The 230,686-nt window shown below is 30.2% G+C and carries 220 protein-coding genes, 1 tRNA gene, 1 other RNA gene and 2 pseudogenes (2 of these 224 cut by a window edge); 86 read left to right on the top strand and 138 right to left on the bottom strand.

Translation table 11 applies throughout. The annotated features are described in order from the left end of the window. The 3 genes from BTO04_RS14385 to BTO04_RS14375 all read left to right on the top strand — a co-directional run. Positions 1–290, top strand: the 3' portion of a protein-coding gene (locus BTO04_RS14385; RefSeq protein ID WP_087565159.1) for a CopD family protein. The gene continues 286 nt to the left of window position 1, outside the view; the window shows 290 of its 576 coding nt (coding positions 287–576); its start codon lies off the left edge, out of view; it ends in the stop codon at positions 288–290. 290 nt (positions 291–580) lie between these two features. After that, positions 581–1,012 carry a lipocalin family protein gene (locus tag BTO04_RS14380; RefSeq protein ID WP_087565158.1) on the top strand — a complete coding sequence of 144 codons (432 nt, stop codon included), beginning with the start codon at positions 581–583 and terminating at the stop codon, positions 1,010–1,012. A 246-nt stretch (positions 1,013–1,258) separates the two neighbouring features. Next, positions 1,259–1,690: a lipocalin family protein gene (locus tag BTO04_RS14375; protein ID WP_087565157.1), complete on the top strand. Its 432-nt coding sequence runs from the start codon at positions 1,259–1,261 to the stop codon at positions 1,688–1,690. Positions 1,691–1,727: 37 nt separating this feature from the next. Here BTO04_RS14375 and recR read toward each other — a convergent pair whose 3' ends face one another. Then, complete coding sequence (gene recR, locus BTO04_RS14370) at positions 1,728–2,345, bottom strand: recombination mediator RecR (protein WP_087565156.1); 618 nt, start codon at positions 2,343–2,345, stop codon at positions 1,728–1,730. Between the two features lie 95 nt (positions 2,346–2,440). On the opposite strand from recR, the gene BTO04_RS14365 reads away from it, so the two are divergent. The 4 genes from BTO04_RS14365 to BTO04_RS14350 are packed head-to-tail and all read left to right on the top strand — an operon-like array spanning position 2,441 to position 5,975. Continuing rightward, positions 2,441–3,895, top strand: a complete 1,455-nt coding sequence (locus BTO04_RS14365) for a sodium:solute symporter (protein ID WP_087565155.1) — start codon at positions 2,441–2,443, stop codon at positions 3,893–3,895. Positions 3,896–3,900: 5 nt separating this feature from the next. Beyond that, a complete protein-coding gene (pdxH, locus tag BTO04_RS14360; RefSeq protein ID WP_087565154.1) occupies positions 3,901–4,548 on the top strand; it encodes a pyridoxamine 5'-phosphate oxidase in 648 nt (215 codons plus the stop codon). Between the two features lie 35 nt (positions 4,549–4,583). Further along, positions 4,584–5,072, top strand: a complete 489-nt coding sequence (locus BTO04_RS14355; protein WP_087565153.1) for a histidine phosphatase family protein — start codon at positions 4,584–4,586, stop codon at positions 5,070–5,072. A gap of 6 nt (positions 5,073–5,078) precedes the next feature. After that, the gene (locus BTO04_RS14350) at positions 5,079–5,975 is read left to right on the top strand and encodes a Ppx/GppA phosphatase family protein (RefSeq protein ID WP_087565152.1); all 897 of its coding nucleotides are present in this window, start codon (positions 5,079–5,081) and stop codon (positions 5,973–5,975) included. A 111-nt stretch (positions 5,976–6,086) separates the two neighbouring features. Here the strand turns inward: BTO04_RS14350 and lpxK are convergent, their stop codons facing one another. Next, positions 6,087–7,103, bottom strand: a complete 1,017-nt coding sequence (gene lpxK, locus BTO04_RS14345) for a tetraacyldisaccharide 4'-kinase (protein ID WP_087565151.1) — start codon at positions 7,101–7,103, stop codon at positions 6,087–6,089. A gap of 76 nt (positions 7,104–7,179) precedes the next feature. On the opposite strand from lpxK, the gene BTO04_RS14340 reads away from it, so the two are divergent. Next, on the top strand, positions 7,180–8,274 hold the full coding sequence (locus BTO04_RS14340) for a Nif3-like dinuclear metal center hexameric protein (protein WP_087565150.1): 1,095 nt from the start codon (positions 7,180–7,182) through the stop codon (positions 8,272–8,274). Positions 8,275–8,276: 2 nt separating this feature from the next. Then, entirely contained in the window at positions 8,277–9,050 is a 774-nt protein-coding gene (locus BTO04_RS14335; RefSeq protein ID WP_087565149.1) for a zinc ribbon domain-containing protein, read from the top strand. A 71-nt stretch (positions 9,051–9,121) separates the two neighbouring features. Here BTO04_RS14335 and BTO04_RS14330 read toward each other — a convergent pair whose 3' ends face one another. The 4 genes from BTO04_RS14330 to BTO04_RS14315 all read right to left on the bottom strand — a co-directional run bounded on the left by BTO04_RS14330 (position 9,122) and on the right by BTO04_RS14315 (position 13,873). Then, positions 9,122–11,110 (bottom strand): DUF349 domain-containing protein, encoded by a 1,989-nt coding sequence (locus BTO04_RS14330; RefSeq protein WP_087565148.1) that lies wholly within the window; start codon positions 11,108–11,110, stop codon positions 9,122–9,124. 98 nt (positions 11,111–11,208) lie between these two features. Further along, the gene (locus tag BTO04_RS14325; RefSeq protein WP_087565147.1) at positions 11,209–11,961 is read right to left on the bottom strand and encodes a shikimate dehydrogenase; all 753 of its coding nucleotides are present in this window, start codon (positions 11,959–11,961) and stop codon (positions 11,209–11,211) included. Continuing rightward, the gene (locus BTO04_RS14320) at positions 11,942–12,949 is read right to left on the bottom strand and encodes a DUF368 domain-containing protein (protein ID WP_087565146.1); all 1,008 of its coding nucleotides are present in this window, start codon (positions 12,947–12,949) and stop codon (positions 11,942–11,944) included. Before BTO04_RS14320 ends, BTO04_RS14325 begins: the two co-directional genes overlap by 20 nt. Beyond that, complete coding sequence (locus BTO04_RS14315) at positions 12,950–13,873, bottom strand: DUF368 domain-containing protein (RefSeq protein WP_087565145.1); 924 nt, start codon at positions 13,871–13,873, stop codon at positions 12,950–12,952. Between the two features lie 252 nt (positions 13,874–14,125). Here BTO04_RS14315 and BTO04_RS14310 point away from each other — a divergent pair, with 252 nt between their 5' ends. Continuing rightward, complete coding sequence (locus BTO04_RS14310) at positions 14,126–15,967, top strand: PLP-dependent transferase (RefSeq protein ID WP_087565144.1); 1,842 nt, start codon at positions 14,126–14,128, stop codon at positions 15,965–15,967. A 117-nt stretch (positions 15,968–16,084) separates the two neighbouring features. Here BTO04_RS14310 and BTO04_RS14305 read toward each other — a convergent pair whose 3' ends face one another. Beyond that, positions 16,085–17,455, bottom strand: a complete 1,371-nt coding sequence (locus BTO04_RS14305) for a lipopolysaccharide assembly protein LapB (protein WP_087565143.1) — start codon at positions 17,453–17,455, stop codon at positions 16,085–16,087. Positions 17,456–17,645: 190 nt separating this feature from the next. On the opposite strand from BTO04_RS14305, the gene pyrR reads away from it, so the two are divergent. From pyrR to BTO04_RS14280, 5 genes are all read left to right on the top strand, one after another. Beyond that, positions 17,646–18,185 (top strand): bifunctional pyr operon transcriptional regulator/uracil phosphoribosyltransferase PyrR, encoded by a 540-nt coding sequence (pyrR, locus tag BTO04_RS14300; protein WP_087565142.1) that lies wholly within the window; start codon positions 17,646–17,648, stop codon positions 18,183–18,185. Between the two features lie 89 nt (positions 18,186–18,274). Further along, complete coding sequence (locus BTO04_RS14295; protein WP_087565141.1) at positions 18,275–19,204, top strand: aspartate carbamoyltransferase catalytic subunit; 930 nt, start codon at positions 18,275–18,277, stop codon at positions 19,202–19,204. Between the two features lie 4 nt (positions 19,205–19,208). Further along, positions 19,209–19,541 (top strand): hypothetical protein, encoded by a 333-nt coding sequence (locus BTO04_RS14290; protein WP_087565140.1) that lies wholly within the window; start codon positions 19,209–19,211, stop codon positions 19,539–19,541. Between the two features lie 20 nt (positions 19,542–19,561). Then, on the top strand, positions 19,562–19,882 hold the full coding sequence (locus BTO04_RS14285; RefSeq protein ID WP_087565139.1) for a T9SS type A sorting domain-containing protein: 321 nt from the start codon (positions 19,562–19,564) through the stop codon (positions 19,880–19,882). After that, complete coding sequence (locus BTO04_RS14280) at positions 19,879–20,796, top strand: ribonuclease Z (protein WP_087565138.1); 918 nt, start codon at positions 19,879–19,881, stop codon at positions 20,794–20,796. The genes BTO04_RS14285 and BTO04_RS14280 overlap by 4 nt, the downstream gene beginning before the upstream one ends. 93 nt (positions 20,797–20,889) lie before the next feature. On the opposite strand, the gene BTO04_RS14275 is transcribed toward BTO04_RS14280, so the two are convergent. Beyond that, positions 20,890–21,252, bottom strand: a complete 363-nt coding sequence (locus BTO04_RS14275) for a CoA-binding protein (protein ID WP_087565137.1) — start codon at positions 21,250–21,252, stop codon at positions 20,890–20,892. Between the two features lie 95 nt (positions 21,253–21,347). Here BTO04_RS14275 and BTO04_RS14270 point away from each other — a divergent pair, with 95 nt between their 5' ends. After that, entirely contained in the window at positions 21,348–23,750 is a 2,403-nt protein-coding gene (locus BTO04_RS14270; protein WP_087565136.1) for a TonB-dependent receptor, read from the top strand. Positions 23,751–24,158: 408 nt separating this feature from the next. On the opposite strand, the gene BTO04_RS14265 is transcribed toward BTO04_RS14270, so the two are convergent. Continuing rightward, positions 24,159–25,166 (bottom strand): 3-oxoacyl-ACP synthase III family protein, encoded by a 1,008-nt coding sequence (locus BTO04_RS14265; RefSeq protein ID WP_087565135.1) that lies wholly within the window; start codon positions 25,164–25,166, stop codon positions 24,159–24,161. 194 nt (positions 25,167–25,360) lie between these two features. Between BTO04_RS14265 and htpG the strand changes: the two genes are divergently transcribed. Continuing rightward, positions 25,361–27,271 carry a molecular chaperone HtpG gene (htpG, locus tag BTO04_RS14260; RefSeq protein ID WP_087565134.1) on the top strand — a complete coding sequence of 637 codons (1,911 nt, stop codon included), beginning with the start codon at positions 25,361–25,363 and terminating at the stop codon, positions 27,269–27,271. Between the two features lie 196 nt (positions 27,272–27,467). Here the strand turns inward: htpG and BTO04_RS14255 are convergent, their stop codons facing one another. Together BTO04_RS14255 and BTO04_RS14250 are read right to left on the bottom strand one after the other, a co-directional pair. Next, positions 27,468–27,878: a hypothetical protein gene (locus BTO04_RS14255; RefSeq protein ID WP_087565133.1), complete on the bottom strand. Its 411-nt coding sequence runs from the start codon at positions 27,876–27,878 to the stop codon at positions 27,468–27,470. After that, the gene (locus BTO04_RS14250) at positions 27,865–28,446 is read right to left on the bottom strand and encodes an RNA polymerase sigma factor (RefSeq protein WP_087565132.1); all 582 of its coding nucleotides are present in this window, start codon (positions 28,444–28,446) and stop codon (positions 27,865–27,867) included. The genes BTO04_RS14255 and BTO04_RS14250 overlap by 14 nt, the downstream gene beginning before the upstream one ends. A gap of 140 nt (positions 28,447–28,586) precedes the next feature. On the opposite strand from BTO04_RS14250, the gene BTO04_RS14245 reads away from it, so the two are divergent. The 4 genes from BTO04_RS14245 (at position 28,587) to BTO04_RS14230 (ending at position 32,946) form a co-directional block, all read left to right on the top strand. Then, positions 28,587–28,970 carry a DUF6249 domain-containing protein gene (locus BTO04_RS14245; RefSeq protein WP_087565131.1) on the top strand — a complete coding sequence of 128 codons (384 nt, stop codon included), beginning with the start codon at positions 28,587–28,589 and terminating at the stop codon, positions 28,968–28,970. Between the two features lie 184 nt (positions 28,971–29,154). Beyond that, positions 29,155–30,966, top strand: coding sequence for a DUF885 family protein (locus BTO04_RS14240; protein WP_087565130.1), 1,812 nt, complete (start codon positions 29,155–29,157; stop codon positions 30,964–30,966). Between the two features lie 78 nt (positions 30,967–31,044). Then, the gene (locus tag BTO04_RS14235) at positions 31,045–32,370 is read left to right on the top strand and encodes a M28 family peptidase (protein ID WP_087565129.1); all 1,326 of its coding nucleotides are present in this window, start codon (positions 31,045–31,047) and stop codon (positions 32,368–32,370) included. Beyond that, complete coding sequence (locus BTO04_RS14230) at positions 32,371–32,946, top strand: YdeI family protein (RefSeq protein ID WP_087565128.1); 576 nt, start codon at positions 32,371–32,373, stop codon at positions 32,944–32,946. Between the two features lie 4 nt (positions 32,947–32,950). Here the strand turns inward: BTO04_RS14230 and BTO04_RS14225 are convergent, their stop codons facing one another. Together BTO04_RS14225 and BTO04_RS14220 are read right to left on the bottom strand one after the other, a co-directional pair. Further along, positions 32,951–34,417, bottom strand: coding sequence for a magnesium chelatase (locus BTO04_RS14225; protein WP_087565127.1), 1,467 nt, complete (start codon positions 34,415–34,417; stop codon positions 32,951–32,953). 61 nt (positions 34,418–34,478) lie between these two features. Next, a complete protein-coding gene (locus BTO04_RS14220) occupies positions 34,479–35,603 on the bottom strand; it encodes a VWA domain-containing protein (RefSeq protein WP_087565434.1) in 1,125 nt (374 codons plus the stop codon). Between the two features lie 125 nt (positions 35,604–35,728). On the opposite strand from BTO04_RS14220, the gene BTO04_RS14215 reads away from it, so the two are divergent. Next, positions 35,729–36,613 carry a TIGR01777 family oxidoreductase gene (locus tag BTO04_RS14215; protein WP_087565126.1) on the top strand — a complete coding sequence of 295 codons (885 nt, stop codon included), beginning with the start codon at positions 35,729–35,731 and terminating at the stop codon, positions 36,611–36,613. A gap of 1 nt (position 36,614) precedes the next feature. Here BTO04_RS14215 and BTO04_RS14210 read toward each other — a convergent pair whose 3' ends face one another. The 8 genes from BTO04_RS14210 to rsfS all read right to left on the bottom strand — a co-directional run bounded on the left by BTO04_RS14210 (position 36,615) and on the right by rsfS (position 42,774). Continuing rightward, a complete protein-coding gene (locus BTO04_RS14210; protein ID WP_087565125.1) occupies positions 36,615–37,046 on the bottom strand; it encodes a hypothetical protein in 432 nt (143 codons plus the stop codon). Between the two features lie 346 nt (positions 37,047–37,392). After that, positions 37,393–38,022: a YceI family protein gene (locus tag BTO04_RS14205; protein ID WP_087565124.1), complete on the bottom strand. Its 630-nt coding sequence runs from the start codon at positions 38,020–38,022 to the stop codon at positions 37,393–37,395. A gap of 16 nt (positions 38,023–38,038) precedes the next feature. Beyond that, the gene (locus tag BTO04_RS14200; RefSeq protein ID WP_087565123.1) at positions 38,039–38,293 is read right to left on the bottom strand and encodes an acyl-CoA-binding protein; all 255 of its coding nucleotides are present in this window, start codon (positions 38,291–38,293) and stop codon (positions 38,039–38,041) included. A gap of 4 nt (positions 38,294–38,297) precedes the next feature. Next, positions 38,298–38,954 carry a phosphatidylserine decarboxylase family protein gene (locus BTO04_RS14195; RefSeq protein WP_087565122.1) on the bottom strand — a complete coding sequence of 219 codons (657 nt, stop codon included), beginning with the start codon at positions 38,952–38,954 and terminating at the stop codon, positions 38,298–38,300. Positions 38,955–38,956: 2 nt separating this feature from the next. Continuing rightward, positions 38,957–39,751, bottom strand: a complete 795-nt coding sequence (locus BTO04_RS14190) for a CDP-archaeol synthase (protein ID WP_087565121.1) — start codon at positions 39,749–39,751, stop codon at positions 38,957–38,959. A gap of 1 nt (position 39,752) precedes the next feature. Further along, a complete protein-coding gene (locus BTO04_RS14185; RefSeq protein ID WP_087565120.1) occupies positions 39,753–40,337 on the bottom strand; it encodes an LUD domain-containing protein in 585 nt (194 codons plus the stop codon). 21 nt (positions 40,338–40,358) lie between these two features. Next, positions 40,359–42,386: an ATP-dependent zinc metalloprotease FtsH gene (gene ftsH / locus BTO04_RS14180; RefSeq protein ID WP_087565119.1), complete on the bottom strand. Its 2,028-nt coding sequence runs from the start codon at positions 42,384–42,386 to the stop codon at positions 40,359–40,361. A 19-nt stretch (positions 42,387–42,405) separates the two neighbouring features. After that, entirely contained in the window at positions 42,406–42,774 is a 369-nt protein-coding gene (gene rsfS / locus BTO04_RS14175; RefSeq protein WP_087565118.1) for a ribosome silencing factor, read from the bottom strand. An 87-nt stretch (positions 42,775–42,861) separates the two neighbouring features. On the opposite strand from rsfS, the gene BTO04_RS14170 reads away from it, so the two are divergent. After that, positions 42,862–43,593: a biotin--[acetyl-CoA-carboxylase] ligase gene (locus BTO04_RS14170; protein WP_087565117.1), complete on the top strand. Its 732-nt coding sequence runs from the start codon at positions 42,862–42,864 to the stop codon at positions 43,591–43,593. Here the strand turns inward: BTO04_RS14170 and BTO04_RS14165 are convergent. Then, a complete protein-coding gene (locus BTO04_RS14165) occupies positions 43,590–43,979 on the bottom strand; it encodes an orotate phosphoribosyltransferase (protein WP_087565116.1) in 390 nt (129 codons plus the stop codon). The genes BTO04_RS14170 and BTO04_RS14165 overlap by 4 nt on opposite strands. Positions 43,980–43,989: 10 nt before the next feature. Next, positions 43,990–44,631 carry an orotate phosphoribosyltransferase gene (gene pyrE, locus BTO04_RS14160; protein WP_087565115.1) on the bottom strand — a complete coding sequence of 214 codons (642 nt, stop codon included), beginning with the start codon at positions 44,629–44,631 and terminating at the stop codon, positions 43,990–43,992. Here pyrE and BTO04_RS14155 point away from each other — a divergent pair. Both BTO04_RS14155 and BTO04_RS14150 read left to right on the top strand, forming a co-directional pair. Continuing rightward, entirely contained in the window at positions 44,630–45,235 is a 606-nt protein-coding gene (locus tag BTO04_RS14155) for an NUDIX hydrolase (RefSeq protein WP_087565433.1), read from the top strand. The genes pyrE and BTO04_RS14155 overlap by 2 nt on opposite strands. 49 nt (positions 45,236–45,284) lie before the next feature. After that, the gene (locus tag BTO04_RS14150) at positions 45,285–47,177 is read left to right on the top strand and encodes a SulP family inorganic anion transporter (RefSeq protein WP_087565114.1); all 1,893 of its coding nucleotides are present in this window, start codon (positions 45,285–45,287) and stop codon (positions 47,175–47,177) included. Positions 47,178–47,242: 65 nt separating this feature from the next. On the opposite strand, the gene BTO04_RS14145 is transcribed toward BTO04_RS14150, so the two are convergent. The 5 genes from BTO04_RS14145 to BTO04_RS14125 form a co-directional block, all read right to left on the bottom strand. Beyond that, complete coding sequence (locus BTO04_RS14145) at positions 47,243–48,358, bottom strand: lactonase family protein (protein ID WP_087565113.1); 1,116 nt, start codon at positions 48,356–48,358, stop codon at positions 47,243–47,245. 3 nt (positions 48,359–48,361) lie between these two features. Then, positions 48,362–50,107, bottom strand: coding sequence for a M14 family metallopeptidase (locus BTO04_RS14140; RefSeq protein ID WP_087565112.1), 1,746 nt, complete (start codon positions 50,105–50,107; stop codon positions 48,362–48,364). 5 nt (positions 50,108–50,112) lie between these two features. After that, entirely contained in the window at positions 50,113–51,081 is a 969-nt protein-coding gene (locus tag BTO04_RS14135) for an energy transducer TonB (RefSeq protein ID WP_087565111.1), read from the bottom strand. A gap of 1 nt (position 51,082) precedes the next feature. Then, positions 51,083–51,553 carry a pantetheine-phosphate adenylyltransferase gene (gene coaD, locus BTO04_RS14130; protein ID WP_087565110.1) on the bottom strand — a complete coding sequence of 157 codons (471 nt, stop codon included), beginning with the start codon at positions 51,551–51,553 and terminating at the stop codon, positions 51,083–51,085. Between the two features lie 80 nt (positions 51,554–51,633). Continuing rightward, positions 51,634–52,623, bottom strand: a complete 990-nt coding sequence (locus BTO04_RS14125) for a D-alanine--D-alanine ligase (protein ID WP_087565109.1) — start codon at positions 52,621–52,623, stop codon at positions 51,634–51,636. A gap of 94 nt (positions 52,624–52,717) precedes the next feature. Here BTO04_RS14125 and BTO04_RS14120 point away from each other — a divergent pair, with 94 nt between their 5' ends. The 3 genes from BTO04_RS14120 (at position 52,718) to BTO04_RS14110 (ending at position 55,478) form a co-directional block, all read left to right on the top strand. Then, positions 52,718–53,275: a PASTA domain-containing protein gene (locus BTO04_RS14120; RefSeq protein ID WP_087565108.1), complete on the top strand. Its 558-nt coding sequence runs from the start codon at positions 52,718–52,720 to the stop codon at positions 53,273–53,275. Positions 53,276–53,289: 14 nt separating this feature from the next. Further along, positions 53,290–54,327, top strand: coding sequence for an RluA family pseudouridine synthase (locus BTO04_RS14115; RefSeq protein WP_087565107.1), 1,038 nt, complete (start codon positions 53,290–53,292; stop codon positions 54,325–54,327). Between the two features lie 269 nt (positions 54,328–54,596). Continuing rightward, entirely contained in the window at positions 54,597–55,478 is an 882-nt protein-coding gene (locus tag BTO04_RS14110) for a hypothetical protein (protein ID WP_087565106.1), read from the top strand. Positions 55,479–55,629: 151 nt separating this feature from the next. On the opposite strand, the gene BTO04_RS14105 is transcribed toward BTO04_RS14110, so the two are convergent. From BTO04_RS14105 to BTO04_RS14070, 8 genes are all read right to left on the bottom strand, one after another. Further along, a complete protein-coding gene (locus BTO04_RS14105; protein ID WP_087565432.1) occupies positions 55,630–56,103 on the bottom strand; it encodes a DUF6428 family protein in 474 nt (157 codons plus the stop codon). A 10-nt stretch (positions 56,104–56,113) separates the two neighbouring features. Next, positions 56,114–56,725: a low molecular weight phosphatase family protein gene (locus BTO04_RS14100; protein ID WP_087565105.1), complete on the bottom strand. Its 612-nt coding sequence runs from the start codon at positions 56,723–56,725 to the stop codon at positions 56,114–56,116. Positions 56,726–56,744: 19 nt separating this feature from the next. Beyond that, on the bottom strand, positions 56,745–57,071 hold the full coding sequence (locus BTO04_RS14095) for a helix-turn-helix transcriptional regulator (RefSeq protein ID WP_087565104.1): 327 nt from the start codon (positions 57,069–57,071) through the stop codon (positions 56,745–56,747). Positions 57,072–57,143: 72 nt separating this feature from the next. After that, positions 57,144–58,049 carry a hypothetical protein gene (locus tag BTO04_RS15570; protein ID WP_232455911.1) on the bottom strand — a complete coding sequence of 302 codons (906 nt, stop codon included), beginning with the start codon at positions 58,047–58,049 and terminating at the stop codon, positions 57,144–57,146. Between the two features lie 11 nt (positions 58,050–58,060). After that, positions 58,061–58,534 (bottom strand): hypothetical protein, encoded by a 474-nt coding sequence (locus BTO04_RS14085; RefSeq protein ID WP_157662477.1) that lies wholly within the window; start codon positions 58,532–58,534, stop codon positions 58,061–58,063. Between the two features lie 52 nt (positions 58,535–58,586). Then, on the bottom strand, positions 58,587–59,465 hold the full coding sequence (locus tag BTO04_RS14080) for a hypothetical protein (RefSeq protein WP_087565102.1): 879 nt from the start codon (positions 59,463–59,465) through the stop codon (positions 58,587–58,589). A gap of 71 nt (positions 59,466–59,536) precedes the next feature. Further along, positions 59,537–60,061 (bottom strand): hypothetical protein, encoded by a 525-nt coding sequence (locus BTO04_RS14075; protein WP_087565101.1) that lies wholly within the window; start codon positions 60,059–60,061, stop codon positions 59,537–59,539. A 42-nt stretch (positions 60,062–60,103) separates the two neighbouring features. Then, positions 60,104–60,643 (bottom strand): RNA polymerase sigma factor, encoded by a 540-nt coding sequence (locus tag BTO04_RS14070; RefSeq protein WP_087565100.1) that lies wholly within the window; start codon positions 60,641–60,643, stop codon positions 60,104–60,106. A gap of 184 nt (positions 60,644–60,827) precedes the next feature. Between BTO04_RS14070 and yaaA the strand changes: the two genes are divergently transcribed. Beyond that, positions 60,828–61,586, top strand: coding sequence for a peroxide stress protein YaaA (gene yaaA / locus BTO04_RS14065; protein WP_087565099.1), 759 nt, complete (start codon positions 60,828–60,830; stop codon positions 61,584–61,586). Here the strand turns inward: yaaA and BTO04_RS14060 are convergent. Next, positions 61,583–62,467: a Brp/Blh family beta-carotene 15,15'-dioxygenase gene (locus BTO04_RS14060; RefSeq protein ID WP_087565098.1), complete on the bottom strand. Its 885-nt coding sequence runs from the start codon at positions 62,465–62,467 to the stop codon at positions 61,583–61,585. The two genes, yaaA and BTO04_RS14060, sit on opposite strands and share 4 nt — an antisense overlap. A 97-nt stretch (positions 62,468–62,564) precedes the next feature. Between BTO04_RS14060 and BTO04_RS14055 the strand changes: the two genes are divergently transcribed. Continuing rightward, positions 62,565–63,290, top strand: a complete 726-nt coding sequence (locus BTO04_RS14055) for a bacteriorhodopsin-like (protein WP_198342072.1) — start codon at positions 62,565–62,567, stop codon at positions 63,288–63,290. Positions 63,291–63,350: 60 nt separating this feature from the next. Here the strand turns inward: BTO04_RS14055 and BTO04_RS14050 are convergent, their stop codons facing one another. After that, complete coding sequence (locus BTO04_RS14050) at positions 63,351–64,775, bottom strand: L-serine ammonia-lyase (RefSeq protein WP_087565097.1); 1,425 nt, start codon at positions 64,773–64,775, stop codon at positions 63,351–63,353. An 87-nt stretch (positions 64,776–64,862) separates the two neighbouring features. Continuing rightward, positions 64,863–65,201: a DUF2853 family protein gene (locus BTO04_RS14045; protein ID WP_087565096.1), complete on the bottom strand. Its 339-nt coding sequence runs from the start codon at positions 65,199–65,201 to the stop codon at positions 64,863–64,865. Positions 65,202–65,454: 253 nt separating this feature from the next. Here BTO04_RS14045 and dnaK point away from each other — a divergent pair, with 253 nt between their 5' ends. The 3 genes from dnaK to BTO04_RS14030 all read left to right on the top strand — a co-directional run bounded on the left by dnaK (position 65,455) and on the right by BTO04_RS14030 (position 68,864). Beyond that, positions 65,455–67,356, top strand: coding sequence for a molecular chaperone DnaK (gene dnaK, locus BTO04_RS14040; protein ID WP_087565095.1), 1,902 nt, complete (start codon positions 65,455–65,457; stop codon positions 67,354–67,356). Between the two features lie 248 nt (positions 67,357–67,604). Further along, a complete protein-coding gene (locus BTO04_RS14035; protein WP_087565094.1) occupies positions 67,605–68,126 on the top strand; it encodes a hypothetical protein in 522 nt (173 codons plus the stop codon). Positions 68,127–68,435: 309 nt separating this feature from the next. After that, positions 68,436–68,864, top strand: coding sequence for a DUF2141 domain-containing protein (locus BTO04_RS14030; protein WP_198342071.1), 429 nt, complete (start codon positions 68,436–68,438; stop codon positions 68,862–68,864). 285 nt (positions 68,865–69,149) lie between these two features. On the opposite strand, the gene BTO04_RS14025 is transcribed toward BTO04_RS14030, so the two are convergent. The 10 genes from BTO04_RS14025 to kynU all read right to left on the bottom strand — a co-directional run bounded on the left by BTO04_RS14025 (position 69,150) and on the right by kynU (position 78,031). Then, a complete protein-coding gene (locus BTO04_RS14025; RefSeq protein ID WP_087565093.1) occupies positions 69,150–70,235 on the bottom strand; it encodes an amidohydrolase family protein in 1,086 nt (361 codons plus the stop codon). 44 nt (positions 70,236–70,279) lie between these two features. Beyond that, positions 70,280–71,116, bottom strand: coding sequence for a metallophosphoesterase (locus BTO04_RS14020; RefSeq protein WP_087565092.1), 837 nt, complete (start codon positions 71,114–71,116; stop codon positions 70,280–70,282). Between the two features lie 5 nt (positions 71,117–71,121). After that, entirely contained in the window at positions 71,122–71,652 is a 531-nt protein-coding gene (locus BTO04_RS14015) for a 3-hydroxyanthranilate 3,4-dioxygenase (protein ID WP_087565091.1), read from the bottom strand. A 172-nt stretch (positions 71,653–71,824) separates the two neighbouring features. Further along, positions 71,825–72,601: an SDR family oxidoreductase gene (locus tag BTO04_RS14010; protein WP_087565090.1), complete on the bottom strand. Its 777-nt coding sequence runs from the start codon at positions 72,599–72,601 to the stop codon at positions 71,825–71,827. Between the two features lie 172 nt (positions 72,602–72,773). Beyond that, on the bottom strand, positions 72,774–72,860 hold the full coding sequence (locus tag BTO04_RS15565) for a DUF6500 family protein (RefSeq protein WP_232455987.1): 87 nt from the start codon (positions 72,858–72,860) through the stop codon (positions 72,774–72,776). A 16-nt stretch (positions 72,861–72,876) separates the two neighbouring features. Next, positions 72,877–74,319: an aldehyde dehydrogenase gene (locus tag BTO04_RS14000; protein ID WP_087565089.1), complete on the bottom strand. Its 1,443-nt coding sequence runs from the start codon at positions 74,317–74,319 to the stop codon at positions 72,877–72,879. 56 nt (positions 74,320–74,375) lie between these two features. Continuing rightward, complete coding sequence (locus BTO04_RS13995) at positions 74,376–74,768, bottom strand: cupin domain-containing protein (RefSeq protein WP_198342070.1); 393 nt, start codon at positions 74,766–74,768, stop codon at positions 74,376–74,378. After that, positions 74,769–75,173 carry a RidA family protein gene (locus BTO04_RS13990; RefSeq protein ID WP_087565088.1) on the bottom strand — a complete coding sequence of 135 codons (405 nt, stop codon included), beginning with the start codon at positions 75,171–75,173 and terminating at the stop codon, positions 74,769–74,771. Positions 75,174–75,182: 9 nt separating this feature from the next. Then, positions 75,183–76,592, bottom strand: a complete 1,410-nt coding sequence (locus BTO04_RS13985; protein ID WP_087565087.1) for an NAD(P)/FAD-dependent oxidoreductase — start codon at positions 76,590–76,592, stop codon at positions 75,183–75,185. A gap of 179 nt (positions 76,593–76,771) precedes the next feature. Next, on the bottom strand, positions 76,772–78,031 hold the full coding sequence (kynU, locus tag BTO04_RS13980) for a kynureninase (protein WP_087565086.1): 1,260 nt from the start codon (positions 78,029–78,031) through the stop codon (positions 76,772–76,774). Between the two features lie 97 nt (positions 78,032–78,128). Here kynU and BTO04_RS13975 point away from each other — a divergent pair, with 97 nt between their 5' ends. Further along, a complete protein-coding gene (locus BTO04_RS13975; RefSeq protein ID WP_087565085.1) occupies positions 78,129–79,316 on the top strand; it encodes a C40 family peptidase in 1,188 nt (395 codons plus the stop codon). 327 nt (positions 79,317–79,643) lie between these two features. Here BTO04_RS13975 and serA read toward each other — a convergent pair whose 3' ends face one another. Beyond that, positions 79,644–81,536, bottom strand: coding sequence for a phosphoglycerate dehydrogenase (serA, locus tag BTO04_RS13970; protein WP_087565084.1), 1,893 nt, complete (start codon positions 81,534–81,536; stop codon positions 79,644–79,646). Positions 81,537–81,676: 140 nt separating this feature from the next. Continuing rightward, a complete protein-coding gene (locus BTO04_RS13965) occupies positions 81,677–82,480 on the bottom strand; it encodes a hypothetical protein (protein WP_232455910.1) in 804 nt (267 codons plus the stop codon). Positions 82,481–82,661: 181 nt separating this feature from the next. Here BTO04_RS13965 and gcvP point away from each other — a divergent pair, with 181 nt between their 5' ends. Both gcvP and BTO04_RS13955 read left to right on the top strand, forming a co-directional pair. Further along, positions 82,662–85,544 carry an aminomethyl-transferring glycine dehydrogenase gene (gene gcvP / locus BTO04_RS13960; protein ID WP_232455909.1) on the top strand — a complete coding sequence of 961 codons (2,883 nt, stop codon included), beginning with the start codon at positions 82,662–82,664 and terminating at the stop codon, positions 85,542–85,544. A 458-nt stretch (positions 85,545–86,002) separates the two neighbouring features. Then, positions 86,003–87,100, top strand: a complete 1,098-nt coding sequence (locus BTO04_RS13955) for a toxin-antitoxin system YwqK family antitoxin (RefSeq protein WP_087565081.1) — start codon at positions 86,003–86,005, stop codon at positions 87,098–87,100. Positions 87,101–87,196: 96 nt separating this feature from the next. On the opposite strand, the pseudogene BTO04_RS15560 reads toward BTO04_RS13955, so the two are convergent. Beyond that, positions 87,197–87,454: pseudogene (locus BTO04_RS15560) on the bottom strand (DUF6266 family protein). A gap of 572 nt (positions 87,455–88,026) precedes the next feature. Here BTO04_RS15560 and BTO04_RS13950 point away from each other — a divergent pair. Together BTO04_RS13950 and BTO04_RS13945 are read left to right on the top strand one after the other, a co-directional pair. Then, a complete protein-coding gene (locus tag BTO04_RS13950; protein WP_157662475.1) occupies positions 88,027–88,479 on the top strand; it encodes a hypothetical protein in 453 nt (150 codons plus the stop codon). A 158-nt stretch (positions 88,480–88,637) separates the two neighbouring features. Then, positions 88,638–89,270, top strand: a complete 633-nt coding sequence (locus BTO04_RS13945; protein ID WP_087565079.1) for a hypothetical protein — start codon at positions 88,638–88,640, stop codon at positions 89,268–89,270. A gap of 153 nt (positions 89,271–89,423) precedes the next feature. Here the strand turns inward: BTO04_RS13945 and BTO04_RS15555 are convergent. Beyond that, positions 89,424–89,624: pseudogene (locus BTO04_RS15555) on the bottom strand (IS110 family transposase); the annotation flags it as partial. Positions 89,625–89,725: 101 nt separating this feature from the next. Beyond that, complete coding sequence (locus BTO04_RS13935) at positions 89,726–89,980, bottom strand: type B 50S ribosomal protein L31 (RefSeq protein WP_087565078.1); 255 nt, start codon at positions 89,978–89,980, stop codon at positions 89,726–89,728. A gap of 266 nt (positions 89,981–90,246) precedes the next feature. Between BTO04_RS13935 and BTO04_RS13930 the strand changes: the two genes are divergently transcribed. Both BTO04_RS13930 and BTO04_RS13925 read left to right on the top strand, forming a co-directional pair. Next, positions 90,247–91,290 carry a glutaminyl-peptide cyclotransferase gene (locus BTO04_RS13930; RefSeq protein ID WP_087565077.1) on the top strand — a complete coding sequence of 348 codons (1,044 nt, stop codon included), beginning with the start codon at positions 90,247–90,249 and terminating at the stop codon, positions 91,288–91,290. Between the two features lie 108 nt (positions 91,291–91,398). Next, complete coding sequence (locus tag BTO04_RS13925; RefSeq protein ID WP_087565076.1) at positions 91,399–92,907, top strand: hypothetical protein; 1,509 nt, start codon at positions 91,399–91,401, stop codon at positions 92,905–92,907. On the opposite strand, the gene BTO04_RS13920 is transcribed toward BTO04_RS13925, so the two are convergent. Then, positions 92,894–93,094, bottom strand: a complete 201-nt coding sequence (locus tag BTO04_RS13920) for a hypothetical protein (RefSeq protein WP_087565075.1) — start codon at positions 93,092–93,094, stop codon at positions 92,894–92,896. The genes BTO04_RS13925 and BTO04_RS13920 overlap by 14 nt on opposite strands. Positions 93,095–93,098: 4 nt before the next feature. Continuing rightward, positions 93,099–94,379, bottom strand: a complete 1,281-nt coding sequence (locus BTO04_RS13915) for an amidohydrolase family protein (protein WP_087565074.1) — start codon at positions 94,377–94,379, stop codon at positions 93,099–93,101. 65 nt (positions 94,380–94,444) lie between these two features. Here BTO04_RS13915 and BTO04_RS13910 point away from each other — a divergent pair, with 65 nt between their 5' ends. Further along, positions 94,445–95,125 (top strand): SDR family oxidoreductase, encoded by a 681-nt coding sequence (locus tag BTO04_RS13910; protein WP_087565073.1) that lies wholly within the window; start codon positions 94,445–94,447, stop codon positions 95,123–95,125. A gap of 11 nt (positions 95,126–95,136) precedes the next feature. Beyond that, positions 95,137–95,727 carry a SprT-like domain-containing protein gene (locus BTO04_RS13905; RefSeq protein ID WP_087565072.1) on the top strand — a complete coding sequence of 197 codons (591 nt, stop codon included), beginning with the start codon at positions 95,137–95,139 and terminating at the stop codon, positions 95,725–95,727. Between the two features lie 31 nt (positions 95,728–95,758). Here BTO04_RS13905 and BTO04_RS13900 read toward each other — a convergent pair whose 3' ends face one another. The 4 genes from BTO04_RS13900 to BTO04_RS13885 form a co-directional block, all read right to left on the bottom strand. Next, a complete protein-coding gene (locus BTO04_RS13900) occupies positions 95,759–97,240 on the bottom strand; it encodes a DUF389 domain-containing protein (protein ID WP_087565071.1) in 1,482 nt (493 codons plus the stop codon). A 158-nt stretch (positions 97,241–97,398) separates the two neighbouring features. Continuing rightward, positions 97,399–97,471 (bottom strand) — tRNA-Lys (locus BTO04_RS13895). Between the two features lie 60 nt (positions 97,472–97,531). After that, positions 97,532–98,299, bottom strand: coding sequence for an ABC transporter ATP-binding protein (locus BTO04_RS13890; RefSeq protein ID WP_087565070.1), 768 nt, complete (start codon positions 98,297–98,299; stop codon positions 97,532–97,534). Then, on the bottom strand, positions 98,300–99,040 hold the full coding sequence (locus BTO04_RS13885; RefSeq protein WP_087565069.1) for an ABC transporter permease: 741 nt from the start codon (positions 99,038–99,040) through the stop codon (positions 98,300–98,302). 110 nt (positions 99,041–99,150) lie between these two features. Between BTO04_RS13885 and pafA the strand changes: the two genes are divergently transcribed. Continuing rightward, positions 99,151–100,791: an alkaline phosphatase PafA gene (gene pafA / locus BTO04_RS13880; RefSeq protein WP_087565068.1), complete on the top strand. Its 1,641-nt coding sequence runs from the start codon at positions 99,151–99,153 to the stop codon at positions 100,789–100,791. Positions 100,792–100,793: 2 nt separating this feature from the next. Here the strand turns inward: pafA and BTO04_RS13875 are convergent, their stop codons facing one another. The 38 genes from BTO04_RS13875 to rpsL form a co-directional block, all read right to left on the bottom strand. Further along, the gene (locus BTO04_RS13875; protein WP_087565067.1) at positions 100,794–101,468 is read right to left on the bottom strand and encodes a PrsW family intramembrane metalloprotease; all 675 of its coding nucleotides are present in this window, start codon (positions 101,466–101,468) and stop codon (positions 100,794–100,796) included. Between the two features lie 51 nt (positions 101,469–101,519). Next, on the bottom strand, positions 101,520–102,455 hold the full coding sequence (gene ctlX / locus BTO04_RS13870; protein WP_087565066.1) for a citrulline utilization hydrolase CtlX: 936 nt from the start codon (positions 102,453–102,455) through the stop codon (positions 101,520–101,522). A gap of 24 nt (positions 102,456–102,479) precedes the next feature. Beyond that, positions 102,480–103,394, bottom strand: coding sequence for a dimethylarginine dimethylaminohydrolase family protein (locus BTO04_RS13865; protein ID WP_087565065.1), 915 nt, complete (start codon positions 103,392–103,394; stop codon positions 102,480–102,482). A 73-nt stretch (positions 103,395–103,467) separates the two neighbouring features. Then, positions 103,468–104,754, bottom strand: a complete 1,287-nt coding sequence (locus BTO04_RS13860; protein ID WP_087565064.1) for a citrate synthase — start codon at positions 104,752–104,754, stop codon at positions 103,468–103,470. Between the two features lie 164 nt (positions 104,755–104,918). Beyond that, the gene (eno, locus tag BTO04_RS13855) at positions 104,919–106,205 is read right to left on the bottom strand and encodes a phosphopyruvate hydratase (RefSeq protein WP_087565063.1); all 1,287 of its coding nucleotides are present in this window, start codon (positions 106,203–106,205) and stop codon (positions 104,919–104,921) included. A 129-nt stretch (positions 106,206–106,334) separates the two neighbouring features. Continuing rightward, on the bottom strand, positions 106,335–107,453 hold the full coding sequence (carA, locus tag BTO04_RS13850; RefSeq protein ID WP_087565062.1) for a glutamine-hydrolyzing carbamoyl-phosphate synthase small subunit: 1,119 nt from the start codon (positions 107,451–107,453) through the stop codon (positions 106,335–106,337). A gap of 97 nt (positions 107,454–107,550) precedes the next feature. Then, complete coding sequence (gene rplQ / locus BTO04_RS13845; protein WP_087565061.1) at positions 107,551–108,024, bottom strand: 50S ribosomal protein L17; 474 nt, start codon at positions 108,022–108,024, stop codon at positions 107,551–107,553. A gap of 59 nt (positions 108,025–108,083) precedes the next feature. Further along, positions 108,084–109,076, bottom strand: a complete 993-nt coding sequence (locus BTO04_RS13840) for a DNA-directed RNA polymerase subunit alpha (protein WP_087565060.1) — start codon at positions 109,074–109,076, stop codon at positions 108,084–108,086. Between the two features lie 94 nt (positions 109,077–109,170). Next, on the bottom strand, positions 109,171–109,776 hold the full coding sequence (gene rpsD, locus BTO04_RS13835; protein WP_087565059.1) for a 30S ribosomal protein S4: 606 nt from the start codon (positions 109,774–109,776) through the stop codon (positions 109,171–109,173). Positions 109,777–109,859: 83 nt separating this feature from the next. After that, positions 109,860–110,243, bottom strand: a complete 384-nt coding sequence (gene rpsK / locus BTO04_RS13830; protein ID WP_087565058.1) for a 30S ribosomal protein S11 — start codon at positions 110,241–110,243, stop codon at positions 109,860–109,862. An 81-nt stretch (positions 110,244–110,324) separates the two neighbouring features. Beyond that, on the bottom strand, positions 110,325–110,690 hold the full coding sequence (gene rpsM / locus BTO04_RS13825; RefSeq protein ID WP_087565057.1) for a 30S ribosomal protein S13: 366 nt from the start codon (positions 110,688–110,690) through the stop codon (positions 110,325–110,327). Next, a complete protein-coding gene (gene ykgO, locus BTO04_RS13820) occupies positions 110,690–110,806 on the bottom strand; it encodes a type B 50S ribosomal protein L36 (protein WP_004568720.1) in 117 nt (38 codons plus the stop codon). The genes rpsM and ykgO overlap by 1 nt, the downstream gene beginning before the upstream one ends. A gap of 15 nt (positions 110,807–110,821) precedes the next feature. Next, positions 110,822–111,037, bottom strand: coding sequence for a translation initiation factor IF-1 (gene infA, locus BTO04_RS13815; protein ID WP_004568721.1), 216 nt, complete (start codon positions 111,035–111,037; stop codon positions 110,822–110,824). Between the two features lies 1 nt (position 111,038). Continuing rightward, the gene (gene secY / locus BTO04_RS13810) at positions 111,039–112,361 is read right to left on the bottom strand and encodes a preprotein translocase subunit SecY (RefSeq protein ID WP_087565056.1); all 1,323 of its coding nucleotides are present in this window, start codon (positions 112,359–112,361) and stop codon (positions 111,039–111,041) included. Between the two features lie 13 nt (positions 112,362–112,374). Further along, entirely contained in the window at positions 112,375–112,824 is a 450-nt protein-coding gene (gene rplO / locus BTO04_RS13805) for a 50S ribosomal protein L15 (protein ID WP_087565055.1), read from the bottom strand. Between the two features lie 12 nt (positions 112,825–112,836). Then, positions 112,837–113,019 carry a 50S ribosomal protein L30 gene (gene rpmD / locus BTO04_RS13800; RefSeq protein WP_087565054.1) on the bottom strand — a complete coding sequence of 61 codons (183 nt, stop codon included), beginning with the start codon at positions 113,017–113,019 and terminating at the stop codon, positions 112,837–112,839. A 10-nt stretch (positions 113,020–113,029) separates the two neighbouring features. Continuing rightward, a complete protein-coding gene (gene rpsE, locus BTO04_RS13795; RefSeq protein WP_087565053.1) occupies positions 113,030–113,554 on the bottom strand; it encodes a 30S ribosomal protein S5 in 525 nt (174 codons plus the stop codon). 3 nt (positions 113,555–113,557) lie between these two features. Continuing rightward, positions 113,558–113,902: a 50S ribosomal protein L18 gene (rplR, locus tag BTO04_RS13790; protein ID WP_087565052.1), complete on the bottom strand. Its 345-nt coding sequence runs from the start codon at positions 113,900–113,902 to the stop codon at positions 113,558–113,560. Positions 113,903–113,913: 11 nt separating this feature from the next. Then, positions 113,914–114,459, bottom strand: coding sequence for a 50S ribosomal protein L6 (rplF, locus tag BTO04_RS13785; protein ID WP_087565051.1), 546 nt, complete (start codon positions 114,457–114,459; stop codon positions 113,914–113,916). A gap of 10 nt (positions 114,460–114,469) precedes the next feature. After that, a complete protein-coding gene (rpsH, locus tag BTO04_RS13780; RefSeq protein ID WP_087565050.1) occupies positions 114,470–114,868 on the bottom strand; it encodes a 30S ribosomal protein S8 in 399 nt (132 codons plus the stop codon). Positions 114,869–115,029: 161 nt separating this feature from the next. Beyond that, positions 115,030–115,299: a 30S ribosomal protein S14 gene (gene rpsN / locus BTO04_RS13775; RefSeq protein WP_087565049.1), complete on the bottom strand. Its 270-nt coding sequence runs from the start codon at positions 115,297–115,299 to the stop codon at positions 115,030–115,032. Between the two features lie 3 nt (positions 115,300–115,302). After that, positions 115,303–115,854: a 50S ribosomal protein L5 gene (gene rplE, locus BTO04_RS13770; protein ID WP_087565048.1), complete on the bottom strand. Its 552-nt coding sequence runs from the start codon at positions 115,852–115,854 to the stop codon at positions 115,303–115,305. A gap of 8 nt (positions 115,855–115,862) precedes the next feature. Beyond that, complete coding sequence (gene rplX / locus BTO04_RS13765; protein ID WP_087565047.1) at positions 115,863–116,165, bottom strand: 50S ribosomal protein L24; 303 nt, start codon at positions 116,163–116,165, stop codon at positions 115,863–115,865. Between the two features lie 12 nt (positions 116,166–116,177). Next, entirely contained in the window at positions 116,178–116,546 is a 369-nt protein-coding gene (gene rplN, locus BTO04_RS13760) for a 50S ribosomal protein L14 (RefSeq protein ID WP_087565046.1), read from the bottom strand. Position 116,547: 1 nt separating this feature from the next. Continuing rightward, positions 116,548–116,805 (bottom strand): 30S ribosomal protein S17, encoded by a 258-nt coding sequence (rpsQ, locus tag BTO04_RS13755; protein WP_087565045.1) that lies wholly within the window; start codon positions 116,803–116,805, stop codon positions 116,548–116,550. Positions 116,806–116,825: 20 nt separating this feature from the next. Further along, complete coding sequence (gene rpmC, locus BTO04_RS13750; protein ID WP_087565044.1) at positions 116,826–117,017, bottom strand: 50S ribosomal protein L29; 192 nt, start codon at positions 117,015–117,017, stop codon at positions 116,826–116,828. Positions 117,018–117,019: 2 nt separating this feature from the next. Next, the gene (gene rplP / locus BTO04_RS13745; RefSeq protein WP_087565043.1) at positions 117,020–117,469 is read right to left on the bottom strand and encodes a 50S ribosomal protein L16; all 450 of its coding nucleotides are present in this window, start codon (positions 117,467–117,469) and stop codon (positions 117,020–117,022) included. Positions 117,470–117,491: 22 nt separating this feature from the next. Then, the gene (rpsC, locus tag BTO04_RS13740) at positions 117,492–118,217 is read right to left on the bottom strand and encodes a 30S ribosomal protein S3 (RefSeq protein ID WP_087565042.1); all 726 of its coding nucleotides are present in this window, start codon (positions 118,215–118,217) and stop codon (positions 117,492–117,494) included. A gap of 11 nt (positions 118,218–118,228) precedes the next feature. Continuing rightward, positions 118,229–118,633, bottom strand: coding sequence for a 50S ribosomal protein L22 (rplV, locus tag BTO04_RS13735; RefSeq protein ID WP_087565041.1), 405 nt, complete (start codon positions 118,631–118,633; stop codon positions 118,229–118,231). A 3-nt stretch (positions 118,634–118,636) separates the two neighbouring features. Beyond that, a complete protein-coding gene (gene rpsS / locus BTO04_RS13730) occupies positions 118,637–118,915 on the bottom strand; it encodes a 30S ribosomal protein S19 (protein WP_015482224.1) in 279 nt (92 codons plus the stop codon). Positions 118,916–118,921: 6 nt separating this feature from the next. Next, positions 118,922–119,746, bottom strand: a complete 825-nt coding sequence (gene rplB, locus BTO04_RS13725; protein WP_087565040.1) for a 50S ribosomal protein L2 — start codon at positions 119,744–119,746, stop codon at positions 118,922–118,924. Positions 119,747–119,757: 11 nt separating this feature from the next. Beyond that, on the bottom strand, positions 119,758–120,048 hold the full coding sequence (gene rplW / locus BTO04_RS13720; RefSeq protein ID WP_087565039.1) for a 50S ribosomal protein L23: 291 nt from the start codon (positions 120,046–120,048) through the stop codon (positions 119,758–119,760). Between the two features lie 9 nt (positions 120,049–120,057). Next, positions 120,058–120,687: a 50S ribosomal protein L4 gene (rplD, locus tag BTO04_RS13715; protein ID WP_087565038.1), complete on the bottom strand. Its 630-nt coding sequence runs from the start codon at positions 120,685–120,687 to the stop codon at positions 120,058–120,060. Beyond that, positions 120,687–121,304, bottom strand: a complete 618-nt coding sequence (rplC, locus tag BTO04_RS13710; protein ID WP_087565037.1) for a 50S ribosomal protein L3 — start codon at positions 121,302–121,304, stop codon at positions 120,687–120,689. Before rplC ends, rplD begins: the two co-directional genes overlap by 1 nt. A 290-nt stretch (positions 121,305–121,594) precedes the next feature. Further along, positions 121,595–121,900, bottom strand: coding sequence for a 30S ribosomal protein S10 (gene rpsJ / locus BTO04_RS13705; RefSeq protein WP_004568745.1), 306 nt, complete (start codon positions 121,898–121,900; stop codon positions 121,595–121,597). A 20-nt stretch (positions 121,901–121,920) separates the two neighbouring features. Further along, on the bottom strand, positions 121,921–124,044 hold the full coding sequence (gene fusA / locus BTO04_RS13700; protein WP_087565036.1) for an elongation factor G: 2,124 nt from the start codon (positions 124,042–124,044) through the stop codon (positions 121,921–121,923). A gap of 5 nt (positions 124,045–124,049) precedes the next feature. Continuing rightward, positions 124,050–124,529, bottom strand: coding sequence for a 30S ribosomal protein S7 (rpsG, locus tag BTO04_RS13695; RefSeq protein WP_087565035.1), 480 nt, complete (start codon positions 124,527–124,529; stop codon positions 124,050–124,052). Between the two features lie 27 nt (positions 124,530–124,556). Next, on the bottom strand, positions 124,557–124,931 hold the full coding sequence (gene rpsL, locus BTO04_RS13690) for a 30S ribosomal protein S12 (RefSeq protein ID WP_018943587.1): 375 nt from the start codon (positions 124,929–124,931) through the stop codon (positions 124,557–124,559). Between the two features lie 178 nt (positions 124,932–125,109). Here rpsL and BTO04_RS13685 point away from each other — a divergent pair, with 178 nt between their 5' ends. The 9 genes from BTO04_RS13685 (at position 125,110) to rlmB (ending at position 142,982) form a co-directional block, all read left to right on the top strand. Beyond that, positions 125,110–126,774 (top strand): hypothetical protein, encoded by a 1,665-nt coding sequence (locus BTO04_RS13685; RefSeq protein ID WP_087565034.1) that lies wholly within the window; start codon positions 125,110–125,112, stop codon positions 126,772–126,774. Positions 126,775–126,895: 121 nt separating this feature from the next. After that, entirely contained in the window at positions 126,896–130,123 is a 3,228-nt protein-coding gene (locus tag BTO04_RS13680; RefSeq protein WP_087565033.1) for a SusC/RagA family TonB-linked outer membrane protein, read from the top strand. 11 nt (positions 130,124–130,134) lie between these two features. Beyond that, positions 130,135–131,565 (top strand): SusD/RagB family nutrient-binding outer membrane lipoprotein, encoded by a 1,431-nt coding sequence (locus BTO04_RS13675; protein WP_157662474.1) that lies wholly within the window; start codon positions 130,135–130,137, stop codon positions 131,563–131,565. A gap of 199 nt (positions 131,566–131,764) precedes the next feature. Beyond that, the gene (locus BTO04_RS13670; protein ID WP_087565031.1) at positions 131,765–134,914 is read left to right on the top strand and encodes a SusC/RagA family TonB-linked outer membrane protein; all 3,150 of its coding nucleotides are present in this window, start codon (positions 131,765–131,767) and stop codon (positions 134,912–134,914) included. An 11-nt stretch (positions 134,915–134,925) separates the two neighbouring features. Beyond that, complete coding sequence (locus BTO04_RS13665) at positions 134,926–136,374, top strand: SusD/RagB family nutrient-binding outer membrane lipoprotein (protein ID WP_087565030.1); 1,449 nt, start codon at positions 134,926–134,928, stop codon at positions 136,372–136,374. 199 nt (positions 136,375–136,573) lie between these two features. Further along, positions 136,574–139,846, top strand: coding sequence for a SusC/RagA family TonB-linked outer membrane protein (locus BTO04_RS13660; RefSeq protein ID WP_087565029.1), 3,273 nt, complete (start codon positions 136,574–136,576; stop codon positions 139,844–139,846). A gap of 24 nt (positions 139,847–139,870) precedes the next feature. After that, complete coding sequence (locus tag BTO04_RS13655; protein WP_087565028.1) at positions 139,871–141,364, top strand: RagB/SusD family nutrient uptake outer membrane protein; 1,494 nt, start codon at positions 139,871–139,873, stop codon at positions 141,362–141,364. 60 nt (positions 141,365–141,424) lie between these two features. Next, the gene (locus BTO04_RS13650; RefSeq protein ID WP_087565027.1) at positions 141,425–142,159 is read left to right on the top strand and encodes a hypothetical protein; all 735 of its coding nucleotides are present in this window, start codon (positions 141,425–141,427) and stop codon (positions 142,157–142,159) included. Positions 142,160–142,229: 70 nt separating this feature from the next. Next, positions 142,230–142,982 carry a 23S rRNA (guanosine(2251)-2'-O)-methyltransferase RlmB gene (gene rlmB, locus BTO04_RS13645; protein ID WP_087565427.1) on the top strand — a complete coding sequence of 251 codons (753 nt, stop codon included), beginning with the start codon at positions 142,230–142,232 and terminating at the stop codon, positions 142,980–142,982. A gap of 20 nt (positions 142,983–143,002) precedes the next feature. Here the strand turns inward: rlmB and BTO04_RS13640 are convergent, their stop codons facing one another. Further along, a complete protein-coding gene (locus BTO04_RS13640) occupies positions 143,003–143,668 on the bottom strand; it encodes a rhomboid family intramembrane serine protease (protein ID WP_087565026.1) in 666 nt (221 codons plus the stop codon). Between the two features lie 76 nt (positions 143,669–143,744). On the opposite strand from BTO04_RS13640, the gene BTO04_RS13635 reads away from it, so the two are divergent. Further along, the gene (locus BTO04_RS13635) at positions 143,745–145,016 is read left to right on the top strand and encodes a replication-associated recombination protein A (protein WP_087565025.1); all 1,272 of its coding nucleotides are present in this window, start codon (positions 143,745–143,747) and stop codon (positions 145,014–145,016) included. Between the two features lie 179 nt (positions 145,017–145,195). On the opposite strand, the gene BTO04_RS13630 is transcribed toward BTO04_RS13635, so the two are convergent. The 4 genes from BTO04_RS13630 to BTO04_RS13615 form a co-directional block, all read right to left on the bottom strand. Then, entirely contained in the window at positions 145,196–145,522 is a 327-nt protein-coding gene (locus BTO04_RS13630) for a hypothetical protein (RefSeq protein WP_087565024.1), read from the bottom strand. Between the two features lie 267 nt (positions 145,523–145,789). Beyond that, positions 145,790–147,145 carry a DUF5723 family protein gene (locus BTO04_RS13625; RefSeq protein ID WP_087565023.1) on the bottom strand — a complete coding sequence of 452 codons (1,356 nt, stop codon included), beginning with the start codon at positions 147,143–147,145 and terminating at the stop codon, positions 145,790–145,792. Position 147,146: 1 nt separating this feature from the next. Further along, positions 147,147–147,701, bottom strand: coding sequence for a hypothetical protein (locus BTO04_RS13620; RefSeq protein ID WP_157662473.1), 555 nt, complete (start codon positions 147,699–147,701; stop codon positions 147,147–147,149). 37 nt (positions 147,702–147,738) lie between these two features. Further along, a complete protein-coding gene (locus tag BTO04_RS13615) occupies positions 147,739–148,425 on the bottom strand; it encodes a YjjG family noncanonical pyrimidine nucleotidase (RefSeq protein WP_087565021.1) in 687 nt (228 codons plus the stop codon). Positions 148,426–148,436: 11 nt separating this feature from the next. Here BTO04_RS13615 and BTO04_RS13610 point away from each other — a divergent pair, with 11 nt between their 5' ends. Genes BTO04_RS13610 through BTO04_RS13600 form a run of 3 tightly spaced genes read left to right on the top strand, consistent with a single transcriptional unit; the run spans position 148,437 to position 151,950 of the window. After that, a complete protein-coding gene (locus BTO04_RS13610; protein WP_232455908.1) occupies positions 148,437–149,741 on the top strand; it encodes a lipopolysaccharide biosynthesis protein in 1,305 nt (434 codons plus the stop codon). A gap of 2 nt (positions 149,742–149,743) precedes the next feature. Next, positions 149,744–151,339: an asparagine synthase C-terminal domain-containing protein gene (locus BTO04_RS13605; RefSeq protein ID WP_087565019.1), complete on the top strand. Its 1,596-nt coding sequence runs from the start codon at positions 149,744–149,746 to the stop codon at positions 151,337–151,339. Then, entirely contained in the window at positions 151,339–151,950 is a 612-nt protein-coding gene (locus tag BTO04_RS13600; protein WP_087565018.1) for a DapH/DapD/GlmU-related protein, read from the top strand. Before BTO04_RS13605 ends, BTO04_RS13600 begins: the two co-directional genes overlap by 1 nt. Here BTO04_RS13600 and BTO04_RS13595 read toward each other — a convergent pair. The 3 genes from BTO04_RS13595 to radC all read right to left on the bottom strand — a co-directional run bounded on the left by BTO04_RS13595 (position 151,940) and on the right by radC (position 154,899). Next, positions 151,940–152,845: a hypothetical protein gene (locus BTO04_RS13595; protein ID WP_087565017.1), complete on the bottom strand. Its 906-nt coding sequence runs from the start codon at positions 152,843–152,845 to the stop codon at positions 151,940–151,942. The two genes, BTO04_RS13600 and BTO04_RS13595, sit on opposite strands and share 11 nt — an antisense overlap. A gap of 1 nt (position 152,846) precedes the next feature. Further along, positions 152,847–154,151 carry a polysaccharide deacetylase family protein gene (locus BTO04_RS13590; protein WP_087565016.1) on the bottom strand — a complete coding sequence of 435 codons (1,305 nt, stop codon included), beginning with the start codon at positions 154,149–154,151 and terminating at the stop codon, positions 152,847–152,849. A gap of 61 nt (positions 154,152–154,212) precedes the next feature. Further along, on the bottom strand, positions 154,213–154,899 hold the full coding sequence (gene radC / locus BTO04_RS13585) for a DNA repair protein RadC (protein WP_087565015.1): 687 nt from the start codon (positions 154,897–154,899) through the stop codon (positions 154,213–154,215). 111 nt (positions 154,900–155,010) lie between these two features. Between radC and trkA the strand changes: the two genes are divergently transcribed. From trkA to BTO04_RS13560, 5 genes are all read left to right on the top strand, one after another. Then, positions 155,011–156,357, top strand: a complete 1,347-nt coding sequence (trkA, locus tag BTO04_RS13580; RefSeq protein ID WP_087565014.1) for a Trk system potassium transporter TrkA — start codon at positions 155,011–155,013, stop codon at positions 156,355–156,357. A 3-nt stretch (positions 156,358–156,360) separates the two neighbouring features. Continuing rightward, positions 156,361–157,860 (top strand): TrkH family potassium uptake protein, encoded by a 1,500-nt coding sequence (locus tag BTO04_RS13575; protein ID WP_087565013.1) that lies wholly within the window; start codon positions 156,361–156,363, stop codon positions 157,858–157,860. 150 nt (positions 157,861–158,010) lie between these two features. After that, complete coding sequence (locus BTO04_RS13570; RefSeq protein ID WP_087565012.1) at positions 158,011–160,263, top strand: T9SS type A sorting domain-containing protein; 2,253 nt, start codon at positions 158,011–158,013, stop codon at positions 160,261–160,263. Positions 160,264–160,567: 304 nt separating this feature from the next. Next, positions 160,568–161,707: a hypothetical protein gene (locus BTO04_RS13565; RefSeq protein ID WP_087565011.1), complete on the top strand. Its 1,140-nt coding sequence runs from the start codon at positions 160,568–160,570 to the stop codon at positions 161,705–161,707. Next, complete coding sequence (locus BTO04_RS13560) at positions 161,697–162,809, top strand: nucleotidyltransferase family protein (RefSeq protein WP_087565010.1); 1,113 nt, start codon at positions 161,697–161,699, stop codon at positions 162,807–162,809. The genes BTO04_RS13565 and BTO04_RS13560 overlap by 11 nt, the downstream gene beginning before the upstream one ends. On the opposite strand, the gene BTO04_RS13555 is transcribed toward BTO04_RS13560, so the two are convergent. Next, entirely contained in the window at positions 162,793–164,145 is a 1,353-nt protein-coding gene (locus BTO04_RS13555; RefSeq protein WP_087565009.1) for a UDP-N-acetylmuramate--L-alanine ligase, read from the bottom strand. The two genes, BTO04_RS13560 and BTO04_RS13555, sit on opposite strands and share 17 nt — an antisense overlap. A 177-nt stretch (positions 164,146–164,322) precedes the next feature. Here BTO04_RS13555 and BTO04_RS13550 point away from each other — a divergent pair, with 177 nt between their 5' ends. Both BTO04_RS13550 and BTO04_RS13545 read left to right on the top strand, forming a co-directional pair. Beyond that, a complete protein-coding gene (locus tag BTO04_RS13550; protein ID WP_087565008.1) occupies positions 164,323–170,466 on the top strand; it encodes an alpha-2-macroglobulin in 6,144 nt (2,047 codons plus the stop codon). Positions 170,467–170,544: 78 nt separating this feature from the next. Then, positions 170,545–170,991, top strand: coding sequence for a hypothetical protein (locus tag BTO04_RS13545; protein WP_087565007.1), 447 nt, complete (start codon positions 170,545–170,547; stop codon positions 170,989–170,991). 29 nt (positions 170,992–171,020) lie between these two features. Here BTO04_RS13545 and BTO04_RS15270 read toward each other — a convergent pair whose 3' ends face one another. Next, positions 171,021–171,185: a hypothetical protein gene (locus BTO04_RS15270; RefSeq protein WP_157662472.1), complete on the bottom strand. Its 165-nt coding sequence runs from the start codon at positions 171,183–171,185 to the stop codon at positions 171,021–171,023. 47 nt (positions 171,186–171,232) lie between these two features. After that, positions 171,233–172,216, bottom strand: a complete 984-nt coding sequence (locus BTO04_RS13540; RefSeq protein ID WP_087565426.1) for a M28 family peptidase — start codon at positions 172,214–172,216, stop codon at positions 171,233–171,235. 70 nt (positions 172,217–172,286) lie between these two features. On the opposite strand from BTO04_RS13540, the gene kdsA reads away from it, so the two are divergent. Continuing rightward, the gene (gene kdsA, locus BTO04_RS13535) at positions 172,287–173,105 is read left to right on the top strand and encodes a 3-deoxy-8-phosphooctulonate synthase (RefSeq protein ID WP_087565006.1); all 819 of its coding nucleotides are present in this window, start codon (positions 172,287–172,289) and stop codon (positions 173,103–173,105) included. Between the two features lie 13 nt (positions 173,106–173,118). Here the strand turns inward: kdsA and BTO04_RS13530 are convergent, their stop codons facing one another. Beyond that, complete coding sequence (locus BTO04_RS13530; protein WP_087565005.1) at positions 173,119–174,378, bottom strand: ATP-binding protein; 1,260 nt, start codon at positions 174,376–174,378, stop codon at positions 173,119–173,121. A gap of 476 nt (positions 174,379–174,854) precedes the next feature. On the opposite strand from BTO04_RS13530, the gene BTO04_RS13525 reads away from it, so the two are divergent. Both BTO04_RS13525 and BTO04_RS13520 read left to right on the top strand, forming a co-directional pair. Continuing rightward, positions 174,855–175,418, top strand: a complete 564-nt coding sequence (locus BTO04_RS13525; RefSeq protein ID WP_087565004.1) for a hypothetical protein — start codon at positions 174,855–174,857, stop codon at positions 175,416–175,418. Positions 175,419–175,440: 22 nt separating this feature from the next. Further along, entirely contained in the window at positions 175,441–175,806 is a 366-nt protein-coding gene (locus BTO04_RS13520; protein WP_087565003.1) for a DUF2809 domain-containing protein, read from the top strand. Here the strand turns inward: BTO04_RS13520 and BTO04_RS13515 are convergent. The 3 genes from BTO04_RS13515 to BTO04_RS13505 all read right to left on the bottom strand — a co-directional run bounded on the left by BTO04_RS13515 (position 175,790) and on the right by BTO04_RS13505 (position 178,553). Beyond that, positions 175,790–177,001, bottom strand: a complete 1,212-nt coding sequence (locus BTO04_RS13515; protein WP_087565002.1) for a mechanosensitive ion channel family protein — start codon at positions 176,999–177,001, stop codon at positions 175,790–175,792. The genes BTO04_RS13520 and BTO04_RS13515 overlap by 17 nt on opposite strands. Before the next feature lie 130 nt (positions 177,002–177,131). Then, complete coding sequence (locus BTO04_RS13510; RefSeq protein ID WP_087565001.1) at positions 177,132–177,347, bottom strand: DUF3820 family protein; 216 nt, start codon at positions 177,345–177,347, stop codon at positions 177,132–177,134. Further along, complete coding sequence (locus BTO04_RS13505) at positions 177,348–178,553, bottom strand: NAD(P)-dependent oxidoreductase (RefSeq protein WP_087565000.1); 1,206 nt, start codon at positions 178,551–178,553, stop codon at positions 177,348–177,350. 230 nt (positions 178,554–178,783) lie between these two features. On the opposite strand from BTO04_RS13505, the gene ssrA reads away from it, so the two are divergent. Continuing rightward, positions 178,784–179,177: a transfer-messenger RNA gene (gene ssrA / locus BTO04_RS13500) on the top strand. Positions 179,178–179,596: 419 nt separating this feature from the next. Here ssrA and BTO04_RS13495 read toward each other — a convergent pair. Together BTO04_RS13495 and BTO04_RS13490 are read right to left on the bottom strand one after the other, a co-directional pair. Beyond that, positions 179,597–181,828, bottom strand: coding sequence for a reprolysin-like metallopeptidase (locus tag BTO04_RS13495; protein ID WP_087564999.1), 2,232 nt, complete (start codon positions 181,826–181,828; stop codon positions 179,597–179,599). Between the two features lie 342 nt (positions 181,829–182,170). Continuing rightward, entirely contained in the window at positions 182,171–184,411 is a 2,241-nt protein-coding gene (locus BTO04_RS13490) for a zinc-dependent metalloprotease (RefSeq protein WP_087564998.1), read from the bottom strand. Between the two features lie 173 nt (positions 184,412–184,584). Here BTO04_RS13490 and BTO04_RS13485 point away from each other — a divergent pair, with 173 nt between their 5' ends. Then, positions 184,585–186,972, top strand: a complete 2,388-nt coding sequence (locus BTO04_RS13485) for a BspA family leucine-rich repeat surface protein (protein WP_087564997.1) — start codon at positions 184,585–184,587, stop codon at positions 186,970–186,972. A 452-nt stretch (positions 186,973–187,424) separates the two neighbouring features. Here BTO04_RS13485 and BTO04_RS15785 read toward each other — a convergent pair whose 3' ends face one another. The 6 genes from BTO04_RS15785 to BTO04_RS13455 form a co-directional block, all read right to left on the bottom strand. Continuing rightward, on the bottom strand, positions 187,425–187,523 hold the full coding sequence (locus tag BTO04_RS15785; protein WP_368356383.1) for a PID-CTERM protein-sorting domain-containing protein: 99 nt from the start codon (positions 187,521–187,523) through the stop codon (positions 187,425–187,427). A gap of 739 nt (positions 187,524–188,262) precedes the next feature. Continuing rightward, on the bottom strand, positions 188,263–188,535 hold the full coding sequence (locus BTO04_RS13475) for a hypothetical protein (RefSeq protein ID WP_087564995.1): 273 nt from the start codon (positions 188,533–188,535) through the stop codon (positions 188,263–188,265). A gap of 3 nt (positions 188,536–188,538) precedes the next feature. Continuing rightward, the gene (locus BTO04_RS13470; protein ID WP_087564994.1) at positions 188,539–188,814 is read right to left on the bottom strand and encodes an ATP-dependent Clp protease adaptor ClpS; all 276 of its coding nucleotides are present in this window, start codon (positions 188,812–188,814) and stop codon (positions 188,539–188,541) included. Between the two features lie 23 nt (positions 188,815–188,837). Then, entirely contained in the window at positions 188,838–189,674 is an 837-nt protein-coding gene (gene prmA, locus BTO04_RS13465) for a 50S ribosomal protein L11 methyltransferase (RefSeq protein WP_087564993.1), read from the bottom strand. Between the two features lie 91 nt (positions 189,675–189,765). After that, positions 189,766–190,524 carry a triose-phosphate isomerase gene (tpiA, locus tag BTO04_RS13460; protein ID WP_087564992.1) on the bottom strand — a complete coding sequence of 253 codons (759 nt, stop codon included), beginning with the start codon at positions 190,522–190,524 and terminating at the stop codon, positions 189,766–189,768. 116 nt (positions 190,525–190,640) lie between these two features. Next, positions 190,641–191,138, bottom strand: coding sequence for a TlpA disulfide reductase family protein (locus tag BTO04_RS13455; protein ID WP_087564991.1), 498 nt, complete (start codon positions 191,136–191,138; stop codon positions 190,641–190,643). A 116-nt stretch (positions 191,139–191,254) separates the two neighbouring features. Between BTO04_RS13455 and pyrF the strand changes: the two genes are divergently transcribed. Continuing rightward, positions 191,255–192,073: an orotidine-5'-phosphate decarboxylase gene (pyrF, locus tag BTO04_RS13450; RefSeq protein WP_087564990.1), complete on the top strand. Its 819-nt coding sequence runs from the start codon at positions 191,255–191,257 to the stop codon at positions 192,071–192,073. Between the two features lie 5 nt (positions 192,074–192,078). Here the strand turns inward: pyrF and BTO04_RS13445 are convergent, their stop codons facing one another. From BTO04_RS13445 to BTO04_RS13425, 6 genes are all read right to left on the bottom strand, one after another. After that, complete coding sequence (locus tag BTO04_RS13445; RefSeq protein ID WP_087564989.1) at positions 192,079–193,686, bottom strand: family 16 glycosylhydrolase; 1,608 nt, start codon at positions 193,684–193,686, stop codon at positions 192,079–192,081. Positions 193,687–193,829: 143 nt separating this feature from the next. Continuing rightward, the gene (locus BTO04_RS13440) at positions 193,830–194,018 is read right to left on the bottom strand and encodes a hypothetical protein (protein WP_087564988.1); all 189 of its coding nucleotides are present in this window, start codon (positions 194,016–194,018) and stop codon (positions 193,830–193,832) included. A 117-nt stretch (positions 194,019–194,135) separates the two neighbouring features. Beyond that, positions 194,136–194,846 (bottom strand): DUF4197 domain-containing protein, encoded by a 711-nt coding sequence (locus BTO04_RS13435; protein WP_087564987.1) that lies wholly within the window; start codon positions 194,844–194,846, stop codon positions 194,136–194,138. A gap of 55 nt (positions 194,847–194,901) precedes the next feature. Continuing rightward, positions 194,902–195,066 (bottom strand): DUF5522 domain-containing protein, encoded by a 165-nt coding sequence (locus BTO04_RS15395; protein WP_198342068.1) that lies wholly within the window; start codon positions 195,064–195,066, stop codon positions 194,902–194,904. 59 nt (positions 195,067–195,125) lie between these two features. Further along, a complete protein-coding gene (locus BTO04_RS13430; protein ID WP_087564986.1) occupies positions 195,126–195,668 on the bottom strand; it encodes a DUF4136 domain-containing protein in 543 nt (180 codons plus the stop codon). Between the two features lie 11 nt (positions 195,669–195,679). Next, entirely contained in the window at positions 195,680–197,668 is a 1,989-nt protein-coding gene (locus tag BTO04_RS13425; protein ID WP_087564985.1) for a urocanate hydratase, read from the bottom strand. Positions 197,669–197,802: 134 nt separating this feature from the next. On the opposite strand from BTO04_RS13425, the gene BTO04_RS13420 reads away from it, so the two are divergent. After that, positions 197,803–201,267 (top strand): methylmalonyl-CoA mutase family protein, encoded by a 3,465-nt coding sequence (locus BTO04_RS13420; RefSeq protein ID WP_087564984.1) that lies wholly within the window; start codon positions 197,803–197,805, stop codon positions 201,265–201,267. Positions 201,268–201,695: 428 nt separating this feature from the next. Here BTO04_RS13420 and BTO04_RS13415 read toward each other — a convergent pair whose 3' ends face one another. Beyond that, entirely contained in the window at positions 201,696–202,001 is a 306-nt protein-coding gene (locus BTO04_RS13415) for a hypothetical protein (protein ID WP_087564983.1), read from the bottom strand. A gap of 295 nt (positions 202,002–202,296) precedes the next feature. On the opposite strand from BTO04_RS13415, the gene BTO04_RS13410 reads away from it, so the two are divergent. Beyond that, positions 202,297–202,482: a hypothetical protein gene (locus BTO04_RS13410; protein ID WP_087564982.1), complete on the top strand. Its 186-nt coding sequence runs from the start codon at positions 202,297–202,299 to the stop codon at positions 202,480–202,482. 978 nt (positions 202,483–203,460) lie between these two features. Here the strand turns inward: BTO04_RS13410 and BTO04_RS13400 are convergent. Both BTO04_RS13400 and BTO04_RS13395 read right to left on the bottom strand, forming a co-directional pair. Further along, on the bottom strand, positions 203,461–203,805 hold the full coding sequence (locus BTO04_RS13400; RefSeq protein WP_087564980.1) for a hypothetical protein: 345 nt from the start codon (positions 203,803–203,805) through the stop codon (positions 203,461–203,463). Between the two features lie 229 nt (positions 203,806–204,034). Beyond that, on the bottom strand, positions 204,035–204,724 hold the full coding sequence (locus BTO04_RS13395) for a hypothetical protein (RefSeq protein WP_232455907.1): 690 nt from the start codon (positions 204,722–204,724) through the stop codon (positions 204,035–204,037). 131 nt (positions 204,725–204,855) lie between these two features. Between BTO04_RS13395 and BTO04_RS13390 the strand changes: the two genes are divergently transcribed. From BTO04_RS13390 to BTO04_RS13365, 6 genes are all read left to right on the top strand, one after another. Next, a complete protein-coding gene (locus BTO04_RS13390; protein ID WP_087564979.1) occupies positions 204,856–206,076 on the top strand; it encodes a sulfite oxidase in 1,221 nt (406 codons plus the stop codon). Continuing rightward, positions 206,076–206,549 carry a monoheme cytochrome C gene (locus tag BTO04_RS13385; protein ID WP_087564978.1) on the top strand — a complete coding sequence of 158 codons (474 nt, stop codon included), beginning with the start codon at positions 206,076–206,078 and terminating at the stop codon, positions 206,547–206,549. The genes BTO04_RS13390 and BTO04_RS13385 overlap by 1 nt, the downstream gene beginning before the upstream one ends. A gap of 12 nt (positions 206,550–206,561) precedes the next feature. Further along, positions 206,562–207,437 (top strand): sterol desaturase family protein, encoded by an 876-nt coding sequence (locus tag BTO04_RS13380; protein ID WP_087564977.1) that lies wholly within the window; start codon positions 206,562–206,564, stop codon positions 207,435–207,437. Positions 207,438–207,608: 171 nt separating this feature from the next. Continuing rightward, the gene (locus tag BTO04_RS13375) at positions 207,609–208,430 is read left to right on the top strand and encodes a class I SAM-dependent methyltransferase (RefSeq protein ID WP_087564976.1); all 822 of its coding nucleotides are present in this window, start codon (positions 207,609–207,611) and stop codon (positions 208,428–208,430) included. Between the two features lie 42 nt (positions 208,431–208,472). Beyond that, positions 208,473–209,921, top strand: a complete 1,449-nt coding sequence (locus BTO04_RS13370) for an NAD(P)/FAD-dependent oxidoreductase (protein ID WP_087564975.1) — start codon at positions 208,473–208,475, stop codon at positions 209,919–209,921. Positions 209,922–210,054: 133 nt separating this feature from the next. Continuing rightward, complete coding sequence (locus BTO04_RS13365; RefSeq protein WP_087564974.1) at positions 210,055–210,945, top strand: dienelactone hydrolase family protein; 891 nt, start codon at positions 210,055–210,057, stop codon at positions 210,943–210,945. Positions 210,946–211,128: 183 nt separating this feature from the next. On the opposite strand, the gene BTO04_RS13360 is transcribed toward BTO04_RS13365, so the two are convergent. Together BTO04_RS13360 and BTO04_RS13355 are read right to left on the bottom strand one after the other, a co-directional pair. Next, positions 211,129–213,093, bottom strand: a complete 1,965-nt coding sequence (locus BTO04_RS13360; protein ID WP_087564973.1) for a YgiQ family radical SAM protein — start codon at positions 213,091–213,093, stop codon at positions 211,129–211,131. Positions 213,094–213,275: 182 nt separating this feature from the next. Then, entirely contained in the window at positions 213,276–214,022 is a 747-nt protein-coding gene (locus BTO04_RS13355) for a DJ-1/PfpI family protein (protein ID WP_232455906.1), read from the bottom strand. Positions 214,023–214,131: 109 nt separating this feature from the next. Between BTO04_RS13355 and BTO04_RS13350 the strand changes: the two genes are divergently transcribed. Together BTO04_RS13350 and BTO04_RS13345 are read left to right on the top strand one after the other, a co-directional pair. After that, entirely contained in the window at positions 214,132–216,045 is a 1,914-nt protein-coding gene (locus BTO04_RS13350; RefSeq protein WP_087564971.1) for a CocE/NonD family hydrolase, read from the top strand. Positions 216,046–216,158: 113 nt separating this feature from the next. Beyond that, positions 216,159–218,345 (top strand): radical SAM protein, encoded by a 2,187-nt coding sequence (locus tag BTO04_RS13345; RefSeq protein WP_087564970.1) that lies wholly within the window; start codon positions 216,159–216,161, stop codon positions 218,343–218,345. A gap of 1 nt (position 218,346) precedes the next feature. Here the strand turns inward: BTO04_RS13345 and BTO04_RS13340 are convergent, their stop codons facing one another. Further along, positions 218,347–219,555, bottom strand: coding sequence for an MFS transporter (locus BTO04_RS13340; protein ID WP_087564969.1), 1,209 nt, complete (start codon positions 219,553–219,555; stop codon positions 218,347–218,349). Between the two features lie 349 nt (positions 219,556–219,904). Between BTO04_RS13340 and BTO04_RS13335 the strand changes: the two genes are divergently transcribed. Both BTO04_RS13335 and BTO04_RS13330 read left to right on the top strand, forming a co-directional pair. Next, positions 219,905–220,954: an SMP-30/gluconolactonase/LRE family protein gene (locus BTO04_RS13335; RefSeq protein WP_087564968.1), complete on the top strand. Its 1,050-nt coding sequence runs from the start codon at positions 219,905–219,907 to the stop codon at positions 220,952–220,954. 17 nt (positions 220,955–220,971) lie between these two features. Next, complete coding sequence (locus BTO04_RS13330) at positions 220,972–221,586, top strand: DUF1684 domain-containing protein (RefSeq protein WP_087564967.1); 615 nt, start codon at positions 220,972–220,974, stop codon at positions 221,584–221,586. Between the two features lie 227 nt (positions 221,587–221,813). On the opposite strand, the gene BTO04_RS13325 is transcribed toward BTO04_RS13330, so the two are convergent. Next, entirely contained in the window at positions 221,814–222,515 is a 702-nt protein-coding gene (locus BTO04_RS13325) for a crotonase/enoyl-CoA hydratase family protein (protein WP_087564966.1), read from the bottom strand. A gap of 206 nt (positions 222,516–222,721) precedes the next feature. Here BTO04_RS13325 and BTO04_RS13320 point away from each other — a divergent pair, with 206 nt between their 5' ends. Beyond that, positions 222,722–224,023: a voltage-gated chloride channel family protein gene (locus BTO04_RS13320; RefSeq protein WP_087564965.1), complete on the top strand. Its 1,302-nt coding sequence runs from the start codon at positions 222,722–222,724 to the stop codon at positions 224,021–224,023. A gap of 21 nt (positions 224,024–224,044) precedes the next feature. On the opposite strand, the gene BTO04_RS13315 is transcribed toward BTO04_RS13320, so the two are convergent. Further along, on the bottom strand, positions 224,045–225,007 hold the full coding sequence (locus BTO04_RS13315; protein WP_198342067.1) for a BT_3928 family protein: 963 nt from the start codon (positions 225,005–225,007) through the stop codon (positions 224,045–224,047). A gap of 85 nt (positions 225,008–225,092) precedes the next feature. Further along, entirely contained in the window at positions 225,093–225,626 is a 534-nt protein-coding gene (locus BTO04_RS13310) for a DUF1599 domain-containing protein (RefSeq protein WP_087564963.1), read from the bottom strand. Positions 225,627–225,711: 85 nt separating this feature from the next. Between BTO04_RS13310 and BTO04_RS13305 the strand changes: the two genes are divergently transcribed. From BTO04_RS13305 to cdaA, 3 genes are read left to right on the top strand one after another with little or no spacing between them, the layout of a single operon-like run. Next, entirely contained in the window at positions 225,712–226,293 is a 582-nt protein-coding gene (locus tag BTO04_RS13305) for a TIGR00730 family Rossman fold protein (protein ID WP_087564962.1), read from the top strand. A 1-nt stretch (position 226,294) separates the two neighbouring features. Then, complete coding sequence (gene folP, locus BTO04_RS13300) at positions 226,295–227,116, top strand: dihydropteroate synthase (protein WP_087564961.1); 822 nt, start codon at positions 226,295–226,297, stop codon at positions 227,114–227,116. Positions 227,117–227,149: 33 nt separating this feature from the next. Next, positions 227,150–227,926, top strand: coding sequence for a diadenylate cyclase CdaA (gene cdaA / locus BTO04_RS13295; protein ID WP_087564960.1), 777 nt, complete (start codon positions 227,150–227,152; stop codon positions 227,924–227,926). A 9-nt stretch (positions 227,927–227,935) separates the two neighbouring features. Here cdaA and BTO04_RS13290 read toward each other — a convergent pair whose 3' ends face one another. Together BTO04_RS13290 and truA are read right to left on the bottom strand one after the other, a co-directional pair. Then, positions 227,936–229,702, bottom strand: a complete 1,767-nt coding sequence (locus BTO04_RS13290; RefSeq protein WP_087564959.1) for an ABC transporter ATP-binding protein — start codon at positions 229,700–229,702, stop codon at positions 227,936–227,938. A 3-nt stretch (positions 229,703–229,705) separates the two neighbouring features. Next, positions 229,706–230,431: a tRNA pseudouridine(38-40) synthase TruA gene (gene truA / locus BTO04_RS13285; RefSeq protein ID WP_087565424.1), complete on the bottom strand. Its 726-nt coding sequence runs from the start codon at positions 230,429–230,431 to the stop codon at positions 229,706–229,708. A 97-nt stretch (positions 230,432–230,528) separates the two neighbouring features. Between truA and BTO04_RS13280 the strand changes: the two genes are divergently transcribed. After that, positions 230,529–230,686, top strand: partial view of a metallophosphoesterase gene (locus BTO04_RS13280; RefSeq protein WP_087564958.1) — the beginning only. It continues 340 nt past the right edge of the window; the window shows 158 of its 498 coding nt (coding positions 1–158); the start codon lies at positions 230,529–230,531; its stop codon lies off the right edge, out of view.

Raw genomic sequence — 230,686 nt, 5'->3', positions numbered from 1 at the left:
TAGCGCTCTATTTTTATCATTATTCTTGTCAGAAAATCTACAAACAATTACAAAATGACATTATAAAATATTCCGCATTCAAACTAAGAATATGGAATGAAGTTGCAACAATCATCTTATTTGCAGTCGTATTTTTAGTAACCTTACAAAGTGCCATAAATTGGATTTGGGGCGTTGCAGGTATTCTTCTTTTTGGAGTTTTAATGATGTTAGGAATTAGACTCTACAAAAAAATGAGAGAAAAGAGATCTTGGGAAAAAGCCGAAAAAGAGGTTTTGGATAAAAAATAGAATTAAGTAAGCTGTTGCAGTTTTCAGTAACAGTTACTCAACTGCATACTTCTATTTAACTTCTTATACGCTGCTCAAAAGGAATTCTATTCACAATAACTTTTTTACAAGTGAAGCTATTTATAGGCCTACAACCTCCTAATAAATTAGGTTTTTAATTTTTATCCTTTTACTTGAAAATTAAAACCCTAATTCACAAGCAACTAAACCAAACGGGTAGGGAAAACTACCCTATTTTTTTTAGGCAGCTCAAGATTATTAAGTAATATTGGCATCAAAATAAAATTATTATGAAAAAAATTATCTATTTACTTACTGTTATTATTTGTTTATCCTCTTGTTCATCTAGTGATGACGACGCGTCTTCATCAAATATTATAATTGGAACATGGCAATTAAAATCTGAGACCGAAAATGGTGTAGAAAGAACAACTGATTGCACTAGAAAAAGCACAATAACTTTTTTAAAAAACGGAAACGGTTCTCAAATTAGTTATGATGAAAGTTATGATGGAGCTGGAAATGCTGTTTGTGAAAATGATTACAATGGCACTTTTACATGGGAAAACACAAATGCTACTACCTATAATGTTTCTGAAGATGGACAAAGCAATTCCGTAGAACTCACTTTCTCACAAAACAACACAATTTTTAGCACCTCATTCTCAGAAACTTATGACGGTACTACTTATACATCAACTTCAAGTTACATAAAGATTTAAATCCATAAAAGCTCACTTTTTAAGTGGGCTTTTATTTTTATTTTCTAATAGACTGCTCAAAAGGAATTCGATTCACAATAACTTCTTTATAAGTGAGACTATTTATACGAAAACAACCTTTTAATCAATTAGGTACTTCATTGTCTATGTTTTAATTAAAAAACAAAATAATTTTTAAAAAAAGATGAAATAAAAATACTATAATAGATATTCATTAACTAAATTGCACCTTAAAATAAATTTATCATGAAAAAAATCATCTATTTACTTACTTTTATTATATGCTTATCCTCTTGTTCATCTAGTGATGACGACACGTCTTCATCAAATATTATAATCGGAACATGGCAATTAAAATCTCAAACCGAAAATGGTGAAGAAACAACAACTGATTGTACTAGAAAAAGCACATTAACTTTTTTAGAAAACGGAAACGGTTCTCAAGTTAGTTATGATGAAAGTTATAATGGAAATGGAGATGCTGTTTGTGAAAATGTTGACAATGGTACTTTTACTTGGGAAAACACAAACGCTACTACCTATAATATTTCTGAAGATGGAGATAATAGCTCCGTAGAACTTACTTTCTCACAAAATAATACAATATTTAGTGGTTCATTCTCAGAAACTTATGATGGCACTACTTACTCATCAAGTTTCTCTTACATAAAAATTTAAATTCATAAAAGCTCACTTTTTAAGTGGGCTTTTATTTTTAATTTCTAATAGACTGCTCAAAAGGAATTCTATTCACAATAGATCTTCCAAGCGTAACTTCATCTGCATACTCTAATTCATCACCAACAGAAATTCCACGTGCAATGGTAGACGTTGTAATTTCAAATTCCTCTATCTGTTTAAAAATGTAGAAATTAGTTGTATCACCTTCCATCGTTGAGCTTAAAGCAAAAATAAGTTCTTTAATTTCTCCTTCAGAGATTTTTCTAACTAAAGAATCTATTTGTAAATTCTGTGGTCCAATTCCTTCAATAGGAGAAATTTTTCCTCCCAAAACATGATACAATCCGTTAAATTGAGACGTACTTTCAATTGCCATTACATCCCTAATATCCTCTACAACGCAAACAATTTCTGGGTTTCTTTTAGAATTATTACAAATATCACATAAATCTGTATCAGAAATATTGTGACATTTTTCACAATTTTTTACATCATTTCTTAAATGCAATAATGCTTCAGATAAGTACTTTGTATTCTCTGTAGGTTGTTTTAATAAATGTAAAACCAAACGCAAAGCAGTTCGTTTACCAATTCCTGGTAAGCGAGACACTTCATTAACTGCATTTTCTAATAACTTTGATGAAAAATCCATAGTTTGCAAAATTACGAATTATGAATTACGAAATCGGAAAAAGAAGACAGAAAAACATATATTCGTAACTCATAATTAAACAATCAAAATTAACGATGCAGCCAGTTCATATTTTTATATTAATAATTGCCTATTTCTTGGTATTAATTACAATATCCTACTTTACAGGAAAAGACGATTCTAATGCCGTTTTTTTTAAAGCAAAAAGAAGTTCCCCGTGGTACATAGTTGCTTTTGGTATGATTGGCGCTTCACTTTCTGGAGTTACCTTTATTTCTGTTCCAGGGATGATTAGCGGACAACAGTTTGCATATATGCAAGGTGTTTTTGGGTTCTTTTTTGGTTATTTAATTATAGCTTTTGTTTTGCTCCCCCTTTATTATAAGCTGAATATTACATCAATTTATCAATACTTAGAACAACGTTTTGGAAAAATAAGTTACAAAACTGGTGCATTTTTCTTTTTACTTTCTAGAGTTACAGGAGCTGCTTTTAGATTGTTTTTAGTTGCTATAGCAATGCAATACATCGTTTTTGAACAAATTGGTGTTCCGTTTGAAGTCACCGTAATTCTCTCTATTCTCCTTATTTGGATTTACACATATAGAGGCGGAATAAAAACTATCGTTTGGACTGATACACTGCAAACACTAGCAATGTTGGTTGCTGTAGGATTATCTATTTATTTGATTAATAAAAAATTGGACTGGAGTTTTATAGATTTTTTAAATTCTAATGATTTCACAACTAAAGGTCGAATATTCTTTTTTGATGACCCAAATGCAACTACCTATTTTTGGAAATATTTTATTGGTGGAATCTTTATTGCGATAGCTATGACTGGTTTAGACCAAGATATGATGCAAAAAAACCTAACTTGTAAAAACAACAAAGAAGCTCAGAAAAACATGATTACAATGGCTACATTACTGGTTGTTGTTAATTTTTTCTTTTTATCATTAGGCGCATTATTATTTATATATTCAGAAAAAATAGGATTAAATATTCCTATTGTTGAAGGTAAAATAAGAACAGATTTATTGTTCCCAGAAATTGCTATGAATCAAAATTTAGGAACTGGTTTAGCAATAACATTTATTATTGGATTAATCGCAGCTGCATATTCAAGTGCAGATTCTGCTTTAACTTCTTTAACAACTTCTTTTTCTGTTGATTTTTTAGGAATAGAAAAAAAACAAGAAGAACTACAAAAACCGTTACGTAAAAAAGTACATATTGGCGTTTCAGTTCTATTAATATTAGTTGTTATTTTATTTAATAATCTAGAAGGAAATGTTGTTGGAAATTTATTCAAGTTCGCCACATTTACATATGGACCTTTATTAGGTTTATTTGCTTTTGGAATTTTAACAAAACACAAAATTAAAGATAAATATACTTGGGTTATTGCATTACTTTCAATTTCATTAAGTTTTGCTATTACATCATTACCAGAAAGCATAATTGGAGCCTATAAATTTCATTGGGAAATTTTACCTTTAAATGGTTTAATTACTTTTGTTGGATTATATTTGATAAAAAGAAAATAGACTAAATGCCAAAAGACTTAAGTAATTATCGTAAATCTTACGAAAAAAAAGCACTGTTAGAAAGTGGTTGCCCAGAAAATCCGATTGAATTATTCCGAGATTGGTTTTTAAATGCTGATGATTCTGAAATGGTAGACGAAAGTAATGCCATGACTATTTCATCTATTGGTTTAGATGGGTTTCCTAAAAGTAGAGTTGTATTACTTAAAAAATATACTTGGGAAGGATTTATTTTTTACACGAATTATAATTCAGAAAAAGGAAAATCAATTGCCGCAAATAATAACATTTGTTTATCCTTCTTTTGGGCAGGTTTAGAGCAACAGGTTATTATAAAAGGAAAAGCCGAAAAGCTTTCAGAAAATTTATCTGATGGCTATTTTGATTCTAGACCAGATGGAAGTAAATTAGGTGCTTGGGCCTCTGACCAAAGTAAAGTTGTGCAATCTAGAGAAGAACTAGACTCCAGTTTAAAAACTTTTGAACAGAAGTTTGAAGGAAGTGAAATTAAGAGACCAAAACATTGGGGAGGCTATTTGGTAAAACCTATTTCTATAGAGTTTTGGCAAGGGAGACCTAACAGAATGCATGATAGAATTAGATATACATTAGATGAAGATTTTTCTTGGAAAATAGAAAGGTTAGCACCATAAATTTTCTATATTTACAACTCAACAATTAAAATTGAATGAAAACTTTATATATTGTTAGACATGCAAAATCTTCTTGGGATTACTCTGGAATAGAAGATATTGACAGACCTCTAAAAAAAAGAGGAATAAAAGACGCTCATTTAATGTCTAAATTCTTGTCAAAAGAAATAGACAGACCAGACGTTTTTGTTTCAAGTAGTGCAAACAGAGCATTACATACTGCAGTAATTTTTTGTGAAAATTTCGAATACCCTCTTTCTAACCTTAAGATTAAAAGACAATTATATAGCTTTAGTGACGGCTATTTAGTGAAGACTGTTAATGCTTTAGATGATGGTTTTAATTCTGCAATTATCTTTAGTCATGATCATGGTATAAATACATTTGTAAATAAATTTGGAAGTAAACCTATTTCTCATGTATCCACTTGTGGTGTTATTGGCATTCAGTTTGAAGAAAAACATTGGAAGAACATTAAGAAAGGGAAAACTTTTATGGTAGAATATCCTAAAAATCATAAATAAATTAGTTTGTTAGAAATAAAAAAATACGGAGCAATTGATATCGGTTCTAATGCAATTAGGTTACTAATTTCAAATGTTATAGTTGAAAACAACAAGGAACCTCAATTTAAAAAATCTTCCTTAGTTCGTGTACCTATTAGATTAGGAGCAGATGCTTTTGTTTCTGGAATTATTAGTGATGAAAACATTACTAGGATGATTGATGCAATGGAAGCTTTTAAGTTACTAATGAAAGTGCACAAAGTAGAACGCTATAAAGCATGTGCTACATCTGCAATGAGAGAAGCCACAAATGGCAAATTAGTAGCAGAAAAAATTTATTCTGAAACAGGTGTAAAAATTGATATTATTGGCGGTAAAGAAGAAGCTGCAATTATTTCGTCTACTGATTTAAATGAATTAATAGAAGGAGATGGTTCTTATTTATATGTTGATGTTGGTGGCGGTAGTACTGAAATCACCGTTTTTTCTGCCGGAAAAATCATTGCTTCAAAATCTTTTAAAATGGGGACTGTTCGTTTATTAAACAACAAAAAATCTGTTAATAAAGAGATTTTTGTTATCGCAGAAAAATGGGTTAAGAAAAACACTAAAGATTTAAAAAAAATATCCTTAATTGGTTCTGGAGGTAACATTAATAAGTTATTTAAAATGTCTGGACGGACAGAAGGAAAGCCTATTTCTTTTATTTATTTAAATGCTCAATATCAATTTTTAAAACAAATGAGTTATGAAGATAGAATTTCTGAACTTAGTTTAAATCCAGATAGAGCAGATGTAATTATACCCGCAACAAAAATTTACTTGTCTGCAATGAAATGGAGTGGAGCTAGAAAAATATATGTTCCAAAAATTGGGCTTTCAGACGGGATAATTAAATCCCTATTTCTTAATAAATTATAATTTATTAAACCATTTCATTTTTTATAGTGACTTCTAAAAAATTCTGTGTCGCACCAATTAACTATAAAATAAAAAACCACAATAAAACCGACTCTTCACTAAGAGTCGGTTTTATTGTAAATGAGATTTAATTACAGCATCAAAAATAATTGTTTCACTTTCTAAAAATGTTGTTTCAATTTCTAAACAGGAAACTTGTTTAAGCTTATCAACCAACCTTGTATAGTCTTTTTCTGTAGTAAGAATAATTTTTTTTGAGGCATTAATAGCATCAAACTTTTTATTGATATCACTTATTTCTATTGAAGAGAAGTGATGATGATCTGAAAACTTTAAATGCTGAAAATTAATTTGTTTCTGAGTTAAAAAATTTGTCAAAGGTTTTGGGTTTGCAATTCCTGTAAGCAACAGCACTTCGTATTCCTTTAATTCTTCTATAGAAACCTGATCACTGCCAGATGTCTTTTTTGCATAAGAAATTGTAGTAAAAAATAATTTTTTATTATATTTCTCTAACTTCTTTTTAATTTCCTCTTGTTGCTTTTTACTCAAGTTTTCAGGACATTTTGTAACCAAAATAACATCTGCACGTTTTGCTCCTCTTCTACGCTCTCTTAAATTCCCTGTTGGCAATAAAAAATCATCCGCAAATAAATCGTTAAATTTAGTGAGTAAAATAGAAAAACTTCCTTTTACTTTTCTATGCTGATACGCGTCATCCAATAAAATAATTTCTGGAGATTTTTCATTAATTAACCTCTTTATTCCTTCAACTCTATTTGCATCAACAGCAACATTAATTTTATCAAATTTATTAAAATACTGCAAAGGTTCATCTCCTACATCTTCTACAGAATGGTTTTTATTCAACAATACAAAACCCGTTGTTTTACGTTTATAACCTCTACTTAAAACAGCAACTTTATAACTATCCTTCAATAATCGTATTAAATATTCTATTTGTGGTGTTTTTCCTGTTCCTCCAACACTTAAGTTACCAACTACAATTACGGGTATTTTAAATGATGTTTGTTTAAAGATCCCAACATCAAAAAATAAATTACGAATTGAAGTTATCAAATCATATAGAACAGCAAATGGAAATAATAAAAACCTTAGAAATTTCATTAACACGAAAATAAGTCATTTTTATGGATTGATGAATGGAAAATGCTAACTTTGGTTTTCCAATCAATTTTGTTTTATGATTATAAAAGACATTACCAATTACATAGAAGAACTTGCTCCATTAAGTTATGCTGAAGATTTTGATAACGTTGGCTTATTAGTTGGCAATTATCAAACAGAAATTACAAACATACTTGTTACTTTAGACACTTTAGAAGAAACAGTAGATGAAGCTATTGCTAAAAACTGCAATCTAATTATAAGTTTTCATCCAATTATTTTTGGAGGATTAAAAAAACTAAACGGTAATTCTTACGTAGAACGTACGGTGTTAAAAGCAATAAAAAATGATATCGCTATTTATGCAACTCACACTGCTTTAGACAATTCTAAAAACGGAGTTTCTGCAAAAATGTCTGAAGTTTTAGGACTTGAAAACACAAAAATCTTAATTCCTAAAAAGGGAATTATAAAAAAACTAACCACATTTGTTCCTTCTACTAAAGCAGCTGATTTAAGAAATTCGCTTTTTGAAGCTGGAGCTGGAAATATTGGCAACTACGATCAATGTTCTTTTAATATTGAAGGCAGAGGAACTTACAGAGGAAATGAGAATTCTAACCCCGTAATAGGCGAAAAAGGAAAAATTCACACAGAAAAAGAAACGCGAATAAGTATTGTTTTTGAAAGTAAAAATGAAGCTAAGATTTTAAAATCGCTTCATGATAACCATCCTTATGAGGAGGTTGCTTATGAAATAATTACCACAGAAAATATTCATCAAAATATTGGAATGGGAATGATTGGTGAACTTCCAACAGCAATGGAGGAAAAAGAATTTTTACTATTCTTAAAACAGACTATGAATACAGAATGTGTTCGTTATTCTGAACTCATCCACAATAAGATAAAAAAAGTAGCCGTTTTGGGTGGTTCTGGAAGTTTTGCAATTTCTAACGCAATAAGAGCTGGAGCAGATGCTTATGTAAGTGCAGATTTTAAATATCATGAGTTTTTTAAAGCAGAAAACAGTATTTTATTAGCAGATATTGGTCATTATGAGAGCGAACAGTTTACAAAAAACCTTTTGGTTGATTATCTTACAAAAAAATTCACTAATTTTGCAGTCATTTTATCAGAAAAAAGTACAAATCCTATTTATTACATATAAACATGGCAAAAAAGAAAGAAATTTCAGTTGAACAAAAATTAAGAGCACTTTACGACCTACAGTTAATAGACTCTAGAATTGACGAAATTAGAAACGTAAGAGGTGAACTACCTTTAGAAGTTGAAGATTTAGAAGATGAAGTTGCCGGATTAAATACACGTGTTTCAAATTTAGCAGAAGATGTTGCTAATTTAGAAACAGACATCAAAAACAAAAAAATAGCTATTGATGAGTCTAATCTTTTGATGAAAAAGTACGACGAACAACAACAAAAAGTTAGAAATAACAGGGAGTTTGATTCTTTATCTAAAGAAATTGAATTTCAAGATTTAGAAATTCAATTAGCAGAAAAAAGAATTAATGAATACAAAGCTAAGATTTCTCAAAAAAATGAAGTAATTGATACTACTAAAGAAAAATTAGGAAAACAAGAACAACATTTAACTCACAAGAAAGCAGAATTAGACGCTATTTTAAAGGAAACTGAAAAAGACGAAAAGCTTTTATCAGAAAAATCTGAAGAATTTGCTAAATCTTTAGACGATCATTTATATACTGCTTACAATAGAATTAGAACTAAAGTGAAAAATGGTTTAGCTGTTGTTGCTATTGAGCGTGGAGCTTCTGGAGGTTCTTATTTTACAATTCCACCACAAGTTCAATTAGAAATTGCAAATAGAAAGAAAATTACAATTGATGAGCACAGTGGTCGTATTTTAGTTGATGCCGCTTTAGCTGAAGAAGAAAAAGAAAAGATTGATAAATTATTTTCTTAGTCTTAATAAATTATAAACATAAAAAAAACTCGAAGCTTAGCTTCGAGTTTTTTTATACACATTATTTGAAATTAGTAATCCAATTTCTTTAAGTAACTTAACTTTTCTTTCCAAATAGTTAAATCTTCTTTAAAAGCATTCACTTGATTTCTCACATTTAAGACTAAAGGGTTATCAGCTTTAGCGTTTGAGAAAAACCCTAAATTATTTTCTAACTGTTGAATCTCCCTTACCACCTCATCTATCTTTTTTCTAACAAACATTTGTTCAGAATCTAATTTTCTAACATCATTATCTGCTGCTAAACTATCAACTGTATTTGTAAACTTTAGCATAGAAACTTCTTTCTTATCTAAAGACAAACCATCTAACATTCTATCTATTTGCTTATTAAACTTATCTTCTAAATGTCTAACATTTCTTGGTAATCTTCCAAGCTCTTTCCATTTATTAATAGCTCCTAAAACAATATCTTTTGTTGGTTCTAATTCTTGTTTTAAAGATTCTAAAAATTCTTTTTTAGAATCAACAATATCTTGTTGTTCTTTACTAACAGCATTTTTTTCTTGGTGATAACGATCAAAATAATGATTACAAGCCGCTTTAAAGCGTTTCCAAATATCATCAGAAAATTTACGAGGAACATGCCCTATTTTTTTCCAATCTGCTTGTACTTTTTTCATGGTATTTGTTGCCAACTCCCAATCCTCACTTTCTCTTAAAGACTCTGCCAATTCAATTAAAGCAATTTTATTTTTTAAATTGTCTTGCTGATCCCCTTTTTCCTGCTTATAAAAAACATTTTTTGCACTATTAAACTTTTTTGTAGCGCCTTTAAATTGCTGCCAAACTTCTTCGCTTTTAGCATAAGGCAATTTTCCTGCATTAAAATATTTCTGTCTTAGAACTTCTATATCTTTAATGCTTTTTTGCCAATCATTATGTGTTTTATTACCAGAAGTATCAAATGCATTAATTTCTGCAACAACAGCTAATTTAACATCAATAATTTCTTGATATTTAGAACGCATCTCTCTAAAATGATCATGTCTTTTATCATGAATTTTCTTAGTTGCTGCACTAAATTTTTGCCAAACCTCTTCTCGCATTTCTTGAGAAACTGGGCCAATATCTTCTTTCCAAACTTTATGTAAGTCTTGTAATTCTTTAAAAGCAAGATTTACATCTGCATCTTCTGCAAGCGCTTCTGCTTTTTCTATAATTTTAAGTTTTTCTTCTAAATTATGTTTAAAATCTAAATCTCTAAAATCATTACTTAAATGTAGTAAATCATAAAAACGTTCTACATGATGATGATAGGTTTTCCAAGTGTCATTATAACGCGTTTTAGAAACAGGTCCAATTGCACGCCAAGCATCTTGTAATACTTTAAAATCTTTATACATTGTTGCAGTATCTGCATCTTGTATAAGGTTTTTTAAGTTTTCTATTACAACAAGTCTTTTTTCTAAATTTTCTTTAAGTTGCTTTTCTAAATCACCATAATAAGCATCTCTCTGTTTTTTATGCTCAGAAAGTAATTTATTATACTCTGTTTTAATAGGACTAGAAAATTGAAAATCTATTGAATCTCCTCCTTCTGCTAAAAACACCGCTTTCTTTTCTGCTATTAAAGTACCAAACTGTTTGTTAAAAGCATTTTTAATAGCATCAACTTGAGATTTTACCTTTTGTGGAGGGTTATTAGAAAGTGTCTTATGAAGTTCAGAAACTAATTCTTCTAATGATAATGAAGTATAGTCTACACTAGAATCTTCTTCTTTATCCTCTTCTTTTTCAGCACTTTCTGCAACAGACTTCTCTATGGCATCAATTGCCTCAGTAGTTTCATCTACTTTTTCATCTTCAGAAACCTCAACTTTTTTAGCTTCTTCAATGACAGTTTCTTCAATGACAGTTTCTTCAATTATTTCAGAAGTTTCATCTACAATAGCTTCCTCAGAAGTATCTTGTTGTTCTACTTTCTTTGCATCATCTTTTACAACTTCTGCTTCAATTTCCTTAGCGTTTTCAGCTTGCTTTTCATTTTCATCTAACATATCTACAATGTTTAAGGTCCGTATTATTAGTCTATAAAGATACAGACATCTAACAAAAGTCACAAGTCTTAAACATTAAATAAAAGGAAGAAAGCAAATTAACTATTCCAAATTCTCCAAGATTCTTCTGCTTGAAGTTCTAACATTTCTAATCCGTTTTTTATTGTTGCGCCTTTTTCTTTTCCTTTTGATAAAAAAGTAGAGACTTCTGGATTATAAATTAAATCATACAGAAGATGTTGACTAGACAAGAATTCATACGGAATATTTGGTGATTTATGAATATCTGGCGAAGTACCAATTGGAGTACAGTTTATAATAACATGATATTTCTCTAACAATTCTTTAGACAAACTTTCATAAGAAATTTCTTTCTTTTTATTTGGATTACGAGATACAAACCTAAATTTGATATCATTCTTTTTAAGTGCGTAAGCAATCGCCTTTGAAGCGCCACCAGTTCCTAAAATTAAGGCTCTTTTATGATGTTTTTTTAGCAAGGGTTTTAAGGAGTTTTCAAAACCAAAAACATCTGTATTATATCCTTTTAAGTTTCCTCTCTTTGTAAATTTAATCGTATTTACAGCACCAATTTCTTTGGCTGTTTTATCAATTTTATCTAAAAAGGGAATTACAGCTTCTTTATAAGGAATGGTAACATTAATTCCATTTACTCCTTCATTATTTTCTATTATTGAAGGGAAATCTTCTATCTTAGGAATATCAAAATTGACATATTTTAGGTTATCAAAACCTAATTCTTTAAATTTTTGAGTAAAATATCCACGAGAAAATGAATATGATATGTCTTTTCCTAAAAGACCAAAAACTTTATTTTTTCTTTCTCCCATAATAATCTATTATCAAAATTAAACCAACACCTATAAAAACAAATAATATAGCCAACCCTGTTTCTGGGTTTGAAAAATCTGGAATAAAACGCTCATAGTTTTCAACTATTTTATTTCCTTTTTTATCAAACAGAAAACTTGAATTCTCTGTTAAATAAATAGCTTTTTTCCAAGGCCAAACAATTCCTAAAGAACCTGTAATAAAACCAATAATAATTGCTGTTACAATTTGATGCCACCTTTTTAGAACATATCCCAAAACATGAGAAATAGATACTAATCCAAATGCTGAACCTACTGTAAAAACTGTAATTATTTTTAAATACCTAATTTTTACGGGATCTGATAAAACGTCAAAATCTCCAGACAAAACACTTGTTGTTACATTAAACAACACATTTACAGAATCTACTAAAAGCAGTACATAATTGCCTAATAAAATTAAGATAAACGACCCCGAAAGACCTGGCAATGTCATACCAGACACACCTATAATTCCACAGACAAAGACAAACCAGAGGTTATCATTTTCTCTTGCAGGCGTTAAAAAACTAATTCCTAATCCTATTGAAGCTCCAACTATTAATGAAATAATATTTTTAGTATTCCAATCTCCAAAATCTTTTCCTATATAATAAATCGAGCCTATTATCATTCCAAAAAACCAACTCCAAACATAGAGCTCATAATTTTCTAAGAAATAATCTAAAACTAAAGAAATACTAAAATAACTGAACACACTTCCAGTCATTATCAATGTTAAAAAGGATGCATTTGTATATTTAAAAAAGCTTCTAAATCGGCCATTTAAAAGAAGTTTAAATGCTTTAAGGTTTACTTTTCTAAAAGAATAAATTAATTCTTCATAAAAACCTAAAACAAAAGAAACCGTTCCACCAGAAACACCAGGAACTTTATTTGCAGCTCCCATTGCTAAACCTTTAAAAAAAAGATTAATTTTCTGTAAAAAAGTTCTTTCTTGGTGCATCTACTGTTTTTTAAACGCTAATTTTTCCATCAATAAAATAAGACCAAAACCTACAATAGAAAGTATAATTGCCATGGTAAATTGTGCATCTCCATCAAAAGAAAAAGGAGAAACACTTTGTTGATTAAAAGGTACTTCTACTCCATGAGAATTTGTACGCCACGTTAATGTTTCTTTCCATGGCCAAATTTTATTTAAAGAACCAATTATAAAACCAGTTAACACTGCCAATGTATAATTTTTATAATGAGCAAAAAGCCATTTTAAAACTTTAGAAAAAGTAAGCAACCCTATTATTGCCCCTAAACCTACTGCGGCAATTGTTTTATAATCTCTATCATTTACAGCTGCTAAAACAGGTTTATAAGCTCCTAAAAGAACTAATATAAAGGCGCCAGAAATACCTGGTAAAATCATTGCACAAATTGCAATAGTACCAGCTATAAACATAAAAAATAGTGAAGAATTTTCTGAGACTAAAGGATTTAAAGTAGTTATATAATACGCTAAAAAAGCACCTAAAACGAGCACTAAAATAGCAATAGAATTCCATTTTGTTATTTGTTTAGCAATGTAAATAATACTAGCTAATACCAAACCAAAAAAGAAAGACCATAATAAAACGGGTTCATTTTCTAATAAGAATTTTATCGCTTTAGCTAAAGAAACAATACTTATAAATATCCCTATAAAAAGTGACAATAAAAAATTACCATTTACTTCTTTCCAAGCAACTTTAAATCCCTCTTTTTTTAACGTTTTTAGCAAGCCAAAATTCACATTACTAATAGAACCTAAAAGCTCTTCATAAATACCAGAAATAAATGCAATTGTACCTCCAGAAACACCCGGAACTAGGTCTGCTGCACCCATTGCCATTCCTTTTAAGCCAATAACTAAATAATCTTTAATGCTTCTACTCATCTTAAGTTCTATTTTTTTTAAAAAACGAAGATAATAGAAATTTGAACAAAAATTGAAGTCTCCTTTTTTAATTCGCTTATTTGCTGATAACTTGGTGACTTGTACTCAACTTTTTTTTAGTAACTACAATTATAAAATGTTGAAAAGTTGAATACCCCTATTAACGATAGACACAATTCAACAAAACATCTTCTAATTCGTTTAAAACATATCGATTCAATATATTTGTGGTCTTATCTAAAGGTTAATATTATGGTGAAGAACAAAATGCTAAATTATATTAAAGGTGTATTAGAAAATATGCCAACTGACTGGTTGCGTCTAACAACTCATCGATTAGACATTTATGATGAAAAACTGGCTAAAACTGAATTCTTAGATCAGTTTGAAGTCTTGTTTAATGACAATAATACTGAAACATCAGCGCTAAGTGAATTACCAACTGCTTACGACTATATTCGATTAGGTCATCCATTATCTTGTATTCTAGAATGGACTATCGCTAAGTTTAACAATCTAAATCCAAAAAATGTAATCAGTTTTTCATCAAAAACGATTCCTATTTTGGCTATTCTGAGAAAAAATCTATTTGATAATAAAAATACCCAAATCGTTTTTACAGATGAGTTACCAAGTTCTTTTGATGCTGAAATTTTAAAGAAAGTTTATGGCTATAAGTTTGATTTAAAAAAAGTTAAAAATATTGAGGAGGTTTACACGTTTGAAGGAAGTACTATTTTCATTTCACAACGCAAAGATATTTCTGCAACGAACCTTAACTCAAACGTAGATTTTTTTATCAATATTCAGGCTAATTTTGGAAGTGTTTTATTAATAAACGGTGAACAAAATGAAACGTATATCTCAGACATTCAGCATGTAAGAAGAAGAGAATCTATTGCAATGACACCGGCTAACTCTCTTGCTGCCTTAAAAGCACTAACAGAAAAGACTCCTTTTGTTACGAATACTAATATTGAGCCCTACAAAAAACGTGTCTTAGATTCAATTAATGAGATTACAGGAACAACTACAAAAGCACTTGTAGCTTCTTGTGGACTATCCGTTCAATATGCTATTTTGATGGGATTAATTGACGATGCTCTAGAAAATCACAAAGGAAAGGCTATTAAAATTATTGTTCCTCCAAATTGTTATGGCGGAACAAATGATCAAGCACGAAGAGTTGCTGCTTGTATTGATAATGTTGAAATAGTGGATTTACCAGTTGATGGTGGTAATGATATGAATAAAAGCATTGATACTGTTTTAGACAAAATTGCAATAGAAGATGCTATTCCTTATATTATCGCTGAAATCCCTACAAATCCTAGAGTTGAAGTTCCAGATTTATTACAATTAAAAAATGTTTTAAGTAAAAAGCGTAAAACTGCAACAGGTGAAATGGCAATAGATCCCGTTTTTATTTTAGATCAAACATTTTGTCCGAATGTACACTTTTTAGGTGAAGGTGAAATCCTATCAACAGTTAGGACTATTTCATTTGCAAGCGGATCAAAATTTCCAAGTGGCGGTTTATGTACAGCTGGTTACTGTGTAGGAAATAAAAACACAGAAGCTTTGATTGAAAAAATAGAAAAGCATCTAATCCTTTGCGATAACGAGGCTACAGATCTTCAATATGAAATTTTAGCGAAGCAATTGCCTTCTATGAATCAAAGAATAATTGATGCTTATACCAATACACGTGAATTTGTAAACTTCATTACCAAAACTTTACCAGAAGCAAAAATCAATTTTGTTTCAGAAGAATTAGCAAACAAAGGATTTACTCCATCTGTGTTTTCATTAGACCTTCCCACAAAAGGGAATACTCCTGAAGAAAAAGAAGCCTATAAAAGAGCACTAAATCATAAGTTAATCAATCTAATGATTACAGAAATTCCCAATGAAAGTAAATACTGTGTAAGTTATGGACAATTAAATGGATGTTATTGGACGATTCCTGCAACATCTACTCAAGGAACTACTAAAGAGGGCGACAAAGATTATATTGCCCGTGTATCACTTTCATCTAACATGGATATTGAACTTCATAAAAAAGTTTTTTTAGACTTTGTTAAATCAATTTAAAAATTGGTAGATGATGAGAGTTATCATAACTCATTATTAGGGTAAGACATAAGTAAAAAAGCCAAACTAAATTAATAGTTTGGCTTTTTATTTATTTACAAAAATGACAAGTACTAATTACTCCATCGCTTTTTTATAATCCTTTAAAAGTTTTTGTACTTTTTCATTATCATACATTATTGGGTATAATTCCTTTAAAATATAATTGCATTCATACTCTAATTTCATCCCACTTATTAAATGGTCAAATGCATATTTTTCTTTGTTTAAGACAAAAAACAAACCTGCTAATCTGTATTCTATTTCTGGAGAATCTTTATAAATTCTTTTTGCTTTTATTAAGACATTTATTGCATCATCAAATTCACCTAAAAAAGACAATATATCTGTTAAGCCAATATAAATTTCAGTAGAATCGTCATTTAAAGCTAAACATTTTTGAAAACCAGTTACAGTTTCCTCAAAAAAATTAAGTTTTAAATTAATTTCTGAATACTTTCTCCAATACAAGGCATTATCATCATCAATTTTTAATGCTTTAGAAATATAATAACCTGCTTTTTGGAAGTTTTCTTGTTTAAAATACATGTCAGTTAACAACACCCAACCTTTTTCTAATAAGGGATCTTCATGTACCGCTTTTTTATAATAAGAAATAGCGGCTTCATACTTATCAATTTTTTGATAACACTCACCTATTCTTAAATACGCAAATGCTGTTGGATCATCTAATTCTAATGTAATTAAATAATTATCGATAGCTTCTTGGTAACGTTCTAATTGTTCTAAAGTTTTTGCTTTTTCTAAATATCCGCCAATAAAAGATTCATCAATTAAAACTGAATAATCAAAAGAAGTTAATGCTTCTTTAAACCTATTTAAAATAAAATATTGTCTTCCTAATTGATGCCAAGCAACTTCACAATAAGGGTTTTTATCAACATAAACATTTAAATAATTAATTGCTTCTTCATGTTCTTTTGCCATATCAAAGCAATACACAACATTATAAAGCGCAGAATAATCTTCTAAATCGACATCTATACACTTAGAAAAATATAATCTGGCGTTTTCAAAATCGTCTAAATACAAATATTCCATTCCTAATAAAGACCAAACATCTAGCTTATCATCTGTAAAAGTTAACGCTTTTTGAAGCTCTAAAACAGCTTCTTTATGGTCTCCTTTTTTAGAATTAATAGTTGCTTTCTGAATAAAAACCTCTTCATTATTAGGCTCTATAAGTGCTATTTTTTTTAATAATTTTGACGCCTTATCCAGTTCACCTTCAAAAACATACAACTCAACTTGCAGTAGTTTTAAATCTACTGAAGCCGGGTGTTGTTCTAGCCCCAACTTTACCGCTTTTTTGGCAAGTGAGTGCTTTCCTACATCAAGATAATGAATTATAATTTCTTCAAACTCTACCAAATCAAAAAAATAAATATTGTTGGTTTTGAGCATCGATTCAAATTTTAATAGAGACATAACTATGAGATTTGAATTATTATTTTAAAGGTACTACAAGTCTTATGCCGCTTTTAATTTGACGTTAATTGTTTTCAACAATTTAATTAACAACATTTATCTTTATTTACTCCTTATAAATTTTGGTTATACATTTATTTCCTTTAATTTTGATTTTCAATAACTATCAACCTAATTTGATAGGTTTCTAATGAGCAGAAAAACATTACTTAACTCAAAAGATATTGAAATAATTCTGCATCGACTAGCTTGTCAGCTTATCGAAAACCACAATGATTTTTCAAATACTGTGTTAATTGGCTTACAACCTAGAGGTTCTTTTTTAGCCACTAGACTAGCGTCTTTATTAAAAAATGAATACCAAATTAAAAACTTACAATTAGGTTTTTTAGACATTACTTTTTACAGAGATGACTTTAGAAGACGTGATGCACCTTTAGCAGCAACTGCTACAGAAATAGACTTTTTAATTGAAGGTAAACAAGTAGTACTCATAGATGATGTTTTATTTTCTGGAAGAAGTATTAGAGCCGCCTTAACTGCAATTCAATCTTACGGAAGACCAGAACACATAGAATTGTTGGTATTAATAGACAGAAGGTTTAGTAGACATTTACCAATACAACCTAATTACAGAGGCCGACAAGTAGACGCAATAAATGAAGAAAAAGTTTTGGTTACTTGGAATGAAACTCATAAAAAAGACGCCGTTTATATAGAACAAAAGTAACCCTCACAAAGGGTTTTTGTAATAAAAAATATGCATTTAAAAGATAGAATAGATTATAATTTACAAACATCTAATTTAAAAAGCTTAACGTGTCTGAACTAAGTGTAAAACATTTATTGGGAATAAAATATCTTAATGCAAATGATATTGATCTTATTTTTAAAACTGCAGATCATTTTAAAGAAGTAATTAACCGACCTATTAAAAAAGTTCCTTCTTTAAGAGATATTACAATTGCTAATTTATTTTTTGAAAATAGTACCCGTACAAAATTAAGTTTTGAGCTTGCTGAAAAACGGTTATCTGCAGATGTAATTAACTTCTCTGCAAGTCAATCATCAGTAAAAAAAGGAGAAACTTTAATAGATACTGTAAACAATATTTTATCTATGAAAGTAGATATTGTTGTTATGAGGCACCCAAATGTTGGTGCTGGTGTTTTTTTATCTAAACATGTAGATGCAAAAATTATAAATGCTGGAGATGGAACCCATGAACACCCAACACAAGCTTTATTAGACTCATACTCTATAAGAGAAAAATTAGGTTCTGTAAAAGGAAAAAAAATAGTTATTGTTGGCGATGTTTTGCACTCTAGAGTCGCTTTATCAAACATTTTTGCACTTCAATTACAAGGTGCAAAAGTAAAAGTTTGTGGTCCAACAACGTTAATTCCTAAATACATTTCTAGCTTAGGTGTAGAAGTTGAAACAAATCTTAAAAAAGCATTAGAATGGTGTGATGTTGCAAACGTTTTGCGCGTACAACATGAAAGAATGGATATAAAATATTTTCCATCAACTAGAGAATACACACAACTTTTTGGAATAAATAAAGAAATCTTAGACAACCTTGGCAAGAAAATAGTAATCATGCACCCAGGACCAATAAATCGTGGAGTTGAAATTACAAGTGATGTTGCAGATTCTAACGAATCTATCATTTTAAATCAAGTAGAAAACGGTGTTGCTGTTAGAATGGCAATTATTTATTTATTGGCGCAACAAATAAAAAGATAATACAATGCTAATTGAAAAAAAATCTAATTACACACTTATTTCTTCGGATGAAAACTCATTCAAAGAATTTTATACTTCTTTTTTAAAAATAGAAAAAAAGTTTAAAGAAGAGAATCTTATTCTCGAAGTTACTAATAAGATAAACGTGAAAAAAGAAGATTTTTTATTATTTTTGAGTGTTTCTGACAATAAAAAAGAGAATGGCACATCATTTGTTATAGTAAATACAAAGATTAATGTTGATGATTTTCCTGAGACCTTTAATATTGTTCCTACCTTAATTGAAGCGGAAGATATTATAGAAATGGAAGCAATACAAAGAGAATTAGGTTTTTAAAAACTGCAAAACATAAGTGAATGATTAAAAAATTACTTTTTATTTTACTTTTAACAATCTCATCTTTAGGTTTTTCACAAGAAAAATCAATTGATGGTTTATCTGCTGCTCCAAATCCTTTTACAAACTCAACAAATATAAATTTTACTTCTACAAGTGAATCTAAATTAATTTTTAGTGTAAAAAATATACTCGGTAAAACTGTTTTTAAAAAAACGTATACTTCTAAAAAAGGTAAAAATTCTATTCTTTTTTTTAAGAATGATTTACTAGTTGGAATGTATATTTATTCAATACAAGGTAAGAATAATATGATCTCTAAACGTTTTGTTATTCGATGAGTATAAACCTCACTATTTTAGGGTGTCATTCTGCAACTCCACGTGTAAACGCTTTTCCTACTTCGCAATATTTAGAAATTAATAATCGTCATTTTTTAATAGATTGTGGTGAGGGAACTCAACGTCAAATGCGCAAGTATAAAGTTGGCTTTTCTAAAATTGATCATATTTTTATTTCTCATTTACATGGCGATCATTTTTATGGTTTAGTTGGTTTATTATCAACTTTTGGTATTCTAAACAGAGAAAAAGACTTACATGTTTTTGGTCCTAAAGGAATTAAAGAAGTAACCTTATTACAATTAAAAATTTCGCAATCTCACGCAAAATATACTCTTATTTTTCATGAATTATCTTCTAAAAAAAGTGAGCTAATTTTTGAAGATGATAAAGTTTCTGTAAGAACAATCCCTTTAAACCATAGAGTTTACACAAATGGGTATTTGTTTACTGAAAAAGAGAAGCCAAGAAAGTTGAACATGTTAAACATCAGTGGCTATCCAGAAATAGAACGTTGTGATTACAACAATATAAAGGCAGGTAGAGATGTAGTTTTATCAACTGGTGAAGTTGTAAAAAATCAACAATTAACAATTAATCCTGCAAAACCTCTAAGCTATGCTTTTTGTAGTGATACGTATTATAAACCAGATATTATTCCGTTAATTAAAAATGTAGATTTGTTATATCATGAAGCAACTTTTTTATCAGACAGAGAAGATTTAGCTAAAAAAACAAAACACTCTACAAGTAAACAAGCAGCACAAATTGCAAAAGATGCTGAAGTAAAACAGTTAGTTTTAGGGCATTATTCTGGTAGATATACAGATATTTCTCTCTTTAAAAAAGAAGCTCAAGAAACGTTCTCTAATGTAGAATTAGCAAAACCTGGTGTTGTTTTTTCTGTAGACTAAAAGGGTTTCATTATTTCTTAAAAAGCAGAAATATAAACACTTCCTTTTTTATAAATTCCTTCTTTTTATAGGAAAGTCAAATCAATAAAAAAACTAATATTGATTGATACTCAATAAAACCAAACTACAAGCAATTTCTGATTCAATATTATTTTCTTGCAACAATTTTACAAACTCCGTATTTTCTGTTCCAGGATTAAAAATTACTCTTCTAGGTTTTAAGCTAATTATATAACTATAATAATCTTCTTGTCTCTTAGGATTTAAATACAGGTTAACAGTATCAATATTTTTATAGTCTTTTTTTTCTTCATCAATAGTAATTCCAGAAACGGTTCCTTTTCTTAAACCTAAAGCAACAACTTGCATCTCTTTATCTGCCAGTCTTTTAATAGCAATGTTAGAATATTTGTTAGGATTTGTTGAAGCACCAATAACTAATGTTACATTTTTCATATTGTTAATATTACGTTAAACGATGTTTATTCTAGTAACAAAGATAAACAATGAGGCGTCTATATAATATCGAAATTAAAAAAAAATAAACCAAAATGAAAAAGATACTACTATTAATTATGTTCACTGTTTCTGCAAATTCTTTTGCTCAGTTAGCAAAAGATAAACTACCAAAGCCTGGAATAATAACTGGAAAAGTAATTGATAATACTACAAAAGAAGCATTGCCTTATGTAAATATTGTTGTTAGAGATATGGTGAAAAAAATTGTTACAGGAGGAATTACAAATGAAGAAGGAACATTTAAAATAAAAAGTATTCCAGAAGGAAAAAGCATTATTGAAGTTCAGTTTATTGGCTTTACAATGTATTCAAAAGAAATTAATATTTCCAACAAAAATAGCAACATAAATTTAGGTACAATTGCTTTAAATGAAGACAGTGCCCAATTAGATGAAGTTATTGTTAGAGCAGAAACGTCTACAGTTGTTCAGAAAGTAGATAGGAAAGTAATTAATGTTGGTAAAGATTTAACATCTGCAGGAACCACAGCTTCTGAGCTTTTAAACAATGTGCAATCTGTAAGTGTAGATAGCCAAACAGGCGCTATAAGTTTACGAGGAAACGATAATGTGCGTGTTTTAGTTGACGGTAAACCAACAAATATTAGCACAGCACAATTATTAAAACAAATTCCTTCTACTTCTATAAAAAGTATTGAATTAATTACCAATCCTTCTGCAAAATACAATCCTGAAGGAATGAGTGGAATTATTAATATTATCCTAAATAAAAACGCAAATATGGGTTTTAACGGTTCTTTAGATACAGGAATTACGGCAGGACATTATGTACGTTACAATGCATCTACTAATTTAAATTATAAAACAGGGAAAGTAAATTTCTTTGGAAATTACGGGTATAATGGAGGTGATAACTTTAACTACGGATTTGTTGACAGACCTAATAATGCTATTTTGCAAGATTTTCAATTTATAAATGATAATCAATCTCATTTAGTTAAAGTTGGAGCAGATATTTACCTTAATAAAAAAAACACATTGTCTTTTTATACAACTCAGAATTTCTTTGATGGAAATGGAAGTGGTAGCACTTTAGTTACAGAAAATAATGTTTTAACTGCAAATGCACAAAATATTCAACTCCAAGAAAATACTACAGGAACTTATAATGTAAATTATAAAGTTGAATTTGAAAAAGAAGGACATAATTTAGAATTTGAGGCTACATATTCTAATACAGATTCTCCTGAAGATGCAATGAATTCTGATTTAATTAATCCAAATGACAAAGGACTAAACTATTTTAATGATATAGAAAATGATAGAAATAACACCTTAGTTAATTTAGACTATACAAACCCTATTTCTGAAGAAGGAAAGCTAGAATTAGGATTAGAATATAGAACTGATAATACTGCTAACATTAATGATACAAACCAAGCAGGAAACCCAAGTTCATCTTTTGATTATGATAGAAAAATTTATTCTGGTTATGCTAATTATGGGCATAAATTTGGAAAAGTAACCATGCAATTAGGTGCTAGATTAGAGCAATATGAAATTGATGGATTATTTAATCAAGTTGGTGAAAATTCAGAAACTGTAACTGATAAAATATTTAGTATTTATCCATCAACATTTTTTACTTATAATCCATCAGAAAAAAATCAATTTCAATTAAGTTACAGCAGAAGAGTTGATAGACCAAATATTGGACAACTAAATCCTATTAGAGAATGGAGTACTCCTTTAATTACATCAATAGGAAATCCTGAATTAAACCCACAATTTACAAATTCATTTGAAGTAAACTATACACGTCAAATTAAAAATGGTTCTTTAACTTTTGGAACTTTTTACAGAAAAATTAACGATAACATTTCTCGTGTAACCTATAAAGACCAATCAGACCCTAACAATGTTAAGCAAATTCTTTCTCATACAAATTTTGATGACACAAGCTCTTATGGACTCGAATTTTCTGCAAATTATAAAGTAAATAATTGGTGGAGAATAAATTCTAGTATGGATTTTTATTCGCAAAAACAAAAAGGTTTAGTTGATTTAACAACATCAAATTCGCAACAATTAGAAGTAACTAATGAAGTTTTTAATGCACGAATTAGTAATAGTTTTAAAGCTTCTAAAAACTTAAGATTACAATTATTTGCAATGTATAGAGGCCCACAAGAAGACATACAATGGAAAGTACAAAACATGTGGATGGTAAATACTGGAGCAAGCTTAACCGTTTTAGAAGGCAAAGGAACCATAAACTTTAGAGTAAATGATATTTTTAAAGGAATGAAATTTGCTTTTGATGCAGAGACGCCATATGCGCAAAACGGAAGATTTAATTGGGAAAGCCAAACTGCTTACTTAGGTTTTAATTACAAATTTGGTAGTGGAAAAAATAAAGCAAAAAGAAGAAGACAAAGAGATAGTAATGAAAAACAAAGCGGTGGCGGATTTTAATATCTATAAATAATTATTTGAATTAAAAACTCGGGTTTTGCATAGCAAAATTCGAGTTTTTTTTTTCTAAAAAAACCTACTTTTTAAAACCTATTTAATTGCTGTAGGTTTTATGAATCTATATAAAAAAGTTACGCTGTTTTTCTTCATTTTATCTGTTTCTGTATTTTCCCAAGAAAAAAAATAAACGACTATAATTATAGGTCGTGTCTCTGGAAAAGTAATGTATATTTGAGAGGAACAGGTGTTTTTGATGTTATAAATTAAATTTCAACTACTTTTCACTAACGTTAAGTATAAGTTATTCAAACGATACATAATCAGAATAACGAGCGAAAATATTCAAAAAAGAGTAATAAAAAAGACCCGTTTTCACGAGTCTTTTTTTATTATATAAGAGTATTTATATTACCAGCGTATAATAACAGAACCCCAAGTAAATCCGCTACCAAAAGCAGCCAAAACAACTAAATCATTGTCTTTTATTTTACCAAGTTCCCACGCTTCTGTTAATGCAATAATTACAGATGCAGCAGTTGTGTTTCCATATTTCATTATATTATTATAAACCTTATCATCAGACAACTGAAACTTCTTCTGAATAAACTGTGCAATACGTAAATTAGCTTGGTGAGGGATTAACATATCAATATCTTCTTTCTCTAGATTATTGGCTGCTAAACCTTCTTTAATTGCTTCTGAAAAACGAGTAATTGCATGTTTAAATACAAATTGTCCATTCATATAAGGATAATAAGAAATATCATCTGGGTCATTCGCTTCTAAAATTTCTGGTACCCAACGTTGTGTAGAAGGTCCTTCTAAAACCAATTCTTTAGCATGTTTTCCTTCAGAATGTAAATGCGAAGATAAAATTCCTTTCCCTTTTTCTTCACTTCTAGATAAAACTGCAGCTCCTGCTCCATCACCAAAAATCACAGAAACATTTCTTCCTCTTGTAGAGCGTTCTAATCCTCCAGAATGATTTTCCGCACCAATTACCAAAATGTTTTTATACATTCCTGTTTTTATAAATTGGTCTGCAACAGACATTGCATAAATAAAACCAGAACATTGGTTACGCACATCTAATGCACCAATAGTTGGCATTCCAAGCATGTCTTGTACTTGAACTCCACCACCAGGAAAATACATATCTGGACTTAAAGTAGCAAAAACAATAAAATCGATGTCGTCTTTTGTTAAACTAGCTCTTTCAATTGCAATTCTAGCAGCTTTTGCTCCCATAACTGCAGTTGTATCTCCAGATTTTGGATCTATCCATCTTCTTTCTTTAATACCTGTTCTTTCTTGAATCCATTCGTCTGAAGTTTCCATGAATTCCTTTAAATCATTGTTTGTAACAACATTTTCTGGAACATAATACCCAAGACCTGTAATTTTTGAATTATACATCGTTTTTAATTATGACTTTTATTTATTTGATTGTTTGTCGTATGCTAAAATAGTGATTTTTGTCTATATAATAGACTACTTGCTTTTTTAGCTTAATGATCATCCTTCTGTCATCTTGTCATAAATAAATCTTTGGTATTTTTTTTGACTACTACTTATCACAAATAATAAAGTAAAACAAAACATAAATAAAAATGGCAAAAGGAAATATTAATGTATCGGTAGAAAATATTTTTCCACTGATTAAAAAATTCTTGTATTCTGATCACGAAATTTTTTTACGTGAACTTATTTCTAACGGAACAGATGCAACTACAAAATTAAAACACTTAATTTCTATTGGTGAAGCCAAAACAGAATTAGGGGATGCTAAGATTGAAATCAGCATAGACAAAGATGCTAAAACCCTTACAATTAAAGATCAAGGTTTAGGAATGACAATGGATGAAGTTGAAAAATACATCAACCAAATTGCATTTTCTGGAGCTGAAGAGTTTTTAGAAAAGTACAAAGACGACAAAAATGAAACGGGTGTAATTGGTCATTTTGGTTTAGGTTTTTACTCTGCTTTTATGGTTGCAGAAAAAGTAGATATTTTTACAAAATCTTTTAAAGATGCACCTGCAGCTCATTGGACTTGTGATGGTTCTCCTGAATATACTTTAGTTGAACACGACAAATCTGACAGAGGATCAGAAATTGTTTTACATATTGCAGAAGATTCTTTAGAATTTTTAGAAGAAGGTAAAATTGAAGGTTTATTAAACAAATACAATCGTTTTAACCAAGTGCCAATTAAATTTGGAACGAAAGAAATTAACGATCCTGAGTTTACACCAGCAACTACAAAAGATGCAGAAGGTAAAGAAACAACGGAGCCTCACAAACAAATTACAGTTGATAAAATCATCAATAATACAGCACCAGCTTGGACAAAAGCGCCTGCTGATTTAAACGATGAAGATTATGATAATTTCTATAGAGAATTGTATCCAACGCAATTTGAAGAGTCTTTATTCCACATTCATTTAAATGTTGATTATCCTTTTAATTTAACAGGAATTTTATTCTTCCCTAAGTTAAGTCCATCAATGGATATGCAAAAGGACAAAATTCAATTATATCAAAATCAAGTTTATGTAACTGATAATGTTGAAGGAATTGTACCTGACTTTTTACAAATGTTAAAAGGTGTTATAGATTCTCCAGACATTCCATTAAACGTATCTCGTTCTGGTTTACAAGCAGATGGAGCCGTAAAGAAAATCTCTGGTTATATTACTAAAAAAGTAGGTGATAAATTAGTTTCTTTATTCAAAAAAGACAGAGCCGATTTTGAGAAAAAATGGAACGATATTAAAGTAATTATTGAATACGGAATGTTGTCTGAAGATAAATTCTTCGACAAGGCTAAGAAGTTTGCTTTATATCCAACAGTAGATAATACGTATTTCACTTTTGATGAATTAATTGAGAAAACAAAAGATTCTCAAACTGATAAAGATGGAAATCATGTTATTTTGTATGCTGCAAATAAAGATGCACAACACAGTTATATTCAAGAAGCGAAAGCAAAAGGGTATGAAGTGTTAATACTAGATTCTCCAATAATTTCGCATTTAATGCAAAAATTAGAAGGCGCTGGTGAAAAAGTGAAATTTACAAGAGTAGATGCTGATCATATTGAAAATTTAATTAAGAAAGATGAAAATGTAATTTCTAAATTATCTGATGAAGAAAAAGAAACGTTAAAGCCAATTATTGAAGGTGCTGTAAATTCTAAAACGTATACAGTTCAATTAGAAGCTATGGATTCTGCTTCTTCTCCTTTTATGATTACTGTTCCAGAATTTATGCGTAGAATGAAAGAAATGCAAGCTTCTGGTGGTGGTGGAATGATGGGAATGGGTAATTTTCCAGATATGTACAATTTGGTTGTAAATACAAATAGCCCATTAGTTTCTGATATCTTAAATAATAAAGATGAAGCAGCACAGAAACACTTAATCTCTCAAGCTTTTGATTTAGCTAAATTGTCTCAAAACCTTTTACATGGTGAAGAGTTAACAAACTTTATTAAACGTTCTTACGAATTAATTAAATAGCAACACAGTTGCTTTAAATATTGAGCCTCCTTGTGAAAACAAGGAGGCTTTTTTTTATATAAATTGTTAAAAAAACGATTTGTCTTAAAGAAAACTTAAAGCTATATTTTATCTCTGAAAGAAGGTTTGAAAAACGAGTTAGTAATGGAACCAACGAGTTTGCAGCAGACATGCCAAAGGCTTGGTTCAATAAAAACTATTCAAAACCTTTATTAAAGTGATTTTTTAAATATATTATTTGTACAAAAACCATAGCGGTAAAAAAAGCAATTGCATAAAATAATGTGTTAGAAATTGATAAATTATCAAATAAATTAGGAATCTGAATTTTATTTAAAAAACTTAAATCTACAGAAGGGAACTTAATAGAACTTGTAGTTTTATCGCTATATAAAAGCCACACACAAGTAGCAATAAATCCATATACAACAAACCACATTTTCTTAGAAATTAAAGGCTCGTTTTTTAATACCGTTTTCTTCTCTTCTTGTAAAAGAGTATCCATAATATTGTTTGTAAAGTTAGAATTTGGAGATTCTAAATCTATTTCTTGCAAATACTTTTTAAGAAAAATATCTTCTTTTAAATCTTGTTTATTTTTTTCCATAATGCGCTATCATTTCAGGTTCAAAACGTTCTTTTACAATTGCTAATAATCGTTTTCTTGCTCTGTGTAATTTTACTTTTATATTTGCTTCAGAAAACTGAGTAACTTCTATAATTTCTTTTAAACTTAATTCTTTATAATAGAAAAACCATAAAATGGTTCTTTCTTCTTCTGGTAGTTTCTCTAAACAATTTTTCAACATTTCTGCTCTTTCTTCCCTTTCCATTGATTTTAAAACATCATCAGAAGAGCTTACATTAAAAGAGGCTAATGTTTCTATAGAACTTGTTCTGTATTCTTTTTCGTTCTTTTTAAACCTATCTAAACAATTGTGATAGGTGATTTTATACAACCAAGTAGAAAATTTAGAATCGCCTTTAAACTTAGATAAATTTTTAAATGCCTTTATAAATGTATCTTGACTTACTTCTTCTGCTTCTTTCCTATTCTTAACCATTTTCAATGCCAATGTAAACACCAAATCTTTATAGGCAGTTACTAGTTCTGCAAAGGCATTTGTGTTGCCTTGCAATACTTTTTGTATAATTAGATGGTCTTTGTTAGTCATTTTTTTATATGACTGTATATTTTAAATAAAGGTTACACATTTTTGAAAAAATATTTTTTATGTTTTTTTTGTAACCTTTTCTTAAAATCAATCGTCAAAGCTACAAACACAATAAAATTAAACATTTAAAAAACAATAGTATGGAAGTAGCAATAGTATTTATGTTCTTGTTCGCAGTAATTTTCGGAATCTTTTATTTATTTTATTCAACAAGAAACAAAGAGCGTTTGGCTTTAATAGAAAAAGGAGCAGATGCAACAATATTTATGTCTGGAGAAAAACGAAAAACAGCACCGTTTTGGAAAGTTTTAGTTTTAAACTTAGGGTTATTAGCTGTAGGAATTGGAGTTGGAATTCTATTAGGTACATTATTAAGTTATAATTTTGCACATAATGGTTCATGGGAAACTAGACCTGATAATTATATTGATTCAGGTGTTTTCTATGCAGCTTCTATCTTTTTATGTGCTGGTGGAGCTTTATTAATTGGTTTTAAACAAACTAAAAAATTAGATACCGAATAACTTTTTCATTAAAATTCAATTCTAAAAACCATTTCAATTTTATTGAAGTGGTTTTTTTGTTTTTAAAAAGGCTGTATCTTAGAGCAAAATCTTTAGAAAACGAAGAAGTAATTGAAATTCCATTTTGGTATTATAATACAGTAAAAATTAAACAAATTTATTCACATTAAAAATACAACTTACTATGAAAAAAGGAATGCTATCTATTTTTGCATTTTTGTTACTACTTACTTCTTGTAAACAAGAAACACCTAAAGAAGCAAAAATAATTTCAGAAAACTCAGCGTTTAATCAGTTATTAAAAGAGTATAATAAAGGGAAGTTAAAGTTAAACCCAATAAGCGCAACTTTTGCAGGAGACAATCGTTTTAACGACCAATTCCCAAATACATTGTCTGATGAATATCAACAAAAAACAAAAGACTTTTACACCGTTTATAAAGCCAAATTAACAAATTTTAAAGACAATTCTTTAACAGAGGGCCAGCAAATGAGTAAAGCTGTTTTGGATTGGGATTGCGAAATGGCGTTGGCTCAAAATAGTTTTAAAAATGATGTATTATTACCTATAAATCAAATGTGGACTATAAATTTAACTATAGGACAATTGGCAAGTGGTAGTAGCGCACAACCCTTTAAAACGGTTAAAGATTACGAAAATTGGTTAAGTAGATTAGACAAATACAATGTTTGGTTACAGTTTGCTAAAAAACGAATGCAACAAGGTATTAAAGAAGGTTATGTGTTACCAAAATCGTTAACAAAAAAAATAATTCCGCAGTTTAAAACACTTGCAACAGTGCATCAATCTTCAGAAGGAATATTAGATTTCTCTACGCATTTATTTTATTCTCCTATTAACAATTTTCCAGACAGTTTTTCTTCCGAAGAAAAAAACAAATTAACTGCTAATTATACAGCTATATTAAATGATAAATTAGTTCCGTCTTTTAAAGAATTACATTTATTTTTAAAGTCAGATTATTTAAACGCAGGTTTATTAGAAAGCGGAATTACTGCTGTTCCACAAGGAAAAGCATATTACCAGCACGCTATTAAAAACTACACAACAACGAATATGACGGCAGATGAAATTCATACACTTGGTTTAAGCGAAGTTGAAAGAATTTTATCCGAAATGGAAAAAGTAAAAACAGAAGTTGGTTTTAAAGGAAGTTTAAAAGATTTTTTCAATTTTGTTAGAGAAAATAAAGAGTTAATGCCTTATAAAACTCCGAAAGAAATTTTAGCTAATTTTAATGCAATTCATGAAAAAATGAAACCGCAATTAGAAAAATTATTTGGAAATAAACCTAAAACACCATTTGTAGTTAAGCAAACCGAAAAATTTAGAGAAGCTTCTGCAAGTGCAGAATACAATCCTGGTTCTTTAGACGGTACAAGACCGGGTGTTTTTTACACCCCAATTCCTGATGCTACAAAATACAATGTATTTTCTGATGAAGCTTTGTTTTTACATGAAGCAATTCCAGGACACCATTATCAGATTTCATTAACACAAGAGAGTAAAGTTTTACCAGATTTCAGAAAAACATTATGGTATAGTGCGTATGGTGAAGGTTGGGCTTTATATACAGAAAATTTGGGTAAAGAGTTAGGTTTGTATACAGATCCATATCAGTATTTTGGAATGCTAGGAATGGAAATGCACAGAGCAATTAGATTAGTGGTGGACACAGGAATACATGCAAAAGGTTGGAGCAGAGAAAAAGCAATTCAATATTCTTTAGAGAATGAAGCTGAAGGAGAAGCAAGTATTATTTCTGAAATTGAACGTTATATGGCGAATCCTGGGCAAGCATTATCCTATAAAATTGGTCAGTTAAAAATTAGAGAACTACGTGCAAAATCTAAAAAACACTTAGGTGAGAAATTTGATATTAGAGAATTTCATAATCAAGTTTTAGAAACAGGTTGTATTCCCTTAGCTTTATTAGAAAACAAAATTAATAATTGGATCGCTTCCGTAAAATAATTTGTTCTTGCACTTTTTAACACCTCTTTATAAATTTATAAAGAGGTTTTTTGTATTTTTAAATTCTAATTTCTACCGATGAAAAAAATCACATTACTATTCTTATTTATTTCAATATCGATGTCTGCACAAACAGATGCAAAAATTTATGATATTATCAACGCTGTTTCTTCAGATCGAATTAAATCTGACATAAAAACACTGACTGAATTTGGCACAAGAAATACCTTTTCTGACACCCTTTCTACTACGCGTGGAATTGGTGCTGCAAGACGTTGGATAAAATCTGAATTTGAAAACATTTCTACAAGCTGTAGTGATTGTATCGATGTCTTTTATCAAAAAGATTTAGTCACCACAGAAATGGGTAAAAGAGTACCTCATGATGCTTGGGTTGTAAACGTAGTTGCGATACAAAAAGGCACAAAATACCCAAACAGATATATTATTATGAGTGGTGATATTGACTCTAGAGCAAGTGATACGATGGATTTTACAACGGATGCTCCAGGTGCAAATGATAATGCCTCAGGAATGGCAGGAACTATTGAAGCTGCAAGAGTTTTAAGTAAATACAAATTTGAAAGCAGTATTGTTTATGTTGGTTTATCTGGAGAAGAACAAGGTCTTTTTGGTGGAGCAGGATTGGCAAAATATGCAAAAGATAAAGGTTGGGAAATTATTGGAATTTTAAATAATGATATGATTGGAAATATAACAGGTGTTGATGGTGTTATAGACAATCGTGCATTTAGAATTTTTTCTGAACCAGTTCCTGCAAATGAAACCGAAAGACAAAGAAAAATGCGTCGTTTTTATGGTGGTGAAGTTGATGGAATTTCACGCCAATTAGCAAGATATACTCATAAAATGACTAAAACTTATATGCCAGAAATGAACCCAATGATGATTTACAGATTAGATAGGTTTGGACGTGGAGGACATCACAGACCTTTTAATGATTTAGGATTCCCCGGAATTAGAATTATGGAAGCGCATGAGAATTACACACAACAGCATCAAGATATTAGAATAGAAAACGGTATAAAATATGGTGATACTTTTGAAAATGTAAATTTTGAGTATGCTAAAAAATTAACTGCTGTAAACTCAATAACGATGGCAGGTTTAGCTTCTGCTCCGCCAAGTCCTACAGAAGTTTCTATTGGAGGAATTGTACAAGCTTCCGTAAAATTAAAATGGAATAAAGTTGAAAGTGCAAAAGGGTACAAAATTTATTGGAGAGACACTACTTCTCCTACTTGGGATCATAGCAGATATGTAGAATCAACTGAATTTACTTTAAAAGGAATTGTAATTGATAATTTCTTTTTTGGTGTTGCTTCAGTTGATGAAAACGGACATGAAAGTGTTGTTGTTTTCCCCAATAAAATTATGAGATAAGTGTTAGAAAAAACAGAACTCTATTTTAAAAATGATAGTGAATGGCGTAATTGGCTTTCAGAAAATTACGATATTTCTATTGGAATTTATTTAATTTTTTACAAAGTTGAGAATGAAGAAGAATCTATGCGATGGGAAGAAGCTGTAAAAGTTGCACTGTGTTTTGGTTGGATAGATGCTACCGTTAAAAGTTTAGGAAACGGAAAACGTAGACAATATTTCTGTTCTAGAAATCCAAAAAGTGTTTGGAGTGCATTAAATAAAAAGCATATTAAAGAGTTAATAGAAGCTAATTTAATGCATTACAAAGGTTTAGAAATTATTGAAATTGGCAAACAAAATGGATCTTGGACTGCTTTAGATGCTGTTGAAAAAGGTATAATTCCTGCAGATTTACAAGCAGAATTGAATAAAAATAAAACTGCATTAGAAAACTACAATAACTTTGCACCTAGTTACAGAAAGAGTTACCTGTATTGGTTGAACCAAGCAAAAAGAGAAACCACAAAAAATAACCGAATTATAGAAATAATTCGGTTATGTGCTGCAAATATTAAATCTCGTGGTAATTGGTAATCAATTATAGTCCACTCATAAAGTTCCCATAAGGATCTTTAAATTGTGTGCCTTCTGCAAATCTATATTTGCTTAATTTTTTAAATTCTACTAACCCCCATAATATAAACTCTTTCATAAAATAAATATCAGATTCATTTAGATTCGGTTGGAATTTATTTAAGAAATCATTTAAAGGAGTTACTTTGTCTAATTCATTTTTATATTGTTTTTCGGTAAAATCATTTAACAATTCAAAGTCTTCATCTGTATTAAAAAACCAAGAAATAATATCATCGTAAGGAGTTTCTGCATCTTGCTTTTCTATTTTTTTTATTTCAGGAAAATAGGTTGTAAATAAAGTTTTTATTGCATTTGTAATCAAATTTTCTGCAACTACTTGCGCTCCTTCTTGTTCACCTTCATACACTAATTCTACTTTTCCTGTAATGGCAGGAATAATTCCATCAAAATCACTTAAACGAATCATTGTTTTCTCTTCACCAGAAAGCAAAGCTCTTCTTTCTGCTGTACTTAATAAGTTTTCAAAAGCAGTAATACTCAAACGCGCACTTACACCACTTTTGGCATCTATATACTCACTTTCTCTAGCTTCAAATACAATTTGCTCCAACAAATCTTTTGCTAATTCTGGCACTTGTATAAACTCTTTTTGTGAGCTTGCTTTATTCGCTTCTTGTTGTGTAATTATTTTAGCCGTTTCTATATCTTCTGGATAATGCGTTAAAATTTGAGAGCCAATTCTATCTTTTAAAGGCGTTACAATACTTCCTCTATTCGTATAATCTTCTGGATTTGCTGTAAATACAAATTGCATATCTAAAGGTAAACGTAATTTAAATCCACGAATTTGAATATCTCCTTCTTGCAAAATATTAAACAAAGCAACTTGAATTCTAGCTTGTAAATCTGGCAATTCGTTAATTACAAAAATGCATCTGTTTGCTCTTGGAATCATTCCGTAATGAATCACCCTATCATCTGCATAAGATAATTTTAAGTTTGCGGCTTTTATTGGGTCTACATCACCAATAATATCTGCGACAGTAACATCTGGCGTTGCCAATTTTTCTGCAAAACGGTCATTTCTATGCAACCAATAAATTGGGGTTTTATCTCCTTTTTCTTTTATCAATTCAATAGCAAATCTTGAAATAGGTTTTAGAGGATCATCATTAATTTCAGAACCTTCAACTACAGGAATATATTCATCCAATAAATTTACCATTAACCGTGCTAAACGTGTTTTTGCTTGCCCTCTTAAACCTAATAAGTTAATATTATGCTTACTCAAAATTGCGCGTTCTAACTCTGGAATAACTGTATTTTCATATCCATGAATTCCTTTAAAAACAGTTTCTTTACTCATCATTTTACTAATGAGGTTTTCTCTTAACTCATCTTTAATAGATTTGGATTGATATCCTGACTTCTTTAATTCTCCTAATGTTTTTATAGTACGTATGCTCATATATTATTTTTTCAGAAACAAACATTGCAACTATTTTTCTTTGCAACTTTGTTCTTTATTTTTAACCTTTAATTCTTTTTTTTCTGTTTGTTTCGTAGTCTTCAAAAATCATTTCTCCCAATCCTTTTAAACCTGTATAAAATGCTTTTCCTTGGTTTGCTTTTGTAAATGCCTTAACAAATTGCATTAAATAAGGATCTTGAGCTATCATAAAAGTAGTTATTGGAATGTGTGATTTTCTTGCTTGCTGTGCCATTGCATAACATTTATCTACAATGTGTTTGTCTAAACCATTACTGTTTTTATAATATTGTCCATCTGGTAAACGCAAACAACTTGGTTTTCCATCAGTAATCATAAATATCTGTTTATTAGTATTTCTTTTTCTTCGCAATAAATCCATTGCTAACTGTAAACCAGCAACCGTATTTGTATGATAAGGCCCAACCTGTAAATAAGGTAAATCTTTAATTTTGATAGACCAAGCATCGTTTCCAAAAACAATAATATCTAAGGTATCTTTTGGATAACGAGTTGTAATTAGTTCAGCTAAAGCCATTGCAACTTTTTTGGCTGGTGTAATTCTATCTTCTCCATATAAAATCATAGAATGACTAATATCAATCATTAACACGGTACTCATTTGACTTTTATGCAGCGTTTCTTCAACAACTAAATCATTCTCTGTTAAATTGAAGTTTTCTATTCCGTTATTAATTTGTGCATTTCTAATGCTTTCCGTCATTGAAACTTTATCTAGAGCATCACCAAATTGGTAATTTCTAAAATCTCCTGTGTGTTCATCTCCAATGCCAGAAGATTTACTTTTATGATTTCCTGCACCACTCCTTTTTATTTTTCCGAAAATATGATTTAACGCTTGCTGACGGATTGCTCGTTCTGTCTTTGATGTAATTTTAGTTTCACCCAGTCCATCTCCTTTTATTTCTTCTTTAATGTATCCTTTCTTTTTTAAATCCTCAATAAAATCATCAATCGTATAGTTTTCATCCGTTAATTGATATTCTTTATCTAAAGAATGCAGCCAATCTATAGCTTCATCAAAATCTCCAGAAGTATGAGTAATCAATTCCTTGAAGATTTCAAATAATTTTTCGAAAGGAGATTCTTGTTCTGTCTCATAAGTCTTAAAGACAAATCCTTTTCTTTTCGTTGTGTTTTTCATCATGATAAAAATACGCTTTTAAGAAACCTAATAAAGAGAATTAACATTAGTTTATTATATGTAGATATAAATTTGTTTTATTAAAAATAAAAAAGATTAAACAAAAAAATAATTATATTTGCAACATGTCAAAAATATTAATTACAGGAGGAACTGGTTTAGTTGGTAAAAGACTTACTGAGTTATTAGTAAATAAAAATCATGAAGTTGTAATTTTAAGTAGAAGTCCACAGAATAAAAATGAGTTTAAATGGGATATTTCTAAAAGTTATATTGACGAAAAAGCATTTAAAAATATAGATTTTATAATTCATTTAGCTGGTGCAGGAATTGCTGATAAGCGCTGGACTAGTAAAAGGAAAAAAGAAATTATTGAAAGTAGAGTTAAATCTACAGATTTACTTTTATCAAAAGTAAAAGAGTTTAAAGTTCCATTAAAAAAGTTTATTTCTACTTCTGCTACTGGTTTTTATGGTGGTGTAACTTCAGATAAAATTTTTAAGGAAGAAGATAGTGCATCCACTGATTTCTTAGGAAGTGTATGTGAAAAATGGGAAAATGCAGCGCTTCAATTTAAAAATGGTGGAATTCCAGTAACTATTTTAAGAACCGGAATTGTATTATCTAAAAAAGGAGGTGCTTTAGAGAAAATGAAAACACCAATTATTTCTCCATTAGGTTCTGGAAAACAATATATTCCATGGATTCATATTGATGATCTATGTAACATGTACATAAACGCTATAGACACTAATTTAGAAGGTATTTATAATGCTGTTGCACCAGAACACCATACAAGTAAATCATTTTCTAAACTTTTAGCAAAAAGTATAAAACGTCCTTTTTTACCTATAGGAGTTCCCTCTTTTTTATTGAAATTAATTTTTGGTGAAATGGCTGTAATTCTTTTACAAGGTAGCAGGATTTCATCAGATAAAATAAAGAAAACTGAATTTAACATTCAGTTTTCTTCATTACAAAAAGCGTTAAAAGTTATATTTAACAACTAATTTATTTATACTCTTTCATTTTACCTGTCCAAGTTTTACCACCAAGAGTAGACTCATAAAAAATATACCCTCTTTTTACTTTCGTAATTTTCATATGTAGTCTTGTTCCTTCGTTAAAAGGGAAATTTGGTAGATTAGATTCTTTTATTGTCATATAACATTCATCGATAGAAACCCATGAAATTTTGGATTTTATATAATGCTCTTTATTATTATAATATTCTGTATGGTTCTCATTATTGAAAATAACCAAAACGTCATCTCCATGAGATTTATATGTATATGTTTTGTTCTCTACAAGAGGAATTAGTTTTATAGGAGCACTCTCATGTTCTAGAGTTCTATCTAATCTAATTGTATTCATTGCGTATTCTTGACATTCAACTGTAAAGTTAATAAGTAAAATCAAAGTTAAAAAAAGTTGCTTTTTCATAATTAAAATATTAAGGGAATATTGTGTTTTTATTATATAGTAAAGTTACATTATAAAGAAGTACTTGTCAATCACTGAAAACAGTGAAATTTTCAGCTCACTGAAAACAGTGAGTTTTATCACAGAAAACCGTGAGAGAAAAATAGAGAGAGAGAGAGAGAGAGAGAGAGCAAAAAAAAAGCGAACTAAATGTTCGCTTTTTTTTTAAGACTATATATTTTATTAAACTAAATAAATTTATACTATTATTAGGATCAAAATAAATAGAGAATAAGAATGAAAAAATATTTATTGGTAAATTACTTCTGTATACTTAACATTAATTAGAACTAAACTAAAATACTTATTAGAAAGTAGAAACTATATTTATTGCAACATCACTCCACGTTTTTGAAACCCCATCTGCTCCTTTATGCAAATCATAACAAACCTTATTAAGAGATAGTAATGCTTTATTTGCATTCCATTTATTAATATCTAAAGTAGCTTTCATAGAAAACACATTGCCTACAATTGAATAAGTAAAGGGTAATTTCTCTGTTATTCCATTCATTTTAATATTCGAATAACCAATAGAGTCATTTTCTATGATTAAATTACCAGACAATAATTTAGTATTGTCCATAACTCCGAAAAAAAACTTTTTAATTTTATAATCTCTGCTGGTGTCTTTCGTAAAAAGACTACTTACAGGAATTGAAAACACTGTGTTATTAATAGCATCCTTAATCGAGTTTCCTTCCCCTCCAGAAACGATGTCTATTTTTTTAAATTGACCTCCTACAGCAACTTTCTCTGTAGTTTTATAAGCTAAAAATTTAATATCATTAGTAGCTGACTTTAATGAAAAAGCAGCCTGAGATTTTTTGACTTCTTTAGAAACCTTGTTTTCACTATCCTTTTTTACTTCTGATTTACATGCCGAGAAACTAGATACTAAAACTATTAAGAAAGATAAAATAAGCGTTTTTTTCATGGTATTACTTTTTTATTTATAAAATTGTGTTTGCTAACTTGATATATTCTTTTTTTGCTTCCTCAGCAGACATCCCATTTAATTGCATCCAAGCATTAAATTTAAATGCACTTCTTACATTTAGACCACTATTAAAAGAAAACTTATTACCAAAATTTGCTTGCTTATAATAAGCATAAAACAGTAGCATTATATCTGGTGCTACACCTTTTTTAAGTTTAGATATTTTATTGAAAGCCTCCTTAAACTCTATGTCTAAATCAGTATTCATACGTTTATTTTTCTGCAACAACTTGAACGCCACCCTTTACTTTATCACCCAATTTAACATTTAATTTTGTACCAATTGGTAAATACAAATCGACCCTTGATCCAAATTTAATAAATCCGGCATCAGTTCCTTGAACAACAGTATTGCCTTCTTTTGCATAATTTACAATTCTCTTAGCTAAAGCACCTGCAATTTGTCTGTACAAAACATCTCCAAAAGTAGCATTATTAATAACCACAGATGTTCTTTCATTTTCTGTAGATGCTTTTGGGTGCCATGCAACCAAATATTTACCTGGGTGGTATTTACTATATTTTACTACTCCACTCATTGCATATCTTGTTACATGCACATTTATTGGAGACATAAATATAGATACTTGTAATCTTTTGTCTTTAAAAAACTCTGGTTCTTCAACCTCTTCAATTACTACAACTTTACCATCTACTGGAGCAATAATAGTAGTATCACTTAAAGGAGTGTTTCTTTTTGGGTTTCTAAAAAACTGAAGAATTATAATTAGAAAACCAATTATTAAAACTTGAATAGCTTTTAACAGCCAATTAATTTCTATTAACTTTTCTGCTAATAAAATACCTGCAATTGACAATGCAAAAGCAATAATAATAATCTTATACCCTTCTTTATGGAAACGAATCATATTTAAATAATAAAGTTAATATACAAATATACAAATGGTGCCGCAAATAATAAGCTATCTAACCTATCTAAAACTCCTCCATGACCTGGCATTATAGTTCCACTATCTTTTACTTTAGCTTGCCTTTTAAACTTAGACTCTACCAAGTCTCCAATAGTTCCAATAACACAAACAATAATAGCTATAATACACCAATTTAGAATACTAAAGTCATTATTATATTTACTAATAATAAATGATGCTATAATAGCAAAAACTAATCCCCCTATAAAACCTTCAATTGTTTTTTTTGGTGAAACCGATTCAAATAATTTTCTCTTACCAAAGTTTTTACCCACTAAAAATGCAAAACTATCATTAACCCAAATTAAAACTAAAATAGAAATTACTAAATATGGGTTATAAATACCCTTATAAAAAGGCAATAAAACTAAGAAACACATAGAAAAAATAAAATATCTAATCGTAAGACCTAATTTTGATCTATCATTTAAAAAAATGATTTCTTTTTTACTGTATAACTGATAAATAAGGTAAACTGATGATAAAATTGTAATTATTAAAATTACAGTTACTCCATAATTATCTGGTCTTTTCAGCATTAAAAACAAAGTTAAACCAAAAAACAAATAAGGAATAATGTTTTTAAATTTAATCATTTTTGAAAATTCCCAAATACCTATAAAACCAAATAACGATATGAGTACAACATACGATTCTTTAGAAAAAAGAATCGCAGAAATAAATATTAAAACGTAAATAATTCCAGAAAAAATCCTTCTCAAAAAGTTGCTCATATTATAAATCTTCAAACAGAAGCAAATATAAGTTTTTTGAGTTACTGTTACCGTAGTTTAGAAAATTATCATCGTTTTTATTGATATTATAATTTTTAATTGCGGATATATTTGTTGGAAGGTTTTTCTTACAATTTACCTTTATTCCTGTTAAACCTTGACCAGTATTCTTAACTAATTGACTTGTAGTTGCGTAAACAATAAAGTTTTCTGACAACTCAGACAGTTTTCTGCTTTTTAATTGATTTGATGAAAATAAAACATCTCCATTGTCTGCAATTAAATGTTCACAACTTGTAAAAACAGGGAGCTCTGAGTTAACTTTTTCTGAAATTGAAATTTCTTTCTTGTTTACAAATGAAGAAAGTTCATTATTCAGCAAGATTATTTGATTCCAATTATTTTCTAAAAAAATCTTTTTAAGATTAGAAGTAATCTCTTCCTTTTTTACACAGTATAAAAACTTCCCTCCTTTTTCAAGGAAATTATGCACAAACGAATCATCTAAAGATAATTCTACTTCTTGTTTTTTGACCTCCTCCTCCTCTTTTGAAGAGCCATTAAATAGCTTCTTAAAGAAATTCATTTTTCAATTAAAGTTATTTAGCTATTCTTCAGTTTTGTTTTCTACTGGGGGAATATTAACTTGTTCTTCTTCCGTTTTGTTTTCTACAGGAGGAATATTAACTTCTTCTTCAATTTTATTTTCAACTTTTATAGCTACTACTTCGTCTTCAAAAGGTCTTTCTCCAAATATTTTTAGTAAATCGTCTTTAAAGATAACTTCTTTCTCTAATAATAACTCAGCTAAAATAGTTAATTTATCTTTATTTTCAGATAATAATTCTATTGCTCTTATATACTGAGCCTCTATCATTTTAGAGATTTCTTCATCAATAGTTTTAGCCGTATCTTCACTATAAGGCTTTACAAAACCATCATTTCCAGAAGAATCATAATACGTTATATTACCAACTTTTTCATTTAAACCATATACTGTAACCATTGCTCTAGCTTGTTTGGTTACTTTTTCTAAATCGCTTAAAGCGCCTGTTGAAATTTTATTGAAAATAATTTTCTCTGCTGCTCTACCTCCTAAAGTAGCACACATTTCATCAAGCATTTGTTCAGTTTGCACAATCATCCTTTCTGCTGGCAAATACCAAGCTGCGCCTAAAGACTGCCCTCTTGGAACAATAGTTACTTTTACTAAAGGAGCTGCATGTTCTAACATCCAACTTACTGTTGCATGACCTGCTTCATGAAAAGCAATTGTTTTCTTTTCTTTTGGAGTGATTACTTTGTTTTTCTTTTCTAAACCTCCTACAATTCTATCTACAGCATCTAAAAAGTCTTGATGATAAATTGCTTTTTTATTATGTCTTGCTGCAATTAATGCTGCCTCATTACACATATTTGCAATATCTGCACCAGAAAAACCAGGTGTTTGTTGTGCTAAAAAGCCAATATTAACATCATCTGCTAACTTTAAAGGCTTAATATGAACCTCAAAAATTTCTTTCCTTTCATTAATGTTAGGTAAGTCTACATAAATCTGACGATCAAAACGTCCAGCACGCATTAAAGCACTATCTAAAACATCTGCTCTATTTGTTGCTGCTAAGACAATAACATTTACATCAGTACCAAAACCATCCATTTCTGTAAGCAATTGATTTAAAGTGTTTTCTCTTTCATCATTACCACCAGTCATACTATTTTTACCACGAGCTCTACCAATGGCATCAATCTCATCAATAAAAATAATAGAAGGTGATTTTTGAGCTGCTTGTTTAAATAAATCTCGAACTCTAGATGCTCCTACTCCTACAAACATTTCTACAAAATCTGATCCTGATAAAGAGAAAAACGGAACATCTGCCTCACCTGCAACAGCTTTGGCTAATAATGTTTTCCCTGTACCTGGAGGCCCTACTAGTAATGCTCCTTTAGGAATCTTACCACCTAAAGAGGTATATTTTTCTGGATTTTTTAAGAAATCTACAATTTCTTGCACTTCTTCTTTAGCTCCTTCTAAACCTGCAACATTTTCAAAAGTAGTTTTTACTTTAGTATCTTTATCAAAAAGTTTAGCTTTAGATTTTCCAATATTAAAGATTTGACCTCCTCCACCAGCGCCACTTCCGCCACCAGACATTCTTTTCATAAAAAACAACCAAACTGCAATTAAAATAATAAAAGGCAAGAAACCTAGTATTGTTTCAAACATACTTGTTCTTTCGTCATTTTTTAAATCAAAATCTAATGCTTTTTCTTGTCTTACTCTTTCTATGTTATTTTCGAAATTTTGTAAATCCCCAAAATTATATTCATATAAAGAAGAGCCTTTTCTGTAAAAAGCTGAAGTTTTAACCTTCTTGTATTTGTCTTTGTTTAAAGATTCATCTTTTATAAAAATCTGAGCTATATTATTGTTTACAACAACAATTTTAGAAATATCATTTTCTTTTAATATTTCATTAAACTCATTTTTAGAAATGCTTTTTGTTGCTAAATCTCCGCTATTAAAAAACTGTACAGCTATTAACACTAAAAATATTGCTCCATAAATCCAATATGCACTGAATTTAAATTTAGGCATATTAGAATTACTATCTTTTTTTGAATCACTCATTTCTTTAAAATAAAAATGTTTATACTGGGTTTATTTCCGTAATCACTGCATCACCCCAAAGACTTTCTATATCATAAAATTCTCTAACATTTTTTTGAAATATATGAACAACAACATTCACGTAATCCATTAAAACCCATTCAGAATTTCCTTGTCCTTCAATATGCCAAGGTTTGTCTTTAAGTTCTTTACTAACTACCTTTTGTACGGAACCAGAAATTGCATTAACTTGTGTATTCGAGTTACCTGAGCAGATTATAAAATAATCACAAACAGTATTCTCTATATCTCGTAAGTCTAATAATTGAATATTTTCTCCCTTAACTTCATCAATTCCTTTAATTATTACAGAGATTAACTCATCTGTACTTACCGTTTTTTTAGCCATTAATTTTTTTTCTAATTTATCGCAAAGTTATTGTTTTTTTGCGAGTATTTTGTGTAATATTGAACTACTTTATACTTTATTTAACACTTGAAAATAATCAAACTTAATGCCATTAATTCTACTAATTCTTTTTTAAAAGAATTGGCACAAGATGCTGCTTTAAAAAACTTCACAGTTGCTGTCACCAACAATCAAACTAACGGCAGAGGACAACAAGTAAACAAATGGATTTCTAAACCATTTAAAAACCTAACATTCAGTGTATTTATAACATTTTCTGACTTACAAATTCAGAAAAAAAAATATTTAAACTTTGCTGTTAGCTTAGCCATTTATGAATCTCTTTTAGATTTAAACATTCCAAGAACAACTATTAAATGGCCTAACGACATTCTGTCAGCAAATAAAAAAATATGTGGTGTTTTAATAGAAAATAGCATTAAAGGCAGTAAAATAAAATCTTCAATTATTGGAATTGGTTTAAATACAAATCAACAAGTTTTTCCTGATTTTTTAAAAAATGTTACATCTCTAAAAAATTTAACTGGAAAAAATTACGATCTAGATATTCTATTAAAACAAATAGTAGAAAAAATAAAAGAAAAAGTAAAATTACTTGATGATAACAATTTTGCCGATTTAGAAAAAAGCTATCTAAATGTATTGTACAAAATAAACATCCCAACTATATTTAAAAATAGTGAAGATGTTTTATTTATGGGAATTATTACAGGAATTTCTAAAGATGGAAAACTTCAAATTCAACTAGAAGATGAGACCATTAAAGAATTTGGAATAAAAGAAATAACTTTTATTTAAAGTTTCCCTATATTTTCTGACAAGGTATCTACAAACTTAGTTAATGGCTTTTTAATCATCATTGTCATCATTGGATTAAAATCTCCCTCAAATTGAAGTTGAACCTCACTTTTATTCTCCGAAATCTCAGTTATATTTGCCGCCAATGTAAATGGTAATTTGCTACTTGCTGCTCCTAAAGTAATATTAGAAAACTCAGTTTTTTCTTTTAATACCAATCTAATTTCTGGCATTCCTGGTAGACCAAAAATAAAAGAATCTCCTTCAACTTCAAATTTCTTAATATCTTCAGGCATTAATTTTTCAAAATTATTTAATTCTGAAAAAAATGCAAATAACTCTTTTGCTGATTTTTCTACTACTTCTATATTTCCTGCTATATTCATATATTATTATTTATTGCCTCCATTCACTTGGTTGACTCCTCCACTCTTTCAAAGTAAGCAACTCTTTTTCAGAAACATAATCACTATCTAATGCTTGTTCTAATAAATGATCATAATTACTTAAAGTTGTTAAACTTACATTCTTTTCTGCAAAGTTTTTATCTGCAACATCAAATCCGTAAGAGAAAATAGCCACCATACCTTTTACAATAGCTCCAGCTTCTTTTAAAGCTTCAACAGCATTTAAACTACTATTACCTGTACTTATTAAATCTTCAATTACAACAACATTTTGTCCGCTTTCTAAATAACCTTCAATTTGATTTTTTCTACCATGCTTTTTTGGTTCTGGTCTTACATAAATAAAAGGAACGCCCAATACTTGAGCAACTAAAACACCTATAGCAATAGCTCCCGTCGCTACACCAGCAATAACATCTGGTTTACCATATTGTAGCTCTACAATTTTAGCCATTTCTTCCTTTAAAAAAACACGTACAGCTGGATAAGATAATGTAATTCTATTATCACAGTAAATAGGCGATTTCCAACCCGAAGCCCAATTAAAAGGCTCATTAGGGCTCAACTTAATTGCTTTTATTTGCAACAAAAGCTCTGCCGTTTTTTTTGATGTATCTTTGTTTAAAATCATGTCACAAATGTATAAAGTTTTTGTAAATGATAAACCTATAATCGTCACTTCTTCTTTAAAAAAAGAAAATATTTTTCCAACTTACATTATTAAGAACATTATAGTAGATGAACTCATCTACAAATTGCAAGATGAAAACATTAAGGGAATCTACTTACACGCAAACGATTTAGAGAACGATTGGGCATTATTTATTAAGAAATTCAAGATTGTTTCAGCTGCTGGAGGCCTCGTTTTAAACCCTAAAAAAGAAGTTCTATTTATATTTAGAAGTAACAAATGGGATTTACCGAAAGGAATAATAGAAAAAGGTGAAAGCATAGAAACTACAGCTATAAGAGAAGTAGAAGAAGAGTGTGGTATTTATAATTTAAAAATTATACAACCATTACTTACCACGTATCACGTTTATTATCGAAACGGAATTAAACTAAAAGAGACCCATTGGTTTTTAATGAGTTCTGATTATTCTAAAGAATTAGTCCCACAAATTGAAGAAGAAATTACAGAAGTAGTTTTTAAATCTGATATAGAAATACATAAGGCTTTAAAAAATACTTACGGAAATATAAAATTAGTATACGATACTTATAAAGAAATGTAGTTTTCTAAAAATTACCATTACCTTTGCCGCCTTCTAAAAAAGTATAATCATGACAGAATTCTTCAGAAAACAGAAAAAAAATGTTAGAAATGACATTTTAGCCGGCATTACTGTATCATTAGCAATGATACCTGAAGTTGTAGCTTTTGCTTTCGTAGCACAAATTAGTCCTATAGTAGCGCTTTTTGGAGCTTTTGTTATTGGTATTATTTCAGCAATATTTGGTGGTAGACCAGGTCTTATTTCTGGAGCTGCAGGGGCAGTAGCTGTTATTTTTGTTCATATGATTCAAGAAGGACATGCCAAAGGCCTTTTATTTGATAACCCTGTAGAAAATATGGGCTATTTTTATTTGCTAGCAGCTGTCGTTTTAATGGGAATAATACAAGTTTTAGCCGGTCTCTTTAAACTAGGGAAATTTGTGCGTTTAATTCCACACCCTGTAATGCTAGGATTTGTAAACGGTTTAGCTATTGTTATTTTTATGGCGCAACTAGGTATGTTTACAGAAAATACAAAAGATGCTTTTGGTCAAAACATGCGTAAAACAGAATCTAAAGAACTTATTTATAATATAAGTAATAATACTGTTAGGGACTTAGTTTCTAAAACTGAATTGTTTTCAATAGAAGACAAATCTGTTATCAATATCAAAACAGGTGAAGCGGTTTTCATAATGTCAGACAATCAAGTTTTTGATGCTAAAACGAAGAAAGTTGTTTTCAATATAAAAGATAATGGTTTTTATTCAGTAAAAGATAGTGGTGTTGTGAAATCTACAATGCAAGGTGAAAAACTATATATAATGATAGGCCTTGTTTTATTAACCATGCTTATTGTATGGGGTTTGCCTAAATTAACAACCAAAATACCTGCTGCTTTAACAGCCATATTAATAGTTAGTTTAATTTCTATTTTTGGAGGTATTCAATCAATAAATGTTGGGGATTTTATTAGAGATGGTGGAGGCGTTGGTTTAAATGGCTTTAATGAATTATCTAAAAATTTAAACATCCTTGAACTTTGGAGCAATCTTCCTTTTAATTTAGAGACGTTAAAATTTATTGCTCCCTATGCTTTTCTTGCTGCTTCTGTGGGGTTAATAGAAACACTTATGACAATGAATTTAGTTGATGAATTAACTGAGACTAGAGGTGATGGAAATAAAGAATGTGTTGCACAAGGAGCTGGGAATATGCTTAGTGGTTTGTTTGGTGGAACTGGTGGTTGTGGAATGATTGGTCAAACTGTAATAAACATAAATGCTGGTGGTAGAGGCCGATTATCTGGTGTTATGATGTCTTTAACATTATTAACTTTTATTTTATTTGCTGATAAATATATAGAGCAAGTGCCAATTGCTGCTTTAGTAGGTGTAATGTTTATGATGGTTATTGAAACATTTGCTTGGTCTAGTTTTAGAATTATGAAAAAAATACCAGTATCAGATGCTTTTGTACTAATTATTGTTTCTGCAGTTACTGTTTTCTTTGATTTAGCAATTGCTGTTTTTGTTGGGGTAATTATTTCTGCATTATCATTTGCTTGGGAAAGCGCAAAGAAAATTAGAGCTAGAAAGCGTCTTAAAGAAGACGGTACAAAAATATATGAAATTTGGGGTCCTTTATTCTTTGGAAGTATAACTGCTTTTAATGAAAAATTTGATGTAAAAAATGATCCAGAAAAAGTGGAAATTGATTTTGTAGAAGCTCGTATCTCAGATCATTCTGCTATAGAAGCTATTTTTGCTTTGGTTGAAAAATACCAAGCTGAAGGCAAGAAAATAACTTTAAAACATTTAAGTGAAGATTGTAAAATTCTACTTTATAAAGCAAGTCCAATTTTTACAGGAATTATAGAAGAAGATATTGATGATCCTCGTTATCATTTAGCTGCAAATCCAGAAGACTTTCCAAAACCTTTAGGAGAATATAAGTTTTAATAAAAAATCCCGCAAAATGCGGGATTTTTTTTATTAAAACTTAATCGCTTCTATTTTTAGAATAATTAGAACAAAATACAAACTGGAGTAGGCGCAGAAATTTCACTTACAAAAGTTAACTCCCCAGTTGCAGCATCTCTTTTAAAAGAGATAATATTATCTGTATCTTGATTTGCTACTAGTAAAAACTTATCATTTGGAGATAACGAAAAATTACGAGGATTTTTCCCTAGAACAGACTCAAAACCAACCGTTTTTAAAGTTCCGTTTTCTGAGTTTACCTCATAAATAACAATAGATTCATGACCTCTATTAGAAGCGTATAAAAACTTTCCGTCTTTAGAAACATGAATGTCTGCTGCTTTACTGAAAGAAGTAAAATCTTCTGGTAATGTAGAAATTGAAGAGTCTATAAAATATTTATTTTCACTTTCTTTTACAAGTGAAACCGTGTTATTTAATTCATTTAAAACATAAATCCATTTATTATTTGGATGAAAAGTTAAATGTCTTGGACCTGCACCTTCGGCCATTTGCAAAGTTTTCTGTTCCGTTAAAACAAGTACGTCTTTTTCTGTATCAATAGTAGAAAACCACAATTGATTTGAACCTAAATCAACAGAAATTACTTCTTTTTTTGTTGGATGAAACCAAGCAGAATGTGCATGAGAAGCTTCTTGTCTTGATGTAGTTCCTTTACCAAAGTGCTGTTGCACATTTAATAATTCTGATAGTTTTCCTGTGGCATCAAATTTTAATAAACCTACGTTTCCACCAGAATAATTAGCAACTAAAATATAATTTTCATTATTTGTAGCTATAAAACATGGATGTGCTCCTCCTGTTTTACTCTTGCTAATAAAGTTTAAAGTATCCTTATCAATTAAGTAAGAGGTAACACTTCCTGTTCCATTATAATTTGTTTCATTTACAGCAAATAACGTTTTATTATCTTCTGACTTAGTCAAAAACGAAGGGTTTTTAGTAGTTGCTACTAACCCTATTATTTTTAGTTTACCTAATTCAGTTAATTCATACTTATAAATTCCTTTACCTTCTTTATTTGTGTAAGTTCCTACATAAAAATTATTATTTCTTTTAGCTGGAGTTGTTGTTTTTACTTCTTTTTTTTGACAACTGCAAAAAACAACTATTATCAGTATTAAAGGCGAAAGCTTCATTAATTAGAATATTTTAAAAATTGGCAAGCGTAAATGTGCTTGTTCGTAATGTTGAGATTTTTTATAAACAAAGTTTAATTGCGCTCTTGGGTTTTTAGAAAAAACTTCATCAGCATTTAACTTCTCTTCAAATTCTTTTTTTACTGATGGGTTTTCTTTCAAAAACTGTTCTGCAATATCTTCAAAAACATAAGCTGAATACCCTTCTTTTTGTTGTAAAATAGTATCAAAAAAGTTCCAGTTAAAAAAGGAATCAGTTGCTTCTGCTTCTAAAGTTTCTAACAGATAACGAACTCCATTTTGATTTGTTGAAATATAAATATCTCCTTTTTTAAATTGAAGTTTTTCTTTTGACTTTAAAACAGTTGTATTATAATGTAAATAATGCCCTTCATAAGCCATTTTACGCGTTTCATAATTAGCAATATGATTCACTTCTACATTTAATAAAGTATCCTTTTCAAATCTAGAAAACTGAATATTATTATTTTCTAACCGTTCAACAATTTTATGCCAACCTTGAGGTAAAATATATCCCTTAGGAATTCCTACTTCCTTGGTTACAAGAAAATTATTATAATATTTTACAGGTTTTGTAAATGGTTTAGTTCTATCATAAAACAACCGTTTTCCTGTAGTTACTTTACTGTCTATATATTCTCCTTCAAAACCTTTAAACTGTAATTCAGTTGGTTTTTTTCTATCAACTTTAAAAGCGATAGGATATGTTTTTTTCCCCAACAACTCATCAGTAGCTTTAGTTCTTAATTGTTTAATTGTTGCTGAATTTTCCTCAGTAAAATCAAAAACAGAAAATAACAATTCATAGGTTTGTGCTACTCTAATTTTATATGGTTTTAACATGTGCGTTTCCACCATTAAACCTAACGTATTAAAAAGCGTTGTATAGCCTGTAGAATACCTTGGCGAATCAAAAAATTGTGAAAATCCTGCTTCTGGAGTAGTTCCCCAAACATTTACATAAGGAGTGATTATAATTCCTTTTTTCTCTAATGATTCCTCTAGTTTAGGGCGCATTTTATTTTCTATAAATGTTCCTAAATTCCCTCCTAATTTATTATGTTGAGTAAATAAATGTGTAATTGCATATTGATAATCTGCTCCATTACTTACATGATTATCTATAAAAACATCAGGATTTACAGTGTGAAAAATTTCGGCAAAAGCTGCGGCATTTTTTGTGTCTTGTTTTATAAAGTCTCTATTTAAATCGAAGTTTCTAGCATTTCCTCTAAAACCGTATTCCTTTGGCCCGTTTTGATTTGCTCTAGTATGTGAGTTTCTATTTAAAGAACCACCAACATTGTAAACAGGAATTACTGCAATTATAGAATTTTGATATTTCTTCTTGAGAGAATCATTTTGAACAATATCTCGAAGTAACATCATAGAAGCATCAATTCCATCGGACTCTCCTGGATGAATTCCATTATTTATTAGAATTCTATTTTTTGGTGAGTTTTTAATTTCATCTACGTTAAAAATTCCTTCTTGACTGTAAAGTACTAAATGAAGTGGATTTCCAGCATCGGTTTGCCCAAAAGAGAATAAAGAAATTTCTGAATACCTTTCTGATAAATCTTTATAATAAGAGATTAACTCTGTATAAGTTGATGTTTCTGTACCGTTTGTTTTTTCAAAAATTGTTTTAAAATCTTTTGATTTAATTGATGAATCTTCACAAGAAAAGAGTACTATTAAAAACAGAAAAACAATGTTTTTTTTCATTAAAATTATTCTTTAAAATTAAGGGTTAATTTATATTTAGACGCAAAACTTTGCCCTCTTTTTTTAGCAGGAACCCATTTTTCCATTTCCAAAATAATTCTTTTTACTTCAGAATTATGCTCCTGAGTTAAACCTTTAACAATAAAAAGGTTACTAATATTTCCTTCTTTAGAAATATCAAAAGTTATAATAATGTTACCTTCTGCTCTATTAATACTAGACTCAAATTTCCTAGAGACATACTTTCTTACATATGCTTTAACTTGTTTTTTATAATAGGCTTCTGTAAAAACTTTCTTGTAGTTAAAACTCTCTTTTATATCATTCCAACTAGTTCCTTTTAATAGTCTTCCATTCTTATGCGTTTCTTCAAAAACTTTTACTTTTCCTTTATAAGCTGTCCAGCTTCCATTTTTAAATCCATTTTTATACCTTCCTTTGTGCGTATAACCATCTTCAGGAGATACAAACTCACAAAAACCATTTCCGTTTTCTACGGTTTTATCTCCTTTAGCATCCCAAAAGCTCATAACTAAAAGAACCTTATTATCATTAAAAAAAGTTTCTTTAGAACGCTTCTCTTCAGATCTTTTTTTTCCATTTTCGTAAAAATAGGTCCAAAGACCATCTGCTTTTCTACCGTTAAGTGTCTCACCTTCAGATGATTTTTCTCCATTTTTATGATAAGAAGTAAAAACACCGTTGGATATTAATTCTTGCAAGCCATTTGTTATAAACTTAGAGTCTAAAGCATACTTGTTAGAATTCGATTCTAGCACGTACTTTTCTACCTTAAAACTGTTTAAATTATTAAGGTTAGCCTCTTTAAGAATAACGAATGTATCTGTTCTTAAATAGGTTGCTCTATTGTTTTGGTAGTACAATGTATCACCAACTTTATAATATGAATTTGTTTGACCAATACTTAAAAAAGAGATCAACATTAAAACTGTTAATACTACTATCTTTTTCATTTTACTTTTCCTTATTATTGTTTACTCTTACACTTTTAGGAACTAATTTAGTATAGTCTCCATTGTATCTAATAACCTCTCTAACAATTGATGATGAAATATAAGATGTACTTGCTGCAGTTAATAAAAAGACAGTTTCAATAGCTGCTAAAGCTCTATTTGTATGCGCTATTGCTTTTTCAAACTCAAAATCTGCCGGGTTTCTTAATCCTCTTAAAATAAACTCTATATCGTTTTTAACACAAAAATCTACAGTTAGGCCTTTATAAGTAACTACCTTAATTTTTGGGTTATCTTTAAATGAATCTTCTATAAATTTTTTACGTTGCTCAAGAGAGAACATGTATTTTTTATCAGAATTTACACCTATAGCGATAATTAGCTCATCAAATAATGTTACTCCACGAGTAATAATATCATAATGACCAGATGTAATTGGATCAAAAGATCCTGGAAAAATTGCTCTTTTCATATGTCCCTCTTTAATACTTTTGAAGTATAAAAATTAATCATCTATAAAAATAGAAAAAAACTTAAAAACCCGTTACTTAATTAACTCAATTTAAGCTTATGTAGGGAACTTTCTATCGCATTACCAAATAGTTCTTTTAATGATATTCCTGCTGCTTTTGCTTGCTGAGGTAAAATACTCTCTTCTGTAAGCCCAGGAACAGTATTCATTTCCAAGAAATAGGGTTCGCAATTTACTAAAATATATTCAGAACGTGAAAATCCTGACATATTTAAAATAGTATAAATTTTCTTTGAAATCGCTTCTACTTTGCTTTTTTCTTCTAATGAAATTCTAGCAGGCGTTATCTCTTGAGATTTTCCTTGATATTTTGCCTCGTAATCAAAAAAGTCATTCTCTGAAACAATCTCTGTAATTGGCAATACTTTTACTTCGCCTTTATATTTAATTACGCCAACAGATACTTCTACACCATCTAAAAATGATTCAATTAAAATTTCTGAATCTTCTTTATACGCTTTTTCAATTGCTGGCAAAATGTCTTCTTTTGTATGTGCTTTAGAAATACCATAACTAGAACCTGCATTGTTTGGTTTTATAAAACACGGCAAACCTACTTTTGCTATAATTTTATCTAAATGAACATCATCTCCTTTGTTTAAATAGACAGAAACTGCCGTTTTAATACCATATTCTTTTACAACACTTAGGGTATCTCTTTTATTAAAAGTTAATGCCATTTGATAAAAGGGTGCAGATGTATAGCTCAAACCTATTAAATCAAAATAGCCTAACAACCTTCCGTTTTCTCCTGGATTACCATGAATTGCATTAAAAACACAATCAAAAACAACAACATTTCCATTAAATAAAAATGAAAAGTTGTTTTTATCAATTGGATATTCAACATTATTATCATCTAAAGCAACCCATTTTTCTTTTAAAATATGAACTCTAAAAGAATTATATTTCTCTTTATCTAAATGGGTATAAACAACATTTCCGCTGGTTAAAGAAATATTTACTTCGGATGAATAACCACCCATTACAATTGCTATGTTTTTTCTCATTAATTCTAAAAATAATTAAACAAATTTATAGAAATATTTATAGAAATACCAACGTTTAGTTTTTATATCTTTGCGTGTTCTAAAAATCAAAAAAATGAGTGTTGTTCAGTTTCTTAAAAGTAAATCGTTTTTTAAACAAATTGCAATTGCAATTATTGGTTTATTAGTATTTGTATTTATTTTAAAATATTGGTTAGGAGTTAGTACAAACCATGACCAAAAAATACAAGTTCCAGATTTACAAAAAATGTCTTTAGCAGATGTAGAAAATAAATTAAAGGAGATAAACTTAGATTACAAAGTTATTGATAGTGTAAGTTTTAATCCTAATTACCCAAAAAAATCTGTTATAGAACAAACCCCCGAAGCTGGAGGTTTTGTAAAAGAAAAAAGAAAAATATACTTAACATTAAACCCTTCTAAATACAGAGATGTTTCTATACCTGATTTAAACGGAAGAACAAAAAGACAAGCAATTTCTGAACTGCGTTCTACCGGTTTTATTATTGGAAGTGATTTTACGTATGTAAATGATATAGGAAAAGATGTTGTTAGAGGATTACGTTACAAAGGAAAAATTTTAAACCCACAAGATAAATTACCATTAAACTCAATTATAGATTTGGTTTTAGGTGATGGAAAAGGAAATTAGTTATTAGTACAATTATGCAAGAAAACCAGAATCAAGATTTAGAAAACGAAGAGCTTTACGAACATTATAACTTTACGGCAAGTGTTGGTCAAGAACCTCTAAGAGTAGATAAGTTTTTAATGAACTTTATAGAGAATTCTACAAGAAGTAAAATACAACAAGCTGCAAAAGCTGGAAATATTTTAGTGAATGATGTAGTTGTAAAATCGAACCATAAAATTAAGCCAAATGATGTTGTACGTGTTGTTTTAACGTATCCACCAGCAGAACAATTATTGGTTGCAGAAGATATTCCTTTAGATATTATTTATGAAGATGATACTGTAATTGTAGTAAATAAGCCTGCAGGAATGGTTGTGCATCCGGGACATGGAAATTATTCTGGAACGTTAGTAAATGGTTTAATTCATCATATAGAAAATTTACCAACAAATTCTAATGAACGCCCAGGTTTAGTGCATAGAATTGATAAAGATACAAGTGGGTTATTAGTAGTTGCTAAAACCGAATTTGCAATGGCTAATTTGTCTAAGCAGTTTTTTGATAGAACTACAGAACGTTTATATTATGCGTTAGTTTGGGGGCGTGTTGAAGAAGACGAAGGTAGAATTGAAGGTAATATTGGGAGAAGTTTAAAAAATCGTTTGCAGATGGATGTTTTTACTGAAGGTGATTTTGGAAAACATGCTGTTACTCATTATAAAGTTTTAGAGCGTTTAACCTATGTTACTTTAGTACAATGTAAATTAGAAACTGGTAGAACACACCAAATTAGAGCGCATTTTAAACATATTGGGCATACACTATTTAATGATGAGCGTTATGGTGGAGATGATATTTTAAAAGGGACCACTTTTACTAAATACAAACAGTTTGTAAATAACTGTTTTAAGGTGTTACCAAGACAAGCTTTACATGCAAAAACACTAGGTTTTACACACCCTACAACTGGTGAGTTTATGCAGTTTAATACTGAAGTACCACAAGATATTACAGATTGTTTAGAAAAATGGAGAACGTATTCTGAGAATTCTAAAGAACAAACGGAATAGGTATTTGTTTAATTTGTAGTACCCATTTTTAAAAAATACAAGAAAAAAACTATAACGTAATGTTGTAGTTTTTTTTATTAAACGGCATATTAATATAGCTAAAGAGTCTGTTAGATTATTCTTTTTAAGCTAAAAATGCTCTTTTTAACCATGATAATTATCATAGTTAAAAAGATTAAAAAGGCATTATTTTACTATAATTATTAGAAATGAGAATACCCATTTCTGTAATACAACAATTGATTTCAATTCTAATAAAAATCAGTAAAATGAAACATTTTATCCTTAGTGCAATTGCATTTATTATTGTTAGTTTCCACTCAATAGGGCAAGATTTATCTCCATATATAAAGGTTGGTGAATCTTCATCTTCAATTGAAGACGTTACAAAAAAAGTAATACAAACATTAAAAGAGAATTCATTTACAGTATTAGGCACCTATAATCCTTCAAACAAGAATTCTTTAGGGGTTATTGCTTTTACAAGAACCGATTTAAAAAATACCGTAATTAAAGTAAAAGACAGAGGTGCTCTAGCAGCAATAATGAAAGTTGGTTTTGTTAAAAAAGGTGAAAAAGTAGTTATTTCTTATACAAATCCAGACTATATATTAAGAGCTTATTTACCCAATGATTACAGTAAATACAAAAGTACATTTGTAAAATTTAGCCACGATATTAAAACAACTTTAGCATCATTAGGGAATGAATTTACACCTTTTGGCGGTACTGTTAAAGCAGAGAAGCTTGCAAAATATCATTATAAAATATTGATGCCTTATTTTGAAGACGCTGTGGAGTTAAATAAATTTTCTTCGTTTGAAGAAGGTTTAAAAATAATAACAAAAAACCTAGAAGCAAAAAAAGGAAATACTTTAAAGGTTTATAAACTAGTTTATGAAAATGTGGCCGTATTTGGTGTTGGTTTGCAGAATAAAGAAGACGGGGAATCTCATTTTTTACCTAAAATAGGAGAAGATCATGTTGCTGCTTTACCTTATGAAATAATTTTACAAGGTAATAAAGCTACAATGCTTCATGGAAAATATAGAATTGCTTTACATTGGCCAGAACTTAGTATGGGAACATTTATAAAGATTATGAGCACACCGGGAGATATTAAAGATACACTTGAAGCTTTGTGTAAATAATTTATACCTTTTTTAAATTCAGAAATTGATAAAGGAAAATATGTGTTATAACCTAAATCATTTAACTTAGTTATAACACATATTTTCCTTCTTCTTTATAAATTGCAGCTATTTGCTAATAAGTGTCTTTATGTATTTCAACAAATTTCATTTAACAACATCCTGAAGTAGGATCGCAACAAGAAGATTGGTCTTGTAGTTCTGCTATTTTAAGTTTTGGTTTTTCTGCAGGTATTCCACAAGCATCTAAAGCTAAACAAGCCGTTAATTTTGACGTTAATAAAAAGTTTTTTCCATCAAAATCTAAATTGTATTTACCAATAGTTTCTTTTCCTTGATATTCCACTTCAATCTCTAAGTCCTCAAACTTAAAAATCTTTTCAGAAAGCCCTATAATCTGTGCCAATTTCTCTGGATGTAATCTGTGATCGTAATCATTTTCCTCCCAAAGTTGAAAATTAATTACAGTTTCGCATCTAACTTTACCTCCACAATCTATAAAATCTTTGGTAACTTTACCCACTTCTGTTACATGAAAATGACTTGGCACTAACTCTCCATTTGGTAATTGAAAAGCTATTTCATTTAAATTTTTTAAGTGATTTTTTATTTCTGATAACTTCATAATTTCTTTTTTATTTATTAATTTTTGAGAATACATACAACATTTCTGTTGCTATTTGTAAACTTCTTTCTTGATACTTTGCTGCTTGTTGAGCTGTTTCATCAAATAATTTTGGATCTTCATACATAATAGGAATTCTTTTTTCTGCACCAGCTATAAAAGGACAACCTACATCTGCGTTAGAGCAAGTCATAATTGCTGCAAATTCTGAAACAGGATTAAATTCATCATCATATTTTTTAGAAAAACCAATAATTGAATGTGAATTATCATCAAACTTTATTGCGTATACAGGATTTGTTCCTTCAGAAATTTCTTTAATTTTAAATCCCACATTTTTTAATGTTTCTGCTACTTTAGGAAACATTGCTGTTGCTTCCGTTCCTCCAGAATACGTTTTTACATTTTTTATATTGTAATAAGTAGCCACTGTTTGTGCCCAAATTTGAGTTAAATGACTTCTTCTAGAATTATGAGTACAAATAAAGTTGATGTTCACTTCTTTATCTGCATCCACCTTTTCTTGCACAAAATTTATAAGTGGTTGTAAAACTTCTTTTCTCGCATCAGAAATAGTATTAATGTCTAATGCTAATATTACTTTTTTTATTGTTTGGTACATTCTTATTCTAATTTATTTTTTAACAACAGTTTTCTACTGAACTTTTATCTAAAAATTGACTTAATATATTTTTAACTTTATCCCAATTTTCTTGATCTATACAATAACAAACACTTGTGCCATCTATAGTTCCTTTAATCAACCCTACTTTTTTTAATTCTTTTAAATGCTGAGAAATAGTAGGTTGTGCCAAACCAATATCTTTTACTAAATCTCCACAAACACAAGATTTCAACTTAATTAAAAAATCTAAAATTGCAATTCTTGCAGGGTGACCTAACACTTTTGCAATGGCAGCAATTTCATTTTGTTCTTCTGTAAATATTTCTGACTTGGTTAAACCCATTATAATTTGTTTATTGCAATATTACGATTAATAAATAAAATAAAGCCGATATCATGCTAAGTAAATAATGAATTATTTACTTAGGTCAAACATATAACCTACTGAGAAATTTAAAAAACCCGTGGTGTCTATGTTGTTTTCATTTACCAAAGCGTTAGGTAAATTTAAGTTGTACCCTAATTCAAAATCCCAAGACCTTGTACTCAAAGAAAAAGGGAAATTTAATTGAGTATTCAATAAATCAAACACATCAAAATTAAAAGTACTTAAAACTCTTTTACCAGCAACAAGAACAAATCTACTAGTGGTTATGTTCTGTTTGGCCATAATAAAATTTAATCTTGGTTTAAAACGTAGTGCAAAGTTAGAAGTTCTCTTTAAAGTAAAGTTCAAAAAACTACTAGAAATTAATTGGTAACTTTCTTCTGTTCCAAATAAATATGAGGCAGAAAAAGTAGTACCAAAAGTTCGTTTTTTATTTCTTATTCCTAGGCTAACATCCAACGAATTTATAAATTCATCATAACCATCTGAATAAAAATATTTAGAATACCCTAAATTATAAGTTACTGTTTTATTTTTTCCAAGCGCATTAAAGTATCCTAAAGAAACACTTGTAAAATCCCAACTTGGAGCAAAGCTTTGATAATAAACACCTGAAATACTTGCATTAAATCCTGATGAATGGTAGTAAGAAACTTGTGGAATTAAATTGAACTGGTCTGTACCAGAATCTCTTCCAGAGAAAAAAGTATTGCTATTATAAGAAACGGAAGTGTATAAAAAATTATAGGAAAAATCACTATCAATTAATTCATCTAAAAACTGTTGATCATTAAAAAAAAGTTCATCTAATAAACCATCAATATCATCCAAATTATCTTCTTGTCCATAAGAACAAAAAGAGGTTGCCATTGTAAACAATAGCAACCCTAAAAATTTTATAGTTGTTCTAATTTCCTGAAAAGGATATATCATATGTTTATACACTAGTTTCCTCTTACTCTCCTTTTCTTTCCGTCATTAGAATTTTCTCTTGGCCCATTTCTAAGCTCTCCTCTATCTTTTGTTTCTCTAATTTTATCTATTCGCTCTTTTAACATTTTTCGTTGTTCTCCAGTAAGCGTTTTTCTAAAATTATCTCTCGTTTGTCTTAAACGTATTTGCTGATTTTTAATAAGACCTTTTTGTGACCCAGAAAAAGAAGACCGTAAACGTTTTCTTATTTCATTTTTAGAAATAGTTTTATCTCTTAAAATAGCTAATTGTTCTTTTGTAAGTGTGGCTTTAAATACTTCTCTATCTGCCTTCATCACCTGCCTTTCTTTCTGCAATAATGCCCTCTGCTCTTTAGAGAGCTCTTTAGTAATTACATCGTAATTAGAATCTTGAGCAAAAAGTGTTGTATTAAAGAACATCAAACTCATAAAGCTAACTATATATATGATGGTTTTTAATTTCATTTTTTATGTATTATTTTACTCTTAAACATCTAAAGTACAAAATTACAATTTATTAATTACAAGCTTCTTTTGCAGCATCCATCTCTGTTGCGTCACTTATAGTAGCAGTTGTATCATCTCTATACATAATATCTACAGGATAATTTAAACTTGCTTTTTCTGTAGCATCAGGGTTTGCTTTACACCATTCTCTAAGTAATTTAAAATCTGCTCTTTCAGCTACTTCAATTACAGAAGCATCTGCCATTGTAAAACTTATAGGCAATACTAATTTAAAACACTTTCTTTTATCCTTTCCTTTTTTACAAGAATCTTTAACCGCAGCTAACTCATCACTATCAATTAAAGTTTGTACAGTTCCGTCTTCTAAAGAAACATCTACTGGAAAAACTAATTCTGGACGCTCTGTTGCATCAGGATTTTCGGTATACCATTCTCTAATTAAAGTCCAATCATCACCACTTGTTAAAGTGATTGATGTATCATCTGGCATAATAAAGTCTATAGGAAAAACGAATTCAAAACATTTTGATCTTCTCTTTTTTCTCTTTTCATTTCTGTCTGCTAATTGTTTTCCTTCAACAGAGAAATATACATCACTTTTTGAAGCTTCTCTAGATTTATTATCTGTAGCGATACCCACTTTATAACCTAAACCTGCTGCTAATTGAACAGTTTCAACATAACTATCAGCTAAATCTCCATTTAGAGCTGTTTCTGTTGAAGAAGGCAAAGAGGCAACTTCAACAGTAGTTTTTGATGCTGATTCAATTTTTTCAATTAAAGTTGTGTCATCTAATGTCATTTCTGTATCTAAGTCTGAATTTTCAGAACAAGAAGTAAATAACAGTGCCGATAATAAAAATGCCGAAATTGTTAAAAATAAGACACCTGATTTTAAAATGTTTTCTTTTGAAATTGTAGTTTTCATAATTTTAATATTTAAATTAATAATTGTTTCTATTTACTTAGAACTACGTTTTTTAAAATAGTTTGAACTTTTTATAAAATAATTGTTTCAATAAATTTATAGTCTGTGTAATTATCTATTAATGAGTCTTCTATAAATAATGAATTTAAAAAAACTTCATCCATTTTTTGTTCAGAAAGCTCTGCTTTTATTACAACTTCATTCAATAAAGTTACATCTGCAAACGCTTCTATTTCTGAATCTTCTATAAATAAAGAATTAATTAATATATCATCTGAAAAAGAGAACAACTCAAAATCGTTTGGTGTAAAGTCATCAACTTTATTCGCATTTTGTAACCATATTGTTAAGCTCAAAATAAAAACTAAAGAAGATGCAACTGCATACCTAAATCTTGACTGCATCCAAAAAACGAGTTGTTTTTTCTCTTGAATTTCTATTGATTTTACTTTTTCTAAAATTGAAAGTTTAGATTTTTTAAAATAATCTTCAGGAATAGCTGTGCCCAAATATCTTTTATGCTGATTAGAAACATCGCCTTTAAAACCTTCTTTTAGAAAGTTGTTCTTATTTTTATTTTCTGATGAATTTTCCATACTATAAATGTTAGACCCTTCTTTTTTAAAATAGTTTTAATTTTAAACTAAAATTTTTTCTTCAATAATTTTTACTGCTGTATAATAAGTTGATTTTAAAGTGCTTTCCGATACTTTTAAAAGCTCAGAAATTTGCCTAAAACTCATATCATCAAAGTATTTCATATGAAAAATTCGTTTTTGTTTCTCAGAAAAACCATCTATAATTTTATGTAACTTTTGCTGAATTTCATCTCCATCAAAATAGTCATCTTCAAATAAAACTTTTAAATTAGATTCAGAAACGTCATCAATATTATCGTAAGATTTTTTGTTATTTTTTTCTAAAAAACGGATAGCTTCATTATAAGCAATTCTATACATCCAAGTATGTAATGTGCTTTTTTCTTGAAAATTTAGAATGCTTTTATAAACTCTAATAAAGGTGTTTTGTAATACATCATCCGCATTTTCATGTGTACTAACAATCTTTCTAATATGCCAATACAAACGTTCTTGATAGACATCAAGAAGCTCATTAAAAGCAATATCTTTTAATGCTGGATTCTTCAACTTTTTAACTAGTTCAGCTTCTTTATCCAAGTTTACTTTGGTTAATTTTTATTATTAGACCTCTAAAAATAGTAATAGTTTGATGAATTGTTAAAATAAAATCAACTTAAATAAATTTTATAAATGTGATTATCAATTTAAAGTAATAATTTGGTTTGAAAGTTCTTTATATGAATTGTATTTTTACCGTTCAATTTTAATTCATTCAACACAAATGAAAATCATAATATCTCCTGCAAAATCTTTAGACTTTGAAAGTAAAGTACCAACTGGTTTATATACACAACCTCGTTTTTTAGAAGAATCTAATAAATTGAATAAAAAACTAAAAACACTTTCAAAAAATAAATTATCAGATCTAATGTCTATTTCTAGCGATTTATCTGCGTTAAATTATGAGCGAAATCAAAATTGGAAAACGCCTTTTAATCAAGAAAATGCCAAACAAGCTATTTATGCTTTTACAGGTGAAGTTTTTAGAGGAATAGATGTAAATTCTTTAAAAGAAGACAAATTACCACTTTTACAACAGCGTTTAAGAATTATATCTGGCTTATATGGTTTGTTAAAACCTTTAGATTTAATACAACCTTATCGTTTAGAAATGGGAACAAAACTAAAAGTTGGAAGAACAGAAAATTTATACAAATTTTGGGACAATAAGATTGTAAACTCTCTAAATGATGAGCTTTCAGAAAATGAATTGGTTATAAATTTAGCAAGCTCAGAATACTTTAAAGTCATTCCTAAAAAACTTTTAAAAGTACCTATGATTACTCCTGTTTTTAAAGATTTTAAAAACGGAGAATATAAAACGATTATGACATTTGCAAAAAAAGCACGTGGATTAATGGTGCGTTATATTATAGATAATAATTTAAAAACTATTGAAGATTTAAAAGGCTTTAATGTTGATAATTATCGTTTTTCTGAAGAAATGTCTTCTGGAAATGATTTGTTTTTTACTCGTTAATTTTTCATTTTGTACATCACCCAAGTATGTGGCGCTGTTACTGCAAATAAAATCACAAAAACTACAGTAGCAAACAACTCTACCTGTGGAACTAATTGATATAAAATCAATAACCCAATGATGCTAATTACCCAATAGATTAGTGCTTTTTTTATATAAAAAAAAATAGTTTTTTTATTTAAATTTCCTGAAATAAATTCTATCTGATGAATAATAGAAGGTATAGAATGCCAAAAAATAAAATAAATAGCGAAACCCAATATTAAAGAAGAGCTTTTGAAGACGAGAAAAAGTAACATTAAATAAAAGAGCTCTTCTATAAATATTTTCGACTTATTTCTTTTAGTTAAAATCAGGTACAAACTTCCTATAAATAAAAATACAGCACTCATAAGTAAGGTTATTTCTATTTGAAACTCAGTGAAGGTTAAACCTGTTAGTTCTCTCATAATTACATCAACATCAGTAATAGATTGATAAAAAATTAAGGAAAAGATAAACATCCCGTATGCTAAAAAATATAAAGAATTAAATAATACGTTTACGTTTATTTTCTTGCTAAGGTGTTCTTCTCCGAAATGATAAGAGCTCAATAAAACAAATAATAATATAGCTACAAAAGGGCTAAACATATAAATTATTAGACATAGAATAATTATACTAACATAAATTATAAGGTTTTTTATAAACGTCTTGTCCTTTTTCTCCTTTATTGATAAAATCAACAAATCATTCGCTCCATGCAAAATACCTAACGAAATCACCATTACATATGCTAAAAAATCTTCGACTACTTCTCCAAATTGAATACTTACCCAAAGTAAGAAAAACGTAAGAAAAAGCATTAAATTTTGATAATTTCTATTAAATAATGTATTCATGTTGTAAAGTTAATAATTTTATTCATATATTTGGTTTAATGTTTTCATTAAAACATTAAACATTAATTATTTTACTAACTTAATTTATTCAAATATTATGAATTTATCGATTAACTTTCTTTCCGTTGCAAAAATGGATCCAAGTGATTATGTTGGGTTTACATTTTTTGTAGGCTGCATGGCTATGATGGCTGCTGCAGTATTTTTCTTTTTATCAATGAATAGTTTTGATAAAAAATGGAGAACTTCACTATTAGTTTCTGGTTTGATTACTTTCATTGCTGCAGTTCATTATTGGTATATGAGAGACTATTGGGCTTCTAACGGAGAATCTCCAACCTTCTTTAGATACGTTGATTGGGTCTTAACTGTTCCCTTAATGTGTGTAGAGTTCTATTTAATCTTAAAAGTTGCAGGAGCTAAAAAATCTTTAATGTGGAGATTAATCTTCTTATCAGTTATTATGCTGGTAACGGGTTATATAGGAGAAGTAATTGATGCACCAAATGCATGGTTATGGGGTCTTATATCTGGCTTGGCTTACTTCGTAATTGTTTATGATATCTGGTTTGGAACTGCCAAGAAACTAGCTATCGAAGCTGGTGGAGCTGTTTTAAAAGCTCACAAAACTTTATGTTGGTTTGTTTTAGTTGGTTGGGCCATTTATCCTTTAGGATATATGGCTGGAACTGAAGGCTGGTACTCTGGAGTATTTGGTGGCTTAAATATGGATGTTATTTATAACATTGGAGATGCCATAAACAAAATAGGATTTGGATTGGTAATTTATAATTTAGCCGTTCAAAGTTCTGAAAATAAATAACATTGTTTAGTTAGTTTTTTCTGAAAGCCCAAAAGTCTTAAAAAGCTTTTGGGCTTTTTTTTAACAATCTACCAATCTAACAGTAACTGCCAAACCACCTTCAGAAGTTTCTTTGTAATTTTTGTTCATGTCTTTTGCTGTTTCCCACATTGTATCAATCACTTTATCTAACGGAACTTTTGTTTCTTTTGGATCTGTATCTAAAGCCATTTCTGCTGCATTAATTGCTTTAATTGCTCCCATTGCATTTCTTTCTATACAAGGAATTTGAACCAAACCACCAATTGGATCACATGTTAAACCTAAATGATGTTCCATTGCAATTTCTGCTGCAACCAAACTTTGTGCTGGCGTTCCACCTAACAATTCTGTTAACGCTGCCGCTGCCATTGCAGATGACACTCCAATTTCTGCTTGACAACCTCCCATTGCAGCTGAAATAGTGGCATTTTTCTTAAAAATACTTCCAATTTCTCCAGCAACTAGTAAGAATTTTTTAATCTGCTTAAAGTCAGCCTCATGATTTTCAATTACTAAATAATACATTAAAACTGCAGGAATTACTCCTGCACTTCCATTAGTTGGTGCAGTTACAACTCTTCCTAAAGAAGCATTTACTTCATTTACAGAGAGCGCAAAACAACTTACCCATTTTAAAATTTCTCTAAATTTTACCTCTGTACTTCTAATTGCAGTAATCCATTCTTTTGGATTTGTATAAGAACTATCTTTTATTAATTTATCATGAGTTTCTGCAGCTCTTCTTTTTACATTTAATCCACCTGGAAGAATTCCTTTAGAATGACAACCAACATACATACATTCTAACATGGTTTCCCAAATTCTATTGATTTCAAAATCTATTTTATCCCCAGAATTTAAAACCAATTCATTCTGATAAACAATATCTGAAATTAATAAATTTTCTTTTTCACAATATTGTTCTAATTGAAGTGCTTTATTCATTGGGAAAGGAAAATTTTGTTTTGATATTTCTATTTCTTCGGATAAAGAGTCTTTTTCTTGAATAATGAAACCTCCTCCTATTGAAAAATAAGTTTCTTTAGAAATAACGTCACCATTACAAAACCCTGTAAATGTCATTCCATTAGGGTTTAATGGTAAAAACTCTTTGTTAAATTTAATGTTTTCAGTAGAAAAAGAAATCATTTTCTCGTTGTTCAAAAACAACAATGAAGTTTCTTTAATACCTTTAATTATTTCGTCGATATCTTCAATAGGAATGTATTCTGGGTCTGTACCACTTAATCCTAATAAAATTGCCAAATCTGTAGCATGCCCTTTTCCTGTTAAAGATAAAGAACCATATAAATCTATTTTGATTTCATCAATCAAAAAAAAATGTTCCTTTTCTTTTAATTTTAAAATCCACTGTTGGGCAGCTCTCCAAGGACCTAATGTATGCGAACTTGATGGCCCAACACCAATCTTCAACATATCAAAAACACTAATAAATTGCGACATTCATAATTTTTTAGAAATAAATCGCTGTAAATGTAAAAAATCCAACTCAAAGAGTTGGATTTTTTTATATATAATAAAATTTATATTTTATTTATAAATAGATTGTTTTCCAAATTCAACAGCTAACATATAGTAAAGTACTGCTCTGTATTTACTTCTTTCCGATTTTCCAATAGCTTCAACAACTTTTGCAATTGCTTCGTCTAATTTTGGACCATCAGGCAAGCCTAATTTTTTTATCAAAAAGTTTTTCTTTACAGTTACGAATTCCTTTGCATCAGAACCAGAAATAGTTTCAGCATCTCTTTTATAAATTGATGGTCCTAATCCTTTTGTCACAGCTTTTAATAAATCCGCATCATATTTAAGACCTTTATCATCCATAAATTTAGAATACTGTGCTACCTTTTCGTCAAATTTATTCATGATTTTTTTTTAAAATTATATTAATAATATAATGTTTATTTCTTAAACTATTCAAATATAAGAAAATATTTATTGAATTCAAATACTTAAAACATCTCTATTATACAGACACACTTTATGTCAATATGTCACAAATATTTTCTTTATTTTTTTTAAAAACTGACATTTTACAGTCAAACAGCGGTTGGCACACCCTTTGACTAATAGAAAATGTAAAATTGAAACAAGAATTTAAAAACATAAACTAAAAATTATGAGTAAGATTATAGGAATTGATTTAGGTACAACAAACTCGTGTGTCTCTGTAATGGAAGGAAATGAGCCAGTTGTAATCCCTAACTCGGAAGGAAAAAGAACTACACCATCTATTGTTGCCTTTGTAGAAGGAGGAGAACGTAAAGTTGGTGACCCTGCTAAAAGACAAGCAGTAACAAACCCAACAAAAACTGTTTATTCTATTAAACGTTTTATGGGAAATAAATTTTCTGAATCTACTAAGGAAGCAAAAAGAGTTCCTTATAAAGTAGTAAAAGGAGATAATGATACACCAAGAGTAGATATTGATGGTCGTTTATATACGCCTCAAGAAATTTCTGCAATGGTGTTACAAAAAATGAAAAAAACTGCTGAAGACTATTTAGGAACGGAAGTTACTGAAGCAGTAATTACTGTACCAGCATATTTTAACGATGCGCAAAGACAAGCTACTAAAGAAGCTGGTGAAATTGCAGGTTTACAAGTAAAAAGAATTATAAACGAACCTACTGCTGCTGCATTGGCTTACGGTTTAGACAAATCTCATGACGATAAAAAAATTGTTGTTTTTGATTTTGGTGGTGGAACACATGATGTTTCTATCTTAGAATTAGGAGATGGCGTTTTTGAAGTATTAGCTACTGATGGAGATACGCATTTAGGTGGTGATGATGTTGATGAAAAAATCATTAACTGGTTAGCTGAAGAATTTAAATCTGACGAAGGAATCGATTTACGTGAAGACCCAATGTCTTTACAACGTTTAAAAGAAGCTGCTGAAAAAGCGAAGATTGAATTATCTTCTACTACTTCAACAGAAATTAACTTACCATATGTTACTGCTACTGCTAGTGGACCAAAACACTTAGTAAGAACTTTATCTAGATCTAAATTTGAGCAATTAATTGACGATTTAGTAAAAAGAACGATCGCACCTTGTAAAACTGCATTAAAAAATGCTGATTTAACTTTAGATGAAATAGATGAGATTGTTTTAGTTGGTGGTTCTACAAGAATACCTGCTGTACAAGAAGCTGTTGAAAAATTCTTTGGAAAAGCGCCAAGTAAAGGTGTAAACCCTGATGAAGTTGTTGCTTTAGGAGCTGCTATTCAAGGTGGAGTTTTATCTGGTGATGTAAAAGATGTATTGTTATTAGACGTTACACCTTTATCATTAGGAATTGAAACAATGGGGAATGTTTTCACAAAATTAATTGATGCAAACACAACTATTCCTACAAAAAAGTCTCAAGTATTCTCTACAGCAGTAGACAATCAACCATCAGTAGAAATTCACGTTTTACAAGGTGAAAGAGCTATGGCTGCAGATAATAATACAATTGGTCGTTTCCACTTAGATGGTTTACCTCCTGCACAAAGAGGAATTCCTCAAGTTGAAGTTACTTTTGATATTGATGCAAATGGTATTATTAAAGTTTCTGCTTTAGACAAAGGAACAAACAAATCTCATGAAATTAGAATTGAAGCTTCTTCTGGATTATCTGAAGAAGACATCGCTAAAATGAGACAAGAAGCAGAAGAAAATGCTGATGCTGATAAAGCTGCAAAAGAAACTGCAGAAAAAATCAACGAAGCAGATTCTATGATTTTCCAAACGGAAAAACAATTAAAAGAATTTGGCGAGAAATTATCTGATGATAAAAAAGGACCAATTGAAGCTGCTTTAGTTGAATTAAAAGCTGCACATGAATCTAAAGACTTAGCATCTATTGATACTGCTTTAGCAACTATCAACGAAGCTTGGAAAGTTGCATCTGAAGAGATGTATGCTGCACAAGGTGGGGCTGAAGGAGCTGATGCTGGCGCACAACAAGATCAACCTGAAGCAGATGCTCAAGGAGACAATGTTGAAGATGTAGATTTCGAAGAAGTAAAGTAAGCAGGATGTTAGATTTGTAAAACAAATCTTTACATATCGCTTATCACGATGAAAAGAGGGATCTTCTCGAAAGAATCCAAACTTGATTTGGGGTCTTCTAAGAAAGAAAATATACTTTCTTAAATAAATAAAACGCAATCATTAATTTGATTGCGTTTTTTTTTAGTTAAAAATGAGAAACAAAAACAATCTCTTTATGATTATTCATATTGCTTCATTATTTTCGCAAAACATTTTAAATATCAATTTTGAAAACCTACAACCAACACAATTTTTTTAAACATACTTTTTGTGAATTCATACAAGTTGATGACTTTGAGTTTCCAGAAGACACCAACTACAAAAGTAAATCTGAAAGCAGCTATTTTTATACTGAAGAAGGCGTTTACAGGAAATCGAATCATTGGGGAAGAGTTGCCAATTGTAGATGGAAATTAATTTCAAACGATAGCTATAAGAATCAAAAAAACGTTATTGGATTTGCAAAATGGATTGACTTCTATCCTATTAACTCATCTGAAAAAATATATTTCATTGATGTAGATTTTAAAAATAAGTCAGCAAAAATTCAAACTAAAAAAGAAAATTCAATAAATTATTTATTTACTTTTTCTGAAGCTCAAAAAAAAATAAAACAAATAAATCATCTATTTTCTGATGATAAATGGACAAAATATTTTGACGCAACTATTGATGATTTGTATTTTGAAATTGTTTCAGAATTCATCAATTCAGATAAAACGCTACAACAAATTAAATTGGAAATATAGTTACATTCGTTTTTTTTCTAGAAGCTATTTCCTGCTTTCCTTACTCGCTATTTTTGCTTCGCATGCTACTTTTAATAAAAATGTATTATTATTAAAGACAACCTCAACGAGCTCAAAAAGACCACTCAATCAGGGATAAACGTATTTAAAAAAAGATAGAAAACCCTAAAATTTTTCATCAAATTAAATTATAAATAGAAATTACCAACTAAATTTACAACTGAGAAACAAAAAACAACATTTGGTATTGTTCTTGTATAAACATCGCAAAAAAACATCAGATATTTGAATACTATTAAAAAAGCAACGATGAAAAAAACACTCTTAATAGCGACATTCATTTTTAGTATTATAAACACAACAAATGCGCAACAAGAAAAAGAAAAAATTGATTTAAGAGTAGCGTTTTCTGGAATGAAATCAGATAAAGGAAATCTTTTTGTAGCGCTTTATAATGAAGAAGCTAGCTTTTTAAAGAAGAGCTATAGAGGAGAAACTGTAAAAGTAAATAACAAAAAGTCTGTCGTTATTTTTAAAAACTTACCAAAAGGAATTTATGCAATTTCAGCTTTCCATGATGCAAATGACAACAAAAAAATGGACACAAATTTTTTTGGAATTCCAAAAGAACCAATAGGAATATCTAATGATGCAACAGGTTTTATGGGACCTCCAAAGTATAAAGATTCTAAATTTAACTTAGAAAAAAATAAAACTATTACTATAAAAGTAAACTAGTTCTAATTCAAAAAAAACATTTTTATTCCTCGGACTTTTTATTGCCTTAGATGTAACAGGACCAACTCAACATTAAACTCGAATACAAAAAGCATTTTTAAACTTAGGTTATATTGCTTTTGACAGATAAAAATACAGAATTACTTTATCAGGAAAAAATAGGTGTTGCATTTTATGTTAGAAAGAGCTTAAGAAGTTTTAAAACAATGTCAAGGGTAACTGGTAGTTTTCAGTTGCAGTTTTCAGCCAATACATTACTAAAAACTGCGACTGTAAATTTAATACTTACTGCAATATCTTACGAATCAACTCTTGTTTTGCTTTTTCGTCATCTCCAAACAACCACTGCAACACATTATCTTCCCAAATTTGACCTTTTTCAGTTTCAGTAATAATATTTTTCTTTATCGCTAAATCTAAAATTTTACCTGGATAGGAAGACTGTGCATCACTTTCCATTTCTCCTAAAGGATAAGGATCATCTAATCCCATTAAAACTTGTTTTGTTCCTTGTCTTTTAAACATTAAACTCAAAGAATCTGTATCGTGAACTAAGGTATCAAAAAAAATATTTGGATGACCAACTGCTTTTCTTGGGTGTGTTTTTCCTTCAAATAAATCTGGCCTTCCATCAAAACCTTGAATTCTTCTTCCTAAATTCATTTGTGCCAATTGACCTCCGTGAGCAAAACACGTTCTAATATTTGGGAAACGTTCTTGCATTCCGTTTAACGTATAAAAGTGATACGCATCACCACATTGAGCAAGCATCCAAATTAAATGAAAACGCCAATTGGTGTTTTCTAATTTTATCATTTTATCTCCATCATATGGATGAATTTCTATGGCTAACTTATATTTATCTGCTAACTCAAAAATACGGTCATTTTCTTCGTCAAAAACAGATCTCCATTGCCCAATAGAATCCATAAAATGAGTTGGTAAACACAATACTTTTAAACCCAACTCTTCTACACAACGTTTCATTTCATCTAATGCACCATAAATAAAACCTGGATGCACAACAAAACCACAGGTAAATTTACTAGGATGATTGTGTTGCACTTTTGCATTAAAATCATTCTGAAAACGCAAGGCTTTTTTCATTTCTTCTAAACGCAAACCATTTCCATATAATTGAGAAAGATTTAAAACTACAGCATGGTCAATCTTATTTTTTTCCATCCAAAGTAATTTCTCATCTAAGAAAAAACTAGAATCTGTTACAGGACGTTTCCATCCTTTTTGTAACATATGCTTCCGCTCATCATCTACCCAAAAAATTTCTTTATCCTTCATAAATTGAGGGATTTCTTCTGGATAAGGTAATAAATGTGAATGTCCGTTAATACGCAGTTTTCTTCTTTCCATATTTGTAATTATATAATATATAAATTAATGCAATATTTTAATATTTAGGCAAGTTCAAAGACTGTTATTTCTGGTCTTACGTTAAATCGAACTTGAAAAAGATGCCCTAATGCTCTGTTAATATATAATGTTCTACCATCATCTAAAGGAATTTTTCCTGCTGAATATTTCTTGTTTTTTACAGGTAGAATTGGTGGTTTTAAAAAAGGTGGTTTTACTTGTCCTCCATGTGTATGGCCAGCCAAAATCCAACTTTTATAACCGTTCCAGATATCTAAATCACAAACATCAGGATTATGACATAAAGCTATAGTCGGTTTCTCTAAATCTATATAGTCTAGCACATTAGATGGTTTAAAATTTGTTCCCCAAAAATCATCTATTCCTATAAAATTTAACCCTTCATATTCTTTTTGTTCATTCCGTAAAGTTTCAATTCCACTACTATTTAGAATATCTATAATTGAATTTGCAACATCATCTTCTAACCAATCTTCTCCATAATCATGATTTCCTAAAACACCTACTGTTGCAATTTTTCCCTTAACACAGTTTTTTAGAACTATTTTAAGATGTTCTAATTGTTCTTGATCTTCATAATCTACATAATCTCCTGTGTAAACCACATAATCTGGATTCAATTTTTGTGCTTTATCAAAAGATTCAATTATGTAATTCCAATCAAATCTATTCCCAACATGAATATCACTTATTTGCATAATAGTTTTACCAACTAAATGAGTTGGTAAATTTTTTATTGGCATTTTAACTTTTACAAATTCTAACCAAAAAGGCTCAATTCTCCACGAATAAAAGCCCGTTAAGACGCTTGCTCCAAGAGCAGTATAAAAACTTTTCTTTAAAAAACTTCTTCTTTTCAATGTATTTAAACTTTTATCTTTTTAGGTGCTTCCATTACTGTATCACAATTACCACAAGTACATTTTTTAGTGTCAGAATAATATTTATCAAATATAATTGGCATATCCGTTTCAATATTATCTAATGCAAATTCTTCTCTATACAAAGGGTTTCCACAATTTTCGCAATACCATTCTAAAGCATCTAACATTCCTTTAGAACGTGGATATTCTATAACCAAGCCAACTGTATTTTCTATTCTTTGAGGTGAATGCGGTACTTTTGCAGGCAATAAGTAAATATCACCTTCATTAATTTCTATATCAATTTGTTCGCCTTTATCATCTATGATTTTTAAAATCATATCTCCTTCTACTTGATAGAAAAATTCTGGCGTTTCGTTATAGTGGTAATCTTTTCTATTATTTGGGCCTCCAACAACCATAACAATATACTCACCGTTATCCCAAACTTGCTTGTTACCAACTGGTGGTTTTAATAAATGACGATTTTCATCAATCCACTTTTTAAAATTTAAAGGTTGTACTAAGTTCATATTTTATGATTTTTAGGTTATTGAATATTTAGATTGTAGACTTTAAAATTATCTAATTGTTACTTTTTATTACTGAATTCAGCAAACAAGTTTAGCCCTGATTGAAACAGCATCCTTTTTTCTTTTTCAGAAAAAAGATATCGTAAAAAGCAGGAAATAGCTTCTAAAAAAACTACAAACTCTTGGTTCTTCCTCCATCTACAGGAACGTTAATTCCGTTTATATAACTTGCCTGTTTACTTGCTAAAAAAGTTACAGCAGCAGCGGTTTCTTCTGGTTTCGCAAAACGTTTTGCAGGAACATAGCTTTTCATTATTTGTTCCATTTCTGCTTCAGTTGTGTTTTCTTTTTGTGCTTTTATCTTAATAATTTGATCTAAACGTGCTGTATCTGTAAAACCTGGCAGGACATTATTTACTGTAATTTGAAATTGCCCCAATTCAGAAGCCAATGTTTTAGACCAATTACCAACTGCATTTCTAATTGTATTTGAAACTCCCAAACCAGGAATTGGTTCTTTTACAGAGGTAGAAATTACGTTAATAATTCTACCATATTTTTCTGATTTCATAAACGGAACAACGGCTTGCACCAAAATTTGATTACAAACAATATGCATTTGAAATGCATTTAACAGTTCTGTTGTTGTTGCAGTTAAAAGTTCTCCTCCTTTTGGGCCACCAGTATTGTTTACTAAAATATGAAAATTACAATCTGTAGTTTCCATTACTTTTTTTAATTCATCTGGTTTAGAAAAATCTGCTACCAAGTAACTATGACATTGATTTTCATTTGATAATTCTGCCAAAACTGCTTTTAGTTTCTCTTCATTTCTAGCAACTAAAGTGATGTTCACACCTTCTTCTGCTAATAAAATTGCTGTTGCTTTTCCTATTCCTTGTGTGCTTCCACAAACTAAAGCATTTTTGTTTTTTAGTTGTAAATTCATATATAATATCTTTTATGTCTGGTCAAGCAATAACCTATTGATTGCGCTCGAGGAGACATTTAGTTTAATTGTTATTGTTAACCCTTTTTTTAATCTTAACTGCTTTTTAAAAATGAGCTAACTCGTGAGTTTCAATCCACCATTTTGCAACTTTCATTAATGCAGTTAGACACTAATTTTTGCTTGCAAAAAAAGCGTAAAAAGACAAACCTACATGGTCTCCTTTTTTTGCGATTTTCTCATCACAAACAGCAATCATTTTTTCTCTTATTTCTTTATTCGTATTTGATACATATATTCTTTGGCTCTGTAAAAAATCGTAATGCTTCAAAACCTCCTTCTCTTCCAATTCCACTTGCTTTCTGCCCACCAAAAGGCGTTCTTAAATCACGTAACATCCACGTATTTACCCAAACAATTCCTATGTGTAATTGTTTAGAAAATTGCATTGTTCTGTTTAAATTATTGGTCCATAAAGTTGCTGACAATCCATATTTTACATCGTTTGCTAATTGCAACGCTTCTTCATCAGTTTTAAACGGCATAATTGTTACTATTGGGCCAAAAATTTCTTCTTGATTTACTCTGCAAGAATTATCTGTAACCTCAATGACTGTAGGCTGAAAATAATACCCATTTTCATATCCAGGAATTGTAACTTCTAAACCTCCACATAAAATTCTTCCTCCTTCATCTTCTGCAATTTCAACATAAGATTCTATTTTTTCTAAATGTTCTTTAGAAACTAATGCTCCAATATCTATATTCCTTTTTGATGGATGACCAACTTTTAATTGTTTTACATTTTTAATAAAATCTTTCTTAAATTTTTCATAGATTTTTTCTTCCACAAAAATTCTACTTCCGCATAAACAAATCTGACCTTGATTAGCAAACGAAGAACGCACTGTGGTTTCTAACATTTTATCATAATCGCAATCTGCAAAAATGATATTAGGGTTCTTTCCTCCCAATTCTAAGGATAATTTTTTAAACATTGGCGCTGCAATTCGTGCAATACTTGCCCCTGTTTTTGTTCCTCCTGTAAAAGAGATCGCTGTAATATTTGGATGCGCTACAATTGCTTGCCCAGTTGTAGTACCCAATCCATGAACAATATTTAAGACACCATTAGGTAAACCTGCTTCTGTGCAAATTTCTCCTAATAAAAAAGCTGTCATTGGTGTTATTTCGCTTGGTTTTGCAACCACACAATTACCCGCTGCAATTGCAGGCGCTATTTTCCATGTGAATAAATATAAAGGTAAATTCCAAGGAGAAATACAACCTACAACTCCAATAGGTTGACGCAATGTGAAATTCACTGCATTTAGTCCAATACTTTCATGTGCTTCTGATGAAAACTGTGTAATTGCATTTGCATAAAACTGAAAATTTGCTGCTGCTCTTGGAATATCTATTGCTTTTGCCAAACTAATTGGCTTTCCATTGTCTTTAGATTCTGCTTCTGCTAAAAGGTGCAATTTTCCTTCTATCAAATCAGCTATTTTAGACAAGATTTTACTTCTTGTTTCTAGTGTTGTGTTAGACCAATTTGGAAATGCTTTTTCTGCAGCTTCGTATGCTTTTTCTACATCTTCAGAAGTTGAGTTAGGAATCTGACCATAAACTTCTCCATTTGATGGATTGTAATTATCTATATAATTACCTAATACTGGATCTACAAACTCTCCGTTGATGTAATTTTTAATGTTCATTTTATTATTTTTCTAAAGAATTTCATCATTCTTTAAATATCAATTATTTCTTAAACCTATTTAGGTTCTATAATTAAAAATACAGCTATTTCATCACCAATATTTAAAACTTCATGCCAAGATACATCTTCATTTGAAAAACTATATCCTGTTGGTACATTAACTTCTCTAGCACCAGTGGTGTCTTTAATTTTAAATCTACTTCCAACAAGAGTGTAACCAAAATGTTTGTTATGATAATGTTTCTCATGGCCAACTCCTGGAGCGAAAGTACATTTTAACACTCTTAAGGCTGCATTATCTTCTAGTACTTCACAAACCTTTTCTCCTTTCCAACCTGCTTCAAAAGGATCTGGAAGCGCCATCTTTGGTTTACATGAATAGAAAACTATTAATAAAAAAGAAAACACAACTTTATCGATACTGATACTTCTAAAAAATCTAATCATCTATTGCTTTTTATAAGCAGTAACTTTAATTTCCACAACCAAATCTGGATGTGGTAATTGATGTACAGCAACGGTGGTTCTTGTTGGGCCTGTTTCTTTTTCAAAAAATTCTGCATAGGTTTTATTATAACCTGCAAAATCATTCATATTTACTAGAAAAGTAGATACATCTACAACGTCTTTTATAGTGGCACCAACTGTTTGTAAGTTTTTGTCAATATTCTGTAAAACTTCTTTTGTTTGTGTTTCTATATTTAGAAACTTTGTTCCCATTTCATCAATAATATCCACTCCTGCAATGGTATTATCAGCTTTTCTAGAACTTGTTCCGGATACAAAAATAAAATCTCCTACAACTTTTACGTGTGGATATGCGCCTCGTGGTGTTACTTTTTTTTCTGACATAGTACGTTTTTATAATCCTGCTATTTTATCTTCCTCTAAAAGGGTGTTTGTTTCTATAATTACTTTGTCTAAAATGACTCTCAACTCCTCTTTTGTCAGTTCTAAATTCGTATGAACGGCATCATCTGCAATCATGTTTAACAATGCTTTATCTTGCGCTCTACCTCTATTCATAGCTTCATTGTAACCAATATGTTCATTAAAGGTTACTAAAGAGTATTTAGAAAAATACTCCGTTGGAAATGCTTTTTCTAAATCCATTTCTATTTTTCTTTTCTCTTTAAAAAGCGGATTTGCAACATGATTTTTCATTTCATGAAAATTATCAATTGCTAAATCTGCAATAGCATCTGTGTCGTGTTTTCTCGCTTTTTGATACGCTTTAAAAATAGTTTTCCAGTCACCTAAATCTTTATTCAGAATTTCATCAAAAACAACTACATCTTCAAAAGAAGCATTCATTCCTTGTCCGTAAAACGGTACAATTGCGTGCGATGAATCGCCTATTAAAAGCGTTTTATCTTCATAGCTCCAAGGAGAACATTTAATGGTTCCTAATGGACCTGTTGGATTGTTAATGAATTCCTCTTTTATATTAGGAATTAACGCCAAAGCATCTGGAAATTCTTTCTCAAAAAATTCGGTAATTTTTTCTTCAGATGTTAAGTTTTCGAAATTAAATTCACCTTCATCATAACTTAAAAAGAGTGTTACGGTAAAACTGCCGTCCAAATTTGGCAAGGCGATTAACATAAAATCTCCACGAGGCCAAATGTGTAAATGTCCTTTACTTATTTGATGATTTCCGTTTTTATCTGCCGGAATTTCTAGTTCTTTATAACCGTGATTTAAATAATTTTGAGAGTAGCTAAATAAGAATTTACGTTCAGAAACATAGCTTTTTCGTAATGATGAACCCGCACCATCTGCTCCAAAAATAACAGCTGCATTTACTGTAAATTCTTCTTTTGTTTTGTAATCTTCAAAAAGTACAACTCCGTTATCTATATCAACATTTTTACATTTTTGATTAAAATGGATGTGTACATTTTCGTGTTTTTCTGCTTCCGTTAATAAAATACCGTTTAATTCGCCACGCGAAATTGAGTTGATGTATTCTCCTTCTCTACCAGAATAATTAGAAGAAAAGGTATTTCCTTTTGTATCATGCATTAATCTGCCATACATTGGAATACATATTTCTCTTGCTTTCTCTTCCATTCCGCATAAACGCAAGGCTTTTAAACCTCTGTCTGACAATGCTAAGTTAATAGACCTTCCTGCAGAAATATCTGTAGTTCTTAAATCTGGTCTGCTTTCATAAACGTCAACTTTAAAACCTCTTTGTGCAAGTCTTAAAGCGAGTAAACTTCCACATAAACCTGCTCCTATAATTAGTACTTTATCTTTTTTATTCATATTTTCAATTGTCAGTTCGAGCGCAGTCGATAACTAATAATAACCTCTCGAGAACTGCGCTTATTCCTTTCAGTCAAAATATTTTTGATTGAAAGGAAATGCTCTAGAAGACATTTTTACTTTTTATTTAATTTCCTTTTCATTTAATAATAAACTGAAATAAATTCAGTTTAACAACTTTACAATAAAGTTTGTAAAATAGTCACCATGCTATATACGTCTTCAAAAGAAGTATATAATGGTACAGGCGCACAACGTATAACATCTGGCTCTCGCCAATCTGTAATAACATTATTTTCTGTTAATTTTTTATGTAAATTTTTATCGGCATTTTTTACTTGAATCGATAATTGACATCCTCGTTCTTTTGGATTTGTTGGTGTAATTATTTTAATATTATCAGAATTCATTTCATTAATTAAAAACTCAAAATAACCTGTTAGTTTTTCTGATTTTTCTCGTAAAGCATCCATTCCAACCTCATCAAATAGATCTAAAGAAGCTTTTATTGCTGCCATAGATAATATTGGTGGGTTAGATAATTGCCAACCTTCTGCTCCTTCCATCACATCGAATGGCTGACGCATATTAAAGCGTGTTTTTTCATTATGATTCCACCAACCGGCAAAACGAGGTAACTCTTTATTTTTAGCATGTTTTTCGTGGACAAATAGTCCGGCTAAACTTCCTGGTCCAGAATTTAAATATTTATACGAACACCAAGCTGCAAAATCTACCCCAGAATCATGTAAGTTTGGTTGAATATTTCCTGCTCCATGCGCTAAATCAATTCCAACAATACAACCTTTTGAATGTCCTATTTCTGCGATTTTTTTAATATCTAAAAATTGGCCAGTGTAATAATTTACGCCACCAATTAATAATAACGCAATTTCATCTCCTTGTTCAGAAACAATTTTTTCTAAATCTTCAATACTTAATAGTTCTTCTCCTTTTCTTGGTTTCCATTCAATAAGATCCTCTTCAGAAAAACCATGAAGCTTTAATTGAGATTGCACTGCGTATCTATCTGAAGGAAACGCATCACTTTCTATAACGATTTTATATTTTACTTTTGTTGGTCTATAAAACGAAACCATTAACAAGTGCAAATTGGTTGTTAATGTATTCATAACAACAACTTCAATAGGTTTTGCTCCAACAATTTTTGCCATTTTATCTGTGAGTAATTCATGATAATTTAACCATGGATTCTTTGCTTCAAAATGACCTTCTACTCCAAGATTTGCCCAATCTTCTAACTCTTGATTAATGTATTCTTTAGTCGCTTTTGGCTGCAAACCCAAAGAGTTTCCTGTAAAATACAACCAGTTATTTCCGTTTTTATCTTTCGGAATATGAAATCGATTTCGTAAGAATGAAAGTTTATCCTCTTTATCTTGTTGTTTAGCAAATGCTAACGAGTTTTTATATTGCATCGAGTAAAAATGATTTACTCCAAATATAAAACAATCCTATTGAGAATTCAATTTTTTGAGTTTTGATTTTTTGTACTTTAGCAGAAAATATTTATTAATGAGAATTCTCAAACCATTTACAGTACTAATTTTGATTCTTTTTATGTCTTGTGAAAATGACACAAAAACAATTAACGAACTGCAAAATATTCATTCAATTTTAAAGACAACTTTTGCTCCTGACAAAAGAGTTGAACTTTTTGATGTTCATTTTGAATTCGCTGACAATCAACTGATTTTAGAAGGAGAAACGACTACTAAAAAAGTTTTTTCTATACTTTTAGATAGTTTAAAAAATAGAAAATTAGCATTTACAAATAACGTTCGTGTTTTACCAGATTCTGCTGTTGGAGATAAACATTTTGCAGTCGCAAGAAACTCGGTAATTAACATTCGTTCTAAACCAAAACATTCTGCTGAATTAGGAACACAGGGTTTACTAGGAATGTCTTTAAAGGTATTAGATAAAAAAGGAGATTTTTACAGAGTTCAAACTCCAGATAATTATATTTCTTGGGTTGATAAAGGCGGAATTACAAGAATGAATAAAACGCAATTTGATGCTTGGAATCAATCGAAGAAAATAATTTTTACTCAAAATTTCGGTTATGTACATGTTGATAAATCTGTGAATTCTGAAATTATTTCTGACATTACTTTAGGTGGAATCTTACAATATGTTTCTGAAGACAATGTATTTTATGAAGTAAAATATCCCGACAACAGAATTGGTTTTGTCAATAAAAACGAAGCCGTAATCTATAATTATTGGTTAAAAAACCTAGAATCACCAAAAGAAAATATTGAAAGTATTGCTAAGAAAATGAATGGTTTCCCTTATTTATGGGGAGGAACCTCATCTAAAGGAATTGATTGTAGTGGCTTTACAAAAATGGTGTATTTAATGAATGGATTTATCATTCCTAGAGATGCTTCTCAGCAAATTTATGCTGGAAAAACAGTGGATAATAACTTAACTTTTGAAGGTTTACAAAAAGGTGATTTATTATTCTTTGGAAGAAAAGCTACTGAAGACAAAAAGCAACGTGTAACTCATGTTGGTATTTGGCTTGGAAATGACAAAGGTGAATTTATTCATGCTTCTGGAAATGTTCATTTGAGTTCTATAAATAAAAAGGAACCAAACTATGATGAATTTAATAAAAACAGGTATTTGGGTAGCAAACGTTATTTAAATATAGAAGATGAGAAAATCATCAATATGAAAAAGGGAATTAAATTATAACTCACTTTTATTTACTTTGTTACTCCTGTAAAAGTAGCATTGTATTCTTTTATAAACAGATTACTTTTCCCTGTAATAAATAAATGTTAGCAAACTAGTCTCGCCCTAATTGAAACCGTTCAAATATCTGTTGCTATTTTTAACCTTTTTACGCTGAACTCTATTAAGTATCTGTTATTAAGAAATAAATCACTTACTTTTAAAAGCGAAATACTGAAATAAATTCAGCATAAAAAGAGATACTAAAAAGCAGGAAAATGCTTCAAAAAAAAACACCCTTAGATTAAATAATCTAAAGGTATTTTTATACTTTAAAAAAGGAAGTGATTAATAAAGAACTCTAAACTTAATAGTTCCTTCTACATTTCTTAATTTCTCAATAACTTCTTTGTTATATTCTTTATCTAAATCTGTAATTACATACCCCACTTTTGGATCTGTAGATAAATACTGACCTATAATGTTCAAATCATACTTTGCTAATATCTTATTGATTTTTGCCATTACACCAGGAACATTTTTATGAATATGTAAAAACCTATGTGCATTTGTTTGTCTTGGTAAACGAATATTTGGGAAGTTTACTGCATCTACTGTATTTCCAGAATTCATGTACCCCATAATTTTACTTGGCACAAAATCTGCAATATCTCTTTGCGCTTCTTCTGTACTTCCACCAACGTGAGGTGTTAAAATTACGTTTGGCAATCCTTTTAACTCTGTGTAAAACTCACCGTTTTTTCTTGGCTCTGAAGGATACACATCTACTGCAGCTCCTGCTAGTTTTCCGCTTTTTAAAGCATTGGCTAATGCATTAATGTCAACTACAAAACCTCTTGCTAAGTTCACTAAATGTGCGCCATCTTTCATTTGAGAAATCTCTTCTTCTCCAAAGAAATTTTTGTTCGCAGCATTATCATCAACATGTAAAGTAACTACATCAGAAATTTCTAATAATTCCTTTAAAGTATTCATTTTAGTCGCATTTCCTAGCGCTAACTTGTCTTCTACATCATAATAATATACATCCATTCCTAAAGCTTCTGCTAAAATCGATAATTGTTTCCCGATATTACCATACCCTACAATTCCTAATTTTTTACCACGAACTTCTCTAGAGCCTTCTGCTGTTTTATTCCATTGACCGTTATGAATTTCTGTACTTCTTTGAAAAACACTACGCATTAACATAATAATTTCTCCAATTGCTAATTCAACAACAGAACGTGTATTACTATAAGGTGCGTTAAAAACAACGATTCCTTTTTCTTTACACGCATCTAAATCAATTTGTTTGGTACCAATACAAAATGCACTAACAACCATTAATTTATCTGCAGCATCTATAACTTTTTGTGTAACATTTGTTTTAGAACGAATACCTAAAACGTGTACCTCTTTTATTTTTTCTATCAATTCGTCTTCAGACAAACTTTTAGAAACTGTTTCAACAGAAAAGCCATCTGTAGATAACTTTGTAAAAGCATCTGAATGTACATTTTCTAATAATAATATTTTAATTCTATTCTTTGGGTATGAGATGTTTCTTGGCAACTTGTTTATGTATAAAAATTCGTCTAAATTTGGTGCAATATGATCTGCTTTTTCTGTAGTTTTTTCTCTTGACACATTTTCTGTGTATGCAAAAAACTTGTCTGCAACTCCGGCTTCCCGAGTAACATAATCGCTATAACCATCTCCAATTACTTGTATTTCGCCTTCTAAATTCATGTCTTTTAAACACTGAATTTTTCCATTGTGCTGAGACAATGGATTGGCAGCATCAAAACCAATAATTTCTCCGTCTTTTGCAAACTTAAAAGTATTTGCAAATACTCTTTCTGAAGGTATATTATATTCCTTAACAATAGGATCTATAAATTCTTTAAATCCGCAAGAAATTACATAAATTTCTTCAGAATAATTTTCGAAAAATTCTTTATTACTTTCTATAGATTTAGAAACTTGCTTTTTTAACGCAACTATTAACCCAGATAAATCTGCTTCGTTTGCTTTTAATAATTTAATTCTTCGTTCTAAGGATTCTGTAAAGGAGATTTCACCATCTATTCCTAAATTAGTAATGTCAATTATCTCTTGAATAATTTCATTCTTCTTAGGATTGTTAACTAATGTAATTTCGGCTAAAACATCTAGTGCTTCAACACGTGTTAAAGTGCTATCAAAATCGAAAATATAATTTCTTTTTACAGTACTCATTTCTATGAATCTTAGTTATAAATTAAGCATGTAAATCTACAAAGTAAATAGGTTATTAAGAAGCTAATTTAAAGTTTTATTGTATCTCTTTTAGTTTGATATAAATATTAGTGAGTCTACAATAAACTATAATATAAGGGCTAAAAATTATGAATTCCTAAAAGAAATAACCAGAAAAAAATAGGTAACGCTTCTACCCAAAAAGAACTATAGTATTTTGACTGGTCTGTTTTGGCTCTCATTAAGAAAATTATAACTAAAAAGAAAAAAACTAAAAATCCATTTTTTGCCTGTATTTGTGGTGATACCATAAACTCGATTACCAATGCAAAAAGCATTAACACCAAACCTAATTTCTTAGTTAATACCAAACCTATTTTTTTAGGAATTGTCTGTAGTGAAATAGCATCATATTTTACATCTCTAATGTCAAAAGGAAGTATAAGAGTAACAATAATTAAAAATCTTTGAACACCATATAAAGCTACCGTTATTGATAGCTCTCTACCCGCATCTAAAACAGGCAAAAGCAACGTAAAACCAGCCCAAACGATAGCAACAACAATAATTTTTAAGTAACTAATTACGCGTAAATTTTTTTGAAATCCACTTAAAAGAGGAACCGCATATAAAAAAGTTAACAACATTAAAGGAATTGCGAAAAGCAATGTTTTTATTGCTACTTGAGACCCATAATAGCACATTGCTAAAAAGCAAAAGAATGAAAAAATTTGAATCATCTTTAAACCCTTCGTTAAACTTCTATGATGCAATTTTGCTACTCCAGCAAATTTTACAAAATTATAACCTGTAATTGTTCCGTAAAAGATAAAATAATCTAAAGGTTCATTATAAGCAAGTCCAAAATAAATTTCTGTAATTCTAACAAAAGAATATACCGCTAATGCAACGTGAATACTGGCATTTATATAGAAATCGAACACTAATTTTAAAATCCGCATTTCACAAAAATAAGGTTTCTGTTCATAACCTTCTTATTTAGTTAATAATTAACTGAATTTTATTCATTTTCTATTAAAAGAGAGTCTATTTAATTACTTATTTTTGATGTTTGAAAAATGCATTACTATATCGATTGAGATAAGTACTAAAAAAACCTCATTAATGAATACAAATTCGTTTGAACTAAGACATATTGGACCTAATAAAGAGGAACAAAAAAAGATGTTGACAACCATTAAAGCTGACAGTTTAGAACAATTAATTTTCGAAACTGTGCCAGATAACATTCGTTTAAAAGACGAGTTAGATTTAGCGCCTGCAAAGAGTGAATATGAGTATTTAGCGCATATTCAAAAATTATCTGAAAAAAATAAAGTTTTTAAAAGTTATATTGGTTTAGGATATCATGAAGCAATTGTACCTAGTGTAATTCAAAGAAACATTCTTGAAAACCCAGGTTGGTACACCGCTTATACGCCTTATCAAGCAGAAATTGCTCAAGGAAGGTTAGAAGCATTGTTAAATTACCAAACGATGGTTTGTGATTTAACAGGAATGGAACTGGCAAACGCTTCTTTATTAGATGAATCAACTGCCGCTGCAGAAGCAATGGCTTTATTATTTGATGTTAGAGAAAGAGCGCAGAAAAAAGCAGGTGTAAATAAGTTTTTTGTTTCTGAAGAAATTTTACCTCAAACTTTATCGGTTTTACAAACACGTTCTATTCCTATTGGCATTGAATTAGTGGTTGGGAATCATCAAGAATTCGATTTTTCTAATGAGTTTTTTGGAGCAATTTTACAATATCCAGGAAAACATGGACAAGTTTATGATTATGAGAATTTTGTAGCAAAAGCGAATGAAAATAACATAAAAGTTGCCGTTGCAGCTGATATCTTATCATTAGTAAAATTAAAAGCTCCGGCAGAATTTGGAGTTGATGTTGTTGTTGGAACAACACAACGTTTTGGAATTCCATTAGGTTATGGAGGCCCTCATGCTGGTTATTTTGCAACAAAACAAGACTACAAAAGAAGTATTCCTGGAAGAATTATTGGTGTTACCAAAGACAGAAATGGAAACCGTGCTTTAAGAATGGCTTTGCAAACTAGAGAGCAACATATTAAACGCGAAAAAGCGACTTCTAATATTTGTACTGCACAAGTTTTACTAGCTGTAATGGCAGGAATGTATGCAGTTTATAACGGTAAAGAAGGTTTAAAGTTTATTGCTGATTCTGTGCATAATAAAACAAAATTAGTTGCAAATTATTTAGAAAAAGCAGGTTTTAACCAGCTAAACACTTCTTATTTTGATACGTTATTGGTTGAAATAGATGCTATTAAATTAAAGTCTGTTGCAGAATCTTTTAAAGTAAACTTTAATTATCTAGATGATAAACATATTTCTATCTCTATAAATGAAGCGACTACACAGAAAGATTTAATGAAATTGTTCACCATTTTTGGTCAATTAAAAAAGAAATCTGTTGCTACTGCAGAAGGTGTTGACGATTTTCATCAAATTTTAACACAAAAATCCTTTAATGCTGATTTTGATGTAATTCCAGAAAATATCTTGAGAAATACACCCTTTTTAGAAAATGAGGTATTTAACACGTATAAATCTGAAACAGACATGATGCGTTATATAAAGAAGTTAGAACGTAAAGATTTAGCGTTAAATCATTCTATGATTTCATTAGGCTCTTGTACAATGAAATTAAATGCAGCATCAGAAATGTTACCTTTAAGTAATCCTCAATGGGGAAACATTCATCCTTTTGTTCCTTTAAATCAAGCTGAAGGATACCAAGAGGTTTTAAAAAAATTAGAACATCAATTAAATATTATTACTGGTTTTGCTGGTACTTCTTTACAACCAAATTCTGGTGCACAAGGAGAATTTGCTGGTTTAATGACTATTAGAGCTTATCATGAAAGTAACGGAGATGCTCACAGAAACATCTGTTTAATTCCGGCTTCTGCTCATGGTACAAATCCTGCCTCAGCAGTAATGGCAGGAATGAAAGTGGTAGTTACAAAAACGGACGAAAGCGGAAATATTGATGTTGAAGATTTAAGAGAAAAAGCCCTTTTACATAAAGATAATTTGTCTGCTTTAATGGTTACATATCCTTCCACTCACGGAGTTTATGAAAAGGCTATTAAGGAAATTACACAAATTATTCATAACAATGGTGGACAAGTTTATATGGATGGCGCAAATATGAATGCCCAAGTTGGGTTAACAAACCCTGCTACTATTGGTGCAGATGTTTGTCACTTAAATTTGCATAAAACATTTGCTATTCCTCATGGAGGTGGTGGACCAGGAGTTGGACCCATTTGTGTTGCGCCTCAATTAGTTCCTTTTTTACCAACAAACCCTGTAATTAAAACAGGAGGAGATAAGGCTATTACAGCTATTTCTGCTGCACCTTGGGGTTCTGCATTAGCTTGCTTAATTTCTTACGGATACATTACCATGTTAGGTCCAAAAGGACTAACTAATTCTACTAAAAATGCTATTTTGAATGCAAACTATATAAAAGAGCGTTTACATGGTCATTTTGAAACCTTATTTACAGGTGAAATGAATAGAGCTGCGCACGAAATGATTATAGATTGCAGAGATTTTAAACAAAACGGAATTGAAGTTGTAGACATTGCTAAACGTTTAATCGATTATGGTTTTCACGCACCAACAGTTTCTTTCCCAGTTGCAGGAACCATGATGATTGAACCTACAGAATCTGAAAGTATTGCTGAATTAGATCGTTTTTGTGAAGCGATGATTTCTATAAGAAAAGAAATTTCTGAAGCAACAAAAGAGAATGAAAATAACCCATTAAAAAACGCACCTCATACACAAGAAATGTTAACTGCTGATGAATGGGATTTACCATACACTAGAAAGCAAGCAGCTTTTCCTTTAGCATATATTGCAGAGAATAAATTTTGGCCTTCTGTTAGAAGAGTTGATGATGCTTTTGGAGATAGAAACTTAATTTGTTCTTGTAACCCAATTGAAGATTATATGTAGCACACCATTTATAAACGTGTAATTCTTTATGCGTTTATTTGTTTAAAAGTTGAAACCGTTTTAGTATGCTAAAGTTATTTTAGTGTTTTGAAACGGTTTTTTTGCATCTAAAAATTAAACTTAATTAGAAACTAATTTAGGATTGCCCCAAGAAAAGACCAACCTGAAAAGTAATGCCCAAATTATTAAATAAACTACCTCGACCCAAGGGTACTAGGTATCAAATAGGAATTCCTTTTTTATTTCGACGCAAGCGTTGGGGAATTAAACCCAAAAATTGATTAAATAAACTATTTTTTACCACATAGGCGCATCGCTTTGTACAGACTCTATTTGTTATTCCGTGGTCAAAAATTGAAGAAAATGGAATGCTGAAATAAATTTTTGTGCTTTAATCTTATGATGTACGTCATTTAGTACTCATAAAAACTTGGCTACCTTAATTTATATTTGAAGTCATGAAAAATTCAATTTTATTTGTTCTTATTGGACTATTGACCCTTAATTTATTAAGTTCTCAAAACGAAATACCTTTTTCAAAAGTTGAGATAAAAGACACTAACGGACAATTTATATATCTTTTGAATGGAGAAAAATTGGACGGTATTATTTATCATAATCATGAAAATAACGAACTAAAAGTAAAATTTCATGTAAAAGACGGAGTAAAAGAAGGGCTTTCTGAAGAGTACTATGACAATGGTCAACTGAAAGTTAAAACAACATTTAAAAAGGGAAAGCAAACCGGACTTTTTGAGAGTTATTTTAAAAATGGACAACTTCACGCAAGATATGTATGGAAAGACATTTCACCAGATGGTATTACTGAAGAATATTATGAAAATGGAAATTTACATTTTAAATTTACTTGGAAAGATGGCGCTCCACAAGGCACCATAAAGTCATATTACAAAAATGGACAATTAAAAGATATTGTAACATATAAAGACGGTAAAAGAGAAGGACTATTTGAAGAGTATTATAAAAATGGGAAATTACAAGAAAAGTTTATATACAAAGCGGGAGAAATTGATGGACCCTATGTTGAGTATCATGAGAATGGTCAACTAAAGGAAAAATCAACCTATGAGCATGGTAAACGAAATGGCACATTAATTAAATATTACCAGAATGGCCAATTATTTACTAAAACCACTTTTATTAGTGGTAAACTAAATGGATCTTTTGAGACCTATTTTGAAAACGGTAATTTAAATTTAAAGGGAAACTACATTAATGATATAAAGGAAGGAGTCCATGAAACTTATTTTGAAAACGGCAACTTAAAGTTAAAAGAGAATTACATAAATGGAGAAAAAAATGGTGTTTTTGAAATCTATTTTGAAAATGGTAAAATGTCATGGATTCAAACGTATAAAAATGATAAATTAAATGGACTCACTAAAAGATACTATGAAAATGGTAAAGTGATGAAAAAAGGAAAATTTAAAGAGGATCTAAGAAATGGTGTTTTTGAAAACTATAATGAAAAAGGAAAATTAACAAAAAAAGTGCTCTATAAAAATGATAAATTTATAAGAACACTAAAAGGATAACACCTTGTAATAACTAATTTTATTGACTTTAATAAGAATTAATTAAAAGGTACAACATAGGTAGTTGGAATTGTTACAACTTAAGAACCTACTGTTCTATCCGCACCACCAAGAATTGAAAATGGATTCTTTGTTGCTTGGATTGTAAACCAACACCATTACTTTACCTGTTGCATTAAGATTGCGATCTGTTGAGGCAACATCCCAATCAAAAACCACTTGACCAGTGGTTACTAAATCGGTTGCACTATTTAAACTCAAGATAAATCACCTCTACTTAATAAAAGCGAAAGAATAATTAACTGTAAAATTGGGTACCGTACCTCCTACTGTATTATTCAATACATAAGACACAGCAGCATTAAACGCTGTTTTCTTGGACGTAAAAGACTTATAACCGATTTGAATAAAACCTTAATTGAGAAGTACTATTTTGCGGAAATCCACAGTTAAAATTGCGGTTTACCGTAAAATTTATATTTATTAATACTTATATTTACTTTAATAAAGCAAATTGCTATAAAGCATAATACTTCCGTTTATCCCCTCAAAAAAGAACAATAAGCGGACAAAAGTTCTGCATATAAACAATTTGGCAGTAATATAAAACGTCAGTAATTAATCAGAATACAACTGAATTGAAAAGAGCAAATTTCACCATATCGACACTCATTTTTTTGACGAATCTTTATTTCATACCATTTAGTTTCGTCACTATAAAAAATTCAGGTGGTGCAATGGGTTATGGTCTTTTACTCGTACCGTTTTCATTATCGATTAACCTGTTAATGATTAGTTCAGGGCTAGCTTTTAAGAGAAAATTTAGTGAAAGTTTAGGACTACTAATTTTCAATTCTGTCGGACTAGTTTGGGCCTTATTTTGGCTTTGGTTATTAGTTACAACACCGAAAATCGACTGACTTTAAATGAAAACAGTAATTCTTCAAACCTTCACCTGCTTGCTAATCTTCCTATTTGTTTGGGGGATTATTCAACTCACAGTTGATATGATTGGTTGGTTTTACTTGTATTTTTTTATCGCAGGATACTTAGGTTTTATCATTGTGACTTCCAGATATAAATTGACAATAACCATGCTCCAATTTTTATTAGTTGGATTTATAAGCTTCATGATAATTGGGTATTTATACAATGAAGTATATGAACCTTTTATTGAACAGAATTTCCCTCAATATGAATCAGCAATAGCCACTACAATTGGACTAATAGAGTTGATAATTATTAAACTACTATCTGACTTTGTATTGAGCAAGACCAGAATTGAAATAAAAAAAAGTTTAATTGAAAAAATACTACTGCCAACAATGGCTATACACAATAAGGGGTTTATTGCAAAATTGAAAGATTTGTTCTCGTAGCAAGTCCGCCAAATCGTTGATTTGGCTTTTAAAAAATGAATAAGTTAAAAATAAAATACAACGCTTTGGCTAAGTGCAATCCGAAAGGCTTGAGCTTCGAAAACCCTTACTGGGCATAGCCGAGACGTTGACATTCATAAGTAAAATTCAACAACAAAATGAGTTTAATAACTAATTTTCCAGAAATACACGATTTTTTTTGTAAAAATACTTTTGATAATAATGAGTTAAATAAGTTTATTGAAAAAATTAAAACTATCTATAGCGATAAACAAATTCAGAAATCAGCCCTAGAATTTATTAAACTTGAATTATTTAAATTTTTAATCGAAAGCGAATCTGAAAATGTTTCTAACTCAAAAAAAGAAAAATTAGAATATGTTCCTCTAAAAAAAGTAAAAAAGATAACTATTTCAACAAAGGAAAAATTAAAACTGGAAAAAGAAAAATCACAGTCTATTATTCTTGAAAAATTAAAAGAAGAAAATATTAATATAATATGTAAAGAAGTAGATATTAAGACCTCTTATTTCATAACATTATTGAAACAACAAAATATTACAAAAGCGGTAGATAGCAAATTAAACCAAACAGAATTTGAAATAATAAAACATATACTAGTTAGTAAACTAGATAGACTTGAGAGAATAAATAAAGAAGAAACAAAACTTCTCAGAGATAGAAATAAAAAAAAGAAAATTCGTTCTTTAGATTTCGATAAAGAAACTGTCTATACTAAAATTTCAAATAATAAAGGTATCGGAAAAATTATTTACATAAGAAAAAAATAAATTTTAATAACTCTATGTTTTAGAATAAGCGAAATGCCAACAAAGAACTGAGCTAAAAAATAACGCTTTTCTTCATTAATTTTGCACACTATTATGCTAGGCTTAATTTTATAAGTAAGCTTTTTTTGTTCATTTTTTTTTAGTTTTTATTTACTATTTAGCCACAAATACCAACACAAAAGTTGGCTCATAACGATGCCCTGATTTCGCGTTTTCAAAAGCCTGTTTTAATAGTTTATTAGAAACTAATATCAATGCTAATTTTTTGGGCTGTCCTTTGTTTATAATTCGCTCGTAAATTTCTCTACATCCCTTATTGTGTTTGCATGCTGTAAATGAGCATAAGAAAAGTAGATACAGCAATAAATGGAGAGATACTGAAACAAGTTCAGTATAAAAAAAAACTCCAACAAATAAATGTTGGAGTTTTAAATATGTTGAAAATTCTAAAAAGATTAATCTTTTTTGAATTTTGCGTATTTCGTTTTAAATTTATCAATACGTCCTGCAGCATCAATAAGTTTAGATTTACCAGTGTAAAATGGGTGAGAAGTTCTAGAAATCTCTAATTTTACTAAAGGATACTCAACACCTTCAACTTCTAAAGTTTCTTTTGTGTCTACTGTAGAACGTGTTAAAAATACATCTTCATTAGACATGTCTTTAAAAGCTACCATTCTGTAATTCTCTGGATGAATTCCTTTTTTCATTTTTATATATTTTAATACTTTAATGTTATGTTTGCATGAGTTTAAGTTGGTAAAGCGAAAACTCTAATCTCTAAATAGCTATTTTTTAACTATTTTGAGTTTGCAAATTTAACCTTATTTTTCAATTTACAAATAAATATTTTGTTTTTATTTGGTCTTATTGAAAGTTTAGGTAAATTTAGTCTTACTTTAACGGAGTAAAAGTTGTTTTTCTAACCTCTTTTTCTGAATATTTACGTTTTAAAACATTAAAATCTATATAAATAATGAAAAATAAATTCACTTTTATTGCCTTTTTAACGATGCTATTGGTACTATCTTCTTGTTCTGATGTCTACAAATTTAGCTTAAATACGCCTAAAAAAACAACGTTAAACAAGGTTCTTAAAGTAACTTTAACAGAAAAGAACAGCAAACCAGTAGATAAAGTTCAGTTTTTTGTAAATGGTAAAGAAGTTGCTTCTGAAGGAAATTCTGCAACCATTAACACAAAAGATTTTGGTGTTGGTAAGCATCAAATTTCTGCATTGGCTTTTTTTCCAGGAAAGTCTAAAAAAACAAATAATTCTTTTGAGGTTTTAGCGGATAAAGCTCCTGCTATCTATGAATATAAAATTATTAACGAATATCCTCATGACACAAAAGCATACACGCAAGGTTTAGAGTATTATAATGGTTTTTTATATGAAACTACTGGACGTAGAGGACAATCTACTTTAAGAAAGGTTGAACTAGAAACAGGTAAAGTACTTAAAAAAATAGATTTAGATAAAAAATATTTTGGTGAAGGAATGACAATTGTTAACGATAAAATTATCTGGTTAACATGGCAAAACAAAAAAGGGTTTATTTACAATTTAGATACTTTTGAGCTAGAAAAAGAATTTAGTTATACTAAAAGTGAAGAAGGCTGGGGATTAACCCACAATGAAACTGAATTGATAAAGTCTGATGGTTCTCATAAAATTTGGTTTTTAAATGCTGAAACTAAAGAGGAAAAAAGAGCGATACAGGTTTACACAAACAAATATGCGTTAGATGATTTGAATGAGTTAGAATTAATAAACGGAAAAATATACGCTAATAAATATCAGCAAAACGCTATTGTTATTATAGATCCAAATACAGGAATTGTAGAAGGTATTGCTAACTTAAAGAACTTAAAAAAGGAAATGGAAAAAACTCAAAAGTTGGTTCCACAAGACGAAGTTTTAAACGGCATCGCTTTTGACAAAGAAAACAACAGGTTATTTGTTACCGGTAAAAACTGGGGTAAATTATTTGAAATTGAATTGATTAAAAAGCAATAATTTATTAAATAATAAGTTCTATTTTATATCTAATAAAATGTCAGGCTAAGCAAAGTAAAAACCTGAATTAACCTCTCGCCTGCACTCGAGGAGACACAACATAATTTTATGCGTTACTTTATTACATTCATTATTTGTATTGCCTTTATCTCAGTAAGTTCTTGTAGAAAAGATTTTACTACAATTCCGAATTTTGGAAGCCTAGCGTTTTCTAAAGACACCATTTTTTTAGATACTGTCTTTACAAATATTGGTTCTGCAACCTATAATTTAAAGGTATATAATAGAGGAAATAATAGCATTACAATTCCAGAAATTAAATTAGAAAATGGCACTTCTTCTAATTATAGGTTAAATGTTGATGGAATTCCTGGTAAAGAATTTACTGAAATTGATATTCTTGCCAATGATAGTATTTATGTTTTTGTAGAAACTACTATAGACGTTTCTAATATTCCAAACCCATTATATACAGATAGAATTTTGTTTGATACAGGAAGCAATCAACAAGATGTAGATTTGGTCACTTTAGTACAAGATGCTAATTTTATTTTTCCAGGTAGAGATGCTATTTCTATGAAAATTGATAGCTTAACCCTAGATGGAACGCCAACTTCTATTCAAGGTAGATTTCTAACAGATGCTGAACTTACTTTTACAAATACCAAACCAACTGTAATTTATGGTTATGCCGCAGTTCCGGCTAACAACACACTTACTATTGAAGCTGGTGCAAAAGTGCATTTTCATAATAATTCTGGTTTAATCGTTGATGATAAAGCGAGTTTAAAAGTAAATGGAACTTTAACCGAAAAAGTAGTTTTTGAAGGAGATCGTTTAGAAAATGGTTTCTCAAATATTTCTGGACAATGGGGCGCAATCTGGATGAGAGCAGGAAGTAAAGACAACGAAATTTATCATGCTCAGATAAAAAACGGAATTATAGGAATTCTAATTGATAGTATTGGTTCTCCTTCTACTCCAACCTTAAAATTACAAAACACAGAAATCTACAATCATTCTAACTTTGGTATTCTTGCAAGAGAGACAAATATTGAAGCGCATAATGTTGTAATTGGTTCTGCCGGGCAAGCTTCTTTAGCTGCAACAATTGGTGGAACTTATAATTTTACACATAGTACTTTTGCAAATTACTGGAACAATAGTTTGCGTCAATTACCTGCTGTAATAGTAAATAACTTCTTTGTTTATAATAATGATGCAGGAGAGGAAATTACAGAAACTAGAGATTTAAAAGCGGCTAATTTTACCAACTGTATTTTTGATGGAAACAATAATATTGAGTTCGTTTTAGATAAAGTTGAAGGAAGTTTATTTAATTATACTATTAGCAATTGTTTAATTCAATTTAATGATAGTAATGATTCTTTTACAGATACAGCAGAATTAGACTTTACAAATGCTACTTTTTATCAAGATATCATCTTAAATGGTTTCTCTAATTTTAGAGATACTCAAAATGAAGATTTTATTATTGGGGAAGAAAGCGATCTAATAAACAAGGCAAAAACAACTACCTTTTCTTTAGATATTTTAGGTGTTGATAGAACTAGTTCTCCAGATATTGGAGCGTATCAACATATTACTTTTGATTAATACCGTCTTTATGTTTATAGTAAAACTGTAAAAAAGAGATAAAAGAGATAAAGCCCCAAATTGCTCTATATACCCAAATATTTAATTGATATCCAAAGAAATCTTTGGAAGCAATATCAATTCTAAATGTATTAATTATAATAAGTATACCTACAATTCCGAATACTAAATTGACATATTTTTTCATCTAATTATTTTTTATAAACGATTCCATTTTTCATTACAAAAACTACATTTTCCATTGTCGAAATATTTTTTATAGGATCGTCATTTACAGCAATAATATCTGCGTAAAACCCTTTTTGTACTTGTCCTATTTCATTTTCCATCTTTAACAGCATTGCATTTGTGATGGTTGCAGATTGAATCGTTTCCATAGCTGGCATTCCTGCTTCCACCATAAAACCAAATTCTTTTCCGTTATTTCCATGTTTAAAAACCCCTGCATCTGTTCCAAATGCAATTCCAACTCCTTTTTTATATGCTCTTGCAAAAGTTCCTTGAATTTGAGGGCCAACCGCCAACGCTTTAGGAACTACAATATCTGGATAGAATCCTTTAATTTTTGCTTTCTCGGCCACTTCTTTCCCCGCAGTTATTGTTGGCACTAAATAGGCATCGTGTTTTTTCATGAGTTCCATTGTTTCATCACTCATATACGTGCCATGCTCAATGGTTTTTACACCTCCAATAATTGCCCTTTGCATTCCTTCATCTCCATGAGCATGCGCTGCAACATGCATTCCATAATCTTTTGCAGTATCACAAATTGTTTTTATTTCTTCAATAGTAAACTGAGGATTATCACCAGACTTAGCAACACTTAAAACCCCTCCAGTTGCTGTTATTTTAATACAATCTGCTCCGTTTTTATAACGCTGTCTTACTGCTTTTTTTGCGTCTTCAAAAGAATTCACAACACCTTCTTTTGGGCCTGGATTTCCAATTAATTTTCTACTACTACCATTTGTTGGATCTGCATGACCACCGGTTGTTGCCAACGACTTACCTGCCGTAAAAACTCTTGGACCAGGAATTTTACCTTTGTCAATAGCATTTCTTATAGAAATATTTACACCTGTGCCTCCTAAATCTCTAACCGTTGTAAATCCGTTTAACAATGTAGATTTGGCAAAACCAACAGCATTAAAGGCAACATCTGCTTCATTATTAATATAGCTATTTATTCTAGTGTTTGCATCAAACTCTTTTTCTATATGCACATGCATATCTATTAAACCAGCCATTACAACTTTATCTTTTAAATCAATTGTTTTTGCAGTTTTGCTTTTGACCAGTATATACCCATCCATTACATTTACAATCTTGTTTTCTTTAACAACAATTGTCTTTTTAGTTTCAATCTTTCCAGATTTTGTGTTAATTAATTTTCCGCATAAAATATAAGTAGTTTGTGCTATTATATTTTGCATAAAAAATAACCCTAAAAAAAGTAATCCTATTTTCTTCATTTGAATATAAATTAGTCTTTAAATGTATGAAAAATTGAGTAGATTGCTACTTTAAAAATCATAAAATGAAAAACGTTGTTATAACAGGAACAAGCAGAGGGATTGGATTTGAACTTGCCAAACAATTTGCAGAAAACGGACATCAAGTTTTAGCTTTGTCTAGAAATACAAAACCTTTACAAGACTTTAACCATAAAAATATTACTTTAATTTCTGTTGATTTATCTGTTAATTCTGATTTACAGAAAGTAACAGCCTTTATTAAAAATAACTGGAAACATGTTGATATTTTAATCAATAATGCAGGGAAATTAATCAACAAGCCTTTTACCGATCTATCTTCGGATGATTTTTTAGAAGTCTATAAAGTAAATGTTTTTGCAGTTGCAGAATTGACTAAATTAATGATTCCATTTATGAAAAAAGGAAGTCATGTTATTACCATAAGTTCTATGGGAGGAATTCAAGGAAGCATGAAATTCCCCGGTTTAGCAGCGTATTCATCTGCAAAAGGTGCCGTAATTACTTTGTCTGAATTATTAGCAGAAGAATACAAAGAGCAACAAATTGCTTTTAATGTTTTAGCATTAGGAGCTGTACAAACAGAAATGTTAGCAGAAGCTTTCCCAGATTACAAAGCACCTCTTTCTGCTTCAGAAATGGCGAATTATATCTTTGATTTTTCTTTAACAGGAAATAAATTTTATAACGGAAAAGTATTGCAAGTTTCTTCTACAACTCCGTAAAAAACTAGAAATTGAATTCAGATTATCAAAACTTCATTCCACCAAAATCAATTCCTTTTGTACAATTTTTAATTGACAAACATTCGTTTGATTTAAAGATTGTAAATCAAAGACAAACAAAACATGGAGATTTTAGAAGTTTACCGAATGGACGATTTCAAATTACAGTAAACAACAACCTGAATCAATATCAATTTTTATTAACGTTAGTCCATGAAATTGCACATCATGTTACACATCAAAAATTTGGGCGAGTTGTGCCTCATGGGAAAGAATGGAAAACAGTTTTTCAACATTTAATGTTGCCTTTTTTAAGGCCTGAAATTTATCCATTAGAAATACTTCCTTTTTTAGCAAAATATTTAAAAAATCCAAAAGCAAGTACAGATGCTGATGTTAATTTATCATTAGTATTAAAAGGAAATATGGCAGAAACCGGAAAGAACTTTATATTTAATATTCCTTTTGGCAGTTTATTCATCTTTAAAAAAATAATTTACAAGAGAGGAAATAAACGCAGAACTAGATTTGAATGTCTAAACACATCCAATAAAAAAGTTTACCTATTTAATCAAAATGTAGAAGTAAAATTATTTCAATAAAAAAGGCTCCCAAATTTGGAAGCCTTTTTTGTTATTGATCTCTTTTTATAAAGAGGGTATCTAAATTCATTTCTTTTTGTAGCCAACCCCTTAACTCTCGTTCCTTTGGGCTAATAATACTATCTGGTAAAATAGGATTCCATTTAATAATTGCTTGAGGAATTGTATCTATTTTAATAAAATCTTTAGAAGATAAAACTTTAGAAAACCCTATTTCTTGAATATCATTATATCTAATTTTTGCATCTTTAGCAATACTACTAAAAGCAATTCCTTTTTTGTTTTTGTTTAAAGCATCTTGTTCAATTCTATTATTTAAATTAGAAATTGTTCCTTGTAAATCTTCTATTTGTTTTTGAAGACCAGCGATGATGTTTTTACTTTCTTGTAACTCTTGTCTTTTTTCTGTGTAAGCTGTGGTTATTAACTCAAAACTTTTAGTATCACTTCCTTTAATCTGTATTTTAACATCCTTTAAACGATTATACCTTGGGTCATTCATTAACCTACTTTCCAACATATTTTTCTCAGCAACGGTTACTTCATTAAAAAAATTAAGCTTTAAAACTTTAGTATCAGAATTATAATCCTTATCAATTAATTGAAAGTTTTCAATTGTAGATACTTCATTTTTTACATACTTTTTTAATTGAGCGTTTACTCTACTTTCATCTAAGGCACTAATAAATGTATAAACGGCGGGAATCATTACAGCAAAACCAACAACAGTTGCTATTGTAGCATATCGTTTTCTTTTAGCCGCATTTGCATATTTATGCATTGGAAAACTCAATAATTTTAAAACTAAAAATGTTGCTAAAGCAATAAAAATAGTATTAATTGTAAAAAGATACATTGCTCCTAAAGCGTAGGTAAAACCAATAGGATCTCCAGAAAAACCTTTCGCTAAACCATAACCTGCAGTACATAATGGAGGCATTAAAGCTGTAGCAATTGCAACTCCAAAAATCACGGATGCAACGGTTCCTTTTTTTGTTCTAGCAACCATTAAAGCTAAACCCCCAAAAAAAGCAATTAAAACATCTCTAATATCTGGTTTTGTTCTTCCTAATAACTCTGAAGTATCTTCACTTAAAGGGAAAAAATAAAAGAATACAAAAGACGCCAATAAACTTAATACAATCATTGTAGCAAGATTTATGGCAGATTTTTTAAAAACTTCTATGTCATTAATAGCAAAAGCACTACCAAGCCCTAAAATAGGCCCCATTAAAGGCGATATTAACATGGCTCCAATAACAACAGCAGTAGAGTTTGCATTTAAACCTATAGAAGCCACAAAAACAGCAAAAATAAGAATCCAAGCTGTGGCTCCTTTAAAAGGAATATCTGCTTTGATTGCATTAATAGTTGCTTCATGGTCCGTATCATCTCTAAAATCTAAAAGTTCTTTTAAATATTTTTTAATGCTAACAAATAATCCCTTGGCATCGTTTTGAACATTTTGCTTAGAATTTTCTACACTACTATTTTTATCAATATTTTCTTCCATAATAATAATTTAGACCCCGGGAAAGATACAAAAAAGTAGTTTATTTTTTAAAAAAGAAAAAAAGATTAAATGATCTAAAAAAATAGACCTAAGGGCAAAAAACTACTTATTAAAAACAAAAAACTCTGTAAATAAATACAGAGTTTTAAAAAAAAATGTGACCGGGCTGGGGCTCGAACCCAGGACCCTCTCCTTAAAAGGGAGATGCTCTACCAACTGAGCTACCAGGTCTTTTGTTCGTTTTAAGCGGCTGCAAATATACACCTTATTTTAAATGAAACAAATTTATTTTTACTTTGTTTCATTTAAATATGCTTCTCTTACTTTTTTAAATAAATTAGAAGAATACACAAAGTCTACAACTGCTTCATTATCAGTTTTAAAAATATCTTTACTACTCCCTTCCCATGCAATTGTACCATTTTTTAAAAAAACAATTTTTTCTCCAATTTCCATTACTGAATTCATATCATGGGTATTTATTACGGTTGTAATTTGATATTCATCTGTAATCTCTTGAATTAAATTATCAATTACAATTGCTGTCTGAGGATCTAAACCAGAATTTGGTTCATCACAAAATAAGTACTTTGGGTTCATAACAATCGCTCTTGCAATTGCTACTCTTTTTTGCATTCCTCCAGATAATTCTGCAGGTAATTTTTTATTTGAATTATCTAAATTAACTCTATGTAAAACAAAGTTTACCCGCTCTAACATTTCTTCTTGAGATTGATTGGTAAACATTTTTAAAGGAAACATTACATTTTCTTCCACAGTTTGAGAATCAAATAAAGCACTTCCTTGAAAAACCATTCCTATTTCTTGTCTCCATTGTCTTCTTTCTTTATTTGTAAAATCTGTACTTGGTTTTCCATTAAAAGAAATAGTTCCTTCTTCTGGAGTGTGAAGTCCAATTAAAGTTTTTAAAAACACCGTTTTTCCAGAACCACTTTGCCCAATAATTAGACTTGTTTTTCCTGGGAGAAAAGTAGCAGAAAGTCCTTTCAAGACTTTTACATCACCAAAACCTTTATGTAAATTTTTTACTTCTATCATTTATGTTAACAGCATTTGCGTTAAAATATAATTTGCTACTACAATTAAGACAGTTGTCCAAACTACAGCCTGAGTGCTTGCTTTACCAACGGCAATAGAACCTCCTTTTACAAAATACCCATGATAAGAAGGCACCGTAGCTATAAGAAAAGCAAATACTAATGTTTTTATAATTGCGTAATTAATTAGAAAAGGGTCAAAATCTTCTTGTAATCCCTCAATATAATCTGCTCCTGTAAACAACCCAGACAAAACACCTGTAAGCCAACCTCCAAAAATTCCTAAAACCATTGCTAAAGAAATTAAAAAAGGGTAAAAGAGAACCGTTGCTAAAATCTTTGGTAATACTAAGTGATTTAATGAGTTAATACCCATTACTTCTAAAGCATCTATTTGTTCTGTTACACGCATTGTACCAATACTAGAAGTTATATATGAACCAACTTTACCAGCTAAAATTATTGAGCAAAATGTGGGTGCAAATTCTAAAATGATAGAACGCTTTGCAGCAAAACCAATAAGTGATTTTGGAATAAAAGGGCTTTCTAAGTTTAATGCCGTCTGTAAAGCAATAACTCCTCCAATAAAAAAAGAGATAAACATTATAATACCAAGAGATTTTAAACCAAGCTCTTCAATTTCTTTAAAAAAAGCTTCGTAAAAAAGTCTGCTCTTTTGCGGTCTTCTAAAAACCTGACCTAGCATCATAAAATATTTCCCAGTATGTTCTAGGTAATTCATTTAATTAAATTTTATGCTAAAGTATTAAATTATCATTAATAGAGCGTAAAGTAATAGGCATCAAAATAAAAAATAATTACTTTTGGTAGATAATCTGATATTTATCAAAAATGAAAAAAATATTTTTCTTCTTATTAATCGCTATCATTAGTATTATTGGTTGTAAATCACAAAAAAAAGAAATTATAAAACCTAAATTGGTTGTTGGTATTGTAATAGATCAAATGAGATATGATTATTTAACACGTTATGCAGATAGATATGGAGAAGATGGTTTTAATCGATTATTAAAAAACGGATTTTCATTAAAAAATGCGCATTATAATTTCATCCCAACATATACTGCCGTTGGACATGCATCAATTTTTACAGGAACAACACCAAGCAATCATGGTATAATTTCTAATAATTGGTATGATAAATTTCTAAAAAAATCTATTTATTGTGTAGACGATTCAAACTACAAAACTGTAGGTAATTCAGGAAATTATGGTCAAAAATCTCCACATAGATTATATACAACAACTGTAGCAGATCAATTGAATTTGGCACAAAACCAAAGAGGAAAAACTATTGGGATTTCTATAAAAGATCGATCTGCAATTTTACCTATTGGTCATTCTGCAAATGCTGCATATTGGTATGATGGTGATGATTATAATACATGGATAACTAGTACTTTTTACATGAATGAACTCCCTAAATGGGTGAAAGATTTTAATGCTAATAATAAAGCTGATGAATACTTAAATGAACCTTGGAAGACTTTATATGATATAAAAACGTACACTAATAGTTTGGTTGATGATAGTATCTTTGAAGGCAAAATAACAGGTCAAGAAAAACCAATATTTCCAAAATATTTAAAAAATTTACGTTCAAAAAATGACAATTACTCATTAATAAAAGAAGTTCCAGCAGGAAACACATTTACTGCAGATTTTGCAAAAGCGGCTATTATTGGCGAGAATTTAGGGAAATCCAATTTTATAGATTTTCTTACAGTAAGTTTTTCATCAACAGATTATATTGGTCACAAATACGGTGTTGCTGCAATAGAAACTGAAGACACTTATTTACGATTGGATAAAGATTTAGCTAGCTTTTTTCAGTTTTTAGACACACAAGTAGGTAAAGATAATTACACCTTATTTTTAACTGCAGATCATGCAGCAGTTCATGTTCCTGCTTATTTACAATCCCTTAAAATACCTGCTCACTATATAAATACTAAAAAGTTAAATAATTTTATTTCAGGCATTACTAAAAAGTATTTTAATTCTGTTGAATTGATTGAAAATATTTCTAATTATCAGATATTTTTAGATAAGGAAAAAATTGAATCTTTAGGTTTAAACAAAAATGATGTTGCTGATAAATTAGCAGAAGAAGTTCTTAATTTTGAGACAATCTATAAAGCTGTTACTGCTAAAACACTACAGAACACTAATTTTACTTCTGGAGTTTTAAATTCCTTACAGAATGGTTATAATCAAAAGTTTTCTGGTGATGTTTTAATGATTCCTTATCCATCTACACTAGCTAGAGGAAGAAAAGGCACAAGTCATGGTTCTGGATACTCTTATGACACTCATGTTCCTTTAATTTTCTATGGAAATGGAATTAAACAAGGTTCATCTTCAAAAAAATATGAAATTACAGATATTGCGCCAACAATTTCAAATTTATTGCAAATTGAATTTCCAAACGGAACAACTGGAAAAGTAATTGATGAAGTATATAAAGATTAGATTTAAGGCTTAAATTTAGAATTATTCTGATGCATTTTTATGGCTCTATTTGATAAAACTAATCCAATAATTAGTGAAATAAATGCCCCAATAGAAATTCCAGGAATAAAGTTTATAAAAAAGAAGAAATCATAAGCGCCATGAAAAAATGTAGCTAATAACAGTCCAGATAAATTTAAGAGAATTCTATTCTTAGAAAATTTTGCTTTCCCCATAAAATACCCCATTAAAATTGCAAATGTTGCATGTGCAGGAACAGCTGTAAATGCTCTTGCTATTCCTGTTTCAAAACCAAATTGATACACATATAATACATTTTCTAAAGTTGCAAAACCCATAGAAATCATAACAGAATATACAATTCCATCAAAAGGCTCGTTAAATTCTTTATTTGTTTGAGCGTAATATCTAACGATTACATATTTAGAAAACTCTTCAACCAAAGCAACAACAATAAATGCTTTTAATAATTGTTGAAGTATACTTTTATCATCTATAACCGGCAACAAATGATTAGCAATTGTACCAAGTACAGCTGTGATTAAAACACTTATAGTTGCCCCTAATAAAAAACTTTTTGCTAAAATTGCAATTGGTTCTTTTTCAAATTTATCTTTAAAATAAATATAAAGTATAATAATTGTTACAGGTGCAACAGCTATAATTAATAAATTCATTCTGTGAAAATACAAATTTATAAGATGAGAATTTTATCTTAAAAATAACTGTTATTTTTTTGGAAGAAATACTTCTGCCATCATACAACGTGCACTTCCTCCTCCACAAGCTTCAATTGTATTTAAAGAACTAGAAATAATCTGACAATGGTTATTAATTTGTGAAATTTGACTTTGTGTTAAACAATCGTGTGCAGCTTGACTCATTACTAAATATTTAATAGCATCCTTTCCAAGAACTTGTAACATATTTCCTGCAAAATGGCTCACTTGCTCTTCTGTAATCGCAATAACTTGTTTACCATCCTCTTTTAGGTGTTTAAGCATGTTTTTACGCTCTTTTTTATCATCTATTGAATCTAGACATACAACTGCAAAAGTATCTGCTAAACACATCATTACGTTTGTATGATAAATTGCGACTCTTTTTTCTTCTACAGTCTGATTTGCAACAAAAGACACAGGAGTATACTCAAAATCTTCACAGAATTCTATAAATAATTCTTCATCAGCTCTTGGAGACAAAGCACAATAGGCTTTACTGTTTTCTCTATCCAACAACAAACTTCCTGTTCCTTCTAAAAAAACTTTCTCTTCTTCTGCAGAAGTATAATCAACAATATTTTCAATTACAAAACCTTGTTTCTCTAATTCTTCTAAAACATCTTCTCTTCTTTCTAATCTTCTGTTTTCTGCAAACATTGGGTATAAAGCAACCGTTCCATCTTGATGAAAAGAAATCCAATTATTTGGAAAAATAGAATCTGGTGTATCAAACTTTTCTGTATCTGAAACAACAATAACATTAACGCCAAAACTTTGTAATTTTTCTACAAAATTATCAAACTCTTCTTGGGCTTTTGCATTTACAGAAGCAGGCAATAAATTATCTAATACTTTTTGATAATAATTATTTACTGCAGTTTGTTCATTCATCCTAAAATTGATTGGACGAATCATTAAAATAGTATTTGTATTTTGTTTCATTACTAAAAAAATATAGGTAAAAATTTATTCTCTAATCAAAGGTAAAGTAGAACATCTTAACAATCCTTCTTGTTTCGCAATTTCTGAATAGGCTACTTCTTCAACTGTAAAACCCTTATCTCGTAACCAAGAATTAAGTCTTGTAAAGTTTTTTTCAGAAATAATTACTTCTTCAGAAATAGAAAAAATATTACTGTTCATATTGTACATTTCATCTTTGGTAATCTCAAAAATATTTTCTTTTCCGAAATAATTTACCAACCATTCATATTCACTTTCTACTAAAAATCCATTCTTATGAAGAATCGCTTTATCTTTTCCAATTGGCTGAAAACAACAATCTAAATGTAATGCATTTTCTTTAGGTTCTGTATTCGATTTTCTTAACTCAAAAGGTTTTACAGTTTTCTCAGGAAACAATTCTTGCAAAGCAGTAATTGCTGCAGTATTAGTACGCGCTGTAATATAATCTGAATAATCTTCCCCAGAATAAGTGCCAACAAAAATATAATCATTCCAAGGCATTACATCACCTCCTTCTACATGACATTCTTCTGGCAAAATTATTACATTTTCTGGTTTCATTTGAGAAATAACATGATTTATAGCTTCATATTCTTTATTTCTATCTGGTAAAATATTAGCTTCAATAAATTTATCGTCTATTACAAAAGCGATATCTCGAGAAAATATTTGATTATAATTTTCAATAACTTTTGGTCTATATACTTTAACATTATATTTTTCTAAAACTTTAGCAACAGCTTCCATTTCCAAAACCATATCTTCCTCTTTAGGATATGTTCCTGCTAAAACGTGCTGAACACTTTTAGGATCATAACAGTCTTCTACTTTAGGAATACCTCCATTACTTTTTGCAGTTCCTAAAATAACAGCCTTTAACCTAGAAGTTTCATTATTAATATTAAGCTCTAACATATTTTATAATTGATAAAAAAAAGCTTCATAAATTATGAAGCCTTTAAATTTTTGGTAAAAATACTACTATTTTTTATCTATTCTCTATTTCTACAAAAGGTCTTTCATTTTCACCAATATAAATTTGACGTGGTCTACCAATTGGTTCTTTACCCAATCTCATTTCTTTCCATTGCGCAATCCAACCTGGCAAACGTCCTAAAGCAAACATAACTGTAAACATTTCTACAGGAATACCCATAGCTCTATAAATAATTCCAGAGTAAAAATCTACATTAGGATATAATTTTCTTTCAACAAAATAAGGATCATTTAATGCTTCTTGCTCTAATCCTCTTGCAATATCTAAAATTGGATCATTTACACCTAAGTCATTTAAAACATCATCTGCAGCAGCTTTAATAATTTTAGCTCTTGGATCAAAGTTCTTATATACTCTATGACCAAATCCCATTAAACGGAAAGGATCATTTTTATCTTTAGCTTTCGCCATATACTTTTTAGTGTCTCCACCATCAGCTTTTATAGCTTCTAACATTTCTAAGACAGCTTGATTAGCTCCACCATGTAATGGTCCCCAAAGCGCAGAGATTCCTGCAGAAAGAGATGCAAATAGGCCTGCATGAGATGAACCTACAATTCTAACCGTAGATGTAGAACAGTTTTGTTCATGATCTCCATGTAAAATCAACAATTTATCTAAAGCATTTTTAATAATTGGGTTCACTACATAGTCTTCATTAGGTTGCTCAAACATCATTTTTAAAACGTTCTCTACATAGCCCAAAGATTTAGAACCATAATTTAATGGTAAACCTTGTTTTTTTCGCATAGTCCAAGCCACTAAAACCGGGAATTTCCCCATAATTTTAACAACAGAGTTATACATATCTTCAGTAGACTCTACGTTTACTGAAGTAGGGTTAAAAGCCGTTAATGCACTTGTTAACGAAGACAAAACACCCATAGGATGTGCTGTTTTAGGAAACGCATCAACAATCTTCTTAATATCATCATCTACAACAGATTTAGATTTAATATCTGTATGAAATTTATCTAATTGCTCTTTTGTTGGTAAATCTCCAAAAATTAATGCATAAGCAACTTCTAAAAAATCTGCTTTTTCAGCTAACTCTTCAATAGAATAACCTCTATATCTTAAAACTCCTTTTTCACCATCTAAAAATGTGACAGCACTTTCACAAGAACCTGTATTTTTAAATCCAGGATCAATAGTGATTACTCCATTTGTTACTGTTCTTAATGTTTTAATATTAATAGCAACTTCATTTTCTGTTCCTCTTACAAGTGGAAATTCGTATGATTTATCTCCAATTTGTAATTTAGCTGTATCTGACATTTGTTATGTATTATTTAGTGCTACGAAGGTACTATATTTCAAATAATCTTAAAAGGTAAACGTTATAGTTTTTTAATATCACAATATAAACTTCAGTTATATATTAAAACCATAAAAAAAGCCTCATAAAAATATGAGGCTTTCAATAAATTTAATTGAATTTATTATATTTTGAATGCTTTTTCTTTTGGAAAATATGCAGTTTCACCTAATTCTTCTTCAATACGCAATAATTGATTGTATTTTGCCATTCTATCTGAACGAGAAGCTGAACCTGTTTTAATTTGTCCACAATTTAAAGCTACTGCTAAATCTGCAATCGTATTATCTTCAGTTTCACCAGATCTGTGAGACATTACAGAAGTGTATCCTGCATTTTTTGCCATATTAACAGCAGAAATTGTTTCTGTTAATGTACCAATCTGATTCACTTTAATTAAAATTGAATTTGCAATTCCATTTTCAATTCCTCTAGATAAACGCTCTACATTTGTAACAAATAAATCATCACCAACTAATTGAACTTTATCTCCAATTTTTTCAGTTAAGTATTTCCAACCTTCCCAATCGTTTTCATCCATTCCATCTTCAATAGAAATAATTGGATAATTAGCTGCTAATTCTGCCAAATAATCTGCTTGCTCTTCTGAGGTACGAATTTTACCAGTTTCACCTTCAAACTTAGCATAGTTGTATTTACCATCTACATAAAATTCTGCAGCAGCACAATCTAAAGCAACCATTATTTCATCACCAAAAGAATACCCTGCATTTTTAACTGCCAAAGCAATTGTATCTAAAGCATCTTCTGTACCATCTAAAGTTGGTGCAAAACCTCCTTCATCCCCTACAGCTGTAGATAAATTTCTATCGTGTAATACTTTCTTTAAGTTATGGAAAATCTCAGAACCCATTTGCATTGCTTCAGAGAACGTATTTGCCTTAACCGGCATTACCATAAATTCTTGAAATGCAATTGGTGCATCTGAATGTGATCCTCCATTAATGATATTCATCATAGGTACAGGCAAAGTGTTTGCAGAAACACCACCTACATACCTATATAAAGGCATACCTAATTCATTTGCTGCTGCTTTTGCTGCTGCTAATGAAACCCCTAATATTGCATTTGCTCCTAATTTAGATTTATTTGGTGTACCATCCAAATCAATCATTAATTGATCAATAGTATTTTGTTCGAAAACAGATACTCCTAGTAATTCTTCTGCTATAATTTTATTTACATTATCTACAGCTTTTAAGACACCTTTACCCATGTAAGCTTTACCTCCATCACGTAATTCAACGGCTTCATGTTCTCCTGTAGAAGCTCCAGAAGGAACTGCTGCTCTACCTAATATTCCGTTTTCTGTAGTTACATCTACTTCAACTGTTGGATTTCCTCTTGAATCAAAAATTTGACGTGCGTGAACGCGAATAATAATGCTCATTTTTTATTTTTTTATAAGATTTAATTTTCTCTGTAATTTACTTTTTCAAATTTACTAAATATGGCTCTTTTTATACTGATATTTAGCACATACTTACGAAAACGTTTTCAGTAAAAAAAGGAAATACCTTTAGATATTTACATTTTTATTTTTTTTAATATTTTCTAGAAACTGGTCAAATAGATATTCTGAATCATGTGGTCCTGGACTCGCTTCAGGATGATATTGTACAGAAAAAACATTTTTATTTTTCATTTTAACACCTGCAACCGTATTATCATTTAAATGAACATGGGTTATTTCAACATTATCATGTGCTTCAGTTTCTTCTCTATTAATAGCAAAACCGTGATTTTGAGAAGTTATTTCACCTTTACCAGTTAGTAAGTTTTTAACTGGGTGATTTATACCTCTATGACCGTTATGCATTTTATAAGTAGAAATTCCATTTGCTAAAGCGATTACTTGATGTCCTAAACAAATTCCGAATAAGGGATAATCTCTTTTTATAATTTCTTTTGCTACAACTTGTGCTTCAATCAAAGGTGCTGGATCTCCAGGTCCGTTAGAGATAAAATATCCATCCGGATTAAATGCTTCTAATTCTTCAAAACTTGAATTATAAGGAAAAACTTTTACGTAGGCTCCCCTTTTTACAAGGTTCCTTAATATGTTCTTTTTGATACCAATATCTAAAGCAGATATTTTAATATCAGCATTTTCATCACCTACAAAATAAGGTTCTTTAGTAGATACTTTTGAAGCTAATTCTAAACCTTCCATACTTGGAACTTCAGCTAATTGCTTTTTTAATGAACTGATATTATCTATATCTGTAGAAATAATTGCATTCATTGCTCCGTTATCCCTAATATAAGAAACTAATGCTCTTGTATCAACATCGGAAATGGCTACTAAATTATGTTTTACAAACCAATCCTTTAAATTCCCATCAGAATCTACTCTAGAATGCGTAAAACTAAAGTTTCGACAAATTAAGCCTGAAATTTTAATCCCATCAGATTCTACTTCATTATCATTTACACCATAATTACCAATGTGAGCATTTGTAGCTACCATTAGTTGACCGAAATATGAAGGGTCTGTAAAAATCTCTTGATAACCTGTCATACCGGTATTAAAACAGATTTCTCCTGTAGAAGTCCCCTCTATTCCAACAGATTTACCGTAAAAAATAGTTCCATCTGCTAATAAAACTAAGGCTTTTTTTCGGGTTTGATACATCATAATTTTTTTGTTGTGTTTGTTAGTGTAAAAATATAAAAAAAGGGATAAACGTAAACGTTTATCCCTTTAATATAATTTATAAAAAAATCATTATTTTTTATTCTTCTGATTTTTCTTCAGTTACAGTACCTTCTACTTGAGCAGAATCAGATTTTTTGCTTCTTCCTCTACGCGTAGTTTTCTTAGCTTTTGTACCTTTAGGATTATAAATTTCGTTGTAATCAACTAATTCTACCATTGCCATTGGAGCATTATCTCCCTGACGGTTTCCTAATTTGATAATACGAATATAACCTCCTGGTCTATCAGCTACTTTTACAGAAATTTCTTTAAATAATTCTGTAACTGCAAATTTATCACGTAAATAAGCAAATACAATACGTCTGTTGTGCGTTGTATCAACTTTAGATTTTGTAATTAATGGTTCAATAAAAGTTCTAATTGCTTTTGCTTTTGCCACTGTAGTGTTAATACGCTTATGTTCTATTATAGAACAAGCCATATTAGCTAACATCGCTTTTCTGTGTGATGTAGTTCTTCCTAAATGATTAAATTTCTTTCCGTGTCTCATTACGTTTGTTTTGTTCTTTCATCTTGCTCAACCCATTTTGAGGAGCAAAATATGAAAGGTTAATCTCTATCTAATTTGTATTTTGTTAAATCCATTCCGAAGTTTAAACCTTTAACGATAACTAATTCTTCTAGTTCTGTTAATGATTTTTTACCAAAATTACGGAATTTCATTAAATCACTCTTGTTAAAAGAAACTAAATCTCCTAATGTATCTACTTCTGCAGCTTTTAAACAGTTTAAAGCTCTAACAGATAAATCCATGTCGATTAATCTAGTTTTTAATAATTGACGCATATGTAATGATTCTTCATCATATGTTTCAGTTTGTGCAATTTCATCTGCCTCTAAAGTGATACGCTCATCAGAGAATAACATAAAGTGGTGGATTAATATTTTTGCAGCTTCTGTTAATGCATCTTTAGGATTAATTGATCCATCAGTATCTATATCAAATACTAATTTTTCATAATCTGTTTTCTGTTCTACACGAAAATTTTCGATTGAATATTTTACATTCTTAATTGGTGTGTATATAGAATCTGTAAAAATTGTTCCTATAGGTGCTGAAGCTTTTTTATTTTCTTCCGCAGGAACAAATCCTCTACCTTTTTCTATCGTAATTTCTGCATTTAATTTTACAGACTTATCCATGTTACAGATTACTAAATCTGGATTCAATACTTGAAACCCAGAGATGAATTTCTGTAAATCTCCAGCGGTAAACTGCTCTTGACCAGATACTGAAATAGAAACAGTTTCTCTATCAGTTTCTTCAATTTGTTTCTTAAAACGAACTTGTTTTAAGTTTAAGATAATTTCTGTAACATCTTCTACAACTCCAGGAACTGTAGAAAATTCATGCTCTACACCATCAACTCTTAATGAAGTAATTGCAAATCCTTCTAAAGAAGATAAAAGTACTCTTCTTAAAGCATTACCAACAGTTAAACCAAATCCTGGCTCTAGTGGTCTGAACTCAAATCTACCTTTAAAATCAGTAGACTCTATCATTATTACTTTATCGGGTTTCTGAAAATTTAATATTGCCATTTTTCTTCGTTTTAATTGTTATTCAGTTGCGCGGTTTATAAGTGTGAAGAAATACAAATATACCCTTTGGCTGAATCCCAATCTGATTAAATTATTATTTAGAATATAATTCTACAATTAATTGTTCTTTAATATTTTCTGGAATTTGTAATCTTTCTGGTACTTTAACAAAAGAACCTTCTTTTTTATCTTCATTCCAAGTCAACCATTCAAAAACATTACTATTAGATGCCAAAGCATTATCAATAGCTTGTAAAGATTTAGATTTCTCTCTAACAGCAACTACATCACCTTCATTTAAACTATAAGAAGGTATGTTAACGATTTCTCCATTAACAGTAATATGTCTGTGAGAAACTAATTGACGTGCTCCACTACGTGAATTTGAAACTCCCATTCTAAAAACAACATTGTCTAAACGAGATTCACATAATTGTAATAATACTTCACCAGTAATACCACCAGCACTTTGTGCTTTTTTAAATAAATTACTGAATTGACGCTCTAAAATACCATACGTATATTTAGCTTTTTGCTTCTCCATTAATTGAGTAGCATATTCAGATTTCTTTCCTCTTCTTCTTGCATTTCCATGCTGTCCTGGAGGAAAATTTCTTTTTTCGAAGTTTTTGTCTTCTCCAAAAATTGCCTCGCCAAATTTACGAGCAATTTTAGTTTTTGGTCCTGTATATCTTGCCATTTCTTTTTTGTGTTATTAATAGGGATTATGAATTAAGGCTAATCCTTCGATAATCTAAAATCCTATTTAGTTAAAATATTTAATTATACTCTTCTTCTCTTCGGTGGACGACATCCATTATGAGGAATAGGTGTAACATCAATAATTTCTGTTACTTCTATACCTGCATTATGTAATGATCTAATAGCAGATTCTCTACCATTACCTGGTCCTTTTACATAAACTTTTACTTTACGTAAACCTGCTTCTTTAGCTGGTGCTGCACAGTCTTCTGCTGCTAATTGAGCTGCATATGGAGTATTCTTTTTAGAACCTCTAAAACCCATTTTACCTGCAGATGACCAAGAAATAACATCACCTTTTTTGTTTGTTAAAGAAATAATGATGTTATTGAAAGATGCTGTTACATGTGCTTCTCCAGTAGCTTCTATTATTACTTTACGTTTTTTTGCGCTTGCTTTTGCCATAATTTTCTAAGTTTTAGTAATTTAGTTTTCTAATCTGTAGTTTATTAACTACAGATTAGATCTTTATTACTTTATCTAACTTTATTTTTTCTTGTTAGCTACAGTTTTTCTCTTACCTTTTCTTGTTCTAGAGTTGTTCTTAGTTCTTTGCCCCCTTAATGGAAGACCAAGTCTATGACGAATTCCTCTTTGACAACCGATATCCATCAAACGTTTGATGTTTAACTGTACCTCAGAACGTAATTCTCCTTCAATTGTGAAAGATCCTACTTGTTCTCTAATTGCTGCGATTTGATCATCTGTCCAATCTTGAACTTTAATGCTCTCATCTACTTTTGCTTCTGCTAAAACCTTTACGGCTCTGCTGCTTCCTATACCAAAGATGTAAGTTAAAGCAATAACCCCTCTTTTATTCTTTGGAATATCAATACCTGCTATTCTTGCCATTACCCTTGTCTTTGTTTAAATCTAGGATTTTGTTTATTAATTACGTATAATCTACCTTTTCTGCGCACTATTTTGCAGTCGGCACTCCTCTTTTTAACTGATGCTCTAACTTTCATCTGTTCTATTTGTTTTTAGTATCTGTAAGTAATTCTTGCCTTTGATAAATCGTATGGGCTCATTTCTAACTTTACCTTGTCTCCAGGTAATAATTTGATATAATGCATACGCATTTTACCAGAAATGTGTGCCGTAACAATATGTCCATTTTCTAATTCCACACGAAACATAGCATTAGACAATGCTTCTGTAATTGTTCCGTCTTGTTGAATTGCTGATTGCTTAGCCATATTATTTATTCGATTTTCTGTTGCTGTTACCCGCTTTCATTAATCCATCATAATGACGATTTAATAAATACGAATTTATTTGCTGCATGGTGTCAATTGCTACACCTACCATGATAATTAATGATGTTCCACCATAAAACATTGCCCAACTTTGTTGTACTCCAAACTGAACTACAATTGCTGGTAATATTGATAAAGCAGCTAAAAATAACGATCCTGGGAACGTAATTCTAGACAATACACTATCTAATCTATCTGCCGTGTCTTTACCTGGTCTTATTCCTGGTATAAAACCGCCACTTCTTTTTAAATCCTCAGCCATTTTATTCGTTGGAATAGTAATAGCAGTATAGAAAAAACTAAAAATGACAATTAAGAATGCAAATATAACATTATACCATAAACCAAAATTATCTTGTAAACTTGCAATTGCTGGAAATTTCTGAGCTAAGGCAACTGGTAAAAACATAATTGCTTGTGCAAAGATAATTGGCATTACACCTGCTGCATTTAATTTCAAAGGGATATAATCTCTTGAACCTGCAACATTCTGTATATTTCCTACAACTGTTCTTCTTGCATATTGCACTGCAATCTTTCGAACAGCAGTAACCAATAATACAGTTAATAAAATTACTACAAACCAAATAATAATTTCAATTAGAACCATCATAATTCCACCAGCACCAGCATTTGTTGTTTTTGCAACAAATTCTTGTAAAAATGCAGCTGGAAAGTTTGCGATAATACCAACAGTAATTAATAATGAAATACCATTACCAACTCCTTTATCAGTAATTCGTTCTCCTAACCACATTGCAAAAATTGTTCCTGCAGTTAAAATAATGATAGATGATACCCAAAAAGTAGCTCCACTTACTAAAAAAGCTTCTGGTCCTAAACCAAATTGCGTTTTAATAGCAGTAATATACGTTGGTGCTTGCACTAACGTAATAGCTATAGTTAACCATCTTGTAATTTGTGTAATTTTTTTTCGTCCACTTTCTCCATCTTTTTGTAATTTCTGTAAATACGGAACCGCAATCCCCATTAACTGAACTACAATCGATGCAGAAATATAAGGCATAATACCAAGAGCCATAACTGAAGCTCTAGCAAATGCTCCTCCTGTAAATGCATTCAATAATCCTAAAAGACCCCCAGAAGTACTTTCTTTTAATGCTGAAAGCTGTAATGGATCTATTCCAGGTAATGGAACAGCAGCCATAAAACGGTAAACAGCAATTAAACCGATAGTAAGAAGAATTTTGTTTTTTAATTCTTCAATTTTGAAAATGTCCTTTAGTGTATTAATAAAATTCATCATTTACGAGTTCTTATAAAGCAACTGCTTCTCCTCCAACAGCTTCAATAGCTGATTTTGCAGTTGCAGTATATTTATGTACAGTTATATTTAATTTAGCTTTTAATTCTCCATTACCTAATATTTTAACTAGGTCGTTTTTACCTGCTAATCTATTAGCAATTAAAATATCTAAATTAACTGTATCTGTTATCTTTCCGCTATCTACTAAAGATTGTAACTTATCTAAATTGATTCCCTGATATTCCTTACGGTTAATATTAGTAAATCCAAATTTAGGTACACGTCTTTGAAGTGGCATTTGCCCTCCTTCAAAACCAATCTTTCTAGAATAACCTGAACGAGATTTTTGACCATTGTGACCTCTTGTAGAAGTACCACCTTTTCCAGATCCCTCACCCCTTGCAATTCTTTTTCCTTTTTTAATGGAACCTTCTGCTGGTGTTAAATTATTTAAACTCATTTTTTATATGTCTTATTTAATTTCTTCAAAAGAAACTAAGTGTTTAACTGTATTTACCATACCGATAATTGTAGGACTTGCGTCATGCTCTACAGTTTGGTTCATTTTACGTAAACCTAATGCCTCTAAAGTTCTTTTTTGATTCTGAAGACGCCCGATTTGACTTTTTACTTGTGTAACTTTAATTCTTGTCATCGTTCTAGATTTATCCGTTAAATACTTTTTCTAAAGAAACTCCTCTTTGTTTTGCTATTGAAACAGCACTACGTAATTGTAATAAAGCATTAAAAGTTGCTTTAACTACATTATGAGGATTTGATGAACCCTGAGATTTTGATAATACATCATGAATACCAACTGACTCTAAGACATGTCTTACAGCACCACCAGCAATAACCCCTGTACCATGAGATGCAGGTTTTAAAAACACCTTTGCACCACCAAATTTACCTTTTTGTTCATGAGGTAAAGTTGCTTCCAAAATAGGAATTCTAACTAAATTTTTCTTTGCATCTTCAATTGCTTTTGCAATTGCAGACGCTACATCTTTAGATTTACCTAAACCATGTCCAACAACACCATTACCATCTCCAACTACTACAATTGCAGAGAAACCAAATGCTCTACCACCTTTAGTAACCTTAGTAACACGTTGTACTCCTACTAATCTATCTACAAGCTCTAACCCACTTGGCTTAACTCTTTCTACGTTTTTATATCCTTGCATAATTTCTTAAAATTTTAAACCAGCTTCTCTTGCAGCTTCTGCTAATACTTTAACTCTACCGTGATATAAATATCCGTTTCTATCGAAAGCTATTGTTTCTACACCAGCTTTTACAGCTTTTTCTGCAATTGTTTTACCAACTACTGATGCCGCTTCTGATTTAGTTTCTGCTTTTATATCTCTTGATGAAACGCTAGCAATTGTTACTCCGTTTACATCGTCTACTAATTGAGCGTAAATCTCTTTATTGCTTCTATAAACAGATAATCTTGGTTTAGAAGCGGTACCAGAAATAATTTTTCTGATTCTACGCTTAATTCTAGTTCTTCTTTCAAGCTTTGATAATGCCATAATGCTATATATTATGCAGATTTACCTGCTTTTCTTCTTAATATTTCACCAACAAACTTAACTCCTTTTCCTTTATAAGGCTCTGGAGCTCTGAAAGAACGAATCTTTGCAGCTATTTGACCAACTAACTGTTTGTCAAAAGAAGATAATTTAATGATTGGGTTTTTCCCTTTCTGAGATACTGTTTCAATTTTAACTTCTGGAGCTATTTCTAAAACAATATTATGAGAGAAACCTAAAGCTAAATCTAATTTTTGTCCTTGATTAGATGCTCTATAACCAACACCAACCAATTCTAAATCTTTCGTAAAACCTTTGCTTACACCTTCAATCATATTTGAGATTAAAGCTCTCATTAAACCATGTTGTGCTTTATGGTCTTTAATTTCCGACACTCTATCTAAAGTGATAATGCCATCTTCAATTTTTACTGTAATTCCTTTAGAAATTGGTTGAGATAACTCACCTAATTTTCCTTTAACAATTACAACATTGTCTTTAATGCTAACATCTACACCTTGTGAAATGCTAACGGGATTTTTTCCAATTCTACTCATTTCTTAAGATTTAATAAACGTAACATAAAACTTCTCCTCCAACATTCTCTTGACGTGCTTTTTTGTTTGTCATTACACCCTTAGATGTAGAAACAATAGCAATTCCAAGTCCGTTTAATACTCTTGGCATATCTGTAGAACCAACATATTTACGTAAACCCGGCGTACTGATACGTTGAATTTTTCTGATTACTGACTCTTTTGTGTCACGGTCATATTTTAAAGCTATTTTAACAGTCCCTTGAACTTTATCGTCATTGAACTGGTAACTTAAAATATATCCTTGATCAAACAAAATTTTAGTCATTTCCTTCTTCAAATTTGAAGCTGGAATTTCTACTACTCTGTGTCCTGCAGCGATTGCATTTCTTACTCTCGTAAGATAATCCGCGATTGGATCTGTATACATATTTATTTATATTGCGATTATGGTTTTCAAACACCTCTATTTGTGTTACAGATTTCTCTGTGATATCTGAACCTATAATCAGTTAAAATTCTTTTATTCAAAAAAATAGAGCGCGCAAATATACACATTCTATTTTTAATTATAAACTTTAATTTAGACTACTACCAACTTGCTTTTTTAACGCCTGGTATTAGTCCTTGATTTGCCATTTCACGGAACGTTACACGAGATAAACCAAACTGACGCATATAACCTTTAGGTCTTCCTGTAAGTTTACATCTATTATGCATTCTTACTGGTGAAGCATTTTTTGGTAATTTTTGCAATGCATCATAATCTCCAGCTTCTTTTAAAGCTTTCCTTTTTTCCGCATATTTTGCAACTGTTCTTGCTCTTTTACGTTCACGAGCTTTCATTGATTCTTTAGCCATTTCTTAATTTTTTTTGAATGGTAAACCTAATTCTCCTAATAATGACTTTGCTTCTTTATCAGTGGCAGCAGATGTTACAAATGTAATATCCATTCCATTGATTTTTTTAACTTGATCAATATTTATTTCTGGGTAGATGATTTGTTCAGTAATTCCTAAATTGTAATTACCTCTCCCATCAAATCCATTAGCTTTTATACCGTTAAAATCTCTTACACGAGGTAAAGAAGCTGTAACTAATCTATCTAAAAACTCATACATTTTATCACCACGTAAAGTAACTTTAACACCAATTGGCATCCCCTTACGTAACTTAAAAGCTGCAACATCCTTTTTAGACATAGTAGAAATTGCTTTTTGACCAGTAATTTTAGTCAACTCTTCTACAGCATAATCTATTAATTTCTTATCTGCAATTGCAGCACCAACTCCTTTAGAAAGAACAATTTTTTCTAACTTAGGTACTTGCATTACATTCTTATAGCTGAATTCTTCAACAAGAGCTTTAACAACTCTCTCTTTGTATTCCGCTTTTAATCTTGGTATGTAACTCATGATTATTCTTATTTTTTAGTTTTTTTAGAGATTCTAGTTTTAGTATCTCCATCAACTTTATAACCTACTCTTACAGCTACACCATCTTCAACTAACATTACATTAGATATATGAATAGATGCTTCTTTTTTAACAATACCACCTTGAGGATTTTGAGCGCTAGGTTTAGTGTGCTTAGAAACTAAGTTAGCACCTTCTACCAATACTCTATCTTTATCTTTAATGATTTGTAAAACTTTACCTTCAGAATTTTTGCTTGTTCCTGCAATTACCTTTACAGTATCTCCTGTCTTAATTTTGAACTTTTTCATCTTATTAATGATTTAAAGCACTTCAGGTGCTAATGATACTATTTTCATGAATTGTTTCTCACGAAGCTCACGAGCAACAGGACCGAATACACGTGTTCCTCTCATCTCCTCTGTAGGATTTAAAAGTACACAAGCGTTATCATCAAATCTGATATAAGATCCGTCTTTACGTCTAACTTCTTTTTTTGTTCTTACAACAACTGCTCTAGATACTTGACCTTTCTTTACAGTTCCGTTAGGAGTTGCAGATTTAACAGTTACAACAATTTTGTCACCAATACTTGCGTAACGTTTTCTTGTACCTCCTAAAACTCTGATTACTAGAACTTCTTTAGCTCCAGTGTTATCTGCTACTTTTAATCTTGATTCTGTCTGTAACATATTATTTAGCTCTTTCTAGGATTTCTACTAATCTCCAACGTTTAGATTTACTCATAGGTTTAGTTTCCATGATTCTAACCGTATCTCCTTCGTTGCAATCATTCTTTTCGTCATGTGCAACGTACTTCTTAGTCTTTAATACGAACTTTCCGTACATTGGGTGCTTAACTCTTTTAGTTTCTGCAACGACAATAGATTTCTCCATTTTGTTACTAGATACAACACCAATTCTCTCTTTTCTAAGATTTCTTTTTTCCATCTTTAAAATTGACTATAGAATTATTGTAATTCTCTTTTTGTTAATTCTGTTGCAATTCTTGCTACAGTTCTTCTTAAGCTTCTTAACTGCAATGGATTTTCCATTGGAGTTATGGCATGAGCCATCTTAAGATCAGTATAATTCTTTTGCAACGCTCCAAGCTTTTCATTAAGATCTGCTATAGATAATTCTTTTATCTCTGATTGTTTCATTTTTATTTAGAATTATGCATTAATACGTCAACATCAAAATCTCTTGCGACTATAAACTTCGTTTTTACTGGAAGTTTTTGAGCTGCTAAACGTAAAGCTTCTTTTGCAACATTCATTGGTACTCCACCAATTTCAAACAAAATTCTACCTGGTTTAATAACTGCAACAAAATGATCTGGTGCTCCTTTACCTTTACCCATACGCACTTCTAAAGGTTTCTTTGTAATAGGCTTATCTGGAAATACCTTGATCCATAATTGACCTTCTCTTTTCATATGACGAGTTGCCGCGATACGAGCTGCTTCAATTTGACGTGAAGTTAACAAGTTTTGATCTATAGACTTAATACCAAACATTCCATTAGAAAGTTGATTTCCTCTACCAGAAATACCTGTCATATTTCCTTTCGCCTTCTGTACCTTACGGTATTTTACTCTTTTTGGCTGTAACATTTTTAATTTCTAATTTTAAAAATTATTTTCTTCTACGAGGTTGTTGACGTTTAGATCTATCACCACCACCTTTACTACCTGTTTGTTTCTTAGACAAACCAACTAGTGGAGATAATTCTCTTTTACCATAAACCTCACCTTTCATAATCCATACTTTAATACCTAACCTTCCGTATGTAGTATGAGCTTCAACAAGTGAATAATCAATATCTGCTCTAAAAGTAGAAAGAGGAATTCTACCTTCTTTAAAGTGCTCAGAACGTGCCATTTCAGCTCCGTTTAAACGACCAGAAATTTGGATTTTTATACCTTCAGCATTCATACGCATAGTTGCCTGAATAGCCATTTTGATTGCTCTCTTGTAAGAAATTCTATTTTCAATTTGACGCGCAACACTAGTTGCAACTAATTTTGCATCTAATTCAGGGCGTTTAATTTCAAAAATATTAATTTGAACTTCTTTACCAGTAATTTTCTTAAGTTCTTCTTTTAACTTGTCTACCTCTTGTCCACCTTTCCCGATAATAATACCTGGTCTAGCAGTAGTGATAGTAACGGTTACAAGTTTTAAAGTACGCTCAATAATTACACGAGAAACACTTGCTTTAAATAATCTAGCATTTACATACTTTCTTATTTTATCATCTTCAGCTAATTTATCTCCGTAGTCATTTCCACCATACCAGTTAGACTCCCATCCTCTGATGATTCCTAAACGATTTCCTATTGGATTAGTTTTTTGTCCCATTTGTACTTTGATTAATTGCTTTTATTTTTACTATCTAACTCTAAAGTAACGTGATTAGAACGCTTTCGAATTCTATGAGCACGCCCTTGTGGAGCCGGTCTTAACCTTTTTAACATTCCTGCGCTATCTACACAAATAGATTTAACAAATAACCCAGCCTCTTCAATAGGTGCATCTTCATTTTTAGCTTGCCAATTTGCGATTGCAGATAATAACAATTTCTCTAAATTTATTGATGCTTCTTTTGGACTGAACTTTAAGATTTGTAAAGCTTTTTCAACCTCTACTCCTCTAACCTGATCTGCTACTAAACGCATTTTCCTTGGTGACGTCGGACAGTTAGTAAGCTTAGCAAAAGCACGATGCTTTCTAGCTTCTTTTAACTGCGCTGCCATGTTTTTTTTACGAACTCCCATTGCCTATTTTTTTCCTTTATTTTTTGCACCAGCATGCCCTCTAAAAGAACGAGTTGGTGAAAATTCGCCTAACTTATGCCCTACCATGTTTTCTGTAACGTAAACTGGTACAAACTGACGTCCATTATGAACAGCAATTGTTTGTCCAACAAAATCTGGCGTAATCATACTTGCTCTAGACCAAGTTTTTATAACAGTTTTGTTTCCAGCTTCTACATTAGCTAACACTTTTTTCTCTAATTTATAGTGAACGTAAGGTCCTTTTTTTAATGATCTTGCCATAACTTATTATTTCTTTCTACGTTCTAAAATATACTTATTACTAGCTTTGGTTTTAGACCTAGTCTTAAATCCTTTAGCAGGAATACCATTTCTAGATCTTGGATGACCTCCAGAAGCACGTCCTTCACCACCACCCATTGGGTGATCTACAGGATTCATTCTTACTGGGTTAGTCCTTGGTCTTCTACCTAACCATCTACTTCTACCTGCTTTACCAGATACTAATAATTGATGATCAGAATTAGACACAACTCCAATTGTAGCCATACACGTTAACAAGATTAATCTTGTTTCACCTGAAGGTAACTTAACAGTAGCATACTTACCGTCTCTTGCCATTAACTGAGCAAAAGAACCAGCAGAACGAGCCATAACAGCTCCTTGACCTGGACGTAATTCTATACAAGAAATTGTTGTTCCCAAAGGAATTTCATCTAAAGTCATTGCATTCCCAATTTCTGGTGCATTTCCTTTTCCTGAAATAATTGTTTGACCTACTTTTAAACCGTTTTGTGCAATTACATAACGTTTTTCACCATCAGCATAACTTAATAGCGCAATAAATGCAGTACGATTTGGATCGTATTCTATTGTTTTTACTGTTGCAGGAATACCTAACTTATCTTTTTTGAAATCGATAATACGATATTTTTGTTTATGACCACCACCTATATTACGTGTTGTCATTCTTCCCTGATTGTTTCGACCTCCAGATCGTTTTTTCGGAGCAAGTAAACTTTTCTCCGGCTTATCAGTTGTTATGGTGTCGAACCCATTTACAACTCTAAAACGCTGACCTGGTGTTATTGGTTTTAATTTTCTAACTGACATTTTTGTCTTTCTTAAAGATTGTTATAAAAATCAATGCTTTCTCCTTCTGCTACTTGAACGACAGCCTTCTTGTACCCACTCTTAACACCCGTTACTAAACCTTTTTTAGTGAACTTAGTATTTCTTTGAATTGGATAATTTAAAGTCTTAACGCTTAAAATAGAAACTCCATAAGTTGCCTCAACAGCTCCTTTAATTTCTAATTTATTAGCTTTTTTATCTACAACAAATGTAAAACGATTAAATAACTCGCTATCATTAGTTGCTTTTTCCGTGATAATAGGTTTTATTAAAATACTCATTTTGAATCCCTATTTACTTAAATTTGAATTAATTCCTTCTAAAGAACTTTCAGTAATAACAACTTTATTAGCGTTTAAAACACCATAAGTATTAATTTCTGAAGCCTTAACAACTTTAGTCTTTTTTAAGTTACGTGATGATAAATACACATTTGCATTTTCATTACTTAACACAAACAATGATTTTTTAGTATCTAACTCTAATGCTTTTAACACATCTAAAAAGTTTTTAGTCTTTGGAGAATCAAAGTTAAAATCTTCTATAACTACTAAATTTTCATCATTTGCTTGAATACTTAAAGCAGACTTACGTGCTAAACGCTTTAAGTTTTTATTCAATTTAAAAGAATAATCTCTTGGTCTTGGACCGAACATACGTCCACCACCTCTAAAAACACCAGACTTGATAGATCCTGCACGTGCAGTACCAGTTCCTTTTTGTTTTTTTATCTTTCTTGTACTACCACTTATCTCTGCTCTTTCTTTAGCTTTGTGCGTTCCTTGTCTTTGATTAGCCAAGTATTGCTTTACATCTAAATAAATTGCATGATTATTTGGTTCTACTCCGAATACATCGCTAGAAAGTTCAACTTTCCTACCTGTATCTTTTCCTGTAATATCTAAAACTGATACTTTCATTATTTCTGAATAGTTACGTAAGCATTTTTGTGTCCAGGAACAGCTCCTTTAACAACAAGTAAGTTCTTTTCAGCAACTACTTTTAATACTTTTAGATTCTGTACTTTTACTGTGTCTCCACCCATTCTTCCTCCCATTCGCATTCCTTTGAATACTCTTGCTGGATATGATGCAGCACCAATTGATCCTGGAGCTCTTAAACGGTTATGTTGACCGTGAGTTGCTTGTCCAACTCCGGCAAATCCATGACGTTTTACAACACCCTGGAAACCTTTACCTTTAGAAGTTCCTGATACATCTACAAATTCACCTTCTTCAAAGTGACTTACTGTAATAGCGTCTCCTAATTTATACTCTTGATCAAATCCTTGAAATTCAATGACTTTTCTTTTAGCAGTGGTGCCAGCTTTTTTAAAGTGACCGTCTAACGCTTTGTTAGAACTCTTCGCCTTTTTGTCATCGAAACCAAGTTGTATCGCGTTGTATCCGTCAACCCCTTCGGTTCTGACTTGGGTAACAACACAAGGACCTGCTTCAATTACTGTACAAGGAATATTCTTCCCGTTTTCATCGAATAAGCTGGTCATTCCAATTTTTCTTCCTATTAACCCAGACATTTAGTTAAAATTTTAGACGATAGATATTTATCCAGCGCGTCTATTATTAATAATTATTTGTTTGAAACTATTGTTTCTTACTTATCCTTTGAATTTCTCCAAAAAAAAACAGCGTAAAAACACTTTCACCGCTGAATTTGTTTTTACCGTTTTTCCTTCGCGAAACGCTCTGGACATGTTACTATTATTAGATTTTAATCAAAATAACAGCTTCACCCTACTATATTTAGGGTTGCAAAAGTATAAAAAACTTTCGATTTAACAAAATTAAACCGAAAGTTAATATTTACTTATACTTTGATCTCAACTTCAACACCACTTGGTAACTCAAGTTTCATTAAAGCATCAATAGTCTTTGAAGAAGAACTATAGATATCTAATAATCTTTTGTATGAAGCTAATTGAAATTGTTCTCTAGATTTTTTATTTACGTGTGGTGAACGTAATACTGTAAAAATCTTTTTATGTGTTGGTAATGGTATTGGTCCGTTTACAACAGCACCAGTACTTTTTACCGTCTTTACAATCTTTTCAGCAGATTTATCTACTAAGTTGTAATCGTAAGACTTTAATTTTATTCTAATTTTTTGACTCATCTTATTATCTATTTAGTAAATTATCCTTTAGATTTAGCAATTACTTCTTCAGAAATATTTGAAGGAGTTTCTGCATAGTGTGAAAATTCCATAGTAGAAGTTGCTCTACCCGAAGATAGTGTTCTTAATGTAGTCACATAACCAAACATCTCCGATAATGGTACATCCGCTTTTACAACTTTAGCTCCTGCTCTGTCATCCATTGCATTAACCTGACCTCTTCTTCTATTTAAATCTCCTACGATATCACCCATATAGTCTTCAGGTGTAACAACATCCATTTTCATTATAGGCTCAAGAATAACAGCACCTGCTGCTTTCGCTGCCGCCTTATATCCTAATTTTGCTGCTAACTCAAAAGAAAGTGCATCTGAATCTACTGCGTGAAAAGAACCATCTTTCAATGTGATCTTCATAGAATCCATTTCGAACCCAGCTAAAGGACCATTTTTCATTGCTGTTGCAAATCCTTTTTCTACAGACGGAATAAATTCTTTTGGAATACGACCTCCTTTAATTACATCTACAAATTGTAAACCTGATCCAACGAAATCGTCATCGACTTTCCCCATTTCAAATACAATATCTCCAAACTTACCACGTCCTCCAGATTGTTTCTTATAAACCTCTCTGTGCTGTGCAGTTTTTGTTAAAGCTTCTTTATATTCAACTTGAGGTTCACCTTGATTTAACTCGACATTAAATTCACGTCTCATTCTATCCATAATGATATCCAAGTGCAATTCTCCCATTCCTGAGATAATTGTTTGCCCAGAAGCCTCATCTGTCTTAACTTGAAATGTAGGATCTTCTTCTGCCAATTTTGACAAAGCTGTACCCATTTTCTCAACATCAGCCTTCGTCTTAGGCTCAATAGCAATACCAATTACTGGATCTGGAAAATCCATTGATTCTAAAACAATTGGGTGTTTTTCATCAGATAAAGTATCTCCAGTTTTGATAGATTTGAATCCTACCGCTGCTCCAATATCACCTGCTTCGATATAATCGATAGCATTTTGTTTATTAGCATGCATTTGGTAAATACGTGAAATACGTTCTTTTTTACCTGAACGATTGTTTAAAACGTAAGAACCTGCATCTAAACGACCTGAATAAGCTCTAAAAAAAGCAAGACGACCAACAAAAGGGTCTGTTGCTATTTTGAACGCTAATGCAGCAAAAGGTTCCTTTGCATTTGGTTTACGTAAAATTTCTTCTCCTGTATTAGGGTCTGTTCCAACAATACCATCTTTATCCATTGGTGAAGGTAAATAACGACATACAGCATCTAAAAGAAACTGAACACCTTTATTTTTAAATGCAGAACCACAAATCATTGGAATGATAGACATATCCATTACAGCAGCTCTCAATGCAGCATGCACTTCCTCTTCTGTAATAGAGTCTTCATCCTCCATATATTTCTCCAGCAAATTCTCATCATAAGCAGCAACTTCTTCAATAAGTTTACCACGTAGAATCTTTGCTTCTTCTTTCAATTCTTCAGGAATAGCAACAACATCAAATGTTGCACCCATACCCTCTTCATGCCATATAATAGCTCTGTTTTTAACAAGATCTACGATACCTTTAAAGTTCTCTTCGTCACCAATATTTAAAACAATTGGCACTGCATTAGAACCTAACATCTCCTTTACTTGGTTACAAACCATCATAAAATCAGATCCTTGACGGTCCATTTTATTAACGAAACCAATTCTTGGAACTTTGTAATTATCTGCAAGTCTCCAGTTTGTTTCCGATTGTGGCTCAACACCATCAACCGCTGAAAACAAAAACACTAAACCATCAAGAACACGTAAAGATCTGTTTACTTCTACAGTAAAATCTACGTGACCTGGAGTATCAATAATGTTAAAATGGTAATCTTTAGTTTCTGGAAGAACTTCAGCATTTTCCTTTGGAAATTGCCATGTACAAGTAGTTGCAGCAGAAGTAATTGTAATACCTCTTTCTTGCTCTTGCTCCATCCAGTCCATTGTAGCGGCACCATCATGTACTTCTCCAATCTTGTGAGAAACACCTGTATAATACAATACACGCTCAGTAGTTGTAGTTTTACCAGCATCAATATGCGCAGCAATCCCAATATTTCTTGTATACTTTAAATCTCTAGCCATTTCTATTAAAATCTGAAGTGAGAGAATGCTTTATTAGCTTCTGCCATTTTATGAGTATCAGTACGCTTTTTAACAGCAGCACCTTCTTCTTTAGCCGCAGCTAAAATCTCAGCAGCTAAACGCTGTGCCATCGTTTTTTCGTTTCTCTTACGAGTATACAAAATCATCCATTTAATAGCCATAGATACTTTACGATCTGGTCTAATTTGCATTGGAATTTGGAATGTTGCTCCACCAACACGACGAGATCTAACTTCTACGTGTGGCATAACATTTGACAAACCTTCTTTCCAAATATCTAAAGCCGATTTTTCTTCGTCTTCTCCTTTTCTTTCTTCTACGATGTCTAACGCATCATAAAACACTTTAAACGCTACTGACTTCTTACCGGCCCACATTAAGTTATTCACAAAACGTGTTACTAACTGATCATTAAATTTAGGATCTGGTAATAAGACTCTTTTTTTCGCTGCTCTTTTTCTCATGTCTTTACATTAAAAAAGTTACTAATTTTACTTTTTTGGGCGTTTTGCACCATACTTTGATCTACGTTGAGTTCTTCCCTCAACTCCCGCTGTATCTAAAGCTCCACGTACTACGTGATACTTAACTCCTGGCAAATCCTTTACCCTTCCACCTCTAACTAATACTATCGAGTGCTCTTGTAAGTTATGTCCTTCTCCTGGAATGTATGCGTTTATCTCATTACCATTTGTCAATCTAACTCTTGCAACTTTTCTCATTGCTGAATTAGGTTTCTTTGGCGTTGTGGTATAAACACGAGTACACACTCCACGTCTTTGAGGACAAGACGACAAAGCAGCCGATTTGCTCTTCTTAGTTATTTTGGTTCTTCCTTTACGAACTAATTGTTGAATAGTTGGCATACTAATTATTCCTATTTTTCGTTTATAATTAAACCTTCCCTTATTTTTAAGAGTGTGCAAATGTACAACTTATTTCTAATTAATCAAATATCAGCGAGTTATTTTTTAAGAATGATTTTTAAATATTGATTTTTTTTTATCAATTTAATCTACATTTGAACTTAATTATTTATCAATTTTGACAAAAAAACTAAAACAATTTACATTTTTATTTATTTTGGTAGCTTTTTCTAATGGCTTTTTAGCGCAAGAAATCACTATGAAAATATCTTCTAAAAAAGAAATAGAAAAAGTCATTTTAGAAAAATTAGACTTCAAAAAAAAACACAATGACATTACTGCTGTAAAACTAGAAACTGAAAAAATATCAAATTATTTAAAAAAAATTGGATACTTCACAAATACTATAGATAGCATTTCTATATCGGATAAACTTTATGTTGCTTATTTCTCATTAAACAAAAAAATTGATAAAGCTGATATAAAATTAAACGCTAATGTGGGGTTACTATTAAAAAAATTAAATATAGAAGGTGCATCAATAATAATTCCTATTGAAGAAGTAGAACCATTATTAAATAAAATATCAAAAGAACTAGAAAATCAAGGAAAGTCTTTTTCTATAGCTTCATTAAAGAATATAGAATTAAGAAATAAAACTCTTTTTGCTGATCTTGAAATATATCAATCAGAAAAAAGAAAAATAAATGAGGTTATTATTAAGGGTTATGAAAATTTCCCTAACGCTTTTATTAAGTATCATTTTAAAATTAAAAAAGAAACAGTTTTTAATCAAAAAAAAATTAAAGAAATCTCAAGCGCTTCAAAAAACTTAACTTTTACAAAAGAAATTAAACAACCCGAAGTTTTATTTACAAAAGACTCTACCTTATTATTTATCTATTTAAAAAAGTATCAAAATAATACTTTTGATGGAATGGTGAATTTTTCCTCCAAAGAAAATGGAGGAATTAAACTTAATGGACATCTCGATTTAAAATTAAATAATATTTTAAATACAGGTGAAAAATTTGAACTTTTCTGGAACAGTACTAATAACCAAAGTCAAGAATTTAAAATAGCAACCGAAATTCCATATCTATTTAACACTTCTCTTACACCAAAAGTTTCTTTTGCTATTTTTAGACAAGATTCCACTTTTATAAAAACTAAATTTAGTACAAAAATCTTCTATGACATAAGTCCAAAAATAAAAATAGCAACTACTTTTTCATCTGAATCTTCAGAAAATCTAGAAAAAAAGATAACAAATAATATAGCGTCCTTTAACAATTATTTTTTTGGATTTCAATTTGAATACTCAATTCCTAAAAACGATTCTTTTTTTAATGATAAATTATTATTAAGAATAAATCCTTCGGTAGGAAAAAGAACTAAAGAAGTTACATCTTCAAACCAATTTAAAATAGAAACAACTGCATCTTATATCTGGGATTTTAATTTAAGAAGTAGTTTATTTATTAGAAATAAAACTGGTTATTTAAATTCGGATAGTTTTATTGACAACGAATTATACAGAATTGGGGGAGCAAATTCCATAAGAGGACTTGATGACCTAAGTATTATAACTAGTAGTTATAGTTTTTTTAATATTGAATTAAGATATTTAACTTCAAATAAATCGTATCTCTATACAATTACAGATATAGGAAGAATTAAAACTTCATCAGAAGACAAAAACCTATTTGGTATTGGTTTAGGATATTTATTTAATATAAAAAACTCACAGATAACATTAAGTGCAGCCAGTACTAGAACGTCATCAGAAACCTTCAATTTAAAAAACAGTAAGCTAATTATCAGCTGGAAAACTTTTTTCTAACATTTAATAAATTCATATAGTATTACTAATTAATAAATATGTTAACATTTTTTAACAATCTTACTGCTTATTGTATAATTTATTAGGATATTCGCCGTAATTAATTCAAATATACTAAATAATGAAAACAAAATTTAAAGGAATTCTAACGCTACTATTAGCGTTAGTTGTGCAAATTTCATTTGCACAAACAAAAACAGTTTCTGGAACTGTGTCAGATTCTTCTGGCTCTTTACCTGGAGTTAGTGTATCTATAAAGGGCACTTCAAAAGGGACTCAAACTGATTTTGACGGTAAGTATTCAATAAACACTAAAGAAGGCAGCGTTCTTAAATTTAGTTATATGGGATACAAAACTATTGAAAAAACGATAGGAACTTCTAATGTAATTGATGTAATCCTTTCAGAGGATGCGAATACATTAGATGAAATCATAATTACAGGTCTTGGTATCTCTAAAAAGGAGAAAGCCATTGGTTATGCTGTTCAAAAGGTTTCGGGTGAAAAAATAAGCGAAGCTAAAGAAGTAAACATTGTAAACTCTCTACAAGGTAGAGTTGCTGGTGTTCAAATTCAAGGTAGTGCTTCTACTTTAGGTGGTTCTTCTAGAATTACTATTCGTGGATCAAACTCTTTTCTTGGAAACAACCAACCTTTATTTATTATCGATGGAGTTCCAATTAACAACTCAAGCTATTCTGGCGCTAGCCAACAAAGTGGTTTTGGTGGTGGTTCTTACGATTATGGAAATTCTGCTTCAGAAATCGATCCATCTAACGTAGCGTCTATGTCTGTTCTGAAAGGAGCTGCAGCTACAGCAATATATGGTTCTAGAGGTGCAAATGGTGTAATTCTTATTACTACTAAGAAAGGAAAAAAGACAAAAGGTGTTGGAGTAAGCTTTGATACAACTGTTACTTTTGACAATGTAAGAAACTTAATACCTATACAATCAATGTATGGTGGGGGGTCTACATATCCTACTGCAAGTGGTTTTAACGAATTTACACAAGACGGAACAAGTTACTTAGCTCCTAATTACGCTAAGGATGGTTCTTGGGGTCCTAAGTTTGATTCAAACAAATTGGTAAGACATTGGGATTCTTGGGATCCTGGAGCTGCTAATTATAAAGAAACTAGACCATGGGCTGCACCAGAAAACTCGTATGAGTCTTTCTTTGATACAGGAGTAACACTTATGAATACTGTAGCTTTTACAGGAAGTAATGAAAAAGGTGGATACAGAGTTTCTTACAGTAATTTAGATCAAAAAGGTGTAATGCCACAAGGTCAATTAGTGAGAAATACGGTAAACGTAAACAGTAATTATAACTTGAGTGAAAAACTTAAATCTAATATTTCTTTTTCTTATATCAATACAGAAGCAAAAAACAGAAATGTTACTGGTTACGCAAATGCTAATCCACTTCAAGGGTTTACACAATGGTGGCAATCACAATTGGATGTTGACAGATTAAAAAATCAACAAACAACTACGGAAGGAAATCAATATAGCTGGAATACAAAAGGAATAAGTACCGATAGTAATGGGGCGTTCCAATCGTATAATCCAACTATCAATTACTTTGATAATCCTTCTTGGGTAAGAGAAAATCATTTACAAAATGATGTGAAAAACAGATTTTTTGGAAATGCTAATCTTACTTATGAATTAAATGATGATTTTACAATTGCAACGCAATTTGGTACTGATTTATATCAATTTAGTATTGTAGAAGGGATCCCATTAGGATCTGTTGACGGTTCTAGATATGAAGAGACAGAGAGAAGGTTCCAAGAAACTAATATGGAGGTTCGTTTACAATACAACAAAGAAATTAGTGAAGATTTCGCTGTAAATGGTTTCATTGGCGCGAACAGAATGAGACAAAGTTCTAAAAGATTAACTGCTCAAACAAACGGTGGATTAGTTATTGATAGATTTTTTAACATTAGCAACTCTGCTGATTCTCCTCTTGTTGATACCTATGAGTCTCAAAGAGGAATTAACAGTATATTTGGTTCTGCTTCTGTTGCATGGAAAGATATGTTGTTTTTAGACATGTCTGCAAGAAATGATGTTTCTTCGACACTTCCAACAGCAAATAATAGTTACTTCTATCCAGCAGCTTCTTTAAGTTGGGCTATTTCAGAAATAGAATCTGTAAAGGAAAGCGGTGTTATTAATTTTGCTAAAGTAAGAGCAAGTATTGCACAAGCCGGAAGTGATGCAAGTCCATATAGACTATCAGACGTATACAACCCAAGTACACCAAACTTTGGAAGTAACCCAATGTATTCTGTACCAAACTCTCAACAAAATCCAAACTTAGTAAACGAATTAACAACTGAAATTGAATTTGGTTTTTTAGTGAAGTTATTTGACAACAGATTAAGCATAGATGCTGCATATTATGATAGAAGTACGAAAGATCAAATCTTTAACGTACCTGTTTCTTCAACTACAGGATATACAAGTAGACTGTTAAATGCTGGAGAGATGAGAAATCATGGTTTAGAATTTGAGATAAATGCAACACCTATAAAGACAGCAAATTTCAGATGGGACATTGGTTTGAACCTTACGAAGTTAAACAATGAAGTTGTTGAACTTTTAAAAGATGAAAACGGTGAAAGTATTGTAAACAGTATTGCACAAGGTAATACTTGGGCTGCAGATGTTAGAATTGAAGAAGGATTGCCTTACATGGCTTTATTCGGTCAAGACCATATCTATGATGCCAATGGAAATAAAGTTGTAGGTGCTGATGGTATTTACGAATTTACCGATGATAGAGTTTATTTAGGATCTGCAATTGCAGATTGGACAGGTGGATTTAACACTAGCTTCAATTACAAAAACTTTACATTATCTGCATTGTTTGATTTTCAGGTAGGTGGAATACTTCACTCAACTTCATTACAGTGGTCTAAGTACTCTGGAATGCATCCTGAAACTGTTGCATTTAACGGGGAAAGTGATACAAGAGCAAACGGTATGGTTTTACCAGGTGTAACCGCTGACGGTTCTCCAAATACAGTTTCTGTTGATCCACAAACATACTTCCAAACTAAATGGAGAGTTGCGGCACCGAATACGTTTGATGCAGGCTACTTAAAGTTTAGAGATGTTAGATTAAGCTATGCTGTAAGCCAAAGTACTTTAGAAAAAACTCCTTTCACCAGTCTTAACTTAAGTGTTTTTGGTAGAAACTTAGCTATTCTTAGCGCTGATGTACCTTACATAGATCCACAAGTAATTACTGGTTCTGGGAATATTCAAGGGTTAGAGAATGCTCAAGTACCTCCAACAAGATCATTTGGTATCAACTTATCTGCTAAATTTTAAAAATGAAAAAAATGAAAAAACTTAAAATATTTACGCTATTAACATTATCAGTAATGTTGTTCGCGCAATGTAATGACAATTTTGACGAATTGAACGTCGATCCAAATGCTGCAGTCAGCGTAGATCCTTCTACATTATTGACGACTGCACAATATAATTTTTACAACACCATTCAAGGTGCTGGTATAAATGCAGGTTGGGGCTTATTAATGGTTCAACAATGGGCTGAAACTGAATATACTGAAGATAGTAGATACAATCAAGACGTTAATGCTTTTAACGGAACTTGGTCTTCAATGTACGCTAGTGTATTGAAAGAGTTAGATGCTGCTAAAAATTTAGTTGCACAGCAAGAGGTTTCTGACGGTATTAAAGCAAACAGAACTGCTATTTTAGATGTAATGTCTACTCAAGCTTACTGTTTTTTAACAGATGCTTTTGGTGAAGTACCTTATACTGAAGCAGTAGACGGAGTAACTAACTTACCTAAATATGATGCTCAAGAAGTTATATACAAAGGGATATTAGAAACTTTAAAAAATGCTTCTGCTGCCTTTAATACTGCAGCACCTTCATTCGCTTCAGGAGAAATAATTTATGACGGTGATATATCACAATGGATTAAATTTACAAACTCTTTAATGTTGCGTTATGCAATGCGTATCGCTGATGCTGATGCTGCTACTGCAAAACAATATATTGATTTAGCGGTAACAAATCTAATTTCAAGCAACAGCGAAAATGCATTATTTGCTTTTCCTGAAAGCTTGGCAAGAGCAAATCCTTTATTTAGAAACGTTTCTCCACTAGGTGGAAATAGAGATGACTATGCTGTTTCTGAATATTTAGTAACAACTCTAACCGACTTAGGAGACCCTAGATTAGATGCATTTGCAAAGAAATACAATGGAGAATATGTTGGAATGCCATACGGTATCTCTGATAACGATGCAACCGTTTTAAAACCAACTACATCTAGACCAAATGATAATGTAAGATCGGCTACAACTCCTCACGTAATTATTTCTTTTGCTGAAGTTCAATTTCTTTTAGCTGAAGCGTACCAACGTGGTATTTTAAACGGAGACGCGGCTGCTGCATATGGAACAGCTGTAAAGGCTTCTATGAATTATTGGGGAATCTCTGATGACGCCGCAATAGATGATTATGTAACAAACAATGCATACAATTCTACAAATTGGAAAATGTCAATAGGTAACCAGAAATGGATTGCTCTTTACATGAACGGTTTTGAAGGATGGAATGAATGGAGAAGATTAGACTACCCTATATTAGCAGTACCTGTGGCAGCTCAATTGAGCTCTATTCCAGTGCGTATGCCATATCCTTTATCTGAAACGCAGTCAAATGCGGAACAATTAGGATTAGTAACATCAACTCCTGCAGATATGACTGCAAAAGTTTGGTGGGATGTAAACTAATTTTATCTTATTACTTTAATTTTATTAAAAGACTGCCTTAAAAGGCAGTCTTTTTTTTGTGCTAAAACAAAGAAAATAAAGCAATTAGAACAGTTATTTGAATAATTAGCATTTATTATTTAACATAATAAGTGTTAAATAATAGTATATTTAAGATAAATTTAAGACTTTTGAGCAATTAATTCAAATATACTAAATAATGAAAACAAAGTTTAAAGGAATTCTAACGCTACTATTAGCGCTAGTTGTGCAAATTTCATTTGCACAAACAAAAACAGTTTCTGGAACTGTGTCAGACTCATCTGGCTCTTTACCCGGAGTTAGTGTATCTATAAAGGGCACTTCAAAAGGGACTCAAACTGATTTTGATGGTAAGTATTCAATAAATACTAAAGAAGGCAGCGTCCTTAAGTTTAGTTACATGGGATATAGTACAATCGAAAAAACTGTAGGATCTTCAAGTAGCATAAATGTTACAATGGAAGAAGATGCAAGTGTTTTAGAGGAAATAGTTGTAACAGCTTACGGTATTAAAAGAGAAAAAAAATCTATTGGTTTCTCTCAACAAACTGTGGCAGGACCAGCTTTAACTCAGGCTAAAGAAACTGATTTATCAAATGCATTAGCAGGTAAAGTTTCTGGTGTACAAATTGTTGGTAACTCAAGTTCTACCTTTGGAAATTCTACAATTAGATTAAGAGGTAGTGATAATGTATTATACGTAGTTGATGGTATTAGAGTTTATTCTACTAGTGACATTAACACGGAAAACGTTGCAAGTATGTCTGTTCTTAAAGGTGCAGCAGCAACAGCAGTTTATGGTCCAGATGGAAGAAATGGGGTAATTGTAATTACTTCTAAAGTTGCAGCTAAAGGACAAACAGTAATTGAATTAGATTTTAACACATCTATAAATAGTGTTGCTACTTTACCAGATTACCAAAATGAATATGGTGGTGGGTATAGTCAAACATGGGATACCTTTTCTTATGACCCTGCACAAGATCCTGCTAGTTGGGCTTCTTTTGATGGTCAAAAAATGCCTTTATATCAAGCCGATGAAAGCTGGGGACCTAGATTAGATGGAACTCCTGTGCGTCATTGGGATAGTTGGGTAGAGAACACACCAGAATTTGGTGAGTTAAGACCTTGGTCTCCACAAGCAGATAATGTTAGGGACTTTTATAATGAAGCTGCCACTAGTTTTGTAACCTTAGCTTTTTCTAAAGCAGGAGACGATTATAATATTAGAACTACATTATCAGATTTAAGAGCAAATGGAATTGTACCTAACTCTAACAGAAGTTCTTCTAAATTTTCTATTAATCTTTCTTATGATATGTCAGATAAGTTAACGTTTTACACAAACATTAACTATGAAGATAGACATACATTAAACGATCCTGATCAAGGATATGCTAATATTGCTTCTAACATGAATCAATGGTGGCAACGTCAATTAGACATGAATCGTCTAAGAAATTACGAGCGTAATGGTGCACTTACATCTTGGAATATTAACGGTCCTAGAGATGCGAAGCCTTTATATTGGGATTCTCCTTTTTTACATTCTTATGAAAACTTTAAAAATCAATATAAGAATTCTACATTTGGAAAAATAGGTGGTACTTATACAATCAATGATAAATTCAATGTAACTGGAGAGGTAAGAAGAACTTTTCATTCATACAGAACAGATGATAGAGGTACAACTAAGAGTTTATTAGACCAATCTTTTTATTCTGAATCTTTTACAAGAAATGAAAGAACTGAATATTTTGGTATGGTAAACTATTCTGACAAATATTTAGATGGAGATTTAGATTTAAATGCAAGTTTAGGTGGTGAAGTTATTCAAACTGACTATAAATCATTAATATCTAACACAGTAGGTGGTTTAACCATTCCTGGATTCTATAACTTAAGTGGTTCTAAAGACCCTATTAATTCATCTAATTACACACAATCAGATGAGAGAAAAGGGATGTTCTTAAAAGGATCTCTAGGATATAAAAGTACAGTGTACTTCGATGCATCATATAGATTTGACTGGTCTTCTACCGCAAAGGCGGATGACAACAGAGTTGAAACATTTGGTACTTCTTTAAGTTTTTTAACTCATAAAGTATTACCTAAAAATGATGTATTAACATTCTCTAAAGTTAGATTAGGTTATGCACAAGCTCCTTATTTTCCTAACCCTTATGATAATGGAGGAACTTATAACGTAGGTAACCTTTACAATGGTAACGGTACTTTATCTGTTAACGGACAACAAGAAAATGCAGATTTAGTTGGTGGTACTAGAACAGAAATGGAAATTGGTACAGAATTACAATTTTTTGGTAATAGATTCGCTTTAGATTTAACCTACTTTAATAGAGTAGATAGTGATATACCGGTTACAGTGCCATTAGATGGTTCAACGGGTTACTCTTCTATCGTAGTGAACTCTGGTAAACAAACTTCTAAAGGTTTAGAATTAGGTGTATTTGGAGATGTTATTAAAACAGAAAACTTTACATGGAATTTAGGTGTTAACGTTGCTACTTTATCAAGATTTGTTGATGAGTTATATGAAGGAATCGAATCAAGAGATTTGAGTACTTATACTTCTAACATGAAGTTACAAGAAAGAGTAGGTCAAGAATGGGGTTTATTTTATGGTAGAGGATTTGCCACTCATACAGATGGTTCTAAAATATTTACATCAAATGATAGTTATGCAAGAGAAACAAATAAATTATTAGGTAGCTTATTACCAGATTTTACTGGTGGTATTACTTCTTCAATGAATTATAAGAATTTCGGTTTAAATCTTGGATTTGACTTTCAAAGTGGTGGTAAATACTACTCAAGAACAGAAAGATACTTTGACCATTCTGGTTTATCCTCTAAAACAGCTGGTTTAAATGATAAAGGGAACCCAACAAGAGATGCTGTAGCCGATGGTGGTGGTGTTCATATTGTAGGGGTTTTACAAACAGGTACAGATGCTAATGGTACGCCAACTTCAGATGGTACATTAGTAGATAAATATGTAGATGCTCAAGACCACTTTTATTTAGGAAATATCGGTAACATTTATGAGAATAACGTACATGATGCTACTTATATCAAATTAAGAACTGTTAGGTTAAATTACACATTTGATAAAGCAGTAACCGATAAATTAAAATTAAAGAGTGCTACTCTTGGTTTATATGCGAATAACGTATGGTTAATTTATTCTGATTTACCTTGGATTGATCCTTCTGAAATTGAAAAAAGAAGTGGTTATAACTGGGCGGAAGCAGGTCAATTACCTAATACAAGAACCATAGGTTTAAACTTAAATTTAAGATTTTAAAATAGAATAAAATGAAAAAAACAATAAAAAACATAGCATTATTGATATGTGTTTCAATATTCTATAGTTCATGTGACTCTATAGATTTTGGAGATATCAATGATAATCCAAACGGACCGACAGTAGCCGTAACCTCTCAGTTATTAACATCAGCTCAAACCTCAATAGGTACTGACGTTATAACAAGTATGAAAGGTATATTATATACGCAACAGCTAGCTGAAGGACAATATCCTGGTGACTCTAGATATGAAACCTTAACAAGTAACTATAATTTTTGGTATACAGGTCCTATCCAAAACTTAAATGAAATTATAAAAATAAATAAGGACGAAGATTTAAAAGCTGGAGCAATTGCTTTTGGTGGTAACAACAACCAAATAGCTGTAGCTAAAATAGTGAGATCTTATTACTTGCAATATATAACAGATCGTTGGGGTGCTTTGCCTTGGACGGAGGCATTTCAAGGAATTGCTTTTCCACAGCCAAAGTTTGATGCACAAGAAAACTTGTACAATTACATGTTTGCTGAAATCGATGAAGCTCTAGGTTTAATAAACTCAGAAGCAGGTCCTGCCGGAGATATCATTTTTGAGGGAGATATGGCTAGATGGAAAATGTTTGCAAATACGTTAAAAATGACAATGGCATTAAGAATTTCTGATGCAAATGCTTCATTAGCAAAAACGAAGTTTGAAGAAGCTGTTGCTGCTGGTGTTGTAACAAGTAATTCAGATAATATCTTATTTACTTTTGGTACAGATGACGGAAGTGATAACCCTTGGGAAGATAGATTTGAATCTAGAATAGATTATTTACTATCTAACACTATGGCTGAATGGTTAAGGTCTAATTTAGATCCTAGATTATTTAAATATGTAGAACCTTCTAGAGATGGTTCTACAACTACGCCTAATTTCCCTGGAGATATTGACGCAAAATATGTTGGAGCTGATCATGGTGCTTCAAACGGAAATGTACAAGACTTCTCATTACCTACTACTACTGTAACAGGTGTGCAAGATTACCAGTCTCCTATTTACACTTCAGCGCAAGTAAAGTTTGCTTTAGCAGAAGCAAAATTGAAAGGATGGAATGTAGGAAGTGGAACAACAGCAAGTTTATTTAAAGAAGGAATTGAAGATTCTATGAGTTTTTGGGGTGTTGACCAAGCAGACATAGATGATTATACTGCGGCGCATACAACTTCAACTTTAACAGAAATTGCTTATGAAAAATGGGTAGCTTTATATTTAAACGGACCAGAAGCATGGGCTGAATGGAGAAGGTTGGATATGCCAGTTTTAACACCATCTACAAGTGCAATTGACCAAAGAATTCCAGTTCGTGATGCATACGATCCTTCTGTAGCAGATAATAATCCTGCAAATTACGCAGATGTTGTATCTTCTCAAGGAGCAGATGATTTACACACAAAATTATGGTGGGATAAAAACTAATTTTACCTTATCACTTCAATTTTATTAAAAGACTGCCCTATAAGGCAGTCTTTTTTTTTGCACTAAATCAAGGAAAATAAAGGGATTAGAACGATTATTAGAAAAAAAATAATTATTTCTTAACATAATTGTGTTAAAAAATTGTTTTTTTAAGTTTTATTTAAGACTTTTGGGGTTAATTAATTCAAATAATTATAAAATGAAGACAAAGTTTAATGGAATTTTAATGCTTTTATTAGCGTTTGTTGTGCAAATTTCCTTTGCACAAGAGAAGACTGTTTCGGGTATTGTTACTGATAATTCAGGAAGCTTGCCAGGAGTAAGTGTTATAATTAAAGGTAGTACAACTGGTACAGAAACTGATTTTGATGGAAAATATACTATCAAAGTAAATAAAGAGGATGTATTAGTCTTTAGATACCTTGGCTATAAATTAGCCGAAAGAAAAGTAGGTAATTCTATGACCATTAATGTTAAAATGGCCGAAGATGAAAATGTTTTAGATGAAATTGTGGTTGTCGGTTATGGTACATCTACAAAAGAAGCATTTGTAGGAACTGCTTCAGTTGTAAAGCAAGAACAACTTGAAGTAAAAAATTTCTCGAATGTATCTCAAGCTTTAACTGGTGAAGTTGCCGGTGTAACTGTTATAAATGGATCTGGTCAACCGGGTACAGTAGGTTCAATTAGAATTAGAGGTTATGGTTCTGTCAATGGAAACAGAGATCCTTTATATGTGGTTGATGGTGTTCCATTTTCTGGAAGTGTAAATTCAATTAATCCAAGTGATATTTCTAGTACAACTATTTTGAAAGATGCAACTGCAACTGCTATTTATGGTTCTAGAGGAGCAAATGGTGTTGTTTTAATTACAACTAAAAGCGGTAGTGCATCCGACTCATATATAGAAATTGACATTAAGACTGGTATTAACGATCAACTTATTCCAAGATATGATGTAATTACTTCTCCGGAAGAATACATCGGTTACGTATGGGAAGGTATTAAAAATAGAGGTACCATTACTGGAAATGCAGATCCTGTAGCTTATGCAAATGCAAACTTGTTTACAGGTAATTATGTTGCTCCCGGGTATAACATGTGGAATGTAGCGAATGGCTCAGAATTAATAGACCCTGCTACCGGACTTGTTCGTTCTGGTGTTACAAGAAAATACTCTCCTCAAAGATATGGTGATATCGCATTTGACTCTGCTTTTAGAACTGAAACAAACTTGAGAATGGGTGGTGGTAATGAAGATACTAGATATTTTGCTTCTTTCGGTTACTTAGATGATAATGGATATTCAATCAATACAAGTTATAAAAGATATACTACTCGTTTAAATTTAACAAGTGATGTTAAACCTTGGTTAAAGTTAAATTCTAATATTGGATATGCATATTCTGAAAATGTTGCCAATGGTCAAATCGAAGGTTCTGAAAACGTATTTGAATTCGCTGATAAAATGGCACCTATTTTCCCAGTCTTTTTAAGAGATGATGATGGACAATTAGTACCAGATCTTTTTTATGGTGGAAACCAATATGATTATGGTTCGCTATCTGGATTAAGAGACAGACCAAATGCTAACGGTTTAAACCCTATTGGATCTGCTAAGTATGACTTTAATGGAACCAATCGTCATGAAATGAATGGTAACTTTTCAGCAAACATAGATTTTAGTGATAACTTAAGTGCTGAAATTCGTTATGGTGTTCAATATGCCAACCAAAAAAACAGAGACTACACAAATAAATTTTATGGTGGTGGACAATCTAATAGTGGTAATATAACTATTAATGATTACTCTAGTTTAACTCAAAATATTTTACAAATAGTAAAATATAATAATTCTTGGGGCGCTCACTCTTTTGATGCTTTAGCAGCACATGAAAGTACTGACTTTGAAGAAAATTTTGCTTCCGCTTCTAAAGGATTACAAATAAGTCCATTTTTATTAGACTTAGACAATTTCCAATCTAGTTTAGGTTTGGCATCTGGTTCTACTAGAGGATATACTATTGAATCTTACTTTAGTCAAATGAACTATAATTTTGACCAGAAATATTACTTTTCTGCTTCAATTAGAACTGATGGATCTTCAAGATTCGTAAATGAAAAATGGGGTACATTTGGATCAGTAGGTGCATCATGGATTGCAAGTAAAGAAGATTTCTTGCAAGACAATGAATTTTTAACGTACTTAAAATTAAAAGGGTCTTACGGTATTACAGGTGATCAAGCAGGTGCAGGATTTTTTCCAGGATATAACACATATAACGGTGGTAATTTAGGGGGTGCTATCTCTTTAGCTCCAGGTGCTAACGGAAACCCAGATCTTACTTGGGAAACGACAGCACAAATTCAATTTGGTGCAGAAATGTCATTTGGTAAATATATAGATGCCAATATAGACTATTATAATAAACTTACTGATAACTTAATCTTCAACCGTTTTGTAGGACCTTCACAAGGTATTTCTTCAATTACAGTAAATGATGGAGAATTAATAAATTCTGGTATAGAATTTGATATGACTGGTCATATAATAGACAAAAAAGGTTTTAGTTTAGATCTTTCACTTAATGGAGAAATTGTAAATAATGAAATTTATACAATGCCTTTAGATCCAGCAACTGGAGAACCACAAATATTAACTCCTAATGGATCATATGGATGGTCTAAAGGAAGATCTATATTTGATTTCTATATGCGTGAATGGGCTGGTGTTGATCCGTCTGACGGTGCTCCAATGTGGTTCCAATACTACGATGATGTAAACAGTAACGGAATTTTAGATGCTGGTGAACCATCTTCATACTCTAGTGGTTCTTGGGTACCAGAAAATGCTGAAATTACAAATAATACTGGTTCGATTGTAGAATATCAATCAAAAGTAAAAGGTGCAAATATTAAAAAAACAGTTACTAAAACATATTCTGAAGCTTCTGATGTTTACGCAGATAAATCTGCTATAGCAGATGTTAGAGGTGCTTTCCGTTTATCTGGAAAAGCAGGTAACTTTAATTTTGCAACTCAATTCACCTATAGTTTAGGTGGTTATGCTTATGATGGCCAATATGCTGAGTTAATGTCTGATCGTTTTGGTGCTGTTGGTAACAACTACCACTCAGACATCATAAATAGATGGCAAAAACCTGGAGATATTACTAATGTTCCATTATTATCGGATAATGCAATTGTAAATGGAACTTCTCAATCAACGAGATTTATTACATCTACAGATTTTATTGCTTTAAACAATATTAATGTAGGATATAATGTTCCAAAAGAATATCTAGATAAAATAGATATAAAAACTGTTAACATATGGTTAGCTGCAGATAATTTATTTAATGCTACTGCACGAAATGGTTTCCTACCTAATACTAGTGAATCTGGAAATTCAGGTCGAAGATTATACGCACCTATGACAACAATGACATTAGGTGTTAGAGTTAAGTTTTAATACTAAATTTTAAAAAACATAAAAATGAAAAAAATATTTAAATATAGTTTACTATCAGCTTTAGCACTTACAATAGTAAGCTGTGGAGACGAATTTTTAGAAAACCCAGCTCTTGAGGGATCTGCTTCTCTTACTTCAGCTCAACTTGAAGAAGCTTCTGCTGTTGATCCAGAAGTTGCAGGTGCGTTAATGGGTGGTGTTTACTCACTAACATTTACTACGCAAACTGGAGGTACTACCGGACATGATGATTTTGGTCATAAATCATATGACATATTTAGCGATATGTTATCAAGTGATATGGCTTTAAGTACAAGTACTTATGGATGGTATAGATCTTCAATCACTGAATATCAAGCTCCTTTAGATTTTACTTTTGGAGATAACAGACAAGTATGGAGATATTACTACAGAATTGTTAGAAGTTGTAATGAAGTAATTGATGGTTTAGGTGGTATGGATATTACCCCAGAAAGTGCTGCAAACAGAGCTATTATGGGGCAAGCAAAAGCTTTGCGTGCTCATTCATACTATTATTTGACGCAATTTTATCAGAAATCATATGATGCTGGTGAAGCAATACTTCCAATTTACTATAGTGCTACTGACTTAAATGGTCCGAAAGTGGCGGCTAGTGAAATTTATGACTTAATGGAAGCTGATTTAACAGATGCTATCTCACTTTTAGATGGATTTGAAAGAGGTAACAAAACAGAAATTAATAAATCAATTGCTCAAGGTATTTATGCCTATGTGTTAGGTGCTAGAGGTACTAATTATGCTAAAGCCTATGATATGGCGAAAGCAGCTATAACAGGTGGTTATACTGTTATGAGTGATACTGAAATTACTGGTGGTTTTAACAATGTTAATACATCAGGATGGATGTGGGGTGTTGATTTAAATGAGGAAATTGGATTAGGTCTAGTTTCTTGGTGGGGTCAAATGGATTATTATAGTTATAGTTACCCAGCATTTGGGGATGCTAAGTCTATGGATGATCTTCTTTTTGATGCAATTCCTGCTGATGACGCAAGAAAAGCTCAATTTAATGACAGCCCAGGAGCTTATACACATTTAATGCCTCTAAACAAGTTTTATGATTCTGATAAAACAAGATATGGTACTTCTCAAATTGTGAAAGCAGATTATGTGTACATGAGAGTTGCAGAAATGCATCTTTTAGCAGCAGAATATGCAGCGTTTTCAAATAATGATGGTCAGGCAAGAACTGAACTTAAAGCATTAGTTAGTCAAAGAGTACCAGATGCTTCTTACATAGACGGTTTATCTGGTCAACAATTAAAAGATGAGATTTACTTACAGACTAGAATTGAATTATGGGGTGAAGGTAAAAGTTACTTAGCTATGAAACGTAACAAAGCTAGTACAACTAGAGGTACAAACCATTTATCTTTTTCTGGGGAATCAATTCCTTACAATGACGAACGTATGACTTTTGAGATTCCAGAGGGTGAAATACAATTCAATCCTTTTATATCAACTCAAAATAATTAATAAAACATGTTTGAATAGGAGGTTGAAAAATCTCCTATTTATTCTAAATAAAATATAAAAATGAAAAATTTAAAACTATACTCAATACTTTTTATTGCTTTATCTATATTTAGCAGTTGTAAAGAAGAAGTAGAAGCTCCAGGAACTACCTATGCTTCGTTTGAATCCTACTTAGGCGACATTACTGTTGCTCCAGGTCAAGATTATGCACAGTCAATTAGTGTATTTACCGCAAATATTACTGGTGAAACTAGAACTATAGCACTAACATTAAGCGGTACATTAGATGCAGCTTCTTATGTAGCTCCTGCATCAGTAACAATTCCTGCAAATTCAAACGAAGGAACACTTGACCTTGTATTTAAAGACGTTAATTTAGATATTATTCAAGATAAAACTTTATCAATAGCTATGACTGCAACTGCAGATTTATTTGTAGGTGAATCGATTACACTTAATGTAGCTAAAGGTTGCTCTACAGGTGAGAGTAAATTAAAAATTGCTGTTTCTTTAGATTCTTACCCAGAAGAAGTATACTGGAGAATTACTGATACAGTAACAGGAGATGTTGTGTTATCAAATAACGATACACCAGGTTATGGTGGTTATGCTGCTGGAACAACCGGAACTGAAAATGATGCTACATGTTTACCAGCTTCAGACTACCTATTCGAAGTATATGATGCATACGAAGATGGTGGTGGTGCAATTAGCATCTCTATAGATGGAGTACAAATATTTAGTACAAACGGTGCTTATGGTGCTGGTACATCAACTACTTTTACAATAAACTAATTTATTTATTATAAACAAGTAAAAAAATCGTAATCTATTGATTACGATTTTTTTTTTAAATAAAAATGTATTGATCGAAACAACAAACATATTTGGTATAAGAGCTATTATTGAAGCAATAGAAAGTGGCTCTTCAATAAATAAAGTGTATTTGCAAAAAGGTCTACGAGGAGAATTGTTTTATGAGCTAAATAAGTTAATTAAAACTAAAAACCTTACTACAAGTATGGTTCCTGTTGAAAAGCTAGATAGACTATCTAAAAATAGTAATCATCAAGGTGCTGTAGCTCAAATATCACCCGTAGAATTCTACGACTTGGAAGAATTAATTGATAAAGTTATAGAAAGCGAAAAAATTCCTTTGTTTTTACTTTTAGATCAATTATCTGATGTAAGAAATTTTGGTGCCATCATAAGAACTGCAGAATGTACAGGAGTAAACGGGATTATCATTCAAAAAAATGGAAGTGCCCCAGTAAATGCTGAAACTATAAAAACTTCTGCTGGTGCCGCTTTTAAAATTCCAATTTGTAAAGTTGATCATATAAAGGATGCATTGTTTCTATTACAAGCATCAGATATTAAAACAGTTGCTGCCACAGAAAAAACAGAAGACTCTGTTTATGATATTAATTTAAATCAACCAATTGCAATTGTAATGGGATCAGAAAATAAAGGTGTAAACCCTTCTATATTAAAAATGGTAGATTACAAAGCAAAGTTACCTCTATTAGGCGAAATAGCCTCCTTAAATGTTTCTGTAGCTTGTGGCGCTTTCTTATATGAAACGGTAAGACAACGATTAGTGACAGTTAGAAGTTAACAAAAATAAAAAAACACCTTTTATTCTTGTAACTCATCTTCTATTTTTGGTGGTGAAAAATTACCTTTTTCATCAAATAACAAATCGAATTCTGTCTTAGAAAATTGATGTTCCTTTTTAACGATTCCTTTTTTCCTTTTAATAAAAGCGAAAAAGAAACCTGTTACAAGACCTGAGAGGTGTCCTTCCCAAGACATCCCGTCTTTTATAGGTAAGACATACCAAATCATACTCCCGTAGAGAAAAATAATAATTAATGAAAGCGCTACTAATCTGTAGTGCTTTTTTATTATTCCACTAAAAAAAACAAAGCTAAAAAGTAAATATACAATTCCACTTGCACCAATATGAAAAGATTCTCTAGCAATTAACCAAGTAATAAAACCGGTTAAAAAACCTCCAAAAAGTAATACTTTATAAGCAACATCTTTATAAAAGTAAAATAAACTAACTAATAAGACAAATAACGGAATTGAATTATTAAAAACATGGTTTGCATCACTATGAATAAAGTGCGTTAAAAAAACACCTCTAAAACCTACTAAATCTCTTGGAAAAACTCCAAACTTATTAAAATTATATCCAAAAGTAATTTCGACCCAATAAATAACCCAAATACTAACTATATATATTGTTGGAATTAAAAAAACTGATTTAGAAAATTGTAAATTATTTGCATCTTTCATAGATATAAAAATAACAAAAATCTAACCAAATATAAAATCTACTACTTCTGTCAGAAATCTTTGCTATTTTTACCGTATGAATGAACCTTTGGCAGAAAGAATTAGACCAAAAACGCTTGAAGACTATATAAGTCAGCAACATTTAGTTGGAAAAAATGGCGTTTTAACCAAATTAATTAAACAAGGAATTATCCCTTCTTTAATTTTATGGGGGCCTCCAGGAATAGGAAAAACAACTTTAGCAAATATTATTGCTACTGAATCTAAAAGACCTTTTTATACTTTAAGCGCAATTAGTGCTGGTGTAAAAGATGTTAGAGAAATAATAGAAAAAGCTAAAAAAGGTGGGGGATTATTCACAGCAAAAAATCCAATTTTATTTATTGATGAAATTCATAGATTTAGTAAGTCTCAACAAGATTCTTTATTAGGAGCTGTAGAAAAAGGTTGGGTTACTTTAATTGGGGCAACTACAGAAAACCCAAGTTTTGAAGTGATTCCTGCCCTACTCTCTCGCTGTCAAGTTTATATTTTAAATTCTTTTGACAAAGACGATTTGATTGCTCTTCTACATAGAGCAATGGAAAAAGACGTGCTTTTATCAACCAAAAAAATTACACTTAAAGAAACAGATGCTTTATTACAAGTTTCTAGTGGAGATGCTCGAAAATTGCTTAATATTTTTGAATTATTAGTTGCTACAGATGACGAAATAGAAATTACAAATTCTTTAGTCTTAGAAAAGGTTCAGAAAAATAGTGTGAGATATGACAAAACTGGTGAACAACATTATGATATTATTTCTGCATTTATAAAATCTATACGAGGAAGTGATCCAAATGCAGCAGTTTATTGGTTGGCAAGAATGATTGAAGGAGGTGAAGATGTGAAATTTATTGCCAGAAGATTGTTAATTTTAGCTTCAGAAGATATTGGTAATGCAAATCCTACTGCATTAATTTTAGCAAATAATACATTTCAAGCAGTTTCTATAATTGGCCATCCAGAATCTAGAATTATTTTAAGTCAATGTGCTATTTATTTGGCAAATTCTACTAAAAGTAATGCTTCTTATATGGCAATTAATGAAGCGCAAAGTTTAGTACAAAAAACTGGAGATTTATCGATTCCTCTCCATTTAAGAAATGCACCAACTAAGTTGATGAAGGATTTAGAGTATGGTAAAAACTATCAGTATTCACATAATTATCCAAATAATTTTGTAGCACAAGAGTTTTTACCTGATGAAATTTCTGGCACAAAAATATACGAGCCAGGAACAAACCCAAGAGAAAATCAATTTAGAGAAATTTTAAAAAACAGATGGAAAGATAAGTATGGTTATTAAAAATTAATCTTATATTTTTCTATAACCAATTTATTGTTTTTGTAGTACTCTGCAATCCAACTATCAGAACTTTCATATAGGATTTCGTTTTTATATTTAATAATAAATAAATCTTTATTTTTTGTTTTTAAAGCATAACAAATTACTTCAGGTTTAGTGTTTATTAATTGAAAACCATTTTATTTTGGTTGTGCACTTAAAGTATTTACCTGAGTAATACCTTCATTGTTGTTGGTGTGGTTTTCAATTTTAACAGGTAAAACTTCTTTTACACCATTAATGATTTTAGCTGGAATTGAAATTGTAGGTTTTCCTTCTTCAACTAAAGTTTGTTTTACTTCATTTGGTTGATAAGAATATTTTAAATCTATTGTAGCATGAGCGTTTCTAATAGCTTCTTGGTATGCTTTTTTAAACTCTTTTAACCTACTTACCCCTTCTTTAGAAGAATATAATTCCTTACCAAAACAATATTTTAAAACTATTGTTATTTTAGTAGCAAACATAGAAGAGTTATTTACCCGTTTGCGGTTAATGCTAAATATCTATTTTTAATTATCTCGGATGGCAATTCTTTATTCTAAAAAACTGTGTACCCATTTTTTTGCAATAAAAATTTAGTTAGTAAACTTGTTTTATATTCGTCTGCATCTTTTAAAAAAGAAAAACGTTCTGGCACAATTATATATTAATAATTACTCACTTTCTCTTCTTGTCCGAGCACTAAAAAATTGGAAGCTAATAAAAATATAGTTATTAAGGCGCTTTTCATTTTAATTAAATAGTAGGTTAAATCCGAATTGTAAAGAAACGTTTTTTGCTGACGAAATATCTGACAAATGTGCGATATTATCAACTATTCCGTAAAAATTCATATTCCAAATCTGTGCGGAAATACCCAACCCTATATTATTATAAGAATAATTATCCAACGTATATGTTAATTTTGCATCTATCTTGCTTGTAATCGATTTTTCATAAAAACCCGTAAATGCATATTCGTTTCTTAATGGTCTAAACAATGAATACAACTGTACACCAAAAGCATCTGTATATGATTCTTTGAAAGTATTATCATAACAAGATTCACTTCTTCTATCACCAAAGCTATATTTTATTGCAGCATTTAGTTTTGCAGGTCTCCAAGCTTTGTAAGCATCGTTGTTAATTTCTTCTGGAATTTCTGCTTTAAAATCATCCTCTAATTGTTTCCAATAATCGGGATCCTGATCATCATACTGAAAATTCAATCCTTCCGTTGTAAAATCACCTATTCTTGTAGTATTTTCAATATTCTTACTATATTTTATAAAACCAAAATCTACCAGACTTCCAGAAACATTTAATTGTGGTGTTACGCTGTATGAAAAACCTACATCTCCACCAAGACCTAAATTTCCTCCTAAAAATGTATTTGTTAAGACTGAACCTCCGCTAACATTAGCTATACCAGCAGTTTTATAGGTCACATTTATATTCTCTAGTTTACTCACAGATAGATTATTATCTCCTGGTGTAGTAGTAGTAAAGGTTCCGGAATTGTTTATAGATTCTACATTAATAGAAGATGAATAAATTTTTAAACGACCACCAATAGTCAATTTTTCGCTTACTTTTCTAGTTATTCCTGCATGAATTACTCCTAAAAAATCTGCATTAATGTTTAAATGAGAAAAATCAAAACTCCTCCCTAAAGGCGTTGTATTTCCTTCAGTTGCAAGTGTAAGAACATCTTTAGGTAAGAAGAAAATAAAATCTAATTCCTCATAAAAACCAAAACTTAAATATGTTTTGTCATTAAAGCGATAACCAGCACTAAAAACTTCTATTTGAGTATTTAGTTTAAGATAATCCTTTGAGTCTATATTATCTAAAACTGAGGCCATTTTTTCATTAATATTCCTGCCATCATCTGCAAAAATATCTGCAACAGAAAAACCTGTTGAGCCAATTTCTGCAGAAAAACCAGATATCAAAGGCAAACCAACATGAAATTTTAAATTATTTTCTAAGCCAGGATTTAATAATAAAGTTTGAGGTAAACCTGCAAAATCATATAAGACCTGTTTGTTTTGTGAAAAAGTATTAACTGCAAGAACGAGCACTAAAATTAAAACGACTTTTCTCATACTAAAACTTCGCTTTTGAGTGAACTGTTATTCCTGAATTGAATTCAAGTTCACCAGCATCTGCTTGATCTATCGGAGTTGAATCATCCTCTAAAGTCAGCTTAATTTCTACTCTTAAAAAATTGAGGATATCAGGAGAATCTGCTTTAGTTATAAAAACTTTTTCTGTAAAACCTTGATTTTTAGCATCGACATTAAATTCTAACAGATGAACTTCACGACCTTCTATACCATTAAAATCTAATTCTCGAAATATAATTTCAATTTTAAATGCTCTATTAATTCCATTCTTAATTTCGAAATCAAATTCTAATTGTATTAAACTCTCTTTCATAAAAGTACCATCGAGAATTTTAAAGTTTGATCTTTCAAAAATTGAGGGAACTGGTTCAACAGTGCTATCAAAATTTGCCTCATCTATTGTAAAGACTACAAAAGGTAAAGAAAAAACCTGTTCTGAAGAATATTGATTTAGCTGATCAAAATCTACAGGGTTGGAGCAAGATAAAAAAAAAATAGTGCTTATAAGTACACTTAACATAGTGGGGGATTTCATTTTTTAGGTATGTTTAGTTTAAAAATAAAATATTTTGTTAAAGGTATTCTTTTATTTCTAATAAGTTATTTACAGAGATAAAATCTTCATCTGTTGATTTAGCACTATCAAAAACACAATGAATGGCATGCAGACCAACGCTTAAAGCGCCTTTAATATCTGCTTCTAAACTATCACCAATCATAACAGAATTTTCTTTTTTAGCGTTTGCAACTTCTAATGCGAACTCAAAAACTCTAGAACTTGGTTTTTTAGCCCCCACGGATTCAGATGTAATTATTTTATCAAAATAGTGGTAAATATTTGAGCTCACCATTTTTTTATGCTGAACCTCATCAAAACCATTTGTTATAATATGCAATTCATACTTTTCTTTAAGATAATCTAAGATTTCAAAAGTTCCTTCAAAAAGGTGGTTGAAATCTGGAAGAAAATCGATGTACTGTATAGCTATAACATCTATTAACTCATCAGAAACAGTATAATTTACAGCATCAAATGCTTTTTTTAGCCTCCCATATCTTAATTCACTTTTTGTTATTTTTTCCTCTCTAAACAACTTCCAATATTGAAGGTTTAAAGGTTTATAAACAGTTAAAAAAATATTTAAATCTAATTTTATATTATTATGCGAAAATACTTTCTGAAATGTTAAATCAGAATTTTTCTCAAAATCCCATAAAGTATGATCTAAGTCAAAAAAGATGTGTTTTATCTCTGTCATTTACATTACATTTGAATACACTATTATTAGTTTGTAATATGCAACTATTTTCTTTTTTAAAAAAAGAGTTTGTTAAAAATGTTTTAACATTAATAACAGGTTCTGCTATAAGTCAGATAGTTATTTATGCTTCTATTTTAGTGCTTACAAGATTATTTTCGACAGAGTTATTTGGTATATATATATTGTTTTCTTCTATAATACTAATACTAAAACCTATATCCACTTTACAGTACGAATTAGCCATTATTTTACCGAAAGATAATAAAGACGCTATAAATTTATTCTTTTTCTCAATTATATTTGTTTTACTTTTTAGTGCTTTATTATTAATAATAATTTTCTTTTTTAAAAATAATTTATTAAGTGTTTTTGAAATATCTGAACTTTCAGATTTTATTTATTTAATACCAATAAGTATATTCTTTTTTGGTTCTATATCTGTATTTGATTACTGGAATAACAGAACAAGTATGTTTAAAAACATTTCTAAAGGCTTAATTACAAAATCTATAGCAATGAGTTCTACTCAAATAGCAACAGGTTTTAGTTCCTTTAATTATCTTGGTTTAATTCCTGGACATATTATTGGGCAATTATTACAACTTTTAATTTTAATAAAACTATCTGTAAAGTCTATAAGTAATTTAATGAATGAAGTAACTCTTAAAAGAATGTTACATCAAGCTAAAAAGTATAAAGATATTCCGTTTTTTAATACATTAATTAATGTAACTAATAACCTATCTAATGAACTTCCTGTACTTTTAATTACTGCATATTTTGGGTTAGATAATGTTGGAGTTTATGGTCTTGCAGTAAAATTTACAAGAGCACCAGTAGGTATTATTCAGCAATCTGTAAATCAAGTTTTTTTTAACAAAGCAAGTAAGGTTTTTAATAGTGATGATAGTTTGAATGACTTAGTAATTAGAACCTCTAAAAATTTATTATTTATTAGTTTCTTAATTTTCACACCTCTTATTATTATTTCTTTTTACTTAGATTATATTTTTGGTGACATTTGGGTTGATGTAGGCTTATATTCTAGAATTTTAATTCCATGGTTATTTATAGCTTTTCTTAGTAACCCTCTAACTTCGTTAATTGTAATTTTAAACAAACAAAAAACAATACTTATTTTTGATTCAATAACATTAGTATTTAGGTTTTTAGCAATGTTTATTGGTTATTATTTTTATAATAACATTATAATTTCTCTCATACTTTTCTCTGGAGTAGGAATGCTTTTTAATATTTTAATATTTTTCTACCTTTTGAAGACATCAAAAGAAAAGAAAATAGCTTATCAATAAAAATGGATATTTCTTTAAAAATAAATAAAGGCTTTAAATGGCATTCTAATGAATCAATATTTATAAAAGGATATTTTTTTGACAGGAATAACAATTTCTATCAAAAAGAGAACGCTTTATTGTTTTTAGATAAAATTACATCTAAAGAAAAGTTTATCAAAAAAATTAAAGAAATAAATGGGTGTTTCTCAGTACTAATTAAAGTAGATAATGCTGTTTTTATAGCTTCAGATACTACTCGTTCTTTCCCTCTTTTTTACACTTTTAAAAATGAGAAAATTCACATAAGTGATGATATTGTTTTCTTAAAAGAGAAATATAATATTAGCGAATTTAATAAGTTAGCAAAGCTAGAACTTAAAGCTTCTTTGCATACTTGTGGTAAAAAAACGTTGCTACAGAATGTATTTCAAGTTCAGTCTAACGAGTATTTAATCATTAAAAATAATAAAATAATTGAAAACAACTTTTTCTTTACCTATGCTATAAAAGACGAAAGTTCTATATCATACTCTTCTTTAAAGAAAGAAGCTACTCTTGCATTTGAAAATACTTTTAAAAGACTTTTAAGTTCTTTAGATAATAAAATGGTTGTGATTCCTTTAAGTGCTGGTTTTGACTCAAGATTAATTGCAGTTTTTCTAAAAAAACACAACTATAATAATGTAATTTGTTATACTTATGGTAGTTCAAAAAGTTCTGAAATTGAAAACTCTAAAAGAGTAGCAAAAAAGCTTGGTTTCAAATGGTTTTTTATTGAATATGATGCTGAATTAACTAATGATTTTTTAAACAGTAATGATTTTAATGAGTTTACACATTTTGCGGGTAAATTTTCTTCTACTCCAAATCTGCAAGAATATTTTGCTGTAAAATATTTAAAAGAAAACAATTTAATACATAAAGATTCAATTTTTATACCTGGTTATTCCGGAGATTTATTAGGTGGAAGTCAATTTTTAAAAGTAATTCCTAGAGATTTAAAAACAAAAGAAATAGTTCCCTTAATTTTAAAAAGAAAATTTAACAATTATCATCTTACTCTAAGTGAAAAAAAGATACTCAAAAAAGAAATTGAAACTAATTTAAAAAATTTAGATAAAAATTATCATCAAAATATTCCAAGTTCGGTTTTTGAAAACTATGATATCACTGAAAAAATTGCCAAATATATTTTTAACTCAGCAAGTTTTTACAACTTTTTTGGTTTTGAACATAGAACTCCTTTTTGGGATAAAGAATTATTGTTGTTCTTTAAAACAGTACCTCATGAGTTTAAAATATTAAAAACACTTTTTGATGAAGTTTTAATTGAGGAATATTTTAATAGATTTGAAGTTAATTTTAGTAATGAGCAACAACCAACAAATAGAAACTTAAAATTCCAAAAGATTAAAAATAAAATAAAACCATTTTTCTCTACTTTTATAAAACAAAAAAAATTGAAGAAAAATGATTGGAATAATTATCAACCAATTACAAATCAACTTCTTTTACTAATACGTAAAAATGATTTAAAAGTAAAAAGAAAATCTAACGATTATAATGAGATTATTGCTCAATGGTACGTCTATTTATGTCAAAATAAAGTAAAATAATGTTAAGTAAATTAGATTTTTTAATTTTCGGATGGATAATCAACTGGTTGTATCCTGAGTATTACAGACCAAAATATGGATATCAACGATATTATATTTTGTTTTTTCATTATTTAATTCCTCAGAAATTATTTCGTTTGAATCCGAAGGTGAAATGGCCAGTTCATTTTACATCTAAGGTTTTAGCGCCTCAAAAAATTACAAAAGGAATAATGTGTGATCCTGGTGATGGTTTAAACAATTATATACAAGCAAATAATGGTATTATATTTGGTAATAATATTGAGTTAGCCCCTAGTGTTTCTATTATTTCTTCTAACCATGATTCTTCTAATCTAAGAAAACACATAGATGCTAAACCAATTACTATTGGAAATAATGTTTGGATTGGTACAAACTCAACTGTTTTACCTGAAGTAAATATTGGAAACAATGTAATTATTGGAGCAAATTCTGTTGTTACCAAAGACATTCCTTCTAACTCAATTGCTGTTGGAAATCCATGTAAAGTAATTAGGAAAAAAGAGCCTTATAAAGAAGACTTTACTAAAATTATATTCAATAAAAAAATACCAAAAAAACACAGGAAATTTATAAATTCTATCTTTTAAAAAGCTTTAATAAAAGAGGTAAATTATTATAATTTATCTGCTGATAATCGGCAGATTTACCCCCAAAACTTAAAAAATATTTCGCAATTGTTTGCATTGAAGAACCTCCAAAATTAAAGGTTTCAAAATTCTTATGATATTTATAAATGGCCCTATCAATTAAAAAAGTATTAGCGCCATTTTTTCGATTCTTAAAATCTGTAGATGAAACCAATATAGTAACCTCATCTTTATTTTTAAGAAAAAATCCAGAAGCCACTAAATTATTATTTGCATCGTAAATTGATAGCACTTCTCCTACCCTATTCTTAATACACTCATTTATTAATCTTAATAAATTTACATAATCTTTTTCAACAATATAAGGAGTTCTTTTACCTACGTTGTTTTTAAAAAGTTTAATTAATTTCTCAGGATTATCATTCCATTTTTCTATTAAATCTTGTTTAATTGCTTTCTGTAAATCCTTTTTTCTATCTTTTCTGTATTCTTTAAAAATTGTATCGTAATTTTTATCTAAAGACAAATATTGCATTTGTTTAGAAATTAAGTTATTAGATTCAATCTTTAAATTTTTAGTATTTAGTCTTAATTCTACAGATTTAAATGTATCAAACAAAACAGTTAAAAAAGAATTAATACCTTGCTCTTTATCCGAAGAAAAAATACCTAATTGTAATAACCAAAAAGGTGGATATACATATTTAATACCATACTTTTTACGAAAAGGAATTGGCATTACAGTTTCATAATCTCCCAATACTAAAACATTCCAATTATCACAAACAATATCTAAATACCAAGAAAAAGCATAGACATTGCTTTGCAAAGAATTTTGAACGCATGTATTATATTTTTCTACGTCTAGCTCTTTTCTTTTTACGTATTCAATCATTTTAAGATGTGGCAATTTTTATCATAGATTCATACAACCTTCTCCAACCTTTCCAACGTAAATAATTGCTTAAACTTTCATTATGAAATAGCGTAATAAAGGTTCCGTTTACAGCTTTTACTTCATTTTTTAAATCTCTAATTCTACCTAAAGATTGCCTTGGAGTTAACTTCATATAATCATTTAAAGTAGTATCCATTAAAGCAAAAGGAAATATTTTAAGTGGCGTTTGTATTTCAAAATCTAAATCATAAAAATAAAAAGGAGTACATGTGCTTGCTCTAAAACCAACATTACTTGCATAGCCCATAGAATAATCTTCTAAAATTTCTAAATCTATTAAATGCTGATACGTTTCTGGTAAATTGAATCGTAAATAATGTTGTCTAGAACGTAAAATAGGCATGTTTGTTATTCCCTCTAATCGTTCTTTTTCTTTCTTAAGAGTCCCCATATTTTTCATAGTAAAATAAGAAGGATGCAAACCAACTCTAGCATAATCTACCATGTCTTTAATTAACAGTCTATACTTATTTTTGGAGGAAGAAACATTGGTATCAAAAGTTGTATAATCTCCTATTAAAAAGAAAAAAATAGTTCTAACGTTGTATTCATTTTTTAGGCTGATAATTTTATCAAATGTATCAAAAGGATCTTTTTTTAGTTTAAAAACTACTGCAAAACGATTCCAAAGTTCTAAAAACTTAAATTGAAAAAGGTCATTTAGAAAACCTCCAACAGTTCTAACTAAACTTTTGTACTTATAAGCATAAGCATTATCAATATCTACTGTAGATATAAATTCATATGAACGTTTTTTATATTCATAATCTGGAAACTTTTCTTTTAATGCTTCTAACAATTTATACGCCCAAATATCTATTACTGGTTTTTCTAAAAAACGATATTTATATGCTAAACTTTGTTCTGCGGTAAAGCGTCCATGAATATCTTTTACATGTGGTAAATATTCTTCATATCTAGTTATAAGGTAAAAACTTGCTGCAAAAAGATCATAAGGAATTGCTGATTTTGCTCCTGCATTAAAAAAACAAGGAACGTCATCCCATTTTTGGATATTAATTTCTAAATAATTTACACCTTGCTCAAAAAGTAAATTGTTGCTTTTTATAAAGAATTCATTTCCTAAAGGGTTTTTTGTATACGTTAATTTTGGTCCATTATGCGCAACAAATTCTTCTATTTTAGAAGTAAAATCTACAGGGATTAATAAAGTTCGAGTAAGTATATGTTTAAAGATATAACGAACTCTTGGTGTAATTTTATGTGTATAAACTAATATCATTTCTCTCAGTTGCTAGTTTTTTTGTTATAGTTTACATTGAAAAAACACTACTTTTCACAATCTATAACAATCCTTCGTCTGCAAAGCTAAAATACGCTTTTTCGGTAATAATTAAATGATCTAGCAGCTTTATATCTAAAGTAGTTCCTGCTTCTTTAATTTTCTGAGTAAGCTGTTTATCAGCATTACTAGGTTGTAATTTTCCTGATGGATGATTATGACAAACAATTATGGCTACTGAAGAAATTTCGAAAGCTCTTTTAAAAAGGATTCTTATATCTACAACTGTTGCTGTTAAACCACCTTTACTTAATTGATTTTTTGAGAGTACTTTGTTTGAATTATTTAAAAATAATACCCAAAACTCTTCATGCTCAAAATCACCTATAATTGGTTGCATTACATTAAAAACATCTTTACTACTTGTAATTTTAGGTTTCTCTAAAGCCGTTTCTAATTGACGTCTTTTCCCTATTTCTAATGCGGTAATAATAGCAATTGCTTTTGCCTCTCCTATTCCTTTAAAAGTTGTTAATTTTTCTACGGATACTCTTGCTAGTTCATTGATGTTTCCATCTACAGATTGTAAAATTCTTTTAGATAATGCTACTGCGCTTTCCTGTCGGTTTCCAGAACCAATAAGTATTGCTATCAATTCAGCATCAGAAAGAGAGGCTTTTCCCTTAGCCAACAGTTTTTCTCTTGGCCTATCATCTAGTGCCCAAGATTTAATGGTAAGCTTTTCCATTTTCTTTTTTTATAAAAATACGAAATCTCTTCTAAGTTTTAAAAATCAGATTTTTTTACCCATTCTTCAACAACTCTTTATATCTTTGTACCTTATTTCTATATTTAACATATGAAAATTATAATAGCTGGAGCTGGAGACGTTGGTTTTCACTTAGCTAAACTTCTTTCTTACGAATCTCAAGATACGTATATTATAGATTTTGATAGAGAACGCTTAAACTACATCAACAATCATTTAGATGTAATTACCAAAAAAGGTGATGCTACTTCTATAAAATTACTAAAAGAAATTGGCATAGATAAAGCAGATTTATTAATTGCTGTTACAGATAGTCAAAACACAAATTTTACTATTTCTGTTATTGGTAAATCTTTAGGTGCAAAGAAAACAATTGCTAGAATAGATAATCCCGAGTTTTTAAATAACTGCGAAGTTGATTTTACAAAATTCGGTGTAGATTTTATGATTTCTCCACAAGAACTAGCAGCAAATGAAATAAAAATGCTGTTACATCAATCTTCATTTAATGATACTGTAGCTTTTGAAAGTGGTGTTTTTAATGTTTTGGGAACAGCTCTTTCATACACATCTCCCATAGTAGATTTAACAGTAAAAGAAGCAAAACAAAAATTTACAAATGTAGATTTTACAACTATTGCAATTAAAAGAGAAGGCGTGTCTCAAACAATTATACCTAGAGGAGATACTACTTACCAAGTAAATGACCAAGTCTACTTTTGTGTGCCAAATTATAGCATGAAAGACTTATACCCTATTATTGGTAAAAAGCAATATCACATTAAAAATGTAATGATCCTTGGCGGAAGTAGTATCGGAGAAAAAACTGCAAGAAACCTTTGTAAAGACAATTTTAAAGTAAAATTAATTGAAAAAAATAAAGAGAAAGCAGAAGTTTTAGCAGAAGAACTTAATAAGACTTTAGTTGTTTGCGGAGACGGAAGAGATTTAGAGCTCTTAGAGGACGAAAATATAAGAGAAATGGATGCTTTTATTGCAGTTACAGGAAATTCTGAAACCAATATTATGTCTTGTTTAGTGGCAAAATCTAAAGGTGTTCAAAAGACAATTGCATTGGTTGAGAATATGGATTATATAGATATATCTCAAACAATAGGAATTGAATCTCTTATAAATAAAAAACTAATTGCTGCAAGTAATATTTTTAGACATATAAGAAAAGGTGAAATTTTAGCGCTTGCTAATTTACACAATATAGATGCAGAAGTTTTTGAATTTGAAGTTCAGCCAAATGCAAGAATTACTAAGAAACCTATTAAAGATTTACATTTTCCAAGAGAAGCCGTTTTTGGAGGGTTTATTAGAAACGAAAAAGCAATGATGCCAAACGGGAACGTTCAAATGGAAAGTGGCGATAAAGTTATTGTGTTTTGTTTACCAGAAGCAATAGAAGACTTAGAAAGTCTATTTAAATAACAGATGAGGTCTTTAAATAAAAAAATAATTTTCCGCTTTTTAGGCATTACAGCTATTTTAAATGGCTTGTTTATGTTTATTGCATTTCCTTTTAGTTTTTTTCATGAAGAAACAGAAAAATGGGGAATCTTAAATGCAGGAATTATTACTGTAACTATTGGTCTATTGCTTTACTTTTTTAACAAACCAACAAGTACAAACATACAGAAAAAAGAAGGTTATTTAATTGTAACCCTAGGATGGTTAACCTTATCTTTTACGGGTATGTTGCCTTATTTATTATCAGGAACAATACCAAGTATTACAAATGCTTTTTTTGAAACTGTTTCTGGGTATTCTACTACAGGTTCTACAATTCTTACAGATATAGAAGCGATGCCAAAAGGAATTTTATTTTGGCGAAGTGCAACACATTGGATTGGTGGAATGGGAATTATTGTTTTAACAATTGCAATTTTACCACTTTTAGGAATTGGAGGAATGCAATTATTTATGGCAGAAGCTCCAGGACCTTCAGCAGATAAATTACATCCTAGAATTACGGATACAGCAAAAAGGTTGTATTTAATTTATATCTTCTTAACACTATTAGAGTTCTTACTTCTAAAACTTGCCGGAATGACTTGGTTTGACGCCATAAACCATGCAATGTCTACAATGAGTACAGGTGGTTTTTCTACCAAAGCAGATAGTGTTTCTTTTTATAATGGAATGCCTTGGGTTCAATACATTATTATACTATTCATGTTTATTGCAGGTACAAACTTTGTACTTACCTATTTTGCGCTAAAAGGAAAGGTTCAAAAAGTAATACAAAGTGAAGAGTTTAGATATTATTCTTATGCAGTATTAGGTGCCTCTGCAATTGTAACAATAATTATATTATTTTACCAAGATCCAAATTTACAAACCGTTTTAGCACATCCTAAAATATACGGAGAAACAGAAAGTGCTATTAGGCATGCACTTTTTCAAGTAATTTCTGTAATTACTACAACAGGTTTTGTGAGTGCAGATTTTACTATGTGGAACTACTCTGCTACAGGTATTTTCTTTGCTTTATTCTTTTTAGGAGGTTCTGCAGGTTCTACTTCTGGTGGGGTAAAAGTTGTGAGACATATTGTAATGTTAAAAAATAGTTTTCTTGAATTTAAGAAAGCATTGCATCCAAATGCAATTATACCTGTACGTTATGATGAAAAATCTGTACCAAAAAATATTGTATTTAATATTTTATCATTTTTCATAATTTACATGCTTATTTTTATTATTGGCTCTGTTGTATTAACCTTTTTGGGATTAGATTTTATGTCTGCAGTTGGTGCATCTGCTTCTTCGTTAGGAAATATTGGTCCCGCTATTGGTAAAGTAAGTCCTGTAGATAATTTTAATCACTTAACAGCAGGCGCAAAGTGGTTTTGTTCTTTTTTAATGTTAATTGGGCGTCTAGAATTATTTACGGTTCTTATATTATTTACTCCTTTCTTTTGGCGTAAAAGTTAACCTCTATAGGTAATTCATTTACACTCCCTTTAACTTATAGGGTATTTCTAAAAAAATACCGGCTAACTATATAGCTAACTTATAGATAAACAATCATTTACGTTTTTTTAATTTATTTTTTCATATTTTTATAGTTCAAAAACAATTGCTATGAAACAAAAAAACTCATTGAAAATTTTATTATTATTTTTATTTACTCTTATATCTTACGTTTTAGAGTCTCAAACTTTAAATACTGGAGATATTGCTTTTATTGGTTATCACGAAAGTGCAAATGATCAATTTACATGGATAGCATTAAAAACTATTCCAGCTGGAGAAAAAATTTACTTTTCAGATCAAGGGTGGAGTGCAACAGGAAATGCTTGGTTTAATAATACAGAAAGGCATATCCTCTATACTGCTCCTGTTGGAAAATTAACTAGTGGAACAATAGTTCACATTGAAGAGAGTGCACCTGATATTTTTACTGTAACAGGAGGAGGTACTGCAGCTTTAACTTCAGGTAGTAGTTGGAGTTTAATATCTGGTGATCAAGTATTAGCTTATAAAGGTGGTAGTGGCGTAAAACCACCAGCACCTATTTTTTTAGCTGCAATTCATAATGATTATACTCCTGATGATTACAATACGACCACCAAATGGAACAATGGAGCTAACCTTACCGGTAATGCATATTCAATGTTACCGAAGGGTCTCACAAATGGAGAAAATTGTATTTCTTTAAACCCAGGTGTTACTGAAATTAATAATCATAGATATACAGGTACACTATCTGGAACTAAAGCTCTTCTATTAGCAGCTATAAATAACACTGATAATTGGCAGGTACAAAGAAGTGATAATCCTTTGGACATCAAAGTCTCAGCATATGCAACTCCGTCTATTACAAATGAGTGGAATGGAACTACTGATAACGATTGGGCAAAGACCACAAACTGGAGTACAGGTGCACTTCCAACTGCAAGTGAAAATGTATTTATATCTTCTGGTTTAACCAATTATCCAACCATAACTACTGGATCATCAATAACTGTAACTAATATTACTTTGGCGTCTGGAGCTAGTTTAATAGCAGAAGGTACTTCAACAGTTACTGGGAACATAACATATAATAGAACAATAGATTTTGTTTCCGGTAATTTAAATGGCTGGTTTTTAATAGGTTCTCCTATTGTAGGTGAAACTTACAATAATGCTTATGCAACTTCGAATGGTTTAGCTACAAGTAGTACAAAAAGAGGTTTAGCAACCTATACTACAGATTCAGATACTTGGTCTTATTTACAAGAAAATGGTAGTAATGATGATACATTTACTTCTGGAGTAGGATATGCTATAAAAAGAGGATCTATTGCTGGAGACATTTCTTTTACTGGTAATTTAAACACAACTGATGCAGGTATAAATGGTCTTCTTTCTACAGGTGGAAAACATTTTAACCTTTTAGGAAATCCTTATACTTCTTTCTTAAGTAGTGCTACTTTTTTAGATGATGAAAGTGCAATTTCTGAAACTAAAACAATGTGGGTATTTAATCAAACTCTAGGTTCAAATGGCGAATTTGAGGTTAAAACTGTTGGTCAAAATTTTAAAATAGCACCTGGTCAGGGTTTCTTTGTAAAAGCAAATTCTGGTGGCGGAACATTTAATTTTGATGAAGCTAATCAAGATCATAATGCTGACACTTTCCAAAAAGGAGAAGGAGACAAAACGAAAATTAAGTTATCAATCACAGATGGTCCTATACATCAATATGCAACAGTTTACTTTTTGGATAATGCTACAAATCGTTTTGATGTTGGTTATGAAGGAGAGTTATTTAATGGTTCTTCTCCATTTGCTGTTTACTCACATTTAATAGAAGAAAATGAAGGTAAAAAATTTCAAATTCAATCTCTTCCAAACTCTAATTTAGAAAACACAATTATACCTATAGGTGTAAATGCTAATGATGAAAAAGAAATTACTTTCAATGTAATTTCATCTAATTTACCTGAACGAATTAAAATATATTTAGAAGACAGACAAGAAAATATATTTACTCGTTTAGATGAAACAAATACTGAGTATAAAATTACTTTAGCAGCTACTTTAAATGATGTTGGTCGTTTTTATTTACACACAGTAGCTAAAACTTTAAGTATTGAAAATGTTCATAATACAGTATTAAATAGCGTAAGTATTTATAAATCTGATGTAACAACATTAAGAATAGCTGGTTTAACACAAGGTAAAACATCTGTTTCTGTATTTAATATTCTTGGAAAAAAAATGATAGTTTCTTCTTTTGAAGCTAATGGTGTTAAAGATATCTCTTTACCTAAATTAGCAACGGGTATTTATTTTGTAAAATTACAAACTAGCACAGGGAAAGTAAGTAAGAAAATAGTTTTTGAATAATAACTAGATTGTAAAAAAATACTTTATAAAAAAAATATAGAAAACACAATAAATAGTACTCAAGAAATTTCTCATTAGTAAGCAACTAAAAAAATTGGAAATTATGTTAAATATATAGCGTTAGCTTCGTTAGGAACTTATCTCATTTTACATCCACAAAAAGCTCAAACAGCTTCTCAAGAAGCTTTTGTAACTAGCTTTTGTAACTAGCTTTTAATAAATCGTAAACTCTTTTATAAAAACGCCTCAAAATTGAGGCGTTTTTAATTTTATGTAAATAATAAAACAACTACATTTATTCTTTATGAAAAAACAATCAAATTTCTTATATAAAACAACGGAAAACAAAACTATTGTTTGGTTTGAAAGCAGTAATGAATATCTTATTCTAGAAAATACAACTGCAGCTATTTTAAAAAGATTGAGCAGAGGAGTTTCAGTAAATAAAATTGCAGAAACCTTATCTAAAAAACTAGCGATTCCTTTAGAAAAAACGATCGATTTTATATTAGATTTAGAAAAAAGAATTTACGAACCTAAAAGCATTATTGACTCTAAATTGATAAATGATTATAGAGACATAAAAACTCCAAAATCATTTCACTTTATAAAATACTACAAAGTAAATAATCTAGTTTTTAAAGTTTCCTATTTAAGCGAAAAAGAGCTTTCACTTGTACATCCAAAATTTTCACATTTAGGTATTGATAATAGTGAAAGTTTCGATTTTGAGTTCGATGTTTTTATAAATAACAATTACATCTTTCTTATAGTAGATAAAGAATTAATTGGAGCTTGGAGCAATAAAAACATTCATTATTTTCAAGGCAAATTTTCTATGCAATTTATTCAGAAAATTCATCAAAAAAAAGAAAGTGAATGGATGGGAGTTTTTCATGCATCTGCAGTTAGTAATGGTGAAAAATCCATTCTCTTTTTAGGGGATTCTGGCAATGGAAAAAGTACTTCTTTAGCTATATTACAAGCAAATGGTTTTACATGTTTAGCAGATGATTTTGTACCTATTGATGTAAAAAAACAAGAAGTATACAGTTTTCCTGCATCAATATCTATTAAAAAAAATAGCTTAGAAACCTTACTTCCTATTTATCCTGAGTTAGAAACTACAGCTGAATATAATTTTAAAAGACTAAATAAAATTGTACGCTATCTAAAACCAAATAATGATAATTATTTCGCGCATTTACCCTGTAATGACTTAGTGTTTATAAAATATGAAAAAGGTGCTAAAATGGTTTGTAATAAAATCTCTAAAATTGATGCATTTCAACAATTGGTTCCAGATTCTTGGCTTTCACCAATCAAAGAAAATGCACAAATATTTTTAGATTGGTTTGAAGAATTAAACTGTTATCAAATTACCTATTCTAATAATAATGAAATGATACAAACTGTTTCTAAAATTTTCAAGAATGAACTATAAAGAAATTTTATTTTTTATTGCAAAATGTTTGACTATTTCTTTAGAGGAAAAGAATAAAAAGGAAATTGAACATCTATTAAAAACAACAGAAATAGACTGGGATAATCTCGTAAAAGTTAGTACTGCTCATTATGTTTTCCCTGCTTTGTATTGTAATCTAAAACATGCTAACTTCCTTCATTATTTACCTGAAGAATTAGTGAATTATATGATTCATATTACTGATTTAAATAGAGAAAGAAATCAACAAATAATAACGCAAGCAAAAGAAATAAATGAGTTATTATTATCAAATAACATCACTCCTATCTTTTTAAAAGGAACGGGTAATTTGTTAGAGGGTTTGTATGCAGATATTGCAGAAAGAATGGTTGGGGATATCGATTTCATCTTTTCTAAAAAAGACTACCCAAGAGCTATTGAAATTTTAACTTCAAATAGTTATTCTAAGGTATCTAAAGACAGTTATGAATTTCCACAGTTCAAGCATTATTCAAGGCTACAAAAAGAAAATAGAATAGCTGCTGTAGAAATTCATAAAGAATTATTAATTGAAAAATATGCTGATGAATTTAACTATGAATTTGTTGTAAAAGATGCTCAAAAAATAAATGATATCCATTTTTTAAGCTTTGAAAATCAGTTATGCTTATCAATAATTTCAAATCAAATTAATGATCATGGAATGCAGTATAAAAAAATTGCATTAAGAAATGCATATGATGTTTTTTTGTTATCACAAAAAACTGACACAAAAAAAGCAGTTAAACGATTTGAAAAATTATTTAACCCTTTAAATAATTTTTTATCTATTTGTTATATAGCTTTTGGAGAAATTGAGTCTATTGGTTTTGAACAAAATGATGAATCTAAAAAACAGATTCAAGCTTTTGAAAGATCTATAACCGACTTAAAATTTGCTAACAATCATTCAAAGAAAACAAACTTAATTATATTTTCAAAGAGTAGATTAAATATTATTTACAAATCTATTTTCAATAAAGATCATAGAACTTGGTTATTTAAAAGAACAACTGATAAAAACTGGCAAAGAGAAAAGCTAGTGCAACTAGGATTAAAAAAAACTAAACCAAACCCTTAACTTCTTCAAAATCTAAACCCCCATAATTCCCAGAACTCATTAAAACAACTGCTGTGTTCTCTAAGTTCTGACGAAACAAAAAGTCTTTAAATTCTTGTGGATTCGTATAGATAATTAAATCATCTCTTTCAAAAGAATTTGCAATTTGTTGGGCTGTAACTTCTTCTAATTGTTTAATTTTCACAGCATGCGGGGAATAAAAAACAACTGCTTTATCTGCCTTATCTAAAGCTCCTTTGTATTCTGCTAAAAATTCTGCATTCAAACTAGAATACGTATGTAATTCTAAACATGCAAAAACTGTTCTTTCAGAGTATTGTTCTTTTACTGCATTTGTAGTTGCTTCAACTTTACTTGGACTGTGAGCAAAATCTTTAAAAAAAACGGTAGATTTAGATTCAGCAATTTTTTCTAATCGCTTACTTGCCCCTTTAAAACTTGCAACAGCTTCATAAAAATCATCTTCATCAATTCCCATGTGTTGGCAAATCCACTTAGCCCCTGCTAAATTTTGTAAATTATGATTTCCAAAAATTTCTAAAGGCAAATCACCTTCCGGAGTTTCTAAAAAAGTAATCCCATTTTTTATAAAATGTTCTGGAGTTTTATAGGTGTTTTTTTTAAAATGATTTTCTGAAGACTCTACAACATCTTTTACAATTTCATCTTCTTCATTATACACCATAATTCCTCCCTTAATTAGAGAATCAGTAAAAATTCTAAACTGTTCTACATAATTTTCAAATGTTGGAAAAACATTAATATGATCCCAAGCAATTCCGCTTAACAAAGCAATATTTGGTTTGTATAAATGAAATTTAGGACGCATATCTATTGGTGAACTTAAATATTCATCGCCTTCTAAAACAATAAATTCATTTTCTTCTGTTAAGTGAACCATGGTTTCAAAACCTTCTAATTGAGCACCAACCATATAATCTACTTCTTTTTCATGATAATTTAACACATGTAAAATCATAGAAGTTATAGTCGTTTTCCCATGAGAACCGCCAATTACAACTCTAGTTTTGTCTTTAGATTGTTCATATAAAAACTCTGGATAAGAATAAATTTTTAGCCCTAATTCTTGCGCTCTCAAAAGCTCTGGATTGTCTTTTTTAGCATGCATACCTAAAATAATTACATCTAATTCTGATGAAATTTTCTCTGGAAACCAACCAAATTCTTTAGGCAATAAACCGTATTTTTCTAATCTAGATTTTGAAGGATTGTGAATTGTATCATCACTTCCAGAAATTTGGTATCCTTTTTGATTTAAAGCAATTGCAAGATTGTGCATTGCGCTACCACCAATAGCAATAAAATGAATGTTCATTAACAATTAATTTTTATAAAAAGTAAAAATACAAAAGCTTTGTACAATATAAAGTATCTTTAGAACGAAACTCAATTAAAAAATAGTTTTACATACTAAAAAAGGTAAGTATACTAATTTTAGTTTGTTTTATTAAATGATATACTCATGCTTCTAACTGCATTAATCCTTTGAAATATGAAAAAACTTATTACATCATTATTAATAATTATCTTATTTTCCAACATAGTAAATGCCCAACATAACTTTAAAGATCTATGGTTAGAAGTTGAGAAATTTGAAATTGATAATTTACCAAAATCAGCCTTAAAAATTGCAGAAGAAATCTATGCAAAAGCCGAAAAAGAAAAAAATTCTCCACAAATTATAAAATCACTTTTTTATAAAAGTAAATTTTCTCTAATATTAGAAGAAGACGCACAATTAAAAGTGATTAATTCCTTTAAAAAACATATTTTAAAAAGTGAATTTCCTACGAAAAACATATTAGAAAATGTCTTAGCTACTTTGTATTGGCAATATTTTAAACAGAATAGATATAAATTTTACAACCGAACAAAAACAGAAAAAAAGGTTGATGCACTAGATTTTAGAACTTGGGATTTAAATACACTTTTTAAAGAAGTTCATTGTTATTTTGAAGCTTCTTTAGAAAACAGTGAGCAACTTCAAAAAACTGATATTTATGATTTCTCCGATATTTTACACATACAAAAAGGATCAAAAAACTACAAACCTACTTTATATGACTTTTTAGCAAATAATGCCTTGGCGTTTTACAAGTCTTCTGAAACTTCAATTACAAGACCTTCCTATAAATTTACTGTAGACAGTGTTGCTTATTTGAGTGATCTGAATACATTTTCAAAACTAAATTTAGTTTCAAAAGACAGCTTATCGCTTCAGTTTAATGCATTAAAAGTTTATCAAAAATTAATTGAGTTTCATTTAAAAAGAAATGACTTAAAAGCATTAGTAGATATTGACTTACACAGAATAAATTTTGTAAAACAACATGCAACTTTTAACGGTAAAGAAGATGTGTTATATGCTACATTGAAGAAATCTTTTGAAAATTTTAAAAAAAATGAAGTCAGCGGATTATATGCTTTTGAAATTTCAAAATTTTACAGAGAAGAGGCAAGTAGCTATTTAAACACAAAAGAGGAACACAAAAGATTTAGAAATAGTTCTGCAATAGATGTTTGTAATAGTATTATTAAACAATTTCCTAAAAGTTTAGGTGCAAAAAAATGTACTTTTTTAAAATCTCAAATTACACAAAAAACAATATCAATTACTACTGAAGAGTACATACCTATCAATAAAAACTCAAGACTATTAGTACAGTATAAAAACGTTGAAAAACTATTTTTTACAGCATATATAATTACACAAGAACAATTAGTACAGTTTAATAAAACCCATCTATTTAAAGATAGAATTTCTCTTATAAATAGCTTTAAAAAAACACATACTTGGCATCAAAAATTGCGCGATGACAAAGACTTTCTTCAACATACAACAGAGGTTATTGTTCCTAAATTCAATAATGGTAATTATTTAATTCTTGCTTCTGAAAAAGAAGAAATTAATAAAGAAAACATCTATGGAACAACTACTATTCAAGTTACAAATTTAACTTTAATAGAAAATAATTTTGATGGAAGATACAATTATCAAATTGTAGACAGAAACACAGGAAAACCTATTAAAAATGCTGAAATACATGTTAAAAATAAGAAAAAGAATAGAGGTGCTTCTATTAACAAAAAACTAATTACAGATAAAAATGGTTTTGCTTCTTTTAAAAGTAGCAACTATTATCAAAAGGTAGAAATTTCAGTAAAAACTAAAAATGATAGTACCTCTTTTGGGAACCTTTATCTATATAAAAATAGTTCAAAAGATTATAAAAAGAATGAAAGAGCATTGATTAAGTCCTTTATTTTTACAGATAGAAGTATTTACAGACCAGGGCAAACTGTTTATTTTAAAGCAATTGTAATCCAAAAAAAAGGAGAGAAATCTGAAGTTTTAAAAAATAAAAAAGTTGATATAAGGTTATTTGATGTTCATCATCAAGAAATAAAAAAAATCAATTTAACACTAAATGAATTTGGATCAGTTTCAGGAGAATTCATTTTACCAAATAATGGGTTAACAGGTCAGTACTTAATCACCTCTAAACCTGAGGTTTTAGAACAAGATAATAAGGTTATTAGTAATTTTGATTATAACCATTATAGCTTCTCCGTAGAAGAATACAAAAGACCCAAATTTGAAACTGAGTTTAAACCTATAAAAGAAAGTTTTAAACTAAACGATTCTGTTACTGTAAAAGGTTTTGCGAAAGCGTTTTCTGGCGCAAGTATTACAGATGCAAAAGTGGTTTATAGAGTATCTAGAAAAGTGCAATATCCAAATTGGTGGTTTTGGCGTAGACCGGGAGCAACTTCTGAAGCACAAGAAATTACACACGGTGAAGGTATTACCAATGAAAAAGGGGAATTCAAAATTGTATTTAAAGCAATGCCTGATGAAAGTGTTTCAAAAGCAAGTTTACCAATTTTTAATTATGAAATTACTGCTGACGTAACCGACATTAATGGAGAAAGTCACAGCGCTACAAACGTTATAAAAATAGGGTACCACAGTTTATTAGCTTCTATTTCTTTGGATACTAAAATTGATAAAAACACCAAGAACAATATATTAAAAGTTGATACAAAAAACTTAAACGGAGAATTTGTTTCTGCTAAAGGAACTCTAAAAATTTATAAATTACTAGCACCTAAAAATCCTTTGAGAAAAAGAGTTTGGTCTGCTCCTGATTATCAAGATATTTCTGAAACTACTTTTAGAGCACTTTTTCCAAATGAAGCTTATACAGATGAAGAAGCAGATGAGAATAACTGGAAAAAAGGAGCTTTAGTTTTTAGCTCATATTTTGACACAGAAATAGCGAAAGAAATCAAATTAGCAAATACAAAAAATTGGATTTCTGGAAAATATATTATCCTTTTAGAAAGCCAAGATAAATTTGGACAAGCAGTAAAAGATCAACAAAAATTTGAAGTTTTTTCATTAAAAGAAAAAGAAGTTGCAGACAATAAATTATTTGTAATACAAACTGATAAAACAAGTTACAAACCAAATGATGTTGTAAAACTACAAATTGGTTCCGCTTCTAAAAACATTACTGTTATTGTACAAATTGAAAAGGATCATAAAGTTATAGAAACTTGTTTAGTGAAATTAAACAATACATCAAAAACAATAAAAATCCCTGTAAAAAAAGAAGATATTGGTGGTTTTGCTATTAAATATCACTTTGTAAATTATAATTATTTTAAAAGTGGAAGTGTACTAATTAACGTTCATCAAGAACAAGAAAACATACAAATTGAAACTAACATTTTTAGAGACAAACTACTACCAGGACAAAATGAAACTTGGAGTTTTACTGTTAAAAATGATAAAAACAACAAAGTTGCTGCAGAAGTTTTAGCTTCTATGTATGACGCTTCTCTGGATCAGTTTAAACCTCATGATTGGAATTTTAATCCAATTACCTCAAAAGGAAGTTACTATTCTTATAATAAAAGTAACGCAAATCATAGTTTTAAAAATTCTTTTTTCAACATCAGAAATAACCAGAGAAATGATTATGGGTTTCCAAGTATTCATTATGATGCTTATAATTGGTTTGGTTTTTATTTTGGAAGGAATAGAAATATTATGATAAGACGTATGGCAAGTACTTCTAAAAAAGGAAAAGCTGAAGAAATTCAAATAGTTGAAGATGAGATGGAAGTTGAAGAATCAATAATGATGTCATCAGAAGCTATATTAAATGAAATTGTAGTAACTAATTTAGCTCCAGAATCTAAAAAACTACAAGAAAAAATTTCTTTAGAAGGAATTAAAATTCGTAAAAACTTCCAAGAGACGGCTTTCTTTTTCCCCAAATTAAGAACAGATAAAAACGGACAAGTAAGTTTTAATTTCACAATTCCAGAAGCGTTAACAAGGTGGAAATTGCAATTATTAGCACATACAAAAGATTTAAAATCGGCAACAAAAACATTAACAACTGTTACTCAAAAAGAGTTAATGGTTGTGCCAAATGCACCTCGTTTTTTACGTGAAGGTGATAAAATCACTTTCAGTGCAAAAATTAGTAATTTAACAAACAATTCTTTAAGCGGTTTTGCGCAATTAGAATTAACAGATTTAATAACAGGAAAAGAAATAGATATTGATTTAAACAATATTGATAAAAACAAAAACTTCGATGTAGATAAAGATGGAAACACCTCTGTTTCATGGAATTTATCAATTCCTGAAACTGTGCAAGCTGTACAATATAAAATTGTTGCAAAAGCAGGCGCTTTTTCAGACGGAGAACAAAATGCATTGCCCGTTTTATCAAACAGAATGTTAGTTACAGAAACATTACCAATGTGGATTGGTTCTAATCAAACCAAAACATTTACGTTAGATAAGTTGAAAAACAATGCATCTTCAACTTTAAAAAACCATAAGTTGACGTTAGAAATGACATCAAATCCTGTTTGGTATGCAATTCAATCCTTGCCTTATTTAATGGAATATCCTTATGAATGTGCAGAGCAAACATTCTCTAAATATTACGCAAATACATTGGCAAGTTTTGTAGCAAATTCAAACCCGAAAATTCAGGAAGTCTTTAATGCTTGGAAATCTTCTGATGCCTTATTATCAAATTTAGAAAAGAATCAAGAATTAAAATCATTGATTCTTCAAGAAACGCCTTGGTTAAGAGATGCACAGTCTGAAACTGAACAAAAGAAAAGAATTGCGTTATTGTTTGATTCAAATAAAATGAAAAATGAGCAAGAAAAAGCCATTAATAAACTGAAAAGTATTCAGATGAATTCTGGTGGCTTCCCCTGGTTTAAAGGAAGTAGATTTGAAAGTACTTTTATCACGCAACATATTGCAACAGGTTTTGGTCATTTACAGAAATTAGGAGTTACTAATTTTGATGAATCTACTTCAGAAATGATTGAAAAATCAGTGAAATTTTTAGATGGAGAATTACTAGAACAATATGAGAAATTATTAAAAAAAGCTGAAGAAAAAAAACAGCAAGCAAAAACAAAAAAAGAAGGAGAAAAAAAATACAAAGCGTATTTAGAGAAAAATAATCTAGGTTATTTTACGATTCAGTATTTATATATGCGAAGTTTTTACACAGCTATTTCCTTAGATGATAATCTACAAAAAGCTGTTGAATATTATAAAAATCAATCTGTAAGATATTGGAATGAATATAATTTATATGCAAAAGGTCAAATTGCACTCTCTCTTTTTAGAGCTGATAAAAAAACGGTTGCAAACAAGATTCTAAAATCATTAGAAGAGAATAGCATTACTTCAGATGAATTAGGAATGTACTGGAAATCGAATACTGCTGGTTACTACTATTATCAAGCTCCAATAGAAACACAGGCATTGATGATTGAAGTTTTTTCTGAAATTCATAAAGACAAGCAAGAAACTATTGATAATCTAAAAATTTGGTTGTTAAAAAACAAGCAAACTAATCGATGGAAAACTACAAAAGCAACCACAGAAGCTGTCTATGCTTTATTATTAAATGGAAGCGATTGGATTTCAATCACAGAAATGGTAGACATTAAAGTTGGTGATAAAGCTATTAATCCATCAGAGATTGATGATGTAAAAATTGAAGCAGGAACTGGTTATTTTAAAACTTCTTGGAATGGAACAGAAATTACACCAAAAATGAGCGAAGTTACCATTACAAAAAAAGGAAACGGAATTGCTTGGGGAGGTTTGTATTGGCAATATTTTGAAGATTTAGACAAGATTACCTCAGCTGAAACTCCACTAAAATTAAATAAGAAATTATTCTTAAAAGTAAATCCTGATACAGGAAAAGAATTAAAAGAAATCAACCCAAATACTCAATTAAAAGTTGGTGATTTAATTACTGTAAGAATCGAATTACGTTCTGATAGAAATATGGAATTTATCCATATGAAAGATATGAGAGCTTCTGGAGTTGAACCAATAAATGTACTTTCTAAATACAAATATCAAGATAGTTTGGGGTATTATGAAAGCACAAAAGATGCTGCAACCAATTTCTTTTTTGAGAGGTTACCAAAAGGAGTTTATGTTTTTGAATATGATGTTCGGGTAAATAATGCGGGGGAATTTAGTAATGGAATTACAACCATACAAAGTATGTATGCTCCTGAATTTAGCAGTCATTCTGAAGGTGTAAGAATAAACGTTCAAGAAAAATAAAATTTCAATTAACAAAACAATAATTAAAAAAGTTAGATGTAAATTTGCATCGATATTAACTTATAAAATAATCATTATATGAAAAAAGTGTTTTTATTAGTAGCCTTATTAATTGGTTCAGCATTTTCCTTAAATGCACAAGATATTTCTGATAATGCAATAGGTTTACGTTTTGGAGGAGGAAATGGTGTTGGTGGTGAAATTTCATACCAAAAATCTCTTGGAGATAGCAATCGATTAGAAATTGATTTAGGTTTGGCAAATGAATTTACCAACTTTAAAGCAACTGGATTGTACCAATGGGTTTGGAGTTTAGAAGATAAATTTAATTGGTATGCTGGTGTTGGTGGTGGATTAGTCTCTGCAGATGGAATGGGAATTTATGGTGCAGGAGTTATTGGAATTGAATACAATTTTGATGCCCCAATTTTACTTTCTATAGATTATAGACCTGAAATTGGTATTGCTGGTGGTTTAGATGGATTAAATTCTGATATTGCTTTAGCTGTTAGGTATCAATTTTAAATAACACCTTTTAATAAAATACAAATCCTCTAAATTAATTTTTTAGAGGATTTTCTTTTACTCGCTTTTGAAAGTGGATTAAAGTCTAATGCTAAGTGTAAACAATAATATAAGTTTACATCTAAAGCTTCATCACTTAAATAAACAAAGCCTTTCCTTTTTTCAGCATCAAAATGAATACTTTTTTCTCTCAAAAATTGAGAAACTCTGTCTGCAAAATATTAACTAAATGCCATTATTTTTACTTTTCTTCAAGTACCACTCTTGTTGGCGTATCTTTTCCGCTAATAATACTTTCAGTTCCCTTAGCAACCGCTTTTATAGTTTCTGTAACTACGGCAAAATCTAATGTTTCTGATTCATCTGAAGCTTTATGATAATCTTTATCTACATCAATTGGTGTTGTAGAAAATGTGTGAGAAGGAACTCCCAAACGTGCTAAAGAAGCATTATCTGATCTAAAAAACAAATTGTACTTTGAATACGGATCTGGATGTAAAGTATAGCCCGAACCTTCTAAATTCTTTTGAACAATTTTCCCAAAATCAGAACGATCAAAACCGGTTAACCAAGCTGTATTTGGTCCAAAACTTGGTGTTTTACCAATCATTTCTAGATTAATACCTGCAACAAATTTACTAACATCAATTCCTTTACCAAAATGGGTAGAACCAATTAATCCCATTTCTTCTCCAGTAAAAGCGACAAAAAGAAGGGTTCTTTCATTATTTGCTTTTGTTTTAAAGTATTCTGCCAAAGCCAAAACACCTGTAACACCAGAAGCATCATCATTTGCACCATTGTAAATACTATCTAATTGTCCTTCTTTTTTTCTAATTCCTAAATGATCATAATGTGCAGAAACAATTACATATTCGTTTTTTTTGCTTTTCCCTTCTAAAACTCCTATAATATTACTCGTAGTTAATTCTTTTTTCGATCTTCTGTCGGTAAAAGTAAAAGTCTGTCTATAATCTTTTAATGTATCATATGTTTTTAAACCAATTCTTTTAAACTCATTTTCTATATATTTAGCTGCTTTCTCAATTCCAGGTGTTCCTGTCATTCTCCCTTCCATTTCATCCGAAGCCAAAGTATACAAGTGTTTTTTCACAGTTGAAGAATCAATTGTTACTTCTTTATTATCTACTTTAATTACTTTAGAACTTTCTTTACAAGAAATTATTCCAGAAAATATTAAAACTAAAAGTATTATTTTTTTCATTTTATTTGATTTTTTAAAAGCATAAATATAGCTAATTAAATTTCGTATTTTTGTCCAAAAATTTTTAATGATGGATTTATCTCTTATTCCCAATATAAAACATACAGACGCTAATAACTTTTTTCTACTTGCTGGGCCTTGTGCTATTGAAAGTGAAGAAATGGCAATGAGAATTGCAGAAAAAGTAATTTCAATTACTGATAAATTAGAAATTCCGTATATTTTTAAAGGAAGTTTTAAAAAAGCAAATAGAAGTAGAATTGACAGTTTTACAGGAATTGGAGATGAAAAAGCATTAAAAATTTTACGTAAAGTTTCTGAGACTTTTGGAGTACCAACTGTTACAGATATTCATGAAGTTTCTGATGCAATAAAAGCTGCAGAATATGTAGACGTTTTACAGATTCCTGCTTTTTTAGTTCGTCAAACAGATTTAGTAGTTGCAGCTGCACAAACGGGTAAAGTTGTCAACTTAAAAAAAGGACAATTTATGAGTCCTGGTGCAATGAAACACGCTGTTCAAAAAGTGAAAGATGCTGGTTCTGAAAAAGCATGGATTACAGATAGAGGAACGATGTTTGGCTATCAAGATATGATTGTAGATTTTAGAGGAATTCCTGAAATGCGCGAATTTGCGCCAACAATTTTAGATGTAACTCACTCTTTACAACAACCGAATCAAACTGCTGGAGTTACTGGTGGAAGACCAGAAATGATAGAAACTATTGCTAGAGCTGGAGTTGTAAATAATGTTGATGGTTTATTTATTGAAACACATTTTGATCCTGCAAATGCAAAAAGTGATGGTGCAAATATGTTACACTTAGACAATTTAGAAGCTCTTTTAACGAACTTAGTTGCTATTAGGAAAACAATAAACAATTTTTAATATTAAAAATTGTTTATTGTTTTGGAATTGTAAAATAAAAAGTAGTACCAATATTTAATTCACTTGTAAGCCAAACATCACCTCCCATTGTGTTTATTATTTTTTTAACTAGAGATAAACCAAGACCTATAGATTCTTTTTCATCACTTAATTCTAACCTCTTAAATAATTTAAAAATCTTATCAAAATACTTTTCTTCTATTCCAATTCCATTATCTTCTATAGAAAATAAATAAAAATCACCCTCTAATTTATAATCTATATATACCTTTTTAGTTTCTTCATTGTTATACTTAAATGCATTTTGAATTAAATTTTGAAACACTTGTAATACCTGAAATTTCACACCTTCAATTATTGGAAAAACATTCTTTAAAATGACTTTACTTTTAGGATCTGAATTAGATTTTGAAATATTAATCAACATTTCATTTAAATTAATTATCTCATTTTCTAAACCAATTTTACCATTTAAAGAATAATCTAAAATTCCATTTACTAATAGTTCCATATGGTTGGTTAAATCTTTTATCAAATTTAAATTAGAAACAACATCCTCTTCAAAAACCTCACCATAATCAACTAATAACAAATGAGTAACTGTGTAAATATTTCTTATTGGACTCTTTAAATCATGAGAAATCACATAAGCATATTCTTCTAACTCTTCATTCTTTTTTAAAAGTACTTCTGTTTTTTCTTCTAAATCTCTTGTTCTGATTTTAACTTTTTCTTCTAACTCTAAATTACTTTTTTTAAGTGCTTTTTTATATCTCATAGAATGATTTAAAATTATAAAAGAGAAAATAAAAATGGTTGTCATAGAAATAAGAATCGCATAACCGTCATAACCAATAAACTCTGTTGCAGATACTCTAAAAAAAATATCGACCAGGCATGACGCATTAAAAAGAAGAATATGAAATCTATCTTTAAATAATAAAATAGACCCAAAAACAGTAACATATGTACCTAGTAAATAATCTAAACTAAAATCATTAAGGTACGTTGTATAAATTAAGTAGTGAGAAAATATAAACAACATACCAAATGTATACCATCCATAATTATTAATTACACTTTTATTTTTAGTAAATGGTAACAACCCAACAATTAAGAACAAGATTGACATTACCTCTCTTAACCAATTAATTTCAATTGCGTTTGGGTTTAATTTAAAGATTAATAAAGAGTATATAATAATACTAGGACTTAATATTAAACAAGTAATACTCGCATTTTTAATTTCAAAATCTTCTAATTTATTAATCATAAATAATTTACATGAAAGCTTGAATAAGAAACATTAAAAACCAAAAGTATCATTTATTTTTTTATCCTTCAGAACTAATATGCATAAAAACCTATTTCATTTTGTAAAACCATTTGTCTTTAAGTTGATGTACTTCTTAGAAACTGTTAATAATACTTCTTCATTTATTTGATCTATATTAGTATGCCTTAGAGATTATACTACTATTTTGTTTTCAGAAATTAAAAACTCTTGGTATTTTATTAAATGTGCAGAAACCAAAAAAATAACATCAACATAACTTTTTTTATTTGAAGAATTTAAGTTAAAAAACGGTTTCTCTTCTAAATATTAAAAAGGAATTTTCCATTTAAATTGTAAATGAACATCAGGAAAACGTTCTACAATTAAGATCTAAAGATGCAATGAAATTGATTTAAAATATATGCTTCAACAGGCTTCATTAATTATATTATATTTGCGTAAGTTATATAATTATGAGCAAAAATTTAAAGACACAAAATACTTTTTCTATAAACTTCATATTGAAAGGAATTACTAGTATTCTTATTGGAGGTTCTTTTTTAGCAGGAACGTATGCTATAAAATATCTTTTAGATACTAATACAACTCTTGAAAAATTATCACCTAAAAGCATTCAATTTTTAATCATCTTAGTTCTTCTTGCAATTCTAGTTAGTGCTACATTAACAATCTATTTTAAAGTAAAGAAAACTGCCGAAAAATTAAATTATAACCTATGGAATGAGGATACTAAATTAGCTTCTAAAAAGTATGTGACAGGAATTTCAATCATTTCTATTGTCTTATTAACGTTATTTATTCTAGATTTATTTAATTACATAACTCCCATTTTTCTAGTTCTGTATGGAGTTTTCTTATTTATTTTCAAGAATAACGAACGTAAAAATTTACTAATTATATCTGGAATTTGTATCCTATTAGCTTGCTATTGCTTTATAATACCTAGTTATTGGTATTCATCTCTTTCTATTTTAGGAATTGCACACATTACTTATGGTGTTGTGTTAAGAGAATAAAGTTTTCTGAACATTTGTAAATATGAAATTCAGTAAAAAATACTTTGTAATCTTTGTAGTTTTATTTCTTATTGAAGTAATAATTGCAAAATATACAACTGGATTTATAAGACATACTGTTGGAGATTATTTAGCAGTAATGTTTGTTTATTCTTTAATAAAAAGTGTTTTTAATATTTCTGTTGAAAAAGCATTATTAATAACATTTATAATTTCATTTATTATTGAATTTCTTCAGTTATCAAATCTGCAAAATAATTTTCCAGAAGAGTATTCAAAAGTTTTAAAAATAATTTTAGGAACTTCTTTTAGTTTTAGAGATTTAGTTGCTTATACTTTGGGAATTATATCAATCTTAATTCTTGAAAAAACTAATCACCAATCTTAAATCCTGGTTTTACATATCCTTTTGGCACATTTTCTGGTGGAACCGTTAAAACATTTCCATCTCTAATAGCATTATAATGTGGAGACAATATTTCTATACCTGCATTATGCAACTCGTTTTTAATGCTTTCGTGTAAATAAGAATAAATTAAAGCTCCTTTTTCAGGGTTTTTAGTGTGACAGTTTACCTCATAATTAATATAAAAATCATCTAAACTTTTCACTAAAACAAAAGGTGCTGGTTTTTCTAAAATCATTTGAGTATTTTTAGCACCTTTAACCAAAGCTTGTATTACTTCTCCACTTGGTACATCATAACCAATAGTTACAGAAGTATGTAAAATAATACCAACATCTTCTGCTGCATTTTTACTGAAATTAATAATATGATTTCCTAAAATTGATGAGTTTGGGATCGTAACATCAATATTTTTAATTGTTTTAATTCTTGTAACTAATAAACTTCTTTCTGTAACATCTCCTATAGTTTCTCCAATCTCTACTCTATCACCAACTTTAAAAGGTCTCATGTATGTTATTACAACTCCTGCAACAATATTTGAAATTGCTGCTGTTGAACCTAATGAAAATAGCACTCCAAAAAAGATTGAAACTCCTTTAAAAGCATCAGAGTCTGATCCTGGAATATATGGAAAACAGATAATTACAGCAAAAGCAATAATTACAACTCTAACTAAATTAAATGTTGGTTTTGCCCAATCTGCATAAAACCCATCTAATGTTACTGCTTCTCTTTCTAATTCGCCTGTTAAATATTTTAAAAATTTTAATAAATACTTGGTGATAAAAAAGATAACCACAATGAAAAATAAGTTAGGTATAAAGTTTAGAATTCCGTTAACTAAAAAGTTAACAGGCTTCATAACATACTCAAAAACTTTTTTTGCAAATTCTTCTGTTTCTGGAATAAAACTAAAAACAAAAGGTAAATAAACTATTAGAAAAAAAACACTAACACCAATTCTAATAGACTTAACAACAAACTTTAAAATGTGTTTTTCTCTTCTAGGTGTAATAAATTTAAAAAAACGTAAAATTTCTTCATTCCTAAAAAGCACATTTCTATCTAGTTTATCAACTTTAGATTGAAACCATTTAAAAAACTTTTTTAAAAGAAAAAAGAATAGAAAAACACCTAAAATAGCTAGACTAAAATAAACATATTTTAACACCATAGTAATATTTTTTGATTGCTCTATTTTTTATTTTTTTTGAAATGAAATAATTTAAAATACTACAAATACAACTTCAAACCTTTCTTTAGATTTATTAATCAGTCTTAAATAAAAAAAGATTGATTAGAAATTACACCCTAATTTTTCTAATAAGATCTTCTAAACCATTTAATTGAAGTTCATAAACCAACTCCATTTGTTTTCCTAATTTTCCGTTAGGGAAACCTTTGTTTTTATACCAAACAATATAATGCTCTGGTAAATCAATAAGAAATCTACCTTTGTATTTGCCAAAAGGCATTCTCATTTTTGCTAAATCGATGAGAAATTGTTGATTATCTGTCATTTATTCTTTTCCATCAACATAATCTTGTAAATAAGAAAAACGTGCTGTCAATTTTCCGTTTTCTGTCATTTTTGCGCGTGCTAACACTCCATCTTTATCATTATTAAAAAAAGCAGGAATTACGTTTTCTAAAAACATCTCGCCAAAACCTTCACTCGCATCTTTAGGTAATTCACAAGGTAAATTATCTACAGCCATTACAACAATAGCGTTTTCATCTTTATAATTAACTTCAGATTCTGTTATTGGATTATAACCATAAATTGGATCTGCAATTGTAGAAGCTCTTAAAGTAGAGGCAACTGGACCATCTACATCACAAGAAATATCTGCTACAAATTTAATATTGAAGTTCGTAGATTTAGCATCTTCTCTTGTATACAAATAGGGCGCTCCATTGCCATAAAAATGACCCGCTATAAAGAAATCTGTTACTTCTGAAAAACGCAAAAAGTTAGATTCATAATTTTCTGGATGCTTATAAAAATCAAAATTACCTATAACTTGTCCGTCTTTACGCTTGTTATAAGCTAACACATCTGCTAAACAATATACAGGCTCGTTAAAAGTAGTAGATAAGTACTCTTCTACAGCAACTTGTTTTATACCCATAGCATCTAGCATTTCTTTAGATCCATAAGCAACTTTACCACTTCCTGTTAAAAGGATTTTTAAATTTGGTAACTCGATTTTATTTAATTCAGCAATTAATTCTTGTTGACTGTCTAAAGTTGCTGCTTTTGGCAAATTAAAAGTCTGATTTTTTAAACCAATTGCTCTAAAACCATTATAAGCACCAACAATTCCTGCATAACGTCCAAAACCAATAAGTCTTGCTCCGCTTTCTTTGATGATCGTTTCGTGGTCAAATAACTCGATATTTTTTTCTAAAATAGCAAGCAATAATTTTCTATTATAGGGCTGTTTTTTTATAGTATGACTAAAAAAGAAATATTTTTTATTAGGAATTAAAGCGTCAATTGGCACCTCTTTTACACCAAACAAGACATCACAGTCTACCATGTTTTTAGTTACTTCTAAACCAGCAGCTAGATATTGTTTGTCTGTAAAAACTCTAATATCAGAAGACTCAACTTTTAAGGTAGCATCAGAAAATTTTTCTTTAAATTCCTTTAGTTTTTCTGGTGAAAAAACAACTCTTCGATCGGGTGGGTTTTTACGTTCTTTTATAATGCCAAACTTCATATTCTTATTGTTTTAAAAGATACTGAAACGCGTTCAGTATAAGTGGTATAATATTTGCTCGAAGATATTAGATTTTATAATGATAAACAACTGTATTTTTTATACTTTTGCAAACCACATTTCTAATATGGAAATGTTTCTTTGACATTAATAATGAAAATTTGATGAGTTCCTGAAACCAGTTCAGGATTAAATCAATTAAGTAAAATAAATTTTACTATTTTTATTAAGGGGACGACTGGTTTTGACAGCAAGGACAGTGAATTTGTAAGCATACCGAGTTATGAAATAACACTCGTAAAACCTAATTTCAACTTTTTAAACGGCGAAGATAACTACGCTTTAGCTGCTTAATCCGAATCACAGTAGGATTGGCCTCGGCACACTAGGTGTGCAAGCTTTATGTCCACGAACAGCCCTGATTTACGGCGTTTCACTTTTGGATATCGTAAAAGTAAATATAGAAAACTTGAAGCTTTGGCAAGTTTTTGAAACTAAAGAAGATAAGCTAAAATCAGGTTGTTCTTAACCAACTTTTAGTCGAAAATTAAGAAAGAACTAAGTATGTAGAAAGCTTTTTGGCTGCTTGTTTGGACCCGAGTTCGATTCTCGGCGTCTCCACAAATTAAAAAACCTCAACTAATTGTTAATCAATTTGTTGAGGTTTTTTAATAATAAAGCACTAGTCAACGAAATACAAAAACCACTTCATTCTAAGTCTTTCAAAAATCCCTTTATATTTAAATATAATACAAACTTATTCTATGTAAATTGACTCTAAGTATACTCTATCTAAAATAAAAATGGCAGTTATTTCATTTAAATAGATTGAGGCCTATATTTCAAAAAATAAATGATTATTCTAAAGTAGATTACTAAATAACTAAGACTTTCTCTTTAAGATTTACATTTGGAAACCTTTAGTAATTTGAGCACTTTTTATTATGAATAATTTAAGTTCTTAGCAAATTATATTTTTTTATCACAAAAAAAAACGAAGCCATATGAATGACTTCGCTTTTATAATATAAGGTAATTGGTAATTACTGTATCAGTATCTTCATCGTATTACTTTCTTTTCCAATAGAAATCTTTACAAAATAGACACCACTAGTTATATGACTATAATTTAATTGCGCATTAAAGCTTCCTTTATTTTCAAATAATTTATTTTCAATTTGTCTTCCGCTTACATCAAATAAAGAAATCTTAATTTTCTCTTGAGATTTTGGTGTAAAGTTAAGAGTAACTATGCCATTTGTAGGATTAGGATGTAAAGATAAATCGCTAAAAGCAATGCTTTCCGCTACTTGTAAAACACCTTCAATACTAATATCAGCATCATTAACATCATAGTAATAATTACCCACTGGTACCACTTTTACACGACCTGTATTAGTAGACGTAGAAGGAACTGTAATCTCTACAGTACCATTATTTGCTACATTAGAAGCCAATGTTACAGGAAACGTTTGACCACTGTCATTAGAAAATAGCAAATTTACATTACTTGTATTCATAGGCGCTATGTCTGTATTTGCCACATCCCAAGTTACCGTTTGAACCGAATTAGGTTCCCAGACTGTTGCTGTGTTTTGCGACGTAATTATAAAAGGGCCCGAAGTATCGTCTATGGTTACAATAACATCATCTGATGCAGATGCACCTCCATTGAGTTCATTATCACGCAGTGTTACTCTAAACTCCATCGTTCTGTTCACAGAAGGAACAACTTCCCATTCATTTGCTGAAAGCCCCGCCAAAACAGTTAGCATATCTGGCATAAAACGAGTTGGAGATGAAATTGAAGAGTTAGATCTAAACATGGGTCCAACTTCATTTGTAGGTAATGGAGGCATTACTCCAACTTCTTCGTCAATTTGTTCCCAGTTATAGGTTAGCGCATTTGGATCTGAATCAACATCATTACCAATGGCATCTAAACGAAATGGTGTAGACGCAGGGGTTGTAAAATCTTCAGGTGCAATTACAGTTGGAGGCTGGTTACCTGTATCTGTTTGCTCTTCACAGCTTACTGTGTTAACATATGCCCAAATTTCCTGAATACTTATCGCATGAAAATGGTCATCACTATTAGTTTGAACATTAGGACTACAAATTCCTGCATACCCCATTATTGTAGATGCACTTCCGGGCTCCATAGAAGTTGAACTAACACGGTTACAACTATTATTTTGAGTATGGTTTGCGCCAAATTGATGCCCCATTTCGTGAGCTACATAGTCTATCCAAAAAGTATCCGTAGTTGGCACGGATGAACCTGTAACGCCACCTGCTTTTCGCACACTACAAGGAACACCTAAAAAGGCAACACCACCACCACCGGTGCTGTAAACGTGACCAATATCATAATTTATAGGACCAATAGCTCCGTCACAAACTCCTTGGTTTACGGCAAGCATAGAAGTTCCGTCATCATCATCATAAGGATCTGTTGTTCCATTAAGAAAAATAATAGCTTCATTATTATCAACAATTACCATACGTATTGCAAAATCTCTTTCATACACCCCATTTACACGCACCATAGAAATCATCATTTCTTCAAGTACAATTGCCTTTTTTTCTGAATCTGGAGTTAAGATGTCTGTAATTGGAATATCTGCTTGATCTAAGTGGTATTGTGCATACTCAGATGTACAAGCTAAAGCAAGCCTATAGGTTCTTAACACACTATCGTCAGCATTTCGCTGTTGCGATACATTTGTTAAATCTGGCGCTACGTAACCTTCGGGTTCAAAGACTTCGCATTCAAATTCACTCTCAATTCCTGATAGACTATTTTTTTGATAAGCTATATAAGTTCCATTATTCTTAGTGTAAGAATCTATATAGTACGTAGGAAAACGCCCAGAGGAAACCATTGCACTTAGTCCTTTCTGAGGAGAAATACTAAAATGAATAACAGTACTTGCATCACTTAAACTTACCCCTTTATACGCTCTTAAATTAGGATGCGCTGCTTGTAAACCGTCCTGAAAAACAGAATGTTCTTTCACACGAAAAGTTTCTGTAGTACCGTCTGCTAGCGGAAAATCCAACTCAACGGTAGTATTTAATGCACTTTGGGTTGCAGATAAATGCGCTTGAATTGCATTTAACTGTAGATTATGTAATTGAAAATCAGAAGGCATTGTGCGACGAAATTGTAAAGAAGCACGGCGATTTAAAGATTTATTTTGTTCCCAAAAGTTATTCTGGGCGGCACTTACTGCAGTAATACATACCGCAAATAGAAGTAATAGTTTTTTCATAATGTGGGGGTTATTTTAATTTAATAAAAAATATTATTTTGAAAGGTAGCGTATGTATCTACATACATCCTAACTAAAATGACAAAAATAGATCAATGCACCTCACACATTTTTCAAAAACGTTTCTTATCGGCTTAATTGATTACTAAAACTATGCATAAAAATACCAATCTAACTAATAAAAAAGTGCTTTTGAATTACATGAATACATCCAATTGACACTAAAAATATTGAATACTTTAAGTTTATACTCCTTTTATAACGCAAGTTCTAATTATTTTGAAACAAAAAAAACGAAGCCATATGAATGACTTCGCTTTTATAATCTAAGGTAATTAGTAATTACTGTATCAATATCTTCATAGTACTACTTTCTTTTCCAATAGAAACCTTCACAAAATACACACCACTAGTTAGATGACTATAATTTAATTGCGCATTAAAGCTTCCTTTATTTTCAAATAATTTATTTTCAATTTGTCTTCCGCTTACATCAAATAAAGAAATCTTAATTTTCTCTTGAGATTTTGGTATAAAGTTAAGAGTAACTATGCCATTTGTAGGATTTGGATGTAAAGATAAATCGCTAAAAGCAATGCTTTCCGCTACTTCTAAAACACCTTTAATACTAATATCAGCATCATTAATATCATAGTAATAATTACCCACTGGCACCACTTTTACACGACCTGTACTGGTTAATTCCGAAGGAACTGTAATCTCTACAGCACCATTATTTGCTACATTAGATACCAATGTTACAGGAAACGTTTGCCCACCATCATTAGAAAATAGCACATTTACATTACTTGTATTAATAGGCGCTATGTCTGTATTTGCCACATCCCAAGTTACCGTGTGCGTCGAATTAGGCTCCCAAGTTGTTTCCGTATTTTGCGATGTAATTATAAAAGGACCCGAAGCATCATCTATGGTTACAATAACATCATCTGATGCCGTTGCAGCTCCATTAAGTTCATTGTCACGCAGCGTTACTCTAAATTCCATGGTTCTGTTCACAGAAGGAACAACTTCCCATTCATTTGCTGAAAGACCCGCTAAAACAGTTGGTATATCTGGCATAAAACGAGTTGGAGATGAAATTGAAGAGTTAGATCTAAACATTGGTCCAAATTCATTTGTAGGTACTGGAGGCATCGTTCCAATTTCTTCGTCAATTTGTTCCCAGTTATAGGTTAGCGCACTTGGAGCTGAATCAAAATCAATACCAATGGCATCTAAACGAAATGGTGTAGACGCAGGCGTTGTAAAATCTTTAGGTGCTTTTACAATTGGAGCCTCGTTACCTGTAGCTGTTTTCTCTTCGCAGTCTTGTGTATTTATATATGCCCATATTTCTTGAATACTTATTGCATGAAAATGGTCATCACTATTATTCTGAACATTAGGACTGCAAATTCCTGCATACGCCATTATTGTAGAGCCACTTCCAGGCTCCATTGCAGTTGCGTCATTTCTGTTCAAATCACAACTGTTGTTAAATGTATGGTTCCCTCCAAATTGGTGCCCCATTTCATGGGCAACAAAATCAATCCAATAAGAATCTCCAATTGGCTCAAATAAACCTGTAACGCCTCTCGCTTTACTTCCGCCTCTACAAGGTACTCCCAAAGTAGCAACACCTCCACCACCAGTGCTATATATGTGTCCTACATCGTAATTTTCAGAACCAATTTTATCATCCGTATCCAATTGATTAGATTCTAATAACGCTAAACCTGCTTCATTAGCATGTGGATCCGTTACAGCATTTAGATACATGATTGGTTCGTTGTTATCTATAATAACCATGCGTATTGCAAAATCTTTTTCATAGACACCATTTACACGCACCATAGAAAGCATCATTGCTTCAAGTACAATTGCCTTTTTTTCTGAATCTGGAGTAGTAATGTCTGTAATTGGAATATCTGCTTGATCTAAGTGGTATTGTGCATACTCACCTGTACAAGCTAAAGCTAATCTATACGTTCTCAAAATTTTATCATTAGCATTTCGTTGTTGCGACACATTTGATAAATCTGGAGCTACGTAACCTTCGGGTTCAAAGACTTCGCATTCAAATTCACCTTCAAATTTAGGAAGACTATTTTTTTGATAAGTTATGTAGGTCGCATTATTCTTAGTATAAGAATCTATATAATACGTAGGAAAACGTCCAGAATACACCATTGCACTTAGTCCTTTCTGAGGAGAAATACTAAAATGAATAACAGTACTTGCATCACTAAGACTTACCCCTTTATAAGCTCTTAAATTAGGGTATGCTACTTGCAAACCATCTTGAAAAACAGAATGTTCTTTCACACGAAAGGTTTCTGTAGTGCCGTTTGCTAAAGGAAAATCTAACTCAACTGTAGTCTTTAATGTATTTTGGGTTGCAGACAAGTGCTCTTGAATTGCACTTAACTGTAGGTCATGTAATTGAAAATCTGAAGGCATTGTCCGGCGAAATTGCAAAGGAAGAAGGTCGTCTACAGAATTAATTTGATCCCAAAAATTATTTTGGGCAGCACTTACTGCGGTAATACATACCGCAAATAGAAGTAATAGTTTTTTCATAATGTGGGGGTTCTTTTAATTTAATATAAATTATATTCTATAAAGGTAACGCATGCATTTAAATAAATCCTAAATAATAAGGGCAAAAATAGAATAGTACACTTTACATATTTTTAAAAAAAAGTTCATTAATCGTTTAATTGATTACTTTTATCAAAATAATAATAATAATTATGAGAACCCCCATTCTAGTTTTAATTTTATTCACATCATTTTTAATAAAAGCACAAACTCCCATAAACGATGAGAACTTCCAACAAGCTATAAATACTTGTTTATCTACAAATCCAGTAGATGGAATATGTAGCAATAGTGCATACGGCCCAATCCCAGACTGGGATGTAAGTTCTGTAACTCATATGGAAGATGCGTTTGCTGTTAAAACCTATTTTAATGGAAACATTGGCTCCTGGGATGTAAGTAATGTAACAGATATGAGCAATATGTTTTACGGAGCATCCTCATTTAATCAAAATATTGGTTCTTGGGATGTGAGTAGTGTTACAAATATGATAAATATATTTTATGGGGCCTCCTCATTTAATCAAGATATTAGTTCTTGGAACGTAAGTAGTGTTATTAATATGGACAAAATGTTTTATGGAGCATCTTTATTTAATCAAGATATTGGTTCTTGGGTTGTGAGTAATGTAACTTCTATGTCTCTTATGTTTACTAATGCTGCTGCTTTTAATAAAGATATTAGTAGTTGGGATGTGAGTAAAGTTACTGATATGAGAGCTATGTTTGATGGTTCAAGAATATTTACTGAAAATTATGATAAGATACTAATTGGATGGGCTGAACAACCTGTTCAGCAAAATGTAACATTTGGTGCAAGTGGTATTCCATATTGTAATGGAGAAGTTGCAAGAGATAAATTGATAGCTAATTATAATTGGAATATTACAGATGACGGTAAAGATTGTGCACCTGCATCTGTAATAAAAGATGCTGACTTTAGGGTTGCTATAAATACTTGTTTATCTACAAATCCTATAAATGGGTTATGTAATGATAGTAAATACGGAGCAATGCCAGAGTGGGATGTAAGTAATGTAACTGATATGAAAGCAGCTTTTAAGGATAGAATCTCTTTTAATGGAGATCTTAGCTCTTGGGATGTGAGCAGTGTTACTGATATGACCCAGATGTTTCAAAGTGCATCCTCATTTAATCAAGATATTGGTTCTTGGAATGTGAGTAAAGTGACTGAGATGAACTATATGTTTTTTATTGCTACTGCTTTTAATCAAAATATAGGTTCTTGGGATGTGAGTAATGTTACTAATATGATCAGTATGTTTTTTCAAGCATCCTCATTTAATCAAGATATTGGTTCTTGGAATGTGAGTAAAGTGACTGATATGAGTGCAATGTTTTTCGCTGTAACTTCTTTTGATCAGGATTTAAGTACTTGGGACGTGATGAAGGTTACTAATATGAGCGCTATGTTTTATGGAGCATCTTTATTTAATCAAGATATTGGTTCTTGGGATGTGGGTAATGTAACTTCTACGTCTGCTATGTTTGGGGGAGCAACGTCATTTAATCAAGATATTAACTCTTGGCAGGTGAGTGCTGTTACCGACATGAGCGCTATGTTTTATGGAGCATCATTATTTAATAAAGATATTGGTTCTTGGGATGTGGGTAGTGTAACCTCTACCTCTGCTATGTTTGGAGGAGCAACGTCATTTAATCAAGATATTAGCTCTTGGCAGGTGAGTGCTGTTACTGATATGAGTTCTATGTTTGAGGGAGCGACATTATTTAACCAAGATATTGGTTCTTGGCAGGTGAGTGCTGTTACTGATATGAGTACTATGTTTAGGGGAGCGACATCATTTAACCAAAATATTGGTTCTTGGAAAGTGAGGAATGTTACTGAAATGGATAGTATGTTTTATCAAGCATACTCATTTAATCAAGATATTGATTCTTGGAATGTGAGTAGTGTTATTAATATGTATTTCATGTTTAGGGAAGCATCTTCATTTAATCAAGATATTGGTTCTTGGGATGTGAGTGCTGTTCTTTATATGAACTATATGTTTTATGGAGCATCCTCATTTAATCAAAATATTGGCTCTTGGAATTTGCATAATGTTACTGATATGAGAAATATGTTTGATAATTCGGGAATATCAACTGATAATTATGATAATATACTAATTGGGTGGACTAAACAATCTGTTCAAACATATGTTTATTTTGGTGCAAAGGGTATTGCATACTGTAATGGAGAGGATGCAAGACAAAAATTGATAGCTAATTATAATTGGAATATTACAGATGATGGTAAAGATTGTGCAACTGCTTCTTTAGAGGAAAATAATACATTCGCTATTTCTTTTTATCCAAACCCAGTAAAAGGCAAACTATTTATTCAAGGATTATCAAATCCTTCAAAAGTTTCAATCTACAATGTGTTAGGTAAATTAGTGTTATCTGAAATAACTTCAAGTGAATTAGATTTGAAGGGATTACAAAGTGGTGTTTATATTGTAAAAATTATTGACCAACAAAAAGAAACAACACGTAAGTTCATAAAGAACTAATTTTTAGAGATACAACACCCATTAAACAAAGCACCTCTTTTAAGAGAGGTGCTTTGTTTAAATTGATTAGTGAACAACATAGTACCTCTTCCGTAAGATCTAACTTGTTTTTAAAACTTAATATTATAGTCATAACAAGGCTACACAGTCATAAATAGAACATGATAATCAAAACCATTAATAAATAAAATATTAATACTGTAGTGGTTTAATTAGGTTATCACACATACACTATTAGAACCAGTTAATGGGGTTTCAATGCATTTTCTTAATTACGGTTCAAGAGGTTGCTGGTTTGAACCCCGGCATGGTGACAAGAACTCATCTTTTGTAAAGATGAGTTCTTTTTTATTATTAGAATCAACTCCAATAGAAAAGTCCTCAAGCTATCGCTTAAGGACTTTTCACCTAACCAAACTTAGTATAAAAACTAACTATTACTATCTTAAATATTATTTATATATCTTTTTTACTCCATATATTAATCCCACTATGAATAACAAAACCGTATAACCATCTATAAGTAACCCTGGCGGTGGCGGGGGTGGCATAGGTGGTGGCACTATCTGTGCAAAACCACTTTTAATGAACATTATAATCGTTACGATTAATATGAGATTTTTTTTTACATCCATTTTTTGTTGCTTCTATCCCTAAGGTCTTTAATAGCCATAAAAGTCACTACAAATAAAGAATAAATTAGTGTTTTTTTATAAACACTTTCGATGAACTGCACTTTAGTTAAGGTGTTATTCAGTAATTAGACGATGTAAGGGAATACTCTAACTTTAATATTTTACTAATGACTTAAGTATTTCTTTAAGTCTTATAGAAGAAACTTCACTTTAGACGAACTTTAAATATTGATTTTAAAATCTAATACAGAACATTTACATGATTAATTAAAGTACCATGCAACAGATAATCAAAAGACCTTGAAAAGATATTAACTCCGTCAAAAGTTACTACTAAATCTTCTGTGATAGTAGAATTAAATTCTGATAAAAAGAAGATAAAGTCATTTCTACAGGAACAGGTTCTACAATAACACCTTCTTTATTACAAGAATTATAATAAGAAATAAATGTAGAAAGTATTTTTTTATTGTGTCTTTTAAAATATAGTGATAACCAAATAAAATCTCCATATAGTTTATAAAAAGAGAACTATTACATTGGTTTGACTTCGTATTATTATACACCAATATAAAAACGCATTTATAGACTATTTAGTGTTATAAGAACATTTTTCTATAAAAAGTAACTTAAAGCATATGAACAAAAACCCTATTTAATCTAAATACTGTTTTATAGCAATACGATGTGCAGGAATACTTTTATTATAATCTTCTACTAATAATTCTAAAATTTCTGGTGGTTTAAAACCAATATCGTTTTTAGATTGATATTTTGAAACAAATAAATTATAAGTAGAATTCTTCTTTTCAAAAATTAAAAAATGAGTTTCATTTAATTCCGTAAAGCAAATTTCGTTTCCAGAAAAAGTATCTGATGTATCTAAAAAGAAAATTGAAAACTCGTAATACTTAAAAACATTTTCCATAATTTATACTAATTCTGCGGATAAACCTAGTTGTAACAACTTAGAACATCTTGGTTCTAAATATTTATATTCACCAGATTTTACGGTGCATTTCCCTTTATAATGCACTATAGTGGCACATTGTTCTGCTTGTTCAAGAGTATGCTCACAAACACTAATGAGAGCATCAATTACATGGTCAAATGTATTTACATCATCATTATGTAAAACTATTTCATGTTGAAACGTTTCCTGCTCTAAAACATCAACGTCTTCTTGTATTTTTTCTTTTGTGCTCATGCTATAAAAATAAAAAAATATTTTTACTTTTTGTTATACTTTAACGCTACCCAATTATTTCTTTCAATATACGTTTCTAATTTTAAACTGTATTTAGAAACTTCTGTATCTATAGTTGGAATATCGTCTTTGTAAAATCCACTTAATAAAAGTACGCCATTTTCATTTAAACAATTAGCATATACTTTTATATCCATTAATAAAATATTTCTATTAATATTAGCTATAATAACATCGTATTTTTTATTGGTTAAAAGGGATGAATCTCCTTCATAAACAGTAATATTTTTACAGTTATTTCTTTCTACATTTTCTAATGAATTTTCATAACACCAATTATCAATATCTATAGCATCTGTAGGATTTGCTCCTTTCATTTCAGCAAAAATTGCTAAAATCCCTGTTCCACAACCCATATCTAAAACCTTTTTATTTTCTAAATCTAGTTTTAATAAGTGCTGAACCATCATGTGTGTCGTTTCATGATGACCTGTTCCAAAACTCATTTTTGGTTCTATTACAATATCAAACTTTAAATTTGGATTTTCATGAAACGGTGCACGAATACTAACCAAATCATCAACTTGAATAGGAGAGAAATTCTTTTCCCATTCTGCATTCCAGTTTGTTTGCTCAACTTCATTTTGATTATATTCTATACTAAACTCATCAGAATTTAAAATAAAGATTTCATCTAAAATAGTGTTTTTCCAATCTTCTTTTTGAATGTATGCAGTAATACCACTTTCGGTTTCTACAAAACTTTCAAAACCAACAGCTCCTAATTCTGCAATTAAAATTTCTGTTCCTGGTTCTTTTGGAGAAACCGTAAAATTGTATTCTATATATATATTATCCATATCAATGTAAGTTGAATCAAATCAAAAAAAAATGCATCAAGATTAAAAAATCTCGATGCAAATTTATTGTAAATATCTTTAAATACGATGCTTAAATAGCTTTAATAATTCCTGTAAAATCGGCTACATTTAATGCAGCACCACCAATTAAACCTCCATCAACATCTGGCTTAGAAAAAATTTCTTCTGCATTTGCAGGTTTTACACTTCCTCCGTATAAAATAGAAACATTCTCGGCCACTTCTTTATTGTATTTTTTCTCAACAATACTTCTAATAAAACCATGCATTTCTTGTGCTTGTTCTGCACTTGCAGTTTCTCCAGTTCCTATTGCCCAAACCGGTTCATAAGCTAAAATAATACTTTTCCAAGCAGCTGCTTCTAAATGAAATAATGCATTTGCTATTTGGCTTTCTACCACAGCAAAATGATTATCAGACTTTCTGTCTTCTAACAATTCTCCAAAACAAAAAATAGTTTCTAAATCATTTTCTAAAATAGCATCCACTTTTTCAGCTAAAGAAGCATCCGTTTCATTAAAATAAGTTCTTCTTTCTGAATGCCCTAAAATAACTGTTTTAATACCTACTGCTTTTAACATATCTGCAGAAATCTCACCAGTATAAGCACCATTTTTAGCTTGATGCATATTTTGAGCAACTACTTCTATATTAGAATTTTTAGCTGCTTTTACAGAAGAAGATAAATTTACAAAAGTTGGAGCAACAATTACTCTTGTATTTTTTAATGATACGTCTTTAATTGATTTTTTTAAATCTTTAATCAACTTTTTACTTTCTTCCTTATCATTATTCATTTTCCAGTTTCCCGCAACTATTTTTGATCTCATAATTATGATTTTAATACCTTATAGAAAAGGTAGGTTTTTAAACTTCTATTAAGATGTAAATTTAAGAAATGGAAAAGAAAATTACCGCTTCAAAAAGAAATAGTTACTAAAACGATTTATATAGCTTTTTTTAAGGCTTCTATAATCTTTTTATCTGAAGATTTTGTGGCTTTAAAAAGTGTTATTCCTCCGTTTTCATCAATCACTAAACACCTAGGAATCCAATTTAAATTTAAGAAATCTACAAAATCGCCATTGTTCATTCCTTTTGGTAAATTATAGTGTTCTCCATTAATTTTAAATCTCTGGACACCTCTTTTCCAAGAATCCTTCTTTTCATCAATAGATAAAAACAGAAACACAACCTCTGGAAATTCTTTTTGCAATTCCTTTACCTTAGGCAAACCTTTAATACAATCTGCACACCAAGAAGCCCAAACATCAATTAAAATTTTTTTTCCTTTATATTGATTTATTACCTCTTTAAAAGAAGAGGAAGAGTCATCTAAAGCAATTACAGTATCACTTAATGCTTTTTCTGAAAATTGTGTAGGAGTTTCAAAATTACAGCTTACTAAAATTAAGGAAAGTAATAGTATTGTTTTTTTTATCATTTTTAACTGGGTATTAATTATATCTTATTCTTGTCTATAAATTCAGTGATTACTTACAAAATGAACTATAAATAAACCGCAAATTTAAGTACTTTTGCAATACTTATAACTAACAAATGACGACACAACAACTAGTAGCTCAAATTAAGAAAAAAAAATCATTTTTATGCATTGGTTTAGATGTAGATTTAAATAAGATTCCTGCTCACTTATTAAAAGAAGAAGATCCTATTTTTAAATTTAACAAAGCTATTATTGATGCTACTCATCACTTATGTGTTGCTTACAAACCTAACACCGCTTTTTACGAAGCTTATGGTATAAAAGGTTGGCAATCTCTAGAAAAGACAATTAATTATATCAACAAAAATTACCCAGAAATTTTTACAATTGCTGATGCAAAACGTGGCGATATTGGTAATACCTCTACAATGTATGCAAAAGCATTTTTTAAGGATTTAGCTTTTGATTCTGTAACTGTTGCTCCTTATATGGGAAAAGATTCTATTGAGCCCTTTTTAGCTTTTGAAAACAAACATACCATTATGTTGGCGTTAACTTCTAATGAAGGTGCTTTTGATTTTCAAACAAAAAAAATAGATGGCAAAGAAGTATATAAACAAGTATTAGAAACGTCTAAAAACTGGAAAAACTCAGAAAACTTAATGTATGTTGTTGGCGCTACAAAAGCGGAGTATTTTAAAGAAATTAGAAAAATTGTTCCTACTTCTTTTTTATTAGTTCCTGGAGTTGGTGCTCAAGGAGGTAATTTACAAGATGTTTGTAAATATGGTTTATCAGAAAATATTGGCTTATTAATAAACTCTTCTCGTGGAATTATTTATGCTTCAAAAAATGAAGATTTCGCAAATAAAGCAGCTATAAAAGCAGAGGAACTACAAAAAGAAATGGCTATTATTTTAGATGAAGTTTAGAAAACTTAATTTTTAATTATCTTAAAGGTTTCTACTTTAACACCACCTTCTAACTTTAAAAAATAAACACCTTTTTTAAAACTAGAAAAATCGATAGCCTTCGTCTTTTGGTCTATAAAAAAAGTTTTCACCCTACTTCCTGTAAGGTTATAAATTGTTGCCTTAGCTCCAACAAATAAACTTGGAATTTTTATTGTTAATTTATCGTTTATAGGGTTTGGATAAATACTCACTTCCTCTAAATTAGAGCTAGTAGAAGATGCCGTAGACTCTTGATACACGCGTACATAATCTATTTCCATAGCATCTGCTGTATAAGAACTTGCTATGCTAGGCTGAATGGCAACATTTAATAACAAATATTGTTCTGCATCAAAAGGCCAAGTACTTGCGTCTTTATTTTCTGGATTGTATATATAATGAGTAACCCCATCAACTTTAAAAACCATTTTTTCTGATGACCAATCTAAACTATACACATGAAAAGCACTAGATGCTGTAGCAATAGTTTGCCCTCCATGATTTACTGTTCCTCCATAACTAGAAGGTGTATGCATTGCACTTTGAACAACATTTTGATTACTTCCCCAATGTTCCATAATATCAATTTCTCCACATGCTGGCCAATTAGCAGTACCAAATTCACTTGACCAATACCCTCCAGGTTCATTAATATTTTTACCCAGTGTCCAAATTGCTGGCCAAGTTCCAACTCCTGTTGGTAATTTTGCTTTTACTTCTATACGTCCATATTTAAAAGCAAACTTTGAATTTAATCTTGCTGATGTATATTCTTTTGTCACTCCTTGATTTCTGTAGGATTCTTTTTTTGCTTCAATGTTTAAAATACCATTGTCCTTAAAAGTGTTTTCTATTCTATCTGTATAATGCTGAACTTCGCCATTATACCAACTTCCTCCATTTGGTAATTGCGTTTGATGAAACCATTTACTAGAATCTATCGCCCCATTTCCATCAAATTCATCTGACCAAACTAAATTATTAAATATTGAATCTGAACTAGAATTATTATCTTCCTCACTAAGTATTCCATCATATAGAACATCATCTATATAAGCAATAATGTTGCTGGAATTATTTTCTCCATTTAATTGTATTACTACTCTATTAAAGTCATTTCTAGATGTTGGTGCTATTGAACCTGAATCTAAATTAATATAGTTGTCATTTTTAAAATCGAAAGTAATTGTTTGCCATTCATTAAGAACAAGAGGTTTAATTATTTCACTTTGTGTAGACCAAGGAGCACCAATTTTTCCATCTTGTAATTTCAAAGAAATTTGATTTGTTTCTGTTCCTGTAATATCATTTGAAGGAACATATATTTTTAAAGAAAAAGTATAATCATCAGATAAATTAAAATTGATAGGAACATCAAATCTAACATTTGCATAAGCTTCTCCAGTATCTGAATATTTTAAAACGGTATTCGAAGTATTAATTCCTTCTTTATATAGATTTGAAGACTCAGTTGAGATACCACAATCATCTCCAAACCATGAACTAATGGTACCATTTCCTTCAAAATCATCTTCAACAGTTTGACTAAATGAAAAAATACTGAATAGCAATAGAAATAAAGAATAACGCATATAGAGTGATTTGTTGATTAACTAATTTCAACAAATCTACTTCTTCTTTCCATCAAAAAGTTAAAAGGCACCTATACAGAAACAATACAAAAAACTTAAAATGCACTTAATAATCTTCAGAATTTAAAAGAAAGACATAATTACTATACAGGAAGTTCTCTATCTAAATAATTAACTTTATTTAGTTTACTTAAAACTTTCATCGCTTTATAAGCAGCAAAGTCACTTATAGACTCATCTACAAAACGATAGTCATTCGACTTTTCTAAAAGTCTATTATATCTATCTTCAAGATGTTTTTTGTAGCTGTGTAGTTGATTTAAACGTGACATAATTAGGGTTATAAAACACTTAAATATACACAATTTATTTATATAATCTAAAAATAAATAGACAAAAAAAACCTACATGATAAAATGCAGGTTCTATTATTTCTAAAAACACATGTTTTACTTATTATCTTGCAATGCAAAAACTTGCTTCAATAAAGCAGTGTTTCTTAAACCTGCCTTTTCTCTAATTCCTTTTTCTTCAACTTCAATCATTGTAAACACCCCTTTTAAAGCTTGGTTTGTAACGTAATCTGTTAAATCTGGATTTACTTTTGTTACAAAAGGAATAGAATTGTACTTGCTAATTAAGTTTAACCATACTTTATCTGCACCAACTTTACCAAATGAATTTTTAATGACCGGTGTAAACTCACTATATAATGCTGTTGAAGTTTTATTTTTTAAATATTTTGTTACTGCATTTTCATCACCTAAAAGTATGTTTTTAGCATCATTAAAAGACATGTTTTTTACAGCATTTACAAATATTGGAGTTGCAGTTTTAACCGCATCTTCTGCTGCTCTATTTAAAACTTTTATACCTTCATCTGCCAAATTACCTAAACCAATTTTACGCAAACCTTTATCTAAAGTTTGTAATTCTTCTGGCAATAAAATTTTTACCATTTCATTTTTATAAAAACCATTTGAAGCCGTTAATTTAGAAACCTGATTTTTAATTCCGTTATCTAAAGCTTGTCTTAATCCATTTCCAATTTGCTCTTGACTTAAAGCCCCGCCACTTGGTAATTGACTAACTACTTTCTGTAACTCTGCACAACCAGCAAACTGAATTGCAATAACGAATACTAAAATTCTTTTTATCATTTTTTTAATCTATCCTTTGACTCTTTGAACCCTTTTTTATTGATACGTCACAATTTTATTTAAAACTATCTGTTTTTTTATCATAACCATAAGGACAATGTTTACAACCACTTTTGCAACAATGCCCTCTTTTTAAATGATATTTTTCTGTAAAAACACGAAAACCTTGTTCGTTCAGATAATAATCATCTTTTTCTAATGCTATTCTTTTATTATACACTTTACAAAAATAGTTTTTTAATTCATAAAAAAAGCGTTCATAAGAACGCTTTTTAACTTTTACTTTTCTTCTTGACCTGGAGGAAATCTTGAAATAATTTCCTTTACAAACTCTTTAATTCTTGCTTCTTTCTTTTCTCTGTTTTGAATTTTTAAAGCACCAGTTCCAATTCCCTGCCAAACTAATTCTTTCTTTTCTTTATCAATAAAATCAATAAATAAAGTTCCTTCTGTATATTGAGAAACATTTACGGTATTCATATTTCCATACATAAATGGATTCCAGCCAAAACCAAAAGAATAACCAAAATTTCTATTTTGGTTGATGTTTACTTTCTCTCTAGATTTTGTAAAAATACTTACTAACATATCTGGGGTATCAGATTTTGTAAATCCTTTTGCTACTAATTCACTTTCTATAGCTCTTAAAACTCGTTTTTTATCTAAGTCAGAAATTTCTGCTTTATCAATTCCTGTTTTATAAAATGCAAAAGTTTTGTATTTGTTAAAATCTGCTTTAGAATCATAATCTGTAGCTACTTTTATAGCGCTACAAGAAGTGATTAAAATCATACCAAAAACCAACATTACTAACTTTTTCATAATAGATCTATTTAAATTATTGAATTAATTAAAGCATCATCAACTAAATTAGGAAGTGTTACTTGCAAGTTTTTCTCCGCTTTCATTGCTCTTTTAATAGCAAACATTGCTTCTTTATTTCTTGCCCAACTTCTCCTTGAAATTCCGTTGTTTACATCCCAGAAAAGCATTGATTCTAAACGTTTTGATGCTGCTTTAGAACCATCAAGAAGCATGCCAAACCCTCCGTTAATAACTTCTCCCCAACCAACGCCACCACCATTATGAATAGAAACCCAAGTTGCTCCTCTAAAACTATCTCCAATTACATTCTGAATTGCCATATCTGCTGTAAACTTAGAACCATCATAAATATTTGATGTTTCTCTGTAAGGTGAATCTGTACCTGAAACATCATGATGATCTCTACCCAAAACTACTAAACCAATTTCACCTTTTTTAATGGCTTTATTAAATGCTTTTGCAATTTTCATTCTTCCTTCTGCATCTGCATATAAAATTCTTGCTTGAGAACCAACAACCAATTTATTTTCTTGAGCGCCTTTTATCCATTGAATATTATCAGTCATTTGTTGCTGAATTTCTTTAGGTGAATGCTTTTTAATTTTCTCTAAAACTTCACAAGCAATTTTATCAGTTTTTGCTAAATCCTCAGGATTTCCAGAAGCACAAACCCATCTAAAAGGACCAAAACCATAATCAAAACACATGGGTCCCATTATGTCTTGTACGTAACTATTGTATTTAAAATCAATCTTATTTTCGGACATTATATCTGCTCCTGCTCTACTTGCTTCTAATAGAAAAGCATTTCCATAATCGAAAAAATAGGTTCCTTTTGCTGTATGTTTATTAATTGCAGAAGCATGTCTTCTTAGCGTTTTCTGAACTTTTTCTTTAAATAATTCCGGATTTTCAGCCATCATTATATTTGATTCTTCAAAAGAAATATCAGCGGGATAATACCCTCCCGCCCAAGGATTATGCAACGAGGTTTGGTCACTTCCTAAATCAATAAAGATATTTTCTGTATCAAACTTCTCCCAAACATCAACAATGTTTCCTAAATAAGCAATAGAAACAGTTTCTTTATGCTCTTTTGCTAATTTTACTCTAGCAGCTAATTTATCTAAATCAGTGATTTTTTCATCAATCCAACCTTGATCTAATCGAAGTTGTGTAATTTTAGGATTTACCTCAGAACATACAGTAATGCAACCTGCAATATTACCTGCTTTTGGTTGTGCTCCAGACATTCCTCCTAAACCAGAGGTTACAAATAAATTTCCTTTTGGTTCTTTTTTAATTTTTCTAAATCCGTTTAAAACTGTAATTGTTGTTCCATGAACAATTCCTTGCGGACCAATATACATGTAACTTCCTGCAGTCATTTGTCCATATTGAGAAACTCCTAAAGCATTCATTTTTTCCCAATCATCTGGCTTTGAGTAATTAGGAATTACCATTCCGTTTGTTACTACAACTCTTGGTGCATTTTTATTGGATGGAAATAACCCCATTGGATGCCCAGAATACATTGTTAACGTTTGCTTATTTGTCATTTCTGATAAATACTGCATTGTTAATAAATATTGTGCCCAATTCTGAAAAACGGCTCCATTTCCTCCATAAGTTATCAATTCATGTGGATGTTGCGCAACTGCATAATCCAAATTATTCTGAATCATTAACATAATAGATTTCGCTTGTTCAGATTTTCCAGGATATTCATTAATATCTCTTGCAAACATTTTGTAATCTGGACGAAAACGATACATATAAATTCGTCCATATTTTTCTAACTCTTCTGTAAATTCAGGCAATAAAACTTCATGATGTTTTTTATCGAAATAACGCAATGCATTTCTTAACGCTAACTTTTTTTCATCAGCAGATAAAATATCTTTTCGTTTTGGCGCATGATTTATTGATAAATCATAGGTAATTTTATTGGGTAAAATAGCTGGAATTCCTTGTTGAACTTGTTCTTTAAAAGTCATATCAAAAATTTAGAAAGTATTCGTCTTACAAATATATTTCTTTTGTGATAAGTATATTTATAAACCGATAAAGATTTGCATTTTTTTTTAAGATTTTCGTAAATTGCAAGCCTAAAATCAAACATTTATTACGAATGGAACAAATAAAAACTTACAAACCTAAATATAAAGTACGTATTGTAACTGCTGCTGCGCTGTTTGATGGCCATGATGCTGCTATAAATATTATGCGTAGAATTATACAATCTACAGGAGTTGAAGTCATTCATTTAGGTCATGACCGAAGCGTAGAAGAAGTGGTAAATTGTGCCATTCAAGAAGATGTAAATGCTATTGCAATTACTTCTTACCAAGGTGGTCATAATGAATACTTTAAATATATGTATGATTTATTGCAAGAAAAAGGTGCAACTCACATCAAAATTTTTGGTGGTGGTGGTGGTGTCATTCTTCCAGAAGAAATCAAAGAATTAATGGCGTATGGAATTACAAGAATTTATTCTCCTGATGATGGTCGTGCACTTGGTTTGCAGGGAATGATTAATGATTTAGTATCCATATCTGATTTTGCTCTTGGAGATAAACTAAACGTTTCTCTAGATGATTTATCAAAAAAAGAAATTGGAAGCATTGCAAGAGTCATTTCTTCTGCAGAAAATTTCCCTGAAGTAGCAAAAGAGACTTTAGAGAAGATTCATACTAAAAATAAAGATTCTAAAACGCCTGTTTTAGGAATTACAGGAACTGGTGGTGCAGGAAAATCTTCTTTAGTTGATGAATTAGTCCGTCGTTTTTTAATTGATTTTCCAGAAAAAACGATTGGTTTAATTTCTGTTGATCCATCAAAAAGAAAAACAGGTGGTGCACTCTTAGGAGATAGAATTCGTATGAATGCCATTAATAATCCTCGTGTTTATATGCGTTCTTTAGCAACGCGTCAATCTAATTTAGCATTGTCTAAGTATGTAAACGAAGCGGTACAAGTTTTAAAAGCTGCTGAATTTGACTTAATTATTTTAGAAACCTCAGGAATTGGCCAATCCGACACAGAAATTATAGAACATTCTGATACTTCTTTGTATGTAATGACTCCTGAATTTGGAGCCGCAACGCAATTAGAAAAGATTGACATGCTTGATTATGCTGATTTGGTTGCCATCAATAAATTTGATAAGAGAGGTGCTTTAGATGCTGTTAGAGATGTGAAAAAGCAATATATGCGTAACAATAATCTGTGGCATATTCATCAAGATGATTTACCTGTATATGGTACAATTGCATCTCAATTTAATGATCCAGGAATGAATACTTTGTATAAAAGTATTATGGATAAATTGGTTGAAAAAACAGGTATAGATTTAAAATCTACTATGGAAATTACAAAAGAAATGTCTGAAAAGATATTTGTAATTCCGCCTGCAAGAGTTCGTTATTTATCTGAAATTGCAGAAAGCAATAGAGGCTATGATCAAAAAGTTAATGAACAAGTTGTTGTTGCTCAAAAATTATATGGCGTTTATCAAACAATTTTATCGTTAACTGAAAACGAAAGCAATTCATCATTGCAAGAAACAAAGCCATCTCTCCTTATAAAATCAGGATTAAATTCTGATGAAATTTTCGCTCTCGAAATCCCTGAAGGTGACAAAGAGTTTTTAAAGTTGCTTTTTGCGCAATTTGAAAAAATAAAACTGAATTTAAACCCGTATAACTGGGAAGTTATTTTAAACTGGGAAGAAAAAGTTCAGAAATACAAAGACCCTATTTACACGTTTAAAGTTCGTGATAAAGAAATAAAGATAGAAACACACAGTGAGTCGCTGTCACACACACAAGTGCCTAAAATAAGTTTACCGAAGTATCAAGCTTGGGGAGATTTATTACGTTGGAATTTACAAGAAAACGTTCCTGGAGAATTTCCTTACACAGCAGGATTGTATCCCTTTAAAAGAACCGGTGAAGACCCAACCAGAATGTTTGCTGGTGAAGGTGGACCAGAAAGAACGAATCGCAGATTTCATTATGTAAGTTTAGGGATGGACGCAAAACGTCTTTCAACGGCTTTTGATTCTGTTACTTTATACGGAAATGACCCGGGACGCAGACCAGATGTTTATGGTAAAATTGGAAATGCAGGAGTTTCAATTTGCTGTTTAGATGATGCTAAAAAATTATATTCTGGGTTTGATTTAAGTCATCATATGACTTCGGTTTCTATGACCATAAACGGACCAGCACCTATGTTGTTAGGATTCTTTATGAATGCAGCCATCGATCAGAATTGTGAGAAATACATTACAGAAAACAAATTAGAGAAACAAGTTGAAGCAAAATTCAAGGAAATTTATGATGATAAAGGTTTAGAAAGACCTGTTTATCAAGGGGAATTACCTGAAGGAAATAATGGTTTAGGCTTGATGCTTTTAGGTTTAACTGGAGATATGATTTTACCTTCAGAAGTATATCAACAAATAAAAACAGCAACTTTAACTCAAGTTAGAGGAACTGTACAAGCAGATATTTTAAAAGAAGATCAAGCTCAAAATACCTGTATTTTTTCTACGGAATTTGCACTTCGTTTAATGGGTGATGTTCAAGAGTATTTTATTGAAAAACAAGTAAGAAATTTTTATTCGGTTTCTATTTCTGGATATCATATTGCTGAAGCTGGTGCTAACCCAATTACACAATTGGCATTAACATTGTCTAACGGTTTTACGTATGTTGAGTATTATTTAAGTCGTGGAATGGACATTAATAAATTTGGTCCAAACTTGTCTTTTTTCTTTTCAAACGGAATTGACGCAGAATATTCTGTAATTGGTAGAGTTGCTCGTAAAATTTGGGCAAAAGCGATGAAAAACAAGTACGGCGCAAACCCAAGGGCACAAATGTTAAAGTATCATATTCAGACTTCTGGACGCTCTTTACACGCGCAAGAAATTGACTTTAATGATATTAGAACTACGCTGCAAGCTTTATATGCGATTAACGATAACTGTAATTCTTTACATACAAATGCGTATGATGAAGCCATTACAACGCCAACGGAAGAATCTGTAAGAAGAGCCATGGCTATTCAGTTGATTATTAACAAAGAGTTAGGATTAACAAAAAATGAAAACCCGATACAAGGTGCTTTTATAATTGAAGAATTAACCGATTTAGTTGAAGAAGCAGTTTTATTAGAATTCGATAGAATTACGGAACGCGGTGGTGTTTTAGGCGCAATGGAAACCATGTATCAACGCTCTAAAATACAGGAAGAAAGCATGTATTATGAGACACTGAAACACAATGGAGAATTTCCTATTATTGGTGTCAATACTTTTTTAAGTTCTAAAGGATCGCCAACAGTTCAGCCAGAAGAAGTTATTCGCGCAACAGAAGAAGAAAAACAATATCAAATAAAAACCAAAGAGTTGCTGAATACCGCGAATCTTGAAAAGGTTGAAAAGCAGCTTGTAATTTTACAAGAAGCTGCTATTCAGAATGAAAATTTATTTGACAAATTAATGGAAGCAACCAAAGTCTGTTCTTTAGGGCAGATAACTGAAGCTTTGTTTAAAGTTGGTGGACAATATAGGAGGAATATGTAGCTTCAGAACTTATAAGTTATATATCTTAATTTCATCATATAAATAATATCCTTATCATACTTCACATTTCCGAAAATATGGTAAGGATATTAAATAAATTTATTTCGGATTATTCAAGTTGTTTTTCATAGCATTTATTTTATTGAATGCAATGCATCATCTAATGCACTAATATTTGTAAAAGCTACAAATATGCCTATTATTTTACCTACAGATTGAATCAGTAGTATAGTTGCGATTACACCCGTATTCTTTCTGTTCCTTTTTAATAAAAAAAATATTTAGTAAGCAACTTTTTTTTCTTTTTTCAAGACTTAAATCTTTTGTGAATTTGGGTATTATCTCTTTTGGGTGCAAAAGGTAGTAACCTAAAATGTTGATAACATATGTAATGAAGGCATTGTTGAGAGCTCCTTCTCAATGTTTCATTACTTACAATTTGATTGTTCTAGGTCTTTATTATACTGATATGAGTAAAGCTGTATTGCTTCAATAAATATCCTGATATTATCATCATAAGTTATCTCAAAAAATCCAGGTAAAAATATATCTGTTGTATTTATGTTTAATGAATCACCAATTATATAGCCATTGCTAATCGCTTCATCTAATATTAATTGGGAGTATTTTTGATGTATCCAATCACAATCTAATTGATTATTTTCAATTACTATATTATCACTGCATGATACAAGTAATAATAGACATGATACAAGTAATAATAGCTTCTTCATGTTTAATAATATGTTTCTATTTGTAGCTTAAAACAATGTTGCTTGAAAAAAAGGCAGATTTTAAAATGCCAATTTTTCCATTTAGAACTTAACTGTGTTTTATGTTAATACTTTTAGTATTACAAAATGTGTGTGTAAATTCTATAGAAATGTTTTCCACTATTATTTGCAATTTATTTTTAAACAAAAATAAATTTTATGATAGATATATAAAATGATTTTTGTCATATGGTTTGTATACGAGCGGGGAATTCTAAGTATAACTTCGGCGCTATTTAATAGTAATTTGTGACTATTGCAGAATTTAAAAACACCTTTCTATGAAGCTGTTAATAAACTTGATTTTATCAAAAAGGGAAGTGTTGGTTTTGATAATAGTTTTGACGATGAACCTTCAAGAAATTTTACCAATAATAGCAATCTAATTGAAGTCGATTCTTATGAATTAGGTGAAACAATACTATGGAAAAAAAAATTATAACCTGGACGATAAAGGAAATTTAATTCATTCCATTTATTATAATTTAGATGGAGTTTTAAGCGGAAAAACAATTTACAAACGTGATAAAAGAGGCAATATAATTGAAAGGGTTAGCCTCAGATCAATTATGTGTAGAGTAATTTATAAACTGGACGAGAAAGACAATAAACTTGAACCTGATATTTATAATTCAGATGGAACTTTAGAAAGAAAAAAGACCTTTAAATAGACCTTTGATAAAGAAAGTAATTGGGGTATACATATTGATTATAAGAACAATATTCCAACATCCGTCTTAGAACGAGAAATAGAGTATTACTAAACCAAATATTTATTTTTAACTAGTGTAAAATTTAATTAATACACAACCTTCACGTTAGTCTTTTACATTTGAAATAATATGTGAGTGATATCTTTTAACGTAAATACCTTTTCTAGATATTGTAATAATCATAAGGATAGTTTTAAGGTCTGTTATCTATACTTATGGTCTACTCCGGTAAATAAGTCAGCAAAAAATCCGTTACAAATAATATAAGTATTAGACATTTAGAAAACAGTATTTACTTGATGTAACTTTCAGATGGCGTAAAGGTATCTTCTCTTAAAATTACAACCTAAACCATAGGAATATTAATTTCTTTAATAAAGACATTCACTATCCCAAGATTAGGCAAAACTTCATTTTAAGTAACTGTAAAATATAAATTTTAAATTGAGTTTTCTTCATGCCTTCTAGTTTCTATAACTATACATAGAATAGCAATGCATTTGTAATGTGAAGATTAAAAAAACAGCACACCATAAGAGTTTTATTGGCAATAAATACGCGTGTTTTTCTTGTATTGACTAAAAAAAGTCATTACAAAGAAATGGGGGGAAGAAGTAAGCTCTTAAGACAAAAAGAATGCTTCATTCTTAGTAATGACGGAAAGATTAATGAAAACCATAAAAAAATGGCGTTCATATTCTGATGTTTCATAAAGAATAAGCTAACCATTTTTCTGGAATGGGCCCTAGGTCTAACTCTATTAATTCAGATTTTATTTTCTTTTTAAAACCTAAACGAGAAATTTTAGGCACAGATAAGTTAATGTTATTCTTTTTATTAATAAGCTCTAAAACTTCTTTGATAGATCTCTTTGCACATAAAACTAAGCTATTCATCATACTGTTTGATTCTTTTTCTAAATCGTATAAATCAACAAAATAGGAAGGGCTGTCATCTTTATAAATAACCCACTGTGTTTGTTTTTTTTGTCGTACTTCTATAATTTTTTTTGTCCCACTAAATGTTCTGTAAGTAGTTTCTATGAATATCATTTATTTAATTATTCTTTATTTGAAAACTGTTATTGTAAGTGTACAAGAATTTATAGATTGTTGTGGTTTTGTAATTAATAAAGAAGGAAACTTGGTTGGCGAAATTCAAGAGAGAGAAGATTTTAAGGTTTGTGGATAAACCTTTACTTCATCAACTCACATTACCTTAAAATAATTTAGAAAAAAGATTTAAGAAAACCCTTTTTCTAAATTAGAATAAATATAAAATTTAAGATTTCGCTTTTGGTAAATGAATTCCTTTCGATAATAATACAATACCCATTGTTAACAACCAAATAGCTTTAACATGGAATACAGGCTTGTAAATTTCATAATTATCTGGAATAGATATAATAATACCCATTGCTATAAAACCTAGCAACATTGTAAACCAACCTAACCAAGCACTAAACATTTTCCATTTAATAAAAGCATACCCTAACAGTATTAATCCAACACCAGAGAAAATACGTCCAAAACGTATAAAACAAGTAACATACTGGTTTGTAAATAAAATACTATCCATAAATTCAGTAATTTCAGCTGCAGTCATTCCGGCTGTTTGTCCAACACCCCAAGCACCAAAATTGTAAAAATAGGCGTTGGCAATAGCCAAAGTAAAAGTACCAACTACAATCATTCCTATACCAGAAAGCACAACTACTCGATAAGGTTTACCTGTAGTCATAGACATCAATGCAAACATTGAAATACCCATAGTAACCCAACCAAAAATATGAATACGATACATCCATATCCAGTACCAAACGTTCTCTCCTATTTTAGGGAAATCTGAAGCAACTATATATTCACCAATATGATGAGACGATAACGCCCAACCAAACCATAGCAAAACAGCTGCCAATATAAACGACCAACCAGTAAAACTAGTTTCATAATCTTTTTTCATTAAACTCATAAGTTAATATTTTAATAATTATGTAATATTAAAAAAATATTTTTTATTTTTATGTAACATAAGTTACACATAAAAAAAGTTAATAGCTGTAAATTGTTCAACAATTTATATACACTTATAATTTTATTATTTTGAAAAGAAGGAACTTTATAAAAAACTCAGTATTGAGTTCATTTACCGCACTTATAGGAACAGAGCTTGTTTTTGGTTCTAAAATGCTTGACGGTTATACTCCTTTAGCATTACAAGATCCAGATCCTTTTAAAATGTTCAACAAGAACAAAGGAATGGTTGTATTAAATGACAAGCCTTGGAATATTGAAGCGCAAGCTCATTTGCTGGATGATAAAATTACACCCAACGCATCAATGTTTATTAGAAACAATGGTAAGACTCCTGAAGAAATTAACCCAAAGGAATGGAAACTTATTATTGATGGAGAAGCTGTTACCAATAAAAAAACATATTCACTTGCTGATTTAAAATCAAAATTTAAACACCATACGTATCAATTAACACTAGAATGTGGAGGGAATGGTAGAAGTGAATTTGATCCACCAGCAAAAGGAAATCAATGGACTATTGGTGCTGTACATTGTGCATCTTGGACTGGTGTTCGTTTAAAAGATGTACTAGAAGATGCAGGTATAAAAAGTGATGCTGTATATATTGGATACCATTCAGCAGATACTCATTTAAGTGGAGATCCTAGTAAAGAACCTATTTCTAGAGGTTGTCCAATGCCAAAAGCATTGCAAGACGAAACTATTTTAGCTTTTCAAATGAATGGCAAAGATATTCCGCTAATTCATGGATATCCTTTACGCTTAGTTGCAGGTGGTTGGCCAGCATCAGTTTCTGGAAAATGGGTAAATAGAATAAGTATTCGAAATAAAATTCATGATGGTACAAAAATGACTGGAACGGCTTATCGCATTCCATGTAATCCTGTTGCTCCAGGTGAAAAAGTAAAAGATGAAGACATGTGCATTATAGAATCGATGCCAGTAAAATCATTAATTACATATCCTAAAACAGGAGCTACCATTAACGAAGGAAAAGCGCTAAAGATTAGAGGTCATGCATGGGCTGGAGAATTAGAGGTTAAAAAAATGGAATATTCTATAGATTTTGGCGCTACATGGACTACTTGTTCTGTAGAAAATCCTATAAATCGTTTAGCGTGGCAGCATTTTTCTGCTTCAATAAATTTTCCTAAATCAGGATATTATGAAGTTTGGGCAAGAGCTACAGATACAAATAATGTTGCACAACCAATGCTATTACCTGGCTGGAATCCTAAAGGATATTTAAATAATGCATGTCATAGAATTGCTGTAAAAGTTATCTAATGATTGAGGATAAAGAGTTTCAAAAAAAAATTAAAAAAGCAGAAAGAAAAGCTTATTTAGCGCTATTTTTTTCATTAATAGCTTCTGTTTTACTAATTTTGACTGTATACGACCCCACATTATCAATTTTTGAGACTAAAAAAACGGCTATTATTTATAGTGATATAATTGAAGATGAAGATAAAATAGAAAACGGTGTACATATAAGAACAGGCTTACTAGATGCAGAAGGCTTAATGACCGTTGTTAACAATTGCACGAATTGTCATTCAGCAAAATTAGTAACACAAAATAGAATGAATGCTGAGCGCTGGAATGAAACAATTAAATGGATGCAAAAAACGCAAAACCTATGGGATTTAGGAGGTAATCAAGAAGTTATCGTAAACTATTTAGTTGCAAATTACCCACCTATAGCAAAAGGAAGGCGCATGATTTTAAAAGATATTGATTGGTATAAATTAGAGAATTAAAAATTAAAGAAAATGGAAAATTATTTAGATGCATTTAAAAATGCTTTTTTTGGAACAGTAGATTGGACATGGAAATCTATAATTTTTGAAGTGCCTTGGTACACAAATTATTTTTGGGGCCTTATTGTTATTTCTCTTTTTGTTTGGGGTTTAGAAATCGCTTTCCCTTGGAGAAAGAATCAGTCTATTTTTAGGCGTGATTTTTGGTTGGATGCCTTTTATATGTTTTTCAATTTTTTCATTTTCTCAATTGTAATTAGTGGGGTTTATGAAATTTTAGGTTTGTTATTTGGTGAATTTAATGTCACAGCAAAAAGTTTAGCTATTATAGATATTTCACATTGGGCTCCTTGGTTACAATTACTTGTTTTCTTCATCGTTCTTGATTTTGTACAATGGTTTACACATGTATTATTGCATAAATATTCTTTCTTGTGGAAATTTCATAAAGTACATCACAGTGTGAAAGAAATGGGCTTTGCTGCACATCTAAGATACCATTGGATGGAAAACATCTTTTACAAACCTCTAAAAACTTTTGGAGTTATGATTCTTGGTGGTTTTGAGCCTGAACAAGCCTATATTGTTCACTTTATTTCCATTACTATCGGTCACTTTAATCATGCCAATATTAAAATTACTTGGGGAATATTTAAATATGTAATAAATAACCCTGTAATGCATTTATATCATCATGCATATGTATTACCAGAAGGAAAATATGGTATGAATTATGGAATTAGCTTAAGTCTTTGGGATTATATTTTTAAAACAGATTACGTACCAGAAGATAGCGGAACTATAGAAATTGGTTTTAAAGGCGATGATAAATTCCCAACTGATTTTATACATCAAAACCTCTATGGGTTTAAAAAAGGTCAGAAATAAATAAAAACTGACACATAATTTTTATTGTTTGGTTTTAAGAAATGAACGTTTAGTATATCTTTTGGGATTTACTAAACGTTCATTTCTTTACAATCCTTTTTTTCACTCTAGCAAAAGCAGGAATCTATTTTCACTTTTATTTAAGTACTTTTATCTTTTTAAATACTTAAAGTGAAAAACAAACAACTTATCAGTAAAGAATTAGACAATTTTTACAACAAAGCTTCAGAAGAAACTAGACTTGAAAAAGGAATGGGGATTTTTGAGTTTGAACGTATTAAAGAATTGATAGAACAACATCTTTCTAAACCAAATAGCACAATTATTGATGTTGGTGGAGGAACAGGAAAATATTCTGAATGGCTTTCTAACAAAGGACATCACGTTCATTTAATAGAACCTGTTTTAAAGCATATTAAATTGGCTGAAAAAAGAGCAAAAAAACTAAAAAAACCTTTTTCTGTGGCTATTGGTGAAGCTACAAAATTACCTTATAAAAATGATGCTGCCGACTTGGTGATTTTACACGGGCCTTTATATCATTTACAAAAAAGAGAAGATAGAGTTGCTGCCATTATTGAGGCAAAAAGAGTACTTAAAAAAGGCGGAATTATTTTAGGCTTTGCAATTAACGCAACGGCTTCTACTGTAGTTGGTTTAATGAATGGAATGATTCACGCAGACTCCTTCTTTAACATGTGTAAGGAAGAACTTACTACAGGAATTCATGATGCACCAAAGGATTTTCCTTTTTTACTAGCGGATGCTTTTTATCATAAACCAGAAGGATTAAAATCTGAATTTCTAGAGCAAAACCTCAACTTTATAAATCTTTTTGCTGTTGAAGGAATGATTTGGTTAGACAACGAATATTTTGCAAACATGTTAGATAAAAAGAAATCTAAAACGTTAAAAGCGTTGCAAAACCTCACACAAAACGATGAATATTTATTACCATTTAGTCCTCATATGATGATTGCTGTTAAGAAATAGTTTCGTTTTTTTCTGAGCAAAAAAACAATAAAGAAAAGGTAGGTGGAAAAGGTAGAGAATAAAAATTGGGTTATTTGCCAAAGCTGTAAAGGCAACGGTAAAAGAAAAAAGAGCATTCGAAAGAAAACGCGCCTCAACTACCAAGTTGCATTAGAGTACTATGAAAAAACAAATTGCGACGGAACAGTTCCTGTTCGTCCTAAGGGACAAATGTATACCTGCTTAAACTGTAAAGGAGCTGGTTTAGTTGGCGCTGCAAACCATCTTTTACCTGATAAAGAAAACTACCCACACATTGCTATTATTGGTGGCGGAATTGGAGGAACAGCACTTGCTGTTGCTTGTTTACATCGTGGAATTCCGTTTACGCTGTATGAACGAGATAGTGGCTTTGAGGCTCGATCTCAAGGTTACGGACTCACTTTACAACAAGCAAGTAAAGCACTCAATGGATTTGGGATCCTCTCCTTGAAAGAAGGAGTAACTTCAACCAGACACGTAGTTCATACTACTGATGGAAAAATAATTGGAGAATGGGGAATCAGAAAATGGGGAAGATCAGATTTAAAAGCATCACCAAAACGAAAAAATGTACACATTGCAAGACAGTCTTTACGCTTCGCTTTGTTAGAACAACTCAGTGGAGATAACACTGTAAAATGGGGACATCAATTATTAGGTTTTAAAGAATCTGAAGAAGGTGTAACGTTAAATTTTGAGGTAGATAAACAAATAAAAAGCACAAAAGCAGATCTTGTAGTTGGAGCAGATGGCGTTAGAAGTACAGTAAGAAAACTCCTAATAGGCGAAGACATTACCCCTTTACGTTACTTAGGTTGTATTGTTATTTTAGGAATTTGTCCTTTGAAGAATTTAAAAGATATTGAAAGTTCTTTGTTAGATTCTGCTACCGTATTTCAAACTGCAAATGGAAATGAACGCATCTACATGATGCCTTATGACTCAGATACTGTAATGTGGCAACTTAGCTTTCCTTTATCAGAAAAAGAAGCAAAGGAATTGAGCGCTAAAGGAGCAAAAGCGTTAAAAGAAGAAGCGTATAGAAGAACTCAGTGGCACGATCCTATTCCACAAATTTTAGAAGCAACTCTAGAAGCTCAAATTTCTGGTTATCCTGTGTATGATAGAAAGTTATTAGCACCTGAATTATTAGAAAAAGGAACTAAAATTACACTAATAGGAGATGCAGCCCACCCAATGAGTCCGTTTAAAGGACAAGGTGCTAATCAAGCACTACTAGACGCGTTATCATTAGCTAGAGGAATATTAAAAGGGTGTAAACCTTTATCTCAATGGAGAGAAACAGGAATACGAAAAAGTGCATTATCTGAGTTTGAATCTGAAATGTTAGCACGAAGTGCATCTAAAGTGAAAGATTCTGCAGAAGCTGCTCAGTTATTACATTCCGAAATTGTACTTCATGAAGGTGATGGTCCGAGAGGAAAACATAGAAAGAAAAAAGAGATATAATATTGCGTTTTTAATCACCATATTGTGATTGCTGTAAATAAATCAATTCAAAATCTTAACATTTTATATTATCCTTTTTTTATTAAATTAGCTAATGAGTAATTAGTTAACAACAATTTTAAAACTTGGTATTATGAAAAAACTGACAAAAGAAGACATTAGTCAAGAAGTATTTGATTTGTATGATGATTATGCACACAACAAAATGGATAGAAAAGAATTTCTTCAAAAACTATCTTTATTTGCAGTTGGAACAATAACATTACCCGCTTTGTTAAGTTTTATTTCTCCCAATTATATTGATACTATTTTGGTTCAATCTGATGATCCACGATTAAAATCTGAAATGATAACATATAATTCACCTAAAGGTGGAGGTGCTATAAAAGGGCTGTTTTCAATTCCAAAAGATAACAAAGATAAATTACCAGGAATTATTGTAGTTCATGAAAACAGAGGCTTAAATCCGTATATTGAAGATGTTGGCAGAAGAGCTGCTTTAGAAGGTTTTGTAACTTTAGCACCCGATGCACTTTCTCCTTTAGGCGGTTATCCAGGAAATGATGATGAAGGAAGAGCAATGCAGAAAAAAAGAGATAGAAATGAAATGTTAGAAGATTTTATTGCTGCCTATGAATTTTTGAAAAACCATAAAGATTGTAACGGAGAAGTAGGTGTTGTTGGGTTTTGTTTTGGTGGATGGATTTCGAATATGATGGCCGTAAAAGTACCTGATTTAAAAGCTGCTGTTCCTTATTATGGAAGACAACCTTCTGATGAGGATGCTAAAAAGGTAAAAGCCCCTTTATTATTACAATATGCAGCATTAGACAAAAGAGTAAATGCGGGTTGGCCTGCTTTTGAAAAAGTTTTGAAAGAAAATAATATTCAACATCAAGCGCATTTTTATCCAAATGTAAATCATGGTTTTCATAATAATACCACTCCGCGTTTTGACAAGGAAGCTGCAAGTTTATCTTGGGAAAGAACCATTGCTTTTTTTAATAAGTACTTGAAGGGATAGAGAAAGATAAATAGTAATGACCTTTTAGTTCTTGATAATAATTGCTCTTAAGAAGTAGTAAACTCTAAAAAACGGAAAAAATAATATCAGAAGGAGATGAGAAAATGAGTTGAATTCAAAAAAAAAGCCATCGTTTTACAACGATGACTATCTTTTCTTAAAGTTTTTAGTATTAACCTAAAGCTACCTTCTCCTTTTAGGAGCTCTACTTACTTTCTTTTTACGTTTATTAAAAGGAACCGGAACTGCATCATCAAAAGTATTCTTTACTTCTTTCGCATTTTTGTTCTTTTTCCAAGAATTATTTTCTGGCAATAATTTTTGCAATAAATCTTGTCTCCCAACTTTATTTAGCGTGTTTTTAATCCAATCTTTATTTTCCTTTTTATACCAAAAGAAAAATTTATGCTGGTCTTCACGCTCCTTTTTAGTTTTCGGAGTTCTGGTTGGTTTTAAAGTATAAGGATGAAAACCAGAGTAATAAATTACCGTAGCCACCGTCATAGGTGTTGGTGTAAAACCTTGTACTTGCTCTAACTGAAAGCCCATATCTTTTGTTTCTGCAGCTAAGTTTGCCATATCTTCTACCTCACTTGCTGGGTGACTAGAAATAAAATACGGAATCAACTGAAGATTCAATTTTTTCTTAATATTTATCTTATCAAAACGCTCTTTAAACATATGGAAATATTTAAAAGACGGTTTACGCATCAACTTTAAAACAGGATCAGAAGTATGTTCTGGTGCCACTTTTAATCGTCCAGAAACATGCTTTGTCATTACCTCTTCTGTATACGCATCTAATTCTTTTGGATCTGCATTTTTATTGAATTCAGGCACTAACATATCATGTCTAATTCCACTTCCAATAAAAGATTTTTTAATCTTCGGATGTTTATCAACTGCTTGATATAATTCCGTTAAAGGTTTGTGAGAAGTATCTAAATTAGAACATATCACAGGCGAAATACAACTTGGTGCAACACATTTATCACAGATAGATTGTACTTTTCCTTTCATCTGATACATATTTGCCGAAGGTCCACCAATATCAGATAAATAGCCTTTAAAATCTGGCATATTTGCCACTTTATCTATTTCTTTTAAAACAGATTCTTGACTTCTACTCGCAATAAATTTTCCTTGGTGTGCAGAAATTGTACAAAAACTACAACCACCAAAACATCCTCTGTGAATGTTGATAGAAAATTTTATCATTTCAAACGCAGGTATTGGTCCACGTTTGTCGTATTTTGGGTGTGGTAAACGTGTAAAAGGCAAATCGAAAGAACCATCAATTTCCTTTTCTGTCATGGTAGGAAAAGGCGGATTAATCACCAACGTTTTTCCTTCAACATCTTGTAGAATTCTTCTTGCTTTTAGCTTATTAGACTCTTGCTCTATCACTTTAAAGTTAGATGCAAATGTTTTTTTATCTTTTAAACAAGCGTCATGAGAATTGATTGTTACATCTTCCCAGTCATTTACAACTGGTAATTTTTCAACCTTTTGATCAATAAAAACAGCTGTTTGCTTAATGTTTTTTAAACTAGAAAACGGAACCCCTTTTTGCATTAATTCTACAATTTCACGCAAAGGTTGTTCTCCCATTCCATACACCAACATATCTGCTTTAGAAGTTTCTAAAATAGTTGGCAGTAATTTATCAGACCAATAATCATAATGAGTTACACGTCTTAAAGAAGCTTCAATTCCTCCAATTAAAACAGGAACATCAGGAAACTTTTCTTTTAATATTTTTGAATATACGGAAGTTGCATAATCGGGTCTAAAACCTTTATCTCCATTTGGTGTATATGCATCTTTATCTCTACTCTTTTTACTCGCCGTATAATTACTCACCATTGGATCCATACATCCACCAGTGGCTCCAAAAAATAAACGAGGTTTTCCTAATTTTTCAAAATCTTGAAGATTATCGTTTACACTTGGTTGTGGCACAATTGCCACGCGCAAACCATAACTCTCTAAAATACGACCAATTACAGCCGGTCCAAAAGACGGATGATCTACATAAGCGTCTCCACTAAACAAAATTACGTCTAGCTCTTCCCAACCACGAATTTTAACTTCTTTGTTTGTAGTTGGTAACCAGTCTGTTAGTTGATGTCTTTTTGTGCCTTCCATATTTTGCAAAAATACAAGAATTTTAATTGATTAAAATACTTATTACAAGCTATTTCCTGATTTTTGCTATATCTTTTTATTTGTAATTGTGAAGTTTACATTTTTGTAAACTGTGGCTACCTCATCATTAAAAACAGATTGCTCCGTAAACTCTGAATGACAGTGCTAAGAAATAACACTATTTACTCAACAATTAAATGCGGAACTGTATCAACATTCCAATCAATAACCAAACCTCCAGCTAAAGATTTTGCCACCTCTTTTCCATATAAAAACTCACATAAATACAAAGCTGCCTCAAAAGACTTTGCACCACCAGCAGAAGTAATATATTTTCCATCATGTACAAATAATACCTTTTTTCTGATGTCTAAATCAGGAAACATTATTCTCATTTTATCAATATCACTTGGAAAAGCAGTAGCCACTTTGTCTTTTAATAATCCCGCCTTTGCTAAAACAAAAGCGCCATCGCAATGCGAAGTAATATACGTTGCCTCTTTGGCTACTTTTTGCACAAAGTCAATCATAGCGCTATCTTCTAAATCAGAATCTAAATGATGTTCTGCAGAAGGAATTACAAAAATATCAATTTTAGGTAACGCGTCTTTCAGGTAATTATAATCTGGCAAAATCCGCATTCCTTCAAAAGTAGTAATTGGTTTATCTGTATTTGCAACTGTAATAACATTCATTGCTTTAATGTTATTTCTAAAAATAGTGTGCTGAAAAATATCATAAGGTGCAGTTAATTCTGTATTGAAAGTTCCATCCATAATTAAAAAAGCAACATTATACCTGTCTTTTTCTAACTTTGGAAACGTTTTTAATTGCTGAATATCTTTCGAGACTTTATCTTTCTTTACTAAATCGTTAGACTGACAACCAAGTAGGGTAATCATTAATAATGATAAAAATGTAATCTTCATTGTATCGGTTTTAATCCATTATAAAAGTATTAAAATCATTTTAACAAAAGAATGTTTACCAACTGTTTTTTGTTTCGTAGTTTTATCGGAAACTAATCAACTTTTTACCATGAAAAAATTTGTCCTTTTAATCCTTTTCAGTCTTTTTCTTTTTACGGCTTGTAATTCTGTAAAAGAAGAGATAAAAGATACCTATGTAATTGATAATTACACAAAACAAGAAGTTGATATTGTCATGAGAGATGGTACGAAACTGCATACCACCATTTATTCTCCAAACGATAAAAACAAAACGTATCCTATTTTAATGCAAAGAACTCCTTATAGTTCTAAACCTTATGGAGAAGGAAAAATGAAAACCAAAATTGGCCCGAATATTCACTTAATGAAAGAGGGAAATATTGTGGTATATCAAGATGTACGTGGACGTTGGATGAGTGAAGGTGTGTATGATAATATGCGTGCCTACATCCCTAATAAAAAAGAAAAGGAGTCTGATGAAGTTTCTGACACCTATGACACCATAGATTGGTTGGTTAAAAATGTAGAAAACAATAATGGAAATGTTGGAACTTGGGGAATTTCGTATCCTGGTCATTACGCAACAGTTTCTTCTATTGAAGCACACCCTGCTTTAAAAGCAGCTTCTCCACAAGCGTGTATTGGTGATTTTTTCTTTGATGACTTCCATCATAATGGCGCATTTTTATTAAGCTATTTTAGAGCAATTTCTTTATTCGGAACCTATAAAGACACACCAACAGATTCTGCCTGGTATTCTTTTCCGAAGATGAATACGCAAGATCAATATCAATTTTTCTTAGATAAAGGTCCTTTAAAAAACTTGACCGAATATTTTCAATATGATAAATTAGATGTAAAAACGACTGAAAATAAAGATAGAATTGATGACTTTTTCTGGAAAGAAATAGTTGAACATCCTAATTATGATTCTGTATGGAAAAGTAAAGGAATTATACAACATTTAGATAAAGTACCTGCTACTGTTGCAACAATGGTTGTTGGTGGTTTCTTTGATGCAGAAGATTTATATGGTCCCTTAGAAACGTATAAAGCCATTGAAAAACATGGAAAAGAGAATTACAACACATTGGTTTTTGGCCCTTGGGATCATGGAAAATGGGCAAGTTCTGGAGTTAGAAATACGGTAGGAAATTATTATTTTGGAGATTCTATTTCTTTAAAATTTCAGAAAGAAGTAGAAACAAAATTCTTTAATCATTTCTTAAAAGGAAAAGGCGATAAAAATTCAGGTTTACCTGAAGCCTATGTTTTTGATTCCGGAAAAAAAGAATGGAAATCATATGATGCTTGGCCACCAAAGAATGTTGTAAAAGAAGATTGGTTTTTGAATTCTAACCAAGAATTAAAAAAGACTCATAATGGAAAATTTACACAAAAAGTAAATTTTATAAGTGATATAAAACGTCCTGTTCCCTATTCTGAAGATATTAAAACTGTTTTTACTCCAAGAAAATACATGACAGATGACCAACGTTTTGCTGCAAGAAGACCCGATGTTTTGGTTTTTGAAACCGACGTTTTAACCCAAGAATTTACGTTAGCTGGGGATATTTTAGCAAAATTAAAAGTAGCAACAACAGGTACAGCTGCAGATTGGATTGTAAAAGTGATTGATGTTCATCCTTCTGATGCAGAAGAAAATAACGACAAATTACAAGATCATTTAAAAATGAGCAATTATCATTTAATGGTAAGAAGTGAAGTTTTACGTGGACGTTTTAGAAATAGTTTTGAATTCCCAGAACCATTTACTGCAAACAAGAAAACGGATGTAAATATAAAGTTACAGGATGTTTTTCACACCTTTAAAAAAGGACATAAAGTGCAAATTCAAATTCAAAGTACTTGGTTTCCTTTAATCGACTTAAATCCGCAAACGTATGTAGACAATATTTACAAAGCCGATGAGAAAGATTTCAAAACACAGACACATACCGTTTTTACAGATTCTAGTATTGAGTTTTCTGTATTAAAATAAATTTTATTTAATAATTCAACTTTAAAAACCCATCAAATTTGATGGGTTTTTAATTTACTAAGCTCAACTACTTTTCAACTACCTTTGCAACCATTCATTTTAAATTAGTTTTTTTGAAAGACATCCTACTTATTACTCCACCTTTTACACAATTAAACACTCCTTATCCTGCAACTGCCTATTTAAAAGGTTTTTTAAATACTAAAAACATTGCTGCTTTTCAAATGGATTTAGGGATTGAAGTAATTTTAGAATTGTTTTCTAAAAAAACCTTTGCAGCACTATTTGAATATGCAATTGAAAATGATAAAATAAACACAGAAAATAGCCAAAGAATATATACTCTAAAAGACGATTATTTACAGACTTTAGATAATATTATCGCTTTTTTACAAGGAAAAAATGAAACTTTAGCGAGACAAATTTGTACAGATAATTTTCTTCCACAAGCTTCTCGTTTTGATCATTTAGAAGAATTAGATTATGCTTTTGGTGCTATGGGAATGCAAGATAGAGCAAAGCATTTAGCCACTTTATATTTAGAGGATTTATCTGATTTTATTGTAGATTGTATTGATGAAAATTTTGGTTTTAGTAGATATGCAGAGAAATTAGGAAGAAGTGCAAACTCTTTTAACGAATTGTATGAAAATTTAAATAATGAGCCTTCATTTATAGATACAATTACCTTAAAAATTCTTAAAAATCAATTAGAAAAAACACAACCAAAATTAGTTTGTTTTTCGGTTCCTTTTCCTGGTAATTTATACAGCGCTTTTAGATGTGCTCAATTTATAAAATCTAATTTCCCGGAAATAAAAGTTGCTATGGGAGGTGGATTTCCCAATACAGAATTACGTTCTCTTACAGATATTCGGGTTTTTGATTTCTTTGATTTTATTACCTTAGATGACGGAGAATTACCAGTAGAATTATTAATAAATCACGTTTTAAATCCGAAGGAAAAAACATTAAAACGAACTTTTTTATTAGAAAACAACAAAGTAGTTTACAATAATTTGTCTTCTAAAAATGATTATAAACAACACGAAGTTGGTACACCAGATTACTCAGATTTATTGTTAGATACTTATATTTCTGTCATAGAAATTGCAAATCCTATGCATAGTTTATGGAGCGATGGACGTTGGAATAAACTTACAATGGCACATGGTTGCTATTGGGGAAAATGTACTTTTTGTGATATTTCTTTAGATTACATTAAAATCTATGAGCCAATTGCTGCAAAATTATTGGTGGATAGAATGGAAGAAATGATTGCACAAACTGGCGAAAACGGATTTCATTTTGTTGATGAAGCTGCGCCTCCTTCTTTAATGAAATCACTTGCAATTGAAATCTTAAAACGAAAACTAATTGTTACTTGGTGGACAAATATTAGGTTCGAGAAAAACTTCACCAACGATTTATGTGTTTTACTAAAAGCTTCTGGTTGCATTGCCATTTCAGGAGGTTTAGAAGTTGCCTCAGATAGATTATTAAAATTAATTGATAAAGGAGTTACTGTAGAACAAGTTGCACAAGTAACACGCAATTTTACAGAAGCCAACATTATGGTACACTCGTATTTAATGTATGGATATCCAACACAAACGATACAAGAAACTATTGATAGTTTAGAAATGGTAAGACAATTGTTTGAAATTGGCGTCTTACAGTCTGGGTTTTGGCATCAATTTGCATTGACAGCTCATAGTCCTATTGGTTTAAATCCTTCAGAATACGGAATTAAACCAAGTTACAAAGACATTACTTTTGCAAATAATGATATCGATTTTGTAGACAATACAGGTATTGATCATTCTAAATTTAGCATTGGTTTAAAAACATCGTTATTCAATTTTATGCATGAAATAGGTTTTGATACCCCTTTACAAGATTGGTTTGATTTTAAAATTCCATCAAGTACAATTGCCTATAATTTTATAGAAAGCTGTTTAGAAAATGAAGTTAATTTCTATATAAAACCAACTGCAAAAATAGTTTGGCTAGGTAATTATCCTTTAGTTTCTGAATCATCAAAAACGAAAAGAGGAGAAACAAGACATTTTCTTAAACTTACTTTCCATGATAAAACAGACGCATTTCAAGTATCAATGAATAAAGAAAAAGGCGATTGGTTTTTATCAATTTTAGAAAAACTATCACCAAATAATGAAAAACAACTTTCTTTTTCACAATTAAAAACAGATTTTGAAACCCATTTTGAAGATTTTGAACTCTTCTGGTTTTCTAAACCAATATCTGTATTAAGAACTCATGGTTTATTAGTTTTATAGTCTAATTTATTTTCTCTTTTTTTAAAACTCTTAGCAGAAAAAATAAAATTAAAACACCAAACATCGCAAAAACGGCAATTGCATTCCAAGTAGTTTCAAAGCCAAATTCATCTACCATTTGCATACCAATATTGTGGCTAAAAATGTGTGATAAAGAAAAAGAAATACTATACAAAGCCATGTATTCTCCCTGATTTCCTTTTTTTGCTCTTTCTACAGCAAAAGCATTGGAAAACGGAAAAGCAATCATCTCCCCTATAGTCATAAACAACATTCCAATAATTAAAATTCCAATCCAACCAACAGCATTTAAAACCACAAAACTTAAAGCTACCAAAAACAATCCTAAAGCAATTAGTTTTATTTTAGACTTTTTAGAATCTTCTAACCATTTTATTAAAGGCATTTCAAAAAGGAAAATAAAAAACCCGTTAAAAGCCATTAATAAACCAATCTCAAATTCAGACAAATGCCAAATATCTTTGTAAAATAAAGGCATTGTAGAAAAGTACTGTAAGAATACAAAGCCAAAAATAAACATGGCTATAAAAAATACCCAAAAAGCTTTGTCTTCATAAGCAGAAATAGGGTTTTCTACTTTTACTTCATCCAATACTCTTACTTTCTTTGGATGTAAAACTTGTAGCAATAAAAAAGCGGCTAAAACACAAGTAATACCATCTGTCCAAAATAATCCTTGATAGCCAATTCCTGTAATTATTAAACCTCCAATTGCGGGTCCTGCAGAAAAACCTAAGTTAATTGCCAAACGAATTAAAGTTACAGAACGTGTTTTATTTTCTGGTTTACTATACGCATTTAAAGCCACAAACATTGCTGGCCTAAAAGCATCTGCTGCCAACATCACCAAAAAAATACCAGTACAAAAACCATAAAAAGTAGTTACATATTGAAGTAAAACAAATAGAACTCCAGTTAGAACCAGACTTACAAACATTACTTTGTAATACCCTATTCTATCTGTTAATTTTCCACCGATCCAAGTACCAACTACAGATCCTAATCCAAAAAAAGACATAATCCAACCAACATCTGTTAATGAAAAATCTAAACTTTTTGTAAGATATAATGATAAAAACGGAATTACCATTGTTCCAGATCTATTGATAAATGTTATCAATGACAGCCACCAAACTTCAGAAGAGAGGCCTCTAAAAGTATTTATGTAATTATTATATAGTTTTTTCATGGTTTGGTTTTATTGGTTTTGATACTGAAACAAGTTCAGCATTAGTACAACTTCAATTCTTTTTAGAATTGAAGTTGTACTAAAAATAAAAAGTCCGACTGTGAAGTCGGACTTTTTTAATAGCTTGATTTTATATTGATAACATCAAAACATATAAACATACCGACTTTTTCGTGAAATCCACGATTGCTTGGTTATATATATAATGACTTTCCTCATTTCTTTTTATTAATGATTCAAAACTACATAAAATATTTGAATATTGTATTTTTGGTTACCGATAAATATTTTAAGAAACTTTTAAAAAGGAATATGAAGTTGTTATTCTTAAAATAAAAAAGAAGTAAACATGAATTTTAAAAAAAGAATTTTATACGCTATTTTTATATTATTGCTTCTTTATGTTGCCAATATTTTTATTTCAACTGGATTTTTTAGAACCATAGAAAACAATTTTAAAGGTGAAATTTTAAAAGAAATAAATTTACCAGGCGCTGAAGATATTACAATAAGTAATATAGATAGTTTTGCAATTGTATCTTCTACCAAAAGAAATAGATTCCCAAACACAAAACAAGAAATTGGAGGTTTGTATTTTATCGATTTAAAAAACTCAGGATACAAACCAATCCACCTTACAAAAAACTTTAATAAACCCTTTGCGCCACATGGAATTTCCATATACAAAAAAGATAGTACATATACAGTTGCAGTAATAAATCACACAAAAGAAGGAGAATTTATCGAAATTTTTCAGTTAATAAATCAAGAATTAAAACATCAGAAAACATTAAAAAACGAATTAATTTTCAGTCCAAATGACATTGTTTTGCTAAATGAAAACAGTTTTTATTTTACAAACGACCATAAATATAAAGACGGAATACAACGCTTAGCAGAAGACTATCTAGGTTTAGCAATTTCTGATGTTGTGTATTTTGATGGAAAAAACTACACACAAGCTGCAGATGGAATTGCTTATGCAAATGGAATTAATTATGACAAAAAAAGAAACTTATTATTTGTAGCTTCACCAAGAAAATTTTTGATAAAAGTCTATCAAAAAAACAAAGACAACTCATTAACTTTTATTGAAGATATTTACTGTAAAACGGGTGTAGATAATATTGAATTTGATGCTGAAAACAATTTATGGGTTGGTGCTCATCCAGATTTAATGCACTTTGCTTCTTATGCAAAAGGAGACAAAGAAACTTCACCATCAGAAATTATTAAAATAAATTACAGAGGAAAAAGTGATTATTCTATAAAACAAATTTATATGGAAGATGGATCAAAAATGTCTGCATCTACTGTTGCTGCCACTTTTAATACTCTTATTTTTACAGGAAATGTTATGGATGATACATTTCTTATTCTTAAAAAACCAACCAACTAATTTTATACATTTGTTCTATGAAGAAACTATATTTTCTATCAATTTTATCAATTTTCATTTCTTGTAATTCACAAGATAAACGTCCTTTAATGGGTGATACAGCATACCAACAAGAATTAAATGCTAGCTATAAAGACGCTTCAAAATCACCTTTAAAAAAGAAGGATTTAAAGCGTTTTAAAGGTTTAGATTTCTTCCCTGTAGATTCTTCATTTATTGTTACCGCAAAATTGACAAAAACAGAAAATGCACCAACTTTTAAAATGGCAACTACCACAGATAGAAAACCTTTGTACAAAGAATATGGTAAACTAAATTTCGCTTTAAACGGAAAAAATTGTGCGTTAACTATTTACCAAAGTCAAGATGATGTACGCGATGAAAAATACAAGAACTATTTGTTTTTACCTTTTACAGATGACACAAGTGGAGAAGAATCTTATGGCGGCGGACGTTATATGGATGTAATGACAACAGATGAAAAACAAGATGGAACAATTCAATTAAACTTCAATAACACTTACAACCCATACTGTGCGTACAATGACAAATATTCTTGTCCTTTAACGCCAAGAAAAAATCACTTAGATATTAAAGTAAAAGCGGGTATAAAGGTTTTCGAAAAGCATTAATTTTAGAAGCTATTTCCCGCTTTTCGCACTCGCTTTTTTTATCCTGAAAAAGGAATAAAAAAGAGCTCAAACAATTGCTTCAATCGGGGCTAAGCTATTTTTCCAATTTTTAGCAACACTACGTTTCTTATAGCATACATTAAACGTATGGCTTTGTGATTCTTGTGAAGCCAGAAATCTAAACCTACTTATTTATGGACTCCTACCTTCACAGCAATGACTAAAAATTAAGGGTTTAAAGAAATATCAGCTTTCAAATCCAATTTAATAGCATTTTGTAAATCTTGTAAATGATGTTTTCTAACTTTTAATTTTGTTTCTGCGTGTGCTTTTTTATTTAGTTTTGCAAACATCTCTGCAACCTTAATTGCAGTTGGCAACAAATGATCTTCAGCAACAATAATATCTAAAAAACCTGCATGAATCGCTTGTTTTGGATTGTAAATTTCTCCATTATTTACACTTCTGTTTAAATACACTTCAGACAAACGTGCTTTTGCAATTGCAATTCCTGCATGATGCATTGTCATACCAATTTGCACTTCATTTAATCCAATTTTAAAATCGCCCTCTACTCCAATTCTATAATCTGAAGACAATAATAAAAAGGCGCCTTTTGCAATTGCATGGCCAGAGCAAGCCACAATTATTGGTTTCGAAAAAGACAACATTCTTAAAGATAAAGTAGCACCTTTTGTTACTAATTCTTTTGCTGAATCAGCAGATTTGGTCATCACTTTTAAATCAAAACCTGCAGAAAAAATTCCAGTTTGTCCTGTTAAAATTACAACTTTATCAGCTTGTTCAGCTTTGTCTAAACTTGCATTTAATCCTTCAATTACTTCATGAGAAATTGCATTTGCTTTTCCGTTTTTAATTGTAATAATTGCATAATTATCTTCTGATTGGTAATTGATAAATTCGTTCATAATTTTGATTATATCTCTTTTAAAACAAGTTACAATAAATTTTTAATAAGAAAAATATTTGGTCCAAAAATGATTCTTTTAAGATGCATAATCACTTTATTTATATTTGTCTACTTTTGCAAAACAACCTAAATTAAAGACTTATTTAATGGTTTTATTAGACATCCAATCTAATAATTTCTTTTATTTAAGAGGATGTAAAATATATGGATAAAATTAAAAAATTACTTCTTTCATTTGAACAAAGCTTTTCTTTGCTTTTTCTTTTAAAATGGAGTTTTATCGCTTTGCTAATTGGTGCATTTACAGGCAGTGCTTCTGCTGTTTTTTTATGGACTTTAGAGTGGGCAACAAACTATAGAGAAGCCAATATGTGGATTATTGCACTGTTACCAATTGCTGGTTTAGTTATTGGTTTGTCTTATCATTATTATGGAGAAAGTGTTGTAAAAGGAAACAATTTATTAATAGATGAATATCATTCTCCTAAAAATATAATTCCTTTTAAAATGGCGCCTTTAGTTTTTATAGGAACGATACTTACTCATTTATTTGGCGGTTCTGCAGGACGTGAAGGAACTGCTGTACAAATTGGTGGTGCAATTGCAGATCAGTTTACAAAAATTTTTAAGCTTTCTAATTTAGATAGAAAAATTATATTAGTTGCTGGTATAAGTGCAGGTTTTTCATCTGTTTTTGGAACTCCTTTAGCAGGTGCAATTTTTGCTTTAGAAGTAATGGTTATTGGTAGAATAAAATTTGATGCCATTATACCCAGTTTTTTAGCTGCTATTTTTGCAAACTATTTTTGTGACGTTTGGCAAATTTCTCATCACACACATTATACTATTTCAACGATTGCAGAACTAACGCCAGCAACCATTTTATGGTCTTTATTAGCGGGTATTATTTTTGGACTGGTAAGTTTATTGTTTTCAAAATCCACTCATTTTTGGGGGAATTTATTTAAGAAAAACATTAAATACCCTCCACTTCGTCCGGTAATTGGTGGCGCTATATTAGCCGTTACTTGGTACCTTATGGGAACTACAAAATATATAGGATTGGGTGTACCGACTATTGTAGATGCTTTTAATATTGATCTTAATTCTTATGATTTCTTCCTAAAATTATTATTCACTTCTTTCACTTTAGGAGCTGGTTTTAAAGGAGGAGAAGTAACGCCATTATTCTTTATAGGAGCTACCTTAGGAAATGTTTTAATTTGGTTTATTCCTATGCCAATGCCATTATTAGCAGGAATGGGATTTGTAGCTGTTTTTGCAGGCGCAACAAACACTCCAATTGCGTGTACAATAATGGGAATTGAATTGTTTGGAATAGAATCTGGTGTTTTTATTGCCTTAGCTTGTACAACTTCTTATTTGTTTTCTGGGCATTCAGGTATTTATACTTCTCAGATTATTGGAAGCCCAAAACATTTATTTTATAAAAATGAAAAAGGGCTAACTCTAACTGAAATTGAACAGAAAAGAAATAAAAAGTAATTGTTTAGAATGTAACGTATTTTACAATTCTAAATCATCTACATCTATCCAATTCTTTTTATCTACAATAGTTCCTTTGTCTAAAATAATAACTCCAGGATTTGCTCTAATCATGGTTTTCAATGTAGTTTCATCACAGAAAAGAAAATCGAAGGGTAAATTGTATTTGTTTTGCGCCAAGATTAAATCGTCTGAAAAAGAAGCTGAAACTCCATAAACAGTGTATCCTTTATTAATAGCTTCATTGGCCACTTTTTTAATTGCTGGAAATCCGTTTTCATCAGATTTACTTAAATTATAAAGAATTACCAACATCACTTTTTCCTTTGCTAACAATTCTGGCGCTAAATCTGCTTGAGCATCTTCTAACATAAAATCATGAACCGGAGGAATTTCTCCATCATCTTTATACTCCATTCCTTCTTGAATGTTTTTACCAATTGCATACGCTCTAAAATCTATAATTGGCAAATGTGTTAAAACATGTTGCACAATAAATAGAAAACCAGCTAATGATAAAAAAGTAAGAATTTTACCAATTTTATCAGAGAAGATATTTTTAACATCTTTAATTCTGAATAATAACAGCGCAATTAATGCTATTAAAATAACGTTTTTATAAAAGGTTCCCCAAGTTGATAATTTTATTGCATCACCAAAACAACCACAATCTGTCACTTTATTATAATAGGCAGAATACCAAGTTAAAAACAAGAAAACCAACGTTAACATAAACAAACTCCAAACTGTAAGTTTAGATCTAAAACCAATTAAAAGCATTACTCCTAAAAGGATTTCTGCAATAATTAAAAGAATAGAAAATGGTAATGCATAAGGAATTAAAAATTCCATATTTAAAACACTTTCAGAAAAATATTCTTGAAACTTGTATTGAGAACCTATTGGATCTACCAATTTTACGAAGCCCGAGAATATAAATAAAGCAGCTACTATTATTCTTGCAATGTGTACTAGTATTTTCATAATTATTCTTTTTAAAAAAAAATCTCTAAATAAATATTTTGGTAGCTTGTTTCGTTCTTCGCAATGACAATAACGCTGTAACTCTTTAACCCAGATGAATCATTGCAAAAACGGCATAATTAATCATGTCTTGGTAATTTGCATCAATTCCTTCAGAAACAATCGTTTTGCCTTTATTGTCTTCAATTTGTTTTACACGTAATAATTTTTGTAAGATTAAATCTGTTAAACTAGAAACACGCATTTCTCGCCAAGCTTCACCATAATCATGATTTTTATTCATCATTAATTCTTTGGTAATTGTACTATGCTTGTCATACAAAACGGTTGCTTGTTCCGTATTTAAATCTGGGTTTTCAACAACACCTAATTCCAACTGAATTAACGCCATTATAGAATAATTGATGATTCCAATAAATTCAGATTTTTCACCTTCCTCTACTTTTCTAACCTCATTTTCTTGTAACTGTCTAATTCTTTGTGCTTTTATAAATATCTGATCTGTTAAAGAGGGTAACCTTAAAATACGCCACGCACTTCCATAATCGCTCATCTTTTTAATGAACAAACTTCTACATTCTTCTATAACAGCATCGTATTGTTTTGAGGTATCTTGCATCTTCTTAATAAAAAAGTATTTTATCAAAAATAGTAAAACTTAAACGCAATTCATTTATTTTTACCATGAATTTATCAACTCATTTATGAAAAAAATTGTTGTTTTTTGTGGTTCTAGTTTAGGATTTAACCCTATTTACAAAGAAGCTGCTATAGAATTAGGAAATTATTTTGCTGAAAAGAACATAGGACTGGTTTATGGTGGTGGAAAAATTGGAATGATGGGAATTATTTCTGATACAATTTTAGCTCATAATGGTGACGTTATTGGCGTAATTCCTAAATTATTAGAACATGAAGAAGTTGTTCATTCTGGAGTTGAAGAAATGATTGTTTGTAAAAAAATGAGCGACCGAAAAGTAATTATGAGTAAATTAATTGACGGTTATATTACTTTACCTGGCGGATTTGGAACGCTAGACGAACTTTTTGAAGCACTTACTTTAGGACAATTACATATTGAACAAAAACCTGTTGGATTGCTAAATGTAAACGGTTTTTTTGATGCTACTTTGCAACAATTAGACAAAATGGTTGAAGAAGGGTATATAAAACCACAAAACAGAGAATTGTTATTAGTTGCTACTACTGTAAATGAATTAATGCAAAAAATGAACAATTACAAAGCACCGGAAATTGTGCACGTAATTAATAAAGTAGTATCTTAAGATGACAATTAATTGCAAAGGAAACTTAATCAATTTATCATCACCAAAAGTGATGGGAATTTTAAATATTACGCCAGATTCATTTTTTGATGGAGGCAACTATAAAAACGAAGCTGAAATTCTTTCTCAAACAGAAAAAATGCTTTCTGAAGGAGCTACTTTTATTGATGTTGGTGCCTACTCCTCTAGACCTGGAGCAACACATGTTTCTGAAGAGGAAGAAGGACAAAGAATTGTTCCTGTTATTAATTTATTAGTTAAAAACTTTCCTGAAATAATTATTTCTGTAGATACTTTTAGAAGTAAAATTGCTGAAGAAACTATTAATTCTGGAGCAGCAATTGTAAACGATATTTCTGGAGGAAAAATGGATGAAAATATGTTTGAAACTGTTGCAAACCTTCAAGTTCCGTATATTTTAATGCACATGTTAGGAACCCCACAAAACATGCAAAAAAACCCTGTTTATAGAGATGTAACTCAAGAAATCATTTCCTTTTTTGCAGAACAGATTCATAAATTACATCAACTAAAATTAAATGATATCATTATTGATGTTGGTTTTGGTTTTGGAAAAACAACAACACATAATTTTGATATTCTTAAAAATTTATCACTTTTTAAAAACTTAGACACGCCTATTTTAGCAGGAATTTCAAGAAAATCTATGTTATATAAAACCTTAGATATTTCTGCACAAGAAGCTTTAAACGCAACAACTTCTGCAAATACAATTGCACTTTTAAATGGTGCAAATATTTTACGCGTTCATGATGTAAAAGAAGCTTTAGAAGCTATTAAAATTGTGGACCAACTGAAGTAATTTCGTACTTTAGCCTAAAATCAGTCAATTTTTATGTTCGATTTTATTGAATTTTCACTTTTAGATGTCTTAGATATTTTACTTGTAGCAATATTACTCTATTATATTTATAAACTTTTAAAAGGCACTGTTGCTATAAATATTGTTATAGGAATCGCTTTAATTTTTATTATTTGGCAAGTTACTTTGGCCTTAAAAATGGAGATGCTAAGTGGTATTTTAGGATACCTTTTATCTGGTGGTGTTATTGCTTTAATCATTGTTTTTCAGCAAGAAATTAGAAAATTTTTATTAATGATTGGAACTACAAACTTTACAAGCAAAAGAAATTTTTTTAAGCAATTAAAGTTTTTACAAACAGAAATAGCTTTAGAAGTTGATACAGAAATCATATTAGATGCTTGTGAAAATTTATCAAAAACTAAAACAGGGGCTTTAATTGTAATTGAACGAACAAACAGTTTAGATTTTTTAATAAATACTGGTGATAAAATGAATGCTTTAGTAAATGAAGCTATCTTACAAAGTATTTTTTATAAAAACAGTCCTTTACATGATGGAGCTTTAGTTATTAGAGATAATTTTATTGTAGCTACAAGAGTGGTTTTACCAATTTCTGATAGTACAAAAATTCCATCAAGGTTTGGGTTACGTCACAGAGCAGCCATTGGTGTCTCTGAAAAAACAGATGCCGTTTGTTTATTAGTTTCTGAAGAAACTGGTGAAATTTCTTATATAAAAGATGGTGAATTTGTACTGTTTTCTGATTACACAGAACTCAACGAGAAACTTAGAAAAGATTTAATGTAAATAAAAAAATTAAGAGGCTTTATCCAAACCAAATTGTTTGTCATATAGGTTTTTATAATACCCATCTTCTTTTTCTAATAATTCTTGATGTGTACCTTCTTCAACGATGTAACCTTTGTCCATGACAATAATTTTATCTGCCTTTTTTATAGTTGCCAATCTATGTGCAATTACAATAGAAGTTCGTCCTTTTGTAATTGTTTCTGTAGCATATTGAATCATTTGCTCTGCATGAGCATCTACAGATGATGTTGCTTCATCTAAAATTAAAATACTTGGTTTACTTACATAAGCACGTAAAAAAGCGATTAGTTGTCTTTGACCTGATGACAGCATTGCTCCACGTTCTTTTACATTATATTGATACCCTCCAGGAAGTGTCATAATAAAATCATGAATACCAATTTGTTTTGCTGCTTCTTCAACTTCTTGCGTAGTAATATTTTCGTTTTTTAGCGTAATATTATTCAAAATAGAATCTGAGAACAAAAACACGTCTTGTAAAACAATAGCTACTTGTTTTCTTAAACTTTCTAAAGTATACTCATTAACAGAAATAGTATCTATAGAAATAGATCCACTATCAATTTCATAAAAACGATTAATTAAATTGATAATTGTAGATTTCCCTGCTCCAGTTGCCCCTACAATTGCAACAGTTTGTCCGCTTTTTACATCAAAAGAAATTCCTTTTAAAACTTCTTCCTCTTTTACATAGCTGAATCGAACATCTTTAAATTGAATATTTCCTTTTAATTTTGTTACATTAATTGTTCCGCTTTTAGCAATACTACTATGTGTATCAATCACCTTAAAAACACGTTCACCAGAAACAATTCCCATTTGTAATTGGTTAAATTTATCAGCAATTTGACGCAAAGGTCTAAATAGCATTTGTGCCATTTGTACAAAAGCGATTACTTTTCCTGGACCTGGAACTTCGCCTGTAATTATTTGCTTACTTCCAAACCAAACTATTAAACCAATTCCTATGGAAGATAAAATTTCTGCAATTGGGAAGAAAATAGAAAAAAACCAAATTGTTTTTATATATGCTTTTTTGTGTTTGTTATTAATCTCCATAAAGTTTTTATACTCTATTTTTTCACGATTAAACAACTGTACAATCTTCATTCCAGTAACTCTTTCTTGTACAAAACCATTTAAATTAGCAACTTGATTTCTAACTTCTTGAAATGTAGATTTTATAGCAGTTTGAAATATTTTTGTTGCATAAATTAAAATAGGTAAAACTGCCAAAGCAATTAATGCCAACTTCCAATTTAGGAAAAACATTAATATTGCAACGGCAAACATTTGTAAAATATCACTTACAATTGTAAAGACTCCGTTACTAAAAAATGCTGCAATAGTTTCTATATCAGAAACAACCCTTGTAACTAATTTACCAACTGAATTCGTATCAAAATAAGACATTTTAAACTGTAAAATATGTCTAAAAATTTTTGCTCTTATATCTCTAATAATATGCTGTCCAACCCAATTTGCAAAATAAATAAATACAAAACGCAATAACACTTCTACTATTAATATGCTAAACATTATTAGTACACTAAATACAAGACCTTCAGTATCTTTTTTTACAATATAAGAATCTATAGCTTCTGATAAGATATACGGATTTAATAATGAAACAATTGATAATAAAATAGTAGAACTCGCAGCTATAAAAAACTTTAATTTATAACGTTTGGCATATCTCATTAATCGTGAGAATATCTGTAAATCGAATGCTTTTCCTGTCTTTTCTGCCAAAACTTAATAATTTATATTTGTTAAAAATAACCCTTTAGCAGGAACTGACAACCCAGCATTACCCCTATCTCTACTTTCTATTATGGCTCTAAAATCTGCTACGGTAACTTTACCTAAACCAACATCTACAAGAGTACCAACAATTGCTCTAACCATATTTCTTAAAAAACGGTTTGCTGAAATATAAAATACCAATTCTTTTCCCTCTAATTTCCAAATTGCTTCAGTTACATTACAATTAAAAGTGTAAACTTCAGTTTTAACTTTAGAAAAACATTGAAAATTTTCATATTCTAATAATAAACTTGCAGCTTCATTCATCAAAGAAATAGTAAGATCTTGAGAATGAATTTGCCAAGAAAAATCTAACAAAAAAGGATTTCTTCCTAACCAAATTCTATATTCATAACTTCTACTTAAAGCGTCAAATCTAGCGTGTTTTTCATCGTCTACTAATAAAACCTCATAGACTGTAATATCATCTGGTAAAATGGAATTTAATCTAAAGACAACATTAGCTTTTAACTCTAAATCTACATCAAAATGAGCAAACATTTGTGAAGCATGAACACCTGTATCTGTTCTTCCTGCTCCAACAACTTCAATTTTTTTTTGCAAAATTGTACTTATTGCATAATTTAATTTCTCTTGTACAGAAATTGCATCTGGTTGAATTTGCCAACCATGATATTTTTTTCCGTTATATGAAAGTTCTATAAAATATCTCAATAAAATTGTTTTTGAAGACATCAAAATTACGAAATTTATTTTGTTATGACTACATTTGAACCTCTAAGAGCCGTTAAACTTTTCTTACTTTTTTTTAATGAAAAAAATATTATTACTTTCAGATACACATAGTTTTATTGATGCTCAAATTTTAAAGTTTGTAAAACAAGCTGATGAAGTTTGGCATGTAGGTGATATTGGTGATTTAAATGTTACTGACACGATACAAAAACACAAACCTTTACGTGCTGTTTT

The organism is Polaribacter sp. SA4-10 (assembly GCF_002163835.1).
Lineage (GTDB): Bacteria > Bacteroidota > Bacteroidia > Flavobacteriales > Flavobacteriaceae > Polaribacter.
The sequence above is the reverse complement of the archived record's forward strand: the minus strand, read 5'-3'. Positions and strand labels throughout refer to the sequence as shown.

Bases quoted from the DNA above. Each gene is read 5' to 3' on its own strand.
- BTO04_RS13675 (WP_157662474.1), top strand. From the start codon at position 130,135: ATGAAAAAACTTAAAATATTTACGCTATTAACATTATCAGTAATGTTG.
- BTO04_RS13640 (WP_087565026.1), bottom strand. From the start codon at position 143,668: ATGAAAGATGCAAATAATTTACAATTTTCTAAATCAGTTTTTTTAATT.
- BTO04_RS14140 (WP_087565112.1), bottom strand. From the start codon at position 50,107: ATGAAAAAAAACATTGTTTTTCTGTTTTTAATAGTACTCTTTTCTTGT.
- BTO04_RS13545 (WP_087565007.1), top strand. From the start codon at position 170,545: ATGAAAAAAGTGTTTTTATTAGTAGCCTTATTAATTGGTTCAGCATTT.
- BTO04_RS14155 (WP_087565433.1), top strand. From the start codon at position 44,630: ATGTCACAAATGTATAAAGTTTTTGTAAATGATAAACCTATAATCGTC.
- BTO04_RS14145 (WP_087565113.1), bottom strand. From the start codon at position 48,358: ATGAAGCTTTCGCCTTTAATACTGATAATAGTTGTTTTTTGCAGTTGT.
- BTO04_RS14150 (WP_087565114.1), top strand. From the start codon at position 45,285: ATGACAGAATTCTTCAGAAAACAGAAAAAAAATGTTAGAAATGACATT.
- htpG (WP_087565134.1), top strand. From the start codon at position 25,361: ATGGCAAAAGGAAATATTAATGTATCGGTAGAAAATATTTTTCCACTG.
- BTO04_RS13910 (WP_087565073.1), top strand. From the start codon at position 94,445: ATGAAAAACGTTGTTATAACAGGAACAAGCAGAGGGATTGGATTTGAA.
- BTO04_RS13330 (WP_087564967.1), top strand. From the start codon at position 220,972: ATGAAGAAACTATATTTTCTATCAATTTTATCAATTTTCATTTCTTGT.
- BTO04_RS13885 (WP_087565069.1), bottom strand. From the start codon at position 99,040: ATGAATTACCTAGAACATACTGGGAAATATTTTATGATGCTAGGTCAG.
- BTO04_RS13635 (WP_087565025.1), top strand. From the start codon at position 143,745: ATGAATGAACCTTTGGCAGAAAGAATTAGACCAAAAACGCTTGAAGAC.
- rpsK (WP_087565058.1), bottom strand. From the start codon at position 110,243: ATGGCAAAAGCAAGCGCAAAAAAACGTAAAGTAATAATAGAAGCTACT.
- BTO04_RS13385 (WP_087564978.1), top strand. From the start codon at position 206,076: ATGATTGAGGATAAAGAGTTTCAAAAAAAAATTAAAAAAGCAGAAAGA.
- rplO (WP_087565055.1), bottom strand. From the start codon at position 112,824: ATGAGTTTAAATAATTTAACACCAGCAGAAGGTTCCATTAAAAAAGGA.
- BTO04_RS14085 (WP_157662477.1), bottom strand. From the start codon at position 58,534: ATGAAATTAAAAACCATCATATATATAGTTAGCTTTATGAGTTTGATG.
- BTO04_RS13525 (WP_087565004.1), top strand. From the start codon at position 174,855: ATGAGCAAAAATTTAAAGACACAAAATACTTTTTCTATAAACTTCATA.
- BTO04_RS13900 (WP_087565071.1), bottom strand. From the start codon at position 97,240: ATGGAAGAAAATATTGATAAAAATAGTAGTGTAGAAAATTCTAAGCAA.
- pyrF (WP_087564990.1), top strand. From the start codon at position 191,255: ATGACGACACAACAACTAGTAGCTCAAATTAAGAAAAAAAAATCATTT.
- BTO04_RS13445 (WP_087564989.1), bottom strand. From the start codon at position 193,686: ATGCGTTATTCTTTATTTCTATTGCTATTCAGTATTTTTTCATTTAGT.
- BTO04_RS14185 (WP_087565120.1), bottom strand. From the start codon at position 40,337: ATGAATTTCTTTAAGAAGCTATTTAATGGCTCTTCAAAAGAGGAGGAG.
- BTO04_RS14205 (WP_087565124.1), bottom strand. From the start codon at position 38,022: ATGAAAAAAACGCTTATTTTATCTTTCTTAATAGTTTTAGTATCTAGT.
- BTO04_RS13315 (WP_198342067.1), bottom strand. From the start codon at position 225,007: ATGAAAATACTAGTACACATTGCAAGAATAATAGTAGCTGCTTTATTT.
- gcvP (WP_232455909.1), top strand. From the start codon at position 82,662: ATGAATACAAATTCGTTTGAACTAAGACATATTGGACCTAATAAAGAG.
- BTO04_RS14055 (WP_198342072.1), top strand. From the start codon at position 62,565: ATGAATTTATCGATTAACTTTCTTTCCGTTGCAAAAATGGATCCAAGT.
- BTO04_RS14320 (WP_087565146.1), bottom strand. From the start codon at position 12,949: ATGCACCAAGAAAGAACTTTTTTACAGAAAATTAATCTTTTTTTTAAA.
- BTO04_RS13600 (WP_087565018.1), top strand. From the start codon at position 151,339: ATGTTAAGTAAATTAGATTTTTTAATTTTCGGATGGATAATCAACTGG.
- BTO04_RS13920 (WP_087565075.1), bottom strand. From the start codon at position 93,094: ATGAAAAAATATGTCAATTTAGTATTCGGAATTGTAGGTATACTTATT.
- BTO04_RS13380 (WP_087564977.1), top strand. From the start codon at position 206,562: ATGGAAAATTATTTAGATGCATTTAAAAATGCTTTTTTTGGAACAGTA.
- BTO04_RS14060 (WP_087565098.1), bottom strand. From the start codon at position 62,467: ATGAATACATTATTTAATAGAAATTATCAAAATTTAATGCTTTTTCTT.
- BTO04_RS14105 (WP_087565432.1), bottom strand. From the start codon at position 56,103: ATGAAGTTATCAGAAATAAAAAATCACTTAAAAAATTTAAATGAAATA.
- BTO04_RS14025 (WP_087565093.1), bottom strand. From the start codon at position 70,235: ATGGAAAGAAGAAAACTGCGTATTAACGGACATTCACATTTATTACCT.
- BTO04_RS14235 (WP_087565129.1), top strand. From the start codon at position 31,045: ATGAAAAAAATCACATTACTATTCTTATTTATTTCAATATCGATGTCT.
- BTO04_RS13955 (WP_087565081.1), top strand. From the start codon at position 86,003: ATGAAAAATTCAATTTTATTTGTTCTTATTGGACTATTGACCCTTAAT.
- BTO04_RS13515 (WP_087565002.1), bottom strand. From the start codon at position 177,001: ATGGTGTTAAAATATGTTTATTTTAGTCTAGCTATTTTAGGTGTTTTT.
- BTO04_RS13630 (WP_087565024.1), bottom strand. From the start codon at position 145,522: ATGTTTGCTACTAAAATAACAATAGTTTTAAAATATTGTTTTGGTAAG.
- ftsH (WP_087565119.1), bottom strand. From the start codon at position 42,386: ATGAGTGATTCAAAAAAAGATAGTAATTCTAATATGCCTAAATTTAAA.
- rpsQ (WP_087565045.1), bottom strand. From the start codon at position 116,805: ATGGAAAAAAGAAATCTTAGAAAAGAGAGAATTGGTGTTGTATCTAGT.
- BTO04_RS14210 (WP_087565125.1), bottom strand. From the start codon at position 37,046: ATGAAAAAGCAACTTTTTTTAACTTTGATTTTACTTATTAACTTTACA.
- BTO04_RS13565 (WP_087565011.1), top strand. From the start codon at position 160,568: ATGAAAAAACAATCAAATTTCTTATATAAAACAACGGAAAACAAAACT.
- BTO04_RS14355 (WP_087565153.1), top strand. From the start codon at position 4,584: ATGAAAACTTTATATATTGTTAGACATGCAAAATCTTCTTGGGATTAC.
- BTO04_RS13925 (WP_087565076.1), top strand. From the start codon at position 91,399: ATGCGTTACTTTATTACATTCATTATTTGTATTGCCTTTATCTCAGTA.
- cdaA (WP_087564960.1), top strand. From the start codon at position 227,150: ATGTTCGATTTTATTGAATTTTCACTTTTAGATGTCTTAGATATTTTA.
- rpsS (WP_015482224.1), bottom strand. From the start codon at position 118,915: ATGGCAAGATCATTAAAAAAAGGACCTTACGTTCACTATAAATTAGAG.
- BTO04_RS13570 (WP_087565012.1), top strand. From the start codon at position 158,011: ATGAAACAAAAAAACTCATTGAAAATTTTATTATTATTTTTATTTACT.
- BTO04_RS13530 (WP_087565005.1), bottom strand. From the start codon at position 174,378: ATGATTAATAAATTAGAAGATTTTGAAATTAAAAATGCGAGTATTACT.
- BTO04_RS14275 (WP_087565137.1), bottom strand. From the start codon at position 21,252: ATGAAAAATGTAACATTAGTTATTGGTGCTTCAACAAATCCTAACAAA.
- BTO04_RS13415 (WP_087564983.1), bottom strand. From the start codon at position 202,001: ATGAAGAAGCTATTATTACTTGTATCATGTCTATTATTACTTGTATCA.
- BTO04_RS13510 (WP_087565001.1), bottom strand. From the start codon at position 177,347: ATGACAGATAATCAACAATTTCTCATCGATTTAGCAAAAATGAGAATG.
- carA (WP_087565062.1), bottom strand. From the start codon at position 107,453: ATGATGTATCAAACCCGAAAAAAAGCCTTAGTTTTATTAGCAGATGGA.
- BTO04_RS14250 (WP_087565132.1), bottom strand. From the start codon at position 28,446: ATGACTAACAAAGACCATCTAATTATACAAAAAGTATTGCAAGGCAAC.
- BTO04_RS13935 (WP_087565078.1), bottom strand. From the start codon at position 89,980: ATGAAAAAAGGAATTCATCCAGAGAATTACAGAATGGTAGCTTTTAAA.
- BTO04_RS13340 (WP_087564969.1), bottom strand. From the start codon at position 219,555: ATGAAAAAACTATATAATAATTACATAAATACTTTTAGAGGCCTCTCT.
- rpsJ (WP_004568745.1), bottom strand. From the start codon at position 121,900: ATGAGTCAAAAAATTAGAATAAAATTAAAGTCTTACGATTACAACTTA.
- BTO04_RS13325 (WP_087564966.1), bottom strand. From the start codon at position 222,515: ATGAACGAATTTATCAATTACCAATCAGAAGATAATTATGCAATTATT.
- coaD (WP_087565110.1), bottom strand. From the start codon at position 51,553: ATGAAAAGAGCAATTTTTCCAGGATCTTTTGATCCAATTACATCTGGT.
- BTO04_RS13395 (WP_232455907.1), bottom strand. From the start codon at position 204,724: ATGAGTTTAATGAAAAAAGATTATGAAACTAGTTTTACTGGTTGGTCG.
- BTO04_RS13680 (WP_087565033.1), top strand. From the start codon at position 126,896: ATGAAAACAAAATTTAAAGGAATTCTAACGCTACTATTAGCGTTAGTT.
- BTO04_RS14315 (WP_087565145.1), bottom strand. From the start codon at position 13,873: ATGAGTAGAAGCATTAAAGATTATTTAGTTATTGGCTTAAAAGGAATG.
- BTO04_RS14265 (WP_087565135.1), bottom strand. From the start codon at position 25,166: ATGTATAATTCAAAAATTACAGGTCTTGGGTATTATGTTCCAGAAAAT.
- BTO04_RS13945 (WP_087565079.1), top strand. From the start codon at position 88,638: ATGAGTTTAATAACTAATTTTCCAGAAATACACGATTTTTTTTGTAAA.
- ykgO (WP_004568720.1), bottom strand. From the start codon at position 110,806: ATGAAAGTTAGAGCATCAGTTAAAAAGAGGAGTGCCGACTGCAAAATA.
- folP (WP_087564961.1), top strand. From the start codon at position 226,295: ATGACAATTAATTGCAAAGGAAACTTAATCAATTTATCATCACCAAAA.
- BTO04_RS14050 (WP_087565097.1), bottom strand. From the start codon at position 64,775: ATGTCGCAATTTATTAGTGTTTTTGATATGTTGAAGATTGGTGTTGGG.
- serA (WP_087565084.1), bottom strand. From the start codon at position 81,536: ATGAGTACTGTAAAAAGAAATTATATTTTCGATTTTGATAGCACTTTA.
- BTO04_RS14290 (WP_087565140.1), top strand. From the start codon at position 19,209: ATGCTAATTGAAAAAAAATCTAATTACACACTTATTTCTTCGGATGAA.
- BTO04_RS14215 (WP_087565126.1), top strand. From the start codon at position 35,729: ATGTCAAAAATATTAATTACAGGAGGAACTGGTTTAGTTGGTAAAAGA.
- rplX (WP_087565047.1), bottom strand. From the start codon at position 116,165: ATGAAAAAGTTCAAAATTAAGACAGGAGATACTGTAAAGGTAATTGCA.
- BTO04_RS13615 (WP_087565021.1), bottom strand. From the start codon at position 148,425: ATGACAGAGATAAAACACATCTTTTTTGACTTAGATCATACTTTATGG.
- rpmD (WP_087565054.1), bottom strand. From the start codon at position 113,019: ATGACAAGAATTAAAGTTACACAAGTAAAAAGTCAAATCGGGCGTCTT.
- rpsL (WP_018943587.1), bottom strand. From the start codon at position 124,931: ATGCCAACTATTCAACAATTAGTTCGTAAAGGAAGAACCAAAATAACT.
- BTO04_RS14335 (WP_087565149.1), top strand. From the start codon at position 8,277: ATGGCAAAAAAGAAAGAAATTTCAGTTGAACAAAAATTAAGAGCACTT.
- BTO04_RS14340 (WP_087565150.1), top strand. From the start codon at position 7,180: ATGATTATAAAAGACATTACCAATTACATAGAAGAACTTGCTCCATTA.
- BTO04_RS14190 (WP_087565121.1), bottom strand. From the start codon at position 39,751: ATGAGCAACTTTTTGAGAAGGATTTTTTCTGGAATTATTTACGTTTTA.
- dnaK (WP_087565095.1), top strand. From the start codon at position 65,455: ATGAGTAAGATTATAGGAATTGATTTAGGTACAACAAACTCGTGTGTC.
- BTO04_RS13670 (WP_087565031.1), top strand. From the start codon at position 131,765: ATGAAAACAAAGTTTAAAGGAATTCTAACGCTACTATTAGCGCTAGTT.
- recR (WP_087565156.1), bottom strand. From the start codon at position 2,345: ATGGATTTTTCATCAAAGTTATTAGAAAATGCAGTTAATGAAGTGTCT.
- BTO04_RS13990 (WP_087565088.1), bottom strand. From the start codon at position 75,173: ATGTCAGAAAAAAAAGTAACACCACGAGGCGCATATCCACACGTAAAA.
- BTO04_RS15785 (WP_368356383.1), bottom strand. From the start codon at position 187,523: ATGCCACCCCCGCCACCGCCAGGGTTACTTATAGATGGTTATACGGTT.
- BTO04_RS13620 (WP_157662473.1), bottom strand. From the start codon at position 147,701: ATGAAATCCCCCACTATGTTAAGTGTACTTATAAGCACTATTTTTTTT.
- radC (WP_087565015.1), bottom strand. From the start codon at position 154,899: ATGGAAAAGCTTACCATTAAATCTTGGGCACTAGATGATAGGCCAAGA.
- BTO04_RS13435 (WP_087564987.1), bottom strand. From the start codon at position 194,846: ATGATAAAAAGAATTTTAGTATTCGTTATTGCAATTCAGTTTGCTGGT.
- BTO04_RS14200 (WP_087565123.1), bottom strand. From the start codon at position 38,293: ATGAATACTGATTTAGACATAGAGTTTAAGGAGGCTTTCAATAAAATA.
- rplD (WP_087565038.1), bottom strand. From the start codon at position 120,687: ATGAAAGTATCAGTTTTAGATATTACAGGAAAAGATACAGGTAGGAAA.
- BTO04_RS14030 (WP_198342071.1), top strand. From the start codon at position 68,436: ATGAAAAAAACACTCTTAATAGCGACATTCATTTTTAGTATTATAAAC.
- BTO04_RS13865 (WP_087565065.1), bottom strand. From the start codon at position 103,394: ATGTTAGAGCTTAATATTAATAATGAAACTTCTAGGTTAAAGGCTGTT.
- BTO04_RS14075 (WP_087565101.1), bottom strand. From the start codon at position 60,061: ATGGAAAATTCATCAGAAAATAAAAATAAGAACAACTTTCTAAAAGAA.
- BTO04_RS14270 (WP_087565136.1), top strand. From the start codon at position 21,348: ATGAAAAAGATACTACTATTAATTATGTTCACTGTTTCTGCAAATTCT.
- kynU (WP_087565086.1), bottom strand. From the start codon at position 78,031: ATGCAATATAAAAACTCGTTAGCATTTGCTAAACAACAAGATAAAGAG.
- BTO04_RS13455 (WP_087564991.1), bottom strand. From the start codon at position 191,138: ATGATAAAAAAAACAATACTATTACTTTCCTTAATTTTAGTAAGCTGT.
- BTO04_RS13650 (WP_087565027.1), top strand. From the start codon at position 141,425: ATGAAAAATTTAAAACTATACTCAATACTTTTTATTGCTTTATCTATA.
- BTO04_RS13890 (WP_087565070.1), bottom strand. From the start codon at position 98,299: ATGATAGAAGTAAAAAATTTACATAAAGGTTTTGGTGATGTAAAAGTC.
- BTO04_RS13540 (WP_087565426.1), bottom strand. From the start codon at position 172,216: ATGAAAAAAATAATACTTTTAGTTTTAATATTTTCTGGAATAATTTCT.
- BTO04_RS13840 (WP_087565060.1), bottom strand. From the start codon at position 109,076: ATGGCAATATTAAATTTTCAGAAACCCGATAAAGTAATAATGATAGAG.
- BTO04_RS14285 (WP_087565139.1), top strand. From the start codon at position 19,562: ATGATTAAAAAATTACTTTTTATTTTACTTTTAACAATCTCATCTTTA.
- BTO04_RS14010 (WP_087565090.1), bottom strand. From the start codon at position 72,601: ATGAATTTACAACTAAAAAACAAAAATGCTTTAGTTTGTGGAAGCACA.
- pafA (WP_087565068.1), top strand. From the start codon at position 99,151: ATGAAAAAAATATTTTTCTTCTTATTAATCGCTATCATTAGTATTATT.
- BTO04_RS13350 (WP_087564971.1), top strand. From the start codon at position 214,132: ATGAAAAAATTTGTCCTTTTAATCCTTTTCAGTCTTTTTCTTTTTACG.
- BTO04_RS14045 (WP_087565096.1), bottom strand. From the start codon at position 65,201: ATGAATAAATTTGACGAAAAGGTAGCACAGTATTCTAAATTTATGGAT.
- BTO04_RS13505 (WP_087565000.1), bottom strand. From the start codon at position 178,553: ATGAAGTTTGGCATTATAAAAGAACGTAAAAACCCACCCGATCGAAGA.
- BTO04_RS14165 (WP_087565116.1), bottom strand. From the start codon at position 43,979: ATGAATATAGCAGGAAATATAGAAGTAGTAGAAAAATCAGCAAAAGAG.
- BTO04_RS14305 (WP_087565143.1), bottom strand. From the start codon at position 17,455: ATGTCTCTATTAAAATTTGAATCGATGCTCAAAACCAACAATATTTAT.
- BTO04_RS13520 (WP_087565003.1), top strand. From the start codon at position 175,441: ATGAAATTCAGTAAAAAATACTTTGTAATCTTTGTAGTTTTATTTCTT.
- fusA (WP_087565036.1), bottom strand. From the start codon at position 124,044: ATGGCTAGAGATTTAAAGTATACAAGAAATATTGGGATTGCTGCGCAT.
- BTO04_RS13625 (WP_087565023.1), bottom strand. From the start codon at position 147,145: ATGAGAAAAGTCGTTTTAATTTTAGTGCTCGTTCTTGCAGTTAATACT.
- BTO04_RS13605 (WP_087565019.1), top strand. From the start codon at position 149,744: ATGGATATTTCTTTAAAAATAAATAAAGGCTTTAAATGGCATTCTAAT.
- BTO04_RS14225 (WP_087565127.1), bottom strand. From the start codon at position 34,417: ATGAGCATACGTACTATAAAAACATTAGGAGAATTAAAGAAGTCAGGA.
- rplE (WP_087565048.1), bottom strand. From the start codon at position 115,854: ATGAGTTACATACCAAGATTAAAAGCGGAATACAAAGAGAGAGTTGTT.
- BTO04_RS14195 (WP_087565122.1), bottom strand. From the start codon at position 38,954: ATGATTCGTTTCCATAAAGAAGGGTATAAGATTATTATTATTGCTTTT.
- BTO04_RS13875 (WP_087565067.1), bottom strand. From the start codon at position 101,468: ATGAATTTATTAATTATAGCTGTTGCACCTGTAACAATTATTATACTT.
- BTO04_RS13975 (WP_087565085.1), top strand. From the start codon at position 78,129: ATGAGAATTCTCAAACCATTTACAGTACTAATTTTGATTCTTTTTATG.
- rplN (WP_087565046.1), bottom strand. From the start codon at position 116,546: ATGTTACAGACAGAATCAAGATTAAAAGTAGCAGATAACACTGGAGCT.
- BTO04_RS13590 (WP_087565016.1), bottom strand. From the start codon at position 154,151: ATGATATTAGTTTATACACATAAAATTACACCAAGAGTTCGTTATATC.
- BTO04_RS13310 (WP_087564963.1), bottom strand. From the start codon at position 225,626: ATGCAAGATACCTCAAAACAATACGATGCTGTTATAGAAGAATGTAGA.
- BTO04_RS14375 (WP_087565157.1), top strand. From the start codon at position 1,259: ATGAAAAAAATCATCTATTTACTTACTTTTATTATATGCTTATCCTCT.
- BTO04_RS13985 (WP_087565087.1), bottom strand. From the start codon at position 76,592: ATGAATAAAAAAGATAAAGTACTAATTATAGGAGCAGGTTTATGTGGA.
- BTO04_RS14245 (WP_087565131.1), top strand. From the start codon at position 28,587: ATGGAAGTAGCAATAGTATTTATGTTCTTGTTCGCAGTAATTTTCGGA.
- BTO04_RS14325 (WP_087565147.1), bottom strand. From the start codon at position 11,961: ATGGGAGAAAGAAAAAATAAAGTTTTTGGTCTTTTAGGAAAAGACATA.
- tpiA (WP_087564992.1), bottom strand. From the start codon at position 190,524: ATGAGATCAAAAATAGTTGCGGGAAACTGGAAAATGAATAATGATAAG.
- yaaA (WP_087565099.1), top strand. From the start codon at position 60,828: ATGAAAATCATAATATCTCCTGCAAAATCTTTAGACTTTGAAAGTAAA.
- BTO04_RS14240 (WP_087565130.1), top strand. From the start codon at position 29,155: ATGAAAAAAGGAATGCTATCTATTTTTGCATTTTTGTTACTACTTACT.
- infA (WP_004568721.1), bottom strand. From the start codon at position 111,037: ATGGCTAAGCAATCAGCAATTCAACAAGACGGAACAATTACAGAAGCA.
- rpsM (WP_087565057.1), bottom strand. From the start codon at position 110,690: ATGGCAAGAATAGCAGGTATTGATATTCCAAAGAATAAAAGAGGGGTT.
- BTO04_RS13950 (WP_157662475.1), top strand. From the start codon at position 88,027: ATGAAAACAGTAATTCTTCAAACCTTCACCTGCTTGCTAATCTTCCTA.
- rplV (WP_087565041.1), bottom strand. From the start codon at position 118,633: ATGGGAGTTCGTAAAAAAAACATGGCAGCGCAGTTAAAAGAAGCTAGA.
- BTO04_RS13995 (WP_198342070.1), bottom strand. From the start codon at position 74,768: ATGATTAGATTTTTTAGAAGTATCAGTATCGATAAAGTTGTGTTTTCT.
- BTO04_RS13495 (WP_087564999.1), bottom strand. From the start codon at position 181,828: ATGAAAAAACTATTACTTCTATTTGCGGTATGTATTACTGCAGTAAGT.
- BTO04_RS13425 (WP_087564985.1), bottom strand. From the start codon at position 197,668: ATGACTTTTAAAGAACAAGTTCAACAAGGAATTCCAGCTATTTTACCC.
- BTO04_RS14280 (WP_087565138.1), top strand. From the start codon at position 19,879: ATGAGTATAAACCTCACTATTTTAGGGTGTCATTCTGCAACTCCACGT.
- BTO04_RS14220 (WP_087565434.1), bottom strand. From the start codon at position 35,603: ATGAAAAACACAACGAAAAGAAAAGGATTTGTCTTTAAGACTTATGAG.
- rplQ (WP_087565061.1), bottom strand. From the start codon at position 108,024: ATGAGACACGGAAAGAAATTTAATCATTTAGGAAGAACTACATCACAC.
- BTO04_RS13915 (WP_087565074.1), bottom strand. From the start codon at position 94,379: ATGAAGAAAATAGGATTACTTTTTTTAGGGTTATTTTTTATGCAAAAT.
- BTO04_RS13475 (WP_087564995.1), bottom strand. From the start codon at position 188,535: ATGGAAAATGTTTTTAAGTATTACGAGTTTTCAATTTTCTTTTTAGAT.
- secY (WP_087565056.1), bottom strand. From the start codon at position 112,361: ATGAATTTTATTAATACACTAAAGGACATTTTCAAAATTGAAGAATTA.
- rplP (WP_087565043.1), bottom strand. From the start codon at position 117,469: ATGTTACAGCCAAAAAGAGTAAAATACCGTAAGGTACAGAAGGCGAAA.
- BTO04_RS14080 (WP_087565102.1), bottom strand. From the start codon at position 59,465: ATGAAAACTACAATTTCAAAAGAAAACATTTTAAAATCAGGTGTCTTA.
- BTO04_RS13575 (WP_087565013.1), top strand. From the start codon at position 156,361: ATGAGGTCTTTAAATAAAAAAATAATTTTCCGCTTTTTAGGCATTACA.
- rpsG (WP_087565035.1), bottom strand. From the start codon at position 124,529: ATGAGAAAAAGAGCAGCGAAAAAAAGAGTCTTATTACCAGATCCTAAA.
- pyrR (WP_087565142.1), top strand. From the start codon at position 17,646: ATGAGCAGAAAAACATTACTTAACTCAAAAGATATTGAAATAATTCTG.
- BTO04_RS13365 (WP_087564974.1), top strand. From the start codon at position 210,055: ATGAAAAAACTGACAAAAGAAGACATTAGTCAAGAAGTATTTGATTTG.
- BTO04_RS13420 (WP_087564984.1), top strand. From the start codon at position 197,803: ATGGAACAAATAAAAACTTACAAACCTAAATATAAAGTACGTATTGTA.
- rplW (WP_087565039.1), bottom strand. From the start codon at position 120,048: ATGAGTATTTTAATAAAACCTATTATCACGGAAAAAGCAACTAATGAT.
- BTO04_RS13595 (WP_087565017.1), bottom strand. From the start codon at position 152,845: ATGATTGAATACGTAAAAAGAAAAGAGCTAGACGTAGAAAAATATAAT.
- BTO04_RS14095 (WP_087565104.1), bottom strand. From the start codon at position 57,071: ATGGGTTTAACCAAGTCAGAAATATTTACAGAAGAACAAAATGAAATT.
- BTO04_RS14110 (WP_087565106.1), top strand. From the start codon at position 54,597: ATGAAACATTTTATCCTTAGTGCAATTGCATTTATTATTGTTAGTTTC.
- BTO04_RS13560 (WP_087565010.1), top strand. From the start codon at position 161,697: ATGAACTATAAAGAAATTTTATTTTTTATTGCAAAATGTTTGACTATT.
- BTO04_RS13490 (WP_087564998.1), bottom strand. From the start codon at position 184,411: ATGAAAAAACTATTACTTCTATTTGCGGTATGTATTACCGCAGTAAGT.
- BTO04_RS14120 (WP_087565108.1), top strand. From the start codon at position 52,718: ATGAGTGTTGTTCAGTTTCTTAAAAGTAAATCGTTTTTTAAACAAATT.
- BTO04_RS13665 (WP_087565030.1), top strand. From the start codon at position 134,926: ATGAAAAAAACAATAAAAAACATAGCATTATTGATATGTGTTTCAATA.
- eno (WP_087565063.1), bottom strand. From the start codon at position 106,205: ATGAGCATTATTATTCGCGTTCACGCACGTCAAATTTTTGATTCAAGA.
- BTO04_RS13930 (WP_087565077.1), top strand. From the start codon at position 90,247: ATGAAAAATAAATTCACTTTTATTGCCTTTTTAACGATGCTATTGGTA.
- BTO04_RS13550 (WP_087565008.1), top strand. From the start codon at position 164,323: ATGAAAAAACTTATTACATCATTATTAATAATTATCTTATTTTCCAAC.
- rpsH (WP_087565050.1), bottom strand. From the start codon at position 114,868: ATGTATACAGATCCAATCGCGGATTATCTTACGAGAGTAAGAAATGCA.
- BTO04_RS13485 (WP_087564997.1), top strand. From the start codon at position 184,585: ATGAGAACCCCCATTCTAGTTTTAATTTTATTCACATCATTTTTAATA.
- BTO04_RS13360 (WP_087564973.1), bottom strand. From the start codon at position 213,093: ATGGAAGGCACAAAAAGACATCAACTAACAGACTGGTTACCAACTACA.
- BTO04_RS15570 (WP_232455911.1), bottom strand. From the start codon at position 58,049: ATGATATATCCTTTTCAGGAAATTAGAACAACTATAAAATTTTTAGGG.
- BTO04_RS13335 (WP_087564968.1), top strand. From the start codon at position 219,905: ATGAATTTTAAAAAAAGAATTTTATACGCTATTTTTATATTATTGCTT.
- rpsD (WP_087565059.1), bottom strand. From the start codon at position 109,776: ATGGCAAGATATACAGGACCAAAAACTAAAATTGCTCGTAAATTTGGC.
- prmA (WP_087564993.1), bottom strand. From the start codon at position 189,674: ATGGATAATATATATATAGAATACAATTTTACGGTTTCTCCAAAAGAA.
- BTO04_RS14125 (WP_087565109.1), bottom strand. From the start codon at position 52,623: ATGAGAAAAAACATAGCAATTGTAATGGGTGGTTATTCATCCGAAGTA.
- kdsA (WP_087565006.1), top strand. From the start codon at position 172,287: ATGGATTTATCTCTTATTCCCAATATAAAACATACAGACGCTAATAAC.
- BTO04_RS14115 (WP_087565107.1), top strand. From the start codon at position 53,290: ATGCAAGAAAACCAGAATCAAGATTTAGAAAACGAAGAGCTTTACGAA.
- BTO04_RS13655 (WP_087565028.1), top strand. From the start codon at position 139,871: ATGAAAAAAATATTTAAATATAGTTTACTATCAGCTTTAGCACTTACA.
- pdxH (WP_087565154.1), top strand. From the start codon at position 3,901: ATGCCAAAAGACTTAAGTAATTATCGTAAATCTTACGAAAAAAAAGCA.
- BTO04_RS13400 (WP_087564980.1), bottom strand. From the start codon at position 203,805: ATGATATTCATAGAAACTACTTACAGAACATTTAGTGGGACAAAAAAA.
- rplF (WP_087565051.1), bottom strand. From the start codon at position 114,459: ATGAGTAGAATTGGAAAAAATCCCGTTAGCATTTCACAAGGTGTAGAT.
- BTO04_RS13555 (WP_087565009.1), bottom strand. From the start codon at position 164,145: ATGAACATTCATTTTATTGCTATTGGTGGTAGCGCAATGCACAATCTT.
- rsfS (WP_087565118.1), bottom strand. From the start codon at position 42,774: ATGGCTAAAAAAACGGTAAGTACAGATGAGTTAATCTCTGTAATAATT.
- BTO04_RS14330 (WP_087565148.1), bottom strand. From the start codon at position 11,110: ATGTTAGATGAAAATGAAAAGCAAGCTGAAAACGCTAAGGAAATTGAA.
- ctlX (WP_087565066.1), bottom strand. From the start codon at position 102,455: ATGAAACAAAATACAAATACTATTTTAATGATTCGTCCAATCAATTTT.
- BTO04_RS13430 (WP_087564986.1), bottom strand. From the start codon at position 195,668: ATGAAAAAGTTAGTAATGTTGGTTTTTGGTATGATTTTAATCACTTCT.
- rpmC (WP_087565044.1), bottom strand. From the start codon at position 117,017: ATGAAACAATCAGAGATAAAAGAATTATCTATAGCAGATCTTAATGAA.
- rplR (WP_087565052.1), bottom strand. From the start codon at position 113,902: ATGGCATTATCAAAGCTTGAAAGAAGAACTAGAATTAAGCGTAGAATC.
- pyrE (WP_087565115.1), bottom strand. From the start codon at position 44,631: ATGATTTTAAACAAAGATACATCAAAAAAAACGGCAGAGCTTTTGTTG.
- BTO04_RS14015 (WP_087565091.1), bottom strand. From the start codon at position 71,652: ATGAACTTAGTACAACCTTTAAATTTTAAAAAGTGGATTGATGAAAAT.
- BTO04_RS14100 (WP_087565105.1), bottom strand. From the start codon at position 56,725: ATGTACCAAACAATAAAAAAAGTAATATTAGCATTAGACATTAATACT.
- BTO04_RS14380 (WP_087565158.1), top strand. From the start codon at position 581: ATGAAAAAAATTATCTATTTACTTACTGTTATTATTTGTTTATCCTCT.
- BTO04_RS13320 (WP_087564965.1), top strand. From the start codon at position 222,722: ATGGATAAAATTAAAAAATTACTTCTTTCATTTGAACAAAGCTTTTCT.
- BTO04_RS13355 (WP_232455906.1), bottom strand. From the start codon at position 214,022: ATGAAGATTACATTTTTATCATTATTAATGATTACCCTACTTGGTTGT.
- BTO04_RS13860 (WP_087565064.1), bottom strand. From the start codon at position 104,754: ATGTCAGATACAGCTAAATTACAAATTGGAGATAAATCATACGAATTT.
- BTO04_RS14000 (WP_087565089.1), bottom strand. From the start codon at position 74,319: ATGAACATTAAAAATTACATCAACGGAGAGTTTGTAGATCCAGTATTA.
- lpxK (WP_087565151.1), bottom strand. From the start codon at position 7,103: ATGAAATTTCTAAGGTTTTTATTATTTCCATTTGCTGTTCTATATGAT.
- BTO04_RS14365 (WP_087565155.1), top strand. From the start codon at position 2,441: ATGCAGCCAGTTCATATTTTTATATTAATAATTGCCTATTTCTTGGTA.
- rplB (WP_087565040.1), bottom strand. From the start codon at position 119,746: ATGTCAGTTAGAAAATTAAAACCAATAACACCAGGTCAGCGTTTTAGA.
- BTO04_RS15565 (WP_232455987.1), bottom strand. From the start codon at position 72,860: ATGATTGCTGTTTGTGATGAGAAAATCGCAAAAAAAGGAGACCATGTA.
- rpsC (WP_087565042.1), bottom strand. From the start codon at position 118,217: ATGGGACAAAAAACTAATCCAATAGGAAATCGTTTAGGAATCATCAGA.
- BTO04_RS14310 (WP_087565144.1), top strand. From the start codon at position 14,126: ATGGTGAAGAACAAAATGCTAAATTATATTAAAGGTGTATTAGAAAAT.
- BTO04_RS14255 (WP_087565133.1), bottom strand. From the start codon at position 27,878: ATGGAAAAAAATAAACAAGATTTAAAAGAAGATATTTTTCTTAAAAAG.
- BTO04_RS14135 (WP_087565111.1), bottom strand. From the start codon at position 51,081: ATGAAAAAGATAGTAGTATTAACAGTTTTAATGTTGATCTCTTTTTTA.
- BTO04_RS13440 (WP_087564988.1), bottom strand. From the start codon at position 194,018: ATGTCACGTTTAAATCAACTACACAGCTACAAAAAACATCTTGAAGAT.
- BTO04_RS13305 (WP_087564962.1), top strand. From the start codon at position 225,712: ATGAAAAAAATTGTTGTTTTTTGTGGTTCTAGTTTAGGATTTAACCCT.
- BTO04_RS13470 (WP_087564994.1), bottom strand. From the start codon at position 188,814: ATGAGCACAAAAGAAAAAATACAAGAAGACGTTGATGTTTTAGAGCAG.
- rplC (WP_087565037.1), bottom strand. From the start codon at position 121,304: ATGTCTGGGTTAATAGGAAGAAAAATTGGAATGACCAGCTTATTCGAT.
- rpsN (WP_087565049.1), bottom strand. From the start codon at position 115,299: ATGGCTAAAGAATCAATGAAAGCTCGTGAACGTAAAAGAGCAAGAACA.
- BTO04_RS13660 (WP_087565029.1), top strand. From the start codon at position 136,574: ATGAAGACAAAGTTTAATGGAATTTTAATGCTTTTATTAGCGTTTGTT.
- trkA (WP_087565014.1), top strand. From the start codon at position 155,011: ATGAAAATTATAATAGCTGGAGCTGGAGACGTTGGTTTTCACTTAGCT.